The organism is Cellulomonas sp. P2_F12 (assembly GCF_056403775.1).
In genome coordinates, this window is record NZ_JBFUEV010000006.1 from 1 (window position 1) to 208693 (window position 208693).

Consider the following 208693-nt stretch of genomic DNA (forward strand, 5'->3'; position numbering starts at 1 on the left):
CCGCCACGGCCACGGCCGCCGCCCCCGCCGCGGCCGAGTGCGACGACGCCACGACCTCGTACGCGCCCGACGGCGGCGCCGCGCCGACCGTGGACGCCATCCGGTCCCGCGGCGCGCTCGTCGTCGGGGTCTCCGCCGACACGCTGCTGATGGGCGCGCGCAACCCCCTGTCGGGCCAGATCGAGGGCTTCGACATCGACGTCCTGCACGCGATCTCGGCGGCGATCTTCGACGGCGACCCGAACCGCCTGCAGTTCCGCGTGATCACCTCGGCACAGCGGCTCGACGTGCTGACCAACCACGAGGTCGACCTGGTGGCCCGCACGTTCACCATGAACTGCGAGCGCTGGGGCTCCATCGCCTTCTCCGCCGAGTACCTGCACGCCGGGCAGAAGGTGCTGGTCACGCGGGACTCGGCCGCGACGGGCATCGACGACCTCGCCGGGAAGCGGGTCTGCGCACCGGACGGCACGACGACCCTCGAGCGGCTGCAGACCACCTACCCGGACGTCACGTCGGTGAGCGCCCCGACGCACACCGGCTGCCTGGTGCTGTTCCAGCAGGGCAAGGTCGACGCCATCACCGGTGACGACACGATCCTCGCCGGGTTCGCGGCCCAGGACCCGTACGCCAAGGTGGTCGGCGACGCGTTCAGCGACGAGCCCTACGGCATCGGCGTGGCGGCGGACCAGGTCGACCTGGTGCGGTTCGTCAACGGCGTGCTGGACCAGATGAAGGCGGACGGCACCTGGGCCACGAACTACGACCGCTGGCTGCACGCGCTGGGCCCGGCGCCCACCCCGCCGACCTCGCTGTACGGCCGGGTCCCGTGAGCGGACCCGACGCACCCGAGGCACCCGGGCGGCTGGGCGAGCCGATCCCGGCACCCCAGCTCCTCGCGTACCTCAGCGGGCTCGAGGCGTGGCTGGCGCACCGCCGGACCGAGCTCGACCGGCTGGACGTCGCGGCGCAGGCCTCGCCTGCCTCCGAGAGCTACACCGACGACGTGCTGCTCGCGCTGACCATGTGGCAGGCCATCCGGACGCGCACCGACGAGCTGGTCGAGGTGTGGGACTCCGGCCGGGCCGACGCGGTGGCCCGCGAGAAGATGTCGCAGCTGGTCTGGGGTCGGCTCGACTCCGGGCTGGGCGCCGCGCTGGTCTCGCTGGTCGAGGCCGTGACGCTCTGCGACGCGATGATCTCCCAGGTCCGGGCACGCCTGTCGTTCGACCCGGACACCGCCGACCAGGCGGCGCGGCTGCGCGGCCTGCGGGCCGGGCTGGTCCGGTGCGAGGACCTCGCCGGCGTCGACACGACCGCCGCCGGGCTGGTCGCCGCCCTGCGGGTGCGCGAGCAGAAGCTGGTGACCCAGGCGGCCCGCGGCGCCGACATCAGCGGACCGCTCGCCGAGCTCGAGGCCCGCGCGGCCCTCGCGGAGCGCGACCTCATCGTGCAGGTGTCGCAGCGGCGCACGCTCGAGAAGGGCCGGGCCGACGCCCAGGCCACCATGGTCGCGCTGGAGAACCGCGAGCCGACCTTGCACGAGCTGGCGGACCGGTGCCGGCGCGAGATCGCGCACCCGCCCAAGCTCGCCGTGCCGGACGTCTCGAGGCTCGGCGCGGTCCCGTCGACCCGCACGGAGCTGGACGCGTTCGTCGACCGGCTCGCGGCGGTGGGCCGTGCGTTCGACGCCGTCGCCGACGCCTACAGCGCGCCCCTGCGCGAGCGTGCCGAGCTCCGCTACCGGCTCGAGGGCGCGCGCGCCGCCGCCGACGCCAACGGCCGCAGCGCCTCGCCGACGGTCCGGTCCGGGTACGACGAGGCCCGTGCCGTCGTCGCCCAGACCCCCTGCGACATCACGATGACCCGCTTCCTCGTGGAGCAGTACGAGTACCTCATCCGCGACCTGCCCCCGGCAGGTCAGGAGGGACGGACCCGATGACGACCACCGCCCAGCTCCCCTGCGCCGAACCCGGCTGCACCGGCACCTACGAGGACGGCTGGTGCAACGTCTGCGGCTCGCCGCAGGCGGCGACGTCGGCCCCCGCGGCCGCGTCGGCGACCTCCCTGCTCGGGACGGGCGTCGCGCAGGCGGCGCCGGACAGCGGCGCCGACGTGGGCGGCGAACGGTCCACCCGCACCGGGCGCACCAGCTCCAGCCGCCTGGCCACGGCCGCGCTCGGCTCCGCGCGCACCGTGGCGATGGGCTCGCGGCCCACGCGTCGCGTCGGGACGTCGTCGACCCGGCTGCGCGGCGCGCGCCTGGGTGCCGGGCTCACCACCGTGCCGCCCGCGCCGGTCCAGGACCCGCTGCAGGCCGTCATGGCCGTGCCCGAGGTCGAGGAGCGCAAGCGGTTCTGCCCGAGCTGCGGCGCCGAGGTCGGCCGGTCGCGCGACGGCGTCCCCGGCCGGACCGCGGGGTTCTGCCCCAAGTGCGGCACGCACTTCGACTTCACGCCGGCGCTGAACCCGGGCGACCTCGTCGGCGGCCAGTACGAGGTCGTCGGCTGCCTGGCGCACGGCGGGCTCGGCTGGATCTACCTGGCGCGCGACCGCAACGTCTCGGGCCGGTGGGTGGTGCTCAAGGGTCTGCTCAACTCCGGGGACCCCGACGCGTACGCGGCCGCGATCTCGGAGCGGCAGTTCCTCGCCGAGGTCGAGCACCCCCTCATCGTCGAGATCTACAACTTCGCGATGCACGAGGGCGCGGGCTACACCGTCATGGAGTACGTCGGCGGCCGGTCGCTCAAGCAGATCCTGCAGGACCGCCGCGACGCCGCGGCGGGCGTCAACACGCCGCTGCCGGTGGACCAGGCGCTCGCCTTCGTCCTCGAGATCCTGCCCGCGTTCGCGTACCTGCACGACGTCGGCCTGCTGTTCTGCGACTTCAAGCCCGACAACGTCATCCAGCAGGGCGACGCGGTCAAGCTCATCGACCTCGGCGGCGTCCGGCGGATCGACGACCTGCAGTCGGCGATCTTCGGCACCGTGGGCTACCAGGCCCCCGAGGTGCCCGAGGTCGGACCGTCCGTGGCGTCCGACATCTACACGATCGGTCGCACGCTGGCCACGCTGGTCCTGGACTTCCGTGGCAACACCAGTGCCTACGTGGCGTCCCTGCCGCCCGTGGCGGACACCGCCGTCTTCCAGACCTACGACTCGTTCTACCGGCTGCTGGCCAAGGCCTGCGCGCTGGACCCGTCCGACCGGTTCGCGTCGGTCGACGAGCTGCGCGCGCAGACGCTCGGCGTGCTGCGCGAGGTCGTCGCCACCGACCGCGGCCCGGGCAGCCCCGCGCTGCACTCGGCGGCGTCGGTGCTGTTCGAGGCGCCGACGTCGGACGAGGCCGGTCACCCGCTGGCCTGGGACCAGCTGCCGGCGCTCAAGGTCGACCCGAGCGACCCGGCCGCGAGCTGGCTGGCGGGGGTCAACGTCAACGACCCCGAGCAGCGGATCGCCGCGCTCGCGGACGCCCCCGAGGACACCGTCGAGGTCCGCCTGCGACGGGCGGCCGCGGCGATCGAGGCTGGTCGGCAGGACGTGCTCGACCAGACGCTCGCGCAGGTCCTGGCGGACGACCCGTGGGAGTGGCGCGCGGCGTGGCTGGGCGGGCTGGCGCAGCTGGCCGCCGGGGACCCGGTGGCGGCGCGCGCGTCGTTCAACGCCGTCTACGGGCAGGTGCCCGGCGAGCTGGCGCCCAAGCTCGCGCTGGCCACCGCGTGCGAGGAGAGCGCCGAGCCCGACATCGCTGAGTCGCTGTACGTCATCTGCGCCCGCTCGGACGCGAACTACACCGCCCCGGCCGCGTTCGGCCTGGCCCGGATCCGCAGCGCGCGCGGCGACACGGCCGGTGCCCTGGCGGCGCTGGACCTGGTCACGGCCACCCGCAGCTCCTACGTCGAGGCCCGCATGATGCGCGCCCGGCTCCTGGCCGCGTCCGCCCGTGACCTCGGCGCCCTGTCGGCCGCGCTGGCGAGCGTGCACGGCGTCGCCATCGACGCCCGTGCGCGGACCTCGCTGCGCGTCGACGTCCTCGGGAACGCGCTGGCGACCGTCCTCAAGGACGGGCCGTCGCGCACCGTCCAGCTGGATGGTGTCCCGGCGCAGGAGCAGGGCCTGCGGGACGCCCTCGAGGCGGCGCTGCGGGAGTCAGCTGCCCTGGCCGAGAGCCACGACGAACGGATCGAGCTGGTGGACCAGGCCAACGGCGTGCGTCGGTGGACCACGTGGTGACCTGCCCGTCCTGCGGCACGGTCGCGGGCGACGGCGCGCTGTTCTGCGAGCAGTGCGGTTCCCTCCTCGCCGGCCCGCCGGCCCCGGCCCCGGTCGTCGCCGCCCCCGAGGCGGCTGCGGCGGGCCCCGTCTGCCGCGCGTGCGGCGGCACGATCGCCGCGGACGGGTACTGCGAGCTGTGCGGCGAGCCGGCGGCGAGCGAGCGCGACCACTGGAGCGAGCTGCCGTCCCCGACGGTCGGCGGGGTGTGCGACCGCGGCGTGCGGCACACCCGCAACGAGGACGCGATGGCTCTTGCCGTCGCCGGGGGGTTCGCGGTGCTCGTGGTCTGCGACGGGGTCTCCTCGGTCGCGGACTCGGACATCGCCAGCCTGGCCGCGGCGCGCGCGGCGCGGGACGTGCTGGTGACGGGGTCGGCCGACGGCACGGTCGGCGCCTGGTCGGCGCTGCTGGACAAGGCGGCCGCCGCGGCCGACCAGGGCATCGCGGACGCGATCGGGGACATGGCCGCGCGCGCCGAGCCGCCGTCGTGCACCTTCGTCGCCGCGGTGGTCGACGGGCCGACGGTCGTCGCCGGCTGGCTCGGGGACTCGCGGGTGTACTGGGTGCCCGACGCGGGGGACGCGCTGCAGGTGAGCGTCGACGACTCGGCCGCGAACGAGATGATCGCCCGCGGCGTGCCCCGGGCCCGCGCGGAGGCCTCGCCCGAGGGGCACGCCATCACCCGCTGGCTGGGGGCCGACGCCGAGACCGTGGTGCCGAGCACCGGGACCACCCACGCGCAAGGGGCCGGCTGGGTGCTCGTCTGCTCCGACGGCCTGTGGAACTACTGCTCGGAGGCGGCCGACGTCGCCGACCTGCTGCACCGCGCCGTGGCCGCCCACGGCCCCGCGCCCGACGCGATCGCCGGCGAGCTGGTGCGCTGGGCGAACGAGCAGGGCGGCCACGACAACATCACGGCCGCGTTGGCCCGCGTCGAGCAACCCTTCGATACTGTCCAGACCGAACCGGCAGCCTGAGCAAGGAGCCATAGTGGCCGACTTCCGCACCGAGGTGTTCCAGAACGAGTTCCTCTCCGACGGCGCCACCGACGTGCACGCGATCGTCACGGTGACCAGCTCCGGCGCGGGCACCGCGGCCTCCAGCACGGGCGAGGTCGCCGAGATCGTCATCATCGACACGTCCGGCTCGATGAGCGGCCCGAACATCGAGGCGGCCAAGCACGCGGCGCAGGTCGCGGTCGACCAGATCGTCGACGGCACCTGGTTCGCGGTCATCGGCGGCAGCCACGTGGCCAACCGCGCGTTCCCGTACCCGAACGCCCCGGTCGCGATCGTGCAGATGGAGCCCGGTGCGCGCGAGGAGGCCAAGCGCGCCATCTCGTACATGCGGCCCTCGGGCGGCACGGCGATGAGCACATGGCTGCGCCTGGCCGACGCGATCTTCGCGATGGTCCCGCAGGCCGCCCAGAAGCACGCGATCCTGCTGACGGACGGGCGCAACGAGTCCGAGCCGCGCGGCGAGCTGTCGAAGGCGATCTATGCCGTCACGGGCCATTTCCAGTGCGACGCCCGCGGCGTCGGGTCGAGCTGGGAGGTGGCCGAGCTCCGCGAGATCGCGACCGCGCTGCTGGGCACCGTCGACCTCATCCGCAAGCCCGCCGACATCGCCGAGGACTTCAAGGCGCTGGTGAACGAGTCGATGTCCAAGGGCGTCGCCGACGCCGAGCTGCGCGTGTGGGCGCCGCAGGGTGCGCAGGTGCTGTTCGTGCGTCGCGTGGCCCCGACCGTCGAGGACCTCACGGCGCGGCGCACCGAGGTCAACGCCCTCACGGGCTCGTACCCGACCGGGTCCTGGGGCGACGAGTCCCGCGACTACCACGTGGCCGTCCGGGTGCCGTCGAAGCCCGTCGGCTCCGAGCAGCTGGCCGCGCGCGTGCAGATCGCGGTCGGGGGAGAGGTGCTCGCCTCGGGACTGGTCAAGGCCCGCTGGTCCGACGACAGCTCGCTGACCGCCCGCATCAACCCCGAGGTCGCGCACTACACCGGGCAGGCCGAGCTCGCGTCGGCGATCCAGGAGGGCCTGGCGGCGAAGGCGGCCGGGGACGAGGCGACGGCCACCGTGAAGCTCGGTCGCGCGGTGCAGCTGGCCGCGGAGACGGGCAACGAGGAGGCGACCTCCAAGCTGCGCAGGGTGGTCGACGTCGACGACGAGGAGAAGGGCACCGTGCGCCTCAAGCGCAACGCGGACAAGCTCGACGAGATGGCGCTCGACACCGCCTCCACCAAGACCACCCGGGTCCGCCGGTGAGCACCGTCACCTGCCCCAACGGTCATCAGTCCACCTCGACCGACTACTGCGACATCTGCGGCTCGCCGATCGAGAACGCCGCCCCGCCGGCGTCCGCGCCGACGCCCGTGGTCGCCACGACCACGACGTGCCCGCACTGCGGCGCCCCGGCGTCGTCGCTCGCCCTCTTCTGCGAGACGTGCGGCTACGACTTCACGACGGGGTCGCTGCCGGCGGGTGCCGACCCCGCGCCGGCCGTCGCCGACCCCGCGCCGGTCGTCGCCGCGCCTGTGGTCGCCCCCGCCGCGCCGTCGGCCGTCGTCGAGCCCGACCCGGCGCCCGCTGCCGCTCTGCCGACCCCCGCGCCCGACGGTCCCGAGTCGTGGGTCGCCGAGATCTGGGTGGACCCCGACTGGTACGCCGCGCAGCAGCCCGAGGACCCGATGCCGTCGGCCGGCCTGCCCGGGCTGGTGCCCCTGCGTGAGCGCAGCGTGCTCGTCGGCCGCCCCTCGGTGTCCCGCAACATCCACCCCGCGGTCGACTGCGGGACCGACTCCGGGGTCTCGCGGCGGCACTGCCAGCTCAACACGGACGGCCAGCGCTGGTGGGTCGAGGACCTGCAGTCGGCCAACGGCACCTACGTGAGCCGCGCGGGCGACCCGCTGCCGACCACCCCGATCCCCCCGGGGCAACGGCGCGAGATCGAGGACGGCGACCGGCTGTTCATCGGGGCGTGGACGCGCATCGTGATCCGGACGGCGCTGCCCGGCGAGGTCTGATCAGGGCTGCGGGCGCGCCAGCCGGTCGGCCCGGACCGCCCGACCGGCGACCACCGCGAGCAGGAGCCCGATGGTCAGCGCGGCCGCGTGGCCGGCATCGGTGAACGTCCGGTTGATCGCGCCCGGCACGAGCCAGAAGGCCGCCGTCGCGCCCAGGTACCACCAGCGCCAGCGCGTCGGCACGGCGAGCGTCAGGAAGCCCATCGCGGCGGCCATCACGTAGCTGACGCCGACGTCGGTGGCCTCGGCGACGCTCTCGTCCACGAAGCCGTGGAAGATCCCGGTGGCCAGACCCGCCGCGACGATCAGCCCGGCCCCGACGTGCCCCGCCAGGCCGACCACCAGGGAGGCCAGCCGCCCGACGAACTGCTGCAGGTAGGCGAGGACGACGAGCAGCTGCACGACGAGCAGGAGCCCCGCCACGCTCTCGACGACGAACGCGCTGCCGAGCATCGACAGCAGCGGCTCGGCACGGAGGTTGTTCAGGTTGCCGCTGACCCGGGCGAGGATCTCCTCGGTGCGCTCCTCGGGCTGCAGGTGGACCAGCAGCGTCACGATCGTCACGGCGGCGCAGTAGGCGATGGCGAGGTCGGCGCGGGCGACCGTGCGACCGACGTCCCTCAGCACCGCCCCGGCCAGCTCGCGGGCGGTGCGCCGGTCCGGCGCGGACTGCCCGTCGGTCATGCCGGTCACGCTACCGCCGGAGCGCGGCGCCGACCGGTCGCCGCCCTGGTCAGCCGTGGTGCCGGTGGGCCGCCTCGTCGGCGAGCAGGCGCTCGAGCACCGTGTGCCGGTCGCGCGCCAGCTGAGCGGCGGCCTCGTCGTGCCGGCGCAGGGCCTCGTCGTACTCGTGGTGCGCCCGACTGGTGGCCGCCGCGAGCCGGAACCACGGGGCACCCGCGAGCTCGCGCCGTACCCGCTCCTCCAGCGCGGGATCGACCTCGTGCTGGCGGTGCTGCTGATCGACGACCGTCATGTCCGTCGCCCCTTCGCTCCGGTTGTCGTCCATCGTGCGCGCCTCCCGCCACGGATGCCGAGCGACACGCGCACGCTCCACCCGGAAGGAGCAGCCGCCTCCGTCGCACGGACACCCGCTCTCCTCTCAACCTCGCCGGGTTCGCGCGGCATGCCGGACATTCCTCAGCCCTGCGAGAAATACGGCTGGACGCAGGCGGCACTCGGCATTCTTGGTCGGCGCCGCGATGGGCGGCCCGGCGTCGGTCGAGCGGTCGTTCGGAGCTCTCACCTGCAGAAACTCGCCGCCAGCCGGTCATGTCGAGTGCACCACCGAGCGGCGCTCCGCGTTGTCGCGGCGAGCGCATTCCGAGAATGTCGCATTCCTGTCGACGCGGTCACGGTCGGACTGCGGCCATTGACTCCACCCTGTGACTCTTGTTAGCGTCCGTTGTGAACCATTAGTACACACTCCTTACATATTCGACGCTCCGACGATGAACAGGGGACCGACGATGGCTCTCGCACGACACTCCGCTCAGAGGCCCGGGGGACGACGACGTCCCGTGCTGGTGGCCACCGTCCTGGCAGCGCTGGCGGCCCTGGTCGCCGCGATGGTGGTGACCCAGCCGGCGTTCGCCGCGGGCACGATCTCGGCGACGTTCACGTCCGCCGGAGACTGGGGCAGCGGCCACCAGGTCAACGTCAAGGTCACCAACTCGGGGACCGCCGCCGTGGCCGCCTGGACCCTCGAGTTCGACCTGCCGGCCGGCGACACGGTCAGCAGCTCGTGGGACGCCGACGTCACGAGGACCGGCAACCACTACAAGGCCGTGAACAAGAGCTGGGCCGCCAACCTCGCACCCGGCGGCTCGCAGACGTGGGGCTACATCGCCACGGGTCCGTTCGCGACGCCGACGGCGTGCAGCATCAACGGCGTCGCCTGTACCGGGGGCACCCCGACGAGCACGCCCACCAGCACGCCGACCCCCACTCCCACGCCGACCCCGACGACGACCACGCCCCCGCCGCCGGGCGGCAAGAAGGTCGTCGCCTACTTCACCGAGTGGGGCGTGTACGGCCGCAGCTACCACGTCAAGAACATCGAGACGAGCGGCGCAGCAGCGAAGCTGAGCACGATCGTCTACGCGTTCGGCAACACCTCCAACGGGCAGTGCTCGATCGGTGACTCGTACGCCGACTACGACAAGGCGTACACCGCGGCGGACTCCGTCGACGGCGTCGCCGACACGTGGGACCAGCCGCTGCGCGGCAACTTCAACCAGCTCAAGAAGCTCAAGGCCATGCACCCCGGCCTCAAGGTGGTCTGGTCGTTCGGCGGCTGGACCTGGTCGGCCGGCTTCACGCAGGCCGCGGCCAACCCGACGGCGTTCGCCACCTCCTGCTACAACCTGGTCAACGACCCGCGGTGGGCCGGCGTCTTCGACGGCATCGACGTCGACTGGGAGTACCCGAACGCCTGCGGCCTGCAGTGCGACTCCAGCGGCCCGGCCGCGTTCAACACCGTCGTCTCCGCGCTCCGCGCCAAGTTCGGCAGCAGCAGGCTGGTCACGGCGGCGATCACCGCCGACGGCTCGGCCGGCGGCAAGATCGACCTCGCCGACTACGCCAGCGGGGCGCAGAAGCTCGACTGGATCATGCCGATGACGTACGACTACTTCGGCGCGTTCAACCCGACCGGCCCGACCGCGCCCCACTCGCCCCTGACGTCCTACGCGGGCATCCCGCAGCAGGGCTTCGACGCCGAGGACGCGATCAACAAGCTGATCGGCAAGGGCATCCCGGCGAACAAGATCCTGCTGGGCGTCGGCTTCTACGGCCGCGGCTGGACCGGGGTCACGCAGACCGCGCCCGGCGGTTCGGCGACGGGCGCCGCGCCCGGCACCTACGAGGCCGGCATCGAGGACTACAAGGTGCTCAAGACGAAGTGCCCGGCCACGGGCACCGTCGGCGGCACCGCGTACGCCACGTGCGGCTCGGAGTGGTGGAGCTACGACACCCCGGCCACCCTCACCAGCAAGATGGCGTGGGCCACGAGCAAGGGCCTGGGCGGCGCGTTCGCCTGGGAGCTGTCCGGCGACACCACGAACGGCGAGCTCATGACCGCGCTGTCCGACGGGCTGAAGTAGCCCGATCGCCCGAGCCCGGCCGCCGGTCCTCTCCCCGGCGGCCGGGCTTCTCTCTGCCCGGGCTTCAGTTGCCCCTGTCACCTGCCGATGGGCTCGAGGGCCCGTCGACAGGCCCCCGAGACGAGGGGTGTCCTTGGACCACGAACGCACGGGAGTCCGTCAGGCTCCGGACGACCTTCCCCGATCTCCGACCGGCCGAGTGCCGCAGTGGGTGATCGACGAGGCAGCGGGGCGGGTGCCCCAGCAGCGCGACGTCTGGCGATCGGGTCCGCCGGTCCTCGGGGGGACTGCTCCCAGGGCGGGACGCCGCAGTCGTGATCGGCGGCGGTCGAGAGCCGTCCACGACGCCGGCCGGGCGTCGACGGGACGCGGCTCAGCCGCGGCCGCGGTCCTCGTGGTCGCCCTCGTGATCGCGTCGTGGGTGGTGCAGGTCGGCGGGCCGACCCAGGCGCTCGTGGCTCTGGGCATCTCCAGCGCTCCCCCCGCTCGTGTCCCCGGACTCCCGACGCCGGGGCGCGAGGAGGCTGCGAGCCCCCTGGGTTCTCCGGCGGCCTCGGTTGTCACCGGGACGTCGTTCGCCTTCGTCGCGACCCAGGTCGACGGCGGGACGCCGGTCGCCTACGACCCGTGCCGGCCGATCCACTACGTGACGCGGCCGGACGGCGCACCGGCCAACGGTGCTGCGCTCGTGGCCGACGCCGTCGCGCGCATCTCGCTCGCCACCGGGCTCCGGTTCGTCGACGACGGGTCGACCGACGAGCGGCCCTCGGCGACGCGACAGTTCTACCAAGAGGACCGGTACGGCGATCGGTGGGTGCCGGTGCTGGTCAGCTGGTCGTCGCCGGACGAGACGGCCGATCTGGCGGGGTATGTGGCAGGCGTCGGAGGCAGCATGCCGATGAGTGTCGACGGGCGCGGCAAGGTGTACGTGACGGGCGCAGTGACGCTGGACGGACCGCAGCTCACCGAGGTCATGTCCGAGCCCGGCGGTGACGCCGTGGCGGGATCGATCGTCCTGCACGAGTTCGGGCACCTGGTCGGGCTCCAGCACGTCGAGGACGCGACCCAGATCATGTACCCCGAGGCGCAGCAGGGTGTCACCGAGCTGGGATCGGGCGACCTGACCGGGCTCGCCGCACTCGGCCGCGGGGTGTGCGTCCCGGAGATCTAGTGCAGGCCGAAATCACCCGTTATGTCATGGCTCCACGGACGTAACCTGGAGGATCGGACATCCGTCGGCGATGCCCGCGCGACGAGGAGGTCGTGCGATGAGGCGTGCATTCTGGTCGATCGTGCTGCTGGTGGGCGCGTTCCTGCTGGTCCCGGCGTCGTCGGCCACGGCGGCGCCCTACTGCGGCCTGGTCTGGGGCTCGCTGGAGAAGTCGGCGCCGGGGTTGTCGCAGGCGCCCGTGGTCGACGTCCGGACCGGGCGGCACACCTGCTACGACCGGCTGGTGATCGACGTGGCCGGCGGCGTCGGCGGGTACACCGCGCGGTACGTGCCGCAGGTGACGCAGGACGGCTCGGGTGCGGTGATCCCGACCCGCGGCGGCGCCGCCCTCGAGATCACGGTGAACGACCCGGGCTACACCTTCGCGCCGGCGAACCCGCTCGAGCTGCGGAACGTGACCGGGTACCGGACGTTCCGGCAGGTGGTCTTCGCGGGCACCTTCGAGGGGTACACCAGCGTCGGGCTGGGCGTGCGGGCGCGGTTGCCGTTCCGCGTGTTCACGCTCGCCGGGCCGGGCACGTCGTCGCGCCTGGTGGTGGACGTCGCGCACCGCTGGTGATCAGCGCAGCAGCTCGCGCACGACCGCCGCGGTGGCCTCCGCCGGGATGCCGTGGTTCGCGCCCCCGGGGACGACGACGTGGCGGGCGTGGGGGAGCAGGGCGGCCAGCGCGGCCGCGGACTCCGGCAGGCCCGGCCAGGTCTCGGCGCCCGTGATCACGACGGTGGGCACCGGGACGTCGGCCATCGCCGGGGTCGGGACGCCGAGGGTCGACGTGATCGTCGCGTCGTAGACCGTGCTCTGCGCGATCGCGACGAGCGACGGCCAGCCCGGCGAGGCGCGGAACTGCTCGACCATCGGCGCGGGGATGCCGACGCCCTCGGTCTGGAAGAGCGCGACGGCGTCGTCGGGTCGGTGCTGCGCCATCAGGTCGGTGAGCCGGCCGGGCAGGTCCGCGGGCCGGGCGGGCATGCCGCCGAGGGCGAACGGTGCCTCGTACAGCGCGAGGTGCGTGACCGGGACGCCCGCGGCCGCGGCGGCGAGGGCGAGGTTGCCCCCGGAGGAGAAGCCGAAGACCGCGGCGCTCCCGCCGACCAGGTCGACCAGCGCGGCGAGGTCCTCGATCTCCCGCTCGATCGCGTACGGCGCGGTGTCCCCGCTGCGGCCGCGCGCGCGGCGGTCGTAGGTGAGCACGGTGTGGTCGTCGGCAAGGAGGGCGGCCAGCTCCGCGCAGGTGGTGTGGTCGTTGAACGCGCCGGTGGCGAACACGATCGGGGGGCCGTCGCCGGCGCGCTCGTAGGCGATCGTGGTGCCGTCGGCCGAGTCGAGGGTCTGCATGGTTCTCCTTCGGTGGGTGGGTCACCACCAGGACGAAGCAGGGAGCCGCCGATGGACACTGTCCTTCGTGGTGCGGCCCGTTCGTCCAGGGCGAGAACCCTCACCACGGAAGGAACCGTCATGGAGTACCTGTTGCTCATCAGCGCCGACGAGGAGGCCGCGCAGGCCCGCATGCGGGACGGCGCGCCCGGCTCGTTCGACGCGTGGATCTCCGATCTCGAGCGGCGCGGCGTCCTGCGGGCCCACGTCGGGCTGCACGAGAGCGGGACGGCGACCACCGTGCGCCGGCGGGACGGGGAGGTCCTGCTGACCGACGGCCCGTTCGCCGAGGGCCGCGAGCAGGTGGGCGGGCTCGCGCTCGTCGACTGCGCGGACCTGGACGAGGCCGTCGCGATCGCGGCCGCCCACCCGGCGGCGGCGTTCGGGCAGGTCGAGGTCCGGCCCGTACGGGTGCACTGACCATGCCCGACGACGTCGAGCGCGTCCTCGCGGACACGTTCGCGCGGGACTGGGGGCGGCTCGTCGCGACGCTCATCCGGCTGACCGGCGACTGGGACCTGGCCGAGGAGTGCACGCAGGACGCGTTCGCCACCGCGCTGCAGACGTGGCGGCGCGACGGCATCCCCGACGTGCCGCGCGCGTGGCTCACCACGACGGCCCGCCACCGCGCGATCGACCGGATCCGGCGGGAGCGCGTCGGCGCGGAGAAGCTCCGCGCCCTCGTCGAGGAGCCCGTCGACCCGGACGTGGACGCGCCGGACCTCGACGCGATGGACAGCGGGATCGCCGACGAACGCCTCCGGCTGCTGTTCACGGCCTGCCACCCGGCCCTCGCCCTGTCGTCGCGGGTCGAGCTGGCGCTGCGGACCCTCTGCGGGCTCACGACGGCCGAGATCGCGCGGCTGTTCGGGGTGCCCGAGGCCACGATGGCCAAGCGGCTGGTCCGCACCAAGCACAAGATCGCCGTCGCGGGCATCCCGTACCGGGTGCCGTCGGCCGCCCAGCTGCCCGAGCGGACCCCGGCGGTGCTGGCCGTGCTGTACCTGGTGTTCACCGAGGGGTACGCGGCGACCGCGGGGCCGCACCTGGTCCGCGTCGACCTCTGCCACGAGGCGCTCGACCTCGCGCGGCTGCTGACGGCGCTCGACCCCGACGACCCGGAGGCCGCCGGACTGCACGCCCTCCTGCTGCTCCAGCACGCGCGCGCCGCCGCCCGCACGGACGCCGACGGGGTGCTGGTGCCCCTCGAGGAGCAGGACCGGTCGGCGTGGGACTCGGAGGCGATCGAGACCGGCCTGGCCGAGCTGCGGCGGGCGCTGCGGCCGGAGCGCGTCGGTCCGTACCAGCTGCAGGCGATGATCGCGGCGTGCCATGCGACCGCCGAGACGGCCGACGGCACCGACTGGCCGCGGATCCTGCGGCTGTACGACGAGCTCGTCGCGCTGCTCCCGTCGCCGGCCGTGCAGGTCAACCGGGCCGTGGCCGTCGCCATGGTCCACGGTCCGCAGGCGGGTCTCGACGCCCTCGCCACGGCCGACGACCACCCCCTGGTCGCGGCGGTCCGGGCCGACCTGCTGCGTCGCCAGGGCCGCGCCGACGAGGCCGCCGACTCCTACCGCGAGGCGCTCACGCGGACGACGAACGATGCCGAGCGGGCGTACCTCCAGGCCAGGCTGCTCGGGTAGCAACCCCGCGAGTACCGTCGCGGGATGGGACCGCGGCGTCACGTGGAGCAGGTCGAGCTCCTCAACGACGCCGCCGTCGCGCCGCCCGCCGGAGGTGCTGGGCAGCCCGTGAGTCTCACCCGCTCCGGACGCGCCCGCGCCGCCGGGCGGGGTTAGCGTGCGGCCATGGCGCGCGGCGCGATGCAGCACGTCGAGCTGGACGAGGCGGTGGCCCTCCCCGAACCCGTCGCGCTGCCCCCTGCCCGGCGGCGCGGGCTCTGGTGGGGCGCCGTCGGCGGTGTCGCCCTGCTCGTCGGCGCCCTGGCGGTGACCCAGTCGGTGCTCGACACCCGGGAGCGGGCGGCGCAGGAACGCCTGCTGGCGACGCCGGGCGTCGTGCGACCGGTCGGCGCGGACGTCGGCGTCCTGTGGCGGCCCGACGCCTCGACGGAGGCCGTGATCCTGCAGGGCATCGCCGCCCACGGGGCCGTGCTCGGGCTGGCCCTGGCCGCCGACGGCTCGCAGGCGTTCGTCGGCGTCGATCAGCGCACGGGTCGGCAGCGGTTCTCGACGCCGCTGCTCGGACCGGACCCCGTCCGGGCCCGGTCGCTCGACCGCACGGCGGCGGGCATGTGCGTCGCCGTGCCGGACGGCTCCGCGGAACCCCGGCAGGCCGCCTGCCTGGTGAGCGACGGCTTCGTGCAGGTGGGGGACGAGGGCGTCGAGACCCGCAAGCCGGCGACGAGCACCCGGGTGGTCGTGCTGAGCACGGCGGACGGGCAGGTCGTCGCAGACACGTCGGCGCCGGGGGCCACCGCCCTGGCCGTGCTGCCGGGGATCGCCGTGGTGAGCAGCCCGGACACCGGGGTGGCGGGCCGCGACCTGCTGACCGGCGCGGTCCTGTGGCGGTACAGCCCGCCCGTGCCCGGTGCCGACCGCCGCTCGTTCGCCGGGGACGCCCGGCTGTTCGGGGCCGACGGCGTCGTCGCGGTCTCGGTCCCCGGCTGGACGGCGGCGCTCCTGTCCCCGTCGGGCCGGCTGCTGCGCGCGAGCCAGCCCGGCGACGCCGACGTCGTGGTCGACCCCGTGGACCACCGCCTCGCCCTGCTGTCGAGCACCGGCTCCGGGGCGCTGCGCTCGACCCTGGTGCAGGTGGGCCGTGCCGACGTCGAGCTACCGGGCGGCCTGCTCCCGCTCTCGGTCGACGACGGCAGCCTGCCGGACCTGGTCCTCACGTCCGACTCCTCGCTGCGCGCGTGGGACGCCGTCACGGGGGACGCCCGGTGGAAGTCGGACGTCGTCGCGTCGGTGAACGCCATGGTGCTGGGGGGTCGGGTGTACCTGAGCACGCAGTCGGGGGTCGTCGCGCTCGACGGGCGGACGGGTGAGGTGGCCTGGCGCGGGTCGACGACCGAGGGCAACGTCCCCGGCTTCCTGGTCACCGACGGGCAGAACCTGGTGGTCGCGGACCAGCCGGTGGTCGGCGGGCCGCGCAGCGAGCTGGTGGCGCTCGCGCTCGACGACGGGCACGACGTGTGGCGGGTCCCGTTCCCCGACGGTCTGCGCTCCAGCATCGCGGTGGGACACCTGCTGCTCGGCTGGGGCGACGACAGCCGCCTCGTGGTCCTGGGCTGACGACGATGACGCGCGGCGCGGGGATGCAGCCGGTCGAGCTGGTGGACGGTGCCGGCCGCGAGGAACCGACCGACAACGTCGCCGGCGGGGGTCGCCGCTGGCGCTGGTGGGCCGCCGGCGCCGCGGCCGTGGTGGTGGTCAGCCTGGCCGCGGTGCAGGGCGTCGTCGACCACCGCGAGGCCGTCGCCGTCGCCCGGCTCGCCGCCGTGCCGGGCGTGGTGCCGCCGCTCGGCGACCGGCTCTCGATCGTCCGGACGATCTCGCAGGACGAGGCCGGCTCCCTGTTCGGCGGCATCGAGACCCCCGAGGGGTCGGCCAGCCTGGTGCTCGCCGATGACGGCTCGCAGGCGTTCACCGCCGTCGACCCGCGCACCGGCGCGACCGTGTGGTCCACGCCGCTGGTCGGCCCCGTCCGGGGGCGCGTGGTGCCCGCGAGCACGTCCTACGGCGGGACGTGCGTGGCGGGCTCGCCCGCGGGGGAGGTGTCGACGTTCGCCGCGTGCCTGGCCACCGACGGGTTCCTGCGGATCGCCGACGACGGCGCCCAGGAGCTGGTCGCGGCCACGAGCACCCGCGTGATGGTGCTCGACACCCACGACGGCCACGTCGTGGTGCAGTGGCCGGTCGAGCAGGACACGCAGCTCGCCGTGCTCGCCGGGCTCGTGGTCGTCGGGCACCGCGACGCCGAGCGGGGGGTCGAGATCGTCGCGCACGACGCGCGCACCGGGGCCGAGCGGTGGCGTCACACGGAGCCGCTCGTCGTCGACCCCGAGGCGGTCGTCGACGCGACGACCGAGCACTTCTGGTCCTTCTTCACCGCGGGCGACGTCCTCGCGTTCGCCGACGGACCCGCACTCACGCTCCTGTCGCCGGCGGGCGACGTCGTCCGCGGCGGCCTGAGCACGGTCGACGGCGGGGGCGGCTACGGCGTCGACCCCGTGACCGGCGACCTCGTCATGACCGACTACGGGAGCTCCGGCGACGCGGAGACGACGACGCTCCTGAGCGCCGACGGCGACCCGGCCGGCGACCGGGTCCTCGACGGGCGGCTGCTGGAGACGACCGTCGACGACGGCAGCGTCCCGGGCCTGGTCCTCACGGCCCTGGGGGAGCTGCACGCGTGGGACCGCGAGAGCGGGCACGAACGCTGGACCGCCGACATCCAGCCCGGGTACGGCGCGCTCGTCGTCCGCGGCCGCGTGTACCTGAGCACGGCGAGCTCGCTCGTCGCGGTCGACGGCCGCACGGGGCACGTCGACTGGGAGACGGCGGCGACCCTCGGGCTGGGCGGCTCGCTGGCCACCGACGGTCGGCACGTGCTGGTGCCGACCACGTCGTCGTCGGGCGTCGCTGACGGGGGCCGGCTCCTCGCCTACGACTTCGAGACCGGCGACGAGGTGGGCAGCATCCCGTACCCGAAGGGCGTCACGGACGTGCAGATGTTCCAGGGCCTCCTGCTGGGCTGGTCGAACGCCTCCGCCGAGGTCTCGGTGCTGCAGTAGCCCTTCGCTACGCTCGCCGGGTGGTCGTCGCCGACGTCGGCCGGCGTCGCGGCGCACTCCCGGCTGTGGCCTGGCCCGGGGTGCTCGGGGCCGCGGGCGTGCTGCTCGCGGTGCTCGTCGCGCTGTCCGGGCGGTACGGCCCGCACCGGGACGAGCTCTACTTCGTCGCCGCCGGGCGCCGGCTCGCGTGGGGTTACCCCGACCAGCCGCCGCTGACCCCGCTGATCGCGCACCTCGCGGACCTCGCCGCCCCCGGCTCGCTCGTGGCGCTCCACCTGCCCAGCGCGCTCGCGGCGGCCGGCGTCGTCGTGCTCGCCGCGCTGACCGCCAGGGAGCTCGGGGGCCGGACCGGCGCGCAGCTGCTCACGGTCGTCGCCACCGGCACCGGGGTCGTCGTCGTGACGCTCGGCCACATCCTGTCGACCACCACGATCGACACCCTGTTCTGGGTCGCGATCGTGTACGTCGTCCTGCGCACGCTCTCCCGCGACCGGCCCCGCGGCTGGCTGGTGGTCGGGCTGCTGGCCGGGGTCGCGCTGCTGGACAAGAACCTGGTCGCGTTCCTGCTGGTCGGGATCGCGGTCGGCACCGCGCTCACCCCTGAGGTCCGGCACCACCTGCGCTCGCCGTGGGCCTGGGGCGGCGCCGGGCTCGCGCTGCTGATCTGGCTGCCGAACCTGCTCTGGCAGGCGGCGCACGGGTGGCCGCAGCTGACGTTGGCCGCCGACATCCGCGACGAGTACTCCGGGATCGGCCCGCGCCTCGAGTTCGTCGGGCTGCTGCTCGTCCAGTTCTCCCCGGTGGCCGCGATCCTCTGGATCTACGGCCTGGTCCGGCTGCTGCGGGTTCCGTCGCTGGTCCGGGCGAGGCCGTTGGCCTGGGCGTTCCTCGTGCTGCTGGTCGTCTTCGCCCTCACCGGCGGCAAGGCGTACTACGTGGTGGGCGCGGTGCCCGTGCTCCTGGCGGCGGGCGCGTGCGGGCTCGAGGAGCGTCGGAATCGCCGCGGGCTCGTCGTCGCCGGGGTCGTCCTGGGGCTCAGCGCGCTGATCGCGTGGCCGACCGCGCTGCCGCTGCTGCCGGCGCAGGCGTTCGGGCAGTCGTTCTACGCCGACCTCAACGACGACCAGAGCGAGATGATCGGCTGGCCGGCCCTCGTGGCGACGGTGTCGGGCGCGGTCGACGACAGCGGCGCCGCGCTCGTCGTGACCGGGAACTACGGCGAGGCCGGCGCGCTCGAGTGGTACGGGTCCGACGTGCCGGTGTTCAGCGGGCACAACGGGTACGCCGCCTGGGGTCCGCCGGCCGGGGACGCCGGCCCGTTCGTGCTGGTCGGGTACGACGGGCCGCCCGGCTGGGCGGTCGGCTGCCGTGCGGTGGCGTCGATCGACGACGGACTCGACGTGGACAACGAGGAGCAGGGCGGGCTCGTGCAGGTGTGCGACGGCCCGCAGGGGTCGTGGGCGGCGGTGTGGGACGAGGTCACGCACCTCGACGCGTGAGTCTCCTCCGTGTCTCTGTGGAGCCCGCGTTGCTCCGTCCGGGTCGTTGCTTCGGCTTCCTGCTGCGCTTCCAGGGTGTGGATGCTTCTTCGTCGGTCGTGTTTTGCGTCGTCGCACGTAAGTTCTTGCTTTATCCGATTCGATCTTGTCCACCCGTTTGTCCAGTACGTACGGTGTGTCCCGTCCACGCGGCGTCGGGCCACTTGTGTCACCCCGGCACCGTCCCGGCTGCGCAAGGAGGCGCTCCCGTGAGGAACACAGTCATCCGGCCTGCATCACGACGGTCCGCCCGTCCACTCGTCTCGGCCCTCACGCTCGCCGTCGCGCTGGGCGTCGTCGTCGGCACCGCGGGCGCGGCCTCGGCGCACGGAGGGACCCCGGCACCGACGCCGACCCCCGTCACGAGGGCCGCCCTCGACCCGTCGCTGGTCTCCGGCCGCGGGGCCGCCGTCGGCTTCCTCGAGCAGGAGGCGGAGAAGGCCGCGACCACCGGCAGCATCATCGGTCCCGACCGGACGCCGTACACCCTGCCCGCGGAGGCGTCGGGCCGCTCGGCGGTGAAGCTGCAGCCGGGCCAGTACGTCGAGTTCACGCTGCCGAAGGCCGCGAACGCGCTCACGGTCCGGTACTCGCTCCCCGACTCCGCCACGGGCGGCGGCATCACGGCACCGCTCGACGTCACGGTCGACGGAACCGGCAAGCGGTCCGTGACGCTGACCTCGCAGTACTCCTACCTCTACAACCAGTACCCGTTCAGCAACGACCCGAACGCCGGGCTGCTCCACCCGGACTGGTGGATCACCGAGTGCGGCTGCGTGCCGGCGGCGACCACGCCGACCCCCACCGTCACGACGCCGTTCCGGCCGATGCACTTCTACGACGAGCAGCGACTGCTCCTCGGCCGCACCTACCCCGCGGGCGCCAAGGTCCGTCTGACGGCGCCCGTCGGCACCGCGGCCGCCTGGACCGTCATCGACCTCCTCGACTCCGAGGCGGTCGGCCTGCCGCACGTCCGGCTCAAGGCCGCGAACGTCCTGCTGTTCGGCGCCGACCCGTTCGGGAAGAAGGACTCGGCCGACGCGTTCGACAAGGCGATCGCGTACGGCAAGGCCAAGCACCTGCCCGTCTACGTGCCCCCGGGCGTCTACCAGGTGAACCGTCACATCGTCGTCGACGACGTGACGATCGAGGGCGCGGGGTCCTGGTACACGATCATCAAGGGCCACGAGGTCGCCCTCGCGTCGCCCGCCCCCGACGGCTCCGTGCACACCGGCGTCGGGTTCTACGGCAAGGACGCGTCGGTCGGCGGCAGCCACAACGTGCACCTGTCCGGCTTCGCCATCCAGGGCGACGTGCGGGAGCGCATCGACACCGACCAGGTCAACGGCATCGGCGGCGCGCTGAGCGACTCGACGATCGACGGCCTCTACATCCAGCACACCAAGGTCGGCGTGTGGGTGGACGGCCCGATGAACAACCTCGTCGTGAAGAACAGCGTCATCGTCGACCAGATCGCCGACGGCCTGAACTTCCACACGGGCGTCACCAACTCGTCCGCCTCGAACAACGTCGTGCGGAACACCGGCGACGACGGGCTCGCGATGTGGGCGGAGCACACCACCAACTCCGGCAACACGTTCGACCACAACACGGTCCAGACGCCGACGCTCGCCAACGGCGTCGCCATCTACGGCGGCACCGACAACACGGTCGTCGGCAACCTGATCGCCGACCCGCTCCGCGAGGGCAGCGGCATCCAGGTCGGGTCCCGGTTCGGCGCCGAGGCCTTCACCGGGCACCTCTGGATCACCGACAACACGACCGTCCGCGCCGGCACGTTCGAGCTCAACTGGAACATCGGGCTCGGGGCGATCTGGTTCTACGCGCTCGAGAAGTCCATCGACGCCGATCTCCAGGTGGTCGGCGACCACTTCCTCGACAACACCTACAACGCGATCATGGTCGTCGCCGACTGGCCGGTGAAGGACCTCTACTCGGTGACCAACGTCCACTTCAAGGACATCCGCGTCGACGGGACCGGCACCTCGGTGCTCAGTGCGCGGGCCGCCGGGTCGGCCACCTTCGAGAACGTGGACGCGCGCAACGTCGGTGCCGTCGGCATCAACAACTGCGGGACGTTCCACTTCACGCCGGCCGGGTCCGAGTGGTCGTCCGTCGACCTCGGCGGCAACGACGGCGGGGGCACCACCGGCCCCTGGTTCGCGCCGTGGGAGCTGCCGAACACCATCACCTGCGACGACCGCCCGCCGGTGATCGCACCGCCGGCGCCGTCGCCCTGGTAGCAGGACCGCCGCCGGGGGTGCGGTGAGAGAGAGGAGGGCGGCGTGCCGGCTGGGTACCGGTACGCCGCCCTCCTCGCGTCCTCACTGCGGCTGGACGACCGCCCATCCGTGCGGCGCGATGTCGTCCCTCTGGCGCGACTCGTCGTCGCAAGCCAGCACCTCGCCCGCCGGCCGGGCGAGCGGTTGGTCGTCGAGGTTCAGCGCGACGACGAGCGCGTCGTCGCCGTCGCGGACCTCGTACACGAACGTCGTGTTGGCCAGCGTGACCTGGGTGGTGCGCGCCCGGTGCAGCCACGGGTGCCGACGTCGCAGTCCGATGAGGTCCTGGTGCAGCCGCAGGACCGCATTCTCGCCGAGGCCCGGGCCGTCCGCCGCGAGCTCCGGCCGGACGGCGTCGTCGCCACCCTCGCGCTCCTCCTTCACGCCCGTGAAGCCGAGCTCGTCGCCCGCGTAGACCGTCGGCGTGCCGCCGACCGTGCAGAGGACGACGACCGCGTGGGGCCGGTGGCGGGGGTCCTCGACCATGCTCGCGATGCGCGTCGTGTCGTGGTTGCCGACGAACGTCTGGGGCGCGAACGTCTCGAGGAACTCGTCGTGCCGGGTCAGCGACCAGGCCAGCTCCCAGAGGTTCCTCTCGTTCAGGGAGCTCCAGACCGCCTTCCACAGCTCGTACTGCGTGAGCGAGTCGACGGTCGAGTCCTGCACGAACGCGGGGTAGTCGCCGTGGATGACCTCCGCGACGAACCACGCCTCGGGGTGCTCGGCGCGGACGCGGGGGAGCGCCTGCGCCCAGAAGCTCGTCGGCACCGCGTAGGCCGCGTCGAGCCGCCAGCCGTCCGCGCCCCGGGCCAGCCAGTGGGTCATCACGCGGACGACGTAGTCGACGACGCTCGGGTGCCCGTGGTCCAGCGTGACCAGGGCGTCGTGGCCCTCGAAGCCGATGAAGCCGCCGTCGGCGTCCCGCGCCAGCCAGACCTCGTCGTCGGACCGGCCCTCGAGCGCGTCGACCGACCGGCGCGCGATCGCCGAGTCCCGCCCGACGTGGTTGAAGACCCCGTCCAGCAGCACCTTCAGGCCGCGGTCGTGAGCCTGCGCGACGAGCTCGTCGAAGTCCTCGTCGTCGCCCAGGCGCGGGTCGATTCGCAGGTGGTCGACGGTGTCGTACCCGTGGGTGCTCGAGGCGAACACCGGCCCGAGCGCGATCCCCGAGGCACCCAGTGCGACGACGTGGTCCAGCCACGCGACCAGCCTGCGCAGGCGGTGCTCGTCGGGCCCCGGCGCGGGCTGCGCGGGGTACGACCCGACCGCGCCCAGCGGGTAGACGTGCCACCAGATCGCGTGCCGGACCCAGCCCGGCTCGGTGCCGCCCATGAGATGCCTCTGTTCCGTCGTCGCCTGCTCCGACCCTAGGCGCCCGCCGGCCCGCTCGTGCGTCGTCGCCCGGTGGCGTCGCGCTGCGCGACCGGTCCGGCATCCGGCCCGTGAGACGACCGAGCCCCGGCCTTGCTCGGCGGGCTCGTGGTTCGCAGACTCCGGACGCCCCACCTGCCGACCCCCGAGACAGGCTGACATGAGCTCCTTCCACTGGTTCCTCCCCACCAACGGCGACGGCCGGCACGTCGCGAACGTCGTGGCCGCCGCGGGCGTCGCGAAGCGAGTGCTGACCCGGCCGGCGTCGCTGGCCTACCTCGGGCAGATCGCGCGCGCGGCCGAGCAGTCCGGTTTCGACGCCGTGCTGACACCGACCGGCGCGGCCTGCGAGGACGCGTGGATCACCACGGCGGCCCTGCTCCCGCTCACCGAGCGGCTGCGGTTCCTCGTCGCGTTCCGCCCCGGGTTCCTGCTGCCGACGCTCGCCGCCCAGCAGGCCGCGAGCTTCCAGCGGCTGTCCGGTGGGCGGCTCGCGGTCAACATCGTCACGGGCGGCGACCCGGCCGAGCAGCGCGCGTACGGCGACACCCTGAGCCACGACGAGCGCTACACCCGGACCGGCGAGTTCCTGTCGGTGTTCCGCGGGCTGTGGGGGTCGTCTCCGCTCGACCACCACGGCCCGCACTACGACGTCGTCGGCGGCGGGTTCCCGTCGCTCGAGGCGCCCCGGCCTCCCGTGTACTTCGGCGGAGCCTCGCCCGCCGCCGAGGCGGTCGCCGCCCGGTACGCCGACGTCTACCTGGCCTGGGGCGAGCCCGTCCCGGCGCTGGTCGAGCGGCTCACCCGCGTGCGCGCCGCCGCTGCGCTCCTCGGACGCACCCCGCGGTTCGGCGTCCGCCTCCACGTCATCGCGCGGGACACGGCCGACGAGGCGTGGGCCGAGGCCGACCGCCTGCTCGCCGGGATGGACCCCGACGCCCGCGCGGCCGCCCAGGCGCGCTTCGGGACCATGGAGTCCGTCGGTCAGGCACGGATGACCGAGCTGACCCGCGGGCTCGGTCTCGAGGCCCGCGAGCAGCAGGTCGCCCCCAACCTCTGGGCCGGCATCGGCCTGCTCCGCGAGGGGGCCGGGACCGCGCTGGTCGGGAGCCACGACGAGATCGCCGACCGTCTGCACGAGCTCGCCGCTGTCGGGTTCGACGAGTTCATCCTGTCCGGCTGGCCGCACGTCGAGGAGGCGTACCGGGTGGGCGAAGAGGTGCTGCCGAGATTCGCCGCTCGCGCATCCGCGCGCACCCCGGACCTGGTCACGGGGTAGTTTTCGGCCACCCGAGCTGCCAGGAGGACCCATGACCGTCACCCGGTCGATCGTGCTGTTCGTCGCCGCCGCGTTCCTCGAGATCGGCGGTGCGTGGCTCATCTGGCAGGGCGTCCGCGAGCACCGCGGCTGGGCCTGGATCGGCGCGGGGGTCGTCGCCCTGGGGCTGTACGGCTTCGTGGCGACCCTGCAGCCCGACGCCCACTTCGGTCGCATCCTCGCGGCCTACGGCGGGGTCTTCGTGGTCGGCTCGTTGGCGTGGGGGATGGTCGCCGACGACTTCAAGCCCGACCGCTGGGACATCGCCGGCGCGCTCGTCTGCCTGCTCGGCGTCGCCCTGATCATGTACGGCCCGCGACCGGCCGGCAGCTGACCCGTCCGGCCCCGTCAGGCACCGTCCGACCTGTCAGGCCCGTCCGGCCCGATCGGTGGCCCGAGGTCCGCGTACCGCCGGCGCAGCACGGGGGGAGCCGCCCACCACCACGACTCGCCGAGGTGCGCGCTCAGGGTCGCAGGGTCGACGACGTCGAGGGTGATCAGCACGAGGTTGGTCCCGGCGTGGTGATCGGTCGTCGAGTACAGGTCCGGCTCCTGCTCCACCAGCGCGAGCCGCTCCCCGTCGTCCTCGACGCGCACCGTCAGGCGGTCGTCGTCCCACATCCTCGCGACCAGGTTGCGATGGAACCACGCGGCCCGTCCCCAGCTCTGCCGCTCCGACACCTCGGGCAGCGCGAGCGCTGACCTCCGCGCGTCGTTCTCGTCCACGGCTCCATCCTCCCTGTCGGCTGGTTGGTCGGGTCAGAAGGGTGGGTCGCCGAGTGGGACGGGTGGGAGTGGTGGTGGTCGGTGGGTGAGGAGGTCGGGGGTGGTGTGGATGCGGGCGGGGTGGCGGGCGTAGGTCAGTCCGTGTCGGTCGGTCCAGGTGGAGACGCCGGTGGCGGGGTTGTAGGTGACGTTCCACCAGCCTTCGGTCTTGGCTTGGTGGTGGTGTTTGCACAACGCGTGCAGGTTCGCCTCGCACGTCTGCAGGTCGTGCACTTGCCGCTGGCCCGGGTCGTGGCCCGGATGCGGCCGGTCCTGTGCGGCGCGGTCGTGGTCATAGGGGATGCGGTGGTCGAGTTCGCAGCGGGTGGCGGGTTGGCGGCAGCCGGGGAAGGTGCAGGTCACGTCCCGGGCTTGCACGGTCCGGGTCAGATCCGCCCCGGGGCGGTACGACGTCGTGCCCACGGCGCAGACCTGCCCGGTGGTGTCGGTCAGGACGGCGCGCCAGGTGCCGTCCTGGGCGAGCTCGCGGGCGACCTGCGCCGGCACCGGCCCGTACGACCCGAGGAACCCAGGCGCGTCGTCCAGGCCGAGCAGCGTGGTGGCGGCCACGGACAGTTGCACGGCGACCCTCTGCCCGTGCTTACGCGGCAGCGGGGTGCCGTCCGGGGTGGTCTGGCGGTCGAGGATGGCGGTGAACACGTCACTGAACGCGTCCGCCCGCCGCTGGTCCACGGTGCGCTGGTCCCCGTCGAGGGCGGCGTGTCCGGCCAGGGCGTCGATCGCGGTGAACGCCGCCGTCGCTTCGGCGGCGGGTAGGTAGGCGACCAGGCGGGCCATCGCGTCGGGGGCCAGGATGAGGTCGATGCCGCGGCGGTCACGTTCGGCGAGGCGCCGCCTCTCGACCAGGTCGGGGTTGAGGGCGATCAGGGTGGCGCGCACGTGCCGGGTCAGCTGCGGCGCGGTCAACTCGGCGGCGCGCTCGAGGGCGTCGCCGACCACGGCCCGCACCGCGTCCGGGTCCAGACCGGTACCGCCCTTGGCGACCTCGTCCAGGATCACGTCGATCTTGCGGGCCTCGATCGCCCCGGCCGCCCACGCGTCGCCCAGGGCGGGGTGCTGGGCGGTGCCCCAGGCGCGTAGGAACAGCATCTCCGCGGACCGCCGGGTGCAGACCAGGGCGCATGCCAGCTCGTCGGGGACGTGCCGCAACGGGTCCGGGGTGCGTGCCTCAAGCTCGCGCACGAACCTCGCCTGCACGGCCTGCAGCATGTTCAGCGACTGCTGGGACAGTGCGACCGCGTTGACCAGCGCGGCTCCGGAGACGTCGGCGACGGGGACCGCGGTCAGCATCGCGACCAGGTCCTCTAGCCGGACATCCGGTAGCGGGTACGCCTCGACGTCGGCCAGGTCGATCACCCGCGCGCCACGATCCGGCGCGGGTGCCACGCCAAGCCGGGCACCATGACCCGAATCCGCCCACACCAACCCGGGCGCAGACCCTGGCGCGGGCGCTGGGGTGGCCGAGCCCGATGACGCTGCAGCCACGCGCGCACCGCCGGTCGGGGCGGTGGGCGACGTGGCGGGCGCAGCAGGGGTGTCAATGAGCGTGTCGAGGCTCGGGCGCGACGGAGCCGGCGCGGTCGCCGGGGCGGTGGCGGTTGCCGCAGCGGCGGAGTTGGGGCGACGACGCGAGCTGCGGGCGTCTCCTGGCGGCGCGGTGCGTGCACCGACACGGTCGTCGGCCGGGAAGAGCTCGGACAGAACGTCCTCGATCACCGCCGTCATCGCGCCTCCTCCGGTTGCCCGAACCGCCCGATCCGGGCATAGAACAACTGTACGACCGACCACTGACATTCACCCCTGACCAGCACAAACGCACCGACGGCGACGCGCCGTCGGCAATTTCTTCGTACACTTGTTCGATGGTCCGCGACATCGACTGGTCGAAGTGGCAGCGCACGCCACGCGGCTGGGTGCGGGTGCCGCCTGCGAGCTGCCCGGCGGGCCATCGGTGGACGACGAACGGTCCGGGTCGCCCGTCGGAACGGTTCGTCACCTGCGGGTGCACGGTCGACCGGCACCACACGCTCTGGGTCTGCCCGACGTGCGGCATGCACTGCGCCGAGGGCTGCACGAACCCGGACCTGTGGGCGGGGACGACGGTGTCGTCGGGGATCGACGGCAGCCGTCGTGGAATCGTCTGACGCGCTCAGGCGTCGAGGCGGGCGTCGACCTCGGCCATGCGCCGCGTCGCGATCAGTCGCAGGGTCTCCTCCGACAGCGGCGTCGCCGCGTCGAACTGCAGCGTCGCGCCCGCGAGCTTCCCCTCGTCGAGCGTCCCGGCCAGCGACCGGGCCAGCGGCGGGCTCATGAGGTGCAGGCTGCAGTGCGTCTTGGCGACGGACAGTGCGACGAGCCCCGCGCCGCGGTACCGGATCGTCGGCACCTGGTACGAGATCACCTGCTCCGCGTCGGGCACGAGGGCCACGAGCCTGTCGCGGACCACCCGCAGCGCGGCACCCTGAGCCGCCGGGACCAGGTCTAGGTACTCGTCGACGCTCCCCGCCGGATATCCCTCGCGCACCATGGCTACTCCTCCTCGACGCGTGCCGACGACGACCGCCGCGCCGCCGCCCGGACCGGCGCCGCGTCCAGCATGACGAACTCGTCCACGTCCATGAGGGCGAGCGCGGCACGGATCACCGGCGGCATCCATCGGGCCCCGTCCGGGCCGTGCAGCCGCTGCGGGTCGCTGAGCACGAACGCCTGCCCCCGCCGGACCAGGCGCGCCTCGCCGCCGGCCTCGATGTTCTGCAGCCACTGGACGTCCGGCCCGTAGGTCAGCGCGATCACGATGCCCCGCGGCGTCGTGAAGGCGAAGACCGGTGTGCGGAACCGGCGACCGCTGCGGCGGCCGACGTGGTGGAGGGTCGCGAGCGGCGGGAGCCAGTCGGAGAAGCGCTCCATCATGGGGTTGGTGAAACGCCGGTTGACGCGCGTGACCCACAGCGGGATCGGCATGCGGTCGACGCTAGCGAAGCGACCGGCAACCGGCGAACGAACCACCACCCACGACACGCGGGAGCGGAGCCTAGGGCCGATGTGCCGCCCCGGCGACCGCCCGACGGGAACGGACGCACGGGTCTCACCCAGCGGACCCCGAGTTGCGCCGCCCCCGCGCCCATGGGGACGGTGGAGACGTCCGACGAGCCGCCCCGCGAGGGGTGGCGCCCCCGGCAACGGAAGGAGAGCCATCGTGCTCACCCTGACTGACAGCGCCCGCGACGCCGTGCACACGCTCACGACGAAGGCCGGTCTGCCCGACGACACCGGCGGTCTCCGGATCGCCCAGCAGGAGGCGGGCGGCTTCGAGCTCGCGCTCGTCCCGGAGCCCCTCCCGGGCGACGACGTGGTGACGGACGGGTCGACCCGCGTCTACGTCGACCACGAGGCGTCCCTGACGCTCGCGGACCAGCGTCTCGACGTGGAGCCGGCCTCGACCGGGTCCGCATTCACTCTGAGCCCGCAGTAACCCCAGCACACGCAAAGACGAAGGGGCCCGACATCTGTCGGGCCCCTTCGTCGTGAGAGCGCCTAGGCGCCGCCGAGCAGCTGGTCGAACGACGGGACGGCGTCGTACAGCCCCACGGGCGCGGACGGCTCCCGGTCGGCCACCATCTCGGCCAGCTCGCGGCCGGCCCGCCGGATCCGGTTCGGCAGCGGGTTGACGTCGTCGCCGCCGCCGTCGGCCCAGTCGTCGGTGGCCGCGAACACGGCCGTGCCGGCGACGTCGGCCCGCAGGTAGGCGAACAGCGGCCGCAGCGCGTACTCGAGCGCGAGCGAGTGCCGCCCGGTGCCGCCCGTCGCGCCCACGAGCACGGGCCGCCCGACGAGGGCGTCCTTGTCGAGGATGTCGACGAACGACTTGAACAGCCCGGAGTACGACGCCGAGAAGATCGGCGTGACGGCGATGACGCCGTCGGCGGCCGTGACCTTCTCGATGACGTCCTTCAGCGGGCCGGAGGCGAAGCCCGAGAGGGTCATGTTGACCACCTCGTGGGCGACGTCGCGCAGCTCCACGGTCTCGACGCGCGCGGTGATGCCGCGGGCGGCGAGCTCGGTGACGGTCGCGTCGGCCAGCCGGTCGGCCAGCAGGCGCGTCGACGAGGGCTGGGACAGCCCGGCCGAGATGACGACGATCGAGCGCTCGCTCATCGCACGTCCCTTCCTGAAGAAGACGGAGAAGATGTCATGAGGACAGCGAGTCCTCGGCCCGCAGGCCCGTGAAGGTGTCCTCGGCAACGATCTGCTCGTGCACCGTACCTGCCGCCTTGGCGGCGGCGACACGCGAGGCGTGCGACGGCGGGTCAGCCGGCACGTGCGCGGGACGGGCGGACTCGGCCTCGGCGCGCAGCACCGGGACGACCTCCGTCGCGAGGATGTCGATCTGCTCCAGCACGGTCTTCAGCGGGAGACCCGCGTGGTCCATCAGGAACATCTGGCGCTGGTAGTGCCCGACCTGCTCGCGGAACTTCCCGTACCGGTCGATGACCTCCTGCGGGCTGCCCACGGTCAGCGGGGTGTCGCGCATGAAGTCCTCCATCGACGGACCGTGCCCGTAGACGGGCGCGTTGTCGAAGTAGGGCCGGAACTCCTTGACGGCGTCCTGCGAGTTCTTGCGCATGTACACCTGGCCGCCGAGCCCGACGATGGCCTGGTCGGCCTGGCCGTGCCCGTAGTGCTCGTAGCGCTGGCGGTAGAAGTTGACCATCTGCGCGGCGTGCTCCAGCGGCCAGAAGATCGCGTTGTGCAGGAAGCCGTCACCGTAGTACGCGGCCTGCTCGGCGATCTCGGGGCTGCGGATCGAGCCGTGCCAGACGAACGGCGGGACGCCGTCGAGGGGGCGCGGGGTCGAGGTGAAGCCCTGCAGCGGGCCGCGGAACTTGCCCTGCCAGTCCACGACGTCCTCCTCCCAGAGGCGGCGCAGCAGCGCGTAGTTCTCGATGGCCAGCGGGATGCCCTGGCGGATGTCCTGACCGAACCACGGGTACACGGGGCCGGTGTTGCCGCGGCCCATCATGAGGTCCATGCGCCCGTCGGAGATGACCTGGAGCATCGCGTACTCCTCGGCCAGGCGCACCGGGTCGTTGGTCGTGATCAGGGTCGTCGCGGTGGACAGGATGATGTTCTTCGTCGTGCCCGCCAGGTAGCCCAGCATGGTGGTGGGCGACGACGGGACGAACGGCGGGTTGTGGTGCTCGCCCGTCGCGAAGACGTCCAGGCCCGCCTGGTCGGCGTGCTGGGCGATGGTGAGCATGTTGCGCACCCGCTCCGTGTCGTCCGGCGTCCGGCCGGTCGTCGGATCGGTGGTGACGTCGCCGACGGTGAAGATCCCGAACTGCATCTCGCGCCTCGCTAAGTGAAGAGGTCCATGCGTTTGCATGTACTTGCCGCTCAACAGGGGGAGGCCAGCACCTATTCCCCGGTGCGCGGCGGTCCCATCCCTACCTATACCGTGGGAGCACCGGCCGGCGACGGAGGGCAACACACGCGTGACGAACGAGCAGATCAGGGTCCTGGTCGTCGAGGACGACGCCGACACGGCGCAGTACGTGCGCACGGTGCTGGAGCGGCGCGGCGGCATGGACGTGACGGTGGTCCACGAGCCGATGTCCGCGCTGGCCGAGGTGGCGGCACACCAGTTCGACGTGGTGCTGACCGACATCCAGATGCCCGGCATGAGCGGCCTCGAGCTGCTGGGGGAGCTGCGCTCGCGCGCCGCCGGGACGCCCGTCGCGGTCATGACGGCCTTCGCCAGCGTCGACTACGCCGTCGAGGCGCTGCGCCGCGACGCCGACGAGTTCCTGGTCAAGCCCGTCGGCGCGGCGACCCTGCTCGAGCGGATCTCCGCGCTCGCCCTCGAGGGTCGCGTCAAGCGCGACGCCGCCGGCGCCACCGAGACCGTGCTGGCCGTCGGGGCTCACCCGGACGACGTCGAGATCGGCGTCGGCGCCACCCTCGCCTCGCACCGCGCGGCCGGGGACACCGTCGTCATCCTCACGCTGTCCAGCGGGGCCATCGGAGGCGACGTGCAGTCCCGCCGGCACGAGGCGCTCTCGTCGGCCGCGATCATCGGCGCCCGGCTCTACCTGCACGACTACGAGGACACCCGGCTCGATCCCGCGGGCGGCCTCATCACGACCATCGAGGACCTCATCCGCGAGGTCGGGCCGACCATCGTCTACACGCACAGCGAGCACGACCGGCACCAGGACCACCGGGCCGTGCGGCAGGCCGTCGACGTGGCCGCGCGCAAGGTCCCGTCGCTCGCCTGCTTCCAGAGCCCCTCCTCGACCATCGACTTCCGACCGAGCCGCTTCGTGCCGGTCGACGGCTTCATGGAGGCGAAGCTGCAGATGCTCGCGGCGTTCTCCTCGCAGTCGCACCGCGACTACATGGAGCCGGACCTGGTTCGCGCGACCGCGCGGTACTGGTCGCGCTTCGGCACCGGGCAGTACGTCGAGCCGCTGGAGATGGTGCGCGCCGCGGCGATGCTCAGCGGCAAGGCACGGGCGGCCGGCGTGGTCGCCGTCGAGGACGCCGCCACGATCGACGAGCACGGAGGTCACGCATGAGGGTCCTGGTCACTGGCGCCGGGGGACCGGCCGGGGTCGCGGTGATCCGCTCGTTGCTGCGCCGCGGCGACGTCGAGGTGATCGCCGCCGACATGGACCGCTGGGCCAGCGCGCTCTACCTGGTCGACGCCGCGCACCGGCGGCTCGTGCCCGCCGGCAAGGCCGACGACTTCGTCGACGTCGTGCGCCAGATCGTCCGCGACGACCGCATCGACGTGGTCTTCCCGACGGTGGACGTGGAGCTTCCGCTGCTCGCGGCGGTCCGCGACGACCTGGGCGCGATCCTTGCCTCGCCGGCGCTGGCCACGCTGGAGACCTGCCTCGACAAGCTCGCGCTGGCCCGCGCGTGCGCCCGGACCGTCCGGGTGCCGCGCACCGAGCTGGTCGGCACGCCGCAGGCCGTCTCCGGCTGGGACTTCCCGGTCATCGTCAAGCCACGCCGCGGCGCCGGCTCGCGCGGGGTCCGGCTGGTTGGCTCGCAGGCCGAGCTCGACGCGGTGCACGACGCCGACGAGGACCTCCTGGTCCAGGAGCTGCTGCCGGGCGACGAGTACTCGGTCGACGTCCTGGCCGGCCTCGACGGCACGGTCATCGCCGCCGTGCCTCGCGCGCGCCTGCGGGTGGACTCGGGCGTCGCCGTCGCGGGGGTCACGGTCCACGACGAGGAGCTCATCGAGACGGCGTCGGCGGTCGCGCGTGCCGTCGGGCTGACGACCGTGGCGAACGTGCAGCTCAAGCGCGACGTCGACGGCCGTCCCGCGCTGCTCGAGGTCAACCCCCGGTTCCCCGGCGCGATGCCGCTGACGATCGCGGCGGGCGTGGACATGCCGTCGCTCACGCTCGACGCGGTGCTCGGCCGGCCCGTCCCCGACCACGTCGACTTCCAGGAGATCGCGAACGTGCGCTACCTCGAGGACGTCTTCCTGCCGATCGCCGACGTCCTGCCCCCACGATGAGCCCGTCGACCGACGGCGACCACCACGTCCACTCGACCTTCTCCGACGACGCCGTCAGCACCCCGGCCGAGAACCTCGCGGCCGCGCAGCGCCGGCACCTGCGCGAGATCCGGATGGTCGACCACGTCCGCGTCTCGGCGACCTACGTCCCCGAGTTCCTCGCGGTGGTCCGCGCCCTGCCGCGGCTCGAGGGGCTCACGGTCCTGTCCGGCGTCGAGGCCAAGCTCCTCGACGCGTCCGGCGCGGTCGACGCCCCGCCGGAGGTGCTCGCCGCCCTCGGCACCGCCCACGGCGCGGACCGCGTGCTGCTGGCCGACCACCAGGTCCCCGGCCCGGACGGCCCGTGGAGCCCGCGCGCCACGCGCGAGCGGATCGACGCCGGACTCGCCCCGGCCGACGTGGTCGAGATGCTGGTCACCGCGACGATCCGCGCCCTGCACGCGGTGGGCCGGGCCCAGCTGGCGCACCCGTTCTCGATCCTCCCGAAGATCGGCCTGACCGAGGACGACGTCCCGGACCAGCTGCTCGACGCGCTCGCGGAGGCGGCGGTCGCGACCGGGACGCTCGTCGAGGTCAACGAGAAGTGGCACTGCCCCGGCCCGCGCACCACGGAGCGGCTGCGGGCGCACGGCGTCCAGCTGGTCGCGTCGACGGACGCGCACGACGCGGCCGACGTCGGCGTCTACAGCTGGGTGCGCGGATGAGCGACGTCGGGCGCGCCGCCCTGGTCGCCGTCCTGGTCGCGCTCGTCGGCATCGGGGCCATCCCGGTGCTGGCCGGCCTCTACCAGTACCTGCTGGTGCCGGTGCACGCCTTCCGCAACCACCTGCGGCTCGCGGCACCGCACCTGCCCCGCGTGGTCGTCATCGTGCCCGCCTGGAACGAGGGCGCCGTGCTGGCCGCGTCGCTGGACCGGCTGATGGGCCTGGAGTACCCGCCGGACCGGCTCAAGGTGTTCGTCGTCGACGACGCGAGCACCGACGACACCCCCGACGTGGTCCGCGCCAAGGCGGCGCAGTACGACGACCGGATCGTGCACCTGCGCCGCGAGCAGGGCGGCCAGGGCAAGGCCCACACGCTCAACCACGGCATCCGGTCCGCGCTCGCGGACGACTGGATGCAGGCGCTGCTCATCATGGACGCCGACGTCATCTACCGGCCCGACTCGCTGCGCCGGATGACGCGCCACCTGGCCGACGAGAAGGTCGGCGCGGTCACCGCGTTCATCCGCGAGGGCAGCAGCAGGCCGGGCAGCGTCGCGCGGTTCATCGGCTACGAGTACGTGACCGCCCAGGCGGCCGCCCGTCGGGCGCAGAACGTCATGGGCGCGATGGCGTGCCTCGCCGGCGGCGCCCAGCTCCACTCGCGAGCCAACCTCGAGGCGGTCGGCGGCCGGGTGGACACGTCCACGCTCGCCGAGGACACGTACACCACCTTCCTCACGCAGCTCAACGGGCGGCGCGTGGTGTTCGAGCCGGCCTCCGTGGTGCTCGCCGAGGAGCCGGACAGCGTGACCGCCCTGTGGAAGCAGCGGGTCCGCTGGGCGCGCGGGAACGTGCAGATCACCCGCAACTTCCGCAAGGTCTGGTTCCGACCGTCCCGGACCCACCACCTGGGCAACCTCGACTTCGGGATCATCTGGTTCGCCATCTACCTGCTCCCGGTGGCCATGGTGTTCGCCGCCGTCGGCCTGGTCGGGCTGTACTTCACCGACGGGGTCACGGCCGCGGCGGTGTTCGAGGGCTTCTGGTGGGTGGCCGTCGTCGCGTACGTGTTCATCACCGCCACGACCCTGATGCTCGACCGGGAGACCGCCCGCCGGTCGTGGTTCCAGGGGCTCGCGTTCCCGGGGCTCGGGGCGCTCGTCGTCATGAGCGCGGCCTGGTTCCCCGGGCTCTGGGAGGTCCGCATCCCGGAGCTGCTGGGGCTGGAGATGAGCGCGACGGGCCGGGAGGTCTGGACGCTGACCCTCTACTCCTGGTCGGTGCTGGCGATGGTCCTCGCGTGGCTGGTCAAGCAGCTCGAGCGGGCGCGCCCGGTGCGGTGGCTCGCGCTGCCTCTGCTCTACGTGGTGGGGTTCGGTCCGGTGCTGTGCGCGATCACGCTGGACGCGTACGTGAAGCAGTGGCGGGGCGCGGCGGCCGTGTGGGACAAGACCGAGAAGACAGGACGGGTGATGGGATGAGCGACGAGTCCCGCCGATGGGCGACGCTGACGCCCGACGCCCTCGAGGACGAGATCCGGTCCAACCGGCGGTCGGAGCGCCGGCTGCTGGTCGTTGTCGGCCTGGTGTCCGTGGCGATCACCGTCGCGGCGCTGCTGCTGCACGGGGTCGTCGCGTGAGCCCCCGGGCGCTGGTCGTCGACGACGAGCCCGACGAGCTCGCCCTGATCAGCCGGCACCTGCGCCGGCTCGGCTGCGACGTCGTCGCCACCAAGAGCGCCGAGGAGGCGCTGGGCGACGAGCAGAACCTCGCCGTGGACGTCGCGTTCGTCGACCTCCGGCTGCCGGGCATGGGCGGCTGGGAGCTGGTCGACGTGCTGCGCGTGCGCCGCCCCGGGCTCCCGATCGTCGTCACCTCCGTGCTCGACGCCGACGACTACCCGCCGGTCGAGGCCTGGCTGCCGAAGCCGTTCACGCGCGAGGGCGTGGAGGGCGCGCTGACCCGGGCCCTCGGGGACGCTCCGTGACCAGCCTCTGGGCCGACGAGCCCGAGAACCTCATCGCCTCCGGCTCGCGCTACCTGCGGCGCCTGGCCCGGCACCTCGGCCCGGAGGGCGGTGTCGTCGAGCGTCAGCTGCCGTTCGTCGGGCTGTTCGCGTTCGCCCTGCTCACGCTCCTGTTCCTGCCGGACGAGAGGATGACCAGCGGGCTGGAGGTCGCGCTCGCCGCCGGCCTGGTCGTCGCGCTGACGCTCGCCGCCCGGCTGCTGCCGTGGAGCGAGTGGCCGGACGGCGCGCAGGACGTGCTGCCGATGCTGCAGTTCGTCGCCGTCGCGCTGCTGCGGGCGGGCACCGGCGGGAGCGGGTCCCCGTACACGACGCTCGCGTTCCTCCCCGTCATCGCCCTCGCGGCGCTGCCCGGCAAGAGACGCGTCGCGCTCGCGTCGATCGGCGTCGCGGGCGTCGTCGCCTCCTCGGTCCTGATCGGCGAGCAGTCGTTCAGCAGCGACACCCTGATCCGGACGGTCTTCGTCACGCTCGCCGCGACCCTCGTCGCGATCACCGTGCACGAGATCACCGACCGGCTGCGGGCCCGCAGCCAGGCGCTGCTGTCGCTGCAGATGGACCAGGCCGTCCTGCTGGACCAGGCCCGCGCCGACGCCGTCGAGCTCGCCCGGGTGGCCGACTCGCGCCGGGCCGCGAGGGACCAGCTGGTCTCGGTGATCGACTCCGCCACCGAGCAGGCCATCATCGCGACCGATGCGACGGGCCGGGTGGAGGTCTTCAACGCGGGCGCCGAGAGGCTTCTCGGCTACGGGCAGGGCGAGGTCGTGGGCCGGATGCGCCTGACCGAGTTCCACGACCGCGACGAGCTGGAGGCCCGCCGCGCGCTCCTGTTCGACGACGACTCGGCCGCCGACAACCCGCAGGTGCTCGTCGACGCCCTGGTGGCCCCCGCGCTGGCCGGGCGGCCCGAGGTCCGCGACTGGACGTACGTCGCGCGCGACGGCGTGCGGATGACGGTCCGGCTGGCCGTGACCCGGCGCACCGAGGCGGACGGGGCGACCATCGGGTACGTCGTGGTCGCCACCGACGTCACCTCCGAGCGCGAGGCCGCGCGGCTGCAGGACGAGTTCGTCAGCCTGGTCAGCCACGAGCTGCGCACGCCGCTGACCTCCGTGCTGGGCTACCTCGAGCTGCTCACCGACGGCACCGACCCGCTGACCGACGAGCAGCGCGAGTACCTCACGGTGATCGAGCGCAACGCCCGGCGCCAGCTGCGGCTGGTCGGGGACCTGCTGCTCAGCGCGCAGGTGGACGCCGGGCGCTTCGCGATCTCGCCGCAGCGCATCGACGCCGCCGACATCGTGCGGGCCTCGGTCGCGGCGGCGGCCCCCGCGGCCGAGGCGGCGGGCGTCACGCTCGTCCCGTCCGTGGCGCCGACCGTGCTCGACGCCGACCCGGTCCGCCTCGCGCAGGCGGTCGACAACCTGGTCTCCAACGCGATCAAGTTCACGCCGTCCGGTGGCACCGTCCGGATCGGCGTCGCGCCGGAGGGCGAGGGAGTTGGCTCCGGCGCCGTGATCGTGGTCGCCGACACCGGCATCGGCATCCCGCCCGACGAGCTCGCGCATCTCACCACGCGGTTCTTCCGGGCGTCGTCGGCCACCCGTCGGGCCATCCCCGGCGTGGGCCTCGGCCTGTCCATCACGAAGGCGGTCGTCGACGCGCACGGCGGGCGGCTCGAGATCACCAGCACCCTGGCCGAGGGCACGACGTTCACCCTCACGCTGCCCGCCACCCCGCCGGGCTGACGTACCCGCCCGTCACTTCGGACATCTCCGGATGTATCAGGCGGCTGCGGCCGGTCCCCTTCTGCCCGTGCGCCGAACGACGGCGCGGACAGGAAAGGGCTCGACCATGACCATCCTCAGCTCGCCGATCGGTGCGGACTACCGTCCCGCCACCGCAGCGGCCGTGCAGGCGCTCGCCGACTCCGGTGTCCCGGTGCACCTGCCCGGCACCGAGGCGTACGCCGCCCTCACGGGCACCAGCAACATCACCAAGGCGATCCGCCCCGCGGCCGTCGTCGCCGCGCGGGGCCCGGACGACGTCAGCCACACGCTGCGCCTCGCCGCCACCGCCGGCCTCCGCGTCGCCGTCCAGAGCACCGGCCACGGTGCCACGGAGACCATGGAGGACGCGATCCTGGTGAGCACCGTCGCCCTCGACGAGGTGACCGTGCACGCCGAGGAGCGCTGGGCGCGCATCGGCGCCGGCGTGAGGTGGGCGGCCGTCCTCGAGGCCTGTGCGCCGCACGGGCTCGCCGGCCTGGCCGGGTCGTCGCCGGACGTGGGCGTCGTCGGCTACCTCACGGGCGGGGGCCTCGGCCCGGTCGCCCGCACCCACGGCCTCGCCTCGGACACGGTCCGGGCGTTCGAGGTCGTCACCGGCGACGGCGTCGCGCGCCGCGTCACCGCCACCAGCCACCCGGACCTGTTCTGGGGCCTGCGCGGTGGCAAGGGCACGCTGGGCATCGTCACCGCGGTCGAGATCGACCTGCTGGAGCAGGCGTCGCTGTACGCGGGTGCCCTGTGGTTCGACGGGGCCGACGCCGACGCGGTGGTCCGGACATGGAGCCAGTGGTGCGAGCTGCTGCCGGAGGAGGGGACCACCTCGATCGCCGTCATGCGCCTGCCCGACCTGCCGATCTTCCCCGAGCCGCTGCGCGGGAAGACCTCGGTCTCCGTGCGGTTCGCCTGGACCGGCGACCCGGCCGTCGGCGAGGAGATGGTCCGCGCGATCCGCTGCCTCGCCACGCCGCTCATCGACACCGTGCGGGACATGCCGTACGCCGCCCTGGGCGACGTGCACACGGACCCGATCGACCCGATGCCCCTGCACGAGCACCACAGCCTGCTGGAGTCGTTCGACCTCGACGCCGCCGACCGGCTGCTCGAGCTGGTCGGCCCGGACGCGCAGTGCGCGCAGGCCATGGTCGAGGTGCGTCAGCTGGGCGGCAAGGTCCGCGACGACCGCGGGACGCCCAGCGCCTTCGCGCACCGCGACGCGGCGTTCTCCCTGTTCACGCTCGGGGTGATGATCCCGGAGGTCGCGCAGATCGTGACCCGGGACACCGCGCGGGTGCACGCGGGGATGGAGCCGTGGATGCGGGAGGGCGGGCTGCCCAACTTCACCGACACCGCGGGACCGCAGTGGGCCGATCGGGTGTTCACGCCCGAGGTGGCGCGTCGCCTGCAGACCCTGTCGATGGTCTACGACCCCGACGCGGTGCTGCTGTCGGCGCGGGGCGTGCGGTCCTGACACCGGCCGCGCCGGCTCCCACGGGGTCGGCGCGGTTAGGGCGCGGGCACGACCGAGAACGTGATCGAGACCTCGGTCGTGTCCGTGTACTGGGCGGACGTCGAGCCCACCAGCGGGCTGAGCAGCGCCGCCACGGCGAACGCGAGCACGACCCCGAGGCGGACCAGGCCGCCGCGGTCGACGGTGAGGAACCCGCGGCGCTCGCCCTTGCCGTTCGGGCGCTCAGTCGAGGAGGAGCTCATCGACCCTCCTGTCGGTCCCGTCGGGCGCGGGACGGTCACGCCTGGCCCGGCGCCCGTCGCCGATCGCCAGCAGCTCGAGCGTAGCGAGCGCGACGAGCGGAGGGACCAGCATCGCCGCGCGTCCTTGCGGGGACCCGGCCCACTGCAGCACCCAGCCCCAGCCCCTGTGCACGGCCAGCTGCACGCCGCGGATCCGGGTGATCGGCGTCGCGTTGACGTCCGCGTCCCGGTTGGCGTCGCCCTTGGTGACCACGTACGACTTCGTCTTGGGGTTCCCGTCGGCGTCGAGCTTCGGGACCATCTTCCCGGTGGCCTCGTCGGCCTCGAGCTCCGGCAGCTTGCGCAGCGCCACGATCCGGTGCGTGACCAGCTCGTTCGAGCCCATGGGCCAGAACGAGATGATCTGGCCCACCTTGAGGTCGGACTCGTCGGAGATCGCCCGGAGCACGACGGCGTCGCCCGCGTCGAACTTCGGCGCCATCGACCCGGACGTCACGATGAGCAGGCGCTGGTGGTGCACCTGGAACCACAGGGGGACCGCCAGCGAGGCGACGTAGGCCGTCCCGCACACGATGATGACCGTCCAGAGCGCGACGCCGAGGAGCCGACGCCACGTGGGCTTCGGGGCACGAGAACGCCGCCGACCGAGCACGCGCGGCGCGCGTCGGTCGACGGCGGGGGCATCTCGTTGCCCGTCAGACCAGGAAGCCATCAGATCAGGGGTTGTTGGCCGTCTGCTCGGCGTTGAAGATCAGGTCGAGCGTGACACCGCCGGCCTGGTACGCGTTGCCGGCCGACGTCGGGAAGTCGACGCGCGCGCAGATCCACTCGGTCGGGTCGGCGACGGACAGGACGCGGTCGCCGTCCTGGAAGCCCTGCACGTTGCTGCCGACCAGCGGGGTGAGGGTCCCCGGCCACGGGGTGACCGTGCTGGCTGCGTTGAGCGGGGTCTGCCCGGTCGTGCCCAGGTCGTTGCACTGGGCTGCCGGCAGGTCGAAGACGGTGAGCTCGAGCACGTCACGCAGGTCGCCGTCGGTCGCCACCGGGGCGCCCGTGTCGTCGAGGAGCGCGGGGTCCAGCAGTCCCGGGGCCGAGGGTGCGATCTCCGCCTGGTACGAGATGGAGTAGCGGAGCTCGAGCGAGCCGCTGCTGCTGACCTGCAGCGGCGCAAAGGTGGCGTCGCCGGGCGCGAGGTTCTGCGGCGTGAAGGCGAACGTGGTGCCGTCCCCGATGACGAGGTCGACGGTGCCGGTCTGGATGTCGGCCGACGTCGCGTCGTTGTCGGAGAAGAGGGCGGACGTCGTGAGGGTCGTGGCGCCGATGGCGGCGAGGCCGACGATCGCGACCGTGGTCCAGAGCCGACGACCGCGGGGCGCGTCGCGGTGCACGGGGGCCGGGTCGATCATCTCCTGCAGCAGGTCGTCCATCATGAGGAAACCCTCCTTGGGCCGAGAGTCGAAACTGTTGCATCGACACCTCGTGGCCCGACTTGAGCCGAACGCACGATACTCACCCGTTCGTGTTCTCTGCGCCGGGCGTCCGTGGCGGACGGACGTGGCGCGTGCTCACGCGCGGGGTGGCGACCGCCACGCTGCCCCGGCTGCCCCGTCCGCGGCGGGGCCGCGGGACCGACTGCGTCAGCGGCAGGTCGGCCGCGGGCACGGCCTGCGAGTAGAGGAATCCCTGGGCCTGGTCGACGCCGAGCCGGCGCAGGATGACGGCCGTGGCCTCGTCCTCGACGCCCTCGGCGACCACCCGCAGGTCGAACGAGTGGGCGAGGTCGACCATCGCCTGTACGACGACCTCGGAACCCTCCCGGCCGCCCACGCCCAGGTCCGCGACGAACAGGCGGTCGATCTTCAGCTCGTCGACCGGCAGGTCCCGGAGCTGCGAGATCGAGGTGTTCCCGATGCCGAAGTCGTCGATGGCCACCCGGATCCCGAGCGCACCGAGCCGCTCGAGCACGGGCACCACCCGGGAGGGGTCGGCCACCAGCGCCGTCTCGGTGATCTCGACCTCGAGCAGGTCGGGCGGCACGGCGTGCTCCTCGAGGAGCGACTCGATGAGGTCGACCACGGCGGCCGTCGTGACGTCGTGCGCCGAGAGGTTCACGGCGACCGGCGTGGCCCGGCCCTCCTCGCGCCAGGCCGCCAGCTGCGTCACGCACTCGGTGAGGGCGTAGCGCGTGACGTCGTGGATGAGGCCGGACTGCTCGGCCAACGGGATGAACGTGGTGGGCGGCAGGACCCCGCGGGTCGGGTGGACCCAGCGCATCAGCGCCTCGAGCCCGACCGTCCGGCCCGTCTCCAGCTCGATCTTCGGCTGGTAGTGCATCCGCAGCTCGCGCGGCGCGTCCGGCGCGGGGGTCAGCGCGCGGTGCAGGTCGCCCAGCAGCACCAGGCGGGCCGGCGACGAGTCGTCCTCGTCGGCCGAGTAGACCGAGACACCCGTGCGGTGGTGCTTGGCGGCGTACATGGCGACGTCCGCGGTGCGCATCAGCGACGACGGGTCGGTGGCGTGGTCGGGCAGGCACGCGACGCCCACGGACGTGTCCACGTGCAGCGGCAGCTCGCCCAGCATGAACGGCGGCACGAACAGGCCGCGCACCCGGCGGGCCAGGCGCTCGGCGTTGGCGACGGAGCGCACGTCGGGCAGCAGGATCGCGAACTCGTCGCCACCCAGGCGGGCCACGATGTCCTCGTCGCGCAGCGCGCCGCGCAGCCTCTCGGCCACCTGCTCCAGCAGCTCGTCGCCGCGGTCGTGGCCGAGCGAGTCGTTGATGTCCTTGAACCGGTCGATGTCGAGCAGCATGAGGCCGACGCGCGAGCCGGTCTCCTCCGCCTCGAGGATGGTCCGCCGCATCCGCTCGGCGAGCATGCGCCGGTTGGGCAGGCCCGTCAGCGAGTCGAGCAGCGCGAGCCGGGCGTTCTCCAGCGCGGTGGCCTGCAGCCGTCGCGACGCGGTGAAGACGGTCCGGAAGAGCACGAGCCACAGGGCCAGCAGGCCGAGGCCGACCACCAGCGACACCGTGCGCACGGCCCGGGCGAGCGCCGTGCTGGCCGCGGTGTGGTCGAGCATGACCTCGGCGGCGCCGACGATGTCGTTCGGGTCGCTGCCCGCCGCGGCGTCGGTGGTGTCGGTCTGGTTGGCGCGCACGGGCACGTAGACGTCGAGCACCTGGCGCTCCGTGCCGCCGGTGTCGGCGACGTCGTCGCCCCGCACGTCGGTGATGACCCGCGCGTCCGGCGCCGGTGCCCCGCCGGTGGTCACCGCGTCGAGCCGGTTGCCGTCCGGGAACCCCGAGGTTGTGCCCGGCGCGGAGCTGTAGATGAGGGAGCCGTCCAGGCCCCAGAGCCGCAGCTCGACCAGCCGATCCCCGAACCCGGCCGTCGCGGCGGAGACCTGCCGCGCCTCGCTGACGGTGAGCACGTCCGGCGCGAGGAAGGAGTCGGTCGGCACGGAGGCCGTCGCGTAGGTCTGCACGGTCTGCGCCGTCGCGGTGCCGTCGTTGATGGCCTGCTGCCCCATGACGCTCCACGTCACCCAGACCAGGGCGAGTCCGAGCACGGCCATGGCCACGCTGCTGATGACCGCGAACGAGCGGGTCAGCGGCCAGCGACGGCGGGTGGCTCTTGGCACGTGGGACCTCACGAGCTGGTGCGAGCACGGGTCGGGAGAGGGTCCGCGCTGAGGCGAGAGTATGCGGTACATCCGCCCAGGAGCGACACCCCAGGTCAGAGATTCGTCCCGGCGCGTCGGGAACGTCCCCAGCCGGTGCGCGGTTGCACCGGACGCCGACAATCTTTCTGGAGGATCCGATGACGTACGAGGTGACCAAGACCGACGAGCAGTGGGCCCTGGAGCTCCAGCCCCAGGAGTTCGCGGTCCTGCGTCGGGCCGGGACCGAGCGGGCGTGGACGGGCGAGCTGCTGGACGAGAAGCGAGAGGGTGTCTACCGCTGTCGCGCGTGCGGCAACGAGCTCTTCCGCTCCGACACCAAGTTCGACTCGCACTGCGGCTGGCCCAGCTTCTTCTCGCCGCTGGCCGGCGACCGGGTCGAGCTGATCAGCGACCGCAGCCTGGGCATGGTGCGCACCGAGGTGCGCTGCGCGAGGTGCGGCTCGCACCTCGGGCACGTGTTCGACGACGCCCCGCAGACCCCCACGGGCGACCGGTTCTGCATGAACTCCGTCAGCCTGACGTTCGACGCGGACGCCTGATCGGGCGCCCGTTCGGGGTGTCGTCCGGCGCGCCGGGCCCGACACCCCGGACGGGTGACGTCCGGATGGTCGACACGGCTGAAGTCTGTGCGACCGCGTGCCGATAATGCCTGCGTGGAAGATGTCCTGACGGTGCGGCGATGGAGGCGTTACGGCGCCGACCGTCTCTATGTCACGCAGGAGACCGGTGCCCGGGTCGGATCGGTCGACCTGCAGTCCGGCGAGGTCGTGGTCGACGACCCCCACTTCGAGAGCGGCCTGCGCCGCGCGGCCCAGGCCTACCTGCGTGCCGACGTGGCCGAGCTGGCCATGACGCTGCCGACGCAGAACTCCGGTTCCTTGGCTCCTGCGGACGAGGCGGCGCTTCAGGCGTGGCTCGGCGGCGCGGACTGGGACACCATCGACCTCGCCGCGATCCGCGGCGAGCGGGGCAGCTCGGTGCGCACCCGGCTCGAGCGCCTGGGCGACGAGGGCTGGCAGGTGGTGCACGACGTGCCCCTGGGCCGGCAGGGCAGCCTGGTGGAGCACCTGCTCATCGGTCCCGCCGGCATCTTCACGGTCGCGGAGCGCAAGCACCCCGGGCAGCACGTCGTCGTCGAGGGCCGCACCCTCGAGGTCGACGGGCGGTCCATGTCCTACCTGCGCGACGCCCGGCTCGAGGCCACGCGTGTCCAGGGCGCGCTGCTCGCGGCGGCCTGCGCGGCGATCACCGTGCGCGGTGTCGTGGTGGTCCAGGGCGACCTCGAGGTGCGCACGGTCCAGCCCCAGCACGACGCCTTCGCCATCACCCGCCAGGACGTCCAGGCGGTGTTCCGCGCGATGCCGGTCCGGCTCGACCCGCAGCGCATCGCGGCGATCGCCCACGTGGCCCGGCAGCGCACCACCTGGTCCCGCTGACGGCGTCTGGGTGTTGACACCCCCATCCGCGCGGTGATCTGCTGAAACGCTCCCACCCTCCCGGGTGGCGATGCAGCGTTTCTCGTGCCGGTCCCGGCAGGATGTGACCGTGGTCGACGAACAGTTCCGGCAGCTCGAGCGTGAGCTCGGCCTTCTCCTGCGCCGCGCCCAGGCCTCGTCGGCGTCGATCTCGCGGGACGTGCACCCCGATCTCGAGCCCGCCGCGTACTCGCTCCTGGCGCTCATCGCCGCGACCCCCGGTGTGCGGGCCAGCGACCTGGCGACGCACATCGGCGTCGGTCGCGGCACCATGTCCCGGCAGCTCGCCCGGCTGGGGTCGTTGGGCCTGGTGTCCCGGCGGCCCGACCCCGACGACTACCGGGGACAGCTGCTCGAGCTCACCGACGAGGGCCGGCACCGCTTCGAGACCGCGCAGGGTGCCCGTCGCGAGTTCCTGCGCCGCGCGCTCTCGGGATGGAGCGAGGACGAGATCGAGGCGCTGGCCTCACAGCTGGGTCGCCTGAACGAGAACCTCGCCGCGGCGCGCCGCGCGCACTGACGCGGGGGCCCACAGGCTCAGACGCGCCGCCCGGTCGGAGGGGTCGGGCGGCGCGTCTGGCTCTTACAGCGAGCTGAACCTGACCACGAGCGAGAGCGCACCGAGTGCGGCGCTGACGATGCCGAGCACGAGGCCCGTCGTTGCCTGCCCGCGGCCCAGCGGCGGGTAGCCCTGTGCCTCGAACGCGTTGGCGCGCCTCAGACCACGGGCGGACCAGACGATCCCCGCGATGGCGACGACCAGGTACCCGCTGATGACGAAGCTGATCGCCGCCGCGATGACACCGTTGAAGGCCAGCGAGTTCCGGCCGCGCGCCAGGTCGATGTCGGGGCGGTTCTTGGCGACCCGTTCCCGACGAGGGAGCGCCTTGAACTGCTCCTTGCTCATCGAGCCGACCACGATGCGGCCCCCGGCCATCCCGTCCCCAGGCCGATCCGCGTCGAGTGGGACGGCGGGTGCGTACGGCATCGCCGACCTCTGCGCCGGAGGCGGTGTGCCATACACCGGCTGCCCGTAGGCCGGCGACGACGCCACAGCGTTCGGTGCGGAGTACACCGGTGAGAACTGCTCTGTGGGTGCCGCGTGGGCGGACACGTGCGCGGTCCACGCGTTGCCGTCGTGCCAGCGTTGCCCGCCCGGGCTCGCGTTCGGGTCGGGGTCCGGGTACCAGCCGGGGGTGGTCGACGGCATCGGGGCCTCTCGCGAGCGGAACGGTTGCCCGGGTCATCGGCATCGGGGCCGGCCGCCTTGAACGCGACAGCGCCCCGCGACGGTCGTCGTGGGGCGCTGTCGGGCGGGGGTCAGTCCCGGGTCGAGACCTTCTGCTCGGCCTCGAGGGCGTCGAGCTCCGCGTTCACGGCGGCCTCGGACGTGGCCGGCGCCAGCATCTCGCCCTCGGACTCGAGCAGCTGCTCGATGCCCGAGCGGGTGCCCAGCGGCACCTCCTTGAGGAACAGCACGGCGATCAGCGACACCAGCGCGACGGGCGCGGCCACGAGGAACAGGTCCGCGATGGCGTTGCCGAAGGCCTGCTCGACGACGCCGCGGATGTTGTCCGGGAGGGTCGACAGGTCGGGGATCGCGCCGCTGGCGCCCATGGCGGCCGGGTCGATGCCGAGGCCGGTGAGGCCCCGGGCAATCAGCGTGGTCACCCGGTGGGAGAGCACGACGCCCAGCGCGGACACGCCGAGCGCGCCGCCGAGGGTGCGGAAGAACGCGACCGTCGACGTGCCGGACCCGATCTCCTTGACGTCCAGGGTGTTCTGCACGGCGAGCACGAGGTTCTGCATGAGCATGCCCACGCCCGCGCCGATGATCACCAGGTAGAGGCCGACCAGCGCGAAGCTCGTGTCGAAGTGGATGGTCCCCATGAGCCCGAGGCCCGAGGTGAGCAGGACGGCGCCGGCGACCATGAACTTCTTGTACTTGCCGGTGCGGCTGATGATCTGGCCGGAGATGGTCGAGGAGACCAGCAGGCCGACGATCATCGGGATGGTGAGCAGGCCCGACTGCGTCGGCGTCTTGCCGCGGGCGAGCTGCATGTACTGGCTGAGGAACACCGAGGTGCCGAACAGGGCGACGCCGACCGCGATGCTGGCGACGACCGCGAGGACCAGCGTGCGGTTCTTGAACAGGTGCAGCGGGATGATCGGCTCGGCGGCGCGCGACTCGACCCAGATGGCGACGGCGATCAGCAGGAGCGAGCCGCCGACCATGACGGCGGTCTGCCACGAGGCCCACTCGAACGAGCTGCCGGCGAACGTGATCCACAGGAGCAGGGTCGCGATGCCGAGCGAGATGAGCGTCGCGCCGGCGTAGTCGATCTTCACCTTGCGGGACTTGCGCGGGGGCAGGTGCAGGGTGCGCTGCAGCACGATGATCGCGGCGACCGCGAACGGCAGGCCGATGAAGAAGTTCCAGCGCCAGCCCGGGCCGTCGGTGATGACGCCGCCGAGCAGCGGGCCGCCGACCATGCCGATGCCCATCACGGCGCCCATGAGGCCCATGTACTTGCCGCGCTCGCGGGGGCTGATGATGTCGGAGATCAGGATGGTGCCCAGGGCGGTCAGACCGCCGGCGCCGATGCCCTGCAGGGCGCGCATGCCGATGAGCATGCCGGTGGTGTGGGAGAACCCGGCGAGCGCCGAGGAGACCACCGAGATGGTCAGCGCGAGCTGGATGAGCAGCTTGCGGTCGACCAGGTCGGCCAGCTTGCCCCAGATCGGCGTGGAGATCGTGGTGGTCAGCAGGGTGGCGGTGACCACCCAGGTGAAGGCCGACTGGGTGCCGTTCAGGTCCGAGATGATCCGCGGCAGCGACGAGGAGACGACGCTCGTCGCGAGGATCGAGACGAACATCCCGAGCAGGATGCCCGACAGCGACTCGAGCACCTCGCGGTGGCTCATCTTGGGTGCCGGTGCCGGTGCCGGTGTCTCGGCCGTGCTGGTGGGTTCGACGGGCGTGGTGGTGCTGGACATGGCTCGCTCTCGTGGTGCTCGCAGGGTGGATCAGGCTGTGTGGATCTGTGTGGATCAGGTGGGGCCGGATCAGGCGGGGGTGAGGACGTCCTCGGCGGGGACGAACCCGGAGACCGCCGTCGTGAGGCGGTCGAGCGTCGCGGTCGCGGCGTCGAGCTCGGGGGTCGTCCAGTCGCGGAACACCTCGTGCGTGCGACGGTCGAGGGCCTCGCCGATCTCGACCGCGAGCGACAGGCCCGCGGGGGACAGCCGGACGGTGCGGACGCGCCGGTCCCCGTGGTCGACCGCGCGCTCGACCAGCCCGTCGTCGACCAGCTGGCTGACGTGGCGGCTGGCCACGGAGATGTCGACGCGCAGCGTGTGCGCGATGTCGCTCACCTGGAGCGTGCCGCGACGCTGCAGGATCCGCAGGATCGTCAGGGTGCCCTTGGAGCAGCCGATCTCGCGGGCCACCCCCAGGGACGACTCGCGCAAGGCGCGGCTGAAGGCCTCGATCGACCGCAGCAGCGTCTGCGGGGGCGTCTCGGGCAGGTCGGACGACATGGCACTCCTTTTGTTGCTCGACGCAACCATACGACTAATGCTTGCTTCAAGCAATTGAGCGCGTGATCTGTTCCCGGCACAGCGACGCGGCCGGGCCCGTGGAGGGGAGCCCGGCCGCGCGCGGTGTGACCGTCAGGCGGGGGTCGCCGTACCCCGACGGCTGCGGTCGACCTTGACGCCCTCCATGTCCTCCAGCTCGACGCCCTTGGTCTCGGGCACCTTCCAGAGCGTGAAGAAGAACGACAACGTCGCGAAGATCGCGTACATCAGATAGGGGATCGAGGCGCCGAACTTGTCGAGCAGCGGCGGGAACGTCACCGTGATGAGGAAGTTCGCGATCCACTGCGCGGCGGCGGCGACGCCGAGCGCCGCGGCGCGGATGCGGTTGGGGAACATCTCGCCCAGCAGCACCCAGACCAGCGGGCCCCACGTGGCGCCGAAGAACACGACGAACAGGTTGGCGGCGATCAGGGCGACGACGCCCCACGACCCGTCGAGCGTGACGTCCTTGCCCGTGCCCGACGACTGCGTGAACGCGAGGGCCATGATCCCGAGGGTGACCGCCATGCCGAGGGAACCGGTGAGCAGGAGCGGTCGGCGGCCGACCTTGTCGATGAGCGCGATGGCGATGAAGGTCACCAGCACGTTGGTGATCGACGTGATCGTCGAGACCATGAACGACTGGCTCTCCTCGAACCCGACCGCCTGCCAGAGCGTCGTCGAGTAGTAGAAGATCACGTTGATGCCGACGAACTGCTGGAACACCGACAGCAGGATGCCGACCCACACCACGGGCAGCAGCCCGAACCGCGGGCCCTTGAGGCTGGCCTGCGCCTTGAGCTTCTTGTCGGCCGCGATGGTCTTCTCGATCTGGACGACGTGCGCCTCGACGTCGTCGCCCTCGGCCAGCGTCGTCGCCAGCACCTTCTTGGCGTCCTCGCGCTTGCCCGTGGCGATGAGGTAGCGGGGCGACTCCGGGATACGCAGCGCGAGGATGCCGTACACGGCCGCGGGGATCACGGCGACGATGAACATCCACCGCCACGCCTCGAGCCCGAGCCACAGCTCCTCGGACGCGCCGCCCGCCGCCGTCTGCAGCAGCTGGTCGGAGAGCAGGGCGGCGAAGATGCCGAGCGTGATGGCGAGCTGCTGCAGGGAGCCGAGGCGGCCACGCATGGCGGCGGGCGCGATCTCGGCGATGTAGGCCGGCGCGATGACGGACGCGATACCGATGCCGATGCCGGCCATCACGCGCCACAGGACCAGGTCCCAGACGCCGAACGCGATACCCGAGAGGATCGAGGAGATGAAGAAGAGGACCGCGCCGAGGAACATCACCTTGGTGCGGCCCCAGCGGTCGGCCAGCTTGCCGCCGAGCCACGCGCCGAAGGCGCAGCCGAGCAGGGCCACCGCGACGACGAAGCCCGTGAGCGTCGACCCGATGTCGAAGGTGCTCTGGATGCTGTCGACCGCGCCGTTGATGACCGAGCTGTCGAACCCGAAGAGGAAGCCGCCGACCGCGGCGGCGATGGCCAGCGCGATCGCCTTGTTCTTGTACGGGTTCGGCGGCACGGCCGCGTCCCCCGTCGACCCCTGCGGCGACCCTGTCGCGTGGGACATGACCTGACCTCCCTCGCCCCCGGGCCGCTCCCGGGAGATCAACCCCACCTTGGCCCCGGCGCGGTGGGTGCGCACGTCGAAGGGGTCGCCCGGCGAGAGACGGCGCTGCGTGCTGGCCTGACGCCGGTGTCCGGGGGATCATCGTGCGATGAACGGCACAGGCGGGGGCGACGGCGGGGCCAGACGACCGCGACGGCCCGCCATGCTCGATCCGGCCGCGGCCGACGAGCTCCCCGGCGGGTACGACCCGGCGCTGCGCAACGAGGCGGCGCACACGACCGCGGCGGCGCTGGTGCACCAGGGCCGGGCCAACACCGACCCCGACGTCGTCGCGCGGCTGGTGTCGCTGGTCGAGACCGAGGGCCTCGACGTCGTCGCCGCCCTGTGGTCCGAGAGCCCGGCGGACACCCTGCCGGGGGCGCTGTGGCGGCTCTACGTGCTGCGCGAGTGGGTGCGCCGCGACCCCACGACGATCGCCGACCGCTACCGCCTGGGTGTCACGGCGGCCCCCGTGCACGACGTGGTCGCCGGTGTCGCGGACACGGCCGGACCCGCGGACGTGCGCGCCGTCGCCGACGCGGTGCTCTCGGGCGTCTACACCGGTGAGCTCGACGTCGCGCTCGAGCGTGCGGCCGCGTTCTGCCGGGTGCTCGCCACCGGCGCGGCGTTCGACGCCGACCACCTGGACGACGTCGACCCCACGGGTGCCGTGCGGCTGACGCGCGGCGCCGCCTCGCTGGTACGGACGGCGGAGGAGCTCGAGCACGCGGCCTCGTTGTGGCGGGCCGACCGGCTCGAGTGATCGCGCAGGGGTGAATCCGCAGGTCGGGCGGCTGGGGGCCGCGCGTCACCCGGCCGCCGCCGTTGCTGGGCCGACCTCCGGGCGTACGATCGATCTCGACGTCGGGCCGCGGTAGCCCCGGGCTCCATCTCAAGCCGCTTCGAGCGGCCACGCGCCGAGAGGCGCTCCGCGGTCCGGCGTCGCCCATGTCTCGGGGTCGAGCAAGGGGCCTCCACAGACGTCATCCGGCTGTCACCATGTGTCCATGCGCACGTCGACGTGCGTTAGGCATTCCCTTGACCGTGACCTAGCCTGATCCCGTCCTCCCACCCCTTTCTCCGGAGCCTGCCGTGCGCCTGCGCCTCACCCCGCGCGACACCACGTTCTTCGACCTCTTCGCCGCCCAGGCGGTCCACCTCGTCACCGGGGCGAACCTGCTGGGCGAGATGCTCGGGGCCGACCGCTCCACCCGCAAGGAGATCGGCAAGCGGATCGCCGACGCGGAGCACGAGGCGGACGACGCGACGCACTCGATCATGCGTCGCCTGAACCAGACGTTCGTCACGCCGTTCGACCGCGACGACATCTACATGCTCGCCTCGAGCCTCGACGACTGCATGGACTTCATGGAGGAGGCCGCGGACCTCATCGTCCTGTACAAGGTCGACGAGCTGCCGCCGCGGGTGTCCGACCAGGTCCAGGTGCTCCAGCGCGCGGCCGAGCTGACGGCCGAGGCCATGCCCCGTCTGCGCTCGATGGACTCGCTGTCCGAGTACTGGGTCGAGGTCAACCGCCTCGAGAACCAGGCCGACAAGATCCACCGCAAGCTCCTCGCGCAGCTGTTCGACGAGGTCGTCGACCCGATCGAGCTCATGAAGGTCAAGGAGATCGTCGAGAAGCTCGAGGACGCCGCGGACGCGTTCGAGAAGGTGGCCAACACCGTCGAGACCATCGCGCTCAAGGAGTCCTGAGCGCGGTGGAACTCGCGCTCGTCATCATCGTTGTCGCGTTCGCGCTCGGATTCGACTACACCAACGGGTTCCACGACGCCGCGAACGCGATCGCGACGTCGGTGTCCACCCGGGCCCTCACGCCCCGCGCCGCGCTCATCATGGCGGCCGTCTTCAACCTCCTCGGCGCGCTGCTGGGCACCCAGGTGGCCACGACCATCGCCGAGGACATCATCAGCATCGGCGGCGTCTCCTCCCAGGAGGCGCTGATCATCGTGCTGTCGGCGCTCATCGGCGCGATCACCTGGAACCTCATCACGTGGCGGCTCGGCCTGCCCTCGTCGTCGACCCACGCCCTGATCGGCGCACTGACGGGCGTCGGGATCGCCTCGGGCGTCACCGTGCACTGGGACGCGATCCTCGACAAGGTCGTCATCCCGATGGTGCTGTCGCCGTTCGTCGGGTTCTTCCTCGCGTTCCTGCTGATGGTGGGCGTGCTGTGGCTCGTGCGGAACTCCGCGCCGGCCCGCACGATGCGGCGCTTCCGGGTCGCGCAGACCGCGTCGGCGGCGGCGATGGCACTCGGCCACGGCCTGCAGGACGCGCAGAAGACCATGGGTGTCATCGTGCTCGCCCTCGTCGCGGGCGGGTTCTACAGCGGTGACACCATCCCGCTGTGGGTCAAGCTGTCGTCCGCGCTGGCGATCTCGCTGGGCACGTACTCGGGCGGCTGGCGCATCATGCGCACGCTCGGCCGCAAGATCATCGAGCTCGACCCGGCCCGCGGATTCGTCGCCGAGTCGGTCGCCGCGTCGGTGCTGTACGCGAGCGCCTACTGGCTGCACGCCCCCATCTCCACGACGCACACCATCACGTCGGCGATCATGGGCGTCGGTGCCACCAAGCGGCTGTCCGCGGTCCGCTGGGGCGTCGCCAAGAACATCGTGTACGCCTGGGTGCTGACCATCCCCGCGGCCGCTCTCGTGGCGGCCGGCGTCTACTACGTCCTCAACCCGATCCTGACGTTCCTGACGGCCTGACCTCTGACCGCCGGACCTCTGACCGCAGGGGGTCAGTCCTCGTGCGGGCGGTGCGTCTCGGTCGCCACGACGCGAGGGCCCTTCGGCGTCTGCGCCACGTGCGCGACGAGCACCTGCGCGGGGTGCAGGAACGGGTCCGCGGTGGGCAGCGCGTCGGCGACCTGACGGGTGGCGTGCTGGGCGAGGACGTCGACGACGGTCGGCAGCACCGGACGGTGGGTGCAGACCACGACGTCGCCGGCCGACTGCAGCAGCCCCAGCACCTCGGCGGCCACCCGCGCGGGCGACGTCGAGTGCTGCGCCTCCGTCAGGATGCTCGAGATCTCGGGCGCGACCTGCGCGGCGGCGGCGTAGGGCTCGACCGTCGTGACGCACCGGGCCCACGCGCTGGTGACCACGCGGCCGACGCCGAAGGTCGACAGGACTGAGATGAGGGCGCGGGACTGCCGGTGGCCCTCCGGCGTCAGGGGGCGGTCGAGCTCGGTGCCCTTCCAGGTCGACCGGCGGCGGGCCGTCCCGTGCCGCGCGACCACGAGGGCCCGCGTGTCCAGCCGGCCCTTGTCGTAGGCCTCGACCAGCGAGACCAGCGGCTCCCGGTCGTCGTCGCGCGTGAGCCTCTTGGCCGCGGTGCCGACGTCGAACCAGCGCAGCTGGTCGATCTCCTTGGTCGACGCCGGGGGCACCGGGGGCCGGGCGCGCAGGGCGGCGGCGTCCGGCCGGCCGGCCACCTGCGCGGCCCAGTAGTGCACCCGCTTGCGGCGGCCGTCGGACAGGGAGTACTCGAGGCCCGGCAGGGGGACGCCCAGGACCACGTCGTGACCCGTCTCCTCGGCCACCTCGCGCGTCGCCGCGGCGAGGATCGTCTCGCCGGGGTCGACCTTGCCCTTGGGCCAGGACCAGTCGTCGTACCGAGGCCGGTGGACCAGGGCGACCTGAAGCCGCCCCAGGCGCACGCGCCACACGATGGCCCCGGCCGCCTCGACGACGGCCGGCGCCTGGGTGGGGCTCACCGAGCGGTACCGGGCCGACGCCGCTGCCGGTTGATCAGCACGGCCTGCAGGTCCGCCAGCGGTCCGTCGGGGCCGAGGTGGTGCCGGACCCACGAGCCGTCCGGCTCGAGGTGCCACGACGAGGTGCCGTCGTCCATCGACTCGTCGAACAGCTCCACCAGCTCGCTGACCTGTTCCGCGTCGGAGATCCGGACCAGGGCCTCCACGCGGCGGTCGAGGTTGCGGTGCATGAGGTCGGCCGAGCCGATGTAGATCTCGGGGCCCTCGAAGCTCGCGTCCTCGGGCGGGTCCGACGCAGCGAACGCGAAGATCCGGGAGTGCTCGAGGAAGCGCCCGAGGATCGAGCGCACCCGGATGTTCTCCGACAGGCCCGGCACCCCGGGGCGCAGCGCGCAGATGCCCCGGATGACCAGGTCGACGGAGACGCCGGCACGCGACGCCCGGTACAGCGCGTCGATCGTCGCCTCGTCGACCATGGAGTTGACCTTGATCTTGATCCACGCCGGGTGACCGTCGCGCGCGGCGGCCGCCTCCCGGTCGATGCGCTCGATCAGGCCGGCACGCACGGAGCGGGGCGCGACGAGCAGGCGGTGGAACCGGGACTTCGGCGCGTACCCGGACAGCTGGTTGAACAGCCGCGTGAGGTCCTGCCCCACCTCGAGGTCGCTGGTCAGCAGGCCGAGGTCCGTGTACAGCCGCGCGGTCTTCGGGTTGTAGTTGCCGGTGCCGATGTGGCAGTAGCGGCGCAGCCCCTCGCCCTCCTGGCGCACGATCAGCGACAGCTTGCAGTGCGTCTTGAGGCCGACGATGCCGTAGACCACGTGGACGCCGGCCTGCTCGAGCTTGCGGGCCCACGAGATGTTGTTCTGCTCGTCGAAACGGGCCTTGATCTCGACCAGCGCCAGCACCTGCTTGCCGGCCTCGGCGGCGTCGATCAGGGCGTCGATGATGGGGGAGTCGCCCGACGTCCGGTACAGGGTCTGCTTGATGGCGAGCACCTGCGGGTCGGCCGCGGCCTGCTGCAGGAAGGTCTGCACCGAGGTCGAGAACGAGTCGTACGGGTGGTGCAGCAGGATGTCGCGCTCGCGGATCTTGGCGAACATGTCCGCCGGCGTCGCGCTCTCCACCTCGGCTAGCTGGCGGGCCGTGGAGGCCACGAACCGCGGGAACTGCAGCGAGGCACGGTCGAGGTCCGCGATGAGGTTGAGCCCGGTCGCGTCCAGCGGGGCCGGCAGCTGGTAGACCTCGTCCTCCGCCATGCCGAGCTCGCGGATGAGCAGGTGGCGGATGCGCGGGCTGATGCTGTCGGCGATCTCGAGCCGCACGGGCGGGCCGAACCGGCGGCGCAGCAGCTCCTTCTCCATGGCCTTGAGGAGGTTCTCGGCGTCGTCCTCCTCGACCTCCACGTCCTCGTTGCGGGTGACCCGGAACGTGTGGTGCTCCTGGACGACCATGCCGGGGAACAGGTGCTCGAGGTGCTCGGAGATGACGTCCTCGACGGGCACGAACGACATCGGGCCCTTCTCGGGCGACGCGGCCTGCACGTCGGGGGCGCTCGGCCGGCCCGACGCGTCGACCGCGATGAACCGGGGGAGCAGCGGCGGCACCTTGACGCGCGCGAAGTGCTCCTTGCCCGTGGTCGGGTTGGTCACCACGACCGCGAGGTTCAGCGAGAGCCCGGAGATGTACGGGAACGGGTGCGCCGGGTCCACCGCCAGGGGGGTCAGCACCGGGAAGATCTGGCGGCGGAAGAACTTGCGCAGGCGGTCCTGCTCGCTCTCGCCCAGCTCGTCCCAGCGGACCAGCGTGATCCCCTCGTTGGCCAGCTCGGGCTGCACCTGCTCCGCGAACACCGCCGCGTGGCGGGCCATGAGCCGGTGGGCCTCCTCGCTGATGTTCTCGAGGACCTGGCGCGGGGACTGGCCCGAGGCGGCGGTCACGGCGATCCCGGTGGCGATGCGGCGCTTGAGGCCGGCCACGCGGACCATGAAGAACTCGTCGAGGTTGGACGCGAAGATCGCCAGGAAGCGGACGCGCTCGAGCAGCGGGATGTCGCGGTCCTCGGCCAGCTCCAGCACACGCTGGTTGAAGGCGAGCCACGAGAGCTCCCGGTCGAGGAACCGGTCGTCCGGCAACGGCTCCAGGTCGGCGATCGGCTGCTCGTCGATCTCGGCCTGCGCCATGTGCTCGGCGATGTGAGCCGCCAGGGACGGTTCGATAGCGGGGGCGTCCGTCATACGCCCATCGTGACACCCGCAGGTGAACTCTTGGTATCGGAACCGAACATCACGTCCACCGCGGACCGCACGAAGCCCGCCCGCTCGTACGTGTGCACCGCGACCGTGTTCTCGGCGCCGGTGTACAGGATCGCCGTCCGCAGGCCCCGTCCTGCCAGGTGGTCGAGGCCCAGCGCGGTCAGGGCGCGCCCCAGCCCCAGGCCCTGCGCGTCGGGGTCGACGCCGACGACGTAGATCTCGCCGACGGGCTCGTCGCCGTGCTCGCCGCCCTCGTGCACCTTGGTCCACACCGACCCGAGCAGGATCCCGTCGCGCTCCGCCAGCAGGAACCCGGCGGGGTCGAACCACGGCTCCGCCTCCCGGGCGCGCAGGTCCGCCGACGTCATCCGGCCCTGCTCCGGGTGGTGCGCGAACGCGCGGGAGTTCACGCGCCGCCACGCGTCCTCGTCCTGGCCCGGCACGAACGGGCGCACCCGGACCTCGGGCGGCAGGACCGGTGCCACGGTGGTCCGCGTCGTGAGGTCCAGGCGCATCTGCAGCAGCTCGCGGACGACGGTCATCCCCGCGTCGTCGGCGAACGCGCGTGCCGGCGGCAGGTCGCCGTGCGCCCAGACCCGCAGCTCCCGGTCCCGGACGGTCCTGGTCTCGGAGAGCGCGCGGGACAGCAGCGCCCGCCCGACGCCGGCCCGACGGTGCTCCGGGTCCACGACGAGCTCGGCCTTGACCGACGACTGCGACCCCGTGTCGAGCTGCGCGTACCCGACCAGGCCGTCCGGTCCCTCGGCGCGCAGGTGGATCACCGGGGCCTCCGGCTCGGTCAGCCACAGCAGCGGCTGCTCGGACAGCGGCGCCACCCCGTCCGCCGCGGTGGCCCGCTCGGCCAGGGCGCGGACGGCGTCGGCGGTCGCCGCGGTGAGCGGACCGGCCGTCGCACTCACGATGACCTGCGCGGACACGTCGTCGACCATGGGCCCATCCCACCACGCGAGCGGCCGGGCCCGTGGCCCCTCCCGGGTGAGCGGGTACGTTGGTCGGGCCATGGACCCCTCCCCGAGCCCCCCGACAGCCACCGGCGGGACCCCGGACACCCGTCGGTCCCGGCGAGCGCGTCGACCGGGAGCCGGCCAGGACCCCGTCGACGTCACCGTCGTGGTCGTCGGCGCCGGGCAGGCCGGACTGTCCGCGGCCTACCACCTGCGCCGCGCCGGCCTCGTCGCCGTCGGGGAGCCGCACTGGGAGCACGCGGACGCGACGTTCGTGGTGCTCGACGACGCCCCGCAGGCCGGGGGTGCCTGGCAGCACCGCTGGCCGGGCCTGACGATGGCCGACGCGCACGGCGTGCACGACCTGCCCGGCATGCCCCTGCTGGTCCCCGACCTGGACGAGCCCGCCGCGTTCGCGGTCCCGTACTACTTCGCGCAGTACGAGGAGGCCTTCGAGCTCCACGTCCAGCGGCCCGTCCGCGTCGAGCGCGTGGATTCGGACGGGGACCGTCTGCTGGTGCGGTCCCGCAGCGTCGAGCGGTCCGGCGAGGCCGTCGTGTGGCGGGCGCGCGGGCTCATCAACGCGTCCGGCACGTGGCAGAAGCCGTTCTGGCCCGCCTACCCCGGCCGCGGCGGCTTCCGTGGCCGGCAGCTGCACTCCCACGACTTCCAGCTCCCCGAGGACCTGGCCGACGGGCACGTCGTGGTGATCGGCGGCGGCACCTCGGCCGTGCAGCTGAGCCTCCTGCTCGCGCGGGTCACGACGACCACCTGGGTCACCCGCCGGCCGCCCCAGTGGCGCGACGAGGCGTTCACCCCCGAGGTCGGCCGCGACGCCGTCGCCCAGGTGGACGAGCGCACCCGGGCCGGGCTGCCGCCGCAGAGCATCGTGAGCGTCACCGGGCTGCCGCTGACCCCCGCGTACCGTGTCGGGATCACCGCCGGCGTCCTGCGTGCCCGCCCCATGTTCGACCGGATCACCTCCGACGGCGTCGAGTGGGACGCCCCCGACGAGCCCGGCGACGGCTGGGTGGGCGGACCGGCCCGCGTCGAGGCGCGCACGCTCCTGTGGTGCACCGGCTTCCGGGCATCCCTGGACCACCTGGCTCCCCTCGGCCTGCGCGCGCCCGGCGGGGGCATCGTCATGGACGGCACCCAGGTGGTGGCCGATCACCGCATCCAGCTGGTCGGCTACGGCCCGAGCGCCTCGACCGTCGGCGCCAACCGCGCCGGCCGTGAGGCCGCCCGCAACCTCCGGGGCTTCTGGGAGGGCTGAGGGCCCGCGGCGGACGACGAAGGGCCGGGTCCCCACGACCCGGCCCTTCGTCGGTCGATCAGGCCGCGGTGCAGGACACCGCGGCCGTCGGGCTCGGCGCGGTGCCGCTCCCCACGAAGCCGTAGGTGGTGCTCGCGCCGGACCCGAGCAGCCCGTTCCAGGCCGCGTTCGACACGGTCACCGTGGTGCCGGACTGGGCGTAGGTGCCGGACCAGCCGCTCTGCACGGATCCGCCGACTGGCAGGGCGAACCTGGTCGTCCAGCCGCTGATCATCGCGGTGCCGGCCTTGACGGTCACGGCCGCCTGGTAGCCGCCGGGCCACACGTTGCTCACGACGAGCGACGCCGTGCACGTCTTGCCCGGCGCCGGGGTGGTCGGTGCGGGGGTCGTGGGCGCGGGGGTCGTCGGGGCGGGCGTGGTCGGTGCCGGGGTCGTGGGTGCGGGGGTCGTCGGCGCCGGGGTGGTGGGCTGCACGCCGCCGTAGATCTTCGCGGTCACGGCCGTGGCCTTGATGCCGTTGACCCCGTTGAGCACCTTCTGGCCCCACGGCGACAGGGTGGTGGGGTTGAAGCCGAGCACCATGTCGAGCACGGGGTCGGTGTTGCCCGACCACGACCAGCCGTAGTAGCCGATGTTCCGCTTGACGGCCTCGGCCATGACGGTGGCGTCGTCGACGTCGGCGCTGCTGGACCGGTAGCCGAACTCACCGATGATCAGGGGCAGGCCCGCGGACCTGAACGCGTCGAGGTACGTCGTGATCGACGAGGCGGTCGTGTACACGCCGTACATGTGGATGGAGAAGAGGGTGTTGGCGTCGGGATCGGCGGCGGCGACGGTCGCCGCGCTGTCGCGCATGATGTTCTTCCAGTCCTGACCCCAGGCCGGGGCGTCGACCACGATGTTGTGGTGCAGGCCGGCGGCGCGCAGCTTCTTGATCGCCGCGGACGTGTCGCCCGCCCACTTGGTGTTGGCGGTGTCGTTGTTGCCGAAGGGCTCGTTGCCGATGTTGATCTGGACGTAGTCCTCCTGGCCCTTGAGCACGGAGGCCAGCGAGATCCAGTAGTTCGCGGCCGTGTCGAGGCTCGCCGCGGCGCCCTCCTCGCCGTAGCCGGTGGTGTCGTGGTCCTCGAGCATGCAGATCAGCTTGTTCGCCTTGCACAGGCTGATGATGTTCGCGACGTCGGTGGCGTCGTTCTTGGTCCAGCGCGTGCCGTCGGAGAGCACGACGCGCAGGGCGTTGGCGCCGGCCGCGCGGATGGCGGGGATCGCCGTCGCCGTCTGGGACGTGTACCAGGTGTGCGCGTGGCTGACGCCGCGGGCGACGAACGGGGTGCCGTCCTTCTCGACCAGCTGCGTGCCGGACACGTGCAGGCCGGGCGGCGTGGCGGCCTGCGCGGCCGTGGACATCAGCGACGTCGCACCGAGCGCGACGACGGCGGCGGCCAGGGCGGCGCCGGACAGCAGGGATCTGCGGGACCTCATGGGACTTCCTCGTTCCGTGGGTGTCTGGGGCGTCGAGCGCGCAGCGGGCGGTCGACCAGCGTGGATGCACCCACCCGCCGTTCCGCCGGCCGGCCGACGGGCGGGTGCGACGTCACACAACCAGGTCGGGCAGGCGCTCTCCATGTCCCGAAACGCTTCACACCCCGGTGCCGTCAGGACGTGGCGGCGATGTGCGCCGAGGCGAACACCAGCCCGTACGGGATCGCCGCCCGCGCGAAGTTCCAGGTGTGGCCCAGGTGCGGCTCCACGCGCAGCAGGACCTCCTGCCCGCGGGCCTCCAGCGTCTTCGCGATCGCGGTGCTGTCCTTGCGCGGCTGCCCGTGGTCCGCGCCGGCGAGGTCGACGAACACGGCGACCTGGTGGGGCAGCGGGACGGTCGACGCGTATGCGGTCACGTCGTGCTGCTGCCACTGCGCCTTCGTCGCCAGCATCGCGGTCCCGCCCGTGCCGGGGTCCCCGGTGGTGTCGAGCGCGAGGATCGCGCCGTACGAGGACGGGTGCCGCAACCCCTGGTCGAGGGCGCAGAAGCCGCCCGACGAGAAGCCGCCGATGGCCCGGTGCTGCCAGCCGGCGAGCGTTCGGTACTGGGCGTCGACCCACGGGATGACGGTGGCGGAGATGTAGGTCTCGACCTGGGAGCCGCCCGTCGTCGAGTCGAGGCACTCGGTGTCCTCCGCGGACGGGCCGGTGCCGTTGACGTCCATGCCGACGACGATCATCGGCTCGACCAGGTGGTGCTCCAGCAGCACGTCCATGACGGACGGGACGTTCCCCGCCGCGAACCAGTCGCCGCCCGTGCCCGGGCTGCCGTGCACCAGGTAGACGACGGGCAGGCGGGCCGACGAGTCCGCGTAGCCCGGCGGTGTGTAGATCCACGTCAGGCTGCTGCTGGGCATCCTGTCCGCCGCGGGCGCCGGGATGTGGATCGCCTCCACCCGGCCCTCGTCGCGGCCGCCCTCCCCGGCCCGGCCGTGCGCGAGGGGCGCGGGCGGGTCCCAGACGCCCCAGCTTGACAGCGTCACGCGCACGGCGGCCACGTTCGGGACGTAGCCGACGACGATGTTCGCGCTGATGCCGAGCGCGGCCAGCACGCCGAGCGCGGCGCAGGTCCACATCGGCCACGACCACCGGTCGCCGCGACGCCGGCGGACCGCCCACACGACCACCACGGCGGCCAGCAGAGCGAGGACCACGACCGACCACCAGCTGCTGATCCAGTCCCCACCGCCCCCGAGCGCGCGCAGGACGGCGGGCGGCAAGGTGCTCCCCGGGGGGTCCTCCGCGACGACCATCGACGCCCTCCTCCTGACCGACAGCTGTGGGGGACAGCGTCGCACCACCTCGGCCCTGAGGGGCAGAACGGGCACACTAGGCGGATGACGGCCAGCAGCGTGCTCCTGCCCCGCACTGCGCGATCCGCCATCGAGGAGCAGAGGCGGCGGGGCCGGGTTCGGGAGATCGCGTCCCGGGTCGTGCTGGTCATCGCGTTCCTCGGGCTGCTCTCGGCGGCCGTGCACCCGCTCTGGCAGCGGCTCGGGCTGGTCCGCGACCTGCTCCCCGGCCTCGTGGTCCACACGGCCCGGCCGACCCTCGTGCTCGTGTCGGTGGTCCTCCTGCTGACCGCCCGCGGCCTCCGGCGAGGTCACCGGCTCGCCTGGATCGCGACGATCGTCACGCTCGGGTTCTCGGTGGTGCTCCACCTGGCGAAGGGTCCCGACCTCATCTCCGCGACCGTGGTCGCCGCGGGGGCCGTGTGGCTCGCGGCGCAGGGCAAGGCGTTCCCCGTGCTGCCGACGCGTCATGCGGTCCGCTGGGCGATCACCTCGCTGGTCGCGGCGGTCGTCTTCGTCGTCGTGCTCGTCTTCGGGCTGGCCGTCTGGGCGGTCGCGGTGGATGCGTCGGACGCGCAGATCGACCGTCTCGGTCGGGTGCTGGCGGCGGTGACGTACCTGCTGATCATGGCGTCCGTCGTCGTCATGCTCTGGTCGCTCCTGTCCCCCCGCCGACCGCACCGGCTGAGCCCGCAGGACCACCACGACGAGCGCGAGCGGGCCCGGGCGGTGGTGCAGCGGTACGGCAGCGGCACCCTCGACTACTTCGCCCTGCGCGACGACAAGGACTGGTTCTTCACCGGGTCCTCCGTCGTGGCCCACTCCGTGCGCGGGGGCGTCTGCCTGGTCTCGCCCGACCCGATCGGCCCGCGCGAGGAGCGGCTGCTGGCCTGGGCCGAGTTCCTCGACTACGCCGACAACTTCGGCTGGTCCGTCACGGTGATCGGCGCCGCCGCCGACTGGCTGCCGGACTACGAGGCCAGCGGGCTGCGCACCGTCTACCTGGGCGACGAGGCCATCGTCGACTGCCCGACGTTCTCGCTCGAGGGTCGCCCGCACAAGTCCCTGCGCCAGGCGGTGAACCGCGTCGCGCGCGCGGGCTACACGACGACGTTCCACGACCCGTCAACGATCGAGCCCGAGCTGCACGCCGCGATCGAGGCCATGAGCGACGAGTCCCGGCAGGGCGAGGCCGAGCGCGGCTTCTCGATGACCCTCTCCCGACTGTTCCAGCCGGACGACACCGGCCTCATGCTCTCGCTCACGCGCGACCCGTCCGGTCGCGTCGACGCCTTCTGCCAGTGGGTCCCCGCGACCGAGATCGGCGGCTGGTCGCTCGACGTGATGCGCCGGCGCACCGACACCGAGGGGCTGCCCAACGGCCTGATCGACGCCAACATCGTCGCCACCATCGCCCACCTGGCCGGTCGCGGGGAGCGGGGCCTCGGGCTCAACTTCGCGATGATGCGGGAGGTGCTCGAGGGTGATCCCGAGACCGGCTCGCGGGTCGACTCCCTGACCCGGCCGATCCTCCAGCGGCTCTCGCAGGGAACCCAGATGGGCACGCTCAGCACGTTCAACGAGAAGTTCGACCCCGGCTGGGTGCCGCGCTACGTCGTGCTCGACTCCGTCGAGTACATGGCGACCCAGGCCCTCGTGCTGGCCGGCGCGGAGGGGGTCACCGAGATCCCCGTGATCGGACGCTTCCTCGGGAGCATCGGGGCTGCCACGTGATCGTCGCGATCCTCGCGGCGGTCATCTCCTCGATCGCGTACGGGGTCAGCACGATCATGCAGGCGGTCGCCACCCGCAGGGCCGCGGGCCTGGCCGTCGTCACGCAGCCGCTGGTCATCGCGGCCTTCGCCGTCGACGTGCTCGCGTGGGTCCTGTCGCTCGCGGCCCTCGACAGCCTGCCGCTGTTCGTCGTGCAGGCGATCATCGCGTCGTCGCTGGTCGTCGTCGTCATCCTCGCGCGGTTCGTGCTGGGCACCCGGATGCGGCCGATCGACCGGGTCGCCGTGATCGTCGTCGTCGGCGCGCTCGTGCTCGTGTCGCTGTCCGGCGGCGAGGAGCCCGCGGTGGCCCCGCCCGACGGGTTCGTCGCGATCATGATCGCCGCGTCGGCCGCGCTCGTGGTGCTCACCGCGGCGTTCTACAAGACCGGTCCGCCGGTTCTGCTCGGGGTCATCGGCGGCCTGGGGTACTCCGGCGCCGCGATCGCCGCGCGCGCGGCGACCGAGAGCGAGGGCTTCCTCGCGACGATCTTCCAGCCGATCGCCATCGCGATCGTGCTGTGCGCGATCGCCGGCGCCCTGTCCTACCTGCGCGCGCTCGAGCGTGGCTCGGTCGGCACGGCCGCCTCGATCGTGTCCGTCCTCGAGGTGGTGATCCCCGGCGCGGTCGGCATCGCCGTGCTCGGCGACAAGGTCCGCGACGGGTGGGTCGCCGCGGCCCTCGTCGGCACGGTGCTGGCGTTGGCCGGGTGCATCGCTCTCGCGCTGAGCCCGGCCAACGCCGCCGCCGAAGCCTCGGCAGACGAGCGGGTCGCTAGTCCTCCTGCTTCGCTCCCGGCGCGGACAGACCCTGAGCGATGAGGTCCATGACCGAGGAGTCCGCCAGCGTGGTGGCGTCGCCGACCTGACGGTTCTCCGCGACGTCGCGCAGCAGTCGCCGCATGATCTTGCCGGACCGCGTCTTGGGGAGCTCGGCGACGACGAGGATCTGGCGCGGCTTCGCGATCGGGCCGATCTCCTTGGCCACGTGGTTGCGCAGCTCGGTCTGCACGGCGTCCGCGTCCTGGTCGCCGCCGCCCGCGTCGCCGCGCAGGATCACGAACGCCACGACCGCCTGCCCGGTGGTCTCGTCGGCGGCCCCGACGACCGCGGCCTCGGCCACCCACGGGTGGCTGACCAGCGCGGACTCGATCTCCGTGGTGGACAGCCGGTGGCCCGACACGTTCATCACGTCGTCGACGCGGCCGAGCAGCCAGATGTCGCCGTCCTCGTCCTTCTTGGCGCCGTCGCCGGCGAAGTACAGGCCCTGGAACCGGGACCAGTAGGTGTCGACGTAGCGGTCCGGGTCGCCCCAGATGCCGCGAAGCATCGACGGCCACGGCTCGGTGAGCACGAGGTACCCGCCGTGGCCGTTCGGGACGGAGTGCGCCTCGTCGTCGACGACGTCTGCCGCGATGCCCGGGAGCGGCACCTGCGCCGACCCCGGCTTGGTCTCGGTGACCCCCGGCAGCGGGCTGATCATGATGGCGCCGGTCTCGGTCTGCCACCACGTGTCGACGATGGGCGCGCTGTCCCCGCCGATGACCCGGCGGTACCACATCCACGCCTCGGGGTTGATGGGCTCACCCACCGACCCGAGCACGCGCAGGCTGGACAGGTCGAACTGGTTCGGGATCTCCTCGCCCCACTTCATGCACGTACGGATCGCGGTGGGCGCGGTGTACAGGATGGAGACCTTGTACTTCTGGATGATCTCCCACCACCGGCCGCGGTGCGGGGTGTCGGGCGTGCCCTCGTAGATCACCTGCGTGGCGCCGTTGATGAGCGGGCCGTAGACGACGTACGTGTGGCCGGTGATCCAGCCGATGTCGGCCGTGCACCAGTAGACGTCGGTCTCGGGCTTGAGGTCGAAGACGTTCCGGTGCGTGTACGCCGCCTGCGTGAGGTAGCCGCCGGTGGTGTGGAAGATGCCCTTGGGCTTCCCGGTGGTGCCCGACGTGTACAGGATGAACAGCGGGTGCTCGGCCTCGACCGCGACGGGGGTGTGCTGGTCGCTCGCGGTGTCGACGACGTCCGACCACCACACGTCGACGGACTCGTCCCACGCGACGTCCTGCCCGGTGCGCTTCACGACGAGCACGTGCTCGACCGACGGCGTCCCCTTGGTCAGCGCCTCGTCGACCGCGGGCTTGAGCGCGCTGGCCGCCCCGCGGCGGTAGCCGCCGTCCGCCGTGACGACCAGCTTGGCCTCGGCGTCGTTGATCCGGGTGCTCAGGGCCTCGGCCGAGAAGCCGCCGAACACCACCGAGTGCGGGGCGCCGATGCGTGCGCACGCCAGCATGGTGACGACGGCCTCGGGGATCAGCGGCAGGTAGATGGCCACGCGGTCGCCGGTCCGGACGCCCAGCGCGGTGAACGCGTTGGCGGCCTTGGAGACCTCCCGCTGCAGGTCCGCGTACGTGAGCGTGCGGGTGTCGCCGCCCTCGCCCTCGAAGTGCAGGGCGACGCGCTCGCCGTTCCCGGCCTCGACGTGCCGGTCGACCGCGTTGTAGGCCGCGTTCAGCGTGCCGTCGGCGAACCAGCGCGCGAACGGGGCCTTCGACCAGTCGAGGACCTCCTCGAACGGCTTCTCCCAGCTGAGCAGCTCGCGCGCCTGGTCCGCCCAGAAGCTCGGGCGGTCGGCGTTGGCCCACGCGTAGAGGCCCTGCTGGGCGTTGGCCTGGCCGGCGAACTCGGTGCTCGGCGGGAACCGTCGGTCCTCCGTGAGCAGGTTCTCGAGACCGGGCTCGTGGGGCTGGTCGGTCACGAGGACCACCTCCTGTGCAGCGACGTCGGTGCAGGTGGACCCGGAGGTCCGGGTCCGCACTCTAGCCGGACACCCGGCGCCCCCACTCTCCTTGCTCAGACGCGGTGGCGCTCGCGGAACTCCCCGAGGTGCACGCCACGACGACGGGCCGACGCCGCCACCAGGCCGGCGAGCAGGAGCAGGAAGCCGACGGCCAGGACCATGCCGGACGTCCCCGCGACGGTCACCTGCGTGACCGTGAGCCGCCAGCCCGACGACGTGAGGACGTTGAGGGTCTGCTCGCGCGCGATCGACGGCACGTACAGGTAGACGACGCCGGCCAGGGTGAGGAGCGCGCCGCCCGTGATCGGGACCGCGGCGGTCCAGAGGGCGAGCAGCAGCACGCAGCCGAGGAGCAGCAGGCCGAGCGAGACCAGCACGATGCCGAGCACCTCGGTCGACGCGTCCCAGCCGCCCACCTGGGCCGCCAGGATCCGCGACTCGCCGAGCAGCAGCACGGCGACGCCGATCGGGGCCAGGATCAGCCCGACCAGCACCCCGAGGATGTGCGAGCCGACCGATGTCGACCGCGGGGCGTTGGGGTCGGGGAAGAGGCGGTCGTCCTCACCCTCCATCCGCGGGGCGACCGGCACCGTGGCCTCCGGCGCGGGATCCATCGCGTACGGCACCGGCGCGGCGACCGGTGTCTCGGCTGCCGCGGCCGCTCCGTAGGCGGCGACGGGGACGACGGGCTCGCCGGGTTCAGCGGGAGTCGCCGCGGCGACGGCCGGGGAGGGCTCGTCGGGCGGGACCGGTACGGGGCGGACGACCGCGTGGCGGCCGGTGTCCGGGGCCGGCTCGACCGGCGTGGTGACCGGCAGCGTGCCGGTGCTGGCGGGCGGCTCGACCGCCGCGGGCTCGGTCGCCGCGACGGGCTCGACCACAGGCGCGGTCCCGATGGCGGGCGCGGTCTCGACGACGGGCGACGTCTCGACGACCGGCGCGCTCTCCGGGACGGGCTTCGTCTCCACGACGGGCTTGGTCTCGGCGACGGGCGCGGTCTTCTCGGCGGCGGGTGCGGGCTCGTCGGCGGTCTCGACGGGCTCGATCGGCGATGCCGGGTCCAGGGTCTCGACGGTCGGCGCGACCTCGTGGGCGGGGGTGTCGTCGGCGGCCGGGAAGCTCGGTTCGATCGACGCGGCGGACTCGTCGGCAGGCGATGCCTCGTCGGGACCGCCGGGGCGGTGCGGGTCGGAGGTGCTCATGCGTGCTCCTGTGGCTCGCGACGCTGGTGCGGCGCCGGTCGGCGTCGCTGTTCCCGTCACCGTATTGCCAGCGGCTCCTCGACGCCGGGCAGCGCGGCCGCAGCGGGCTCCGCCGGCTCGTCGCGGGGGCGGGTGCCGTACGCGTACGCCGCACCCACCAGGACGGCGCCGCCGACGATGTTCCCGAGGCCCACGAACGTGATGTTCCGCGCCATCTCGGCGATCGTCGCGCCCGGCAGGCCGCCGTACAGACCGAGCGAGAACGTCGTCATGTTGGCCACCACGTGCTCGAAGCCGGAGGTGATGAACACCATCACGCAGGCGAACACGACGGCGATGCGTGCGCCCTCGCTGCGCAGCCGGGCCGCGCACCAGATCGCGAGGCACACCAGCAGGTTGCAGAGGATGCCGCGCACGAACAGCTGCACCGACGTCTCGTGGGCCTTGTGCTCGACCATCCCCGCCAGGACCGTGCCGCCGGGCGTGCCGGGCGCGAGCACGCCGGAGACGTGCACGAGGAACGCGAACACCACGGCGCCGAGCAGGTTGCCGACGAGGCACGCGAGCAGCGTCAGCCCCGCCCGCGCCCAGCCGATCGCGCCACGCAACGCGCCCTGCGTGAGGATCATCATCGCGGAGGTCGCCAGCTCCGCCCCCGCGACCACCACGATGGTCAGCGCGACGCCGAAGACGAGCCCCTGCACCAGCGGCGTGAACGGGGAGCCCGCGACGGCGAGCGGCCCGCCGGCGGTCGCCATGATCAGCACGCCGATGCCGATGTAGGCGCCGGCCAGCATGGTGCGGACCAGGTACAGGCCGGGGGTGGCGGTCAGCTCGACCTTGTGGCGGGCGGCGGCCGCGTGGGCGTCGACGGTGTCCGGGATGCTCAGCACGCGACAATCGTCCCCCGCGTGCTCCGGGCGGACGCGGGCCCAAGGGCCCGGGAATCGACGACGGCCCTGCGCGGTTGCGACCGCACGTGACCCTTCTCTTCTCGCCGCTCACCCTTCGGGGCACCACGTTCGCCAACCGCGCCTGGCTGGCCCCGATGTGCCAGTACTCCGCCGTCGACGGCAGCCCCAACGACTGGCACCTGGTGCACCTGGGCTCGCGGGCGTCCGGCGGGTTCGGCCTGCTCATCGCCGAGGCCACCGCGGTCGTCCCCGAGGGCCGCATCTCCCCGGAGGACACCGGCCTCTGGCACGACCTGCACGTGGCGGAGTGGCGCCGCATCACCGACTTCGTGCACGAGCGCGGCACCAAGATCGGGGTCCAGCTGGCGCACGCGGGCCGCAAGGCCTCGACGTACTCCCCGTTCTCGGGCGGGCGCGGCTCGGTGCCGCTCGACCAGGGCGGGTGGGCCACCGTCGGCCCGTCCGCGACGGCGTTCCCCGGCTATGCCGACCCCCGCGCGCTGACGCTCGACGAGATCGCCGCCATCCCCGCCGCGTTCGCCGCGGCCGCGCGCCGCGCCGACCACGCCGGGTTCGACGTGGTCGAGCTGCACGCCGCCCACGGCTACCTGCTGCACCAGTTCCTCTCGCCGCTGTCCAACGACCGCGACGACCAGTACGGAGGCCCGCTGGAGAACCGCGCGCGGCTGCTGATCGAGACCGCCGACGCCGTCCGCGCCGCATGGCCCGACGAGAAGCCGCTGTTCGTGCGGCTGTCCGCGACCGACTGGGTCGAGGGCGGGCTCACCGTCGAGGAGGTCGCCCAGGTGGCCAAGGAGCTGGGCGGCCACGGCGTCGACCTGGTCGACGTCTCGACCGGCGGGAACGCGCCCGCGTCGATCCCCGTCGGCCCCGGCTACCAGGTCCCGGCCGCCCGCGAGGTCCGCGAGACGTCGGGCGTCCCCGTCGCGGCCGTCGGCCTGCTGACCGACCCGGCCCAGGCCGAGGCGGTGCTGGCCGACGGGTCCGCCGACGCGATCCTGCTGGGCCGCGAGGGCCTGCGGGACCCGTTCTGGCCGCTGCGCGCGGCGCACGAGCTGGGGGCCGCCGACGACGCGGCGTGGCAGCCGCAGTACGCGCGCGCGACGTGGGCGTGAGGGCATGAGCGTCGACTGGGACGAGCGCTACTCCGCGTCGAAGCGCGTCTGGAGCGGGGAGCCGAACGGCACCCTGGTCGCCGAGGTCACCGGCCTGGCCCCGGGCCGCGTGCTCGACGTCGGCTGCGGTGAGGGCGGCGACGCCGTCTGGCTCGCCCGCCGGGGGTGGAGCGTCACCGCGCTCGACGTGTCCGCGGTGGCGCTCGACCGCGTGGCCGCGCACGCGCGGGACGCCGGCGTCGAGGTCGAGCGGGTGCGCGCCGGGCTGGTCGAGGCGGCGCTGCCCGCGGCCGCGTTCGACCTCGTGTCCGTGCAGTACCCCGCGCTGCTGCGCACGCCGGGGCAGGACGCCGAGCGCGCCCTCCTCGCGGCCGTCGCGCCGGGCGGCGTCCTCCTCGTGGTGCACCACGCCGACGTCGACCGCGACGAGGCCATCGCCCGCGGCTACGACCCCGAGGACTACGTCGCGCACCAGGACGTGGTCGACGCGCTGGGCGAGGGCTGGTCGATCGAGGTCGACGAGCGCCGCGCACGGGCGGTCCCGGCGAGCGGCCAGGGCCACCACCACGTCGACGAGGTGCTCCGAGCACGCCGTCTGGGCTGAGCTCGCGGTCGGAAGCGCACTAGTTGAAGACTTCGTCACGGTGGGCGCGACAAAGTCTTCAGCTAGAGCGTCAGCGCCCGCGCGATCGGGACGCCCGGTCGGTAGGCCAGGTGCCGGTGGGTCGGCGCGTCGAGGACCGCGAGGTCGGCGCGAGCGCCCACGGACAGGTGGCCGATGTCGTCGCGGCGCAGGGCGTGCGCGCCGCCGAGCGTGGCCGCCCGGACGGCCTCGGCGATGGTCATGCCCATCTCGCGGACCGCCAGCGCGATCATCAGCGGCATCGACGTCGAGAAGCACGTGCCGGGGTTGCAGTCGGTGGCCAGCGCGACCACGACGCCCGCGTCGAGCAGGCGGCGGGCGTCCGGGTACGGCGAGCGGGTGGAGAACTCGACGCCGGGCAGCAGTGTGGCGACCGTGGAGCTGCCGGCCAGGGCCGCGACGTCGGCGTCCGTCAGGAACGTGCAGTGGTCGACGCTGGCGGCGCCGAGCTCGACCGCGAGCTGCACGCCGGGGCCGGGACCGAGCTGGTTGCCGTGGACCCGCAGGCCCAGACCAGCCCTCCGGGCGGCGGCGAGCACCTCGCGGGCCTCGTCGCCGTCGAACGCGTGCGGGCTCGCCGGCTCGCAGAAGACGTCGGCCCAGCGGGCGTGCGGGGCGCAGGCCTCGAGCATCGGGCCGGTCACCAGGGCGAGGTAGGCGGCGCGGTCGATGCCCGGCGGGACCACGTGCGCGCCGAGGAACGTGGTCTCCGTCGTGACCTCCCGGGCCAGGCGGAGCAGGCGCTCCTCCGTGGCGACGTCCAGGCCGTAGCCGCTCTTGATCTCGATGGTCGTCGTGCCCTGGCCCCGGGCCTCCGCGACCAGGGCGCGCAGGCGCCGGCGGAGCTCGTCGTCGGAGGCCTCGCGCGTCGCCGCGACCGTCGTCGCGATCCCGCCACCCGTGTACGGGGTGCCGGCCATGCGGGCCTCGAACTCGGCGGACCGGTCGCCCGCGAAGACCAGGTGGGTGTGGCTGTCGACGAAGCCGGGGATCACGGCGGCGCCGCCGACGTCGGTCCGGTCGTCGGCAGCGGGCGCGTCACGCGCGTGCCCGACCCACGCGACCACACCGTCCTCGGCGACCAGCGCGGCGTCGAGCAGCGGGCCGTCGAACCGGTCGTCGTGCGTGGTGAGCTCGCCGATGCCGGTGACCAGGTGCGACGTCATCGGGTCCCCTCCCACGCGGCGGCGATCGCCGTGCCCAGCATCGCGCCGACGTCGCCCAGGACGTGCTGCCCTGCCGCGACACGCACGACTCCGCCGATGACCACGGTGTCGACGTCGCCGCTGCCCGCGACGAGGACGAGCTGCGCCGGGTCGGCACCGGCCGCGCGCGGGGTGTCGGTGCGCACCGCCACGAGGTCCGCGCGGGCGCCGGGCTCGAGGCGTCCGCCGGTCGGGTCGCCGAGGCTCGCGTGCCCGCCGGCGGTCAGCAGGTCGAGGAGCTGAGCGGGGGTGAAGACGCCGCGGCTCTCGCCGGCGAGGCGCTCGTGCATCTCGACGGACCGGGCCTCCGCGAGCAGGTCGGTGCGGACGTGCTGGTCGCTGCCGACGGACAGCCGAGCCCCCGCGCTCCTGAGCAGGTCGCCGGGGGCGATGCCGTCGCCGAGGTCCTGCTCGGTGGACGGGCAGAGGCAGATACCGGTCCGCGTGGAGCCCAGGATCGCGACGTCCTCGGGCGTGACGTGCACGGCGTGGACCGCGGTCGTGTCCGGGCCGAGCGCCCCCGCGTCCTCCAGCACCCGCGTCGGGGTGGCGCCGAACGTGGCCAGCGACTGCTCGTTCTCGAGGCGCTGCTCGGAGAGGTGCACGTGCAGCGGGCGGCCGGTCGCGTGGGCCGCGATCGCCGGGATCGCGTCGAGGGGTACCGCGCGGACGGAGTGGATCGCGGCGCCGACCGTCAGGGTGTCGTCGGGGCGGATGGCGGCGACCCGGGCGGCCCAGGCGTCGGCGTCGTGGTCGCCGAACCGTCGCTGTGCTCCCTCGAGCGGCGCGTCGATGCCGCCGGTCAGGTAGGCGGTGTCGAGCAGGGTGATCCGCAGGCCCGCGTCGTGCGCGGCGGTGCGCAAGGACTCGGCCATGACGTTCGGGTCGTCGTACGGGGTGCCGCCGGGGGCGTGGTGCAGGTAGTGGAACTCGCCGACGGCCGTGACGCCCGCGAGCACCATCTCGGCGTACGTCGCCCGGGCCAGGTCGAGGTAGGCGTCCGGAGTCAGGGTCGCGGCCAGCGCGTACATCCGGTCCCGCCAGGTCCAGAACGTGCCGCCGCCGTCGTGGGTCCGGCCGCGGAGCGCGCGGTGGAACGCGTGGGAGTGCGTGTTGGCGAAGCCGGGCAGGACGACGCCGGGGAGGCGGTGGTCGTCCTGGTGGGCGCGGACGCCCGCGGACACGCTCGTGATGCGACCGTCGGCGACCGAGATCCGGACGTCCTCGGCGAGGCCGCCCGGGAGCTGGGCGTGCGCCGCCCAGAACGTCGTCACGACAGCAGCCGTTCGAGCGTCGCCGTCAGCGCGTCGATGCCCGCCAGGCAGTCGGTCTCGTCGGCGTCCTCCGTAGGCGCGTGCGAGATGCCGGACGGGTTGCGGACGAACAGCATGGCCGTCGGGATGCCCGCGGCGGCAAGGATCCCGGCGTCGTGGCCGGCGCCGGTGCCGAGGCGCGGCGCGCCGCCCAGGGCGTCCGCGACGACGTCGGCGAGGTCAGCGTCGAGCAGGGTGACCGGCGTCCACGACTCCTCGGTCGGCGCGTATCCCGCCAGGTCGCTCAGGACCGCGCGGACCGCCGACTCGTCCTCCGCGCGGACGTCCAGCCAGGCCGTGACCTGCGACGGGATCGCGTTGACGCCGTTCGGGTCCACGCGCAGCTTGCCGACGGTCGCGAGCGCGCCCGCGTCCTGCGCAGCCGACCGCACGTGCGCGATGAACGCGGCGAGGTCGAGCATCGGGTCGCGGCGGTCCGCCAGCGGGGTGGTGCCGGCGTGGTTGGCCTCGCCGCGCAGGTCGACCCGCCAGCGGCCGTGCGGCCAGATCATGCGGCCGACGCCGACCGGGTCGCCGGAGTGCACGAGACCGCGGCCCTGCTCGACGTGCAGCTCGACGAAGGACGCGATGCGGCGCAGGGTCTCGTCGTCGCGGCCCAGGTGCGACGGGTCGCGGCCGGCCGTGCGGAGCGCGTCGGCCATCGACACCCCGTCGGCGTCGCGCAGGCCTCGGGCCTTGTCGGGGTCCAGGACCCCGGTGATCAGGCGCGATCCGGCGCAGGCGACGCCGAAGCGCGCGCCCTCCTCGTCGACGAAGTTCGCGATGCCGAGCGGCCTGCTCGGCTCGAAGCCGCGCGAACGGAGCGCGTCCAGGGCCGCGAAGCCGCTGACCACGCCCAGCGGGCCGTCGAACGCGCCGCCGCCGGGCACCGAGTCGAGGTGGCTGCCGGTGACGACCCCCGGGGTCGCGTCCGGGTCGCCCCACCAGGCCCACTGGTTGCCGGCGCGGTCGGTCGTCAGGGAGAGTCCGCGGGCCTCCGCCTCGCCCGCGAACCACTCGCGCAGGACGTGGTCCTCGCGGGTCCACGCGAACCGGCGGTAGCCCCCGTCGGCGGCGCGCCCGACCTGCGACAGGTCCGACCACGTGCTGGCGAACGTCACGCGCCACCCTCCCGCATCGGCACCCGCAGCCCGTGGGCGGCTGCGACCTCGTCGGCCCGCGGGTAGCCCGCGTCGACGTGCCGCAGCACGCCCATGGCCGGGTCGTTGGACAGCACGCGCGCGAGCTTGCGGGCGGCCAGGTCCGTGCCGTCGGCCACCGAGACCTGCCCGGCGTGGATCGAGCGGCCCATGCCGACGCCGCCGCCGTGATGGATCGACACCCAGGTGGCCCCCGAGGAGGACGCCACCAGCGCGTTCAGAAGCGGCCAGTCGGCGATGGCGTCGGACCCGTCGGCCATCCCCTCGGTCTCGCGGTACGGCGACGCGACGGAGCCGGCGTCGAGGTGGTCACGCCCGATGACGAGCGGCGCGCTGACCTCGCCCGAGGCCACGAGCTCGTTGAACCGCAGCCCCGCGCGGTCCCGCTCGCCGTGCCCGAGCCAGCAGATCCGCGCCGGCAGACCCTGGAACGCGACCCGGTCCTGTGCCGCGCGGATCCAGCGGTGCAGGTGGTCGTTCTCGGGGAACAGGTCGAGCACGGCCTGGTCGGTGACGGCGATGTCGCGCGGGTCGCCGGACAGCGCGGCCCACCGGAACGGGCCCTTGCCCTCCGCGAACAGCGGCCGGATGTACGCCGGGACGAACCCGGGGAAGTCGAACGCCCGGTCGTAGCCGCCCTGGCGGGCCTCGTCGCGGATCGAGTTGCCGTAGTCGAACACCTCGGCGCCGGCGTCCATGAACCCGACCATCGCCTCGACGTGCCGGGCCATCGACTCGCGAGCCCGGTCGGTGAACTCCTCGGGCTTCGCGGCCGCGTAGGCGGCCCAGTCGGACACCTCGACGCCCACCGGCAGGTAGGACAGCGGGTCGTGCGCGGACGTCTGGTCGGTGACGACGTCGACCTCGACGCCGCGACGCAGCAGCTCGGGCAGCACCTGCGCACAGTTGCCGACGACGCCGACGGACAGGGCCCGCTTCTCGGTGCGAGCCTCGGTGACCAGCGCGATCGCCTCGTCCAGGCTCGTCGCCACCCGGTCCAGGTAGCGCTCGCGGACCCGGCGGTGCAGGCGGTCGCCGTCGACGTCGACGATGAGGCACGCGCCACCGTTGAGCGTCACGGCGAGCGGCTGCGCGCCGCCCATCCCGCCGCAGCCGCCGGTCACGGTCAGGGTCCCGGCGAGCGTGCCGCCGAACTTGCTCGCCGCGACGGCGGCCAGGGTCTCGTAGGTGCCCTGCAGGATCCCCTGGGTGCCGATGTAGATCCACGAGCCCGCGGTCATCTGCCCGTACATGGTCAGGCCGAGCTGCTCGAGCCGGCGGAACTCCGGCCAGGTGGCCCAGTCGCCGACCAGGTTCGAGTTGGCGATGAGCACGCGCGGCGCCCACTCGTGGGTCTGCAGCACGCCGACGGGCTTGCCCGACTGGACCAGCAGCGTCTCGTCGTCGCCGAGCGTGGTCAGCGTCCGCACGATGGCGTCGTACGCGTCCCACGACCGGGCCGCCTTGCCGGTCCCGCCGTAGACGACCAGGTCGTCCGGGCGCTCGGCGACCTCGGGGTCCAGGTTGTTCATGAGCATCCGCAGCGGTGCCTCGGTCTGCCAGCTACGGGCCGTGAGGGTGGTGCCGCGCGGGGCACGGACGGGACGGGGGCCGGCGGTCATGAGCGTGCTCCTAGCTGGGAGGCGACGGCCCCGTCCCGCACGGCGTCCGCGGCGGTCTCGAGGTCGGGGGAGAGGTAGGTGTCGGGTCCGGGGCCGGGGATGCCGCGTGCACGAAGCAGGTCCCGCACCGCGCCCGTGACCGGTGACGGCTGCAGCGGCGCACGCAGGTCCATCGCGCGAGCGGCCGTGAGGAGCTCGATGCCGAGCACGCGGGTCAGGGCGTCGATCGACCGGCGCAGCTTGCGGGCCGCGTGCCAGCCCATCGACACGTGGTCCTCCTGCATGGCGGACGACGGGATCGAGTCGACGCTCGCCGGCACCGCGAGCCGCTTGAGCTCCGAGACCAGCCCGGCCGCGGTGTACTGCGCGATCATCAGGCCGGAGTCGACGCCGGGGTCGTGCGCGAGGAACGCGGGCAGGCCGTGGTTGCGGGACACGTCGAGGAACCGGTCGGTGCGGCGCTCGGACATGCTCGCGACGTCCGCGACGGCGATCGCCAGGAAGTCGAGCACGTAGCCGACCGGCGCCCCGTGGAAGTTGCCGTTGGACTCGACGCGGCCGTCGTCGGTGATGACGGGGTTGTCGACGGCGGCGGCCAGCTCGCGCTCGGCGACGGCGCGCGCGTGGGCCATCGTGTCGCGGGCTGCCCCGTGCACCTGCGGCGCGCAGCGCAGCGAGTAGGCGTCCTGCACGCGGGTGCAGTCCGGGGTCTTGTGGCTGGCCATGATCCCGGAGCCGTGCAGGGCGGCACGGAAGTGCGCGGCGGAGGCGGCCTGGCCGGGGTGCGGCCGTAGGCCCTGGAGGTCGGCCGCGAACACGGCGTCCGTGCCCAGCAGCGACTCGACGCTCATCGCCGCGGCGACGTCCGCCGTGGTCAGCAGCGTGTCGAGGTCGTGCAGCGCCAGCGCGAGCATGCCGAGCATGCCGTCCGTGCCGTTGATGAGGGCGAGGCCCTCCTTCTCGGTGAGCGTCACGGGCACGATGCCTGCCTGCGTGGCCGTCATGAGCGTGCCGGCGGAGTCGCGGACCTGGCCCTCACCCATGAGCGCCAGCGCGCAGTGCGCCAGCGGGGCGAGGTCGCCCGAGCAGCCGAGCGAGCCGTACTCGCGCACGACGGGCGTGATGCCTGCGTCGAGCATCGCGGCGTACGCGCTCGCGGTCTCCGGGCGGACGCCGGTGTGGCCGGTGGCGAGCGTCGAGAGTCGGAGCAGCATGAGGGCGCGGACGACCTCGCGCTCGACCTCCGGTCCGGTGCTCGCGGCGTGCGAGCGGACGAGGCTCCGCTGGAGGTCGCGGCGCTTCTCGGCGGGGATGGACAGGGTGGCCAGCGCGCCGAAGCCCGTGGAGATGCCGTAGTGCGGCTGGGGGTCGGCGGCGAGCTCGTCGACGACCGCGCGGCCGCGGGCGATCGCCGCGAGGGCCTCGTCGGACAGGCGGACACCCGCGCCGTGCCTAGCGACCGCGACGACGTCGGCGATCGAGACCGGTCCGGTGCCGACGACGACGGTGTCGGTGGCAGTAGTGGTGCTCATGGTTCATGACACCGCGTGCCGGTGGGCGCTCCTAGGTCGTCGCGAGCGATACCGTCTGGTATCCCAGACGCTGCTCGGAGGAGGTGCGTTGCATGAGCGACGTCCCCGCCGCCGACGCGACCCTGCGGCTGCTCCGCCACCTGTCGCGGACGGGCCCGCTGCCCGCCGCCGCGCTGGCGACCGCCCTCGACCTCCCGCGCTCGAGCACGTACCACCTGCTCGCCGTCCTGACGCAGCACGGGTTCGTCGTCCACCTGCCCGAGGAGCGCCGCTACGGGCTGGGCCTGGCCGCGTTCGAGCTGGGCTCCGCCTACTCCCGGCAGGCGCCCCTGGCGCGCGCGGCGCGACCGGTGCTCGCCCGGCTCGTCGACCAGGTCGGGGAGAGCGCGCACCTGGCGGTCCTGCACGGACGCGACGTGCTCTACGTCGTCGAGGAGCGGGCCGCCCGGCGGCCGGTGCTGGTGACGGACGTCGGCGTGCGGCTCCCCGCGCACCTCACCGCCAGCGGCCGCGCGATCCTCGCCGACCTGCCGTCGGCGCAGGTCAGGGCCCTGTTCCCGGGCCGAGAGGCATTCGTCGACCGGACGGGTGTCGGCCCGCGGCGGCTCTCGGAGCTGCGGACGGTCCTCACCGAGGTCCGGCGCGTCGGGTGGGCGCAGGAGCACGGCGACGTGACCACCGGGTTCGCGTCCGTCGCCGTGGCCGTCCGTGACCGCACCCGGTTCCCGATCGCCGGGCTCGCGGTCACGTTCGCCGACGACGGCCAGGTCCCCGCGGACCTCGTCCGGGCGACCCAGCGAGCGGCCGGCGAGCTGGCGCGGCGGGTCTAGGCCTCGATCGGGGTCAGCGCAGCCTTGCTCACCGCGGCGGCGACGACGGTGGTGACCTCGGGGTTGAAGACGCTGGGCACGATGTATGTCGGGTTGAGCTCGTCGTCCGTGACCACCGACGCCAGCGCGTAGGCCGCGGCCAGCAGCATCCGGCTGGTGATCCGGTGGGACTGGGCGTCGAGCAGGCCGCGGAACACGCCGGGGAACGCCAGCACGTTGTTGATCTGGTTGGCGAAGTCGGAGCGGCCGGTGCCGACCACGGCCGCGTACTGCGCGGCGTCGTCGGGGTCCACCTCGGGCCGCGGGTTCGCGAGCGCGAACACGATCGCGTCCTTCGCCATCGTCGAGACGTCGTGGCCCGTGATGACGTCCGGCGCCGAGACGCCGATGAAGACGTCGGCGTCCTTGAGCGCGTCCGGGATCGACCCCGTGATGCCGCGCGGGTTGGTCATGCTCGCGGTCCAGAACAGGGACTCGTCCAGCCCGGGTCGGTCCGCGCGGATGACGCCCTCGATGTCCGCGACGACGACGTCCTTGGCGCCCGCCGCCAGCAGCAGCTTGAGCACTGCCGTGCCCGCGGCGCCGGCGCCCGAGAGCACGATCCGGACGGTGGCCAGGTCCTTCTTGACCACCTTGAGCGCGTTGGTCAGCGCCGCGACGACGACGATCGCGGTGCCGTGCTGGTCGTCGTGGAACACCGGGATGTCCAGACGCTCGCGCAGCCGCCGCTCGATCTCGAAGCATCGCGGCGCCGAGAAGTCCTCGAGGTTGATGCCGGCGAACACCGGCGCGATCGCGCAGATGGTCTCGACGATCTGGTCGACGTCCGTGGTGTCGAGCGCGATGGGGAACGCGTCGATGCCGGCGAACCGCTTGAACAGGACCGCCTTGCCCTCCATGACCGGCAGGCTGGCCAGCGGACCGATGTTGCCGAGCCCCAGCACCGCGGTGCCGTCGGTGACGACGGCGATCGTGTTGCGCTTGATGGTGAGCCGGCGCGCGTCCTCGGGGTGCGCCGCGATGGCCTCGCACACGCGCGCCACGCCCGGCGTGTAGACCATCGACAGGTCGTCGCGGTTGCGCAGCGGCACCTTCGACTCGATCGACAGCTTCCCGCCGATGTGCATCAGGAACGTGCGGTCGCTGACGCGGTCGACGACGACGCCGTGCAGCTCCTTGAGGGCCTCCACGATCTGGGCCGCGTGCTGCTCGCCGCGCGTGGCGCACGTGACGTCGACGGTCATCTGCTCGTGGCCCGAGGCCGTGACGTCGAGCGCGGTGACGATGCCGCCGGCCTTCTCGATCGCCGTCGTGAGCTCGCTGACGGCGGTCGGCCTGGCCTGCACCTCCAGCCGTGCCGTGATGGACGAGGAGACGCTCGGTGACACCATCTCGCCATTGTGGCCTCTCTCGTAGGGTGGGCGCGTGCCCGACCCCCTCGCCCCGCTGCTGGAGCTGCCGGGGGTCGCCGACGCCGTGGAGCGTTCCCGCGTCGCGTGCGAGGAGCTGCGGTGGCACGAGGCCTACCGGCGGCGCTGGCGGGAGGTGCGGGCCGAGGCCGGGCTGCGGGCGACCCAGGCGTCCTGCGCCATCGAGGGTGCGCGCGTGCCGCTGTCGCTGGTCCGGTCGCTGGCCACCGAGGGCGGGCACGCGCCGGTGGTCGTCGGCGCCCTGCGCGCGACCGCGCTCGTCGAGAGCCTCATGCCCGAGCTGGGAGTCCGCGGCGCGGTCGCCCCACCGCCCCTGCGGCAGCTGCTCGTGCGGGTGCACGTGGCCGCCGGCGAGGGCTGGCTCGACGACGCCGACCTCGGACGGCTGCGGGCCGCGGATCCGCCGCAGGACCTCACCGGCCTGGGGTCGGCCCTGGCCGGCGAGGAGCTCGCCGCCCGGCTCGACCTGCTCGACGAGACCGTCCGCGCTTCCCGGGTGCCGGCCCTGGTCGTCGGCGCCGTCGTGCATGCCGAGCTGCTGGCCCTGAGACCGTTCCGGGCCGGGAACGGGCTGGTGGCGCGGGCCGTCGCGCGCCTGCTGCTCACCTCCCGCGGGCTCGACCCGACCGGCTCGATCGTCGCGGAGTCCGCGTGGGCGGCGGCGCTGAACCCGTACCTCGGGGGCGCCGCGGGGTTCGCGACCGCGTCCGCGGAGGGGGTGGCCGCCTGGCTGCGCGCGTACGGGGACGCGGTGGTGGCGGGTGCCGACGAGGCCCGCGCGATCGCCGACGGGGTGCGTGCGGGCACCCTGACGCCGCCCTGAGGGCGGGGACAGACGAACGACGGCGCCTCGAGAGGCGCCGCCGCCAACAGCCGACCGGAAGGTGATCAGGCGTGCACCGGTGTCGGTCGCGACGGGACCAGCCCGGTCGACCTGCCCATAGGTGGGCTCTCCTGCGCGTGGGTACCCTCGCGGTCATGCAGTTGTGACTCCTTGGTACCGCACACGCCGGACGAGCGAAACCCCTGGGGATGACTGCGCAGGCCAGCGCCTCGAGCGCGCCGGATGCTGGGACGAGAGTCCGTGATGCGGGACGGCCTCAGGCGCGGCGACGGTGCCTGCGGACCGCGATCCAGGTGACGACGACGGCGACCGCGACGAGGGTCACGACGCCCGCCGTGGCGATGCGCGCGCGCCGCGGGAACAGCGCCACAGGCCGGACGAACGAGAGCGTGCCCCACCCGCGTTCCAGCGCGAGGCGCCGCAGCGCGCGGTCCGGGTTCACCGCGAACGCGTGGCCGACCGTGCCGAGCATCGGCGCGTCCGTGATCGAGTCGGAGTAGGCGAAGCTGGCGTCCAGGTCGTACCCCTCGACCGCGGCGAGCTCCCGGATGGCCGACGCCTTGTTCTCCCCGTAGGCGTAGAAGTCGATGTCGCCGGTGTAGCGGCCGTCGACGACGTTCATGCGGGTGGCGATGACGCGGTCGGCGCCCAGGATCGCGGCGATGGGCTCGACCACCTCGGCGCCCGACGCCGACACCACGACCACGTCCCGGCCCGCCGCGTGGTGGGACTCGATGAGCGCGACGGCCTCGGCGTACACGGTCGGGTCGATGGACTCGTGCAGGGTCTCCGCGACGATGGCGGACACCTGCGCCACGTCCCAGCCGGCGACCATCCGGGACAGCTGCGCGCGGAGGCGTTCGGTCTGGTCCTCGTCGGCACCCCCGACCAGGTAGAGCAGCTGCGCATAGGCCGTCCGCACCACGGACCGCCGGGTGAGCAGGCCCTCCGCGAGGAACGGGCGCGAGAAGGCCGTGGCCGACGAGGTCGCGATGATCGTCTTGTCCAGGTCGAAGAACGCGGCCTCGCGCGCGTCGGGCGTCGGTTCCTCGCTCATGCTGCTCCGGGGCGCTGGTCGTCGGGGCGCGCGCGACACCGGTGGGTGACGAGCGGTTCGCCGTGAGCCTAGCCGCCGGGGCCGACACGCCCACAGCCCCCGCGTATCCGTGCTGCGTGCACCGATCGCGGCCTCGGCTGCCGGCCGCCGCAGGCCCGACGGCAGGGTTCCTCGTGCGCCGACGGTCGGGTCGGGCAGGACGGAGAGGTGCGCCCGATGACCCCCCTCGAGGGTGCCCACCCCGGCCTTCCGGCCTGGCCGTCGGTCGCCACGCCGCCGCGCCGCGCGCTGGTCGTCGGTGTGGTGGCCGGTCGCGGCGGTGCCGGCGCGTCGACGCTGGCAGCGGCCCTCGCCCGGCAGCTCGCGCGCCGCACCGCGACCGCGCTGGTGGACCTGGACCGCGCGTCCGGCGGGATCGACGTGCTGCTGGGGCTCGAGTCCGCCGACGGGGTGCGCTGGCCCGACCTCGCGGACGCGCGCGGAGAGGTGGCCGGGGCCGACGTCCTCGCGCTGCTTCCGCGGTGGGGGGCGTGCGCGGTGCTCAGCGCCGACCGGGAGCGGCCGGGGGCGCCCGAGCCCGGGGTCGTGGCCGACGTCCTGCACGCGTTGACGGGGTCGGTCGGCGCGCTCGTGCTCGACCTCGACCGGGCCTCCGTCGTGGCCGGGGAGTCGGTCGCGGCCGTGTGCGACGCCGTGCTCGTCGTCGCGCCGCGGGACCTGCGCACGGCCGCCGGCATCCTCGCGATGCGACCGCGGCTGGTCGGGGTGCCGACGTGGCTGGTGGTGCGCGGTCCGGCGCCCGGCGGGCTCGGTGCGGCGGAGCTGTCGGAGGCTGTCGGGCTCCCGTCGCTCGGCACGCTCCGGGCGGACGGGAGCCTGGCCGCGGCGCTCGAGCGTGGCGGCGTGCCTGGTGGAGGGCGCAGCGCGCGTGCCGCCGCCCGGCTGGTCGGCGCGCTCGAGAAGGAGCTCGGCCGGTGACGCCGGTGGGACCGGACTTCCTCGACGCGGTCCGGGCGCGCGTCGGGCGGGACGCGGACGGGGTGGGCGCCGCCGTGGAGGCCGCCGCGCGCGAGGCCGGCGCGGTGCTGGGCTCCAGCGCCCTCGGGTCGGTCACCCGGGCCGTCCGGGACGAGCTCTTCGGAGCCGGGCGGCTGCAGGCGCTCCTCGACGATCCCGAGGTGACGGACGTGCTGGTCAACGGCCCGCGCGAGGTGTGGGTCGAGCGAAGCGGACGGCTCGTGCTGACCGGTGTGGACCTCGGCGGGGCCGACGACGTGCGGACGCTCGCCGTCCGGCTCGCGGCGGCCGGTGGCCAGCGCCTCGACGACGCCTCGCCGGCCGTCGACGCCCGCCTGCCCGACGGGACCCGGTTGCACGCCGTGCTCCCGCCCGTGGCCGACGCCGGTGCCCTGATCAGCCTGCGGGCCGTGCGGTCCCGGGCGTTCACGCTCGAGCAGCTCGTCGCGGTCGGCATGCTCGCGCCGCCGCTGGTGCCGGTGGTCCGGGCACTCGTGGCCACGCGCGCCAACCTGCTGGTCTCCGGCGCGACCGGCTCGGGGAAGACGACGCTCCTGGCGGCGCTCCTGACGCTCGTGCCGCACGACGAGCGCATCGTCGTCGTCGAGGAGGCCGGGGAGCTGGCGCCGGCGCACCCGCACGTGGTCCGGCTGCTGGCCCGGCAGGCGAACGTCGACGGCGCCGGCCGGGTCGACCTGGCCGACCTGGTCCGCCACGCGTTGCGCATGCGGCCCGACCGGATCGTGCTCGGCGAGTGCCGGGGCGGCGAGGTGCGTGAGGTGCTGACCGCGCTGAACACCGGGCACGACGGCGGCTGCACGACCGTGCACGCCAACGCCGCCGCCGACGTCCCCGCGCGGCTGGAGGCACTGGCGGCCCTCGCGGGGATGACGCGCGACGCCGTCGCCGCGCAGGCCTCGAGCGCGTTCGACGCGGTGCTCCACCTGCGGCGGGCGACGGGGGACCGGGGTCGGCGGTACCTGGCGGAGGTCGGCGTCGTGCGACGGGACGCGTCGGGTGCGCTCGAGGTGGCGTGCGCGCTGCGCTGCGACCCGACCGGCGTGACCGAGCCGGGAGCGGCGTGGCCGGCGCTCGCGGAGCGGCTCGGGCTGCCCGAGGTGGGCCGGGTCGCGCGGTGAGCGTCGTCGTCGGTGGGCTCGTCGCGCTGGCCCTGCTCGCGGGGGTCGGCGTCGTAGGCCGGCGGCCGGCGCGGAGCCGGTCCCGGGCCGGCCGCGCGGCCCGCACGGACGACCGCTCGCCCTCGTGGGACCTCTCCGCGGTCCTGCTGGGCGCCTCCGCGCAGCTGCGGGCCGGCGCGAGCCCCGCCGGTGCGTGGAGCCGCGTGCTCGGCGACCCGACGGCCGGCCCGGTCCCCACGGTGGGCGCACTCGTCCTCGCGACCCGTCGGTCCCGCCGCCGGCCGGGCGACCTGCAGCGGGCGCGGGCGGTGGTCGCCGCGACGCGGTTGTCCGACGACCTCGGGGCGCCCCTGGCCGGCGTGCTGGACAGGATCGCGTCGGCCGTGGCGGCCGACGAGGAGGCAGAGGGGGAGCGCCGGGCCGCACTGGCCGGACCGCGGGCGACCGCGCGGGTCCTCGCGGGGCTGCCGCTGCTCGGGCTGGTGCTGGGCGGCCTGCTCGGGGCGGACCCGGTCGCGGTGGTCCTCTCGGGAGGACTCGGGACCACCGCGGCGGTGCTCGGCGTCACGGCGCTCCTGCTGGGCCGGTGGTGGACCTCGGCGCTCCTGGCCCGCGCTGCCCGCCCGTGACGCCGCCCGCGCTCGCCGTCGTCGTGACGCTGACCGTCCTCGGGGCGACCGTGCCGAGGTGGGGATCGCCGCGCCGCGCGAGCCGGGGTCCCGCCGGCTCACGCGCGGTCGAGAGGAGGCGCGGCGACGGACGGGCGGCACGGCGAGGCCCGCGTGCCGAGGCGGCCATCGATGCCGTCCTGCTGCTGGACCTGCTCGACGTCGCGATCGCGACCGGTGTGTCGATCCCTCGCGCGCTGTCCGCGGTCGGGGCGGCCGTCGGGGGAGCCCAGGGCGCCGTCCTCGCGCGCGGCGGTACGGCGCTGGTCCTCGGCGCCCCGTGGTCCGCGGCATGGTCGGGAGCGGAGGCGGCGCTGGTCGAGGTGGTCGGGGCGCTGGAGGCGAGCTGGGTCACGGGGTCCGCGCCGGGACCGGCGCTGCGCGCGCGGGCCGACCAGCTCCGCCGCGAGCGCCGCACCCGCGCCCGGGCAGCCGCGGGGACCCTCGGGGTGCACCTCGTCCTCCCGCTCGGGCTGTGCTTCCTGCCGGCGTTCGTGCTGCTCGGGCTGGTGCCGATGCTGCTCAGCCTGGCCGGGGACCTGCTCGGATGACGCCTCCGACCCGTCCACAGCCCGCCCTCCCGGCCGCGGATCCACCGATCGCCGACCGGTCGTCCCCGACGGGGCCGTCGCGACCGAGGCTGGCGTCGCGCCCGACGGTCAGCGGCGCACGACGAGAGGAGAGGTCATGACGATCGACGCCACCGGGACACGACCCGAGGACCCGCACGACGACGACCCGACGCCGGGCAGCGGGCCGGCCCCGCGCCCGGTCGCACCCGTCGGGGGCGCAGGTCGTGCACCGCACCGCCGCCGACCGGTCCTGCCGCGGACGGTGCTCGCCTGGCACGCCCAGGGCCGGCACGCGCGCGAGGAGCTGGCCGAGGCCGGGATGGCGACCGCCGAGTACGCGATCGCGACGCTCGCGGCGGTCGGGTTCGCCGGGCTCCTCGTGGTGATCCTCAAGGGGAACGAGGTGAGGGGTCTGCTGACGGGGATCATCCGGCAGGCGCTCTCGCTGTGAGCGCGGCGGCGGGTCGACGCGACCGCGGCAGCGTCACGGCCGAGCTCGCCGTCGGGCTCCCCGCCGTCGCGCTGCTGCTGGTCGCGGTGCTCACGGTCGGAGCGGCGGCGGTCGCGCAGACCCGGTGCACCGACGGCGCGCGGGCCGGTGCGCGGGCTGCTGCCCTCGGCGAGGCGGACCCGGTCGTCGCCGCGACGGCCCGTCGGGTGGCGGGTGACGGGGCGGCCGTCGCCGTGAGCCGCGCGGACGGCTGGGTGACGGTCGTCGTCTCGTCCGCCGTCGGGTCGGGTTCCTGGCGAGGGGCGCCGCTGCAGGCGCACGCGACAGCCGTCGCACGGTCCGAGCCATGAGCCCCGGCGCTGCCGACCGTGGCTCGGGGACGGTGCTGCTGCTGGCGGTCGTGGGTGCCGCGGTGTCCGTGGCGGCGATGCTGGGGCTGCTGGGCTCCGCGCAGCTCGCCCGTGGCCGGGCGCAGACCGCGGCGGACCTCGGCGCACTCGCGGGGGCCTCCCGTCTGCTCGACGCCGCCGGCGACCCGTGCGAGCTCGCGGGCGAGGTCGTCGGGCGCAACGGGGCACGGCTCGCGGGGTGCGTCGACGAGGGTGGCGGCGTCGTGACCGTGCGGGTGGTCGTGCCCGGTCCCGCGGGGGACGCCGTGGCAGCCGCGCGCGCGGGACCGGCGTCGGCGCGCGGGTGATCCGCGGGGTCTCGCTCAGGGTCGGGAGCCCCGGAGAAGAGTCAGGGCGTCGGGGCGTGGGCGAGGACGGCGTCGAGCAGGCGGATCGCGGCGGCCTTCTCCAGGGGGTTGTTGGCGTTGCCGCACTTGGGGGACTGCACGCAGGCGGGGCAGCCGGTGAGGCAGCGGCAGGCGGCGATCGCGTCGCGGGTGGCCCGCAGCCAGGTCGCGCCGAGCGTGAAGCCGCGCTCCGCGAACCCGGCTCCGCCCGGGTAGGCGTCGTGGACGAAGACGGTCGCCTGCTCGGTGTCGACGTGCAACGCGGTGGACAGGCCGCCGAGGTCCCACCGGTCGCAGGTGGCCAGCAGGGGCAGGAGGCCGATCGACGCGTGCTCGGCGGCGTGCAGAGCTCCGGGTGCGGTCTCGACCGTGACGCCGGCGGCCAGGAGCACCTCCGCCGGCGCGGTCCACCAGACGGCCGTCGTGCGCAGGGTCCGGGCGGGCAGGTCGAGCTCCTCGCTGCCGAGCACCTGGAGGTCGGGGATGCGTTTGCGCTGGTAGCCCAGGACCTTCGTGGTGACGTCGACCGACCCGAACCCCCAGGTCACCGGCCCCCAGGGCACCTCGGCGTCGACGGACTGGATCTCGGTCGTCGTGACCCAGCGCGCCCAGGTGCCGTAGTCGACGTCCCGGCGGGTCACCAGCGCGACGCCGTCCTCGAGGCGGAGCTCGTCGACCACGAAGGTGAGGCCCTGGTGCACGTAGACGGCGCCGTCGTGGACGGTGGAGTCGGCCGACCCGGCGTCGACCGTGCCGAGCAGCCGCCCGGTCACGGACTCGACCACGCGCACCGGGTCGCCGCCGGACCCGCGCAGGTCGGTCAGGCGGCTCGCCGACTCGTTGTGCGTCCAGTACCAGCCGGACGGCCGCCGGCGCAGCGTGCCGCGCTGCACCAGCTCGCCCAGCAGCTCGGCCGTGCGCGGGCCGAACAGGTCGAGCTCCTCGGCTCGCACGGGGAGCTCCGCTGCGGCGGCGCACAGGTGCGGCGCCAGGACGTAGGGGTTGGTCGTGTCGAAGACGGTCGCCTCGACGGGTGCGTCGAAGATCGCCTCGGCGTGGTGCACCAGGAACGTATCGAGGGGGTCCTCCCGGGCCACCAGCACCACGAGCCCGTCGGTCCCGGCGCGTCCGGCGCGTCCCGCCTGCTGCCAGAGCGACACGCGGGTGCCCGGCCAGCCTGCGATGAGCACGGCGTCGAGCCCCGAGATGTCGACGCCCAGCTCGAGAGCGTTGGTCGTCGCGAGCGCACGCAGCGAGCCGGACCGGATCGCGGCCTCGAGCGCGCGGCGCTCCTCGGGCAGGTACCCGCCGCGGTAGGCCGAGACGGAGCGGGCCAGGGTGGGGTCGATCTCCTCGAGGTGCGCGCGGGTGGTGGCGGCGACGGACTCGGCGCCGCGCCGGGACCTGGTGAACGCGAGGGAGCGCGCGCCGGCGGCCGTGAGGTCGGCCAGGAGGTCCGCGATCTCGGCGGTCGCGGTACGGCGAGGACGGTCGGCGGGTTCGGCGACGACGCGCTCGCCCGTGCCCACCGGACCCGAGCCCTCGGAGCCGGGGAAGGCGGCCGCGAGCAGGTCGGCCAGCACGACGGGGTCGTCCGACGGGGCGCCGGGCGGTGCCAGGCCCCACACGTCGTCGGGCGCGGGCCGGCTCGGGTCGTCGAGCGCGCGGGTCACGTGCGCGGGCAGGGCGAGCGGGGTGGCCCACGGGTCGTCCTCCGGCAGCAGCGACGACCACGGGGCCTCGGTGCCGGGCAGCTCGGGCGGCTGCCAGAGCACGAACGTCTTGCGGCCGGCGGGGGACGCGTCGTCGGTGACGGCCGTGACCTCCGACTCGTCGACGCCGATCAGCCGGGCGGCGCTCGCGGCCGGGTCGGACGTGGTCGCCGAGGCGAGCAGGAAGGTCGGCGTCGAGCCGTAGGCGGCGGCGAGCCGGCGCAGCCGCCGCAGGACGAGGCCGACGTGGGCGCCGAAGACGCCGCGGAACGCGTGGCACTCGTCGACCACGACGAACCGCAGCGACCCCAGCGTCCGAGCCCACCGCCGGTGCTGCGGGAGCAGGGCGAAGTGCAGGAAGTCGGGGTTGGTGAGCACGACGTCGGCGTGCTCCTGGACCCATCGGCGCTCGTCGAGGGACGTGTCGCCGTCGCAGGTGGCCACCCGGACGTCGCGCGCACGGCCGGCGACGAGCAGGCGGTCGAGGGCGGCGAGCTGGTCGGCGGCGAGGGCCTTGGTCGGGCAGAGGTACAGGGTCGTGGCCCGCCGCCCGACGGTCTCGATGCGGCCGGGATCGAGCAGGGCCCCGGCGGCCGCGGCGCGGGTGGTGGACAGCGCGGGAAGCCAGAACGCGAGGGACTTGCCGGAGCCGGTCGACGTCGCCAGGACCGTGTGCCGACCGGACCAGGCGGCGTCGGCAGCCTCGACCTGGTGCCGCCAGGGGCGCTCGACGCCCAGCGAGCGGTACCCGTGCACCAGGTCGGCATCGGCCCAGGAGGGCCAGTCCGCCTGCGTGCCGGCTCGTGAGGGGATGTGCCGCACGTGGGTCATGCGGTCGGCGCGGCGTCCAGCGGCGAGCAGCACGTCGAGCAGCTCACCGGTTCCGACCACGGGCACATCCTCGCACCGGGCCGCCGTCGGGCAGGATCGGGGGCATGGCCGTACGGATCGACCTCAACTGCGACCTGGGCGAGGAGCTCGACGCCTGGGAGCACGGCGTCGACGGTCTGGACACACAGCTGCTCGACGTCGTGACCAGCGCGAACGTGGCCTGCGGGTTTCACGCGGGCGACGAGCGGATCATGGCCGCCGTCTGCCGGGCGGCCGCGGCTCGGGGCGTGGCGGTCGGCGCGCACGTGTCCTACCTCGACCGCGAGCACTTCGGGCGGCGGTTCCTCGACGTGCCGCCCGACGTGCTGCGGGCTCAGGTGGCGCAGCAGGTGGCGACCCTGCAGCGGATCGCGCAGGGCGTCGGCACGCGGGTGGACTACGTGAAGCCCCACGGGGCTCTGTACAACGCGGTGGTCCACCACGAGGCGCAGGCGCGCGCCGTCGTCGAGGCCGTCGGGGACCTGCCGGTGGTGGGTCTGCCCGGGTCCGCGGTGCTGGCGTCGGCGACCGCCCGGGGTCTGCGGGCTGTCCCCGAGGCATTCGCCGACCGCGGGTATCGCGCCGACGGGACGCTGGTGCCGCGCTCCGAGCCGGGCGCGGTGGTCACGGCGGCCCACGAGGTCACGGCCCGGGTGGTGCGGATGGCCGTCGAGGGCGTGGTGCGGGCGGTCGACGGCACGGACGTGAAGGTCGGGCCGGAGTCGGTGTGCGTGCACTCCGACACGCCGGGCGCCGCGGTCCTGGCGGTCGCGGTGCGCGCGGCGCTCGAGCAGAGCGGCGTGCGACTCGAACGGTTCGTCGGCGCATGACCGGCGCGGGCGACCTGCGGGTGCTGCCCTACGGGGACGACGCCGTGCTGGTCGAGCTGCCCGGCCTGGCCGAGGTCCGCGCGCTGGACGACGCGATCCGGGTCGCGCGGGGGACGGATCCGGCGGCGGACGCCCTCGTCGACCAGGTCCCGGCCGCGCGGACGCTGCTGCTGCGGGTGCGCGAGGGGGCCGATGCGCAGGAGCTCCCGGTGCAGCGGTGGTGGGACGCGCGTTCGGAAGCCGGACGCACCGAGGGCGGGGCCGACGTGGTGCTGCGGGTCGAGTACGACGGCCCGGACCTCGCCGACGTCGCGCGGCTGACCGGGCTGTCGCAGGACGAGGTGGTCGCACGGCACGCGGGCGGTCGGTACACGGTCGCGTTCGGCGGCTTCATGCCCGGCTTCGCGTACCTCACGGGCCTCGACCCGGTCCTGCGGGTGCCGCGCCTCGACAGCCCGCGGCAACGCGTCCCGGCGGGGTCGGTGGCGATCGCCGACCAGTTCAGCGCCGTGTACCCGGCGGCGACCCCGGGCGGGTGGCGGCTGCTGGGCCGGTGCGACGTCGTGCTCTTCGACGTGGCGCGCGAGACACCGGCCCTGCTCCGGCCGGGCACGCGCGTGCGGTTCGAGGCGTCATGACCCTCGAGGTGCTCGACCCCGGGGTGCTCACGCTGGTGGAGGACCTGGGACGGCCCGGCTGGGCGCACATCGGCGTCGGTCGCTCGGGGGCCGCGGACCCCGGCGCGCTGCGGCTGGCCAACCGGCTCGTCGCCAACGACGAGGGGGCGGCTGGTCTCGAGGTGCTGGTCGGCGGCCTGCGGCTGCGCGTCCGCGGGGACCAGACCGTGGCGCTCGCGGGCGCGCGTGGGCCGGCCTGGGTGGACGGCCACCCCGTCGGGCACGAGGCCGTGCTCGAGCTGCGGGACGGCGCCGAGCTGCGGCTCGGGATGGCCACCGCGGGCCTGCGGACCTACGTGGCGGTGCGCGGCGGCATCGACGTGCCGATGGTCCTGGGCTCGCGGAGCACGGACCAGCTCGCGGGCCTCGGGCCGGACCCGCTATCGGCGGGGGACGTCCTGGCGGTCGGACCGGCGCCGGAGGGCTGGCCGCTGGTCGACGTCGCCCCCGTCGCGGCATGGCCGGGCCGGATCGAGCTCCCGGTGGTGCCCGGTCCCCACGCCGACTGGTTCGCCGACGCCCTGACGCGGCTCTGTGCCGGCGACTACCACGTGACGCCGGCGACCAACCGGGTGGCGGTGCGGCTCGACGGGCCGGCGATCGCGCGGGTGGCGACGTTCGCCGGCCACGAGCTCCCGTCGGAGGGCCTGGTCGTCGGGGCGGTCCAGGTGCCCCCGGACGGGCAGCCGGTCGTCTTCTCCGTCGACCATCCGGTGACCGGCGGCTACCCCGTCGCCGCGGTCGTCCGCCGCCGCGCGATCGGCCTCCTCGGCCAGCTGCGACCGGGGGACCCGGTCCGCTTCGTCCGCGGCTGAGCCGACGACCGGAGCGGCACGACGGGGCCGCGCGGGGGCCGCCGGAGCGACACGCCGGGGGCGCGTCGGGGCGTTCCGAGCGACACGCCGGGCACCCGTGGCGCAGCGGCCGGAGTCGGGACGTAGGTCCCCCTGGCGCGGACGACCCCGGGCATAGAACTGGCGCACCCGATCCCCGACGACGAGGAGTGCCCAGACATGTCCGAGCGAGTGGTCGTCGAGGTGGGATCGTCGATCGACGAGTACCTCGACCGCAGCGACTGGCGGGTGGCCGCCAACGCCAACCAGGGGTACTCGCTCGGCGGGCTGATCCTGCAGACCAGCGGCAAGGTCGTCGCCAACTACTGGCTCAGCCACGTCTACCCGGACGAGATCGGCCGCGCGCACCGCGACGGCGACCTCCACATCCACGATCTCGACATGCTGTCCGGGTACTGCGCGGGCTGGTCGCTGCGCACGCTGCTGCAGGAGGGCCTCAACGGCGTCCCCGGCAAGGTCGACGCCCGGCCGCCCCGGCACTTCAGCTCCGCGATCGGGCAGGTGGTCAACTTCCTGGGCACCATGCAGAACGAGTGGGCCGGCGCGCAGGCGTTCAGCTCGTTCGACACCTACATGGCGCCGTACGTGCGGCTGGACGGCCTGTCGTACGAGCAGGTGCTGCAGGGCGTCCAGGAGCTGGTCTACAACCTCAACGTGCCGTCCCGCTGGGGCACCCAGACGCCGTTCACCAACCTCACGTTCGACTGGACGTGCCCCGACGACCTGCGCGACGAGGTCCCGCTGGTGGCCGACGAGCCGTGCGACTTCACGTACGGCGAGCTCCAGCACGAGATGGACCTCATCAACCGGGCGTACATCGAGGTGATGACGGACGGCGACGCGTCCGGCCGGGTGTTCACGTTCCCCATCCCCACCTACAACGTCACCAAGGACTTCGACTGGCACAGCGAGAACGCCGACCGCCTGTTCGCGATGACCGCCAAGTACGGGCTGCCGTACTTCCAGAACTTCCTCAACTCCGAGCTCAACCCCGGCGACGTGCGGTCGATGTGCTGCCGCCTGCAGCTGGACCTGCGCGAGCTGCTCAAGCGCGGCAACGGGCTGTTCGGGTCCGCGGAGCAGACGGGGTCGATCGGCGTGGTGACCATCAACTGCGCCCGGCTCGGGTACCTGCACAAGGACGACGAGGACGGGCTGATGTCCAGCCTCGACCGGCTCATCGACCTCGCGTGCACGTCGCTCGAGCTCAAGCGGACCCTCATCCAGCGGCTCATCGACGACGGCCTGTTCCCGTACACCCGCCGCTACCTGGGCACCCTCGAGAACCACTTCTCCACGATCGGGGTCAACGGCCTGCACGAGATGGTCCGCAACCTCACGGGCGACCGCTACGGGATCGTCGACCACCGTGGCCACGCCCTCGTCGTCCGGGTGCTCGACCACGTGCGGGCGCGGATGGTGGAGCTGCAGGAGGCGACCGGCCACCTGTACAACCTCGAGGCCACGCCGGCCGAGGGTGCGACGTACCGGTTCGCCAAGGAGGACCTGCGCCGGTACCCCGGCATCCTGCAGGCCGGCACGCCTGACCACCCGTACTACACGAACTCCTCGCAGCTGCCGGTCGGGTACACCGACGACCCGTTCGAGGCCCTCTCGCGGCAGGACGAGCTGCAGACCAAGTACACCGGCGGCACGGTCCTGCACCTCTACATGGCGGAGCGGCTGTCGAGCCCGGACGCGTGCCGGACGCTGGTCCGCCGAGCCCTGTCGAGCTTCCGGCTGCCGTACCTCACGGTCACGCCGACGTTCTCGATCTGCCCGCGGCACGGCTACCTGGCCGGCGAGCAGCCGACCTGCCCGCGGTGCGCCGACGAGTGCCCCGGGGCCGAGCCGGTGGTCTGCGAGGTGTGGACGCGGGTCATGGGCTACCACCGGCCGGTCAGCTCGTTCAACGTGGGCAAGCAGGGCGAGCATGCCGAGCGGACACCGTTCCGGGAGGCCGTGCTGGTATGAACGGCCTCGCGATCGCCGGGCTGGTCCCGTTGTCGTCGTGCGACTGGCCCGGCCGGCTCGTCGCGACGGCCTTCCTGCAGGGTTGCCCGTGGCGGTGCACGTACTGCCACAACTCCGCGATCCTCGACCCGCGGGCGCCCGGGCAGGTGCCGTGGCGCGACGTCCTCGACCTGCTCGACCGGCGGCACGGGCTGCTCGACGGCCTCGTGTTCTCCGGCGGGGAGCCGACGAGGCAGTCGGGGCTGGCCGACGCGGCGCGCCGCGTCCGTGACGAGGGGTTCCAGGTCGGTCTGCACACGGCCGGCATCTACCCGCGTCGGCTGGCCGCGGTGCTGCCGCACGTCGACTGGGTGGGCCTCGACATCAAGGCTCCGGCGCACCTCTACCGCGCGATCACCCGGGTCGGGGGGCCGACGACGAGCGCCGACGCCGCGTTCGCCTCGCTGCGGGTCGCCCTCGACTCGGGCGTCGACCTCCAGGTGCGCACGACGGTCGACCCGACCGTCCTGCACCCCGACGAGGTGGCCAGGCTCGAGGCGGCCCTGCGCGACCTCGGCGTGCGCGACCACGTCCTGCAGGCGGCCCGCCCGGACGGCACGACGAGCGAGTACCGGGCGGCCCTCCTCCACGCACAGCGGTTGCCGGGGTAACCCGCCCTCGTCGCGGGGCGTCCTCTCTGATTGACTGCCCCCAGAGAGGGGACCCGCGTGGATGTGCGTGTGACCAGCCGGGACATCGGTCCCCGGACCGTCGTCGAGGTCGAGGGCGAGATCGACGTGTCGTCCGCCGACGCGATGCGCGACCAGCTCGCGGAGCTTCTCGACCGCGACCGCACCGACCTGGTCATCGACCTGCGCGCGGTCACCTTCATGGACTCGACCGGCCTGGGCGTGCTCGTCGGCACCCTGAAGAAGGTCCGGCTCGCGGGCGGGCAGCTGCAGCTGGTGATCGACTCCGAGCGGCTGCTCAAGGTCTTCCGCATCACCGCGCTGCTGCAGGTGTTCACGGTGCACGAGACGGTCGAGGCCGCCCTCAGCGCGTGAGCCGCCCGTCGGCGTGATCGTGACGTGGTTCGAGCGCGTCCCACGACCGTCGCGTGGTGGTGCGATCCACGTCACATCTGCTGGCTAGACTCACCGGGTCGCACAGCAACGGGGCTGCGTGACGGGCGCGGTCAGGGGGGCCTCGCTGATGTCCGAGGAGGATGCATGGTCGAGCTCGGGTCAACGAGCATCACGATCGTCAGTGTCATCGCGGCCGTTGCGGTCGCGTCCCTGCTCATCGCCGTTGTGCTGCGCCGTCAGGTGCTCGCGGCCGGTGAGGGGACCGAGTCCATGCGCGAGATCGCGCGCGCGGTCCAGGAAGGGGCTGCGGCGTACCTGAGCCGGCAGTTCCGCACCCTGGCCCTCTTCGCGGTCGTCGTCTGCGCCCTGCTCTTCCTGCTGCCGGGGGACAGCGGGGTCAAGGTGGGCCGGTCGGTCTTCTTCCTGGTCGGCGCCGGGTTCTCCGCGGCGATCGGGTACCTGGGCATGTGGTTGGCCACGCGGGCCAACGTCCGGGTGGCTGCCGCCGCGTCGCAGGAGGGTGGGCGTGCAGAGGGCGCGCGCATCGCGTTCCGGACCGGCGGGTTCGTGGGCATGAGCGTCGTGGGCCTCGGCCTGCTCGGCGCCGCGTCCGTCGTCCTCATCTACAAGGCCCAGGCGCCGTCGGTGCTCGAGGGCTTCGGCTTCGGGGCCGCGCTGCTCGCCATGTTCATGCGGGTCGGCGGCGGCATCTTCACCAAGGCCGCCGACGTGGGCGCCGACCTGGTGGGCAAGGTCGAGAAGCACATCCCCGAGGACGACCCGCGCAACGCGGCCACCATCGCGGACAACGTCGGCGACAACGTGGGCGACTGCGCCGGCATGGCCGCGGACCTGTTCGAGTCCTACGCGGTGACGCTGGTCGCGGCGCTCATCCTGGGCAAGGCGGCGTTCGGCGAGCAGGGTCTCGTCTTCCCGCTGATCGTCACGGCGATGGGCGCACTGGTCGCGGTGCTCGGCGTGTTCATCACGCGGGTGCGCGGCGCGGAGAGCGGCCTCGCGGCCATCAACCGCGGCTTCTACATCTCGGCACTCGTCGGTGTCGGCCTCTCGGCCATCGCCGCGTTCGTCTACCTGCCGTCGACGTTCGCCGACTTCACGGGCGGCACCGCCGGCCTGGAGACGCACCCCGGCGACCCGCGCCTGATCGCCTCGGTCGCCGTGGCCATCGGCGTCGTCCTGGCCGGGATCATCCTCTGGGTCACCGGCTACTTCACCGGCACGACGAGCAAGCCGACGCTGCACGTCGCGCGCACCACGCTCACCGGCGCGGCCACGGTGGTCCTGTCGGGCATCGGGGTCGGGTTCGAGTCCGCCGTCTACACCGCGGGCATCATCGCCGCGGCCATCTGCGGCGTGTTCCTGCTGGCCGGCGGCTCGGTGGCGCTGTCCCTGTTCCTCATCGCGCTGGCGGGCTGCGGCCTGCTGACCACGGTCGGCGTCATCGTCGCCATGGACACGTTCGGGCCGGTGAGCGACAACGCGCAGGGCATCGCCGAGATGTCCGGGGACGTCAGCCCCGAGGGCGCGCAGATCCTCACGGACCTGGACGCCGTCGGCAACACGACGAAGGCCGTCACCAAGGGCATCGCCATCGCGACGGCGGTCCTCGCCGCGACCGCGCTGTTCGGGTCGTACGCCGAGGCGGTGTCGAGCGCGCTGCGCACGGCAGGGGACGTCACGGGCGACATCACTGCCTCGATGCTCAACTACAGCATCATCAGCCCGGTCACGCTGGTCGGGGTCATCCTCGGCGGTGCGACCGTGTTCCTGTTCTCGGGCCTGGCCATCGACGCCGTGACCCGCGCGGCGGGGGCCATCGTCTTCGAGGTCCGTCGCCAGTTCCGCGAGCACCCCGGGATCATGACCTACGAGGAGCGCCCCGAGTACGGCAAGGTCGTCGACATCTGCACGCGTGACTCCCTGCGTGAGCTGGCGACGCCCGGGCTGCTCGCGGCGTTCGCGCCGATCGCCGTCGGGTTCGGCCTCGGGGTCGGCCCGCTCGCCGGGTTCCTCGGCGGGGCCATCGCGACCGGCGTGCTCATGGCGGTCTTCCTGGCCAACTCGGGCGGTGCCTGGGACAACGCGAAGAAGATCGTCGAGGACGGCAACTTCGGGGGCAAGGGGTCCGACGCCCACGCGGCGGCGGTCATCGGCGACACCGTGGGTGACCCGTTCAAGGACACCGCCGGCCCGGCCATCAACCCGCTGCTCAAGGTGATGAACCTGGTCTCGCTGCTCATCGCCCCGGCCGTGGTCGCCGTCTCGGTGGGGACCGACGCCAACACGACGGCTCGCATCAGCATCGCCGTGGTCGCCGCGCTCGTCGCGGGCGGCGCCGTCGTCATGTCTCGGTTTCGTGCGGCGCGAGCCGACGAGGCTGACCTGACCCGCGAGGCCGAGAAGGCGCTCGCCGGCTGACGATCGACGACGATGCCCCCGGCTCCGGTCGGGGGCATCGTCGTCCCTCCAGGGAGGGTCCATGCCCCACGCGCTCGTCCTCGCCGGCCACGGCCGCTACGAGGACCCGTGGCACGACACCGCGGCGATCGCCCACCGGGTCGCGTCGTTGATCGCCGACGAAGGTCTGTCGTCCACCGTCCGCGGCACCGTCCCGACCGCGCTCGACGACCTCACGCCGGACCTGGTGGTCGTCGCGTCCGGCTCGGGGCGGTCCGACCCCTCGTTCGACGGGTCCGACGACGACTGGGCCGGGTTCCACGCGCGGCTCGCGGCCCTCCTCGCGGCGGGCGTGCCCGTGCTCGGGCTGCACCAGGCGGCGAACACGTTCGCCGACTCGCCGACCTGGAGTTCCCTGCTCGGCGGTCGGTGGGTCGAGGGGACGTCGTGGCACCCGCCGCACGGGCGCGCGTCGTTCCGCGTGGTCGACCCGTCGCACCCGGTCACCGCGGGCCTGCTCGTCGTCGAGGCCGACGACGAGCGGTACCTCGACCTGGAGGTCTCGCCCGACGTGCACGTGCTGGTCGTCGCCGACCACGAGGGCGCCGAGCACCCGGTCGTCTGGGTGGCGCCGGGACCGGGCCGGGTGGTCTACGACGCCCTCGGGCACGACGTCCGGTCCTACGACTCCCCGTCCCGCGTCGACCTGTTCCTGCGCGAGATCAGGTGGCTGCTGGCAGGCTCCTGACCCATGCGGGTCATGACGTACAACCTCAAGGGCCTGCACCTGTCCGCCCCGGCCGCGGCTGCCGTGGTCCGCGCCGCCGCACCCGACGTGCTCGCCGTCCAGGAGCCGCCGCGGGGTCTGCTGGGTCGCCGGCGGCTGGCCCGGTTCGCCCGCGCGGTCGGCCTGCGGCCGGTGGTGAACGGGCACGGTGCCCGGACGACCGCGCTGCTGGTCGCCCCGGCACTGCGCGTGTCGGGCGCCGGCGCGGTGCGGCTGTCGTGGCGGCCCGGGACCACCCGCCGGGGCGTGTCGGTGGCCACCGTCGAGGGGATCCGGTTCGTCGTCGTCCACCTCTCCCTGCTCCGCGTCGAGCGCGCCGCGCACCTGGCCGTCGTCCTGCGGGACCACGTCCCGGCCTCCCGCACCGTCGTCCTCGGCGACCTCAACGAGCTCCCCGACGGGCCGGCGTGGGCGGCCCTCACCGCCGTGCTGGTCGACGCAGATCCCTCCGGCGGACCGACGTTCCCCGCGGTCGAGCCGCGCCAGCGCATCGACGCGATCCTCGCGTCGCCGGATCTCGTGACGTCGTCGCCGACCATCCCGTCCGACCCGGCCGTCCTGCACGCCAGCGACCACCGCCCGCTGATCGTCGACCTCGCGGTCTGACCGGCTTCTGCGGGACGTCCGCACGATCGAGCGTCCCAGCGACCGGATGTGCGGACGTTGCCGGTGGTCGCGGTGGCCGTGCGGCCGGGGCCGGGGATGATGGCTGCGTGGTTCACGACTCCGCGCCCGGCGCGCCCCGGCCCGATGCCGCGCTCGTCGCGGCGCTCCGCGACGACCTGCGCAGCTCCGACTACGGCGTCGCCGGGGTCGAGGAGGTGCTCGGTGCCGTCGCCGCCGACGCCTTGCACCGCGAGGAGCCGGTCCCGGCGCTGCGGGCGACGGCCGCGGTCGCCGACGACGTCGTCGCGGTCCTCATCCGCGCGTTCCTGCTCGGCGAGACCGTCGCGCGTACGAGCCTGGAGCGCGCGCTGCCGACGCTCGGCGTGGCCGGCGCCCAGCAGCTGAGCCTTGTCGAGGCCGACGGCGACGAGGTCCGGGCGCGCGTCGACCTCCGCCCGTACACGGCGGTCGACGGCGGCGGCGAGGTCGACTGGTGGATCACGTCGGACCTCGGCGAGCTGGCCACGGGCACGGCGCTGCGGACGGACCACGTGCTGGGCGTCGGCGGGGCGTCGACCACGTTGGCGCAGGTCACGGTCCGCGACGAGCGGGACCACGTGCTCGACCTGGGCACCGGCTGCGGGATCCAGGCGCTGCACGCGTCGCGGCACTCCCGACGGGTCGTCGGCACCGACATCTCGCGGCGGGCGCTCGGTTTCGCCCGGTTCAACGCGGAGCTCGCGGGGCTGGACGGGTACCGCCTGGAGCTGCGCGAGGGGTCGATGCTCGAGCCCGTCGCCGAGGAGCGGTTCGACCTCGTCGTCAGCAACCCGCCGTTCGTCATCACCCCGCGCACGCCCGGGATGCCGTCGTACGAGTACCGCGACGGCGGACGGGCCGGCGACGCGATCGTGCGCGAGCTGGTCGAGGGCGTCGGCGCGGTGCTGGCCCCCGGCGGGGTCGCGCAGCTGCTGGGCAACTGGGAGGTGCGGCGCGGCGAGCAGTGGCACGAGCGCGTCGGGTCGTGGCTCGACGCCAGCGGGCTCGACGGGTGGGTGGTGCAGCGCGAGCTGCAGGACCCCGCGCAGTACGCCGAGACGTGGATCCGCGACGGCGGCACGACCCCCGACCGCGACCGGGCGGCGTGGGCGCAGCGGTACGGGCAGTGGCTCGACGACTTCGCGTCGCGGGACGTCGAGGGCATCGGCTTCGGCATCGTGACCCTGCGCAAGCCGCAGGGCGAGCTGTCCCTGCGCCGGCTCGAGGAGGTCACCGGGACGGTCCGCCAGCCCCTCGGCCCGGTGTTCGCGGACGCACTGGCGGCCCACGACTGGCTGGCTTCGCTCACGGACGACGATCTCGCAGGTCAGCGCCTCGTCGTCGCGCCGGACGTCACCGAGGAGCGCTACTTCACGCCGGGCACCGTCGACCCGCAGGTGGTGATCCTGCGCCAGGGCGGCGGGTTCGGTCGGACGGTCCAGGCCGGCACCGCGCTCGCGGGGTTCGTCGGCGTCTGCGACGGCGAGCTCACGGTCGGCCAGATCATCAACGCGCTGGGCGCCCTGCTGGAGGTCGGCGCCGACGCGGTCGCGGCGGACGTCCTCCCGTCGGCCCGCGGCCTGGTCCGCGACGGCCTGCTGCTGCCGGCGGACTGAGCAACCTCGCAACGTCCGCACTCGATGGGGTCAGAACCTCATCGAGCGCGGACGTCCCCGCGGAGGAAACGCGTACGTCCGCACTCGTGCGGGTGGGAGCCCGCACGAACGCGGACGTCAGTGGGGCTCGCGACTCACAGGCTCGCCACAGGTCGGTGCTAAGGCCGATCCAGCACGCCTCCCTACGTTCGGCCCAGGTCACAAGGCCGGGTCGACGTGAGGAAGACGATGCAGCACGTATGGAGGCGGACGACGCCGCTGACGAGAACGGTCACGGCCGTGGTCCTCGTGGGCCTCGTCGCCACGGCCGTCTGGTGGTTCGGGATCAGGGACGCCTCCGCGGCGTCGGCCGCGCCGATCACGCGGACGGTCGCAGCGAGCCTGACCACGATGCAGAAGTCGGTGAGCGGCAGCGGCACGCTGACCCCGTCGGTGCAGCAGGACGTCAGCTTCGACGTCAGCGGCACGGTCACGGCGGTCCCCGTGGCGGTCGGGCAGACGGTCACGGTCGGGCAGACGCTCGCCACGGTCGACACCCTGCAGCTCAACGCTGACCTGCTGCAGGCGAAGGCCACGCTGGCCAGCGCGCAGGCCAAGCTGTCGGACGCGTCCGGGACCGCGCAGGTCGCCGCGGCGCAGGCGCAGGTCGACGTGGCGCAGTCGGGCGTCGACACCGCGCAGACGGCGATGGACGGCGCGACCCTGACGGCTCCGGTCGCCGGTCTGCTCACCGCGGTGAACCTCGAGGTCGGGGACGCGGTCAGCGGCGGGTCGACGGGCAACGCCCCCTCGGGCTCGAGCACCGGGACCACCAGCACCGCGCAGTTCACCATCGTCGGCACCGACGCGTGGGAGGTCGACGTCACGGTCAGCGACGCGGACGTCGCGCTCGTCGCGGTCGGCGACCAGGCGGAGGTCACCCTCGACGGTGCGACGACCCCGATCTTCGGCACCATCAGCGAGATCGGCCTGCTGTCCACCAGCGACTCGGGCGTCGCCGCCTACCCGGTGACCGTCGCGGTCACGGGCGACCAGGCCGGGCTGCACGACGGGGTCGCGGCCGACGTCGCGCTGGTCTACGAGCGCCGCACCGACGTGCTGACCATCCCGAGCCTCGCGGTCACGACGGGGACCGACGGGGCGACCACGGTCAAGGAGGTCGACGCCGACGGCAAGACCGTCGACGTCACGGTCACCACGGGCGAGACGTCCGGCAACCTCACCGAGATCACGGCCGGCCTGGCCGAGGGCGACGAGGTCGTGCTCGCCACGTTCACGCCGGGCTCGGGCGGCACGGGCCGGCAGAACCAGAACCAGCAGGACGGGCAGCTCCCCCCGGGAGGCTTCCAGGGCGGCCCCCCGGATCTCCAGCAGGGCGGCCAGACGAATGGCTGAGCTGACGCTGCCGTACTTCGAGGCGGCGCCCGAGGCCCACGGCAACGAGCCGGTCATCGACCTCGTCGGCGTCCGCAAGACCTACACGTCCGGCAGCATCGAGTTCGAGGCCCTGCGCGGCATCGACCTGCGGATCGAGCAGGGCGAGTACGTGGCGGTCATGGGGCCGTCGGGGTCGGGCAAGTCGACCCTGATGAACATCCTGGGCTGCCTGGACACGCTGAGCGCCGGCACGTACCACCTGGCCGGCGAGGACGTCGGCGAGCTCGACGAGATCGACCTCGCGGACATCCGCAACCGCCACATCGGCTTCGTGTTCCAGCAGTTCAACCTGCTGCCGTCGCTGTCCGCGTGGCGCAACGTGGAGCTCCCGCTGGTCTACGGGCGGGTGCCCGCGGCCCTGCGCAGGGAACGGGCCGCGGCCGCGCTCGAGCGCGTCGGACTGGGCGACCGCCTGGACAACCGCCCGGGCGAGCTGTCCGGCGGGCAGCAGCAGCGCGTCGCGGTGGCCCGCGCCCTCGTCGGCGAACCGGCCCTCCTGCTGGCCGACGAGCCGACGGGCAACCTCGACTCGACCTCGACCAGCGACGTCCTGGCCCTCTTCGACGAGCTGCACGCGCAGGGACGCACGATCGTCCTCATCACGCACGAGGCCGACGTGGCCGACCGCGCCGAGCGCGTCGTCCGCGTCCACGACGGGTTGATCGTCGGGGGTGCGGCATGACCTGGAGCGAGACCCTGCGCACCGGCTGGTCGGCGGTGACGTCGCACGCGATGCGCTCGATCCTGACGGTGCTGGGCATCCTCATCGGCATCGCCGCGGTCATCCTCACGGTCGGCCTCGGGCTGGGCACGCAGAAGGACGTCAGCGAGCAGATCAGCCAGCTGGGCAGCAACCTGCTCATCGTCAAGCCGGGCAGCAGCACCAGCACGGAGGGCGTCCGCGGCGGGTTCGGGTCGCGCACCACGCTGACCACCGCCGACGCCGCGGCGCTGGACTCCTCGGTCAACGCCCCGGACATCGGCAAGGTCGCGGCCGAGAAGACGACGTCGACCTCGCTCGAGGCGAACGACACCAACTGGACGACCGCCGTCACCGGGACCAGCGCCGACTGGCTCGACGTCCGCGGCCGCACGATGGCCTCCGGGTCGTTCTTCACGGCCGACGACGTGGACTCCCGGGCGGACGTCGTCGTGCTCGGCCCCGAGACCGCGCAGGAGCTGTTCGGCTCCACCCGCGTGGTCGGTCAGACCGTGACCGTGGGCGACACGGACCTGCGGGTGGTCGGCGTGCTGGCGGCTCAGGGCGCCAGCGGCGACAGCGACCTCGACGACGTCGCGGTCATCCCGATGTCGACGGCCGCGGACACCCTCGTCGGCGGCCAGGACCGCAACGCGGTCTCGACCATCTACGTGCAGGCCGCGTCGACGGACCAGCTCAACGCCGCCTACCAGGAGGCCGAGGCCCTGCTGCTCAACCTGCACGGGATCACGTCCGCCGACAGCGCCGACTTCACCATCAACAGCCAGGACGCCCTGGTGTCCACGGCGACCGCCGTCTACAAGACGCTGACCGTCCTGCTCACGGGCATCGCGGCCCTCTCGCTGCTGGTCGGGGGCATCGGCGTCATGAACATCATGCTCGTCTCGGTCACGGAGCGGACCCGCGAGATCGGCCTGCGCAAGGCGCTCGGCGCCCCGCCGTGGGCCATCCGCCGGCAGTTCCTGGTCGAGGCCGGCGTGCTCGGCCTGGCCGGTGGCGTGCTCGGTGCCGCGCTCGGCATCGCCGCGGCGCAGCTCCTGCCCAGCCTGCTCGGCAGCTCGGTCGTCGTGTCCGGCGGCGCGGTCGCCGGCTCGGTGGTCGTCGCCATGGGCATCGGCCTGGTGTTCGGGGTCTACCCCGCCACCCGCGCCGCACGGCTGGCCCCCATCGACGCGCTGCGAGCCGAGTAGCCGTGCGCACCTCCCACCCCCCAGCAAGGAGCCTTCCCATGTCCAGCGTGACCACCCGGCTGCTTCCCGCGCTCGCCGCCGTCTCCGTCCTCGTGCTCGCCGGCTGCTCGGCCGGCGCCTCCCAGGCCGCTGCTCCCGCCACCTCCGCGGCGCCCCAGCAGCAGCAGGGCGACGGGGCGCAGCGCTCCGGACCCGGCGGCGGCGGTACCTCCGGCGAGATCGCGTCGGTGAACGGCACCGTCATGCAGGTCCGGTCCACGGACGCGCAGACCGCGGTGACCTGGACCGACGACACCACGTTCACGGCGTCGGTGGCCGGTGCGCTCTCCGACGTCACGGTGGGCTCGTGCGTGGTCGCGGTCTCGACGGCGACCACCTCGACGGACACCGACGCGACCGCCCCGCTGGCCGCGACCGGCATCCAGCTCACGACCGCGTCCGACGACGGCACCTGCGCCGGTGGCTTCGGCGGCGGACCCGGCGGTGGCCAGCGGCCCGACGGCGCCCCGACCGACATGCCGAGCATGCCGGCGGGCGACCGGCCGTCCGGCGCTCCGACCGACATGCCGTCGGGCGCTCCCGGTGGCGGCATGCGGGCCTTCAACGGCGTGGCCGCCGGCAAGGTCACCGCGATCGACGGCAGCACGCTGACCGTCGAGGTCACCGGCCAGGACGACGCCACGACGTCCCGCACGGTCACGGTCACGGACGCCACGACCTACACGAAGTCGGTCGCGGCCGACGCCACCGCCGTGGTGGTCGGGCAGTGCGCCAGCGCCCGCGGCCAGGCCGACGACAGCGGCAAGGTCACCGCGACCAGCATCACCGTCTCGGCGCCCACCGACGGCCAGTGCACCACGGGCATGCTCGGCGGCCGCGGGTTCCCGGGCGGCGGTCAGGGCGGCACGCAGGACGGCTCCACGCAGGGCGGCAGCAATGCCTGACGCCACCACCCGCCCCTCGGTCGCGCTGCGGCGCCGGGCCCGTCGGCGCCGCATCGTCGCCCTCACCGCGGCCGGTGCCGTCGTCCTGGTCGCCGCGGGCGGCGGTGTCGCCCTGGCCCTCGGGGGTCCCGAGGACAGCCGCTACCGCACGGCGACCGCCGAGACGGGCAGCGTCGAGCAGATCGTCGACTCCGTCGGCACGATCGCCTCGGTCAGCCGTCGCGACGCGGCGTTCTCGGTCGACGGCACGGTCGCGACGGTCAACGTGTCCGTCGGCCAGGTCGTCGCGGCCGGGGACGTGCTCGCCACGCTCGACACCGGCGCGCTGCAGGACGCCGTGGACAAGGCGCAGGCCGACCTGGCCGACGCCCAGCAGCAGCTCAGCGACGACCTGGACTCGCAGACGGCGTCGACCTCGTCGTCCTCGTCGAGCTCGTCCGCCAGCTCGTCATCCTCCGCCAAGTCGTCGTCGACCCCGTCGGCATCGGCCTCCCCGTCGGCCTCCCCGTCAGCCCCGGCGACCGGCGCCGACCCGCACGGGGGCGCCGACTCGACGGACCCGGCGGTCGCGAACGCGGCGGCCGACGTCCAGCAGGCTCAGCAGGCGCTGCTCGACCAGTACACGGTGACCGCCGACGCGCTCGCGACGAGCGGGGCGAGCGTCACGGCGTCGCAGGCGTCGTGCGCGGCGTTCCTCGCGGTCGTCGGCACCGACGTCACCGGGGACGACCCGGCTGACGCCTCGGGCGGCGACTCGGGCGACGGCACGCCGACGCCCGACCCGACCTCGACGGTCGGGACCACCTCGGACCCGGCGCCGACCGCCGACGACTCGACGACCGACGACTCCACGACAGACCCTGACCCGACGGCCGTCGAGCAGGCGCTCGCCGACTGCCAGGCCGCGCTCTCGGGTGCCCTCGACGCGCAGACGGCCACGGACACCGAGCAGCAGGCGCTGATGACGCTCGCCGACGCGCTCGACCAGGCCGTGCAGGCGCTGCAGAAGGCGATCGCGTCCAGCTCGTCGACGACCACCCCGACCAGCAGCACCCCGTCGACGACGACCCCGACCACCAGCATGTCGGCCACCAGCACGCCGGCCACCACCAGCACGCCGACCACCAGCACACCCACGACGAGCACACCGTCGTCGAGCAGCAGCAGCAGCAGCACGCCGTCCGGCGGCAGCACGACGACGGTGGCGACGGCGGCGACGATCCTGGCCGACCAGGCCGCGCTCGACCTGCAGGAGGCGAACGTCGCGCTGGCGCAGAGCCGGCTCCCGTTCTCGAACCTCACCAGCCCGATCGCGGGCACGGTCGCGGCCGTCTCGCTCGCCGTGGGCGACTCCGTCTCGGCGTCGTCGACCACCGCGGTGATCACGGTCCTCGGACCGGACGGCTACACGGTCACCACCAGCGTCCCGCTGACCAAGATCGACATCGTCACGGTCGGCCAGACCGCGCAGGTGACCACACCGAGCACGGACACGACGCTGACCGGCACGGTGAGCAGCATCGGGGTCCTCGACACCTCGACGACGGCCGACCCGGCGTACACGGTCGAGCTGGCCCTGGACCCGACGGACGCGACGCTCTACGACGGCGCCTCCGCCCAGGTCCACCTCTCGGTCGCGGGTGCCGACCGCGTCCTCACGGTCCCGACGTCCGCGGTCCACGTCGACGGCGCGACCGTCACGGTCCAGGTGCTGAAGAACGGCACCCCGACGGACGTCACGGTCACCCGCGGCGCGGTCGGCGCCGAGCGGACGGAGATCACCGACGGGCTCTCGGCCGGCGACGAGGTGGTCCTCGCGGACAACGACCAGGCCATCGTGTCCAGCACGTCGAGCACGTCGTCGGGCCTGTCGGGCCTGGGCGGCGACTCGACCGACCAGGGTCCCCCGGCCGGCTTCGTGTTTGACGGTGGCGGCCAGGGCGGCCCCCCGGCGGGCTTCACCGGTGGGGGTGCCAACCCGAACGGGTAGCCCGTCCGTCGCGTGCGCGCCGGTGGGCGGCTCCGCGTCGGTAGGCTCGCGGCGTCGCCCTCCGGCGGCACGGACGGGAGGACGACGATGACCGACGAGGCCACCGGCGGCACGCCGCAGGTCGCGGTGCTGGGCGGCGGGGTGATGGGCGAGACGCTGCTCAGCGCGCTGCTGACCGCGGGATGGGCGCCCGAGCAGGTCGAGATCACCGAGCGCTACGTGCCCCGCGCCGACGAGCTCGCCGGCCGCTACGGGGTGCGGACCGGGGCGTCGAACGCGGACGCCGCCGCGCGCGCCGACGTGGTCCTCCTCGCGGTCAAGCCGAACGTCGTCGCCTCGGTCCTCGACGAGATCAAGCAGACCCTGCGCGGCGGCGAGCTCGTCGTCAGCGTCGCGGCCGGCCTGCCGATCTCCAGCTATGAGAAGCGGCTCAACCTCGGTCAGCCGGTCGTCCGCGTCATGCCGAACACGCCGGCCGTCGTCGGCAAGGGAGCCAGCGCGATCGCCGCCGGGACGCACGCGACCGAGGGCCACCTGGTGCTCGTCGAGAAGATGCTCGCCGCCACCGGGCTCGTGGTCCGGGTGGAGGAGAAGGACCTCGACGCGGTGACCGCGATCTCGGGGTCCGGGCCGGCGTACGCGTTCTACCTGATCGACGCGATGGCGGAGGCCGGCGTGCTGCTCGGCCTGAGCCGGGACCTCGCGACGCAGCTCGCGGTGGCCACGGTCGAGGGGGCCGCGGCGCTGGCGGCCCAGTCCGGCGACCACCCCGCGATCCTGCGCGAGCGGGTCTCGTCGCCCGGCGGCACCACGGTCGCGGCCGTCCAGGTGCTCGACGCGCACGGGGTGCGGGCGGGCGTCGTGGCGGCGGCACAGGCTGCGCGGGACCGCTCGCGCGCGCTCGGCCAGCAGTACTGATGAGCGACCGGTGAACGCAGCGGCACGCCCGCCGGCGATGAGCGACGTCGCGGCGCTCGCGGGCGTCTCCCACCAGACCGTCTCCCGGGTGCTCAACGGCCATCCGAGCGTGCGGCCCGAGACCCGCGACCGCGTCACCGAGGCCATCGCGACCCTGGGCTACCGCCGCAACAGCGCCGCCCGCGCCCTGGTCACGCGGCGCTCCGGCACGCTCGGGGTCGTCACCCCGGCCACGGCCCTCTACGGCCCGACGAGCACGCTGGTCGGGCTCGAGGAGGCCGCCCGGGTGGTCGGGTGGTTCGTGTCGGTCGCGACCATCCGGCAGTTCGACGGCGACAGCATGCACACGGCGGTCGAGCACTTCCTGGGCCAGGGTGTCGACGGCATCGCGATCATCGCGCCGACGACCGAGGTCGCGCAGGCCATCGCCGCCATCGCGTCGCCCGTGCCGGTGGTGCTCATCTCGTCGGCGTCGGACCTGCCCGCGGAGGCGCACCTGCACGCCGTCGGGGTCGACCAGCGGCACGGTGCCCGGCTGGCCACGCAGCACCTGCTCGACCAGGGCTTCCCCGAGGTGGTGCACGTCGCCGGTCCACAGGACTGGTTCGACGCCCAGGACCGGCTGGCCGGCTGGCGCGAGGTCAGCGGTCCCGGCGCCCCGGAGCACATCGAGGCCGGCTGGGACGCCGCCGACGGGTATGAGCTGGGGCTGCGGATGGCCGACGAGGGGCTGCCCCGCGCGATCTTCGCGGCCAACGACCAGCTCGCGCTCGGCCTGCTGCACGCGTTCTGGGAGAGGGGCGTCCGGGTGCCTGCCGACGTCGCCGTCGTCGGGTTCGACGACGAGGTCGGGGCCGCGCACTACACGCCGCCGCTGACCACCGTCCGGCAGGACTTCGGGGCGCTGGGGCGGCTGGCGGTCGCGTCCCTGCAGGCCGCGTTCGCGGGGGAGGATGTGCTGCGGCAGCAGATCCCGGCGGAGCTGGTGGTGCGCGCGAGCTCGCTGGGCCACCCCTGAGGATCGCCCGGACCAGCGTCGATCCCACTCGTTGCCGAGTGTGGTCAGAACACCCGATGTTAGCGCTAACATATCTCTCGGCCGCCGGTGTCCGCCGCGGTCCGTGACGCATCGAACGGAGCCGCGTGATGACGGTCGACCCCCCCGGCGCTGACGCTCGCGCGGCGATCGCCGCAGGTCAGACGGTGCTCGGCATCGAGCTGGGCTCCACCCGCATCAAGGCCGTCCTCATCGGCCCGGACCACACCCCGCTCGCCAGCGGCAGCCACGACTGGGAGAACCAGTTCGTCGACCGCGTGTGGACCTACGACCTCGACTCGGTCTGGACCGGGCTGCAGCAGGCCGTCGCCGCGCTGCTCGACGACGCCGAGCAGCAGCACGGGGTCCGCCCCGCGAACCTGTCGGCCATCGGCGTCTCCGCGATGATGCACGGCTACCTCGCGTTCGACGCGGCGGGCGAGCTGCTGGTCCCCTTCCGGACCTGGCGGAACACCAGCACAGGGCCGGCCGCTGCCGAGCTCACCGAGCTGTTCGGCTACAACATCCCGCTGCGCTGGTCGATCGCGCACCTGCGCCAGGCGGAGCTCGACGCCGAGCCGCACGTGCCGCAGATCCGGTTCCTCACCACGCTCGCCGGCTACGTGCACTGGAAGCTGACCGACCGCCTGGTGCTGGGCGTCGGGGACGCGTCGGGCATGTTCCCGATCGACCCCGCGACCAAGACGTACGACGCCGGCCTGCTGGCCAAGTACCCCGGCGAGGTCGAGCCCCTGCTGCCCGAGGTCCTGCTCGCCGGCCAGGACGCCGGCCGCCTGACCGAGGCCGGGGCAGCGCTGCTCGACCCCACGGGCACGCTGCAGGCGGGGATCCCGCTGTGCCCGCCCGAGGGCGACGCCGGGACCGGCATGGTCGCGACGAACGCGGTGGCGCAGCGGAGCGGCAACGTCAGCGTCGGCACCAGCATCTTCGCCATGGTCGTGCTGGAGCGGCCGTTGGCGCGCGTGCACCACGAGCTCGACCTGGTGACGACACCCTCGGGCGACCTCGTCGCGATGGTGCACTGCAACAACGGGGCCAGCGAGCTCGGGGCGTGGGCCGACGTGTTCGGCCAGTTCGCCGCGGCGCTCGGGCAGCCGACCAGCGCGGACGAGGTGTTCGGCACGCTGCTGCGCGAGGCCCTGAAGGGCGACGCGGACGGCGGCGGCCTGCTGGCGTACAACTACCTGTCCGGCGAGCCGATCACGGGCCTGGCCGAGGGCCGCCCGCTCGTGGTCCGGACCCCCGACAGCCGGCTCACGCTCGCCAACTTCATGCGCACGCAGGTCTACGGCGCGTTCGGCACGCTGAGCCTGGGGATGCGCGTGCTGGCCGACGAGGGCGTCGAGCTCGACTCGATGTTCGCGCACGGCGGGCTGTTCCGGACCGAGGGCGTCGCCCAGCGGCTGCTCGCCGCGGCCGTCGGCGCGCCGGTCACGGTCGGCAGCACGGCGGGCGAGGGCGGTGCCTGGGGGATCGCGGTGCTCGCCGCCTACCTCGGCGCCGCGTCCGAGCAGGACCTCAGCACGTACCTGGAGGAGCGGGTGTTCGGCGGCGCCGAGTCCGTGACCATCGCGCCCGACGACGACGACGTCCGCGGCTTCGACGCCTACCTCGCGCGCTACAGCGCCGGGCTGGCGGTCGAGCAGGCCGCGGTGGAGGCACTGTGAGCACGAAGGACGAGATCGAGCGCACGCGCGCCGTCGTCGCCACCCTCCACGCGGAGCTCCCGCGCTGGGGGCTCGTGGTGTGGACCGCCGGCAACGTCTCGCAGCGCATACTCGTCGGGGAGGCCCCCGGGCCCGACGACCTGTTCGTCATCAAGCCCTCAGGCGTGACGTACGACGAGCTGACGCCCGAGTCGATGGTCGTCTGCGACCTCGACGGGAACCTCGTCGACGGCACCCGTGCCCCGTCGAGCGACACCGCCGCGCACGCCTACGTCTACCGCCACATGCCCGACGTCGGCGGGGTCGTGCACACCCACTCCACCTACGCGACGGCCTGGGCCGCCCGCGGCGAACCGGTCCCGTGCGTGCTGACGATGATGGCCGACGAGTTCGGCGGGGACGTCCCGATCGGCCCGTTCGCGCTCATCGGCGACGACTCGATCGGTCGCGGCATCGTCGAGACCCTGCGCGACTCCCGCAGCCCCGCGGTCCTCATGCGCAACCACGGCCCGTTCACCATCGGGCGCGACGCCAAGGCCGCCGTCAAGGCCGCCGTGATGGTCGAGGAGGTGGCCCGCACGGTGCACATCGCCCGGCAGCTGGGCGACACGATCCCGATCGCGCAGCCCGACATCGACTCCCTCTACGCCCGCTACCAGCACGTCTACGGCCAGCAGCCCGCCCACACCACGGAGACCGACTCATGACCAAGCCCTACGCCGACCGCGAGATCTGGTTCCTCACCGGGAGCCAGGGGCTCTACGGCGAGGAGACGCTGCGGCAGGTCGCCACGCAGTCGCAGGAGATCGCGCGGGTCCTGGGCGACGCGCTGCCCGCGACGCTCGTCTGGAAGCCGGTCCTCACCGACTCCGACGCGATCCGCCGCGCGGCGCTCGAGGCCAACGCGGACGACGCCGTCATCGGCGTGATCGTCTGGATGCACACGTTCTCGCCGGCCAAGATGTGGATCGCCGGCCTGGACGCGCTGCGCACCCCGCTGCTGCACCTGCACACGCAGGCGAACGTCGAGCTGCCCTGGGACACCATCGACTTCGACTTCATGAACCTCAACCAGGCCGCGCACGGCGACCGCGAGTTCGGATACATGGCGACCCGGCTCGGCGCGGCGCGCAAGACGGTCGCGGGGCACGTGTCGAACCCGGCCGTGACCGCCTCGATCGACACCTGGGTCCGGGCCTGCGCCGGCTGGGCGGCGACGCACGAGCTCAAGCTCGCGCGGTTCGGCGACAACATGCGCAACGTCGCGGTGACCGAGGGTGACAAGACCGAGGCCGAGCTGCGGTTCGGCGTCTCGGTGAACACCTGGGGCGTGAACGACCTGGTCGCGGCCGTGGCCGCGGTGGCCGACACCGACGTCGACTCGCTCGTCGCGGAGTTCGAGGACCTGTACGACGTGGTCCCGGAGCTGCGGGCCGGCGGCGACCGCCACGAGTCCCTGCGGTACGGCGCCCGGCAGGAGATCGCGCTGCGGACCCTGCTCGAGTCGCTGGGTGCCAAGGCCTTCACGACGAACTTCGAGGACCTCGGCGACCTGCGCCAGCTCCCGGGCCTGGCCGTGCAGCGGCTGATGGCCGACGGGTACGGCTTCGGCGCCGAGGGCGACTGGAAGACGGCGATCCTGGTCCGCGCGGCCAAGGTGATGGGCGCCGGCCTGCCCGGCGGCGCGTCGCTCATGGAGGACTACACCTACGACCTCACGCCCGGCTCGGAGCGGATCCTCGGCGCGCACATGCTCGAGATCTGCCCGACCCTGACCACCGCGAAGCCGACGCTGGAGATCCACCCGCTCGGCATCGGCGGCAAGGAGGACCCGGTCCGCCTGGTCTTCAACGCCGACCCCGGCGTGGGCGTCGTCGTCTCGCTCGCGGACATGCGCGACCGCTTCCGCCTCACCGCGAACGTCGTCGACGTCGTGCCGCCGACGGCCGACCTGCCGCACCTGCCCGTCGCCCGGGCGGTCTGGGAGCCGCGGCCCGACTTCCGCACGTCCGCCGAGGCCTGGCTCACGGCCGGGGGAGCGCACCACACGGTGCTCACCACGGCCGTCGGGGTCGAGGCGTTCGAGGACTTCGCGGAGATCGCCCGCACCGAGCTCCTGGTCATCGACGAGTCGACCACGCGCCGCGCGTTCCGCGACCAGGTGCGCTGGAACCAGGTCTACTTCCGGCTGGCCCAGGGGTTCTGACTCCTACGCTGGGGGCCATGTCGACCCTTCCTCGCCCGCGCGGCCGCCGCCCCGCGGGCGAGGACACCCGGGGCACCATCCTCGCGGCCGCGCGCGACGAGTTCGCCGAGCGGGGCTACGACGGCGCGAGCATGCGCTCCGTGGCGCGCCGGGCGGACGTCGACCCCGCGCTGGTCCGGCACTACTTCCGCGACAAGTCCGAGCTGTTCGCCGCGGGGATGATCCCTGCCGGCGCGGACCCCGCGGTGATCGCGAGGGGCATCGCCGCAGGCGGCGTGGAGGGCCTGGGCGAGCGGCTGGTGACGGCCGTCCTGGGCGTGTGGGAGGCCGACGGGGGAGTCGCGTTCCGGGTCGCGTTCGCCGGGATGTCGTCCGGGGAGGTCCGGGCCGAGGCGCTCATGGGGTACGTGTCCCGGGAGGTGTTCGGGCAGGTGGTGCGCGTGCTCCCGCCCCCCGACCAGAAGCTGCGGGTCTCGCTCGTGGCGTCGCAGGTCGCCGGTGTGCTGCTGGCCCGGCACGTGCTGCGGCTGGAGCCGCTGGCGTCGTTGTCCGTCGACGAGGTCGCCGCGCTGGTCGGTCCGACGCTGCAGCGCTACCTCGCGGGACCGCTCACCTAGCCCCTCGGGCGACCGCCACGGCCCAGGCGACCAGCGGCACCTGCAGCGGCAGCCGCGCCCACGCGACGGCCGGGCGGCCGACCCACGACCGAGCGTCCGGCCGGGACCGGACCGCCATCGTCACGTTCCCCGGGAACACGCCCACCAGCAGCGCCGCCGACGCCAGCCCGCCCGCGCGGCGCGTCGCCGGGACGACGAGCGCGGCGGCGCACGCGAGCTCCGCGACGCCGCTGCCGAGCACCCACGGGTCGGGGTCGCCGAGGCGGCGGGGGATCAGCGGGCGGAAGATGCCGGGCCGGCGCAGGTGCAGGACGCCCGAGGTCCCGAGCAGGGCGGCGAGCGCGATCGCCGGGGCGTGCCGGCGCAGGGTCGAGGAGAGCACGCGCCACGGTAACCGGACCGCCCGGGTGTCGGTGGTGCTGAGTAGCGTGCCGAGCATGGACCTCGACCTCGCGCCCGAGCACTACGCCCGTGTGATCGCGCAGGAGTCGGCCCGGGCGGCCGACGCCCTGGACCGGGCCCCCGCGACGGCGGAGGTCCCGTCGTGCGCGGACTGGTCGGCGGCCGACCTCGCCTTCCACCTGGGTGAGGTGCAGGACTTCTGGTCGCAGATCGTGGCGCACGGCCTCGCGGGGCCCGACGACGTCGCGGAGACGGAGCGCCGGCCCGACGACCAGCTGGTCGCCTTCCTGCGCACGCGGACCGACGCCCTGCTGGCGGCGCTCGCTGCGAGCGACCCGGCGGACCCGTGCTGGTCGTGGTCGCCCACGGGTGGGACGGTCGGGTGGGTGTTCCGCCGGCAGGCGCACGAGGCCCTGGTGCACCGGGTCGACGCCGAGCAGACCGCGGGCGTGCCGGTGACCGATCCGGGGGTCGAGCTGGCCGCGGACGGTGTCGACGAGATGCTGGGTGTGATGGTCACCGGGCTGCCCGAGTGGGCGACGTTCGCGCCCGACGGTCTGCGCGTGCGGCTCGAGGCCACGGACGCCGGCCGCGAGTGGGTCATGGCGTTCGGTCGGTTCCGCGGCACGTCCCCGACCACGGGCAAGGAGTACGACGACCCGTGCGCCGAGCTGGTCGGCGGCGCTCCGTGGGAGGGGGAGGACGAGGACGTGACCGCGACCGTCTCGGGTCGGGCCTGGGACCTCGAGCTGTGGCTCTGGGGGCGTGGCTCGGCCGACGTGCTCGAGCACGACGGCGACCCGACGGCGATCGCGCGGCTCCGGGACGTCATCGTCGACTCGACGCAATAGCCCTTGCCTCCGGGGACGGGGGAGGAGCACAATTCCCCGTATGGGGAATAACGGCGCGGCGATCGCGATCCGCGGGCTGCACGTGGTGCGCGGCGGCACCACCGTGATCGAGTCGCTCGACCTGACGGTGCCGGCGGGCCAGGTGGTCGGCCTCATCGGGCCCAGTGGCAGCGGCAAGACGACCCTCATGAGGGCGGTCGTCGGCGCGCAGGTGGTCGCCGGCGGGACCGTCACCGTGCTCGGCGGCCCGGCCGGCTCCGCCTCGCTGCGGCGGCGCATCGGCTACGTGACCCAGGCGCCCAGCGTGTACGCGGACCTGACCGTCACCGAGAACCTGCGGTACGCGGCGGCGATCCTCGGTGTCGACGCCGCGGGGGTCCGCCGGGCGCTGACCGACGTCGACCTCGTGGCGCACGCCGGCCAGTCCATCGGCACCCTGTCCGGCGGGGAGCGCTCGCGGGTCTCGCTGGCGATCGCGCTGCTCGGGCGGCCGGACCTCCTGGTCCTCGACGAGCCGACAGTCGGCCTCGACCCGGTCCTGCGCCGCGACCTCTGGGACCTGTTCCACCGACTGAGCCGCTCGGGCGTGAGCCTGCTGGTCTCGAGCCACGTGATGGACGAGGCCGCCCGCTGCGACCGGCTGATCCTCCTGCGCGGCGGGTCGGTCCTCGCCGACGGCACCCTGGACGAGTTGCTGGCGGACACGGGCGCCCCCGACGTCGAGGCGGCGTTCCTCACCCTGGTCGACCAGGCGGTCGCCCGCGACGGCGGGACGGGGGCGGCGGCATGAGCGCCACACCGACCGAGCCGGCCACCGCCGGTCGCGCCGACCGGTCGCCCGCGGCTCAGGCCCCGACGGACGTGGGGGCCCGCGCCGGGCTGACGCCGATGCTCACCGCGGCCACAGCGCGCCGGGTCCTCACGCAGCTGCGGCACGACAAGCGCACGATCGCCCTCGTCGTCCTGCTGCCGTGCCTGCTCATCGGCCTGATCGCGTGGATGTTCAACGGCACGCCGGTCCTCGACCAGTTCGGGCCCCTGCTCGTCGGCCTCTTCCCGCTGGTCGTGATGTTCCTGGTCACCAGCGTGGCCACCCTGCGGGAGCGCACCTCCGGCACCCTCGAGCGGCTGATGACCCTGCCGATCGGCCGGGGCGACGTCGTCATCGGCTACGCCCTCGCGTTCGCGGTGCTGGCGGCGGTCCAGGCGCTGGTGATCGTCGGGTTCGCCGTGTGGGTCTGCGGCATGGACGTCGCCGGCCCGATCGGGCTCGTCATCCTGGTCGCCGTGCTCGACGCGGTGCTCGGGTGCGCGCTCGGCCTCGGCGCGTCCGCCCTGGCGAAGACCGAGTTCCAGGCCGTCCAGCTCATGCCGCTCGTCCTGTTCCCGCAGCTCATCACCTGCGGCCTGCTGATGCCGCGCGACGAGATGCCGACGGTCCTCGAGTGGATCTCCCGCGTCCTGCCCCTGACCTACGCGCTCGACGCCATGCAGCAGCTGGCCGCCGGCGCGACATGGACCGACGTCCGCGGCGACGTCGGCGTGATCGCCCTGTTCATCGTCGGCGCCCTCCTGGTCGGCGGCGCCACCCTCCGCCGCCGCACCCCCTGACCCGGCGCCGACCCGGGGGCCGCCACCGCAGCCCGACTCGTGGGACCTCTGGCAGGCCGCCGCACGAGAGATCCCGCACCCCTGCGGCTCCGCCGCCTACCCCGCCGAGCGGGGGCGGGAGCGGCGCCGTCCCGCGAGAACGTCACATTGCGACGAGAACGGCAGTTCATGCTGCCGTTCTCGTGCCGAACTGCCGTTCTCGTCTGGTCCGGGTCGCCCGGCGAGCGCCCCGGCAGCGGTCCGGGAGAGTCCCGCGTGACCTCCGCGGCCGCCCGCAGGGTGTGGTCGCGCTCCCGTCGCCACACCGGTGCGCTGCGCGAGAGCTGACGCGCCGCGGGGCCGTCGTCATGGCCGGTCCGGTCACACCCCTGAGCGGACCGGTCATCGTCGCGCTCCCACTGTGACCGGAATGCAACCTGAAAACGCCGCCACGGGACCGAATGTGAGCGCTAACATTCGGACGAACCACCCGCCGGGGCAACCCGGCGGGACTCGCGCCCCGGTGCCCCGGGTGCGCGACGTGGGCCGGTCGGCGTGGACCGGGGCCGCGTGCAGGTGCGTTTCTCGAGGAGGAGAAGCAGATGGCCAGCAAGATGTTCAGGAACCGGTCGATCGCCGCCGGCATCGCGGTGCTCGCACTCGGGCTCGCAGGCTGCAGCAGCGGGGGCGACTCCGGTGACGCGTCGACCAGCGGCAGCAGCGGCGACAGCTCGGGCGACCTCATCAAGGTCGGCTTCAGCCAGGTCGGCTCCGAGAGCGGCTGGCGTGCCGCCAACACCAAGTCCATCCAGGACACGCTGACGAAGGACGCCGGGTTCGACCTGAGCTTCTCCGACGCCCAGCAGAAGCAGGAGAACCAGATCCAGGCGATCCGGTCCTACATCGCGCAGGGCGTCGACTACATCGCGTTCTCGCCGGTGGTCGAGTCCGGCTGGGACTCGGTCCTCGAGGAGGCCAAGCAGGCAGGGATCCCCGTCGTCCTCACGGACCGCGCGGTCGACAGCAAGGACACGTCGCTGTACGCGACGTTCATCGGGTCGGACTTCATCGAGGAGGGCAAGCGGGTCGGTGAGTGGGTGTCCGACAACCTCGGCACCGAGCCCATCAACGTCGTCGAGCTGCAGGGCACCACGGGCTCCGCTCCCGCGATCGACCGCAAGGAAGGCTTCGCGGACGCCACGAAGGACAACCCGAACATCAAGATCATCGCGTCCGAGACGGGCAACTTCACGCGCGCCGAGGGCAAGACGGTCATGGAGGGCTTCCTGCAGGCCTACCCGGACATCGACCTCGTGTACGCCCACAACGACGACATGGGGCTCGGCGCCATCGAGGCGATCGAGGCCGCGGGCAAGGTGCCCGGCAAGGACATCAAGGTCGTCAGCATCGACGGCGTCCACGACGGCATGGTCGCGCTGTCCGAGGGCAAGATCAGCTACATCGTCGAGTGCAACCCGCTGCTCGGCCCGGACCTTGCCAAGATCATCCAGACGCTGCACGACGGCGGGACCGTCGAGCCGCGGATCGTGACGCACGACGACGCGTTCGACCAGGCGGCGGCCATCGAGGCTCTGCCCACCCGGCAGTACTGACCCCGACCCGGCCGGTATGACACAGGCTGCCCGGGGGGACCTCGACGTCCCCCCGGGCAGCACCGCCCTGCCGGTACCGTGAGACCGGCGCGGACGAAAGGTCGACGATGACCGACACTGCTTCCCCGATCCCGAACCCGATCACGATCCCGATCGTCGAGATGACCGGGATCTCCATCACGTTCCCGGGCGTCAAGGCGCTCGACAGCGTCGACTTCCGGCTGTTCCCGGGCGAGGTGCACGCCCTCATGGGCGAGAACGGCGCCGGCAAGTCCACGCTGATCAAGGCCCTCACGGGCGTGTACTCGATCGACTCCGGCCGCATCGTCGTCGGCGGCGAGGAGCGCACGTTCACCGGTCCCGCGCAGGCTCAGACCGCCGGGATCAGCACCGTGTACCAAGAGGTCAACCTCTGCGACAACCTCTCCGTGGCCGAGAACATCATGCTCGGGCACGAGGTGCGCCGAGCGGGCGTCGTCGACTGGCGGCGCACCCGTGCCGCCGCGCGCGAGCACCTGCGGACCATGAACCTCGACATCGACCCCAAGTCGTCGCTGTCGGCGCACTCGCTGGCGGTGCAGCAGCTGGTGGCGATCTCGCGCGCGATGGTGGTGGACGCCCGCGTCCTCATCCTCGACGAGCCCACCTCGAGCCTCGACGCCGAGGAGGTCGCCCGCCTGTTCGACGTCGTGCGCGGGCTGCGCGACCGCGGCGTCGCGATCCTGTTCGTCTCGCACTTCCTCGACCAGGTGTACGCGATCAGCGACCGCATGACGGTCCTGCGCAACGGCGCGCTGGTCGGGGAGTACCGGACGGCCGAGCTGTCCCGCGTCGAGCTGGTGCAGAAGATGATCGGACGCGCGCTCGAGGTGCTCGAGCAGCTGGAGGAGTCGCCCAAGCGCTCCGTCGCCGAGCGCGCCGACACCAAGCCGTACCTGCAGGCCATCGGGCTCGGCCGCAAGGGCACCATCGAGCCGTTCGACCTCGACGTGTACTCCGGCGAGGTGGTCGGGCTGGCCGGGCTGCTGGGCTCGGGCCGCACCGAGCTCGCCCGGCTGCTGTACGGCGCCGACCGCGCGGACAAGGGCGAGATCACCGTCGAGGGCAAGCCCGTGAAGATGCGGACGCCACGCTCGGCGCTGTCCCGCGGGATCGTCTACTCCTCGGAGAGCCGCAAGACCGAGGGCATCGTCGGCGACCTGACGGTGCGCGAGAACATCGTGCTGGGCCTGCAGGCCGAGCGCGGCTGGCTGCGCCGGGTGTCCAAGCGCAAGTCCGACGAGGTGGTCGACCGGTACGTCGAGGCGCTGGGCATCCGGCCCGCCAACCCCGACGCCATCGCCGGCAACCTCTCGGGCGGCAACCAGCAGAAGGTGCTGCTCGCGCGCTGGCTGGCAACCCAGCCCAAGCTCCTGCTGCTCGACGAGCCCACCCGCGGCATCGACGTCGGCGCCAAGGCCGAGATCCAGCGGCTCGTCGCCGACCTCGCGGCCCAGGGCATGGCGGTCGTCTTCATCTCCGCCGAGCTGGACGAGGTCCTGCGCCTGTCGCACCGCATCGCCGTGCTGCGCGACCGCCGCCTGGTCGCGCAGATCGCCAACTCCGACGACGTCACCACCGACGACGTCGTCCACCTCATCGCGAGCGGAGGGCAGGACGAATGAACGCCGTCGGCACCATCGCCCGCCACCGGCTGTTCTGGCCGATCGTGGCGTTCGCCGTCCTGCTGCTCGCCTGCGTGCTCAAGTCGCACACGTTCCTCGACATCGAGGTCCGCGACGGCCACCTGTTCGGCGGGCCCATCGACATCATCCGGCGCACCAGCGTGCTGCTGCTGGTCGCCCTCGGCATGACCCTCGTCATCGCCACCCGCGGGATCGACCTGTCCGTCGGCGCCGTGATGGCGATCGCCGGTGCGATCGCGCTGACGCAGATCGCGTCGTCGCCGGACCCGAACTCCGTGGCGACCGTGCTCAGCGCCATGGGCGTGGCCGTGCTGGTCTGCCTGGTCATCGGCGCCTGGAACGGGTTCCTCATCGCGGTCGTCGGGATCCAACCGATCATCGCGACCCTGATCCTCATGACCGCCGGGCGCGGGATCGCGATGCTCATCACGGGCGGTCAGATCACCACCGTGACCAGCGCGCCCTACAAGACGCTCGCGTCGGGGTACTTCCTCGGCCTGCCCGTCGCCGCGCTGATCGCCGGGTTCTTCTTCGTCGTGACGGCGCTGGTCACCCGCCGGACGGCCCTCGGCGTGCTCATCGAGGCCGTCGGCATCAACCCGTCGGCGTCGCGGCTGGCGGGCGTGCGGGCGCGGACGATCATCTGGACCGTCTACATCCTCTGCGCGTTCTTCGCCTGCATCGCCGGGTTCATCAAGAGCTCGGACATCATGGCGGCCGACTCCAACAACGTCGGCCTGTTCATCGAGCTGGACGCGATCCTGGCGGTGGTCATCGGCGGCACGTCGCTGGCCGGCGGCAAGTTCTCGCTGGCCGGCACGCTCGTCGGCTCCATGGTCATCACCACGCTCACCCTGTCCGTGACGATCCTCGGCATCCCGGCGAACGCGGTCTCGCTGTTCAAGGCCCTCGTCGTCATCGCGGTCTGCCTGCTCCAGTCGCCGGTGGTCCGCAACAAGATGCGGTCCCGACGACCGGCCCCCGCCCCTGTCCCCTCGGAGGTACCGGCCTGATGGCGACCGACCAGCTCACCTCCACCACCCACCAGGCCGACGCCCCGCCGTCGATCGGCACCCGGGTCCGGCGCTTCCGCATCGACGAGCGCTACCTGCCCGTCCTGGGCACCGTCGTCGTCCTGATCGTCATGCTGGCCATCGGCGGCTCGCGGTACGAGAACTTCCTGACCGGCCGCGTCATGGCGAACGTGCTGATCAACAACTCGTTCCTGGTGGTGCTCGCCGTCGGGATGACGTTCGTGATCCTCACCGGCGGCATCGACCTGTCCGTCGGCGCGGTCGTCGCCCTGTCCAGCTGCATCGCGGCCTGGATGTTCACGCACGGCTACGGCGCCGCCGTGGCCATCCCGACGATCATCCTGGTGGGCACGACGCTCGGCCTGGTGGTCGGCGTGATGATCCACGTGTTCGAGATACAACCCTTCATCGCCACCCTCGCCGCCATGTTCCTGGCGCGCGGGCTCTGCTACCTCGTGGCGCCGGAGTCCATCCCGATCACGGACCCGACGATCGTCGCCCTGTCCACCACCCGGTGGGGCACCGCGGACGGGCTGGTGATCACGCCGAGCGGCGTCATCGCGCTGGCGGTCGTGCTCATCGCGTTCGTGACCCTCCACTACACGCGGTTCGGCCGGACGGTCTACGCGATCGGCGGCGGCGAGCAGTCCGCCAAGCTCATGGGCCTGCCGGTCGCGCGCACCAAGGTGCTGGTCTACGTCATCAGCGGCACCTGCGCGGGCCTGGGCGGCCTGCTGTTCGCGATCTTCTCGCGGTCCGGCTACTCGCTGACCGGCGTCGGCATGGAGCTCGACGCCATCGCCGCCGTCGTCATCGGCGGCACGCTGCTCACCGGCGGCAGCGGCTTCGTCCTGGGGTCGGTGCTCGGCGTGCTGGTGCTGGGCCTGATCCAGACGATCATCACGTTCCAGGGCACCCTGAGCTCGTGGTGGACCAAGATCTTCATCGGCGCGCTGCTGCTGATCTTCGTGGTCCTGCAGCGCCTGCTGGTGATCCGGCGCCGCTGAGGCGGGCGGGCGAACGACGCGTCGGGTCGTGAGTTTCCGACGACATCGTGAGTTGCAGCTCACGACCTCGTCGGAAACTCACGACCTCGCATGCGCGACCTCAGGGCCGGGCCGCGAAGCGCTCCAGCAGGTCGGCGTGGCCCGAGACGATGATCAGGTCGTTGACGGACAGGCGGGTCTCGGGCGTCGCGTAGGCGAACTCGATCCCGGGGCTCTTCACGCCGATGACCGTGACGCCGTAGCGCTCGCGCACCCGCGACTGCGCGAGCGTGAACCCCTGCGTCTCCTTGGGCGGGCGCATCTTCACGATGGTGAACCCGTCCTCGACCTCGATGTAGTCGAGCAGCTTGCCGGACACCAGGTGGGCCACACGGGCGCCGGCGTCGGCCTCGGGCAGCACCACGTGGTGGGCGCCGATCCGCTGCAGGATGCGCGCGTGCTCGTTGCTCACGGCCTTGGCCCAGATCTGCGGCACCCCGATGTCGACGAGGTTGCCCGTGATCAGCACGGACGCCTCGAGGTAGGAGCCGACGCCGACGACGGCCACGGGGAACTCCCGCGCGCCCAGCTGCTCGAGGGCCTCGGGGTTGGCGGCGTCGGCCTCGACCAGCGCGATCCGACCGGCCCACTGGGCGACCAGGTCGGGGTTGCGCTCGACGGCCAGCACGTCCTGCCCGAGCCGGTCGAGGGTCGCCGCGATGGACGACCCGAACCGGCCGAGCCCGATGACCAGCACGCCCGAGTCCTTCCGGGGCGTGCGCGGTCCCTTCTGCGAGGACTTGATCTCGCTCAACCTGTCAGCCAATGATCGGCCTCTCTTCCGGTAGCCGGATCACCCGACGACGGTTGCGCAGCGCGAGCGCGGCCGCAAGCGTCATCGTGCCGGTCCGGCCGATGAACATGAGCACGGTGAGCACGTACTTCGCCGGGGGCGGCAGCCCGGGGGTGACGCCGGTGGACAGGCCGCAGGTGGCGAAGGCGGAGATGACCTCGAACAGGACCCGGTCCAGCCGGAGGTTCGTGATCGACAGCAGCAGCAGCGACGAGACGAGCACGAGCGTCGCGGAGACCAGGGAGACGGCGATCGCGACCTGGAGGGCCTCCCGGGGGATCCGGCGCCCGTAGGCCTCGACGTCCTTGTCCCCGCGGCCCTCGGCCAGGATGGCGAGCAGCATGACGGCCAGCGTCGTGACCTTGATGCCGCCGGCGGTCGAGGCCGAGCCGCCACCGACGAACATCAGCGCGTCCATCAGCAGCCACGTGCTCTCGTGCATCTGCCCGACGTCGACCGTCGAGAAGCCTCCGGACCGTGGCATCACGCCGGCGAAGAGCGAGGCCAGGGCCGTGGCGCTGGGACCCAGCGGGGCGAACGTCTCGGGGTTGGTCCACTCGAACGCCGCCACCAGGACCGAGCCGGCGATCACGAGGGCCACGCTCGTGGTGATCGTCAGCTTCGAGTGCAGGCTCCAGCGGCGCGGGTCGCGCAGGTACCGGGCGACGTTGAGGATCACGGGGAACCCGAGCGAGCCGATGAAGACACCGATGATGATCGGCATCAGGACCCACCAGTCGGCCGCGAACGGCTCGAGCCCGTACGCCGTCGGGACGAAGCCCGCGTTGTTGAACGCCGAGATCGCGTAGAAGATCGCGTGCCACGCCGCCGCGCCCAGGTCCTCGTCGAACAGCAGGAACCGCGGGAAGAGCACCACCGCGATGACCAGCTCGAGCGCGACGGACGTGATGACCACGGTCCGGATCAGCGACCCGACCTCGCCCAGCCGGGTCTCCTTGGTCTCCGACGAGACGAGGAGCCGCTGCGTCAGCCCGATCCGCCGGGACACCGCCATGCCGAGCAGCGACGCCAGCGTCATGACGCCCAGGCCGCCGATCTGGATGGCCACGAGGATGGCGACGAGCCCCCACGTGGACCAGTACTCGCCGGTGGGCACCACCACCAGACCGGTGACCGTGCTGGCGGACGTGGCCGTGAACAGGGCGTCGACGAACGGGGCCCGGTGGCCGCTCGCGGTGGCCCACGGGACGGACAGTGCCACGGTGACCAGGGCGATCACCAGCGCGAACACGCCGAGGGCCAGGCGGGCGGGGGACTGGCGCGCCGAGCGGTCGACGAGCTCGCGCAACCGCCATGCCACGCCCGGGCCGCCCCGCGCCATCGCACCTCCCCGCAACCGGCCGGCGCCCGCCGGTCGGGGCAACTCTGGCATGGGCGACCGGTGTGGTTCGACCCGACAGGCGCGAGCTCGTCGGATCGACAGGGGGCCCGGCGGGTGCGACGGTGATGCCCATGACGTCCTCGGCGCCCGTGCGCGTGGTGTGGTCGCGCGAGATGCTCGCGTACGACTTCGGCCACGGCCACCCGATGACGTCGGAGCGCCTGGACCTCACCATCCGCCTGGCCGACGCGCTGGGGCTGCTCTCGGGCCCGGGTGTGGAGCTGGTCGGCGCGGACGTCGCGTCGGACGCGCTCCTGCACACCGTGCACGACCGGGCGTACGTCGCCGCCGTGCACCGGGCGTCGAGCGAGGGCACCCACGACCCGGAGCACGGCCTGGGCACCAGCGACGACCCCGTCTTCCCGCACATGCACGAGGCCTCGGCCATGGTGGTGCAGGGGTCGGTCGACTCGGCGCTCGCCGTCTGGGAGGGGCGTGCCGAGCACGCGGTGAACGTGACCGGGGGCCTGCACCACGCGATGCCGGCGGCCGCGTCGGGGTTCTGCGTGTACAACGACGCGGCGGTCGCCATCCGGGCGCTGCTGGACGCCGGCGTCCAGCGGGTCGCCTACGTCGACATCGACGCGCACCACGGCGACGGGGTGCAGGCGGTGTTCTGGGACGACCCCCGCGTGCTGACGGTGTCGCTGCACGAGACCGGGCAGGCGCTCTTCCCCGGCACGGGCCACGCGCGCGAGATCGGCGGACCCGGCGCCGAGGGCACGGCGGTCAACGTCGCGCTCCCGTCGGGGACGGGCGACGCGGGGTGGCTGCGCGCCATCGACGCCGTCGTGCCCGCCGTCGTGCGCGCGTTCGAGCCGGAGGTGCTCGTCACCCAGCACGGCTGCGACACCCACGTCCTCGACCCGCTGACGCACCTGCGGGTGAGCGTCGACGGCCAGCGCCTGGCGGCGGAGCAGCTGCACGACCTCGCGCACGAGGTGGCCGGCGGGCGCTGGCTGGCGCTGGGCGGGGGCGGGTATGCCGTGGTGGACGTGGTCCCGCGGGCCTGGACCCACCTGCTCGGCATCGCGACGCACCGGCCCGTCGACCCGGCGGCGCAGATCCCGGACGAGTGGCGGAACCTGGTGCGCGAGCGGTACGGCCGGCTCGGGCCGGACACGATGACCGACGGTCGCGACGCCCGGTTCAGCCCGTGGTCGTCCGGCTACGACCCGTCCGACGACGTCGACCGCGCGATCCGGGCCACCCGCGCGGCCGTCTTCCCGCACCTCGGGCTCGACCCGGAGCACGACTGACCCGCTGGGCCGGACGGGGGACGTCCCAGGCGTCCCCTCTTTCCCACGCGTCCCAGGCGCCACTAGGCTGATCCGGCACCCGCAGGAGGGTGCGCGGGCCCGCCGCGCCGACGGGCGGAATGGACGAGACATGAGCGAGCAGCGCGACCAGCCTGGCCGCACGCGGTTCCTCACCGTCCTCGAGGTCGCCGAAGTGATGCGCGTCTCGAAGATGACCGTGTACCGCCTGCTGCACTCGGGCGAGCTGCCCGGGGTGCGGGTCGGCCGCTCGTTCCGGGTCCCGCAGGACGCGCTCGACCACTACCTGGCCACGTCGCCGGCGGTCGAGGCGCGCGAGCAGGACCGCCGCAGCTCCTGAGCCGGGTCCGAGGTGCTTCCGAGGACCGGCGCGTCGTCGGGACGGCTCCGGATCGCGTAAGGTAGAGCCTCGGACTTTGTTCGTGCGTGGGCGACTCGATTGCACTCGATCTCTTCTACGCGTCGATCGACCACCAGAACGGCCCGTCTGCCGGGTCTCCATCGGAAGCGAAGTGAGGACCCCATGGGCTCCGTCATCAAGAAGCGCCGCAAGCGGATGGCCAAGAAGAAGCACCGCAAGCTTCTTCGCAAGACGCGCCACCAGCGCCGCAACAAGAAGTGAGCCGCGCGGCCCGTCAGGGTCGCTAGGCAGTCGAGGGGCCCGGCAGCTGCCGGGCCTTTCGTGTGTCCGGACACGCCTTCTACAACGATGTAGAGTTGCTCTGGTCTGCGACTCTGTCCCAGGGTCACGCGTACAAGGAGACAGCGATGAGCACGGCCAGGCGTGGTGCCGCGGTGACGATGCACGAGGTCGCCGCGCGAGCAGGGGTGTCCATCAAGACCGTGTCCAACGTGGTCAACGGGTACCAGTACATCCGGCCGGCGACGAAGGAGCGGGTCGAGGCCGCGATCGCGGAGCTCGGGTACCAGGTGAACATCTCGGCGCGGAACCTGCGCCGCGGCCGGACGGGAATCATCGGGCTGGCGGTGCCGGAGCTGTCGCTGCCGTACTTCGCGGAGCTGGCCGACTCGGTCATCCGGGCCGCCGAGGCGCGCGGGCTGACCGTGCTCATCGAGCAGACGGGGTCCGTGCGGGAGCGCGAGCTCGAGGTGCTCTCGGGCCAGCGCCGGCACCTCACCGACGGGCTGATCTTCTCGCCGCTCGAGCTCGGACCTCAGGACGCCGACGCCCTGCGGGTCGACTTCCCCATGGTGCTGCTGGGCGAGCGCATCTTCGGGGGTCCCGCGGACCACGTGACGATGAACAACGTCGAGGCGGCCCGCGCGGCCACCCAGCACCTCCTGGACCTCGGGCGGCGGCACATCGCCGTCGTCGGCGCGCACGAGGGGGAGACCGTCGGCTCGGCCGCGCTGCGCGTGCAGGGCTACCGGCAGGCGCTCACCGAGGCCGGTCTGCCCGTGGACCCGGCCCTCGTCGGCGAGGCGGGCCTGTGGCACCGGGCGACCGGCGCGGAGACCATGGCCCGGCTGCTGGACTCGGGCGTGGAGATCGACGCCGTCTTCGGCCTCAACGACGCCCTGGCGCTCGGAGCCCTGCACGTCCTGCACGCGCGCCGCATCGACGTCCCGGGGCAGATCGCGGTCATCGGCTTCGACGACATCGAGGAGACCGCCTACTCGTCGCCGACCCTGTCCACCGTGGCGCCGGGGCGCGAGCAGATCGCGACGACCGCCGTCGACCTGCTGCTCGCCCGCATCGAGGAGACCGAGCCCGGGCGGCCGTTCGAGCAGGTCATCACGGACTTCGAGATCGTGGGCCGCGAGTCGACGCTCGGCGAACAGGCGCCGGGAGCCTGAGCAGGCCCCAGCAGGGATCCTGAGCGGGTCCCAGCCGACGCGGCGGGGCGGGCTCAGCTCAGGCGGCGTCGAGCCGGGTCAGCCGCTGGTCGACCACCCAGCCGCTGACCAGCAGGGGCAGGCTGACCCCGGCCAGCGGCACGAGCACGGCGACGTGGCTGAACGTGACCGCGAGGACCACGAGCGCGGCCAGCACGCCGAGGCTCGTGAGCGGCCAGAGCAGGGGCGCGACGCCGACGAACCGCCAGGTGCGGGCCACCGGCGCGTCGGCGTAGCGCCGGGCGACGGGCGCCAGCGTGGCGAGCGCGACGGTCAGGTAGCCGGTCAGCGCGACGACGCCGGCGGTGAGCGCGGCCTTCGTCGGGCCGGGGGACGCGGCGGCGAGCACGGAGGCGTCCACACCCAGGAGCACGAATCCCACGGTCAGGGGCGCTCCGAGCAGGTTGAGCCGCCGGAAGCCGGCGCGGTAGGCGGACCAGAAGTCGCGCCAGACGTGCTCGGACGGCGACCCGGCGGTGAGCCGGGCGAGCAGTGCGCCGCCGGCGCCGAGCGCGGGGTACGCGCCGAGCACGACGCCGCCCGCGAGGGTGCCGAGGAGGACGAGGACGTTCACCGCGACCAGCTGCGTGCCGGCGCGCAGGAACACCATGACGCGCCCGGCCCAGCCGCCGACGGCGTCGTCGTCGTGCGTCGCGGCGCTCACGGTCCGACCCGGGTGCCGAGCGTGGCGTTGCCGGCGGCGTCGAGGCCCGCGAACGAGAGCGTCCGCACGCCGCGGACGGCATCGACCGACCCGAAGACGACGAGCTCCAGGCGCGGCGAGGTGAACCGCCCGTCGCCGTGGCTGCGGACCGTGGCCAGGAGCTCGTCGCCGACCTCCATGGTCCGGGACGTGGTGACGCTGCCGGCCGTGGCCTGGTCGAACGTCACCAGCTCCCACGTCCCGGCCAGCGCGGCGGGGTCCGTCGGAGGGTCGTCGTCGGGCTCCGCGTCCCCCGCCCAGGGCTGCGGCGAGACCACGGGCCAGCCGTCGGCGGTCCAGACGAGCCGGCGCACCTGCACCTCGTGCTGCGTGGGGTCGTCGGCGTCCCGGACGTGGTGGACCAGCAGCTGGCGGTCGCCGTCGACGAGCACCGAGGCGTGCCCCGGGGCCAGCCAGGCGCGGCCGCCGGCCAGCGCGTGGCCGGCCAGCACGAGGGTGCCGACGAGGGCCGGGTCGCCGTCGAGCTCCGTGAGGCCGCGCCCGGTGCGGTCCACGTAGGGGCCGGTCAGCGACTCCGAGACGCCCACGCGCACGTGGTACGTCGAGAAGAGGGAGTCGTAGGAGAGCACCAGCGCGTAGCCGCCGCCGGGCCGCGGCAGCACGAACGCACCCTCGACCGCGCCCTCGACGCTGCGCGGGCGGCGGGCGAGCAGGATCCCGGGGGCGTCGCCCACCGCCAGGCCCGTCGCCGGGTCGAGCTCGAGCGCGTGGATGCCGCCGAAGAACGAGCCGTAGACCAGCCAGTGCCGGCCGTCGGCGTCGACCACCGCGTTCGCGTCGATCGCGTTCGGCCCGTCGACGTCGTGCCGGCTGGTCACCACGAGCCCGCGGTCCTCCCACGGGCCGGTCGGGTGCGGAGCGACCGCGAGGCCGATGGCGGACGTGCGGGAGCCGAACGTCGACGCCGACCAGTACATGCGCCACTCGTCGCCCACCCGTACCACGTCCGGCGCCCACAGGCCGGCGGCCCCGGACCAGGCAGCACCGTCGGCGGGCACCCCGTCGAGGGCCCAGCCGTGGAACTCCCACGTGACCAGGTCCTTCGAGCGCCGCACCTGCACGCCGGCCCGCACGGGACCGTCCGCCCAGGCGTCGGTGGAGAACAGCCAGTACGTGCCGTCGTCGTCGCGAACCGCGGTCGGGTCGTGCGCGTGCCGGCCGCCCCACAGGGCCGTGTCGGGGAGCATCGGGTCAGCCCTTCGAGCCGGTGAGCGCGACGGACTCGATGATCTGCCGCTGGAAGATGAGGAAGACGACGAGGATCGGCAGGAGCGCGACGAACGACGCGGCCATGATCAGCGGGTAGTCCCGCTGCGTCGCGAACTCGACGTTGAGGTTGGCGATCACCACCTGGAGCGTCTGCTTCTCCGGGGTGTTCAGGTAGAGGATCGGCGCCAGGTAGTCGTTCCAGACGAACATGAACCAGAGGATGAACTGGGCGGCGATCGCCGGGCGGATCATCGGCATGATCATGACGCGGAAGATCTGCAGGTAGGACGCCCCGTCGATCTTGGCGGCCTCGATCATGGAGTCGGGCACGGTCGACAGGTACTGCCGCAGGAAGAAGATCATGATGATGTTCCCGAAGAGCAGGGGGACGATCAGCGGCAGCAGGGTGTCCACCCAGTGCAGCCGGGAGAACATCACGAACTGCGGGATCATGATCGTCGGGTACGGCACCATCAGGCCCGAGAGCAGGACGAGGAAGATCGTGTTCTTGTAGGGCAGCCGCAGCTTGGCCAGCGCGAACGCGGCGAGCGCGGACGTGAACGTCCCGATGACCGTCACGCTCAGCGCGACGATGAGGCTGTTCTTGAAGCCCGACAGGATCGGGGCCTCGGTCCACATCCGCACGAACGTGTCCCACTGCGGCGGGTTCGGGATCCAGACCGGGGGCAGGGCGAACACCTGCACCTTGGTCTTGAGCGCCGTGGTGAACATCCAGAGCAGCGGCGCGAGCATCACCAGCGAGCCGACGGCGAGCAGGACGAACAGGGCGGCGTTGCCGAGGCGGCTCTCCCGCTGCGCACCTGTCCGGGGTCGGTCGGTCGGGGCCGGGGTGGGCGGCTTCATCAGGGTCGTGGCCATGGTTGCGTCTCCGTTCCTCAGTCGATGCTGAAGCTGTTGCGCCGGTTGAGGCGGAACTGGATCAAGGTGATGACGAAGACGAGCACGCCGAGCACGATCGACATCGCCGTCGCGTACCCCATCTGCTGGTACTTGAAGGCCTTGCGGACGATGTACCAGACGATGGAGGCGGAGCTGAACTCGGGGCCGCCGGCCGGGGTCATGATGTTGATCTCCGTGAAGATCTGGGACCCGGCGATGATGTTGGTGACGACGAGGAAGAAGGTCACCGGCCGGACCATCGGCAGCGTGATGTTCCGCAGCCGCTGGAACGAGTTGGCGCCGTCGAGCGCCGCGGCCTCGTGCAGCGACGCGGGCACGCCCTGGATCGCGGCCAGGTACAGGAGCATCGAGTACCCGAGCCCCTTCCAGATGGCCATGATGATGATGGCCGGCTTGACGGTCGCGGTGTTCTGCAGCCAGTCGGGCCCGTCGATCCCGAACCAGGCCAGCACCTGGTTGATGAGGCCGAAGTCGCCGTTGTAGGCGAACTGCCACACGATCGCGATCGCGGCCAGCGAGGAGATCACCGGGACGTAGTAGATGGTCCGGAACGCCGTGCGCCCGTGGATCTTCCGATTGAGCGCGAGCGCCAGGAGCAGCGACAGCGCCAGGCCGATCGGGATGCCGATCATGTAGAAGAACGTGTTGTAGAGCGAGATGCGGAAGTACTCGTCGCCGAACAGGGTCACGTAGTTGTCGAGACCCACGAACGTCATCGGGCCCAGGCCGTTCCAGCTGGTCAGCGACGCGTAGACCGCGAAGCAGATCGGGTACAGCGTGAACAGCAGGAACCCGATGATCGGCGCGGCGACGAACGCGAGCGCCCACCGGTGCTCCGCGCGGTGCAGGCGGCGGCTGGCCTTCTTCGCCCGTTGCTCGGGCGTCAGGCCGGCGGCGCCGGTCGACGTCGACTCGAGGGTCGCGGTCATCGCGAGGTCCTTTCCGGGGGATCCCGCCGCCCGGGGGCGTGCCCGGGCGGCGGGATCAGGGAGGGGTGGGACTACTTGCCGGCCGCGGCCTGCTCGGCGTTGGCGTTCGACTCGTCGAGGAGCTTCTGCATCTTCGGCTGCTCCTCGGCCAGGTAGTCGGCGGCCGTCTGCTTGCCGTCGAGCACCGGCTGGATGTTGGTCCAGAGCTCGTCGTACCACTCGGCGCCGTAGGTGAAGGCGGCCGGCATCGCGCGGCCGTACTCCTGCGCGATGTCCAGGAACTCCTGGCGGTTGGCGGGCTCGGCGCCCTCCTCCGCCGCCCAGGTCTGCGCCATGTCGATGAGGTTCGGGATCTGGACGTTGGCGTCGACGAGCGTCTGCTGCGCGTCGGCGTCGGTGCTCAGGTACGTGGCGAGCTTGACGGCGTCGTCCGGGTACTTCGACGTGGCAGAGACCCCGATGCCGAGCGAGCCGAGCCAGGTGGCCGTGCCGCCGTCGCCGACGGTCGGCCAGGGGATCAGGTCGTAGTCGAAGTCGAGGTCGTTGTAGACCGAGACGTCCCACGGGCCCACCGGGAAAAAGCCGATCTGCCCGGCCATCCAGCGCTGGTAGGTGTCGAGCGTGGCGGCGTCGGAGGCCGACGGCGTGACCTTGTCGACGTTGGTCAGGTCCGCGAACTTCTGCAGCGCGTCGGCGAACTCGGGGGTGTCGACCGTGACCTCGGTGCGGTCCTTGTTGGTCCAGTCGCCGCCGTTGCTCCACACCATCGACTGCAGGTTCCACTGGACGTTGAGCCCGGTGCCCCACTGGTCGACCGCGCCGTCGCCGTCAGTGTCCTTGGTGAGCTGCTTGCTGATGTCGACGAACTGCTCCCACGTGAGCGGGGTGTCCTTGTCGGGCAGCGGGATGCCCGCGGCCTCGAGCATCGTCTTGTTGTAGCCGAACGAGAACGGGCCGACGTCCTTGGGCAGGCCGTAGAGCGCGCCGTCCGGGGTGCCCTGGAGCTCGCCGTCGAAGCGGTAGGAGTCGACGCCGTAGGGCCAGATGTTGTCGAGGTCGACGCCGCTGGCCTCCACCTCGTCGGTGATGTCCGCGAGCACGCCGGAGCTGACGTACGACTGCAGGCTGGCCTGCTCGATGTAGAACACGTCGGGCACGTTGTTGCCGGCCACGGCCGCCTGCAGCTTGGTGGCGTACTGGTCGGCGTCGGTCACGATGACCTTCACCTTCACGCCGGTGTCCGCCGTGTACTTGGCGATGGCGGCCTCGTACGCCGCCTTCTCGTCCGCGCCGCCGCGGAACATGAACGTGATCTGCTTGTCGCCGCCGTCGCTTCCGCCGTCGCCGCCGCTGCACGCCGTGAGCGCCAGCATCCCGGCGACCGCGGCGAACGCGGTGCCGGCGATGAGCCTGTTCCTCTTCATCGTCCTGCCTCCCATATCCCGAGGATGTGTGAGGTCACGGTCGCGTCAGGACCGCCGGGGGCGGGTCCGTCAGGGTCGTCGTTGACCTCGAGTCCGTCTGACCAGCGCTGCATTTACAACGTTGATCTACAACGATGTAGAACATGACACGAGAAGTGGCGCGGGGTCAAGCCACGAACGCATAACGGCCCGGTTGACGCCGTCAGAGGGGCCGTGCATGATGCGTCTACAACGATGTAGAAGCGACCGACGGCGAAGGGGCTGACGATGTCGATGCACGCGCAGACCCCGCCGATGGGGTGGAACAGCTGGGACAGCTACGGGACGACCGTCACGCAGGACGAGGTCCTGGCGAACGCCCGCGTGCTGGCCGCGACGCTGCTGCCGCACGGGTGGGACACGGTCGTGGTCGACATCGACTGGTACGACCCGGCGGCCCGCGCGCACGGCTACAACGACGGATCGTCGCTGGTCCTCGACGCCTTCGGGCGGCAGCTGCCCGCCGAGAACCGGTTCCCGTCCGCGGCCGGTGGACGCGGCTTCGGCCCGCTCGCCGACGAGGTGCACGCCCTGGGCCTGCGGTTCGGCGTGCACCTGATGAGGGGGATCCCGCGGCTCGCCGTCGAGCGGGACCTGCCCGTCGAGGGCACGGGCTGGACCGCCCGCGACGCCGCCGACACGACCTCGGTCTGCCCCTGGAACTCCGACAACTACGGCCTCGACCACGACCACCCGGCGGCGCAGGCGTACCTCGACGGTCTGGTCGCGCAGCTGGCCGGCTGGGGCGTGGACTTCCTCAAGGTCGACGACATGCTCGCGCCGTACCACCCGGACGCGATCGAGGCGTGGGCGCGGGCGGTCGAACGCTCCGGCCGCGACCTCGTCCTCTCGCTCTCGCCCGGCACCCACCTGTCGACCGCGCAGGTCGACCACCTGCGCCGGCACGCCCAGATGTGGCGGATCTCCGACGACCTGTGGGACCGCTGGGAGGACGTGCACGCGCAGTTCGCGCGGCTGGCCCGGTGGGCGCCCTTGCAGCGGCCCGGAGGGTGGGCGGACGCCGACATGTTGCCGCTCGGCCGCATCGGGCTGCGCGCGGAGCGCGGTGACGACCGGCACAGCAGGCTGACCCCCGACGAGCAGCGCACGATCCTCACCCTCTGGGTGATGGCCCGCTCGCCGCTGATGGTCGGCGGGGACCTGCCGACCAGCGACCCGGCGACCCTCGACCTGCTGGCCAACCCCGCCGTCGGCCACGTGCTGCGGAACGCGACCGGCGGCCGGGAGATCGTCCGCGAACCGCTCGACGACGGCGAGCTGATCGTCTGGACGGCGGTCGAGGACGCGACCACCTACGTCGCCGCGTTCTGGACCGGCCCGCAGGCGCGGACCGTCTCGCTCCCGCTCTCCTCGCTGGTCGGCCACGCCGCGGCGAGGGGCGACTGGGCCACCCGGGACCTGTGGGCCCCCGGCGCCACCACCGACCTGCACCCCACCACGTGGGAGCCCGAGGGCGCGCTCGTCCTCGAGCTCCCGTCCCACGGCGTGCGCTGGACCGCGCTCGACCACCGACCGAACCAGGAGACCCCATGATCCCCGTCCGACTCACCCTCGACCCGGCCTTCCGGGTCGGTCCGGTCCGCCGGCGCACGTTCGGCTCCTTCGTCGAGCACCTCGGCCGCTGCGTCTACACCGGCATCCACGACCCCGCGCACCCGACGGCCGACGACGACGGCTTCCGCAAGGACGTGCTCGAGCTGACCCGCGAGCTCGGCGTCAGCACGGTGCGCTACCCGGGCGGCAACTTCGTCTCGGGCTACCGCTGGGAGGACGGCGTCGGCCCGCGGGACCAGCGCCCTGCCCGCCTCGACCTCGCGTGGCACTCGACCGACCCCAACACGGTCGGCGTCGAGGAGTTCATGCGGTGGGCGAAGCTGGCCGAGGTCGAGCCGATGATGGCCGTGAACCTGGGGACGCGCGGCGTGCAGGAGGCCGTCGACCTCCTCGAGTACTGCAACGTCCGCGGCGGCACCCGCCTGTCCGACCAGCGCCGCGCCAACGGTGCCCTCGACCCGTACGACGTCCGCATGTGGTGCCTGGGCAACGAGATGGACGGCCCCTGGCAGATCGGGCACAAGACCGCGTACGAGTACGGCCGGCTGGCCGCCGAGACCGGCCGCGCGATGCGCATGGTCGACCCCGACCTCGAGCTGGTCGCGTGCGGCTCGTCCGGCGTCGCCATCCCGACGTTCGGCGAGTGGGAGCGCATCGTGCTCACCGAGGCGTACGAGCAGGTCGACCTCATCTCCGCCCACGCCTACTACTGGGAGGAGGACGGCGACCTCGGCTCGTTCCTGGCCTCGGCCGTGGACATGGACCACTTCGTGGAGTCGGTGAGCGCCACCGCCGACGCCGTGCGCGCGCACAAGAAGCTGGACAAGCGGATCCACATCTCGTTCGACGAGTGGAACGTCTGGTACCAGCACCGCGCCGAGTCGAAGCCGCCGACCGGGCACGACTGGCCCGTCGCGCCCGTGCTGCTCGAGGACCGGTACAACGTCGCGGACGCCGTCGTCGTCGGCAACCTGCTCATCTCCCTGCTGCGCCACACCGACCGCGTGCACTCCGCGTCGCTGGCGCAGCTGGTCAACGTGATCGCGCCGATCATGACCGAGCCCGGCGGCCGGTCCTGGAAGCAGACGATCTTCCATCCCTTCGCCCAGGCGTCGCGCTACGCGGTCGGCGACGTGCTGCAGGTGGCGGTCGAGTCGCCGACGTACGAGACGGCGAAGTACGGCGACGCCGCGCTGGTCGACGCCGTCGCGACGCGGGACCCCGAGACCGGCGCGGTCGCGCTGTTCGCGGTCAACCGCTCGCTGACCGAGACCGTCACGCTCGAGGTCGACGCCCGCTCGCTGCCCGGCCTGCGCGTCGTCGAGGCGACCACGCTGTCCAACCCCGACCACACCTGGTCGGCGACAGCCGACGACGACACCTCGGTGGCGCCCCGGGCCAACGCGTCCGCGGTCGTCCGGGACGGCCGGCTCACCGTCGAGGTGCCACCGGTCTCCTGGAACGTCGTCCGGCTGGGGGTCTGACCGCCGTGCGCCGAGCCGTCGTGGCGGGCGTCGTCGCCCTCGCCCTGCTGGGGGGTGCCGGGGCCGCGGCCGCACTGCGGTCCGACCCGGCTCCCGCCGCGACGGCCCTGTCCCTCAGCGGGGACATCCACACCCACGACCCCGCGCTGGTCGCGGGCGCCGAGGGTGAGCCCTGGTACGTGTTCTCCACCGGCGACGTGCGCACGGGGCTGGGCGCGCCGCAGATCCGGCGGTCCACCGACGACGGCCTGACCTGGGAGCTCGTCGGCACCGTCTGGGACGCCGCCACCCGGCCGGAGTGGGTCTACGACGCAGTGCCGGGGGTGTCGAACTTCTGGGCACCCGACGTCGTCGAGCACGACGGCACGTTCTACCTCTACTACGCGGCGTCCACGTTCGGCTCCAACAGATCCGTCATCGGGCTCACCACGAACACCACGCTCGACCCGGACGACCCCGACTACGCGTGGGTCGACCAGGGCGAGGTCATCGGGTCCGAGCCGGGGGAGACCGACTACAACGCGATCGACCCCGGCGTCGTCGAGGACGCCGACGGGACCCCGTGGATGGCGTTCGGCTCGTTCTGGGGTGGCATCCAGCTGGTCGAGCTGACCTGGCCGTCCGGCAAGGTCGCGGCCGGGGCGGAGCCGACGACGATCGCCAGCCGCACCTCGCCGCCCAACGCGATCGAGGCGCCGTACGTGGTGCTGCACGACGGCTGGTACTACCTGTTCGTCTCGCGCGACGCCTGCTGCCAGGGCACCGACTCGACGTACAACATCGCGGTCGGCCGCTCGCGGGAGGTGACCGGTCCGTACGTCGACCGGTCCGGGTCGGAGATGACTCTCGACGGCGGCGAGCAGCTGCTGACGTCGACCGGCGACATGATCGGCCCCGGCGGTCAGTCGGTGTCCCGCGGGTACCTCGCGTTCCACTACTACGACGCGGCCGCCGGCGGCGACTTCCGGCTCGAGATCCGCGAGCTGGCGTGGGACGACGAGGGGTGGCCCGTGGCGACGACGCGTGCGGAGCAGGACGGCTAGAGCGCAGGAGGCTAGAGCGGACGCTCCAGCACGTAGTCGTCCTCGATGCGGGTGCCCACGGTGAAGTGCTTGGTGCCGACGACGGCGAACCCCGAGCGCGTGTAGAACGCCTGCGCACGGGCGTTCTGCTGGTTGACGCCGAGCCACATCCCCTGCGCGCCGCGCTCGCGGGCGACCTCCAGCGACGCGGTCATCAGCGCGTGGGCGACGCCCGCGCCGTGGTGGTCGGGGTGGACGTAGCACTTGGACAGCTCGATGGTCGGCCGCAGGTGCAGGGCGGCCCGCACGTCCTCGTCGGTCGGCTCGCCGGCGACCAGCATCGTGTACCCCACCAGGACGCCGTCCTCGGCGACCAGGACGGTCCGGCTGGGGTCCTCGAGGTACTCCGCGAACCGCTCGGCCGAGAGCACGGTCGCGATGAACTCCTGCTGGTCCTGCGCGGTCGAGCCCGGGGGGCAGGCGAGCGGGAACGTGATCGCCGCCAGCTCGGCGAGCGCACTGAGGTCGGTGTGCTCGGCGGGGCGGACCGTCGCCTCCAGGGTGCTCACAGGACGTCCTCCCCGTCGTGCGTGCCGCGCCAGGAGCGGACCACGGCTCGCGTCACCAGGCCCGCCGCCCACGCGAGGCCGGCCAGGCTGGCCACGGTGGTGCCGCGGCGCGCGTTGCGGCGGCGGTTGCGGAACTCGCGCACCGGCCAGCCCACCTCGGCGGCGTAGCGGCGCAGGCGCCGGTCCGGGTTGATGGCGCAGGGGAACCCGACCTCGGACAGGATCGCGACGTCGTTGGTCGAGTCGCCGTACGCGTACGACGACTCGAGGTCGATGCCCTGCTCCTGGGCGATCGCCCGCACCGCGTCGGCCTTGGCCTGGCCGTGCAGCATGTCGCCCACCAGCCGGCCGGTGTAGAACCCGTCCTCGTGCTCGGCGATCGTGCCCAGCGACCCGGTCACGCCGAGCCTGCGGGCGATGATCGTGCCGATCTCCACGGGTGTGGCCGTGACCAGCCAGACCGAGTGGCCGGCGGCGATGTGCTGGTCGAGCAGCCGCTGCGTGCCGGGGTAGATGCGCAGGCAGAGCACCTCGTCGTAGACGTCCTCGGCGATCGCGGTGACCTCGGCGACCGAGTGCCCCTTCATGATCGACAGCGCGCGGCTGCGCACCTCGTCGATCTGGTGCTTGTTCTCCCCGAAGGTCAGGTACCGGAACTGGTGGTATCCGAACTCCAGCAGGTCGCGCTTGCGGAAGAACCCCCGCCGGTACAGGCCGACGGCCAGGTGGAACGCGCTGGCCCCGCGGATGATCGTGTTGTCCACGTCGAAGAACGCGCCGGTGCCGGGACCGTCCGGACCGGACCCCGGGTCCCGCAGCACGGGAGCGGGGGCGGGCGGGTTCCCGGACGCCTGACGCACCTGGCCACTGTAACGAGGCTCACGCCCCCGACGTGCCCCGCTCCACCGTGCTCACAGGTGACCGCTCGGTGAGAACCTGGGGGCATGACGACGAACACGCGGGTGGTGCTCTTCGGCCGCGCGGGCTGCCACCTGTGCGACGAGGCGCGCGAGGTCGTGCGCACGGTGTGCGCCGAGACGGGCGACGACTGGGCCGAGGTCGACATCGACACCGCCCTCGAACCCGGCCGGGACCTCGTCGACGAGCTGGGCGAGCTGGTGCCGGTGGTCGAGGTCGACGGGGTCCAGCAGGGCTACTGGCGGATCGACGCGGCGCGTCTGCGTCGAACCCTTACCGCGGCCGGGCCGCGACCCCTAGCCTGACCAGCAGGGCCCGGGCGACCGGGCTCGACGGGGCGTCGCGGGAGTCGATGTGGACACGCAGCGGACGGGACCCCGGGCGCACGCCAGGGCGACGGAGCCCGGTGCGGCCGGGCGTGGTCGCGTGCCCCCGGCCACCGTCGCGCGGCTCCCCGGCTACCTGCGCGCGCTGCACTCGCTCACCGCGGAGGGCGTCGTCACCACGTCGTCGGACGAGCTCGCGGCCGGGGCGGGCGTCAGCCCCGCGCAGCTGCGCAAGGACCTCTCGTTCCTGGGCTCGTACGGTCGGCGCGGCGTCGGCTACGACGTCCTGCACCTCTCCGAGCAGATCGCGGTCGTGCTGGGCCTGACCACGCAGCGGCGCGTCGTCATCGTCGGCATCGGCAACCTCGGGCACGCGCTGGCCAGCTACTCGGTGTTCGCGGAGCGCGGGTTCGCGGTGGTCGGGCTGGTCGACGCCGACCCCGCGGTCGTCGGCACGACGGTCGCCGGCCTGGTGGTGCAGCCCCCGGAGGCGCTCTTCGAGGTGGTCAGCGGCAACGACGCCACGATCGGCATCATCGCCACGCCCGCCACCGCGGCGCAGCAGGTGTGCGACGAGCTCGTGGCGGCCGGCGTCGTCGGCATCCTCACGTTCGCGCCGCGCTCGCTGCGTGTGCCGTCGCACGTGGACCTGCGGGCCGTCGACGTGGCCTCCGAGCTGCAGATCCTCGCCTTCCACGACCGCCGGCGCACCGGTACCGGCGCGTGAGCATGCGAACGGCCGGGCCCGTCGTGGACCCGGCCGTACGCGGTGCTGCGGGTGCTGCGTCAGCCCTTGATGGCGGAGACGTCGAGCGCGATGACGACCTTGTCGGACACCAGGACGCCGCCGGCCTCGAGGGCCGCGTTCCAGGTCAGCCCGAAGTCCTTGCGGGAGATCGTCACGGTGGCCTCGAAGCCCGCACGCGTGTTGCCGAACGGGTCGACCGCGGTGCCGTTGAACTCGGTGTCGAGCTCGACCGACTGCGTGACGCCGTGGATCGTCAGGTCGCCGGCGATGACGTAGTTCTTGCCGGCCTCGCGGACCGCGGTCGAGACGAACGTCCACTGGCCGAACTTCTCCACGTCGAAGAAGTCGCCGCTCTTGAGGTGGCCGTCGCGGTTCGCGTCGCCCGTGGTGACCGTGGCGGGGTCCAGCGTGACGGAGACGGACGTGGTCGTCAGGTCCTCGCCGACGACGACGGTGCCCTCGGTGACCGCGACGGTGCCGCGGACCTTCGAGATGCCGGCGTGGCGGACCGTGAACGCGGCCTCGGTGTGCGAGGCGTCGACCGCCCAGGTGCCCGTGGTCAGGCCGGTGGGAAGAACGGTGGTGGTGGCGGTGCTCATGGCGTGTCCTCCGTGGTTGTTGAAACGTCAACCAAAACTGTTAGTTCAAAGTTGTACTACACTCGCACCAGACCCGCAACCCCAGACCCGAGGACGGAGGCCCCGTTGTGACCACTGACACACCCACGACGGTGGAGTGGCTGACCGCCGAGCAGCAGGCCCACTGGCGCGCGTTCCGCGGCGGCGCGGCCCGTCTGTTCGCGGCGCTGGAGCACGAGCTCGAGCGCGACACGGGGCTGTCCACGCACGAGTACGAGGTGCTGGTGCGGCTGTCCGAGACTCCCGACCGCACGCTGCGCATGGCGCAGCTGGCCGACAACATCGCGCACTCCCGCAGCCGCCTGACGCACACGATCCGCCGCATGGAGGAGCGGGGCCTGGTCACCCGGGCCCCCTGCGTCGAGGACGCGCGCGGGGTGAACTGCGTCATGACCGAGAAGGGCTGGGAGGTCCTGGTGGCGGCCGCGCCCCTGCACGTGCAGTCGGTGCGCGACCACCTGGTCGACGTGCTGACCGACGAGCAGTTCGCGGCGCTCGGTGACGCCATGGAGGCGGTCCGCCTGCACCTGACGGGTGGCGCGTGTCACGTCGAGGGAGAGCTTCCCGCGTGCTGAGCGCACAGGAGTGTTTGCGAGACTGAGCCCATGGTCGCGACCACGATCCACCTGATGCGGCACGGCGAGGTGCACAACCCCGACGGCGTGCTCTACGGACGGCTGCCCGGCTACCGGCTCTCGGAGCGCGGTCTGGCGATGGCCGACATGGTCGCCGCCCACCTGGCGGGCGAGTCCGGCGGCACCCGGCGCGATGTCGTCGCCGTGATCGCCTCGCCCCTGCAGCGTGCCCAGGAGACCGCGGGACCGATCGCCGGGGCGTTCGGCGTCGAGATCGGCACCGACGAGCGTCTCATCGAGGCCGGCAACCACTTCCAGGGCATGACGTTCGGCGTCGGCGACGGCTCGCTGCGGCACCCCGAGCACTGGCCGTACCTGCGCAACCCCTTCCGGCCGTCCTGGGGCGAGCCGTACAAGGAGCAGGTCGACCGCATGCTCGCCGCGGTCGAGGCCGCGCGCGAGGTCGCCCGCGGGCACGAGGCCGTGCTGGTCAGTCACCAGCTCCCGGTCTGGGTCACCCGCCTGGCGCTGGAGAACCGTCACCTGTGGCACGACCCGCGCCGCCGCCAGTGCTCCGTCGCGTCCCTGACCAGCCTGCGCTACGACGGCGACACCCTCGTCGGCATCGGCTACAGCGAGCCCGCGGGCTCGCTCCTGCCCGGCGTCTCCTCGGTCGCGGGGGCCTGACGTGCGTCGAGGTCTCGTTGCGGTGGCCGCCGCCGTGCTGCTTCTCGCCGGGTGCGCGCCGGGCACGGCGACCGGCACGGACGACGTCGCGGACCAGGGCTACCAGTCCGGTGACGGCAGCACGACGACGTGGGCGGTCGGGGACCGCACCGGGCCGCTCGAGCTGTCCGGCACCGACTTCGAGGGCACGGCGCAGGACGTCGCCGACTGGCGGGGCGACGTCGTGGTCCTCAACACCTGGTACGCGCAGTGCCCGCCGTGCCGCGCCGAGGCGCCCGACCTCGCGGCGCTGGCCACGGACTACGCCGCCCAGGGCGTGCAGGTGCTGGGCATCAACCGCACCGACGACGCCGGCTCCGCGCAGGCCTTCGAGCGCCAGTTCTCGGTGCCGTACCCCAGCCTGGCGGACACCGACGGCACCGCGATCGCCGCGCTGCAGGGCACCGTGCCCGTGAACGCGGTGCCGACCACCGTCGTGCTCGACCGCTCCGGGAAGGTCGCCGGGCGCATCCTCGGCCTGGCCGACCCGTCGACGCTGCGGTCGATGGTCGACGGGCTCCTCGCCGAGCAAGCGCCGACGTCGTGATGCTCGCCGACGCGGGCGACGCCTTCGGCCGGGCCGTCACCTCGGGCTCGCTGCTGCTGGCGATCCCCGTCGCGGTCATCGCCGGGCTGGTCTCGTTCGCGTCGCCGTGCGTGCTGCCGCTCGTCCCGGGCTACCTGGGCTACCTCGGCGGCATGACCGGCACGGCGGACCGCCTCGGGGCGTCCGGCGGCACCACGCTGGTCCGGACCGCCCCCGCGCGCAGCCGGGTCGTGCTCGGGGTCGCCCTGTTCGTCGCCGGGTTCACCGCGGTGTTCGTCGCGCTCGCCGCGCTCGCGGGCTCGCTCGGCGGGGTGCTCGTCGAGTACCAGGACCAGATCACCCGCGTGCTCGGGGTCGTCGTCATCGTGCTGGGGCTGGGGTTCCTCGGGCTGATCCCGTTCCTGCAGAACGAGCGGCGCGTGCACCTCGCGCCCCGCGCCGGCCTGTGGGGCGCGCCGCTGCTGGGCATCACGTTCGGGCTCGGCTGGGTGCCCTGCATCGGCCCGACCCTCGCCGCGATCCTCACGCTCTCGCTCGACGGGGGCTCGGCCGGCCGCGGCGCGCTGCTCGCGGTCGCCTTCTGCCTGGGCCTCGGGCTGCCGTTCCTGCTGGTCGCGATCTTCGTCGAGCGCAGCGCCGGCGCGCTCGCGTTCCTGCGCCGGCACCGCCTCGCGATCATGCGGCTGGGCGGCGCGATGCTCGTGATCCTCGGGATCGCGCTGGTCACGGGCGTGTGGGGCACCTGGTCCTCCTGGCTGCAGGGCGTCCTCGTCGGCGGCGACCCGTTCGTGCCGGTGGTGTGACGTGACGACCCACCGCCCCGAGGGCCTCTCCGACGTCTTCATGGAGCCGACCGAGGCTCCGGCGTCGACTCCGCCCACGCTGCCCACCCTCGGCTTCGTCGGCTGGTGCCGCTGGGCCTGGCGGCAGCTCACCAGCATGCGGGTCGCCCTGCTGCTGCTCATGCTGCTGGCCGTCGCCGCGGTGCCGGGCACCGTCTGGCCGCAGCGCGCGCAGAACGCCGACAAGGTCGCGACCTACCTGACCGACCACGCGACCCTGGGGCCGTGGCTCGACCGGTTCGGGTTCTTCAACGTCTACTCGTCGGTCTGGTTCTCTGCGATCTACCTGCTGCTGTTCGTCTCGCTGGTCGGGTGCATCCTGCCGCGCACGAAGGTCCACCTCGCCGGGGTCCGCGGTCGTCCGCCGCGCGCGCCCCGCCGGTTCGGGCGGTTCCCCGCGCAGGCGTCGGGATCGACGTCCGTGTCGCCGCAGGACGCCGTCCAGGACGCCGCCGGGGTGCTCCGTGGCGGCTGGCGCTGGCTCCCGTTCGTGCCCACCTACCGGGTGGAGACCCGCGACGAGGGCGCCGGCACGTGGTCGGTGTCGGGGGAGCGCGGATACCTGCGCGAGACCGGCAACCTCGTCTTCCACCTGGCGCTCGTCGGGCTGCTCATCTCCGTGGCCACCGGCCAGGTGCTGCACTACCGCGGGCAGGCGATCGTCGTGCAGGGCCGCGGGTTCGCCAACGCGCAGGTCGACTACGACACCTTCGAGCAGGGCACGGCCTACTCGCCCACGAGCCTCGTGCCGTTCACCCTGCGGCTCGACGACTTCGAGGCCCGGTTCGACCCCGACACCCTGCAGTCCCGCGACTTCACCGCGCACGTCACCCTGACCAACCCGGGCGAGGCGCCGGAGAAGAAGACCATCAAGGTCAACCACCCGCTCGACGCCGGCGGTGCCAAGGTCTACCTGCAGGGCAACGGCTACGCGCCGGACATCACCGTGCACGACGCCGCAGGTCAGGTGGCCTTCGCCGGTCCGACGCCGTTCCTGCCGCAGGACAACGTGTACACCTCGCGCGGCGTGCTCAAGGTCCCCGACGTCTCCGGCGACCAGGAGCAGATCGGCATCGTCGGCTACCTGCTCCCCACGGCGCAGGAGGTCGGCGACGACCTCTACCGGTCCGTCGACCCGCAGCCGACGGACCCCCTGCTGGTGCTCTCGGTCTGGAAGGGCAACCTCGGGCTCGACACCGGCGTCCCGCAGAACGTCTACCAGCTCGACGAGGCCCGGATGACCCAGGCCGTCGACGCCGAGGGCAAGGCGATCACGCTGTACGTCCGCCCCGGCGAGACCGTCGACCTCCCCGACGGGCTGGGCACCCTCACGTTCAACGACCTGCCGCGGTACGTCGCGCTCGACCTGCGGCACGACCCGGCGCTGATCTTCGTGCTCGTTTTCGCGCTGCTCGCCTTCGCCGGGCTCGCGACCTCGCTGTTCGCCCCGCGTCGGCGCCTCTGGCTCCGGTTCGCGCCGGGCGGCGACGACGGCCACGGTCGTACAGTGGTCACCGCGGCCGGGCTGGCCCGCGGCGACGACGTCGGCCTCCAGCCCGAGCTCGACCGGGTTCTGACCGAGACGCTCGCCCGCACGCACGACAGATCTCCGGCCGCCCCCGGCGGCCCGACCTCAGGAGAGGGCACGCCATGACCACCGGTGACCTGAGCACCTTGCTCGTCTGGGGTGCCGCGACCGCGTTCACCATCGCGCTGATCGCCTACAGCGTGGACCTCGCGCGCATCGCGGAGCGGGCGCAGAAGCGCGTCCCCGAGCTCGCCACGGCGGGCGCGGTCACCGGGGGTTCGCGGCCCGCGACCGCCGTCGCCGGGTCCGAGGCGCAGAGCGCGCCGGGTCGGTCCGCGCGCGCCGAGGGCATCGCCCGCTCGACCACGATCCTCGGCCTGATCATGCTGTTCGCCGGCATCGTGCTGCGCGGCGTCGCCGCCGGTCGGTGGCCCACCGCCAACATGTACGAGTTCACGATCGTCGGCACGTTCGTGGCCGTGCTGGTGCTGACCATCGTGCAGCGCCGCCGGGTGATCGCCTTCGTCGGCGTCCTCGTCATGGGCATCGCCGTCCTGGCCCTCGTGCTGGCGCTCAACGTGTTCTACATCCAGGCCGACCAGGTGCAGCCCGCCCTGCAGAGCTACTGGCTGATCCTGCACGTCGGCGTGGCCATCACCGCGACCGGCATCTTCACGGTCGCGTTCGCCGCCTCGGTGCTGCAGGTGCTCAAGAGCTACCGCGAGGAGGGCCTCGCGGTCGCCGACGCCCCCGTGGTGACGGTCGGGGCCGGCGCGTCCACGGCCGCCGACGGGTCGCTGGTCGTCGCTGCGCGGAGGTCCGACGGGTTCCGACGGTTCGTCAGCGGGCCCAGGATGGGCTGGCTCGAGCAGGTGCCCGGCGCGCGCGAGCTCGAGGCCATGGCCTTCCGCCTCAACGCCGTCGCGTTCGTCCTGTGGACCTTCACGCTGATCGGCGGCGCCATCTGGGCCGAGCATGCCTGGGGCCGCTACTGGGGCTGGGACCCCAAGGAGGTCGGCACGTTCGTCGCCTGGGTGACGTACGCGGCCTACCTGCACGCCCGCACCACGCGCGGCTGGAGCGGTCGCCGGGCCGCCTACTTCGTCTTCGTCGGGTACGCCGCCGTGCTCGCCAACTTCACGGTCGTCAACCTGGTCGTCTCCGGGAAGCACTCCTACTCGGGCATGTGATCCGTCAGGCCGTCGGCGGGGTCTCGTCGGTCTTGCCGCCGTCCGCCCGCCGGCGGTCCTCGTCGAGCCGCCAGAGGAACTCGGGGTCGTCGTCGGGCGCGGCGGGCCGGCGGCGCGCGGGGGCAGCCGGGGCCTCCGGCCCCGCGTACGCCGTGCCCCGGGACCACTTCACCGCGAGCCACGCGAGGACCCCGAGCAGCGGGACGAACACGACGAGGAGCACCCAGAAGACCGGGTGGACCCCGAGCCGCTCCGGCGCGGTGCTGCGCACGATGTCGAACACGCAGTACACGGTCAGGCCGATCAGCAGCAGGACGACAAGGTTCCTCACCTCGTCAGCCTAGACGTCCGCGGCGCGGGCGCGGCCTACGCTGGTGACCGTGCCCTTCGTCGTCTACTCGGTCCTGCGCCTCGCGCTCTTCGGCGTCTGCCTCGGTCTGCTCTGGTGGGTCGGCCTGCGGTCGTGGCTGGTGGTGATCGTCGCGGCGTTCCTCGCGTGGGGGCTGTCGTACGTGCTGCTCAGCGGCCCGCGCGACGCGGCGGCCCTGCAGCTGGCCGAACGCGCGGAGCGACGCCGGGCCGCGGGTGACAAGACCGTCCTGGGCAAGCGTGCGCAGGAGGACGCGGACCTCGAGGACGCGGCCGACGAGGCCGCCCGCGACGACACGTCGGGCGCGGGCTAGAGCGCCAGGCCCACCCCGAGCAGCACGCCGAACGCGAGCTCGAGCAGCCCGGTCCCGGCGAGCACGGGCACCAGCGCCCGCCCGCGGGCTCCCAGCAGCACCGTGACCGCGAGGACCACCGACGGCGCGAGCAGCAGCAGCACGAGGAGCGTCCACGGCGTGGCGAAGGCGCAGCCGATCCCGCCGAGCAGCACCGGCAGGACCACGAGCACGGCGTAGACGCGTCGGGACCGCTGCTCACCGAGGCGCACGGCGAGGGTGCGCTTGCCGACGAGGGCGTCGGTGGGGACGTCGCGCAGGTTGTTGGCCATGAGCAGGGCGCACGCGAGCATGCCGACGCAGACGGCCCCGACCCACGCGGGCCACGAGAGCTCGTCGGCCTGCGTGTACGTGGTGCCGAGCACGGCGACGAGCCCGAAGAAGAGGAACACCCCGACCTCGCCCAGCCCGCGGTACCCGTACGGCCGCCTCCCACCGGTGTAGCCCCACGCCGCGGCGATGGCGAGCGCGCCGACGGCGAGCAGCCACCACTGGCCGCTCAGGTACACCAGGGCGAGCCCGAGCAGGGCAGCGACGCCGAACGCGGTGAACGCGGCGCCCTTGACCGTGCCGGGGCTCGCGGTCCCGGACGCGGTCAGCCGCAGCGGGCCCACGCGATCGACGTCGGTGCCCCGGATACCGTCCGAGTAGTCGTTGGCGTAGTTGACGCCCACCTGCAGCGCGAGCGCGACGCCGAGAGCGAGCGCGGCGCGGCCGAGGTCGGCCTCGCCCAGCTGGGCCGCGGCACCGGTGCCGACGAGCACGGGGGCAGCCGCCGCGGGCAGCGTGCGCGGTCGCGCGCCCTGCACCCAGTCGCTGGCAGTCGTCACGTGGGGGTCCTCTCGAGGGAGCGGGCGGCGAGCTCTGCCGTCGCCCGACGGTCGATCTTGCCCGGCCCGCGGACCGGGAGCGAGTCCGTGACCACCACGTGGCGCGGCGCGTGGGCCGCGCCGAGGCGGTCGGTCACGGCGCGGCGGGCGTCGTCGAGCGTCGGGGGGCGGGCGCCCGGGCGGGTCACGACGACCGCGACGACGGCCTGTCCCCACTCCGCGTCCGGCACGCCGACGACGCACACCTCGTCGACGCCCGGCAGCCCCGAGAGCACCGCCTCGACCGGCCCGGGGGGCACCTTGGCGCCGCCGGTGACCAGCACGTCGTCGGCGCGGCCCAGCACGGTGAGCGTGCCCGAGGACCAGCGCCCGAGGTCCGTGGTCCGCAGGTGGCGGACCCCGTCCACCTGCACGAACGCCTCCGCGTCGAGGTCCGGGCGGCCCAGGTAGCCGTCGGCCAGCACAGGTCCGGCCAGCAGGATCCGGCCGTCGTCGTCGAGCGAGGCACGTACGCCGTCGAGGGGGACCCCGTCGTAGACGCACCCGCCGCACGTCTCGGACATGCCGTAGGTGGTGACCACCCGCACGCCCGCGGCCCCGGCGCGCTCGAGCAGCTCGGGCGGGGCCGCGGCGCCGCCGAGCAGCACGGCGTCGAACGACGCGAGGGCCGCCGTCCCGGCGGTGTCGTCGAGGAGCCGGACCAGCTGCGTGGGCACCAGCGACGTGTACCGCGGAACGTCGGTGCCCAGCGCGGACGTCGCGGCCGCGAACGCGGGTGCCCGGAACGGCCCGGGCTCGAGGACGACCGGCGCGGTCCGGGCCAGCACCGAGCGCACCAGCACCTGCACACCGGCCACGTGCTGGACCGGCAGGGCGAGCAGCCAGCGTCCGGGGCCGGCGAGGCGGGCGTGGGTCGCCGCAGCCGACGCGCGCAGGGCCGCGGCCGAGAGCAGGACCGCGCGCGGCTCGCCCGTGGAGCCCGAGGTCCGGACCACGACGGCGACGCCCTCGTCGACCACGTCCGCGACCGACGCGGAGGTCGCGTCGCCGACCGGGGAGACCGCCGGGCCGGTGCCGTCGAGGGCGGCGCGCAGGGCCGGCACCAGGTCGTCGGGCCGCGCGGGGACGTCACGCAGCGGCCGGCTCACCGGACCAGCGTAGGTCCGCCCAGGGGCGTGGCCGCCCGGGAGGGCCGCCGTCAGCCCGTAGAGTGTCGCGCGGTTCACACCCGAAGGAGCATCGTGTCGTCAGTCCTCACCGCCTCGCCCGCCCGCCGCCGGTCCCTCGTGCTGGCCGCGCTGGCCACCGGCGCCGGCCTCCTGCTCGGTGCGTGCAGCGGGTCGCCGACGGCCGACCCGACGTCCGCCGCCCCCGTCACGCAGGCCCCGGTGATCGAGGCCGCGAAGGCCGCCCCGCCCGCCCCCGTGGTCCAGCCGCGCTGGCCGCTGACGGGTGTGGCCGCGACCGAGGTGGCCGTGCGGCCCGCGCTCGCCGTGAAGATCGAGAACTCGGGCGAGGCCCGCCCGCAGACCGGTCTCGACCAGGCGGACGTGGTGTGGGAGGAGGTCGTCGAGGGCGGCATCAGCCGCTTCGTGGCCGTGTTCCAGTCGCAGGTGCCCGCCGAGGTGGGCCCGATCCGGTCGGTGCGGCCGATGGACCCGGCGATCGTCGCGCCGATGCACGGGCTCATCGCGTTCTCGGGCGGCCAGCCCGGCTTCGTGCAGGCGCTGCAGGCCGCGGGCGTGCAGACGATCAGCCAGGACGCCGGCGCGGCCGGGTTCTACCGGAAGAAGGGCGTGGGCCCGGCGCCCCACAACGTGTACGGCACCCCGCAGACGTTCTGGGACCAGGCGGACGCCGACCACAGCGCCGCCCCCGCCCAGCAGTTCGTCATGGCGAAGCACCCGGAGCAGGCGACCGCCGTCGTCGCCGGTGGTCCGTCCGCGACGGTGTCGGTGAAGCTCTCCGGCTACGCGAAGCCCACCTGGACCTGGGACGCCGCGAGCGGCACGTGGCTGCGCGCGGAGGGCTCGGCCCCCGCGGTCGTCCGCTCGGGCGCGCGCATCGCCGCCACCAACGTGGTGACCCTCAAGGTCCGGCTGGTGAACTCCGGCACGACGGACCCGGCGGGCAACCCGGTCCCCGAGACCGTGCTCGACGGCACGGGTGAGGCGACCGTCTCCACGGGCGGCCACACCGTCACCGGCACCTGGACCAAGTCGGGGACCAACGCCGTCCTCACCCTCGCGACGCCCGACGGCGCCGTCCTGACCCTCGCCCCCGGGACCACCTGGGTGGAGCTCGTCCCGCAGGACTCCGGCTCGGTCACGATCGGCTGACGACGCCCGCGGCCTGTGCTCCCGGACGGGGGCGGGTCGCCGTGGCAGCCTGGTCCCCTGCTCGACACCGACGGGGGAGCGCGATGACCACGACGACACGACGAGGGGTGCGGGGCGCCACAGCGGCGCTGCTCGCAGGCCTGGCGCTGGCCGTCGCCGCGTGCTCCCCGACGACCCCCGCGCCCGTCCAGGAGACGCCCCCGCCGGTCACGCAGGGCGCCACGATCGCGCCGGACAAGGGTGCCGCCCCCGTGCCGGTCGTCGCCCCGACGTGGCCCCTGACCGGTGTGCCCGGGGACCCGGCCCCGCGGCCCGCGCTGGCGGTCAAGATCGAGAACACCGCCGTGGCCCGCCCGCAGACGGGGCTCGAGCAGGCCGACGTCGTCTGGGAGACCATCGTCGAGTTCGACGTGTCCCGGTTCATCGCGGTCTACCACTCGCAGGTCCCCGCCGAGGTCGGCCCCATCCGCTCCGTGCGGCCCATGGACCCCGTGATCCTCGCGCCGATGCACGGCCTGCTGGCGTTCTCCGGCGGCCAGCCCGGCATCCTCGACCTGGTCGCGGCCAGCGGCATCCAGATGATCAGCCACGACGCCGGGGCCCCCGGCATGTACCGGACCAAGGACCGGGCCGCGCCGCACAACGTCTACGGCACGCCGAGCACGTTCTGGGGACTCGCCGACGCCGACCACCAGGCGCCCCCGGGGGAGCAGTTCACGTTCGCGCGCAGCGCCGACCGGGCGACGGCGATCGTGGCCGGCACGCCCGCGACCACGCTCGCGTTCCGGCTCTCGCCCGCCTCGAGCCCGTCGTGGACGTGGGACCCGGGCAGCGGCACGTGGTTGCGGTCCGAGGGTGGCGCGCCGGCGACGGCCCGCAGCGGCGCGCGGCTGTCGGCGGTCAACGTCGTCTCGATCACCGCCGACCACCCGAACACGGGCTTCGGGGCCCAGGGCGGCGCGCCCGTGCCGACGTACTCGCTGATCGGCGCCGGGGACGGCGTCGTCGCGACGGGCGGCAAGGTCGTGCCGGTCCGCTGGCAGAAGGACTCGCAGGACGCCCCCATGCGGCTGTTCACCGCGGACGGGTTGCCGGCCGACCTGGCACCCGGCAACACGTGGGTGGAGCTGGTGCCGGCCGGGACAGGTTCGCTGGCGCTCAGCTGAGGTCCGCCCACGGGATGACATCGGCGCCCGGGTCGGCCACCCCAGGTCGGCCAGGACGGGGGCCTGGCGGCCGATGTGGCACGCCGTGCCTCCGGGCGAGGCTCGACGCATGGCCACTCACACGACACATGAAGCCACCGAGCACGACGTCCGCTCGCTCGGCGCCGTCGTCGTCTCCGGTCTCGTCCTCGTCGCGCTGCTGGTGGGCGCGGCCGGCGTGATCGGTGCCGTCGTCGACGTCGCCGGCTGGGCACTCGCGGGGCGCTAGCCGGTCAGTACGCGTACGGGAAGCCCGACCAGTCCGGCTCCCGGCGCTCCAGGAACGCGTCGCGCCCCTCGACCGCCTCGTCCGTCATGTACGCGAGCCGCGTCGCCTCGCCGGCGAACACCTGCTGCCCGGCCAGCCCGTCGTCCGCCAGGTTGAACGCGAACTTGAGCATGCGGACGGCCTGCGGCGACTTGGTCGCGATGATCCGGGCGTACTCCAGCCCGGCCTCCTCGATCTGCGCATGGTCGACCACGTCGTTGACCGCGCCCCACGCCAGCGCCTGGTCCGCCGAGTACTCGCGGGCCAGGAAGAAGATCTCGCGGGCCCGCTTCTGGCCGACCTGCCGGGCCAGCAGCGCCGAGCCGTAGCCCCCGTCGAACGAGCCCACGTTGGCGTCGGTCTGCATGAACCGCGCGTGCTCCCGGCTGGCGACGGAGAGGTCCGCGACCACGTGCAGGGAGTGCCCGCCGCCGGCCGCCCAGCCGTTGACCAGCGCGACGACGACCTTGGGCATGGTCCGGATCAGGCGCTGGACCTCGAGGATGTGCAGGCGCCCCGCGCGGGCCGGGTCGACGTGCTCGGCGGTCTCACCCGACGCGTACTGGTAGCCCGAGCGGCCGCGGATGCGCTGGTCACCGCCGGAGCAGAACGCCCAGACGCCGTCCTTGGGGCTCGGTCCGTTGCCGGTCAGCAGCACGGTGCCGACGTCGGAGGTGGTGCGCGCGTGGTCGAGCACGCGGTAGAGCTCGTCGACCGTGTGGGGGCGGAACGCGTTGCGGACCTCGGGCCGGTCGAACGCGACCCGGACCACGGGCAGGTCCCGGGCGACCGCGCCGGCCGCCTCCTGCTCCGCGGTCGGCCGCGCGTAGCCGCGGTGGTAGGTGAGGTCCGTCAGGTCCTCGAACCCGTCGACCGTGCGCCAGCGCGTCGGGTCGAACGTGTCGGAGACGGACGTCGGCAGCTCAGCAGTCACGGCGGCAGCCTAGCCGCGCTCCGGGAATCTGGTACGCTCGTACTAGAAAGTGCGCGGGACGGCGGAACTGACACCCGGCGCGCACGCAGAGAGTGGTGCATCATCATGGCCTGGGTCGTTCTCATCCTGTCCGGCATGCTCGAGGCCGGCTGGGCGCTCAGCCTCAAGGCGTCCGACGGGTTCAGCAAGCTCGGACCGAGCATCGCGTTCGTCGTCTTCGCGGTCGCGTCCATGGGCGGGCTCGGCTGGGCGCTCAAGTCCCTGCCCGTCGGCGTCGCGTACGGCGTCTGGGTGGGCATCGGGGCGGCGCTCACCGCGGTGCTCGCGATCGTCGTGTTCCACGAGGCCGTGTCGGTGCTGAAGATCGTGTCGCTGGTGCTCATCGTCGCCGGCGTCGTCGGCCTGAACCTGTCCGGCGGGGGCCACGCGTGACGCACGGCAGCAGCGGCAAGGGTGCGCGACGCCGCGACGAGCTCGCGCGGGCGGCCGCCGCGCTCATGCTGCGCGAGGGCCCCGGCGCACTCACGCACCGGCGCGTGGCGCACGAGGCGGGCGCGTCGTTGTCGGCGACCACCTACTACTTCGACTCGCTCGACGACCTCGCGGCGGCCGCGGGCGGCGCGCTGGCCGAGGCCTGGGCGGACCACGCCCGGTCGGTGCTGGCGACGGCGGCCGCGGGCGACCCCGCGGCCGCCGCCCGGGTGCTCGTGGACGCCGTCCTGCCGCCCGGCGACGACGACGAGGTCCGCAGCCACTACGAGAACCTGCTCGGCGCGGGTCGGAACGCCGCGCTGGCGGGGGCCTTCGCCGCCGGGCGTGCGGTGGTGGACGACGTCCTGGGGGAGCTGGTCGAACGGACCGGCGCCCCGACGTCGGCGGCCGTCACGATCGCTCTCGTCGACGGCGCCGTCGTCACCGCGCTGACCGAGCGGCGGCCGGTCCGGGCGACCGCCACGGCGCTGCTGACGGCGGCCTGGGGGCAGGTCCGCGCGTCGTAGGGTGGCCAGATGCTCGCCCCTGACCTGCACGTCTGGTCGCTCCCGCTACGCACGCGCTTCCGTGGCCTGACGGTCCGCGACGGCGTGCTGCTGCGCGGTGACGCCGGCTGGGGGGAGTTCAGCCCGTTCTGGGACTACGACGCCGCCGAGTCCGTCGCCTGGTGGCGCGCCGCGGTGGAGGCCGCCGACGAGGGCTGGCCCCCGCCGGTGCGGACGCGGATCCCCGTCAACGTGACCGTCCCCGCGGTCGACGCCGAGACGGCCCACCGGATCGTGCGCGGGTCCGGCGGGTGCCGCACCGCCAAGGTCAAGGTCGCCGAGCCCGGGCAGTCGCTCGCCGACGAGGTCGCCCGCCTCGAGGCCGTCCGGGACGCGCTCGGCCCGGACGGGGCCATCCGCGTCGACGCCAACGCCGCCTGGGACGTCGACACCGCCGTCAGCCGCTTGGCCGTGCTCGACCGTGCGGCGGGCGGTCTGGAGTACGCCGAGCAGCCGGTCCCGGGGGTCGACGACCTCGCGGCCCTGCGCCGGCGCACCCACGTGCCGATCGCCGCCGACGAGTCCATCCGCCGGGCCGAGGACCCGCTCGCCGTCGCGCGGGCCCACGCCGCCGACGTCGTGGTGCTCAAGGTGCAGCCGCTGGGGGGCGTGCGCGCGTGCCTGCGGCTGGCCGAGCGGATCGGGCTGCCCGTCGTCGTGTCGTCGGCGCTCGAGTCGTCCGTGGGGCTCGCCGCGGGGGTCGCCCTCGCCGCCGCGCTGCCCGAGCTGCCGTACGCGTGCGGCCTGGCCACCGCGCAGCTGTTCACAGCGGATCTGGTCACGAGACCGTTCCTGCCCGTCGACGGGGCGCTCGACGTCCGCCGCACCGAGCCGGACGCGGCGCTGCTCGCGGCCGCGGCCGGGTCGGACGAGCTCGCGGAGCGGTGGCGATCGCGCGTCGGCGCCGTCCGGCCTCGGGCATGATGGCGGGCGTGACGACGCCGCCGGCCCCGCGACCCGACCCGGCGACGGCGGCGGCCCGTGTGCTGGTGCAGGCGCTCGCGGCACTGGGCGTCGAGGACGTCGTGCTCGCTCCGGGCTCCCGCAGCGCCCCCCTGGCCTACGCGCTCGCCGATGCCGCTCGCCCGGACCCGGATCGACCTGCGGGTGCGCCGAGCCTGCGCCTGCACGTGCGGGTCGACGAGCGGTCGGCGGCCTTCCTGGCCCTCGGCCTGATCAGGGCGTCGGCCCACGGTGACCAGCCCCAGCCCCCGCGGCCCGTCGCCGTGGTCACCACCTCGGGCACGGCCGTCGCCAACCTGCACCCGGCGGTGCTCGAGGCGCACCACAGCGGGCTGCCCCTGCTGCTGCTGACCGCCGACCGCCCGCACGAGCTGCGCGGCACGGGGGCCAACCAGACCACCGACCAGGTGGGCATCTTCGGGACGGCGGTGCGCCTGGCCGTCGACGTGCCCGCACCGGTCGGCCTGCCCGACGAGGCCCGCGGCCTGCGGCGCACGGTGTCCCGAGCCGTCGCGGCGGCGACCGGCGCGCGCACGGGCGACCCCGGACCCGTGCATCTCGACCTCGCCTTCCGCGAGCCGCTGGTGCCCGGCGGCTCGCCCTGGCCCGAGCCGTCGACCGCCGGGCTGACGCACGTCCACGCCCGGCCGGCGACGGGCGCGGTCCCCGCGGTCGTCGACCCGGCCTCGCCCTCGACCCGGCACGGGGGCATCCCGACCGTCCTCGTCGCGGGGGACGGCGCCGGACCGAACGCGCGTCGGATCGCGGAGGCGAACGGCTGGCCGCTGCTCGCCGAGCCGTCCTCCGGCGCGCGCGGGGGCTCGCACGCCATCGCGGCCTACCGGCTGCTCCTCGCGCACCCGCAGCTCGGCGGAGCGGTCCGCCGGGTGGTCGTGCTCGGCCGCCCCACGCTGTCGCGCCCGGTGCAGCAGCTCCTCGCGCGCGAGGACGTCGAGGTGGTCGTCATTGCGCCCCGGGGCGCCGACTGGCCCGACGCCGCCCGCAACGCGAGCGACGTGCTGCTCGACCCGCCGGCCCGGATGCGCCAGGGCAGGATGCCCGCACCGGCGGGCTGGCTCGACGCATGGCGCTCCGCCGACAAGGCCGCGGGCGCGGCGATCGACCAGGTGCTGGACGGGCTCGACGCCGGCCGCCGGTCGCGCAGCGGCACCCGCGTGACCGGGCCGGCGCTGGCGCGGGTGGTCGCGCAGGTCAGCGGGCCGGACGACGCACTGGTGATCGGTTCCTCGAACCCCGTGCGCGACCTCGACCTGGTGGCCCGCTGGGACTCGCCGCCGGTGGTGCTGGCCAACCGCGGCCTTGCGGGCATCGACGGCACGGTCTCGACCGCGGTCGGCGTCGCGCTCGGGCTCCCGGACCGACGGGTCCGTGCGCTGCTGGGGGACCTCACGTTCCTGCACGACGTCGGCGGCCTCCTGCGCGGACCGCTCGAGGCTGCGGTCCACCTCCAGCTCGTGGTGGCCAACGACGACGGGGGATCGATCTTCGCGACGCTCGAGCCCGGGGAGCCGGCCCGGGCCGACGTGTTCGAGCGCGTCTTCGCGACGCCGCACGGGGCGGACCTCGCGGCGCTCTGCGCGGGCTACGGCGTCCGGCACACCCGGGTCGGGGACGTCGACGGGCTGCTGCCGGCGCTGGCGGCTCCCGGCCCCGGCCTGAGCGTCGTGGAGGTCCGGGTCGACCGGACCGGGCGCCGTGCCCTCGGCGAGCGGATCGCCGCGGAGGTGTCCGCCGCGGTGGACGCCGCACTGACGGGCGCGTCGTAGCCCGACGAGTTCCATCCGAAACTCGCAGCGAATTCCCAGGTTCCGGCAAGGCTCCCTCCAGCGCGGGACGGTGAGATGGTCATCGACCAAGGAGGGCACCACCGATGACCACCACCCCTGAGAACGGCGCGGGCAACCAGCCGCCCGCTGCCGATCAGCACCCCCAGACGCACACGACCCAGCCGCTGCCGCCCGTGGGCGCGACGCAGCCGCTGCCGGTCAACCCGACCCAGCCGCTGCCCGCCACGCCGGCGGCGCACCCCACCAACCCGTTCACGCCGCCGCACCCCGCCGCCCCGGCGGACCAGCGGGCCGCGTACGAGGCCGCCCAGCAGGCCGCAGCGCAGCAGGCCGCTCAGCAGGCCGCGGCGCAGCAGGCAGCGCAGATGGACCAGTTCGAGGCCGTCCGCCGCGCGCAGTGGGAGGCCGCCCAGCGCGCCGCCGCCCAGGACCCGGCGACGCTGCAGCAGGCCGCGTACCAGCCCGCCGCGGTGTACGCCGGCGCGCCGGCGCCTGCGCCGCAGGGCACGGTCCCGACGCAGCGCAAGCGCAACCTCTGGCTCCCCGTCACGAGCGCCGCCGCCGCGGCCGCGATCCTCGCCGCCGTCGCCACGGCCGGCCTGACGCACGCCCTCTCGGACGACAGCGCGTCGGGCAATCACCCCGCGTCGCTCGCCACGATCGGCCAGCAGAGCAACGACACCGTCCCGGTCTCCGGCTCGTCCAACGCCGACCCGAACTGGGAGGCCGTCGCCAAGGCCGTGCAGCAGTCGGTCGTCGCCATCCAGGTCTCCACCGGCAACGGTGGCGGCGCGGAGGGCTCGGGCGTGATCGTCGACGACTCCGGCCACATCGTCACCAACAACCACGTCGTCGCCGACGCGGACCCGAGCAGCGTGCAGGTCACGCTGACCGACGGCCGCATCTTCAAGGCCACGATCGTCGGCACCGACGCCACGACCGACCTCGCGGTCATCAAGCTGACCGACGCCCCGGACGACCTCAAGCCGGCCGCGTTCGGTGACTCGTCGAAGGTCATCGTCGGCCAGCCCGTCATGGCCGTCGGCAACCCGCTCGGCCTGGCCAGCACCGTCACCACCGGCATCGTCTCCGCGGTCGACCGTCCCGTCTCCACCTCGGGCGAGAACAGCAGCGAGGCGACCGTCACCAACGCGATCCAGATCGACGCGGCGGTCAACCCCGGCAACTCCGGTGGACCGCTGTTCGACGCCGAGGGCAAGGTCATCGGCATCAACTCCTCGATCGCCACGCTGTCGAGCGAGTCCGGCTCCATCGGCCTCGGCTTCGCCATCCCGGTCGACCTGGTGAAGAACATCGCCGCGCAGCTCATCGACGACGGCACCGCCGAGCACGCGTTCCTCGGTGTGTCCCTGTCCGACGGCACGGCCACCGCCGACGGCGTCACGCGCCGCGGCGCGGTCGTGGAGTCGGTCAGCGACGGCTCGCCGGCCGCCGACGCCAAGCTGCAGGAGAAGGACACGATCGTCGCGATCGACGGCAAGGCCGTCGGCGGCGCCGAGTCCCTCACCGCCTACGTGCGGGCGCTCCCGTCCGGCACCAAGGTCACGCTGACCGTGGTCCGCGACGGCAAGGCGTCGGACGTCGACGTCACGCTGGCGGTCCGCAAGGAGACGGCGCCGTCCAACGGCTCGTCCGACCAGGCCCCGCAGCAGCAGGACCCCCAGCAGCAGGCGCCGCAGGACCAGGCCCCCCAGCAGGGCGACGGCAGCCAGGACGGCTCGGGTTCCTCGGGCCTGCCGGACGGGCTCAGCCCCGACCAGCTGTGGCAGTGGTTCCAGCAGCAGCAGGGCCAGGGCTGATCGAGGCCCCCTGATCGCCGGCGGCCGCCGGGTCCCAGTCCCCCCACGGGGATCCCGGCCGCCGGCTCCTCACCAGCGGCTCATACCCCGAGCCGCCTCCCCGCGGTCCTACCCCCCGGACCGCACGCCGTCCCGACCGTCTCCGCAACGGACCGGGACACGGCCCCTCGGCCGGGACGTCAGCTGCCGCTGATGTCCCGGCCGAGCGCGTACCGCATGGGGACCAGCTTGGCCTCGGACTCCGCCAGCTCGGCCGGCGGGTCGGACGCGGCGACGACGCCGCAGCCCGCGAACAGCCGGACGCGCCGCGGGTCGTCGGCGTCGATCTGCGCCGAGCGCAGCGCGATGCCCCACTCGCCGTCGCCGTCGGCACCGAACCAGCCGACCGGCCCCGCGTACCGCGCGCGGTCCATGCCCTCGATGCTGCGGATCAGCTCCCGGGCCGCGACGGTCGGCGTGCCGCACACGGCAGCCGTCGGGTGCAGCGCCGCCGCGAGGGCCAGCGACGACGGGTGCGCGCTGTCGCCGCTGGGCGCGGTGAGCACACCGGTCACGTCGGACGCCAGGTGCAGGACGTTGGGCAGGTGCAGGACGAACGGCACGTCGGGCACGTTGATCGACGAGCAGAACGGCTCGAGCGCGTGCGCCACGGACGTCACCGCGTACTCGTGCTCCTCGAGGTCCTTGGACGAGTGGGCCAGGATCGCCGCGCGCGCCATGTCGGCCGCGTCGTCGCCGGTCCGCCGAATGGTGCCCGCCAGCACCCGCGACGTGACCAGGCCCTTCTCCGAGCGGACGAGCAGCTCGGGCGTCGCGCCCAGCAGCCCGTCGACGCTGAACGTCCAGCACGACGGGTACTGCGTCGCCAGCCGCTCGAGCGCCCACCGCACGTCGACGGGGTGCTCGGCGCGGGCGTGCACGTCGCGCGCGAGCACCACCTTCTCCACGTCGCCGGCCTTGATCGCGGCGATGCCGCTCGCGACGACGTCGCGCCACCCGTCCGGGCTCACGGCGCCGTCGGTGTAGGTCACCTCGCCCGGGTCGACCGGCGGCACGCGGGGGCCGACGACGTCGGCGAGCTGGGGGGCGGCGCGCAGCCGGGCTCCCGTCGTGATCGTCGTCAGCCAGGTGCGGCCACCGCGGCGGCCGACCACGACGCGCGGAACGACGACGACGCCGCCGGCGGGGGACTCGTCGTCGAACGCGAACGAGCCGAACGCCACCGGACCGGTGCCGGGAGCCTGCACCTCGTCCCGGACGATCGCCCGCGCGAGCACCTCGTGCCACGCCCGCTCGGCGTCGGCGAACCGGTCGGCACCGCCGACCTCGATCCGCAGCGTCTCGCCCCACGCGACGAGGCCGTCACCGCGGCGGACCCAGGCGAGGGGGGCCTGCGACGGCAGGAGCCCGAGCAGGTCGAGGGGGTCCGGGAGGTCGGCGGCCGACGCCTCCGTCGTGCCGCCGAGCGCGTCCAACGCGACCGTGCGGACCACGAGAGGCTGCGGGACCGCGTCCGCGGGGGCGGAGGTCTGCGTGCTCATCGGTGCCAGCGTATGCCTGGAGCACCGGTCCGCCCTGTCGTACAGGCCGTCCGGACCTGCGACGATGGACACATGTCCCGTGCCTCCCTCGACAAGGACCCTCAGGACGTCGCCGCCATGTTCGACGCCGTGGCCCACCGCTACGACCGGACCAACGACGTCATCTCGCTCGGTCAGGACCGTGCGTGGCGCAAGGCGACCCTCAAGGCGATCGACGCCCAGCCGGGGGAGACGGTGCTCGACCTCGCCGCCGGCACCGGCACGTCGTCCGAGCCGATGGCCGACGCCGGCGTCAACGTCGTCGCTTGCGACCTGTCCGTCGGGATGCTCGACGTGGGCAAGCGGCGCCGACCGGACCTCGCGTTCGTCGCGGGCGACGCGCTGCACCTGCCGTTCGCCGACGAGTCGTTCGACGCCGTGACGATGTCGTTCGGCCTGCGCAACGTCAGCGACGTCCCGAGCGCCCTGGACGAGCTCCTGCGCGTGACCAAGCCCGGCGGTCGCCTGGTGGTCTGCGAGTTCTCGCGGCCCACGTTCAAGCCGTTCCGGGCGGTCTACCAGAACTACCTCATGCGGGCGCTGCCGCCCGTCGCGCGGGCCGTGTCCAAGGAGCCCGACGCCTACGTCTACCTCGCCGAGTCGATCCGCGAGTGGCCGGACCAGCACGCTCTGGGGCTGCTCATCAAGCACGCCGGCTGGACGCACGTGGCGTACCGGAACCTCTCGGGCGGCATCGTCGCCCTGCACCGGGGCACCAAGTCCGAGGTCTGACCTGGACGTCTGACCAGCACCTTTGGGCGCCTCGTTCAGCCGAACGGGTGGTGTCCGATGTGCACTCGTTCGCCGCATCGACACCGGTGTGGGATGGGTGCTATCACCCGTGCGCGGGCCACGGCGGGGTGAAGAAGCGCTTCCGCTCCTCATGGACGCTCGTCCGCCTACCGAGGTCGTCTGTGCCGGTGGTGTAGCCGGCGACGGCTACGGGAGGCATGGATCATGCGCAAGACGACGAAGGGCGCCATCGCTGTTGGCGCCGGTGTGGCGCTGCTGCTGGGCGGCGCGGGAACGATGGCGTACTGGACGCAGTCCAGCACGTTCGGCTCGACCACGACGATCTCCTCGGGCAACCTGGCGATCGCGCCGAAGACGGGCGCCACGGGCTCGCCCGTGTGGACCTGGAAGACGTCGGGCGCCACCTTCGCGCCGGCGACCTCCAAGATCGTCCCCGGCGACACGGTCGTCGTGACCCAGACGTTCACGGTGACGGCCCAGGGTGACAACCTCAAGGCAACCGTGGCGCTCGCGGTGCCCGGCCTGACGAACAACGTGCCCGCTGCGGCGACCAACCCGCTGCTCAACGAGCTCACGGTCACGCCGACGGTCGCGACCTCCGGCACGCAGACCGGCACGGGCACCGTCACGACCGCGGGCAACGTGGTCTCGGTGACCGCGAACAGCGGCACCACGACCTTCGACGTGACCGTCAAGGTCGAGGTCGCCTTCCCGTTCGGTGTCGCCGACTCGGCACGCAAGGGCTCGGCGCAGTCGGTCGACCTGTCGACCTCGGCGATCACCGTCACCCAGATCTGAGTCGCTCAGACCTGAGTTCCACCGCCCGGGAGGGCATCGAGCAGTGAACCGCCGTCTGCGTCTCCAGCTGATCGCCGCCGTGGCCGTCGCGCTCTCGTTCATCGGGAGCGCGGCGGCCTACGGGTCGTGGCGTGCTGCGCAGAACGTCGGCACGAACGCGACGATCACCTCGGGCACCATCGGCCTGACCCCGCAGTGGTCGACCGCCCTCTCGCTGACCGGCATGTGGCCGGGAGAGACGCGGACCGGCGTCCTGCAGCTGACCCAGACCGGTGACGGCCGGTGGCAGTACCAGCTCGACCCGCCGGCGGTCACAGGGGCGTTGGCGGGCAACCTCGCCGTGGCGCTGCGCACGTCGACCGGGCCTACGGCGGCTGCCTGCACGGCGACCGCGCAACCGGTCAGCACCTGGAGTGCCACCATCGCCAACGGTGCATCCGTCTACGTGTGCGTCGTGGTGACCCTGTCGTCCACGGCACCGTCGTCGCTCCAGGCGCAGACGGGCTCGCTCGCCCTGACGGCGACGGCCCGCAACCAGTCCACCTACTGACCGTTCAGCCACGAGGGAGCGACGTGCGCCCACAGCAGCGTGAGGTCCGGGGGGTCGGCATGTCGCCGACCGCTCCGGCGCCGACCCCTGCCGTCCCGTCCACCCGCCGTCGGTTCGCTCGTGCGACCGGCGTAGTCGCGGTCGTGGCGGGCCTGGTGGCCGCGGTCCCGGGCGCCGCGTGGGCGTACTGGACGATCACCGCGACCTCGACGACTGCTGCGAGTGCGAACTCGCTCGCGGCGCCGACGATGGGCGCCTGCAGCACCCGGACGATCATCTTCGGCAACGACCCGGTCAAGGTCGCCTGGACGGAGCCCGCCGCTCCGTCGCCGGCGCTGCCGTCGGGCGCGACCCGGTCGTACCTCGTGCAGGTCGTCTCGGCGTCCGGCGCCGTCGTTAACGTCTCGTCGGCGGTCGGGACCACGTCGATCGAGGTCTCGCCCGACTCCGTGGCAGCGCCCATGGAGAAGCAGACGATCACAGTGCGCACCCGGGTGGTGTTCGGCTCGACCACGTGGGACTCGGCGCCGTCGGCGCCCATCGCCGTGCAGGGCTCGAACCTGCTCGGGTACACCAACTTCGGCTGCGTGACCCCATGACCGATGTGCGCGAACCTCCGGTCGGGGCCGGCCCGGAGCCGATTCCGGCCGGCCGGCGCTCGGCGCTGCGCGTCGCCGCCGGTGTCTTGTCGGGCATCGCGCTCGCTGCGGTGGTCGTCCTCGCGCTGGTGATGATCGTCATGCCTCTGGCGCTGCGTGCGACCCCGTACACCGTGCTCACGGGCAGCATGCGGCCGACGATCGACCCGGGCTCGCTCGTGGTCGTGCGGCCGAAGCCGGTCGACGACATCCAGATGGGCGACGTCGTCACCTACCAACGCGTGTCGGCGAGCCCGGAGGTTGTCACGCATCGCGTGGTCGGTCTCGGGTGGACCTCCACGGGAGAACGGCAGTTCGTCACCCGTGGTGACGCCAACAATGCGGCCGACCCGCCCGTGCGCGCCGTGCAGATCCGCGGAGTCGTCGCCTACCACCTGCCGTACCTCGGGTACGTGAACACGTGGGTGGGCATCAACCGGCCCGGCTGGCTGCTCAAAGCGGTCGCCGGCGCCCTCATCCTCTACGGGCTGGTGCTGGTCGGCGGCGGCGTGCGGGACCGGTTCCGCCGCGGACGCCCGGACGAGACCACGACAGACGAACCGTCCGATGCGGCCGTCGTGGTACCCGACGTGACCGTCGCCTACAGCAACGTCGTGATCGAGCGCGCATCCCCGTCCCCGACGGCGCCGTCCCGGCGAGCGCGTTCGGAGACGCGGGACCGCGATCGCCGACGTTCGCCCGCGCCCGGCGCCGTGGTGACCGTCGTCGTTCTTTGCGGGCTCGTGGTCGGGCTCGCGATCCTCGGCCGGCGATCGCGGTGACGCGGGTGCGGAGAGTGCTCCTGATCGGTGCCCTGGTGCTCGTGGGTGCGTCGACCGTCGTCCCCGCGGCCGCGGCGCAGGCGACCGACCCGCTCCAGCTCTCGCTCGACGGGACGTCGTGGTCGGCGTCACTGCCGGGAATGCTGTTCGCGTCACCGAGTGTCGTCGTCCCGGGCGACGTCATCTCGTCGGCGCTCTGGGTCCGCAATGCCACGGGCGACCCTGCGCGGGTGGATCTCGAGGTCGCCGACGACCTCGGCGTGACCCCGGGGACCCTCGCCGGCGACCTCTCGTTGAGCATCGACGGCACCCCGGCCTCGGGCGGCACCAGCTGGCACGGACCCGAGATCCCCCCGGGAGGCACGGCACGCATCCCGCTCGTCGTGACCTTCGCGGCCTCGTCGCAGCTCACGAGCCAGGTCAGCGTCGCGGCCGTCCTCGACTCGGTGACCCTCGTGCAGACAGGAATCGGTCCCGGCGTGACCCCGACGACCCCCGCGGCGACCACGCCCGCCGGTGCCGTGGACGCCGCACCTCCCGCCGACGGCGGGTCCGGCGGGCTCGCCCGCACGGGCGCCGAGATCGCGCGGACCGCGGGCATCTCGCTCGGCGCGATCGTCGTCGGGTTCCTGCTGCTGGCCGCCCGCCGCCGCTCCCGGCGCGACCAGAACTGACCGACCTCGACGGACGGGCTCGCCCGAGGTCGACGGGATGCACCCGCTTGGGTGAATGATGGGCTCCGTCGGAGCCCGACCGCAGCGCCCCGCCCCGGAAACATCGCGCGGTCAACCGGCAGATCACACCCCGTTCTTCACCCGCTCCTACGAGGTAAGGAGTGCCTTCGCAGACAGCCCTGGGGGCGCTGGTTACACTCGCCGGGAGCAGTACGTGAACATCGTCACAAGTGGGGTCACTGGTGGTGGAAACAACGCACGATGACGCAGATGTCATCGTCGTGGGCGCGGGCCCAGCAGGGTCCGCCGCCGCGTTCCACTGCGCCTCCGCGGGCCTCGACGTCCTGCTGCTGGAGAAGTCGGAGTTCCCCCGCGACAAGGTGTGCGGCGACGGTCTGACGCCCCGCGCGGTGGCCGAGCTGGTGCGGATGGGGCTGCCGATCCGCGAGCAGGACGGCTGGATCCGGAACATCGGTCTCCGGGTGCTCGGTGGCGGTCACCGGCTCGAGCTGGCGTGGCCCGAGCTGTCGAGCTACCCGTCGTACGGCCTGGCCAAGTCGCGGATGTCGCTGGACCACACGCTGGCCGACCACGCCCGCGCGGCCGGCGCCAAGCTGCAGGAGCGCACCAACGTCACGGGTCCGGTGCGCGACGAGCGCTCGGGGCGGGTCGTGGGGGTGCAGGCGAAGGTCGACGGGGAGACGGTCACGTACCGCGCGCCGATCGTCATCGCCGCCGACGGGGTCTCGGCGCGTCTGGCCACGGGGATGGGCCTCGAGAAGCGCATGGACCGCCCGATGGGCGTCGCGGTGCGCACCTACTTCACCACCCCCCGGCACGACGACCCGTGGATGGAGAGCCACCTCGAGCTCCGGGACGACGACGACAACCTGATGCCGGGCTACGGCTGGATCTTCTCGCTCGGCGACGGGACGGCGAACGTCGGGCTCGGCTCGGTGGCGTCGACGGCGGCGGCGACCAAGGTCGACTACAAGAAGCTGTTCGCCACCTGGATGCGCCACGTGCCAGCCGAGTGGGAGTTCACGCCCGACAACCAGGTCGGTCCGGTCAAGGGTGCCGCGCTGCCGATGGGGTTCAACCGCGGGCCGCTGTACGCCAACGGCCTCATGCTGGCGGGCGACTCCGCCGGGATGATCAGCCCGTTCAACGGCGAGGGCATCGCGTACGGCCTGCAGGCAGGCCGGGTCGCCGCCGACGCCATCGCCCAGGGGCTCGCACGCGGGACCGCCGCCGGCCGCGAGCGCGCGTTCGCCACGTACCAGGGCCGGATGAAGGACGACCTCGGCGGGTACTACACGCTCGGCCGGGTGTTCGTCCGGCTGATCGAGCACCCCGAGGTCATGCGGGTGTGCACCCGGTACGGGCTGCCGCGGCCGCTCGTCATGAAGTTCGTGCTCAAGCTCCTGTCCGACTGCTACGAGCCGAAGGGTGGTGACCTGGTCGACCGGGTCATCGCCGGGCTCGCCCGGATCGCCCCCGCCGCATGAACACCCCCACCACAAAGAAGTGGAGTGACGTTCGATGACCAACCCGTACGTCCCGCTGCTCTTCCTCATGGGCATCGCCGCCGTGCTCGCCCTCGGGGGCGTCGGCTCGAGCGTCATCCTCGGCCCCAAGCGGTACAACCGCGCCAAGCTCGAGGCGTACGAGTGCGGCATCGAGCCCACCCCGCACGCCATCGGCGGCGGCCGCTTCCCCATCAAGTACTACCTGGTCGCGATGACCTTCATCATCTTCGACATCGAGGTGGTCTTCCTCTACCCGTGGGCCGTGAGCTTCACGGACCTCGCCCTGTTCGGGCTGGTCGCGATGATCGGGTTCCTGGTGATCATCACGGTGCCGTTCGTCTACGAGTGGAAGCGCGGCGGGTTCGAGTGGGACTGAACGCTTTCATGAAGGAGTGTTGAGATGGGCATCGAAGAGGCACCGTCGGGGTTCCTGCTCACCACGGTCGAGGACCTGGTCGGGTACTTCCGCAAGGCGTCCCTGTGGCCGGTCACGTTCGGCCTGGCCTGTTGCGCCATCGAGATGATGGCGGCCGGCGCCAGCCGGTTCGACATCTCCCGGTTCGGCATGGAGGTGTTCCGCGCGTCCCCGCGCCAGGCGGACCTCATGATCGTCGCCGGCCGCGTCAGCCAGAAGATGGCACCCGTGGTCCGCCAGGTCTACGACCAGATGAGCGAGCCCAAGTGGGTCCTCTCGATGGGCGTCTGCGCCAGCTCCGGCGGCATGTTCAACAACTACGCGATCGTGCAGGGCGTCGACCACATCATCCCAGTCGACATCTACCTGCCCGGCTGCCCGCCGCGGCCCGAGATGCTCATCAACGCGATCCTGGCGCTGCACGAGCAGATCGAGAACGAGCCGCTCGGCGGCAACCGCAAGGCGGCGGCCGCGGCTGCCGAGGCCGCTGCTCTGGCCGCGACGCCGACGTCGCAGATGACGGGGCTGCTCAAGTGACGGAGAAGACCGACGCCGCCGACGCCGCGAAGCCCGGCGACGCGACGACCGCCGCGCAGCCGACCAGCGAGGCCGCGCTCGAGGCCGGGTCGCAGAACATCCCCGCCGAGGGGCGGCCGCAGATCGAGGTCGTCGACGTCCGTCGCGGCATGTTCGGCGCCACCGGCTCGGGCGACACCTCCGGCTACGGCGGGCTGGTCACGGCGATCGCGCTGCCCGGCCCCAGCGAGCGGCCGTACGGCGGCTGGTTCGACGAGGTCGTCGACATCCTCACCGAGGTCCTCGACGAGTCGGGCACCGGCTACGACGCGGCGGTCGAGTCCGTGGTCGTCGACCGCGAGGAGCTCACGCTGCACGTCGCGCGCGAGCACATCGTCGAGGTCTCCCAGGTGCTCCGGGACGACCAGGACCTGCGGTTCGAGCTCAGCCTGGGCGTCTCGGGCGTGCACTACCCGCACGACGTCGGCCGCGAGCTGCACGCCGTCTACCACCTGGTCTCGGTGACCCACTCGCGCCGTCTGCGGCTCGAGGTCGCGGTCCCCGACTCCGACCCGCACCTGCCGTCGACCGTGTCGGTGTACCCGGCCAACGACTGGCACGAGCGCGAGACGTTCGACTTCTTCGGGATGATCTTCGACGGGCACCCGGGGCTCGCGCGGATCGAGATGCCCGACGACTGGCCGGGCCACCCGCAGCGCAAGGACTACCCCCTCGGGGGCATCCCGGTCGAGTACAAGGGCGCCACCGTGCCGCCCCCGGACCAGCGGAGGTCGTACCGATGACCACCCAGACACCCCGTGCCACACCGCACGTCGTGGACGCCGACACCGAGGGGGTTCCCTCCTTCGAGGCGTCCGGCGGCGACTGGTCCGAGATCGCCGAGGAGGCCGCCCGCCTCGGCGAGGAGCGGATCGTCGTCAACATGGGCCCGCAGCACCCGTCGACCCACGGCGTGCTCCGCCTCATGCTCGAGATCGACGGCGAGACGGTGACCGAGGCCCGCGCGGGCATCGGCTACCTGCACACCGGCATCGAGAAGAACATGGAGTTCCGCACCTGGACCCAGGGCGTGACCTTCTGCACGCGCATGGACTACGTCGCGCCGCTGTTCCAGGAGGCCGCGTACTGCCTGGCGGTCGAGAAGCTGCTGGGCATCACGGACGACGTCCCCGAGCGGGCCACGGTCATCCGGGTGCTGATGATGGAGCTCAACCGGATCACGTCGCACCTGGTCTGCCTGGCCACGGGCGGCAACGAGCTGGGCGCGACGACGATCATGACGGTCGGCTTCACGGCCCGCGAGGAGATCCTCAAGGTCTTCGAGCTGATCTCCGGCCTGCGCATGAACCACGCGTACATCCGTCCCGGCGGCGTCGCGCAGGACATCCCGCCGGGCGCGATCGACACGATCCGCGAGGCGCTCGTGGTGGTCCGCGGCTACTTCAAGCAGCTCGAAGACCTCATGATGGCCAACCCGATCCTGCACCTGCGCCTCAAGGACGTCGGCTACCTCGGGCTGGCCGGCTGCATGGCGCTCGGCATCACGGGCCCGGTGCTGCGGTCGGCGGGCCTGCCGTACGACGTGCGCAAGCACAACCCGTACTGCGGGTACGAGACGTACGACTTCGAGGTCCCCGTCGCGCAGTCGGCCGACTCGTGGGGGCGCCTGGTGCTGCGGCTCGAGGAGTGCTACCAGTCGATGCGGATCGTCGAGCAGACGCTGGACCGCCTGCAGAAGATCGGCCCCGGACCGGTGATGGTGGCGGACAAGAAGGTCGCCTGGCCTGCGCAGATGGCCATCGGGTCCGACGGCATGGGCAACTCGCTCGACCACATCCGGGAGATCATGGGCACCTCGATGGAGGCCCTGATCCACCACTTCAAGCTGGTCACCGAGGGCTTCCGCGTGCCGGCCGGTCAGGTGTTCCAGACCGTCGAACACCCCCGCGGCGAGCTCGGCGTGCACCTGGTGTCCGACGGCGGGACGCGCCCCTACCGGGCGCACTTCCGCGACCCGAGCTTCAACAACCTGCAGGCCACGTCGATCATGTGCGAGGGCGGACAGGTGGCCGACGTCGTCGTCGCCGTCGCGTCGCTCGACCCGGTGCTGGGAGGGGTGGACCGCTGATGTCCATCGAGACGAGCCGTACGCACAAGACCGCGTACGACGCCGAGACCCATGCGCGACTCACGGCCGACTCGGACGTCATCGTGGCGCGCTACCCGCAGGCGCGCTCGGCGCTGCTGCCGATGCTGCACCTGGTGCAGGCCGAGGACGGCTACGTCAGCCCCCGCGGGATCGCGTTCTGCGCCTCCCACCTGGGCCTGAGCACCGCGGAGGTGTCCGCGGTCGCGACGTTCTACACGCAGTACAAGCGGCACCCGAACGGCACCTACACGGTCGGCGTCTGCACGAACACCCTGTGCGCGATCATGGGCGGCGACGCCATCTGGGAGGACCTCTCGGACCACCTGGGCATCGGGCACGACGAGACGACGGACGACGGCGTGATCACGCTCGAGCGCGTCGAGTGCAACGCGGCCTGCGACTACGCGCCGGTCGTGATGGTCAACTGGGAGTTCTTCGACAACCAGACGCCCGACAGCGCCCGGCAGATCGCCGACGACCTCACCGCCGGCAAGCCGGTCGTCCCCACCCGCGGCGCCGCGAGCGTCTGCTCGTTCAAGGAGATGTCCCGCGTGCTCGCCGGCTTCGGCGACGGACGGGCCGACGAGGGCGTCGGCGCCGGGGTGCCGACGCTGCGCGGGCTCGAGCTGGCACGGGCCGAGGGCTGGACGGCGCCCGCGTTCGCCTCGACGGGCGCACCCGCCGGGAGCCACGAACCGAAGGTCGGCGGCGAGCAGTCCAGCGCCGAGCGCCCGGTCACCACGCCTGCCGACGTCTCGCCGGCGGCGGAGCAGAAGAAGCAGTCCACCGACGACGCGAAGGAGTCGTGATGGCGACGACCCTCACCCCGGTGCTGACGGACACGTGGGACGCCGACCGCTCGTGGTCGCTGGCGTCGTACGAGGACGCCGGCGGGTACCGCGGCCTGCGCCGCGCGCTCGGCATGCTGGCTGCCGACGTCGTCACCATGGTCAAGGACTCGGGCCTGCGCGGCCGCGGGGGAGCGGGCTTCCCGACGGGCATGAAGTGGGGCTTCCTGCCCGCGCCCGACGGCGGACCGCGGTACCTGGTGGTCAACGCCGACGAGTCCGAGCCGGGGACCTGCAAGGACATCCCGCTGATGATGGCCAGCCCCCAGCACCTCATCGAGGGCATGATCATCACGAGCTACGCGATCGGCTGCCACCACGCGTTCCTCTACGTGCGGGGCGAGGTGCTCCACGTGTACCGGCGCCTCCTGCTCGCCATCGAGGAGGCCCGTGCGGCCGGGTACCTCGGCACCGACATCCTCGGCTCCGGCTTCGACCTGGAGATCACGCTGCACTCCGGCGCGGGCGCGTACATCTGCGGCGAGGAGACGGCGCTGCTCGACTCCCTCGAGGGCCTGCGCGGCCAGCCGCGTCTCAAGCCCCCGTTCCCCGCCGTCGCCGGCCTGTACGCGCGGCCGACGGTCGTGAACAACGTCGAGTCGATCGCGTCGGTGCCGGGCATCGTCGTCGGCGGCGCGGACTGGTTCAAGTCCATGGGCACCGAGCGCTCCACCGGCCACGGCCTGTTCTCCCTGTCCGGCCACGTCACGCGGCCCGGTCAGTACGAGGCGCCGCTCGGCATCACGCTGCGCGAGCTGCTCGAGATGGCCGGCGGCATCCGCGAGGGCCACGAGCTGAAGTTCTGGACCCCGGGCGGCTCGTCGACGCCGATCTTCACCGCCGAGCACCTCGACGTGCCGCTGGACTACGAGTCGGTGGGCGCCGCGGGGTCGATGTTGGGCACGCGCGCGCTGCAGATCTTCGACGAGACCACGTCGGTGGTCCGGGCCGTCACCCGCTGGACCGAGTTCTACAAGCACGAGTCCTGCGGCAAGTGCACCCCGTGCCGTGAGGGCACCTACTGGCTCACGCAGGTGCTGCAGCGGATCGAGGCGGGGCAGGGCACGCTCGCCGACATCGACCTGCTGCTCGACCTGTGCGACAACATCCTCGGCAAGGCGTTCTGCGCCCTCGGCGACGGTGCGACCAGCCCGATCACCTCGGCGGTGCAGTACTTCCGCGAGGAGTTCGTGGCGGGGACCCACACGCCCGCCGACGTGCTGTTCCCGCCGGAGCTGAGCAGCCTGTTTGTCTACACGCCCAAGCACGAGCTCGCAGGGGTGCACGCATGACGATCCTGTCCTCCGGGCCGACGACGTCCCTGGTCCCCGCCGCCCCGGTCGCGCCCGCCGAGCCTGCCGGCGAGACGGTCACGTTCACCGTCGACGGCATCGAGACCGCCGTGCCCAAGGGCACGCTCGTCATCCGGGCCGCCGAGCAGCTGGGCATCCAGATCCCGCGGTTCTGCGACCACCCGTTGCTGGCCCCCGCCGGTGCGTGCCGCCAGTGCCTGGTCGAGGTCTGGGCGCCGGGCCGCGACGGTGCGCTGGCCAAGATGCCGAAGCCGCAGGCCAGCTGCACCCTCGAGGCCACGCCGGGCATGCAGGTCAAGACGCAGCACACGTCGCCGGAGGCCGACAAGGCCCAGCACGGCGTCATGGAGCTGCTGCTGGTCAACCACCCGCTGGACTGCCCGGTGTGCGACAAGGGCGGCGAGTGCCCCCTGCAGAACCAGGCGATGAGCAACGGGCGCGCCAGCACCCGGTTCGTCGACGTCAAGCGCACGTTCCCCAAGCCGATCGCCATCTCGACGCAGATCCTGCTGGACCGGGAGCGCTGCATCCTGTGCCAGCGCTGCACGCGGTTCTCCGAGGAGATCGCCGGCGACGTGTTCATCGACCTGCAGAAGCGCGGCGCCAACCAGCAGATCGGCACGTTCGACACCGCCGTGCTGGGGTTCGCCGGCGAGGCGCCGCTGGGTGCGGCCGCCGAGGACACCTCGGGCCGCCCGTTCGCCTCGTACTTCTCGGGCAACACCGTGCAGATCTGCCCGGTCGGCGCCCTGACCAGCGCGGCGTACCGGTTCCGGTCGCGCCCGTTCGACCTGGTCTCCACGCCGGGCGTCGGCGAGCACGACTCGCAGGGGTCGGCCATCCGCATCGACCACCGCCGCGGCGTCGTGCTGCGCCGGCTCGCCGGTGAGGACCCGGTGGTCAACCAGGAGTGGATCACCGACAAGGACCGGTTCGCGTTCACGTGGCAGTCCGCGCCGGACCGCATCACCACGCCGCTCGTGCGCAACGCCGACGGCGAGCTCGAGCCCGCCAGCTGGATCGAGGCCCTCGAGGTCGCCGCGGCCGGCCTGCGCGCGGCCGAGGCGCCCGACGACCCGCGCGACACCGCGACCGGCGTCGCCGTCCTGCCCGGAGGTCGCCTGACCCTCGAGGACGCCTACGCGTACGGCAAGTTCGCCCGGGTCGCGCTCGGCACCAACGACGTCGACGGCCGCGCCCGCCCGCACTCGGCGGAGGAGGAGACGTTCCTCGGCCACCACGTCGCCGGTCGCACCCTCGAGGTCACGTTCGCGGACCTCGACCGCGCCCCCGCGGTGCTGCTCGTCGGCCTGGAGGTCGAGGAGGAGGCGGGCATCGCGTTCCTGCGCCTGCGGGACTCGGTCATCCACCGCAAGACGAAGGTGCTGTCGGTCGCCGCGCTCGAGAGCCGCGGGCTCCAGCGCCTGTCCGGCACCCTGCTCCCGGCCGCGCCCGGCACGGAGGCCGAGGTCCTCGACGGCATCGGCACCGACGACGCGTTGGCTCAGGCCGCCGAGCTGCTCGGCACCGAGGGCGCGCTCGTGCTCGTCGGCGAGCGTCTGGCCGGGGTCCCCGGCGGGTTCTCGGCGGCCGTGCGGCTCGCGCAGCGCACCGGCGCCCGGCTCGCCTGGATCCCGCGTCGCGTGGGCGAGCGCTCCGCGGTCGAGGCTGGCCTGCTGCCGTCCCTGCTGCCGGGCGGCCGCCCGGTCGCCGACTCCGCCGCCCGCGTCGACCTCGCCGCCGTGTGGGGCGTCGAGCACCTGCCCTCCGCGGCGGGCCGCTCGACCTCCGAGATCCTCGCCGCCGCGCGCGCCGGTCGCCTCGGCGGCCTGGTCGTCGGCGGCGTCGAGCCGGCCGACCTGCCCGACCCGGCGATCGCGCGCGAGGCGCTGGACCGCGTGACCTTCCTGGTCTCGCTCGAGGTCCGGCACTCCGAGGTCACCGAGCGGGCCGACGTCGTCCTGCCCGTGGCACCGCCGACCGAGAAGTCCGGCACCTTCGTCACGTGGGAGGGCCGCCCGCGGCCGTTCCCGCAGGCGCTCGTCTCGCACGCGATGGCCGACCACCGCGTCCTGGACCGGCTGGCCGACGCCCTCGGCGTGGAGCTCGGGCTGCAGACGCTGGCCGCGGTGCACGCCGAGCTCGACCAGCTGGGCGGCTGGGACGGCGCACGCCTCGACGCGCCCGACGTGGCCGCCACCGAGCCGCCCGCCGTCGCGCCCGGCCACGCCGTGCTCGCCACCTGGCACCAGCTGCTCGACGCCGGCCGCCTGCAGTCGGGCGAGCCCTTCCTGGCCGGCACCGCCAAGCGGCCCGTGGCCCGCATCTCGGCGGGGACCGCGGGGGCGCTCGGCGTGTCGGACGGCGGCAACCTCGGCGTCTCGACGGACGCGGGCACGATCGTGCTGCCGGCGGTCGTGACGGACATGCCGGACCACGTGGTGTGGCTGCCGACGAACGCGGCGGGGAGCGGCCTGCGCGACGCGCTGCACGCCGACGCCGGCGACGTCGTGCGGCTCGCGCCCGCCGGGCGTCACCTGCAGACCGAGGAGGTGGGCGCATGACCCCCCTGATCGTCGACGCGGTGGCTCCGGTGACCGCCGACTTCAGCCAGGACACCTGGTGGATCTGGCTGATCAAGGCAGTCGCCATCGTCGTGTTCCTGCTGACCAGCGTGCTGATCGCCATCTGGTTCGAGCGCAAGGTGGTCGCCCGCATGCAGGTGCGGCCCGGCCCCAACGTGCACGGCCCCTTCGGCCTGCTGCAGTCGCTCGCCGACGCCATGAAGCTCCTGGTCAAGGAGGACATGACGGTCAAGGCGGCCGACAAGCTCGTCTACATCGTCGCCCCGATGATCGCGGTGTTCTGCTCGCTGCTGGTGTTCGCAGTCATCCCGTTCGGCCCGGAGGTCGATCTGTTCGGGGTGCTCACGCCGCTGCAGCTCACCGACTTCCCGGTGGCCGTGCTCTACATCCTCGCGTGCGCCTCGGTCGGCGTGTACGGCATCGTGCTCGGCGGCTGGTCGTCCGGGTCCACGTACCCGCTGCTCGGCTCGGTCCGGTCGACCGCGCAGGTCATCAGCTACGAGCTCGCGATGGGCCTGTCGCTGGTCAGCGTGTTCATCGTGGCCGGCTCCATGTCGACGTCGCAGATCGTCACGTCGCAGACGGCGATCTGGTGGTTCATCCCGCTGATCCCGGCGTTCCTCATCTACCTCATCTCGATGGTGGGGGAGACCAACCGCCTGCCGTTCGACCTCCCCGAGGCCGAGGGCGAGCTGGTGTCGGGCTACATGACCGAGTACTCGTCGATGAAGTTCGCGTGGTTCTTCCTCGCCGAGTACATCAACATGCTGAACGTCTCGGCGGTCGCCACCACCCTGTTCCTGGGCGGCTGGCGTGCGCCGTGGCCCATCTCGGCGATCAACGACGGGATGTTCAACCACGGCTGGTGGCCGGTGCTGTGGTTCCTGGCCAAGCTCTGGTTCTTCATGTTCATCTTCGTGTGGATCCGCGGCTCGGTGCTGCGCTTCCGGTACGACCAGTTCATGAAGATCGGCTGGAAGATCCTGATCCCGGCGGCGCTCATCTGGGTGGTCGCGGTCGGCGTGGTGCAGGGCGTCCGGCAGTTCTCCGGCGTCGAGCTGCGTCCGCTGCTGTTCGGGATCGCGGGCCTGGTGTTCGTCGCGCTGATCATCTCCTTCCTCATCCCCGAGAAGAAGGCGCCGACCGGCCCGAAGCGACCACCAGGACCGCAGGTGTACGACCCCTACGCGGGCGGCTACCCCGTGCCGCCGCTGCCCGGGCAGGTGCTCCCGCCGTCGCCGCGCGCGCTGGCCAGGGCTGCTGCCGCGGCGCAGGCGCAGGAGTCCGCGACGACGACCCCCCAGGTCACCCAGGAGGTGCACGGTGGCTGAGCCCCGCAAGCCCGACCCGAAGGGCGTCCCGGCCCGCAAGCCGGCGACGTCCGCGAGCGGCAAGCCCGCGCCCGCCCGCAGGGCCGCCCCGCCCGCGAAGGGCAAGGCCGTCGCGCCGCGCAAGCCCGCCGGTGAGGTCGCCGCCCCGCAGCCCGAGGGCTACCAGTCCATGATCGAGCCCCGCGGCTGGGTCGAGGACCTCTTCGCCCCCGTGGGCGGCTTCGGCGTCACCCTCTCGAACATGTTCCGGCCGACGGTCACCGAGCAGTACCCGTCGGAGAAGGTGCCGGCCAAGCCGCGCTACCACGGCCGCCACCAGCTCAACCGGTACGCGGACGGGCTCGAGAAGTGCATCGGCTGCGAGCTGTGCGCCTGGGCGTGCCCGGCGGACGCGATCTACGTCGAGGGCGCCGACAACACCCCGGACAACCAGCGGTCGCCCGGCGAGCGGTACGGCAGCGTCTACCAGATCAACTATCTGCGCTGCATCTTCTGCGGCCTGTGCATCGAGGCGTGCCCCACCCGGGCGCTGACCATGACGAACGAGTTCGAGCTGGCCGGCCCGACGCGCGCGGGGATGATCTGGGAGAAGCAGGACCTCCTGGCTCCGCTGCGCAGCGGGATGCTGCAGGCGCCGCACCCGATGGTCGAGGGCACGACGGACACCGACTACTACCGCGGCGAGGTCACCGGCTCCACGCCGGCGCAGGTCGCGTGGGTCAAGGAGCACCGTCCCGACGACCCGACGCTGCCCGGCGGCGCCGGTCTGGACGCGGCGAACGTGCCCGGTCCCACGGCCGCGGTGATGGCCGCGACGGTGGCCGGAGCGACGAAGCAGGGCACCCGATGAGCGCCGCGCTGGGCGCGACGCTGCTGGCGTCGGGGGAGACGACGACGGCCGAGGCGGTCCTGTTCTGGACCCTCGGCCCGATCATGGTGCTCGCGGCCCTCAGCCTGCTGTTCGCCAAGAAGGCGGTGCACGCGGCGCTCGCCGTGGTCGTCGTGATGATCTCCCTGGCGTTCCTCTACGTCGCGCAGGACGCGGTGTTCCTCGGGGTGGTCCAGGTGGTCGTCTACACCGGCGCCGTGATGATGCTGTTCCTCTTCGTGCTCATGCTGGTGGGCGTCGACTCCTCCGACTCGCTGGTGGAGACCATCCGCGGGCAGCGCTGGATCGGCCTGCTGGCCGGCATCGGGCTCGCCGTGGTGCTGGTCGGCGTGGTCGGCCGCGCGACGTACGGCAAGGTGTTCGGGCTGGCCGGCGAGCTGTCGTCGAACAACCCGACCGGCGTCGCGCACATCATCTTCGGCGACTACGTGTTCGCGTTCGAGGTGGTCGGCGCCCTGCTGGTCACCGCGGCCCTGGGCGCCCTGGTGCTCACGCACCGGCAGCGGCTCACGCCGCGCGTCGGCCAGAAGGAGCGCGCCGACGCCCGCGTGGCCGCCGGCGCCATCCTCACGCCGCTGCCCGCCCCCGGCGTCTACGCCCGGCACAACGCGATGGACGTGCCGGCGCTGGGTCCCGACGGTCAGCCGCTCGAGATCTCCGTGCCGCGCGTGCTGCGCATCCGCGGGCAGGAGGCCGACGCCGAGGAGTTCGCGGCCCGGACCGAGCGCGTGCTCGCCGGCGCCTCGGTGGTGCGCGGCGGCGGGACCCCACCGCCGGAGGCCGACCTCGGCGGGCACGCCGTCAACGCCCCCGAGCTGGGCGCGGCGGTCAGCGACACCGGTCAGAACGGGCCGTCCACCGGCCCCGACGGCGCCATCGGACAGGAGGGGGGACGGTGAGCCTCACCCACTACCTCGTGCTGGCGACGATCCTCTTCTCGATCGGCGCGACCACGGTCCTGCTGCGGCGCAACGCGATCATCGTGTTCATGGGCGTCGAGCTCATGCTCAACGCGTCGAACCTCATGCTCGTCACGTTCTCCCGCATCCACGGCAACCTGACCGGGCAGGTGATGGCGTTCTTCGTGATGGTCGTCGCCGCCGCCGAGGTCGTCGTCGGGCTGGCCATCATCGTGGCGATCTTCCGCACCCGACGCTCGGCCTCGGTCGACGACATCAACCTGTTGAAGAGCTGAGGGGCGATGCACAGCCTGACAACTCTGGTGGCGAGCCTGCCTGCAGACACCATCGCGCCCGCGAGCGAGACGGTGAAGAGCGGCATCCTGCTCGTCGCACCCCTGCTCGTCGGCCTGCCGCTGGTCAGCGCCGCGGTGCTGCTCCTCTCCGGCCGCCGGTCCGACCGCTGGGGCCACTGGCTCGGCGTGCTGGCGTCGACGGCGTCGTTCGTCGTCGCCGCGATCGTGTTCATCGCGATGCTGCAGCGCCCGGCCGACGCCCGCGTGACGGACGTCCACCTGGGCACCTGGATCGACGCCGGGGCGTTCCATCTCGACGCGGGCATGCGGCTCGACCCGCTGTCGATGACGTTCGTGCTGCTCGTGACGTTCGTCGGCACGCTCATCCACATCTACGCCGTGGCCTACATGGACCACGACCGCGACCGGCGCCGGTTCTTCGCCTACCTCAACCTGTTCGTCGCGGCGATGCTGATCCTGGTGCTGGCCGACAGCTACCTGCTGCTGTTCGTCGGCTGGGAGGGCGTCGGCCTGGCGTCGTACCTGCTCATCGGCTTCTGGAACTACAACACCGAGTACGCGGTCGCCGCCAAGAAGGCGTTCGTCGCCAACCGCATCGGTGACCTGGGCCTGATCATCGCGCTCGGCATCATGTTCTCGACGTTCGGGGCGGTCGACTTCGGCACCGTGCTCAGCGGCGTCGACGGCAGCGTCAGCCAGGGCGCGCTCACCGCGATCGGGCTGATGCTCCTGCTCGCCGCCTGCGGCAAGTCGGCACAGTTCCCGCTGCAGTCCTGGCTCGGCGACGCCATGGCGGGCCCGACGCCGGTGTCCGCGCTCATCCACGCCGCGACCATGGTGACCGCCGGCGTCTACCTCATCGTGCGGTCGGCGCCGCTGTTCGACGCGGCGCCGACGGCCCAGCTGGTCGTGGTCATCGTCGGCGCGATCACCCTGCTGTTCGGGGCGATCGTCGGTTGCGCCAAGGACGACATCAAGAAGGCGCTGGCCGCCTCGACCATGTCGCAGATCGGCTACATGATCCTGGCCGCGGGTCTCGGGCCGGTCGGGTACGCGTTCGCGATCTTCCACCTGCTGACCCACGGCTTCTTCAAGGCCGGCATGTTCCTCGGCGCCGGGTCGGTCATGCACGGCATGGACGACCAGGTGAACATGCGCCGCTTCGGTGGGCTGGCCCGGTACATGACGATCACGTGGCTGACGTTCATGGCCGGCTGGCTGGCCATCATCGGCATCCCGCCGTTCTCCGGGTTCTTCAGCAAGGACAAGATCATCGAGGCGGCGTTCGTACCGGTCGACGGGTCGCCGTGGCGGGCCTGGGTGTTCGGCGGCATCACGATGCTGGCCGCCGGGATCACCGCCTTCTACATGTCCCGACTGTTCTTCATGACGTTCGAGGGCGAGCGCCGCTGGTCCACCAAGCGGGACGGCAGCGCGCAGCACCCGCACGAGTCCCCGAAGCTCATGACCGGCCCCATGATCGTGCTGGCCGTCGGGTCGGTGGGCCTCGGGTTCTTCCTCAACATGGGGAACCGGTTCGTCGACTGGCTCGCGCCGGTGCTCGGGGAGCCCGAGCACGCCGAGCCCGTGCTGCCGGTCTGGGTCCTGACCGTCCTGACGCTGGGCCTCGTGCTGGTCGGCGTGGTCATCGCCTGGCGCCGGTACGCCGTCTCGCAGGTCCCCGTCGTCCCGCCCGTGGGCACGGCGCTTACCCGGGCCGCCCGCGTCGACCTCTACCAGGACTCGGTCAACGACGTCGTCCTGGTCGAGCCCGGCCAGGCGCTCACGCGCTCGCTCGTCTACGCGGACCGCACGGTCATCGACGGCACCGTCACCGGGGTCGGGTTGTCCACCGTCCTGCTGGGCGGGTGGGTGCGTCGCCTGCAGACCGGGTACGTCCGGTCCTACGCCGCGTCGATGCTGCTCGGGCTCGTCGTCCTCGTCGTCGTCGTCCTGGTCATCCAGAACTGAGGAGTGCACCCACCGATGTCGTCCTCCTTCCCCTGGCTGACCGCCCTCATCGTCGTGCCCCTCCTGGGTGCGGCGGCGCTGTGGCTGCTCCCCGCCAGCCGCACCCGAGCCGTCGCCCTCGGCGTGGCCCTGCTCGAGCTGGTGCTCGGCGTCCTGGCTCTCACCGCGTTCGACGTGGCCGACGCCGGCACCGTCCAGCTCACCGAGGTCCACGGCTGGATCCCCGCGTTCGGGGTGTCCTACGCCGTCGGCGTCGACGGCGTCGGGCTCTCGCTCGTGCTCATGTCGGTGCTGATCGTGCCGCTGGTCGTGCTCGCCGCCTGGCGCGAGCAGGGCGCCCTCACAGTCGCCACCGACCAGCTGCGTCGCTACCTGGCCCTCGTGCTGCTGCTCGAGGCCTTCATCGTCGCGGTGTTCTCCGCGCGGGACGTGTTCTTCTTCTACGTCCTGTTCGAGGCCATGCTCATCCCGGTCTACTTCATGATCGGCATGTTCGGCGGCGCCCAGCGGCGGTACGCGGCCGTGAAGTTCCTGCTCTACTCGCTGACCGGCGGCCTGATCATGCTGGTCGCCGTCATCGCCCTGTACCTGCAGGGACCGGGCGGACCGCAGGGCTTCCTCACGGACAACCTCACCGGCCTGACGCTGAGCTCCACCACCGAGAAGCTCATGTTCTGCGCGTTCTTCCTGGCCTTCGCCATCAAGGCGCCCATGTTCCCGGTGCACACCTGGCTGCCCGACGCCGCGCAGCAGGCGCCGGCCGGGACCTCGACCCTGCTGGTCGGCGTGCTCGACAAGGTGGGCACCTTCGGGATGCTGACGCTGTGCCTGCCCCTGTTCCCGGACGCGTCCCGCTGGGCCGCGCCCGTGATCATCGTGCTGGCCGTGGTGTCGATCCTGTACGGCGCCCTGCTCGCCATCGGGCAGAAGGACCTGATGCGGCTCATCGCGTACACGTCGGTGTCGCACTTCGGGTTCATCGTGCTCGGCATCTTCGCGTTCACGTCGACGTCGATCGCCGGCTCGTCGTTCTACATGGTCAACCACGGGCTCTCCACCGCGGCGCTGTTCCTCATCGCCGGCTTCCTCGTGGCCCGGCGGGGGTCGCAGCAGATCGCCGACTTCGGCGGCCTGCAGAAGGTCGTGCCGGTCATGGCGGGCACGTTCCTGGTCGCCGGCCTCTCGGCCCTGGCGCTGCCCGGCCTGTCGACCTTCGTCAGCGAGTTCCTGGTGCTGGTCGGCACGTTCGCCCGGCACCCCGCGGCGTCGATCGTCGCCAGCCTGGGCGTCGTGCTCGCCGCGGTCTACGTGCTGTGGACGTACCAGCGCATCTTCACCGGGCCCGTGCGGCCGGGGCTCGAAGGGATGGCGGACATCGTCGCGCGGGAGAAGTGGGTCGTGGCGCCGCTGCTCGGCCTCATGGTCGTGTTCGGGTTCGTGCCCGGCCCGGCGCTCGACCTGGTGCGACCGCCCGCGTCGGTGACGCTCGAGCAGGTGGGCATGCAGGACGTGCCGACCGCCGCAACTGAGGGGAGCAACTCGTGACCGACTTCGTCGCACCCACGGTCGCCTGGGCTCAGCTGAGCCCGATCATCATCGTGCTGCTCGCCGCCGTCGTGGGCGTGCTGGTCGAGGCGTTCGTGCCGGCCCGCGTCCGGCGCACGGTGCAGCTCTCGCTGGCGATGGCCGCGCTGTTCGGCGCGATCATCGCGGTCGCCGCCCTGTGGAGCGGCGTCGAGGACACCGGCGGCACCATCGTGCTCGGCGGCTCGATCCTGGTCGACGGGCCCACCCTGGTGCTCCAGGCCACGATCGCACTGCTGGCGGTGCTCTCGCTGCTGATCATCGCCGACCGCACGTCGACCGGTGAGGACGCGTTCGCGCCGAACGCCGCCGCCGTGCCCGGCTCCGACTACGAGGAGCTGGCGCGACGCAAGGGCGTGCAGCAGACCGAGATCTACCCGCTCGTGCTGTTCGCCACCGGCGGCATGCTGATCTTCCCCGCGGCGGGCGACCTGCTGACGCTGTTCGTCGCGCTCGAGGTGCTCTCGCTGCCGCTCTACCTGCTCACGGGCATGGCCCGACGCCGGCGCCTGCTCTCGCAGGAGGCGTCGATGAAGTACTTCCTGCTCGGCGCGTTCTCCTCGGCGCTGCTGTTGTTCGGGATCGCTCTGCTCTACGGGTACTCCGGCTCGCTGCGGTATGCCGACATCGCCACGGCGACGGCCACCCCGGGCGGCCTCGACAGCCTGCTCCTGGTGGGGTCGGTGCTCCTGCTGTCCGGCCTCCTGTTCAAGGTCGGCGCGGTGCCGTTCCACACGTGGACCCCCGACGTCTACCAGGGTGCCCCCACGCCGATCACCGGCTTCATGGCCGCCTGCACCAAGGTCGCCGCCTTCGGTGCACTGCTGCGGGTCGTCTACACCGTGCTGCCCGACCTGCGGTGGGACCTCGGCGTGGTGCTCTGGACGGTCGCGATCCTCACCATGATCGTCGGCACCGTGGCCGCCCTGGTGCAGACCGACATGAAGCGCGTGCTCGGGTACTCCTCGATCGCGCACGCCGGGTTCATCCTCACCGGCATCGTCGCGCTCAACCAGGCCGGCATCGTGGCCGTGCTCTTCTACCTCCTGGTCTACGGCGCTGCGACCATCGGGGCGTTCGGCATCGTGTGGCTGGTCCGTGAGCGGGCCGCCGGCACGGACGGCGACGGTCCCGGTCCCGTGCTCGGCGAGGCCACGCACCTGTCGCAGTGGGCGGGCCTCGGGCGCACCCACCCGCTCCTGGCGGTGACCTTCGCGCTCTTCCTGCTCTCGTTCGCGGGCATCCCGCTGACGGCCGGCTTCGCCGGGAAGTTCTCCGTGTTCTCGGCGGCGGTCGACGGCGGCGCCTGGCCGCTGGCCCTGATCGGCGTGCTGGCGTCGTCGGTGGCGGTGTTCTTCTACGTGCGGATCATCGTGCTGATGTTCTTCACGCAGCCGTCGGGCGTCGACGAGGAGGTCCCGGACGTGGCCGCGCTCGCGCCGACCGTCGAGGGCTTCGCGCTGGTCGGCGACTCGGCCGTGGCGGTCGAGGCGGTGCCGCAGGTGGACACGCGGTCGGCCGTGACCACGACGGTCGTCGGCAGCGAGGGCTTCGCCGTCGTGGCCATCGCGGTCTGCGCGGTCGTGACGATCGTCCTGGGGGTGGCCCCGTCGCCGGTGCTGGAGCTGATCTCGAACGTCGCGACGTTCCTGCCGTGAGCCTGACCGTGTCCGGCGGCGTCCGTGCGCCGGGATAGGTTCATGCCGTGACTTCGATGACGGCCTTCCCGCTGGCCGATCCTGACCTGGCCGACCGGTTGACCGTGCGCCTCGCGCTGGTCGAGGAGCGTCTTCGCGACGCCGTGACCAACGTGGACCCCCTGGCCGACGACGCGTCGCGCCACCTGGTGAACGCCGGAGGCAAGCGACTGCGGCCCCTGCTGACGCTGCTCGCGGCCGAGCTGGGCGACGGCTCACGCCGCGAGGTGGTGGACGCGGCCGTCGTGGTCGAGCTGACCCACCTGGCCACGCTCTACCACGACGACGTCATGGACTCCGCGCCGCTGCGGCGCGGTGCACCCGCGGCCCACGAGGTGTGGGGCAACTCGGTCGCCATCCTCACGGGCGACCTGCTGTTCGCGCGGGCGTCGGCCACGGTCGCCGGGCTCGGTCCCGACGCGGTCCGCATCCAGGCGGCCACGTTCGAGCGGCTGTGCCTCGGTCAGCTGCACGAGACCGTCGGCCCGCGGCCCGAGGACGACCGGGTCGCGCACTACCTGCAGGTGCTGGCCGACAAGACCGCGTCGCTCATCGCCACCTCCGCGCGGTTCGGGGCGATGTTCGCCGGCTGCCGGCCCGACGTGGTCGCCATCGTCACGGCCTTCGGCGAGAAGATCGGCGTCGCGTTCCAGCTGGCCGACGACGTCATCGACCTGACGTCGGACGGCGTGGTGACCGGCAAGACCCCCGGCACGGACCTGCGCGAGCGCGTGCCGACGATGCCGGCGCTGCTGCTGCGCGCCCGCGCGGACCGCCCCGACGCCACCGAGCAGGACCGTCACCTGGTCGCCCTGCTCGACGGGGACCTGTCCGGCGACGACCACCTCGCGGCGGCCGTCGCGGCCCTGCGCGTGCACCCGGTGGTCGACGAGACCCGCGACCGGGCGGTCGCGCTCGCGCACGCCGCGGTGCGTGAGCTCGAGCCGCTGCCCGCGGGACCCGTGAAGGATGCGCTCGTGTCCTTCGCCGACGCCCTGGTGGACCGCGCGTCCTGAGCCTGTCGGCGCCCCCCGGTCTGGCACCATGGCGGCGCGGTCCCGCTGCGGGTCCGCATCCGGAGGACCGCCGTTGAGCACTGCACCGATCGAGCCGACCGTCTGCCGCGAGTGCGGCGGGCCCCTCGCGCCCGCCGACGTGTTCTGCGACGACTGCGGCTCGCGCGTGCCGTCCGCCACCATGTCGTACCCGCCGGTCCCGTCGTCGGCGAGCGTCCCGCCGCCCGGCACAGGGATCGTCTGGGGCGGCTCGATCCCGAGCGGCTCGGCGCCTCAGCCCCCGCCGCTGGTGCCGCCGCCCCCGCCGGGTCCGCCCCCGGGCAGCGGCTCTCCCCGGGTCACGCGTCGGGCTGCCCAGGGTCCCTCCGCCGTCCCGGTCACCCCCGGCACCGTCGCCCCGGTGGGCACCCGGGTCCTCGCGTACGCGCTCGATCTGCTCGTCGCCGTGGTCGTCGCCGGGCTCGGCTGGGTCGTCGCGCGCGAGCTCGGTCTCGGGCCCGTCCTGCTCCCGGCGGCGCTGGTGCTGGCGCTCCTGGTCGGCCAGTGGGTCGCCGAGGCCCGGACCGGGGCCACGATCGGCGGCGCGATCACGCGGATCAGGACCGTGTCGACGAGCACCGGCCGGCCCGCCGGGCTGCGCGTCGTGCTCGTCCGGCAGCTCGTGGTCGCCGTGGGCTCCGTCGTCTGCTTCGTGGGCCAGTGGGTCGTCGTGGCGTCCGGCGCCTGGGACCACAGCCCGGCCCAGCGGGGCTGGCACGACAAGGCCGCCGGGACCGTGGTGCTGCGCGCCCGGGCGGTGCGGCGTCCCGCGACGGGTTCGCCGCGGACCGCGTCGGCGTGGAACACGGCGGACGCCCGCGCCGCGGGCGTGGCCGGAGCCGTCGAGGTGGACGAGGTCGAGCCGTCGTTGATCGAGGTCCCCGTCGTCGTGGCCGCGCCGGTGGCCTCGCCCGACCTCGTCGTCGAGCCCGCGCCCGACGTCGCGGGCCCCCCGCAGCGCACGACCGTCGACGGGGCCGAGCGGCCGCTGATCACGGGGATGCCCGGCATCGGTCCGCAGGTCCCCGTGGCGCCCGTCGCGGCCGCCGCGCCGCTGATCGAGGTCCCGTCGTTCGTCGTCGCCCCGCCGCCGGAGGACCCCGACCCGGCGCAATTCGTGGCTCCCGTGCCCGTGTCGGTGCCGGAACCGGAACCGGAACCCGAGGCGGCCCTGGAGGACGACCCGGGCCTCGGCGAGCTCGAGCTCACGCGTCTGCGCCCCGACGCCCCGGCCGCACCGCTCCCGACGCCGCTGCACCTGCGCTTCGACACCGGCGAGGCAGTCGAGGTGACGGGCGACGGCCTGGTCGGTCGCAGGCCGGCGCCGGAGGACGGGATCGTGCACGTGGTCGCGATCGACGACCCCGACCGGTCGATCTCGCGGGTGCACCTGGCGTTCGGCCTCGAACCGGGCGGCCGACGGCTGTGGGTGGCGGACCGGGCCTCGACCAACGGCACGGTCCTGGTGGCCCCCGACGGCACGGGCACGGTCCTGCCGGCGGGTGCTCGGGCGACGGTCGAGCCCGGCTGGACGATCCGCTTCGGCCGCCGGAGCGTCCAGCTCAGCAGCTCCTGACCTGCGGACGCGCCGCGACCCGTAGCATGTGCGCGGCGGCTGACCGGTCCGCCGCGGTCCGAGCCGGTGGAGGTGGTCGTGCACACGCCGACGACCTCTGCGGCGGTCCGATGATCGACGACCGCGTCCGGCTGGACGTCGGGGTCGCGACCGCGCAGGGCCAGCGGGCGCGCAACGAGGACAGCGTCTGGGCGGCGGACGGTGCGTACCTCGTCGCGGACGGCATGGGTGGCCACGAGGCCGGCGAGGTGGCTAGCCGGACGGCGATCGAGGTGCTGCGGGGCCTGGCCGAGGGCGTGCCGGGCCCGGACGACGCCCGCCGGACCGTCCGTGCCGCGCACGCCGCCGTCCGTGACCTGCCGGCCAGGACAGGCAGGCGCCCGGGCACGACGGCCACGGGTGTGGTGCTCACCGAGCACCGGGACATCCCGTGCTGGCTCGTCGTCAACGTGGGTGACTCGCGGACCTACCGGATGGCCGGCGGCGTCCTCGAGCAGGTCACGCTCGACCACTCCGAGGTCGCGGAGCTGGTGGCCAGCGGCCTGGTGCCCGCCGACGAGGCGAGCCGCCACCCGCGGCGGAACGTGGTCACGCGCGTGCTCGGCGGCGGCGCGTCCAACGTGGAGCCGGACGTGTGGCTGCTCCCGGTGAGCCCGGGGGACCGCATGCTCGTGTGCTCGGACGGGCTGACCGACGAGCTGTCGGACGCCCGGATCCAGGCCGAGCTGCGCGCCGAGGACGAGGCGCAGGCGGCCGCGGACCGGTTGGTCGCGGCGGCGCTGGCGGCGGGCGGCCGGGACAACGTCACCGCGATCGTGGTCGACGCGACGCTCAGCCGGCGCTGACCTCGACCGAGCGGCGACCGAGGCGCTGGGCGCGGCCCGTGCGCACGCCGTCGACGGTGAGGATCACCAGGGCGACCCAGACCAGCCCGAACCCCCACCAGCGGGCGGCGGGCATCTGCTCGCCCAGCACCAGGACACCGATGATGAGCTGGATGGTCGGCGCGATGTACTGCAGGAGTCCCAGGGTGGACAGCGGCAGGCGTCGGGCCGCGGAGTTGAAGAGCAGCAGCGGGACGGCGGTGACCACGCCCGACGAGGCGAGGATCAGCGCGTGCCCGAGGCCGTCGGTGGTGAGCGTCCCGGTCCCGGTGGCGCCGAGCCACACCAGGTAGCCGAGCGCCAGCGGCGCGAGCACGAGCGTCTCCACGGCGAGGCCCGGCACGGCGCCGACGCTGCGGCCCACCCGGTTCTTGATGAGGCCGTAGAACCCGAAGCTCAGCGCGAGGGTCAGCGCGATCCACGGCAGCTGCCCGTACCCGACGGTGATGACGACGACGGCGGCGGCGCCGAACCCGAGCGCCACCCACTGCACCGCCCGCAACCGCTCGCGCAGCACGACGACCGCGAGCGTGACGGTCACCAGCGGGTTGATGTAGTACCCCAGCGCCGCGTCCACCACGCGGTCGGTGAGGATGCCCAGCACGAACACGAGCCAGTTGACCGCCAGCAGCACCGCCGCGATCGAGAGCAGGCCGAGGGTGCGCCGGTGGCGCAGGGCGGCGAGGAACGCGCCCCACGTCCGGGTGACCCCGAGCAGGACGGCGCAGAAGACCAGCGACCAGACCACCCGGTTCGCGACGATCTCGACCGCTCCCGCCGGCTGCAGCAGCGGGAAGTACAGCGGGAGGATCCCCCAGAGCACGTAGGCGCCGGCACCGGCCGCGAGCCCGAGGGCGTCCAAGGGGGCGATGGCCGGGCGGGCGGCCGTGGGGGAGTCGGGCACGGGAGGAGCCTAGGTGTGGTTGACGGGGGCAGTTGACGGGTCCGGAGGTGTGCCGCGCCGCCCCTGAACCCGCCGCGAGCCGTCTCACGGATGTCCAGATGCTGGCGCGCGGCTGAGGGTCGCCTCACCGGCGGTCCTACACTGGTCCGAGCACAGTCCTGCACGGTGCCGTCGGTCGTGTCCGCAACCGGCACGACGCACCCGCCCCGCAGGGCTCCCCTGATCGGAAGGCACCCGCGTCCCGTGAGCACCCCGACTCTGCGAGTGGCCGTCGTCGGCGCAGGACCGGCCGGCATCTACGCCGCCGACATCCTGTCGAAGACCGACCTCGACGTCAGCATCGACCTCTTCGAGCGCCTGCCCGCGCCGTTCGGCCTGGTCCGGTACGGCGTCGCGCCGGACCACCCGCGGATCAAGCAGATCATCGTCGCGCTGCACAAGGTGCTCGAGCGTGGCGACATCCGCCTGCTGGCCAACGTCGACTACGGCACGGACCTCAAGCTGGACGACCTGCGCCAGTTCTACGACGCCGTCATCTTCTCCACGGGGTCGATCCGCGACGCCTCGCTGCCGGTCCCGGGCATCGACCTCGAGGGCTCCTACGGCGCCGCCGACTTCGTGTCCTGGTACGACGGCCACCCGGACGTCCCGCGCACGTGGCCGCTGAACGCGCAGCACGTGGCCGTCCTCGGCGCCGGCAACGTGGCGCTCGACGTGGCCCGCATCCTGGCCAAGCACGCCGACGACCTGCTGCCCACCGAGCTGCCGGGCAACGTCTACGACATCCTGAATGCCTCGCCGGTCACCGACGTGCACGTGTTCGCCCGCCGCGGCCCGGCCCAGGTGAAGTTCTCCCCGCTGGAGCTGCGCGAGCTCGGGCACGTCCCGGACGTCGACGTCATCGTCTACCCCGAGGACTTCGACTTCGACGAGGGCTCGATGGCCGCCATCCACTCCTCGAACCAGACCAAGCAGGTGGTCAAGACCCTGACGGACTGGACGCTGAAGGAGCCGGAGGAGAACACCGCGAGCCGGCGCATCCACCTGCACTTCCTGCACAAGCCGGTCGAGATCCTCGGCGAGGACGGGCACGTCGTCGGCATCCGCACCGAGCGCACCGCGCTGAACGGCGACGGGAACGTCACCGGCACGGGCCAGACGCACGACTGGCCGGTCGAGGCCGTCTATCGCGCGGTCGGCTACTTCGGCTCGCCGCTGGTCGACATCCCGTTCGACGACATCGCCGGCGTCATCCCGAACCGCGAGGGCCGGGTGGTCGACGTCGACGGCGAGCACCTGCCGGGCGTGTACGCCACGGGCTGGATCAAGCGCGGCCCGGTCGGCCTCATCGGCCACACCAAGTCGGACGCGTCGGAGACCATCCGTCACCTCGGCGAGGACGTGGCCGAGGGCGGCGAGGCGTTCTACACGGCCACCGACCGCGACCCCGAGGCCGTCACGGAGTTCCTCACCGGTCGCGGCGTCGACGTCATCACGTGGCAGGGCTGGGAGCTCCTCGACGCCTACGAGCGCTCGCTGGGCGAGCCCCACGGCCGCGAGCGCGTGAAGCTGGTCCCGCGCGACGAGATGGTGTCGGTCTCGCTCGGTCGCGCCTAGAACCACCCGCGACGTCCGAGCAGCTGCAGGCCAGAGCCCGTACCTGCTCGGACGTTGCCGTCTGGCGGGGCGCGCTCAGCCCGTGATGCGGCGCAGGAACTCGCGCGTGCGCTCCTGCTGCGGGTTCCCCAGCACCTGCTCGGGCGTGCCGCGCTCGTGCACGCGTCCCTCGTGCAGGAAGCAGACCTCGTCGGCGACCTCGCGCGCGAAACCCATCTCGTGCGTGGCGACGACCATCGTCAGCCCGGTCTGCTTGAGCTCCGCCAGCAGCGAGAGGACCTCGCCGACGAGCTCCGGGTCGAGCGCGCTGGTGACCTCGTCGAGCAGCATCACGGCAGGCTTGCCGACGAGCGCGCGGGCGATCGCGACGCGCTGCTGCTGACCGCCCGACAGCTCGTCGGGGAACGCCTGCGCCTTGTCGGCCAGCCCGACCCGCTCGAGCACGGCCAGGGCCTCGGCCAGCGCCTGCTCGCGCGGGACCTTGTGCACCAGGCGCGGGGCGAGCGTCACGTTGTCGATGACGCGCAGGTGCGGGAACAGGTTGTAGGCCTGGAACACCATGCCGATCCGGGCGCGGACCGCGTTGGCGTCGAGGCGGGGGTCGGTGATGTCCTGGCCCTCGAGCTCGATGACGCCGTCGTCCAGGTCCTCGAGCAGGTCGATGCAGCGCAGCAGGGTGGACTTGCCGGAGCCGGACGCGCCGATCAGCACGACGACCTTGTGGCTGTGCACGTCGAGGGACAGGTCGTCGAGGACCACGTGCTCGCCGAAGGCCTTGCGGACCCCCTTCACCGACAGCAGCGGCGCGCCCAGGCTGAGCTTCTTGCCGGGCATCGGGTCGCGCATCCGGCCCGGGGTCATCGCAGCGCCCCGCCGCCGGCCAGCGCGCCCTGCGAGCCCACCCAGCCGGAGCGCTTCGCGAACGCGTCCGTGAAGCGGGTCAGCGGGATGGTCAGGGCGACGAACAGCACGCCGGCGACGACGTAGGGCGTGAAGTTGGCGTAGCGGGCGGTCTCGATCTGCGCCGCTCGGACGGCGTCGATGGCCCCGAGGATCGAGATGAGGCCCGAGTCCTTGGACAGCGCGACGAGGTCGTTGAGCAGCGGCGGGACGACCCGGCGCACGGCCTGGGGAAGCACCACGTGCCGCATCGCCTGCGCGTGGGTCAGGCCGAGCGAGCGCGCGGCGGCCACCTGGGACGGATGGATCGACTCGATCCCCGCCCGGAACACCTCGGCCACGTACGCGGAGTACGTGAGCACCAGCGCGAGCCCGCCGAGCCAGACCGCGGACGTCGGGATGCCCTGGAGCCGCAGCCCCGGCAGCCCGAAGCCCACGAGCAGCAGGACGAGGATCAGCGGGAGCCCGCGGAACACGTCGACGTACCCGGTGGCCAACGCCCGGACGGGGTAGAAGACCGGGCCCCGCAGGGTGCGCGCGAGCGCCAGGATCATCGCGAAGATGACGATGAACACCGCGCTGACCGCCATGACGCGGATGTTCAGCCACAGCCCGCGGAGGATCGCCGGGAACGACGCGGTCGCGACGTCCCAGTCGAAGAACGACGCCTTGACCCGCGGCCACCCCGGGGACGAGGTCAGCGCGAGGACGGCGACCGCGACGAGCGCGATCGTCGAGACCACGGCGACGAGCGTCGACCGGCGGGTGCGAGCCTGCCGGTAGGCGTCCCGCTCCTGCTGGCGCTCCGAGGGCACCCAGCTCACTGGAGGACCGGTGCACCCGCGGCGTCGGTGAGCCACTGCGCCTCGAGGTCACCCAGCGTGCCGTCGGCGTCGAGCGCGTCGACGGCGTCGGTGACCGGGCCCGTCAGCGAGCTGCCCTTGTCCAGCACCAGCCCGAACTGGTCGCCGCCCGCGCTGTCGGGCAGCTGCCCGACCAGGATCCCGCCGTCGAGCTCGGCCGCGGTGATGTAGAGCGCGGTCGGCAGGTCGACGACGATCGCGTCCACGAGGCCCGACGTGAGGGCCTGCTTGACCTGGTCGTTGTCGTTGAACGGCGACACGGGCGTGGTCGGGTCGATGACGTCCTGGGCGGCCGTGAGGCTGGTCGTGCCGACCATGGCGCCGATCTTGAGGCCCTTGAGGTCGGCGAGCGACTTCGCGGCCGCGCCCGGGGAGCTCTCGAGCGTCACGACGGCCTGCGTGGTCGTGTAGTACGGCGACGAGAAGTCGAGGTTGGCCTTGCGCTCGTCGCTGATCGACACCTGGTTGATCGCGAAGTCGAACTTCTTGGCACCGGGCGCGATGATCTGGTCGAAGCTCGCGACCTCCCACTTCACGTGGTCCTTGTCGAAGCCGAGCTGGTCCGCGACGGCGTACGCCACGGCCGACTCGAAGCCCTTGCCGCTGCTCGGGTCGTTGTCCACGACCCACGGCTCGTACGCGGGGTCCGAGGTGGCGATGGTCAGCACACCCTCGTTCACCGTGGCGAGGCTGCCGTCGCTCGGGGCGGTCCCCGCGTCGTCGGTAGGCGCACACGCGGCGAGCGCCAGGGCGGCGAGGGCTGCGAGGGCGGTCCAGCGGGCTGTGCGCACGGCGTTCACGGTGATCTCCGAGGGGCTGTCGTGGGGAAGTGGGGCAAGGATACGAGGGAACCCGCGCGCAACGGCACGCGTTCCACGGGTGGCACGCACGTGAACGGAGAGAGGGACGATGGGTCACCAGCACTACAACGGGGTCAAGACGGCAGCGCTCTTCGGCGCGATGTGGGCCGTCCTGCTCGGCATCGGCTGGCTGCTCGGCGGCGGCACCTCGAAGTACCTGCTGCTGTTCACCGTCCTCGGTCTGGTGATGACGGCCTACGGGTACTGGAACTCCGACAAGATCGCCATCCGCGCCATGAAGGCCCGGCCGGTCAGCGAGATCGAGCAGCCCGCCATGTACCGCATCGTGCGGGAGCTCTCCACGGCCGCCCGCCAGCCCATGCCGCGGCTCTACATCTCGCCGACGGCCGCCCCCAACGCGTTCGCCACGGGTCGCAACCCGAAGAACGCCGCCGTGTGCTGCACCGAGGGCATCCTGCAGCTGCTCGACGAGCGCGAGCTGCGCGGCGTCCTCGGGCACGAGCTCATGCACGTCTACAACCGCGACATCCTCACGTCCTCCGTCGCCGCGGCGGTGGCCGGCGTCATCACCTCGCTCGCGCAGTTCGCGCTCTTCTTCGGCGGCGGCAGCGACCGGGACCGCGGCGGCAACCCCCTCGCCGGCCTGCTCCTGGCCCTGCTCGCGCCCATCGCCGCCACGATCATCCAGCTCGCCATCAGCCGCACCCGCGAGTACGACGCCGACGAGGACGGCGCCCGGCTCACCAACGACCCCCTCGCGCTCGCTTCGGCCCTGCGCAAGCTCGAGCAGGGCACCCAGGCGCGCCCGCTCCCGCAGGACCGCCAGCTGGTCGACGTCTCGCACCTGATGATCGCCAACCCGTTCCGCGGCGCCGGCATGGGTCGGCTCTTCTCGACCCACCCGCCCATGGCCGACCGCATCGCCCGCCTCGAGAAGCAGGCCGGCGCGCAGGGCGGCATCGAGCGCTACTGACCGGCGGCGGGTCAGGCGTCCCACCACGACGCGGGCACCCGAAGCCGGTTGTCGCGGGCGGCCCGGCGCGCGACCAACCATCGTCCGTCCGCCGTGCGCACGAGCGGGAAGTCGCCTTGGGCCAGGAGCCCGTGCACCTGGACGACGGTGATTCGGGACTGGGCAAGATGTCGCGCGGTTGCGCGGTCCGGTACCGCAGTCCCGTCGGCGTCGCCCCCCGGGTACGGGTCGGCGGGCGTCGGATACCCGTAAACCGACGCTCCGGTCGGCGCGTCGCTGTCGTGGACGTCGTCGACCACGATCTCGGCCGGCGGCACGTGGGCGTCGACGACGCCACCCGTGGTCGCGGCGGCGAGGGCCGAGCGGTCGAGCACCAGCTCTCCACGGAGCCGGACGCGACTCATCGTCCAGCCTCGCGCGTCCACAGGTCGAAGCTCGACCCACCGACCGCTGGGGACGGCGACGAGGTCCAGCAGCGGCCCCCCTGCCTCCATGAGTCGCCGTGCTGCACGGCGACGCTTGATCTCGCTCAGCGCGAGGACCAGCGCCGGCAGCAGAAGGAACGCTGCGGTGATCAAGGAGTCGGTCGGGTCGTACGGATCGGAGACGAGCTCCCGTCGGTCGGTGCCCGGTGCCGTGAGCACCTGGACGTCGTCGCCGACGACCGGGTACGTCACGGGTGTGGCAACCCGGACGACGACGCCCCCGTCGAGGCGGACGCGCACGGAGTACGAGTCCTCGGCAACGGCGACGACGACACCGTCGTTCCGCGCAGCCACCTCGTGAAAGGCGCGGTCGTCCCGGTCCTCCTGCAGCCAGCTCGCGACGGCGAAACCACCGGCGACACCGAACGCGAGGAAGCCGACCACGGGGACAGCACGCCACCGGACGTAGGCCGCCCGCGTGGCCTCGTCGCACTCCGGGACGGGCTCAGGGGCGCCCCAGCCCCGCGCGAGCCGGCGCTGCCGCGACGCGCCCGCCGCATCGGCGACGGCGAGGAGAGCCAGCACGGCACCCGCGGCGAGGACGACCGTCGCCCAGAGGTCCCACCCCGGCCCGACGAGCAAGCCGAGCATCCCTGCGACGGCCCAGCCGATCGTCTCCTGGGGACGCACGAGGAGCAGAGGTATCGACGCCAGGACGAGTCCGTAAGCGATCGACTGCGCGCTCCACCACCACGAGGCGATCTCGTCGGCGGTCAGCGCGACGTCGTCGCCGCCGCTGTCGCCCGTCCAGATCACGACGGCGAGCACGAATGCAGGTGCGCCGATCGTCAGCACCCGCCTCGGCACCCGCGCCGACCACGCCCTGGCGTCCGCCGGGGCGGGAACCGGCCGCGATGCCGACGGTGCCACAGTCGGCAGCGTAGGCGCGGACGTGCGCCGCCGGTCGGCCGCTGCCCGCGGCACCCGACGGCGGCGGCGAGGTCAGCGGTAGTTGGTGAACTGCAGGTCGGCGTCGACGTCGGCGCCCTTGAGCAGCGCGATCACGGCCTGCAGCTCGTCGCGGCTCTTGCCGGAGACCCGTAGCTCGTCGCCCTGGATCTGCGTCTTGATGCCCTTCGGGCCCTCGTCGCGGATGATCTTCGCCACTTTCTTGGCGATCTCGCTGCTCAGGCCCTCCTTGATCAGCGCCTCGAGCCGGTACTCCTTGCCGGACGGCTTGGGCTCGGGCCCGTCCTCGCCGGTGTCCAGCGACTTCAGCGAGATGCCGCGCCGGATCAGTTTCGTCTGGAAGACGTCGAGGACGGCCAGCACGCGCTCGGAGGAGTTGGCGATCATCAGGATCTTCTCGCCGCTCCACGCGATCGAGGCGCCGACGCCCTTGAAGTCGTAGCGCTGGGCGATCTCCTTCGAGGCCTGGTTGAGGGCGTTGTCCACCTCCTGGTGGTCGACCTTGCTGACGACGTCGAACGAGGCTTCGCTCGCCATGGCTCTCCTCCTGCTGCCCGCGGTCGCGCGGACTGGTCTCGTGGGCGTCAGTGCTCGTGGTGCTCGCCTGCGTTTCGCGAGCACTGCCCGGGAGTTGCTATCCTTCCACCCGCACGCTGCACGCGCGTTCGCCCCTGGGGCGTCCTCTCGGTCGGCGGGCACACCCTGGCGGGTTACCCGAGTGGCCAAAGGGGGCTGACTGTAAATCAGCTGGCAACGCCTACGGGGGTTCGAATCCCTCACCCGCCACGGACCGGACGGCCGCTCTCCTCGTGAGAGCGGCCGTTCGTCGTTCCCGGCCGACGGCGACGGGCCGCCCCCGAGGTCGAGGACGGCCCGTGCGCGCGAAGGTCAGGACGAGGCGCCGCAGGTGTAGGTGCCCTCGGTCAGCGAGACCGTCGCCCCGTCGTAGAGGGTGTCGAACGTGCCGGCGTCCTGCGCGGACCCGAACGCGACGCCGACCCCGAGCGGGTCGGCGAACCCGGTCAGGCCCGCCAGCTGCTCCTCGGCCCCGCTCTGGCACGCGGGGTCCCACGGGAGGGTCTGGTAGCCGAGCGAAGAGAGCGAGTCGATCGACGGCTGGAGCGCCGCGGTGTCCCCGTCGCCGGTCTCGGTGACGTCGGTCCACACCACCCAGAACGGGTCCGCCGTGGCGGTCGGGTCGATCGCGGTCGGCCACGTCGTGGCGTCGGCGGGTGCCGACGAGGCGGGCGCGGCGGGGTCGTCGGCGTCGTCACCCGTGCACGCGGCGGTGCTGAGCAGGAGGGCGGCACAGAGCGTGAGGGCAGCAACGGTGCTGCGTCGGGGCTGGCGCATGGGCCGGATCGTGGCACGCGGCGAGCGGCGCCGACCATGAGATGAATCGTTTAGGCATGGGGCGGTGACGCACGGCACGGCGGCCGATTTCGCGAGCACCCCAGGGCCCGTGTAACCTTGCTCGCGCTGCCCCGATAGCTCAGTCGGCAGAGCGTCTCCATGGTAAGGAGAAGGTCAAGGGTTCGATTCCCTTTCGGGGCTCTGTGGTGTGTTCGAAGGAAGTGCCGTGATTCCGCGGCACGGACCGTGGATGCATCGACATGGCGGGGTAGCTCAGGTGGTTAGAGCACACGGCTCATAATCGTGGTGTCGCGGGTTCGAGTCCCGCTCCCGCTACCGCCAAGTGACACAACAGCGCGTCGGCCGGCGCGCAATGACGAGATCGCATGCATCCCGTACCGGGTGCGAGAGGTGGCAAGACCATGGCCAGCAAGAGCTCGGACGTCCGTCCGAAGATCACGCTCGCGTGCACGGAGTGCAAGGAGCGGAACTACATCACCAAGAAGAACCGTCGGAACGACCCCGACCGTCTCGAGATGAAGAAGTTCTGCCCCCGCGACAACCGGCACACCCTGCACCGCGAGACCCGCTGACCTCGGTCTCATGCCGGTCGATGTCGGGTACGCGGGACGTCAGTACCCGCCGACCGAGGCCTACGAGGTAGGCCGTCAGAAGCTGCAGGAGTTCGCCGACGCTGTCGGCGCCTCCCACCAGGCCCACACGGATCCGTCGGTGGCGCGCACGCTCGGGTATCCCGACGTCATCGCGCCGCCGACGTTTGCCGTTGTCGTGGCCCAGCGGGCCGAGGCCCAGCTGTTCGAGGACCCCGCCGCGGGCATCGACTTCAGCCGTGTCGTGCACGCCGACGAGCGCTTCACGCACCACCGGCCCATCCACGCGGGCGACCGCCTGGTCACGGTGCTGCACGTCGACTCGATCACGGTGCGCGCCGGCCTGGCCATGATCACCACGCGCGCCGAGATCGCGGCCGAGGACGGCGAGCCCGTCGCGACCGTCGTCTCCACGCTGGCCGTCCGCCCGGAGGAGTCATGACCGTCGAGCTGACCGTCGGCGACGAGGTCGCCCGCCGCGAGATCACCGTCGACCGCGCGCGCCTGGTCCGGTACGCCGGCGCGAGCGGCGACTTCAACCCCATCCACTGGAACGACCGCGTCGCCACCTCGGTCGGGCTGCCGGGCGTCATCGCGCACGGCATGTGGACCATGGGCGCGGCCGTGAGCGTCGTCGCCGACTGGGCGGGCGACCCCGGTGCGGTGCTCGACTACCAGGTGCGGTTCACGCGCCCGGTCCCGGTGCCCGACCCGGGCGCTGCGACCATCGAGGTCGTCGCCGTCGTCGGCGCCCTCGACCCCGAGGCAGGCACGGCGCGCATCGACCTGACGGTCGCCGTCGACGGCGTCCGGGTGCTGGGCAAGGCCCAGGCGGTCGTCCGGCTCAGCTGACCGGCGCGGGGCCGGTCGTGGTCCCGATCCGCAGCTCCACCGGCAGCTCCCGCGTCGACGGGCCCTCGCCGGCCAGGAACTCCTCGACCGCGTGCCCGACGGCCGCGCCCTTCTGCTCCAGCGGCTGCACGACGGTCGTGAGGATGTCCGGCCGGAGCCAGGGCAGGTCGAGCCCGTCGAACCCGCTGACCGACACGTCCTCGGGCACACGCAGCCCGAGCTCGCGGGCCGCCAGCACCACACCGGACGCGAGCAGGTCGGACTGGCAGGCGATCGCGGTCGGGCGGTCGTCGACGGAGAGCAGCGCGGTGCCGGCCGTGCGGCCGTGCTCGACCAGCGATGCGGGCGTCTCCCAGATCGCGACCGGCGTGATGCCCGCGTCGGTGATCCCGGCCATGCGGCGGCGCGTGATCTCCCAGTCCAGGTGACCCATGGCGTCCGGCGGGACGAGCCCCTCGCCGCGGGACCGGTCGAACGGGAGCGTCACCGTGGCGATGCGGGTGTGGCCGAGCGCGAGCAGGTGCTCTGCCGCCTGCCGCATGCCGCCGCGGTCGTCGATCCCCACGGAGCTGACGTCGCTCTGGTGCTGGCCCTCGACCAGGACGGTCGGGATCCCGCGCCGCCGCAGCGCACCCAGCATCGGGTCGTCGGTGGTGCCGCCCCACATGATCACGGCGACGTCCATGGCCGCAGATTCCAGCAGGGGGTCGACCGCCGGGCCGCTCGGGTCGCTGGAGCCGGGGATCAGCAGGACGCCGAGGTCGAGCGAGCCCAGCGTGCTGACCAGCCCGTCGAGCACCTGGATGGACACGGGGTCGCGGAACGAGCGGCGCAGCGAGTCGCCCACCACGACACCGACGATGCCCGACCGGCCGCGGCGCAGCTGGCGACCGAGCGGGTTCGGGCCCGAGTAGTCGAGCGAGGCCGCGGCGTCCAGGACCCGCTGGCGGGTGGCCGCGGCGATGGGCCCGGCGCCCGAGAACGCGAGCGAGGCGGTCGACACCGAGACGTGCGCCGCAGCGGCGACGTCGGCCAGGGTGGGACGGTGCGGAGACAGGGTCAACCTCCGGGTCGGCGCCGCGGGGCCACGGGTGGACGCGACGAGCAAAGCGTTTGACGCAGCGGCCAGCGTACCCGCAGAATGACGCCGTCCCTCAAATCGATTCGACCGACGGCGACGGCGCACGATCGAATCGATTCGATACGCACTCGAAGCCAGCCCGATGGAGCAAGCCGTGCGCCACCCCGCCCCCGCCGTGACCCGAGCCCGTCGGCTCCTCATGGGCCTGTTCGCCCTCGCCGGGATCACCTTCTCCAGCTGGCTCGCCCGCATCCCCACCGTCCGCGACCTGCTGGACCTGTCCACCGCCGAGCTCGGCGTGATGCTGCTCATCGGGTCCGTGGGCGCGCTGATGACGGTGACGGTCTCGGGCATCGTCGTGCAGCGGTTCGGCAGCCGGGTGGGGATCATCGCGTCGACGGGCGTCCTCGCGGTCGCGCTCGTGCTCATGGGCGTCGGGCCCACCGTCGGCTCGCTCGCCCTGCTCGGCGTCGGGATCTTCCTCAACGGCGTCGCGGTCGCGCTGGGCAACGTGCCGCTCAACGTCGAGTCCGCCCGCATCGAGCGCGCGATGGGCCGCACGGTCATCCCGCAGTTCCACGCGGCCTTCTCCATCGGCGCCGTGACCGGCTCCGCGCTGGGCGCCACGGCGTCGCACCTCGGCATCCCGGTCGCCGTGCAGTTCACCGCCGTCGCCGCGCTCGCCGTGGTGTGGCGGCTGGCCTCGCTGAGCGGGGTCGTGCTGGCCGACGCGCCCGGCGACCGGCCGCGGTCCGTCCTCCCGGCGCCGCGCGTGGCCACGGCCGGCCGCGGTCGTCGCATCGCGACCGCCCTGGACTCCTGGCGCGAGCCCCGCACCCTGCTGATCGGCGTCGTCATCATGGCCGCGGCCCTGTCCGAGGGGTCCGCCAACGACTGGCTGTCCCTCGCGGTGGTCGACGGCTTCGCCCAGCCCGAGGCGGTCGGCGGCGCGATGCTCGGCGTCTTCGTCGGCGCGATGACCCTGGTCCGGCTGCTGGGCACCCGGCTGATCGACCGGTTCGGCCGCGTGCCGGTGCTGCGCGTGTCGGGGCTGGTGTCGATCGTCGGCCTGCTCCTGTTCGGCTTCGCGCCCTCGCTGGTGCTCGCCGGCGTCGGCATCGTGCTGTGGGGCTTCGGCGCCGCGCTGGCCGTCCCCGTCGGCATCGCAGCGGCGTCCGACGACCCGATGCGCGCCGCCGGCCGGGTCGCCGTCGTCTCGTCGTTCGCCTCGGTGGCCTCGATCGCGGCGCCGCCGCTGCTCGGCATCGCGGCCGCCTCGACCGGCGCCCGGCACGCCCTGGTGTTCATTGCGGTCGCGATGGTGGCCAGCGTCGTGCTGGCCGGGCGCGTGGCTCCCGAGACAGCGTCGATCTCGGAGGCGCCCGCCCGTCCCGAGGGCGACGAGCCGTTCGTCCACCTTGCGGATGTCGACCCGGACCCGCTCGGTGCGATCGCCACCCGGCACGCCGACCACCTGGCGGCCGACCGCCGCCGCCGTACCCGCCGCCGCCTCGTGCGCGTGACCTGACCCAGATCGGACGACATCATGAGCACCGGAGGGCCGATGACGACGCCAGCGGGACACGACGACGAGCTGACCCGGTCGAGCGCGCCCGTGGCCAAGGCCGTGGAGGGTGCCTCGCTCGCCGTGTTCGCCGTGTTCTTCCTCAACGGCTTCAACTTCGCGACGTGGGCCGCACGCCTGCCGGCCATCCGCGACGGGCTGGGCTTCGACCCGGCGCAGATGGGCCTGCTGCTCCTGGTCGGCGCCGTCGGCTCCCTGGTCGCGCTGCCGCTGTCGGGCATGGTCATCGAGCGGCTGGGCGCCCGTCGCACGGTGCTGGCGTTCGCGATCCTCAACGCCACCGGCCTGGTCGTCGCGTCCGTCGGCGTCGCGCTCGGCGAGGTCGTCGTCGTCGGCTTCGGGCTCGTGCTGTTCGGCGTCGGCACGGGCGTGTGGGACGCGTCGATGAACGTGGAGGGTGCCGCCGTCGAGCAGCTGCTCGGGCGGACGATCATGCCGCGCTACCACGCGGGGTTCTCGTTCGGCACGGTCGCCGCCGCCGGGGTCGCCGCCGTCGCGGCCTGGCTGCATATCCCGGTCGTCGTGCACGTGCCGGTCGTCGTGGTGCTCTCCGTGATCGGCGTCGCCTTCGCGGTGCGCCGGTTCCTTCCGCTGGCCGACGAGCCGGAGGTGCGGCACGCGTCGGCCGAGACCGGGAAGGGTGCCCGCGGGGCACTCGCGGCCTGGCTCGAGCCGCGCACGCTGCTCATCGGCCTCGTCGTGCTGGCGGCCGCGCTGACCGAGGGCGCCGCCAACGACTGGGTGAGCCTGTCGGTCGTCGACGGCTTCGACGTCCCGCACGCGATCGGCGCGTTCGCGTTCGCGATCTTCGTCAGCGCGATGACCGCGATGCGGTGGTTCGGGACCACCCTGCTCGACCGGTACGGGCGCGTGACGATCCTGCGGCTGTGCGCCGCCCTGTCGATCGTGGGCCTGCTGGTCTTCGGCCTCGCCGGGCACCTGGGCCTCGCGATCGTGGGCATCGTCGCGTGGGGCGCGGGCGCCGCGCTGGGCTTCCCGGTGGGTATGAGCGCCGCCGCGGACGACCCGATCCGGGCCGCCGCGCGCGTCAGCGTCGTGTCGACCATCGGCTACAGCGCGTTCCTCGCCGGCCCGCCCCTGCTCGGCCTGCTGGCCCAGCAGGTCGGCTACCGGCACGCCCTGCTGGTCATCATCGTGCCGGTCGTGCTGGGTCTGCTCGTGGTGAACGCCGCGGCCCCGCTGAAGAACCGCGGCTAGCCTGAGCGTGTGCAGACTGAGCTGAGCACGGCTGACTGCTCGCCGGCGACCGTCCCCCCGACCATCGTCTGGCCCGCCTCGACCGCCGTGGCCTCCACCCTCGCGGACCTCACCACCCTCCGGGTCGGCGGGGCCCCGCGCCGGTACGTCGAGACGACGACGGAGGCCGAGCTCATCGACGTTGTCCGATCGGCCGACACCGAGGGCGAGCCGCTCCTGGTGGTCGGGGGAGGCTCCAACCTCCTGGTGGCCGACGCCGGGTTCGACGGGATCGTCGTGCGCGACGTGCGCAGCGGGATCGAGGTCCCCGACGCCTCGGCGTGCGCGGGCGCCACGCTGACTGTCCCGGCCGGCACCCCATGGGACGACGTCGTGCGGTACGCGGTCGAGCAGGAGCTCACCGGCATCGAGACCCTCTCCGGCATCCCCGGCTCCACGGGCGCGACCCCGGTGCAGAACGTCGGCGCCTACGGCCAGGAGGTGTCGCAGAGCATCGCGACCGTCCGGGTCTGGGACCGGAGCCGGGGCAAGGTCCGCACGCTGCCGCTGGTCACGCTCGCCTTCGGGTACCGCACCTCGCTGCTCAAGCGGTCCATGCGCTCGGCGGACAGCGACGACCCGCGCGCCCCGTGGTCACCGACGCCCCGCTACGTCGTGCTCGACGTGACGTTCCAGCTGCGCCCCGGCGACCTGTCGCGCCCGATCGCCTACGCCGAGCTCGCCCGCACGCTGGGGATCGAGGTCGGCCAGCGGGCGCCCCTCGCGGAGGTCCGGGACACGGTGCTCGCGCTGCGCGCCCGCAAGGGCATGGTCCTCGACGCGGCCGACCACGACACGTGGAGCGCAGGCTCGTTCTTCACCAACCCGATCCTGTCCGCCGACGCCGCGGCCGCCCTGCCCGCCGACGCTCCGCGCTTCCCGGCGGTCGACGGCCGCGTGAAGTCGAGCGCCGCATGGCTCATCGAGCGGTCCGGCTTCTCGCGCGGGTTCGGCGCCCCCGGCCCGGCCACCCTCTCGACCAAGCACGCGCTCGCCCTGACCAACCGCGGGGGAGCGAAGGCCGAGGACCTGCTCGCGCTCGCCCGTCAGGTGCGCGACGGCGTCCGGTCGTCGTTCGGCGTGGAGCTGGAGCCCGAACCCGTGCTGGTGGGCGTCACGCTCTGACGCCCGAGCAGGGCGCCGTGCACCAGCACGAGCGCCTCGTCGTTGCTCAGCCCCGCCGCCCGGACCGCGGCGACGTAGGTCTCGGCCGCACGGCGCGCGATGTCGGTGGGCACCGACGCGCCCTCGGCGATCACGGTTCCGGCCCGGCGTCGGGTCTCGACGACCCCCTCCGCCTCGAGCTCCCGGAACGCGCGGGCGACCGTGCCCGCGGCGAGGCCGAGATCGGTCGCCAGCGCGCGGATGGTGGGCAGCCGGTCGCCTGCGACGAGCCGCCCCGCGGCCACGTGCGCGACGACCTGGGCGCGGATCTGCTCGAAGGCCGGGACGCCGGAGGTCAGGTCGACCTCGAGCTGCGCGGTCATGCGGAGACCTGCGGCTGCTGCACGTAGGGCTCGGCACGCTGCGGCGCGGGCGCGCGACGCTCGGCCCGGGAGCCCCGGACCGCCACCACCGTGCTGACGATGACGATGGCGAGCGAGACGAACCGGCCGACCGCTCCGACCGCCTCCGCGCTGCCGGGTCCGAAGGCGTCGGCCCATCGCGGCTGCACGCTCGCCACGCAGTTCGCGGCGAAGAAGAGGCACCCGGCCAGCGTCCAGGCGACCACCAGCTGCACGCCGGCCAGGACCCGACGTGCGGACGTGCGTCGCAGGCGTGCGTCGTCGGCGGGCGCGGTGTCGGAGACGGCCGCACGGCGCGCGACCTGTGCCAGGAGCCCGAGGCAGGCGAGAGCGAGCACCACCATCGTCGGGGCGATCGTGCGCCCGTAGTACAGGCCGGGGAACGGGCTCGACGTCGAGGTCACGCCGTCGCCGTGCGCGTACGACAGGCTCCGTCCGCCGGTGCCGGCGGCCAGGCCACAGACCGTCAGCAGCACCGCGAGCAGCAGGAACCACACCACGGCGAGCCACGACAGCGCTCGCGGGGCGACGTCCCGGACGCGCCGCCGGACCAGCGGCGCGCGCCGGACGGCGCCCTGCGGCCTGGGCCACGTCAGCTCACCGCCGGCGTGCACCACCAGGAAGGCGATCCCGGCGATGCCCGGGAGCGCGGCGACGAACGCCCCGCGCGCGGGCCCGTGCAGGTAACCGGTCGCGCTCATGGCGAGCAGGACGGGGAGCGGCACGAGGACCACCCAGGCGGCCGCGGTCACTCGTCGCGCGTGGCGGTCCGCGGCGAGCCACGCCTCCGACGGCGACGCAGGGCCCTCGGTGCGGACCGGACGCAGCGCCCAGGCGACGCCGATCCCGAGAAGCAGCACGAGCAGCAGCCACACCGAGCCGGTCATCGCGACCTCCTGTATCAATGAACTAGTGCATTGATACAATCGCCGTCGGCGGGAGATGTCAAGAGGTCAGCCAGTCGTCCACGCCGGACAGCAGCCGCGCCCGCACGTCGTCGCCGGCCCGGCTGGCGCGGATCGACGACCGCGCCAGCTCGGCCAGCTGGTCGTCGGAGAACTCGTGCACCTCGCGGGCGAGGACGTACTGGTCGACCAGCCGCGAGCGGAACAGCAGGGGGTCGTCCGCGCCGAGCGCCACGGTCGCGCCGGCGTCGACCAGCGCGCGCAACGGGACGTCGGACGCCCGGTCGTACACCCCGAGAGACACGTTCGACGCCGGGCAGACCTCGAGCGCCACGCCCTCGTCGACCACGCGCTCCAGCACGCGGGGGTCCTCGGCCGACCGGACGCCGTGGCCCAGGCGGTCGGGGCGCAGGTGACCGATGACGTCCTCGACGTGCGCCGGCCCGAGCAGCTCACCGCCGTGCGGCACGGAGGCGAGCCCGGCGTCCCGGGCGATCACGAACGCGTGCGCGAACTCCGAGGTCTCGCCGCGGCGCTCGTCGTTGGACAACCCGAAGCCGACCACCTGCCCGGGGCCGTCGCCGGCGTGGTGCGCCGCGAGCCGGGCGAGCGTGCGTGCCTCGAGCGGGTGGCGCATGCGGGAGGCGGCGACGATCACCCCGACGTCGACGCCTGTGGTGGCCGACGCCGACCGCGCCGCGTCGAGGACGATCTCCAGCGCCGGCGTCAGGCCGCCGACGAAGGGCGCGTACGACGTGGGGTCGACCTGGATCTCGAGCCGCCCCGACCCTTCGGACGCGTCGTCCTGCGCGGCCTCGAGGACGATCCGGCGCATGTCCGCCTCGCCCCGGACGCACGCGCGGGCGGCGTCGTACAGGCGCTGGAACCGGAACCAGCCGCGCTCGTCGGCGGGCACGTGCAGGGCGTCGTCGTCGAGCAGGGCCGACGGCAGCCGGATCCCGTGCGTCGCGGCCAGCTCGGCCAGGGTCGAGACGCGCATGGACCCCGTGAAGTGCAGGTGCAGGTGGGCCTTCGGCAGGAGGGCCAGATCGCGGGGCGTCACACGCCTGCCGGAGTCGCGTCGATGAGCCGGTACCCGACCCCGCGGACCGTGTCGAAGTGCTCGGCGCCCACCTTGCGTCGCAGGTACCGCACGTACACGTCGACCACGTTGGACCCGGGGTCGAAGTCGTAGCCCCACACCTCGGACAGCAGCCGCTCGCGGGTCAGCACGTCGCCGGGGTGCCGCAGGAACGTCTCGGCCAGCGCGAACTCGCGGGCGGACAGGTCCACCTCCTGCGCGCCCACCTTCATCCGCCGGGTGCGCAGGTCGAGCTGGAGGGCGCCGTGCCGCAGCACGGAGGCCTCCGACGACGTGGTCTGCGCGCGCAGGCGGAGCCGGACGCGGGCGAGCAGCTCCTCGAACCGGAACGGCTTGGCCATGTAGTCGTCGGCCCCGGACTCCAGGCCGGTGACGGTGTCCGTCACCGACGAGCGGGCCGTGAGCACGATGACGGGCACGGTCCAGCCGTCGGCCCGCAGGCGACGCAGGACCTCGAACCCGTCGATGTCCACCAGGCCGAGGTCGAGCACCAGCAGGTCGACGTCGCCCGCCTGCACCCGCGCGATCGCGTCCTCGCCGGACGTGACGGCGCTCGTCTCGTAGCCGGACGCGCGCAGGCCCTTGGCCACGAACGCAGCGATGCGCTCCTCGTCCTCGGCGATGAGGATGTGGGTCATCGGTTCTCCACCAGCTGGGGGACGGTTCGGGGTTCGCCGTCCACGAGATCGACGGCCGGCAGGTCCAGCACGAAGACCACGCCGGGCCCGACGTTAGCCGGTGGATGCTCCACGAACACACGCCCGTGGTGCGCGTGGACGATCGCGGCCACGATCGGGAGGCCCAGACCGGCGCCGTGCGAGATGCGGTCGGCCTGCCCGCGGTGGAACCGCTCGAAGATCCGCTCAGCCTCCTCGGGCGGCACCCCGAGTCCCTCGTCGCGCACCCAGAGCAGAAGCCGGTCACCGGAGACCTCGCTGCCCAGGCGGACCGTGGAGCCCGGCGAGGAGTACCGGTACGCGTTGGCCAGCAGCTGCAGCCAGGCCTGCGTGATGCGCTGGGCGTCGAGCTGCACCGTGACGTCCGCCCGCGCGGCCACCACCCAGCGCCGGTCGCCCAGCCCGCGGGCCTTCTCGTGCACGTCGTCGGTCAGGCGGCCGACGTCGGTGGCGGCGAGCCGCACGAAGTCCGGCCGGTCCGCGGTGGCCAGGGTCATCAGGTCGTCGACCAGCCGCTGCATCCGGTCCAGCTCGTCCAGGGCGAGCGCCTGCGTGGCGCGGACGTCGTCGGGGTCGTCGGGGTTCACCAGCTCGAGGTGGCCGCGCACGATGGTCAGCGGCGTCCGCAGCTCGTGGCCCACGTCGTCGAGGAGCTCGCGCTGCGACCCGAACGCCCGCTCGAGCCGGTCGAGCATGGCGTTCACGGTCCGGGCGAGGTTGGACAGGTCGTCCTTGCCGGTGACGGTGATGCGCTCGGACAGGTCCGACTCGGTGATCCGACGGGTGGTGTCCCGCAGCAGGCGGATCGGTCGGAGCAGGCGTCCGACGACGAACCACGCGACGACGGCGATCAGGACGAGGGCCGCGAGCCCGACGGCGGCGTACGAGACGAACGTGCTGCGCAGGGTCGACATCTCCGCGGAGCGGTCGAACGCGACCACGAACGTGCCGGAGAGGGGGTCGTCGGCGAGCGTCACGGGGACGGCGATGAGGCGGTACTGGGTGACCGGCGTCGTGACGGTCTGCGCGATGGCTGGGGCGTCGACGGGCACCCGGCCGAGGACCGCGAGGAGGGCAGGGTCGGTCTCGAGGTGGATCGCGCGCGTCTCGGGCTCGGCCCACCAGACGGCGCGCCCGTTCTGCAGAGCGATCACGCCCTCGTTCTTGCCGGGGATGCGGTTGCGCACCCCTTCGAGCAGCACCGCGTTGACGGTCTCGTACGGTCTGTCGGTGGTCGGGTCGCCCTTCGCCTGCACCGTGCGGAGCGCTGCCACGGCACGGGAGAGCGAGTTGTCGAGCCGTTCGTCGGTCGCCGCCGCCTGCAGCGCGAACGCGGTGCCGCCGGCGATCGTTAGCGTGAGCGTGCACAGCAGCACGACCGCGGTCAGCAGCCGCGCGCGGACCGTCAGGTGCGCGACGGTGCGCCGGTGCATCGGGATCGCCCCCGTGGCGGCGCCCGGGACGTCGGCGCGACCGCGTGGCATGCCGACAGTATGTCCGCGCTCGCCCGTCGCGCGCAGGCGTCCCGGAGGTTGTTCAGCCGTCGTCGCGGCGCTGCCAGCGGAACGTCCGGACCCCGACCAGCAGCGCGGCGACCGCCCAGACCAGCAGGACCACCGCGGTCGCGCCGTGCTGCCAGGAGCCGCTGACCTCCCACGACTCGGCGCTCGCCGGGAGGAAGACCGACCGCATGCCCTGCGCCATCCACTTCAGCGGGAACACCGACGCCACGTTCTGCATCCACGTGGGCAGGTCGTTGTAGACGAAGAACACGCCGGAGATGAACTGCAGGACGAGCACGATCGGGGTGACCACCGCGCTCGCCGACTTCCCGGAGCGTGGGACCGACGAGAAGGCCACGCCGCAGAGGGTGCCCGCCGCCGTCCCGAGCAGGAACACCCAGGCGAACGTGGTCCACGCGGCGGCGGTCGTCGGCAGCGGGACGTCGAAGAACAGCGCCGCGGCCGCGAGCAGCAGCGCCGTCTGGACCAGCGAGGTGACCAGCACCTCGCCCGTCTTGCCCAGGAAGTAGGCCGCCGGCGGCAGGGGTGTCCCGTGCAGCCGCTTGAGCCCGCCGTCGTCCCGCTCGACCGCGATGGTGATGGCGAGGTTCTGGAAGCTGGAGAGCATGATCCCCGTCGCCAGCATGCCCGGCAGGAAGTACTGCGCGAACGGTATCCCTGGCGCCGGGCCGACCGTCGCGCCGTCCTGCCCGAACACCGTCGCGAAGATCGCGAGCATGATGATCGGGTACGCGAAGATGAAGACGACGGCGTCGCGCTCGCGGAAGAACGTCCGGACCTCGTAGCCGGTGCGGGTGAGCCCGAGGCGCACGACCCCCGGCAGCGCAGTCCGTGTGGCCGTCGGCGCGCTCATGCCCGGGCCTCGTCCGCGATGAGCCCGAGGTAGACGTCCTCGAGCGTCGGGCGCAGCACCTGCAGGCCGGGGACCTCGCCGCCCAGGTCGGTCGCCAGCTCGACGACGGTCCGCGCGGGCGTGTCGGTCCGGACCTCACGCGTCCGGCCGTCCTGCGTCCAGCGCACGACCGCCTGCCGGGCCGTGCGGCCCCCGAGGTCGGCGGGCGGCCCCTCGGCGACCACGCGTCCGTCGCGCACCACGACCACCCGGTCGGCCAGCCGCTCGGCCTCCTCGAGGTAGTGCGTGGTCAGCAGGATCGTCGTGCCGTCCGCGGCCAGCGCCTCGACCAGGTCCCAGAACGACCGGCGCGCCTGCGGGTCGAAGCCGGTCGTCGGCTCGTCGAGGAACAGCAGGTCGGGTCTGCCGACGATGCCGAGGGCCACGTCGAGCCGTCGTCGCTGGCCGCCGGACAGCTGCCGCGCGCGGGTCTTGACCTTCTCCTGCAGCCCGACCGAGGCGATGACCTCCTCGGGGTCGCGCGGGTCCGGGAAGAACCGGGCGAAGTGCCGGACCAGCTCACCGACGGTCGCCTCGGCGAGGTCGTTGTTGCTCTGCAGGACGATGCCGAGCCGCGTGCGCCAGGCCCGGTCCCCGGTCTGCGGGTCCTGGCCGAGCACCCGCACGTCGCCGCCGTCCCGCGAGCGGTAGCCCTCGAGGATCTCGACCGTCGTCGTCTTGCCGGCACCGTTGGGGCCGAGGATCGCGACGACCTCGCCCGTGGCGACCGTGAGGTCCAGCCCGTCGACGGCCCGCTTCTCGCCGTAGACCTTGCGCAGCCCGCTGACCTCGACGGCGGCCGGCACCGGGCTACTCGGCCTCGGCCAGCAGCGACTGGATCCGGCTGATGCCCTCGACCAGGTCCGCGTCGCCCAGCGCGTACGACAGGCGCAGGTACCCGCTGGGACCGAACGCCTCGCCCGGCACCACGGCCACCTCGGCCTGCTCGAGGATCAGCGTCGCCAGCTCCGCCGACGTCGTCGGGGTGACGCCACGGATCGTCCGGCCCAGCACGCCCTCGACCGACGGGTACACGTAGAACGCGCCCTCGGGCGTCGGGATCCGCACCCCGTCGATCTGCGCGAGCATCTCGACGATGGTGCGCCGTCGGCGGTCGAACGCGGTCCGCATCTCCTCCACGGCCGCCAGGTCGCCGCTCAGCGCGGCGATCGCCGCCCGCTGCGACACGTTGGCGACGTTCGAGGTGAGGTGCGACTGCAGGTTCGTCGCGGCGGTGATGACGTCGGCGGGGCCGATCATCCAGCCCACACGCCAGCCGGTCATGGCGTACGTCTTGGCGACGCCGTTGAGCACGATCGTCGTGTCGGTGAGCTCCGGCACCACGCGCAGGATCGGCGTGAAGACCGCGTGGTCGTAGGTCAGGTGCTCGTAGATCTCGTCGGTGATGACCCAGATGCCGTGCTCGAGGGCCCAGCGACCGATCTCGGCGGTCTGCTCCGGGGAGTACACGGCGCCGGTCGGGTTGGACGGCGAGCAGAACAGCAGCACCTTGGTCCGCGGCGTCCGGGCGGCCTCGAGCTGCTCGACGGTGACCAGGTAGCCCTGGTCGACCCCGGCGAACACCTCGACCGGGACGCCGCCGGCCAGCCGGATCGCCTCGGGGTAGGTGGTCCAGTACGGCGCCGGGAGGAGCACCTCGTCGTCCGGGTCCACGATGGCCGCGAACGACTGGTACACGGCCTGCTTGCCGCCGTTGGTCACCAGCACGCTGGACGGCTTGACCTCGTAGCCGGAGTCCCGGAGCGTCTTCGTCGCGATCGCCTCGCGCAGCGCGGGGAGCCCGGCGGCCGGCGTGTACCGGTGGTTCGCGGGGTCCTTCGCCGCAGCGATCGCCGCGTCGACGATGTACGCCGGCGTCGGGAAGTCGGGCTCGCCGGCGCCGAAGCCGATCACGGGCCGGCCGGCCGCCTTGAGCGCCTTCGCCTTGGCGTCGACCGCCAGCGTCGCGGACTCGGCGATCGCGGCCAGTCGGGCGGACACACGGGCACGGGGAGAGGTCTGCTCGCTCACGGCCCCCATAGTGGCAGAGGTCACGTGGGGTCGTGCGAGGCGATATCGGTCCGCGTCCGTGTCCCCTCCGGGCGGTTCGACCCACGGGCGCTCGTCGCGTACAGTGGACCCCCGGCGGTTGACGTCCGCCATGATGAGCCGTGCCCCGGAAGACTCCGGAGCCTGCACGGACCCCCTGCGGGTGGTGTCCGTCGGTGCGCGCCCGCGTGCACACGGATCATCGTGGAGGCCCAGGCCGCCGTAGGGCAGTGGCGCAATTGGTAGCGCAGCGGTCTCCAAAACCGCAGGTTGCAGGTTCGAGTCCTGTCTGCCCTGCGCACGCGTCTGGTCCTCCGGGTTCGCCCGGTCGACCAGGAGGCGAGCAGGACCGCCGGCCGGTCCGGCGCGACGCGTCGGCCCGATCGTCCGTCAGGTTCCGTACGGAGCCTGACCACCACGAGACATAGGGACCTGACGTGAGCGAAACAGCACCGGCTGCGGCGTCCGACGCCGAGGGTTCGGCGTCGCGTCCGTCCGCGCCCAAGGCCGCCCGCAAGGGTGAGTCGCGCGGTGGTCTGTTCGCCCGCATCGCGCTCTTCGTCCGCCAGGTCATCGCTGAGCTGAAGAAGGTCGTCCGGCCCACGCGGTCGGAGCTGATCACCTACACGAGCGTCGTGCTCGTGTTCGTCGCCGTGATCATGGCCTTCGTCACCGTGATCGACCTGGGCATCGGCAAGCTCACGTTCTGGGTCTTCGGAGGCTGACGGCCCGCTCGGGGCCCGGCCCCGACAGCTAGGCAGTCGCCCCACCAGGCTGAGCACCCACCGCGCCGGTTCGCCGGGCGCACACGCTGGAGAAAGCAGGTTCGCACGTGTCGCAGGAGTCGCAGGAGCCCATGACGGGCGCCGAGGCGGAGCTCGAGGACGCCATCGCGTCGGTCGAGGCCGTCGAGGCGTCGGTCGACGCCGTCGACCCGTCGGTCGAGGACGACACCGTCGACGACGCCGCCGAGAGCGACGACGTTGCCGAGCCGCAGGACGACGCCGTCGAGGCCGAGGCCGAGGCCGACGACGAGCCCGACGTCGACGAGGACCCCGTCGCCGCGTTCAAGGCCCAGCTGCGCAGCCAGCTCGGTGACTGGTACGTCATCCACTCCTACGCGGGGTACGAGAACCGCGTGAAGGCCAACCTGGAGAACCGTCGCCAGAGCCTCAACATGGAGGACTTCATCTACGCGGTGGAGGTCCCCATGGAGGAGGTCGTGGAGATCAAGAACGCGCAGCGCAAGGTCGTCAAGCGCGTCCGGATCCCCGGCTACGTCCTCGTGCGGATGGACCTGACCGACGAGTCGTGGGGCGCCGTCCGGCACACGCCGGGCGTCACCGGCTTCGTCGGCCACACGCACCAGCCGGTCCCGCTGACGCTGGACGAGGTCTTCTCGATGCTCGCCCCGTCGCTCGAGCCCAAGCAGCCGACCACGGCCGCGGGCGCCGCGAAGGCCGCCTCGCAGATCAAGGTCGACTTCACGGTCGGCGAGTCGGTCACCGTCACCGACGGTCCGTTCGACACGCTGCCGGCGACGATCTCCGAGATCAACGCCGAGAACCAGAAGCTCAAGGTTCTCGTCTCCATCTTCGGCCGGGAGACCCCGGTCGAGCTCTCGTTCAGCCAGGTCGCCAAGATCTGACCTGTTCGACCTGCACGTCGTACTGCAACCGGGTCATCGCCCACGGCGTCGGCCCACAACACGAAACGGAAGTTCAGCATGCCCCCGAAGAAGAAGGTCACCGGCCTGATCAAGCTCCAGATCAAGGCCGGCGCCGCCACCCCCGCGCCGCCGATCGGTCCGGCGCTGGGTCAGCACGGCGTCAACATCATGGAGTTCTGCAAGGCGTACAACGCGGCCACCGAGGCGCAGCGCGGCAACGTCATCCCCGTGGAGATCACGGTGTACGAGGACCGCTCGTTCACCTTCATCACGAAGACGCCGCCGGCCGCCGAGCTGATCAAGAAGGCCGCCGGTGTGGCCAAGGGCTCGCCGACGCCGCACACGGTCAAGGTCGCCACGCTCACCAAGGCGCAGATCAGCGAGATCGCGAGCACCAAGCTCGAGGACCTCAACGCGAACGACCTGGCCGCGGCCGAGAAGATCATCGCGGGCACCGCTCGCTCGATGGGCATCAAGGTCGAGGGCTGACCGACCAGCACGAGAACAGCGGGCTGAGTCCGGCCCGCTGAGGAATGTGGAAGGGCCTGACCGGCCCGACTGACCACGACAGGAGAACAGCATGGCCAAGCACAGCAAGGCGTACCGCAACGCGGCCGAGAAGATCGAGGAGGGGCACCTCTACACGCCCCTCGAGGCCGTCCGGCTCGCGCAGGCGACGTCGACCACCAAGTACGACTCGACCGTCGAGGTGGCCTTCCGCCTCGGTGTCGACCCCCGCAAGGCCGACCAGATGGTCCGCGGCACGGTCAACCTGCCCCACGGCACCGGCAAGACCGCCCGCGTCATCGTCTTCGCCACGGGCGAGCGCGCCGAGCAGGCCCGCGCCGCGGGTGCCGACGAGGTCGGCGGCGACGAGCTCATCGACAAGGTCGCGGCCGGCTGGACCGACTTCGACTCCGCCGTCGCCACGCCCGACCTCATGGGCAAGGTCGGTCGACTGGGCAAGGTCCTGGGCCCGCGCGGTCTCATGCCGAACCCGAAGACCGGCACCGTGACGATGGACGTGGCCAAGGCCGTGTCCGACATCAAGGGCGGCAAGATCGAGTTCCGCGTGGACCGTCACGCGAACCTGCACTTCATCATCGGCAAGACCTCGTTCAGCGACGTCTCCCTCGTGGAGAACTACGCCGCTGCGCTCGACGAGATCCTGCGTCTGAAGCCGTCCGCCTCGAAGGGCCGGTACATCGCCAAGGCGACGTTCTCGACCACGAACGGCCCCGGCATCCTGGTCGACCAGAACAAGACGCGGAACCTCGCCTCCGAGGACGACGCCGCCTGACGCTGGCAGCACGCACGACGAAGGCCCGGTCCCCCCTGCGGACCGGGCCTTCGTCGTTCCCCCTTGAGCCGGAGTCAGCGCATGCGCCGCGCCGCTCCCGCCCGTGCGGACCCGACCAGCTCGAGCGGCCTGGTCCACAGGCCGGAGAGCCACTCGAGCTCGGCGTCGTCGGAGTCGGGGTCCAGGGCCAGCTGGGCGCTCCACTCGATCGCGGTGCCGAGCGTCCGGGCGATCGCCATCGAGCGCGTCGGCGTCGCGTCCCCGCCGAGGCTGCGGTACTCGGCCAGGAAGATCGCCACCGGGTCGAGGTCCCAGGCCGGGTCGAGCACCGGGCCGAGCGCGATCGCGATCCAGTCGAGGGCTGTCGCGACGTCCCAGCGCGGGTCGCCGCACCCGGCCGACGGGTGGTCCGGGTCCGCCTGCAGCACCGCGCGCACCGTGCCGTGCGACCGCGTGATCGCCACCTCGTCCCCGGTCGGGTCCCCGTGCGTCCACTGCGCCGCCGTCCAGGACGACCGCGCGTCGAGCAGCGCCCGCCCGATCGCCGGGTGCGCCCGCACCGCCCAGACCGGCCCGGCCTGCGCCGGGAGCTCGTCGAGCCAGTCGGGCAGCGGCTCGTCGAGCACCCACGGCACGGCCGCGTCGGGCGTCGAGGCGTGCAGCGGCGTCCGGTGCAGCCGGACCAGCGCCGCCGCCCACGCGGAGAGCAGCGCCGTCAGCTCGCCCCGGAGCGTCGCGGCCGGCCCGCGCCGGTGCAGCCGGCCGACGAGGTCCTCGAGCTCGCGCACCAGCGGTCGCCCGTCAGGCTCCGTCCCGACGACTCCGGGCAGGTGCCGGGCCGGGTGCGCCGCGGGCGTGGTCGGTGCGACGACGAGCGCCGCGACCTCCGGGGAGTCCCCGGCCGCCGAGTGCCGCCCGATCCTCGGGCGCAGTGCGACGACGCGGGCCGACGGGCTCCGATCGACCGCGCGGGCACCACGACCCGCAGCTGCTCTCTCGACTTCGACGGACATCGTCGGTGGCTCCCTCGTGCGTGGACGGTGGCGGGTGGTCGATCGGTCAGCGGGCCCGGCCGCGCACGATCGCCGTGACGTAGCCGGCCCAGAACGCCTCGCGGAGTCGCAGCGCCGCGTACGCCTGTGCCCGGGCACCCGCGGCGCCCCCGGCGGCGAGCTGCCGGGCGTAGGCCTCGGTGAACGGCTCGGTGAACGGTTCCGTGAAGGGCTCGGTGAACGGCTCGGCGCCGAAGGCCTCGGTGAACGGCTCCGTGAACGGCTCGGTGAACGGTTCCGTGAACGGCTCGGTGAACGGTTCGGTGAAGGGCTCCGTGAACGGTTCGGTGAAGGGCTCCGTGAACGGTTCCGCGCCGAAGGCTTCGGTGAACGGCTCGGTGAACGGCTCGGTGAACGGTTCCGTGAACGGTTCGGTGAAGGGTTCGGTGAAGGGCTCGGTGAACGGTTCGGTGAAGGGTTCGGTGAAGGGCTCCGTGAACGGCTGAGCCTCCGCCCCGCCGCGTCCTGCGGCGTGCGCGGCTGCCGGTCCGGCGGTGCTC

The 208693-nt window shown here is 73.2% G+C and carries 202 protein-coding genes, 4 tRNA genes and 1 pseudogene; 139 read left to right on the top strand and 68 right to left on the bottom strand.

Going from position 1 to position 208693, the window contains the following annotated elements:
- The 6 genes from AC1DWH_RS13645 to AC1DWH_RS13670 all read left to right on the top strand — a co-directional run.
- Positions 1-833: glutamate ABC transporter substrate-binding protein (locus AC1DWH_RS13645; RefSeq protein ID WP_477094131.1), on the top strand; the 833-nt coding region annotated here is incomplete at its 5' end.
- A complete protein-coding gene (locus tag AC1DWH_RS13650; protein ID WP_477094132.1) occupies positions 830-1942 on the top strand; it encodes a hypothetical protein in 1113 nt (370 codons plus the stop codon). The genes AC1DWH_RS13645 and AC1DWH_RS13650, both read left to right, overlap by 4 nt.
- A complete protein-coding gene (locus AC1DWH_RS13655; RefSeq protein WP_477094133.1) occupies positions 1939-4233 on the top strand; it encodes a serine/threonine-protein kinase in 2295 nt (764 codons plus the stop codon). Before AC1DWH_RS13650 ends, AC1DWH_RS13655 begins: the two co-directional genes overlap by 4 nt.
- Positions 4218-5252: a PP2C family protein-serine/threonine phosphatase gene (locus AC1DWH_RS13660; protein ID WP_477094134.1), complete on the top strand. Its 1035-nt coding sequence runs from the start codon at positions 4218-4220 to the stop codon at positions 5250-5252. Before AC1DWH_RS13655 ends, AC1DWH_RS13660 begins: the two co-directional genes overlap by 16 nt.
- A gap of 13 nt (positions 5253-5265) precedes the next feature.
- The gene (locus tag AC1DWH_RS13665) at positions 5266-6543 is read left to right on the top strand and encodes a vWA domain-containing protein (RefSeq protein WP_477094135.1); all 1278 of its coding nucleotides are present in this window, start codon (positions 5266-5268) and stop codon (positions 6541-6543) included.
- Complete coding sequence (locus AC1DWH_RS13670; protein WP_477094136.1) at positions 6540-7301, top strand: FHA domain-containing protein; 762 nt, start codon at positions 6540-6542, stop codon at positions 7299-7301. Before AC1DWH_RS13665 ends, AC1DWH_RS13670 begins: the two co-directional genes overlap by 4 nt.
- Here the strand turns inward: AC1DWH_RS13670 and AC1DWH_RS13675 are convergent, their stop codons facing one another.
- Positions 7302-7985 (bottom strand): rhomboid-like protein, encoded by a 684-nt coding sequence (locus AC1DWH_RS13675; protein WP_456844905.1) that lies wholly within the window; start codon positions 7983-7985, stop codon positions 7302-7304.
- A 49-nt stretch (positions 7986-8034) separates the two neighbouring features.
- Complete coding sequence (locus tag AC1DWH_RS13680; RefSeq protein ID WP_456844904.1) at positions 8035-8277, bottom strand: hypothetical protein; 243 nt, start codon at positions 8275-8277, stop codon at positions 8035-8037.
- 544 nt (positions 8278-8821) lie between these two features.
- On the opposite strand from AC1DWH_RS13680, the gene AC1DWH_RS13685 reads away from it, so the two are divergent.
- The 3 genes from AC1DWH_RS13685 to AC1DWH_RS13695 all read left to right on the top strand — a co-directional run bounded on the left by AC1DWH_RS13685 (position 8822) and on the right by AC1DWH_RS13695 (position 12195).
- Positions 8822-10405, top strand: a complete 1584-nt coding sequence (locus tag AC1DWH_RS13685; RefSeq protein ID WP_477094137.1) for a glycosyl hydrolase family 18 protein — start codon at positions 8822-8824, stop codon at positions 10403-10405.
- Positions 10406-10811: 406 nt separating this feature from the next.
- Positions 10812-11576 (top strand): matrixin family metalloprotease, encoded by a 765-nt coding sequence (locus AC1DWH_RS13690; protein WP_477094138.1) that lies wholly within the window; start codon positions 10812-10814, stop codon positions 11574-11576.
- Between the two features lie 97 nt (positions 11577-11673).
- The gene (locus AC1DWH_RS13695) at positions 11674-12195 is read left to right on the top strand and encodes an AMIN-like domain-containing (lipo)protein (RefSeq protein WP_456844901.1); all 522 of its coding nucleotides are present in this window, start codon (positions 11674-11676) and stop codon (positions 12193-12195) included.
- On the opposite strand, the gene AC1DWH_RS13700 is transcribed toward AC1DWH_RS13695, so the two are convergent.
- On the bottom strand, positions 12196-12972 hold the full coding sequence (locus AC1DWH_RS13700) for an alpha/beta fold hydrolase (protein ID WP_477094139.1): 777 nt from the start codon (positions 12970-12972) through the stop codon (positions 12196-12198). It abuts the gene before it with no gap.
- A gap of 120 nt (positions 12973-13092) precedes the next feature.
- On the opposite strand from AC1DWH_RS13700, the gene AC1DWH_RS13705 reads away from it, so the two are divergent.
- The 6 genes from AC1DWH_RS13705 (at position 13093) to AC1DWH_RS13730 (ending at position 21575) form a co-directional block, all read left to right on the top strand.
- Positions 13093-13431: a YciI family protein gene (locus AC1DWH_RS13705; RefSeq protein ID WP_477094140.1), complete on the top strand. Its 339-nt coding sequence runs from the start codon at positions 13093-13095 to the stop codon at positions 13429-13431.
- A 2-nt stretch (positions 13432-13433) separates the two neighbouring features.
- Positions 13434-14657: an RNA polymerase sigma factor gene (locus tag AC1DWH_RS13710; RefSeq protein WP_477094141.1), complete on the top strand. Its 1224-nt coding sequence runs from the start codon at positions 13434-13436 to the stop codon at positions 14655-14657.
- 165 nt (positions 14658-14822) lie between these two features.
- Entirely contained in the window at positions 14823-16271 is a 1449-nt protein-coding gene (locus AC1DWH_RS13715; protein ID WP_477094142.1) for an outer membrane protein assembly factor BamB family protein, read from the top strand.
- A 5-nt stretch (positions 16272-16276) separates the two neighbouring features.
- Entirely contained in the window at positions 16277-17773 is a 1497-nt protein-coding gene (locus AC1DWH_RS13720) for an outer membrane protein assembly factor BamB family protein (protein WP_477094143.1), read from the top strand.
- Positions 17774-17793: 20 nt separating this feature from the next.
- Positions 17794-19272 (top strand): glycosyltransferase family 39 protein, encoded by a 1479-nt coding sequence (locus tag AC1DWH_RS13725; protein ID WP_477094144.1) that lies wholly within the window; start codon positions 17794-17796, stop codon positions 19270-19272.
- Between the two features lie 248 nt (positions 19273-19520).
- Positions 19521-21575 carry a glycosyl hydrolase family 28-related protein gene (locus AC1DWH_RS13730; protein ID WP_477094145.1) on the top strand — a complete coding sequence of 685 codons (2055 nt, stop codon included), beginning with the start codon at positions 19521-19523 and terminating at the stop codon, positions 21573-21575.
- Positions 21576-21656: 81 nt separating this feature from the next.
- Here the strand turns inward: AC1DWH_RS13730 and AC1DWH_RS13735 are convergent, their stop codons facing one another.
- Positions 21657-22946, bottom strand: a complete 1290-nt coding sequence (locus AC1DWH_RS13735) for an alpha-amylase family glycosyl hydrolase (protein WP_477094146.1) — start codon at positions 22944-22946, stop codon at positions 21657-21659.
- Positions 22947-23145: 199 nt separating this feature from the next.
- On the opposite strand from AC1DWH_RS13735, the gene AC1DWH_RS13740 reads away from it, so the two are divergent.
- Positions 23146-24264, top strand: a complete 1119-nt coding sequence (locus tag AC1DWH_RS13740) for an LLM class flavin-dependent oxidoreductase (protein WP_477094147.1) — start codon at positions 23146-23148, stop codon at positions 24262-24264.
- A gap of 31 nt (positions 24265-24295) precedes the next feature.
- Entirely contained in the window at positions 24296-24637 is a 342-nt protein-coding gene (locus tag AC1DWH_RS13745; RefSeq protein WP_477094148.1) for a YnfA family protein, read from the top strand.
- Between the two features lie 14 nt (positions 24638-24651).
- Here the strand turns inward: AC1DWH_RS13745 and AC1DWH_RS13750 are convergent, their stop codons facing one another.
- Both AC1DWH_RS13750 and AC1DWH_RS13755 read right to left on the bottom strand, forming a co-directional pair.
- Complete coding sequence (locus AC1DWH_RS13750) at positions 24652-25029, bottom strand: MmcQ/YjbR family DNA-binding protein (protein ID WP_477094149.1); 378 nt, start codon at positions 25027-25029, stop codon at positions 24652-24654.
- Between the two features lie 33 nt (positions 25030-25062).
- Entirely contained in the window at positions 25063-26475 is a 1413-nt protein-coding gene (locus AC1DWH_RS13755) for an HNH endonuclease signature motif containing protein (RefSeq protein ID WP_477094150.1), read from the bottom strand.
- Between the two features lie 476 nt (positions 26476-26951).
- On the opposite strand from AC1DWH_RS13755, the gene AC1DWH_RS13760 reads away from it, so the two are divergent.
- Positions 26952-27233 carry a hypothetical protein gene (locus AC1DWH_RS13760; RefSeq protein WP_456844888.1) on the top strand — a complete coding sequence of 94 codons (282 nt, stop codon included), beginning with the start codon at positions 26952-26954 and terminating at the stop codon, positions 27231-27233.
- A 5-nt stretch (positions 27234-27238) separates the two neighbouring features.
- Here the strand turns inward: AC1DWH_RS13760 and AC1DWH_RS13765 are convergent, their stop codons facing one another.
- Both AC1DWH_RS13765 and AC1DWH_RS13770 read right to left on the bottom strand, forming a co-directional pair.
- Entirely contained in the window at positions 27239-27616 is a 378-nt protein-coding gene (locus AC1DWH_RS13765) for an iron chaperone (protein ID WP_477094151.1), read from the bottom strand.
- Between the two features lie 2 nt (positions 27617-27618).
- Entirely contained in the window at positions 27619-28050 is a 432-nt protein-coding gene (locus tag AC1DWH_RS13770; RefSeq protein WP_477094152.1) for a nitroreductase family deazaflavin-dependent oxidoreductase, read from the bottom strand.
- Positions 28051-28285: 235 nt separating this feature from the next.
- On the opposite strand from AC1DWH_RS13770, the gene AC1DWH_RS13775 reads away from it, so the two are divergent.
- On the top strand, positions 28286-28561 hold the full coding sequence (locus AC1DWH_RS13775) for an iron-sulfur cluster assembly accessory protein (RefSeq protein WP_477094153.1): 276 nt from the start codon (positions 28286-28288) through the stop codon (positions 28559-28561).
- A gap of 62 nt (positions 28562-28623) precedes the next feature.
- On the opposite strand, the gene AC1DWH_RS13780 is transcribed toward AC1DWH_RS13775, so the two are convergent.
- On the bottom strand, positions 28624-29244 hold the full coding sequence (locus AC1DWH_RS13780; protein WP_456846885.1) for an FMN reductase: 621 nt from the start codon (positions 29242-29244) through the stop codon (positions 28624-28626).
- A gap of 34 nt (positions 29245-29278) precedes the next feature.
- Positions 29279-30433 (bottom strand): LLM class flavin-dependent oxidoreductase, encoded by a 1155-nt coding sequence (locus tag AC1DWH_RS13785; protein WP_477094154.1) that lies wholly within the window; start codon positions 30431-30433, stop codon positions 29279-29281.
- Positions 30434-30581: 148 nt separating this feature from the next.
- Here AC1DWH_RS13785 and AC1DWH_RS13790 point away from each other — a divergent pair, with 148 nt between their 5' ends.
- The 8 genes from AC1DWH_RS13790 (at position 30582) to AC1DWH_RS13825 (ending at position 38607) form a co-directional block, all read left to right on the top strand.
- On the top strand, positions 30582-31664 hold the full coding sequence (locus AC1DWH_RS13790; protein WP_477094155.1) for a PIG-L deacetylase family protein: 1083 nt from the start codon (positions 30582-30584) through the stop codon (positions 31662-31664).
- Positions 31661-32620, top strand: a complete 960-nt coding sequence (locus tag AC1DWH_RS13795; RefSeq protein WP_477094156.1) for an ATP-grasp domain-containing protein — start codon at positions 31661-31663, stop codon at positions 32618-32620. The genes AC1DWH_RS13790 and AC1DWH_RS13795 overlap by 4 nt, the downstream gene beginning before the upstream one ends.
- Entirely contained in the window at positions 32617-33324 is a 708-nt protein-coding gene (locus AC1DWH_RS13800) for a PHP domain-containing protein (RefSeq protein WP_477094157.1), read from the top strand. Before AC1DWH_RS13795 ends, AC1DWH_RS13800 begins: the two co-directional genes overlap by 4 nt.
- The gene (locus AC1DWH_RS13805) at positions 33321-34805 is read left to right on the top strand and encodes a glycosyltransferase family 2 protein (protein WP_477094158.1); all 1485 of its coding nucleotides are present in this window, start codon (positions 33321-33323) and stop codon (positions 34803-34805) included. The genes AC1DWH_RS13800 and AC1DWH_RS13805 overlap by 4 nt, the downstream gene beginning before the upstream one ends.
- Positions 34802-34963, top strand: coding sequence for a hypothetical protein (locus AC1DWH_RS13810; protein ID WP_477094159.1), 162 nt, complete (start codon positions 34802-34804; stop codon positions 34961-34963). Before AC1DWH_RS13805 ends, AC1DWH_RS13810 begins: the two co-directional genes overlap by 4 nt.
- Positions 34960-35310, top strand: coding sequence for a response regulator (locus AC1DWH_RS13815; RefSeq protein ID WP_456846878.1), 351 nt, complete (start codon positions 34960-34962; stop codon positions 35308-35310). The genes AC1DWH_RS13810 and AC1DWH_RS13815 overlap by 4 nt, the downstream gene beginning before the upstream one ends.
- Positions 35307-37097: a sensor histidine kinase gene (locus AC1DWH_RS13820; RefSeq protein WP_477094160.1), complete on the top strand. Its 1791-nt coding sequence runs from the start codon at positions 35307-35309 to the stop codon at positions 37095-37097. The genes AC1DWH_RS13815 and AC1DWH_RS13820 overlap by 4 nt, the downstream gene beginning before the upstream one ends.
- 106 nt (positions 37098-37203) lie before the next feature.
- Positions 37204-38607 carry an FAD-binding oxidoreductase gene (locus AC1DWH_RS13825; RefSeq protein WP_477094161.1) on the top strand — a complete coding sequence of 468 codons (1404 nt, stop codon included), beginning with the start codon at positions 37204-37206 and terminating at the stop codon, positions 38605-38607.
- A gap of 35 nt (positions 38608-38642) precedes the next feature.
- Here the strand turns inward: AC1DWH_RS13825 and AC1DWH_RS13830 are convergent, their stop codons facing one another.
- The 4 genes from AC1DWH_RS13830 to AC1DWH_RS13845 form a co-directional block, all read right to left on the bottom strand.
- Positions 38643-38849: a hypothetical protein gene (locus AC1DWH_RS13830; RefSeq protein WP_477094162.1), complete on the bottom strand. Its 207-nt coding sequence runs from the start codon at positions 38847-38849 to the stop codon at positions 38643-38645.
- The gene (locus tag AC1DWH_RS13835; protein ID WP_477094163.1) at positions 38830-39561 is read right to left on the bottom strand and encodes a signal peptidase I; all 732 of its coding nucleotides are present in this window, start codon (positions 39559-39561) and stop codon (positions 38830-38832) included. Before AC1DWH_RS13835 ends, AC1DWH_RS13830 begins: the two co-directional genes overlap by 20 nt.
- Positions 39562-39565: 4 nt before the next feature.
- Complete coding sequence (locus tag AC1DWH_RS13840; RefSeq protein WP_477094164.1) at positions 39566-40279, bottom strand: TasA family protein; 714 nt, start codon at positions 40277-40279, stop codon at positions 39566-39568.
- 79 nt (positions 40280-40358) lie between these two features.
- Positions 40359-42488 (bottom strand): putative bifunctional diguanylate cyclase/phosphodiesterase, encoded by a 2130-nt coding sequence (locus AC1DWH_RS13845; protein ID WP_477094165.1) that lies wholly within the window; start codon positions 42486-42488, stop codon positions 40359-40361.
- Positions 42489-42667: 179 nt separating this feature from the next.
- Here AC1DWH_RS13845 and msrB point away from each other — a divergent pair, with 179 nt between their 5' ends.
- The 3 genes from msrB (at position 42668) to AC1DWH_RS13860 (ending at position 44525) form a co-directional block, all read left to right on the top strand.
- Positions 42668-43069 (top strand): peptide-methionine (R)-S-oxide reductase MsrB, encoded by a 402-nt coding sequence (gene msrB / locus AC1DWH_RS13850; RefSeq protein WP_477094166.1) that lies wholly within the window; start codon positions 42668-42670, stop codon positions 43067-43069.
- Positions 43070-43183: 114 nt separating this feature from the next.
- Positions 43184-43966, top strand: a complete 783-nt coding sequence (locus tag AC1DWH_RS13855) for a nuclease-related domain-containing protein (protein WP_456845563.1) — start codon at positions 43184-43186, stop codon at positions 43964-43966.
- A gap of 109 nt (positions 43967-44075) precedes the next feature.
- Positions 44076-44525, top strand: coding sequence for a MarR family winged helix-turn-helix transcriptional regulator (locus AC1DWH_RS13860; protein ID WP_456845562.1), 450 nt, complete (start codon positions 44076-44078; stop codon positions 44523-44525).
- Between the two features lie 63 nt (positions 44526-44588).
- Here the strand turns inward: AC1DWH_RS13860 and AC1DWH_RS13865 are convergent, their stop codons facing one another.
- From AC1DWH_RS13865 to AC1DWH_RS13880, 4 genes are all read right to left on the bottom strand, one after another.
- Positions 44589-45215: a DUF2510 domain-containing protein gene (locus tag AC1DWH_RS13865; protein ID WP_477094167.1), complete on the bottom strand. Its 627-nt coding sequence runs from the start codon at positions 45213-45215 to the stop codon at positions 44589-44591.
- A gap of 110 nt (positions 45216-45325) precedes the next feature.
- Positions 45326-47002, bottom strand: a complete 1677-nt coding sequence (locus tag AC1DWH_RS13870; RefSeq protein WP_477094168.1) for an MDR family MFS transporter — start codon at positions 47000-47002, stop codon at positions 45326-45328.
- A 69-nt stretch (positions 47003-47071) separates the two neighbouring features.
- Positions 47072-47545 carry a MarR family winged helix-turn-helix transcriptional regulator gene (locus tag AC1DWH_RS13875; protein ID WP_477094169.1) on the bottom strand — a complete coding sequence of 158 codons (474 nt, stop codon included), beginning with the start codon at positions 47543-47545 and terminating at the stop codon, positions 47072-47074.
- Positions 47546-47677: 132 nt separating this feature from the next.
- Complete coding sequence (locus tag AC1DWH_RS13880) at positions 47678-49165, bottom strand: sugar porter family MFS transporter (RefSeq protein ID WP_477094170.1); 1488 nt, start codon at positions 49163-49165, stop codon at positions 47678-47680.
- A gap of 202 nt (positions 49166-49367) precedes the next feature.
- On the opposite strand from AC1DWH_RS13880, the gene AC1DWH_RS13885 reads away from it, so the two are divergent.
- The 3 genes from AC1DWH_RS13885 to AC1DWH_RS13895 all read left to right on the top strand — a co-directional run bounded on the left by AC1DWH_RS13885 (position 49368) and on the right by AC1DWH_RS13895 (position 51936).
- Positions 49368-49967 (top strand): hypothetical protein, encoded by a 600-nt coding sequence (locus AC1DWH_RS13885; RefSeq protein ID WP_477094286.1) that lies wholly within the window; start codon positions 49368-49370, stop codon positions 49965-49967.
- A 329-nt stretch (positions 49968-50296) separates the two neighbouring features.
- On the top strand, positions 50297-50917 hold the full coding sequence (locus AC1DWH_RS13890) for a DUF47 domain-containing protein (RefSeq protein ID WP_477094171.1): 621 nt from the start codon (positions 50297-50299) through the stop codon (positions 50915-50917).
- 5 nt (positions 50918-50922) lie between these two features.
- Positions 50923-51936, top strand: a complete 1014-nt coding sequence (locus tag AC1DWH_RS13895; RefSeq protein WP_477094172.1) for an inorganic phosphate transporter — start codon at positions 50923-50925, stop codon at positions 51934-51936.
- A 32-nt stretch (positions 51937-51968) separates the two neighbouring features.
- On the opposite strand, the gene AC1DWH_RS13900 is transcribed toward AC1DWH_RS13895, so the two are convergent.
- From AC1DWH_RS13900 to mshD, 3 genes are read right to left on the bottom strand one after another with little or no spacing between them, the layout of a single operon-like run.
- Positions 51969-52946: an NUDIX hydrolase gene (locus AC1DWH_RS13900; protein WP_456845554.1), complete on the bottom strand. Its 978-nt coding sequence runs from the start codon at positions 52944-52946 to the stop codon at positions 51969-51971.
- The gene (locus tag AC1DWH_RS13905; protein ID WP_477094173.1) at positions 52943-55183 is read right to left on the bottom strand and encodes an RNA degradosome polyphosphate kinase; all 2241 of its coding nucleotides are present in this window, start codon (positions 55181-55183) and stop codon (positions 52943-52945) included. Before AC1DWH_RS13905 ends, AC1DWH_RS13900 begins: the two co-directional genes overlap by 4 nt.
- Positions 55180-56151: a mycothiol synthase gene (mshD, locus tag AC1DWH_RS13910; RefSeq protein ID WP_477094174.1), complete on the bottom strand. Its 972-nt coding sequence runs from the start codon at positions 56149-56151 to the stop codon at positions 55180-55182. The genes AC1DWH_RS13905 and mshD overlap by 4 nt, the downstream gene beginning before the upstream one ends.
- 70 nt (positions 56152-56221) lie before the next feature.
- Here mshD and AC1DWH_RS13915 point away from each other — a divergent pair, with 70 nt between their 5' ends.
- On the top strand, positions 56222-57442 hold the full coding sequence (locus AC1DWH_RS13915) for an NAD(P)-binding domain-containing protein (protein WP_477094175.1): 1221 nt from the start codon (positions 56222-56224) through the stop codon (positions 57440-57442).
- A gap of 58 nt (positions 57443-57500) precedes the next feature.
- On the opposite strand, the gene AC1DWH_RS13920 is transcribed toward AC1DWH_RS13915, so the two are convergent.
- Both AC1DWH_RS13920 and AC1DWH_RS13925 read right to left on the bottom strand, forming a co-directional pair.
- A complete protein-coding gene (locus AC1DWH_RS13920; RefSeq protein ID WP_477094176.1) occupies positions 57501-58925 on the bottom strand; it encodes a cellulase family glycosylhydrolase in 1425 nt (474 codons plus the stop codon).
- A 173-nt stretch (positions 58926-59098) separates the two neighbouring features.
- Positions 59099-60238 (bottom strand): alpha/beta hydrolase, encoded by a 1140-nt coding sequence (locus AC1DWH_RS13925; protein ID WP_477094177.1) that lies wholly within the window; start codon positions 60236-60238, stop codon positions 59099-59101.
- A gap of 84 nt (positions 60239-60322) precedes the next feature.
- Between AC1DWH_RS13925 and AC1DWH_RS13930 the strand changes: the two genes are divergently transcribed.
- Together AC1DWH_RS13930 and AC1DWH_RS13935 are read left to right on the top strand one after the other, a co-directional pair.
- On the top strand, positions 60323-62011 hold the full coding sequence (locus AC1DWH_RS13930) for a bifunctional lysylphosphatidylglycerol flippase/synthetase MprF (RefSeq protein WP_477094178.1): 1689 nt from the start codon (positions 60323-60325) through the stop codon (positions 62009-62011).
- Positions 62008-62871, top strand: coding sequence for a hypothetical protein (locus AC1DWH_RS13935; RefSeq protein WP_477094179.1), 864 nt, complete (start codon positions 62008-62010; stop codon positions 62869-62871). Before AC1DWH_RS13930 ends, AC1DWH_RS13935 begins: the two co-directional genes overlap by 4 nt.
- On the opposite strand, the gene acs is transcribed toward AC1DWH_RS13935, so the two are convergent.
- From acs to AC1DWH_RS13950, 3 genes are all read right to left on the bottom strand, one after another.
- Positions 62825-64816: an acetate--CoA ligase gene (acs, locus tag AC1DWH_RS13940; protein ID WP_477094180.1), complete on the bottom strand. Its 1992-nt coding sequence runs from the start codon at positions 64814-64816 to the stop codon at positions 62825-62827. The two genes, AC1DWH_RS13935 and acs, sit on opposite strands and share 47 nt — an antisense overlap.
- A gap of 95 nt (positions 64817-64911) precedes the next feature.
- Positions 64912-66060 carry a hypothetical protein gene (locus AC1DWH_RS13945; RefSeq protein ID WP_477094181.1) on the bottom strand — a complete coding sequence of 383 codons (1149 nt, stop codon included), beginning with the start codon at positions 66058-66060 and terminating at the stop codon, positions 64912-64914.
- Positions 66061-66116: 56 nt separating this feature from the next.
- The gene (locus AC1DWH_RS13950) at positions 66117-66953 is read right to left on the bottom strand and encodes a formate/nitrite transporter family protein (protein ID WP_477094182.1); all 837 of its coding nucleotides are present in this window, start codon (positions 66951-66953) and stop codon (positions 66117-66119) included.
- An 86-nt stretch (positions 66954-67039) separates the two neighbouring features.
- Between AC1DWH_RS13950 and AC1DWH_RS13955 the strand changes: the two genes are divergently transcribed.
- The gene (locus tag AC1DWH_RS13955) at positions 67040-68110 is read left to right on the top strand and encodes an NADH:flavin oxidoreductase/NADH oxidase (RefSeq protein WP_477094183.1); all 1071 of its coding nucleotides are present in this window, start codon (positions 67040-67042) and stop codon (positions 68108-68110) included.
- Between the two features lie 4 nt (positions 68111-68114).
- A complete protein-coding gene (locus AC1DWH_RS13960) occupies positions 68115-68714 on the top strand; it encodes a class I SAM-dependent methyltransferase (RefSeq protein ID WP_477094184.1) in 600 nt (199 codons plus the stop codon).
- Between the two features lie 62 nt (positions 68715-68776).
- On the opposite strand, the gene hutI is transcribed toward AC1DWH_RS13960, so the two are convergent.
- From hutI to hutH, 5 genes are read right to left on the bottom strand one after another with little or no spacing between them, the layout of a single operon-like run.
- Positions 68777-69919: an imidazolonepropionase gene (gene hutI, locus AC1DWH_RS13965; protein WP_477094185.1), complete on the bottom strand. Its 1143-nt coding sequence runs from the start codon at positions 69917-69919 to the stop codon at positions 68777-68779.
- Positions 69916-71232 (bottom strand): formimidoylglutamate deiminase, encoded by a 1317-nt coding sequence (locus AC1DWH_RS13970; protein ID WP_477094186.1) that lies wholly within the window; start codon positions 71230-71232, stop codon positions 69916-69918. Before AC1DWH_RS13970 ends, hutI begins: the two co-directional genes overlap by 4 nt.
- Positions 71229-72392, bottom strand: a complete 1164-nt coding sequence (locus tag AC1DWH_RS13975) for an allantoate amidohydrolase (RefSeq protein ID WP_477094187.1) — start codon at positions 72390-72392, stop codon at positions 71229-71231. Before AC1DWH_RS13975 ends, AC1DWH_RS13970 begins: the two co-directional genes overlap by 4 nt.
- Positions 72389-74053 carry a urocanate hydratase gene (hutU, locus tag AC1DWH_RS13980; RefSeq protein WP_477094188.1) on the bottom strand — a complete coding sequence of 555 codons (1665 nt, stop codon included), beginning with the start codon at positions 74051-74053 and terminating at the stop codon, positions 72389-72391. Before hutU ends, AC1DWH_RS13975 begins: the two co-directional genes overlap by 4 nt.
- Positions 74050-75585, bottom strand: a complete 1536-nt coding sequence (gene hutH / locus AC1DWH_RS13985; protein ID WP_477094189.1) for a histidine ammonia-lyase — start codon at positions 75583-75585, stop codon at positions 74050-74052. Before hutH ends, hutU begins: the two co-directional genes overlap by 4 nt.
- Before the next feature lie 92 nt (positions 75586-75677).
- Here hutH and AC1DWH_RS13990 point away from each other — a divergent pair, with 92 nt between their 5' ends.
- Entirely contained in the window at positions 75678-76415 is a 738-nt protein-coding gene (locus AC1DWH_RS13990) for an IclR family transcriptional regulator (RefSeq protein WP_477094190.1), read from the top strand.
- Here AC1DWH_RS13990 and AC1DWH_RS13995 read toward each other — a convergent pair.
- Positions 76412-77806 (bottom strand): NAD-dependent malic enzyme, encoded by a 1395-nt coding sequence (locus tag AC1DWH_RS13995; protein ID WP_456845535.1) that lies wholly within the window; start codon positions 77804-77806, stop codon positions 76412-76414. The genes AC1DWH_RS13990 and AC1DWH_RS13995 overlap by 4 nt on opposite strands.
- Positions 77807-77840: 34 nt before the next feature.
- Between AC1DWH_RS13995 and AC1DWH_RS14000 the strand changes: the two genes are divergently transcribed.
- A complete protein-coding gene (locus AC1DWH_RS14000) occupies positions 77841-78668 on the top strand; it encodes a Fic family protein (RefSeq protein WP_477094191.1) in 828 nt (275 codons plus the stop codon).
- A 277-nt stretch (positions 78669-78945) separates the two neighbouring features.
- Here AC1DWH_RS14000 and AC1DWH_RS14005 read toward each other — a convergent pair whose 3' ends face one another.
- Positions 78946-79746: an HAD family hydrolase gene (locus tag AC1DWH_RS14005; protein ID WP_477094192.1), complete on the bottom strand. Its 801-nt coding sequence runs from the start codon at positions 79744-79746 to the stop codon at positions 78946-78948.
- A 216-nt stretch (positions 79747-79962) separates the two neighbouring features.
- Here AC1DWH_RS14005 and ssd point away from each other — a divergent pair, with 216 nt between their 5' ends.
- From ssd to AC1DWH_RS14040, 7 genes are all read left to right on the top strand, one after another.
- Entirely contained in the window at positions 79963-80724 is a 762-nt protein-coding gene (ssd, locus tag AC1DWH_RS14010; protein WP_477094193.1) for a septum site-determining protein Ssd, read from the top strand.
- Positions 80721-81902 (top strand): TadA family conjugal transfer-associated ATPase, encoded by a 1182-nt coding sequence (locus AC1DWH_RS14015; RefSeq protein WP_477094194.1) that lies wholly within the window; start codon positions 80721-80723, stop codon positions 81900-81902. Before ssd ends, AC1DWH_RS14015 begins: the two co-directional genes overlap by 4 nt.
- A complete protein-coding gene (locus AC1DWH_RS14020) occupies positions 81899-82531 on the top strand; it encodes a type II secretion system F family protein (protein WP_477094195.1) in 633 nt (210 codons plus the stop codon). Before AC1DWH_RS14015 ends, AC1DWH_RS14020 begins: the two co-directional genes overlap by 4 nt.
- Positions 82528-83121 carry a type II secretion system F family protein gene (locus tag AC1DWH_RS14025; RefSeq protein WP_477094196.1) on the top strand — a complete coding sequence of 198 codons (594 nt, stop codon included), beginning with the start codon at positions 82528-82530 and terminating at the stop codon, positions 83119-83121. The genes AC1DWH_RS14020 and AC1DWH_RS14025 overlap by 4 nt, the downstream gene beginning before the upstream one ends.
- 136 nt (positions 83122-83257) lie before the next feature.
- Positions 83258-83593 (top strand): DUF4244 domain-containing protein, encoded by a 336-nt coding sequence (locus tag AC1DWH_RS14030; protein ID WP_477094197.1) that lies wholly within the window; start codon positions 83258-83260, stop codon positions 83591-83593.
- Positions 83590-83943: a TadE family type IV pilus minor pilin gene (locus AC1DWH_RS14035; RefSeq protein ID WP_477094198.1), complete on the top strand. Its 354-nt coding sequence runs from the start codon at positions 83590-83592 to the stop codon at positions 83941-83943. The genes AC1DWH_RS14030 and AC1DWH_RS14035 overlap by 4 nt, the downstream gene beginning before the upstream one ends.
- The gene (locus tag AC1DWH_RS14040; protein WP_477094199.1) at positions 83940-84290 is read left to right on the top strand and encodes an Rv3654c family TadE-like protein; all 351 of its coding nucleotides are present in this window, start codon (positions 83940-83942) and stop codon (positions 84288-84290) included. Before AC1DWH_RS14035 ends, AC1DWH_RS14040 begins: the two co-directional genes overlap by 4 nt.
- 41 nt (positions 84291-84331) lie before the next feature.
- On the opposite strand, the gene AC1DWH_RS14045 is transcribed toward AC1DWH_RS14040, so the two are convergent.
- A complete protein-coding gene (locus tag AC1DWH_RS14045; RefSeq protein ID WP_477094287.1) occupies positions 84332-86872 on the bottom strand; it encodes a DEAD/DEAH box helicase in 2541 nt (846 codons plus the stop codon).
- A 104-nt stretch (positions 86873-86976) separates the two neighbouring features.
- Here AC1DWH_RS14045 and AC1DWH_RS14050 point away from each other — a divergent pair, with 104 nt between their 5' ends.
- The 21 genes from AC1DWH_RS14050 (at position 86977) to AC1DWH_RS14150 (ending at position 110523) form a co-directional block, all read left to right on the top strand.
- Complete coding sequence (locus tag AC1DWH_RS14050; RefSeq protein ID WP_477094200.1) at positions 86977-87741, top strand: LamB/YcsF family protein; 765 nt, start codon at positions 86977-86979, stop codon at positions 87739-87741.
- The gene (locus AC1DWH_RS14055) at positions 87738-88379 is read left to right on the top strand and encodes a 5-oxoprolinase subunit B family protein (protein ID WP_477094201.1); all 642 of its coding nucleotides are present in this window, start codon (positions 87738-87740) and stop codon (positions 88377-88379) included. The genes AC1DWH_RS14050 and AC1DWH_RS14055 overlap by 4 nt, the downstream gene beginning before the upstream one ends.
- Positions 88376-89233, top strand: coding sequence for a 5-oxoprolinase subunit C family protein (locus AC1DWH_RS14060; protein ID WP_477094202.1), 858 nt, complete (start codon positions 88376-88378; stop codon positions 89231-89233). Before AC1DWH_RS14055 ends, AC1DWH_RS14060 begins: the two co-directional genes overlap by 4 nt.
- 198 nt (positions 89234-89431) lie before the next feature.
- Positions 89432-91246 (top strand): ribonucleoside triphosphate reductase, encoded by a 1815-nt coding sequence (locus AC1DWH_RS14065; protein ID WP_456844417.1) that lies wholly within the window; start codon positions 89432-89434, stop codon positions 91244-91246.
- Positions 91243-91896, top strand: a complete 654-nt coding sequence (locus AC1DWH_RS14070) for an anaerobic ribonucleoside-triphosphate reductase activating protein (RefSeq protein ID WP_477094203.1) — start codon at positions 91243-91245, stop codon at positions 91894-91896. Before AC1DWH_RS14065 ends, AC1DWH_RS14070 begins: the two co-directional genes overlap by 4 nt.
- A 57-nt stretch (positions 91897-91953) precedes the next feature.
- A complete protein-coding gene (locus AC1DWH_RS14075; RefSeq protein WP_477094204.1) occupies positions 91954-92289 on the top strand; it encodes an STAS domain-containing protein in 336 nt (111 codons plus the stop codon).
- 165 nt (positions 92290-92454) lie between these two features.
- Positions 92455-94749, top strand: coding sequence for a sodium-translocating pyrophosphatase (locus AC1DWH_RS14080; protein ID WP_477094205.1), 2295 nt, complete (start codon positions 92455-92457; stop codon positions 94747-94749).
- 61 nt (positions 94750-94810) lie between these two features.
- The gene (locus AC1DWH_RS14085) at positions 94811-95476 is read left to right on the top strand and encodes a ThuA domain-containing protein (protein ID WP_477094206.1); all 666 of its coding nucleotides are present in this window, start codon (positions 94811-94813) and stop codon (positions 95474-95476) included.
- Between the two features lie 3 nt (positions 95477-95479).
- Positions 95480-96121, top strand: a complete 642-nt coding sequence (locus AC1DWH_RS14090) for an endonuclease/exonuclease/phosphatase family protein (RefSeq protein ID WP_477094207.1) — start codon at positions 95480-95482, stop codon at positions 96119-96121.
- A gap of 107 nt (positions 96122-96228) precedes the next feature.
- Positions 96229-97776: a DUF7059 domain-containing protein gene (locus AC1DWH_RS14095; RefSeq protein ID WP_477094208.1), complete on the top strand. Its 1548-nt coding sequence runs from the start codon at positions 96229-96231 to the stop codon at positions 97774-97776.
- Between the two features lie 279 nt (positions 97777-98055).
- Positions 98056-99171 (top strand): efflux RND transporter periplasmic adaptor subunit, encoded by a 1116-nt coding sequence (locus AC1DWH_RS14100; RefSeq protein ID WP_477094209.1) that lies wholly within the window; start codon positions 98056-98058, stop codon positions 99169-99171.
- Positions 99164-99895: an ABC transporter ATP-binding protein gene (locus AC1DWH_RS14105; RefSeq protein WP_477094210.1), complete on the top strand. Its 732-nt coding sequence runs from the start codon at positions 99164-99166 to the stop codon at positions 99893-99895. The genes AC1DWH_RS14100 and AC1DWH_RS14105 overlap by 8 nt, the downstream gene beginning before the upstream one ends.
- Positions 99892-101124: an ABC transporter permease gene (locus tag AC1DWH_RS14110; RefSeq protein ID WP_456844426.1), complete on the top strand. Its 1233-nt coding sequence runs from the start codon at positions 99892-99894 to the stop codon at positions 101122-101124. The genes AC1DWH_RS14105 and AC1DWH_RS14110 overlap by 4 nt, the downstream gene beginning before the upstream one ends.
- A 38-nt stretch (positions 101125-101162) precedes the next feature.
- Complete coding sequence (locus tag AC1DWH_RS14115) at positions 101163-102068, top strand: hypothetical protein (protein ID WP_477094211.1); 906 nt, start codon at positions 101163-101165, stop codon at positions 102066-102068.
- Positions 102061-104058 carry an efflux RND transporter periplasmic adaptor subunit gene (locus AC1DWH_RS14120; RefSeq protein WP_477094212.1) on the top strand — a complete coding sequence of 666 codons (1998 nt, stop codon included), beginning with the start codon at positions 102061-102063 and terminating at the stop codon, positions 104056-104058. Before AC1DWH_RS14115 ends, AC1DWH_RS14120 begins: the two co-directional genes overlap by 8 nt.
- 87 nt (positions 104059-104145) lie before the next feature.
- Positions 104146-104976, top strand: a complete 831-nt coding sequence (gene proC, locus AC1DWH_RS14125; protein ID WP_477094213.1) for a pyrroline-5-carboxylate reductase — start codon at positions 104146-104148, stop codon at positions 104974-104976.
- 37 nt (positions 104977-105013) lie between these two features.
- Positions 105014-105994, top strand: a complete 981-nt coding sequence (locus tag AC1DWH_RS14130; protein WP_477094214.1) for a LacI family DNA-binding transcriptional regulator — start codon at positions 105014-105016, stop codon at positions 105992-105994.
- 128 nt (positions 105995-106122) lie between these two features.
- Positions 106123-107700: a xylulokinase gene (locus AC1DWH_RS14135; RefSeq protein ID WP_477094215.1), complete on the top strand. Its 1578-nt coding sequence runs from the start codon at positions 106123-106125 to the stop codon at positions 107698-107700.
- A complete protein-coding gene (locus AC1DWH_RS14140) occupies positions 107697-108407 on the top strand; it encodes an L-ribulose-5-phosphate 4-epimerase (RefSeq protein WP_477094216.1) in 711 nt (236 codons plus the stop codon). The genes AC1DWH_RS14135 and AC1DWH_RS14140 overlap by 4 nt, the downstream gene beginning before the upstream one ends.
- Entirely contained in the window at positions 108404-109906 is a 1503-nt protein-coding gene (araA, locus tag AC1DWH_RS14145) for an L-arabinose isomerase (protein WP_477094217.1), read from the top strand. Before AC1DWH_RS14140 ends, araA begins: the two co-directional genes overlap by 4 nt.
- 17 nt (positions 109907-109923) lie before the next feature.
- The gene (locus tag AC1DWH_RS14150; RefSeq protein WP_477094218.1) at positions 109924-110523 is read left to right on the top strand and encodes a TetR/AcrR family transcriptional regulator; all 600 of its coding nucleotides are present in this window, start codon (positions 109924-109926) and stop codon (positions 110521-110523) included.
- Here the strand turns inward: AC1DWH_RS14150 and AC1DWH_RS14155 are convergent.
- The gene (locus AC1DWH_RS14155; RefSeq protein ID WP_477094219.1) at positions 110516-110962 is read right to left on the bottom strand and encodes a DoxX family protein; all 447 of its coding nucleotides are present in this window, start codon (positions 110960-110962) and stop codon (positions 110516-110518) included. The genes AC1DWH_RS14150 and AC1DWH_RS14155 overlap by 8 nt on opposite strands.
- Between AC1DWH_RS14155 and AC1DWH_RS14160 the strand changes: the two genes are divergently transcribed.
- The 7 genes from AC1DWH_RS14160 to yjfF all read left to right on the top strand — a co-directional run bounded on the left by AC1DWH_RS14160 (position 110961) and on the right by yjfF (position 118705).
- Positions 110961-111776 carry a maleylpyruvate isomerase N-terminal domain-containing protein gene (locus tag AC1DWH_RS14160; protein WP_477094220.1) on the top strand — a complete coding sequence of 272 codons (816 nt, stop codon included), beginning with the start codon at positions 110961-110963 and terminating at the stop codon, positions 111774-111776. The two genes, AC1DWH_RS14155 and AC1DWH_RS14160, sit on opposite strands and share 2 nt — an antisense overlap.
- Positions 111777-111816: 40 nt before the next feature.
- Complete coding sequence (locus AC1DWH_RS14165; protein ID WP_477094221.1) at positions 111817-112566, top strand: ABC transporter ATP-binding protein; 750 nt, start codon at positions 111817-111819, stop codon at positions 112564-112566.
- A gap of 89 nt (positions 112567-112655) precedes the next feature.
- On the top strand, positions 112656-113387 hold the full coding sequence (locus tag AC1DWH_RS14170) for an ABC transporter permease (RefSeq protein ID WP_456844442.1): 732 nt from the start codon (positions 112656-112658) through the stop codon (positions 113385-113387).
- A gap of 581 nt (positions 113388-113968) precedes the next feature.
- A complete protein-coding gene (locus tag AC1DWH_RS14175; protein WP_477094222.1) occupies positions 113969-114979 on the top strand; it encodes an ABC transporter substrate-binding protein in 1011 nt (336 codons plus the stop codon).
- A 107-nt stretch (positions 114980-115086) separates the two neighbouring features.
- A complete protein-coding gene (locus AC1DWH_RS14180; protein ID WP_477094223.1) occupies positions 115087-116643 on the top strand; it encodes a sugar ABC transporter ATP-binding protein in 1557 nt (518 codons plus the stop codon).
- Positions 116640-117677, top strand: a complete 1038-nt coding sequence (locus tag AC1DWH_RS14185; RefSeq protein WP_477094224.1) for an ABC transporter permease — start codon at positions 116640-116642, stop codon at positions 117675-117677. The genes AC1DWH_RS14180 and AC1DWH_RS14185 overlap by 4 nt, the downstream gene beginning before the upstream one ends.
- Positions 117677-118705 (top strand): galactofuranose ABC transporter, permease protein YjfF, encoded by a 1029-nt coding sequence (yjfF, locus tag AC1DWH_RS14190; RefSeq protein WP_477094225.1) that lies wholly within the window; start codon positions 117677-117679, stop codon positions 118703-118705. Before AC1DWH_RS14185 ends, yjfF begins: the two co-directional genes overlap by 1 nt.
- A 100-nt stretch (positions 118706-118805) precedes the next feature.
- Here the strand turns inward: yjfF and AC1DWH_RS14195 are convergent, their stop codons facing one another.
- Both AC1DWH_RS14195 and AC1DWH_RS14200 read right to left on the bottom strand, forming a co-directional pair.
- Entirely contained in the window at positions 118806-119498 is a 693-nt protein-coding gene (locus tag AC1DWH_RS14195; protein ID WP_477094226.1) for a potassium channel family protein, read from the bottom strand.
- A gap of 4 nt (positions 119499-119502) precedes the next feature.
- Positions 119503-120879: a TrkH family potassium uptake protein gene (locus tag AC1DWH_RS14200; protein ID WP_477094227.1), complete on the bottom strand. Its 1377-nt coding sequence runs from the start codon at positions 120877-120879 to the stop codon at positions 119503-119505.
- Between the two features lie 131 nt (positions 120880-121010).
- Here AC1DWH_RS14200 and AC1DWH_RS14205 point away from each other — a divergent pair, with 131 nt between their 5' ends.
- The 4 genes from AC1DWH_RS14205 to AC1DWH_RS14220 all read left to right on the top strand — a co-directional run bounded on the left by AC1DWH_RS14205 (position 121011) and on the right by AC1DWH_RS14220 (position 124034).
- On the top strand, positions 121011-122198 hold the full coding sequence (locus tag AC1DWH_RS14205; RefSeq protein ID WP_477094228.1) for an acetoin utilization protein AcuC: 1188 nt from the start codon (positions 121011-121013) through the stop codon (positions 122196-122198).
- A 130-nt stretch (positions 122199-122328) separates the two neighbouring features.
- Positions 122329-122556, top strand: coding sequence for a helix-turn-helix domain-containing protein (locus AC1DWH_RS14210; protein ID WP_456847224.1), 228 nt, complete (start codon positions 122329-122331; stop codon positions 122554-122556).
- A 183-nt stretch (positions 122557-122739) separates the two neighbouring features.
- The gene (locus tag AC1DWH_RS14215; protein ID WP_003792170.1) at positions 122740-122838 is read left to right on the top strand and encodes a 30S ribosomal protein bS22; all 99 of its coding nucleotides are present in this window, start codon (positions 122740-122742) and stop codon (positions 122836-122838) included.
- A 146-nt stretch (positions 122839-122984) separates the two neighbouring features.
- Positions 122985-124034, top strand: coding sequence for a LacI family DNA-binding transcriptional regulator (locus AC1DWH_RS14220; RefSeq protein ID WP_477094229.1), 1050 nt, complete (start codon positions 122985-122987; stop codon positions 124032-124034).
- 58 nt (positions 124035-124092) lie between these two features.
- Here AC1DWH_RS14220 and AC1DWH_RS14225 read toward each other — a convergent pair whose 3' ends face one another.
- The 5 genes from AC1DWH_RS14225 to AC1DWH_RS14245 all read right to left on the bottom strand — a co-directional run bounded on the left by AC1DWH_RS14225 (position 124093) and on the right by AC1DWH_RS14245 (position 129280).
- On the bottom strand, positions 124093-124737 hold the full coding sequence (locus AC1DWH_RS14225) for a DUF624 domain-containing protein (RefSeq protein WP_477094230.1): 645 nt from the start codon (positions 124735-124737) through the stop codon (positions 124093-124095).
- On the bottom strand, positions 124734-125984 hold the full coding sequence (locus AC1DWH_RS14230; RefSeq protein ID WP_477094231.1) for an arabinan endo-1,5-alpha-L-arabinosidase: 1251 nt from the start codon (positions 125982-125984) through the stop codon (positions 124734-124736). The genes AC1DWH_RS14225 and AC1DWH_RS14230 overlap by 4 nt, the downstream gene beginning before the upstream one ends.
- A gap of 4 nt (positions 125985-125988) precedes the next feature.
- Entirely contained in the window at positions 125989-126885 is an 897-nt protein-coding gene (locus AC1DWH_RS14235; RefSeq protein ID WP_477094232.1) for a carbohydrate ABC transporter permease, read from the bottom strand.
- A 17-nt stretch (positions 126886-126902) separates the two neighbouring features.
- Complete coding sequence (locus AC1DWH_RS14240; protein ID WP_456845076.1) at positions 126903-127856, bottom strand: carbohydrate ABC transporter permease; 954 nt, start codon at positions 127854-127856, stop codon at positions 126903-126905.
- 71 nt (positions 127857-127927) lie between these two features.
- A complete protein-coding gene (locus tag AC1DWH_RS14245; protein WP_477094233.1) occupies positions 127928-129280 on the bottom strand; it encodes an ABC transporter substrate-binding protein in 1353 nt (450 codons plus the stop codon).
- Positions 129281-129553: 273 nt separating this feature from the next.
- Between AC1DWH_RS14245 and AC1DWH_RS14250 the strand changes: the two genes are divergently transcribed.
- Genes AC1DWH_RS14250 through AC1DWH_RS14260 form a run of 3 tightly spaced genes read left to right on the top strand, consistent with a single transcriptional unit; the run spans position 129554 to position 133421 of the window.
- Complete coding sequence (locus AC1DWH_RS14250; protein WP_477094288.1) at positions 129554-130873, top strand: alpha-galactosidase; 1320 nt, start codon at positions 129554-129556, stop codon at positions 130871-130873.
- Positions 130870-132378 (top strand): arabinosylfuranosidase ArfA, encoded by a 1509-nt coding sequence (gene arfA, locus AC1DWH_RS14255; RefSeq protein ID WP_477094234.1) that lies wholly within the window; start codon positions 130870-130872, stop codon positions 132376-132378. The genes AC1DWH_RS14250 and arfA overlap by 4 nt, the downstream gene beginning before the upstream one ends.
- A gap of 5 nt (positions 132379-132383) precedes the next feature.
- Positions 132384-133421: an arabinan endo-1,5-alpha-L-arabinosidase gene (locus AC1DWH_RS14260; RefSeq protein WP_477094235.1), complete on the top strand. Its 1038-nt coding sequence runs from the start codon at positions 132384-132386 to the stop codon at positions 133419-133421.
- A gap of 11 nt (positions 133422-133432) precedes the next feature.
- On the opposite strand, the gene AC1DWH_RS14265 is transcribed toward AC1DWH_RS14260, so the two are convergent.
- Complete coding sequence (locus AC1DWH_RS14265; protein WP_477094289.1) at positions 133433-133960, bottom strand: N-acetyltransferase family protein; 528 nt, start codon at positions 133958-133960, stop codon at positions 133433-133435.
- A gap of 5 nt (positions 133961-133965) precedes the next feature.
- Positions 133966-134790: an HAD family hydrolase gene (locus tag AC1DWH_RS14270; protein ID WP_456845100.1), complete on the bottom strand. Its 825-nt coding sequence runs from the start codon at positions 134788-134790 to the stop codon at positions 133966-133968.
- Between the two features lie 123 nt (positions 134791-134913).
- Between AC1DWH_RS14270 and AC1DWH_RS14275 the strand changes: the two genes are divergently transcribed.
- Positions 134914-135192, top strand: coding sequence for a glutaredoxin family protein (locus AC1DWH_RS14275; RefSeq protein WP_477094236.1), 279 nt, complete (start codon positions 134914-134916; stop codon positions 135190-135192).
- Positions 135193-135241: 49 nt separating this feature from the next.
- Entirely contained in the window at positions 135242-135940 is a 699-nt protein-coding gene (locus AC1DWH_RS14280; protein ID WP_477094237.1) for a redox-sensing transcriptional repressor Rex, read from the top strand.
- 59 nt (positions 135941-135999) lie between these two features.
- On the opposite strand, the gene AC1DWH_RS14285 is transcribed toward AC1DWH_RS14280, so the two are convergent.
- Positions 136000-136560, bottom strand: coding sequence for a YceI family protein (locus AC1DWH_RS14285; RefSeq protein WP_477094238.1), 561 nt, complete (start codon positions 136558-136560; stop codon positions 136000-136002).
- A 107-nt stretch (positions 136561-136667) separates the two neighbouring features.
- Between AC1DWH_RS14285 and AC1DWH_RS14290 the strand changes: the two genes are divergently transcribed.
- Genes AC1DWH_RS14290 through ccsB form a run of 6 tightly spaced genes read left to right on the top strand, consistent with a single transcriptional unit; the run spans position 136668 to position 142007 of the window.
- A complete protein-coding gene (locus tag AC1DWH_RS14290) occupies positions 136668-137174 on the top strand; it encodes a MarR family winged helix-turn-helix transcriptional regulator (RefSeq protein WP_477094239.1) in 507 nt (168 codons plus the stop codon).
- Positions 137175-137204: 30 nt separating this feature from the next.
- Positions 137205-137861, top strand: coding sequence for a histidine phosphatase family protein (locus AC1DWH_RS14295; protein ID WP_477094240.1), 657 nt, complete (start codon positions 137205-137207; stop codon positions 137859-137861).
- A gap of 22 nt (positions 137862-137883) precedes the next feature.
- Entirely contained in the window at positions 137884-138447 is a 564-nt protein-coding gene (locus tag AC1DWH_RS14300; protein ID WP_477094241.1) for a TlpA family protein disulfide reductase, read from the top strand.
- Positions 138447-139250 carry a cytochrome c biogenesis CcdA family protein gene (locus AC1DWH_RS14305; RefSeq protein ID WP_477094242.1) on the top strand — a complete coding sequence of 268 codons (804 nt, stop codon included), beginning with the start codon at positions 138447-138449 and terminating at the stop codon, positions 139248-139250. The genes AC1DWH_RS14300 and AC1DWH_RS14305 overlap by 1 nt, the downstream gene beginning before the upstream one ends.
- Before the next feature lie 40 nt (positions 139251-139290).
- Complete coding sequence (gene resB, locus AC1DWH_RS14310) at positions 139291-140943, top strand: cytochrome c biogenesis protein ResB (RefSeq protein WP_477094290.1); 1653 nt, start codon at positions 139291-139293, stop codon at positions 140941-140943.
- Positions 140940-142007 (top strand): c-type cytochrome biogenesis protein CcsB, encoded by a 1068-nt coding sequence (gene ccsB / locus AC1DWH_RS14315; RefSeq protein ID WP_456845086.1) that lies wholly within the window; start codon positions 140940-140942, stop codon positions 142005-142007. The genes resB and ccsB overlap by 4 nt, the downstream gene beginning before the upstream one ends.
- Before the next feature lie 4 nt (positions 142008-142011).
- Here ccsB and AC1DWH_RS14320 read toward each other — a convergent pair whose 3' ends face one another.
- The gene (locus tag AC1DWH_RS14320) at positions 142012-142338 is read right to left on the bottom strand and encodes a PLDc N-terminal domain-containing protein (RefSeq protein ID WP_477094243.1); all 327 of its coding nucleotides are present in this window, start codon (positions 142336-142338) and stop codon (positions 142012-142014) included.
- Positions 142339-142387: 49 nt separating this feature from the next.
- Here AC1DWH_RS14320 and AC1DWH_RS14325 point away from each other — a divergent pair, with 49 nt between their 5' ends.
- A complete protein-coding gene (locus AC1DWH_RS14325) occupies positions 142388-142690 on the top strand; it encodes a DUF4229 domain-containing protein (protein ID WP_456845088.1) in 303 nt (100 codons plus the stop codon).
- Here AC1DWH_RS14325 and AC1DWH_RS14330 read toward each other — a convergent pair.
- Complete coding sequence (locus AC1DWH_RS14330; RefSeq protein WP_456845089.1) at positions 142687-143559, bottom strand: 1,4-dihydroxy-2-naphthoate polyprenyltransferase; 873 nt, start codon at positions 143557-143559, stop codon at positions 142687-142689. The genes AC1DWH_RS14325 and AC1DWH_RS14330 overlap by 4 nt on opposite strands.
- The gene (menE, locus tag AC1DWH_RS14335) at positions 143556-144707 is read right to left on the bottom strand and encodes an o-succinylbenzoate--CoA ligase (RefSeq protein ID WP_477094244.1); all 1152 of its coding nucleotides are present in this window, start codon (positions 144705-144707) and stop codon (positions 143556-143558) included. The genes AC1DWH_RS14330 and menE overlap by 4 nt, the downstream gene beginning before the upstream one ends.
- Positions 144708-144800: 93 nt before the next feature.
- Between menE and AC1DWH_RS14340 the strand changes: the two genes are divergently transcribed.
- From AC1DWH_RS14340 to AC1DWH_RS14350, 3 genes are all read left to right on the top strand, one after another.
- Complete coding sequence (locus AC1DWH_RS14340) at positions 144801-145898, top strand: DUF3048 domain-containing protein (protein ID WP_456845091.1); 1098 nt, start codon at positions 144801-144803, stop codon at positions 145896-145898.
- 83 nt (positions 145899-145981) lie between these two features.
- Positions 145982-147064 carry a DUF3048 domain-containing protein gene (locus AC1DWH_RS14345; protein ID WP_477094245.1) on the top strand — a complete coding sequence of 361 codons (1083 nt, stop codon included), beginning with the start codon at positions 145982-145984 and terminating at the stop codon, positions 147062-147064.
- 109 nt (positions 147065-147173) lie between these two features.
- On the top strand, positions 147174-147332 hold the full coding sequence (locus AC1DWH_RS14350; RefSeq protein WP_456845093.1) for a hypothetical protein: 159 nt from the start codon (positions 147174-147176) through the stop codon (positions 147330-147332).
- A 4-nt stretch (positions 147333-147336) separates the two neighbouring features.
- Here AC1DWH_RS14350 and AC1DWH_RS14355 read toward each other — a convergent pair whose 3' ends face one another.
- Positions 147337-148305: a 1,4-dihydroxy-2-naphthoyl-CoA synthase gene (locus AC1DWH_RS14355; RefSeq protein ID WP_477094246.1), complete on the bottom strand. Its 969-nt coding sequence runs from the start codon at positions 148303-148305 to the stop codon at positions 147337-147339.
- 105 nt (positions 148306-148410) lie between these two features.
- On the opposite strand from AC1DWH_RS14355, the gene AC1DWH_RS14360 reads away from it, so the two are divergent.
- From AC1DWH_RS14360 to AC1DWH_RS14380, 5 genes are all read left to right on the top strand, one after another.
- Positions 148411-148737, top strand: a complete 327-nt coding sequence (locus AC1DWH_RS14360) for a DMT family transporter (RefSeq protein ID WP_477094247.1) — start codon at positions 148411-148413, stop codon at positions 148735-148737.
- A complete protein-coding gene (locus tag AC1DWH_RS14365) occupies positions 148734-149303 on the top strand; it encodes a TetR/AcrR family transcriptional regulator (protein ID WP_477094248.1) in 570 nt (189 codons plus the stop codon). Before AC1DWH_RS14360 ends, AC1DWH_RS14365 begins: the two co-directional genes overlap by 4 nt.
- A gap of 9 nt (positions 149304-149312) precedes the next feature.
- Positions 149313-150266, top strand: coding sequence for an o-succinylbenzoate synthase (locus tag AC1DWH_RS14370; protein ID WP_477094249.1), 954 nt, complete (start codon positions 149313-149315; stop codon positions 150264-150266).
- Positions 150263-152092: a 2-succinyl-5-enolpyruvyl-6-hydroxy-3-cyclohexene-1-carboxylic-acid synthase gene (menD, locus tag AC1DWH_RS14375; protein WP_477094291.1), complete on the top strand. Its 1830-nt coding sequence runs from the start codon at positions 150263-150265 to the stop codon at positions 152090-152092. Before AC1DWH_RS14370 ends, menD begins: the two co-directional genes overlap by 4 nt.
- A 104-nt stretch (positions 152093-152196) precedes the next feature.
- Positions 152197-153933 carry a S1C family serine protease gene (locus AC1DWH_RS14380; RefSeq protein WP_477094250.1) on the top strand — a complete coding sequence of 579 codons (1737 nt, stop codon included), beginning with the start codon at positions 152197-152199 and terminating at the stop codon, positions 153931-153933.
- Between the two features lie 179 nt (positions 153934-154112).
- On the opposite strand, the gene AC1DWH_RS14385 is transcribed toward AC1DWH_RS14380, so the two are convergent.
- A complete protein-coding gene (locus AC1DWH_RS14385; RefSeq protein WP_477094251.1) occupies positions 154113-155474 on the bottom strand; it encodes an isochorismate synthase in 1362 nt (453 codons plus the stop codon).
- 72 nt (positions 155475-155546) lie between these two features.
- On the opposite strand from AC1DWH_RS14385, the gene AC1DWH_RS14390 reads away from it, so the two are divergent.
- The 24 genes from AC1DWH_RS14390 (at position 155547) to AC1DWH_RS14505 (ending at position 181248) form a co-directional block, all read left to right on the top strand.
- Entirely contained in the window at positions 155547-156245 is a 699-nt protein-coding gene (locus AC1DWH_RS14390) for a demethylmenaquinone methyltransferase (protein WP_477094252.1), read from the top strand.
- A 225-nt stretch (positions 156246-156470) separates the two neighbouring features.
- The gene (locus tag AC1DWH_RS14395) at positions 156471-157064 is read left to right on the top strand and encodes an alternate-type signal peptide domain-containing protein (protein WP_456847003.1); all 594 of its coding nucleotides are present in this window, start codon (positions 156471-156473) and stop codon (positions 157062-157064) included.
- Between the two features lie 43 nt (positions 157065-157107).
- Positions 157108-157614 (top strand): hypothetical protein, encoded by a 507-nt coding sequence (locus AC1DWH_RS14400; protein WP_456847004.1) that lies wholly within the window; start codon positions 157108-157110, stop codon positions 157612-157614.
- Between the two features lie 59 nt (positions 157615-157673).
- Positions 157674-158213 (top strand): hypothetical protein, encoded by a 540-nt coding sequence (locus AC1DWH_RS14405; protein WP_477094253.1) that lies wholly within the window; start codon positions 157674-157676, stop codon positions 158211-158213.
- Complete coding sequence (locus AC1DWH_RS14410; RefSeq protein WP_477094254.1) at positions 158210-159034, top strand: signal peptidase I; 825 nt, start codon at positions 158210-158212, stop codon at positions 159032-159034. The genes AC1DWH_RS14405 and AC1DWH_RS14410 overlap by 4 nt, the downstream gene beginning before the upstream one ends.
- Before the next feature lie 14 nt (positions 159035-159048).
- Entirely contained in the window at positions 159049-159708 is a 660-nt protein-coding gene (locus tag AC1DWH_RS14415) for a hypothetical protein (RefSeq protein ID WP_477094255.1), read from the top strand.
- 281 nt (positions 159709-159989) lie between these two features.
- Positions 159990-161216 carry a geranylgeranyl reductase family protein gene (locus tag AC1DWH_RS14420; protein WP_456846328.1) on the top strand — a complete coding sequence of 409 codons (1227 nt, stop codon included), beginning with the start codon at positions 159990-159992 and terminating at the stop codon, positions 161214-161216.
- 34 nt (positions 161217-161250) lie between these two features.
- Entirely contained in the window at positions 161251-161613 is a 363-nt protein-coding gene (locus AC1DWH_RS14425; RefSeq protein WP_456846329.1) for an NADH-quinone oxidoreductase subunit A, read from the top strand.
- Between the two features lie 24 nt (positions 161614-161637).
- Entirely contained in the window at positions 161638-162189 is a 552-nt protein-coding gene (locus tag AC1DWH_RS14430; protein WP_421743496.1) for a NuoB/complex I 20 kDa subunit family protein, read from the top strand.
- Positions 162186-162971 carry an NADH-quinone oxidoreductase subunit C gene (locus tag AC1DWH_RS14435; protein WP_477094256.1) on the top strand — a complete coding sequence of 262 codons (786 nt, stop codon included), beginning with the start codon at positions 162186-162188 and terminating at the stop codon, positions 162969-162971. The genes AC1DWH_RS14430 and AC1DWH_RS14435 overlap by 4 nt, the downstream gene beginning before the upstream one ends.
- Positions 162968-164317 (top strand): NADH-quinone oxidoreductase subunit D, encoded by a 1350-nt coding sequence (locus tag AC1DWH_RS14440; protein ID WP_477094257.1) that lies wholly within the window; start codon positions 162968-162970, stop codon positions 164315-164317. The genes AC1DWH_RS14435 and AC1DWH_RS14440 overlap by 4 nt, the downstream gene beginning before the upstream one ends.
- A complete protein-coding gene (gene nuoE / locus AC1DWH_RS14445; RefSeq protein ID WP_477094258.1) occupies positions 164317-165147 on the top strand; it encodes an NADH-quinone oxidoreductase subunit NuoE in 831 nt (276 codons plus the stop codon). Before AC1DWH_RS14440 ends, nuoE begins: the two co-directional genes overlap by 1 nt.
- Positions 165147-166478 (top strand): NADH-quinone oxidoreductase subunit NuoF, encoded by a 1332-nt coding sequence (gene nuoF / locus AC1DWH_RS14450; protein ID WP_477094259.1) that lies wholly within the window; start codon positions 165147-165149, stop codon positions 166476-166478. Before nuoE ends, nuoF begins: the two co-directional genes overlap by 1 nt.
- Positions 166475-169063 carry an NADH-quinone oxidoreductase subunit G gene (locus AC1DWH_RS14455; RefSeq protein WP_477094260.1) on the top strand — a complete coding sequence of 863 codons (2589 nt, stop codon included), beginning with the start codon at positions 166475-166477 and terminating at the stop codon, positions 169061-169063. The genes nuoF and AC1DWH_RS14455 overlap by 4 nt, the downstream gene beginning before the upstream one ends.
- On the top strand, positions 169060-170415 hold the full coding sequence (nuoH, locus tag AC1DWH_RS14460) for an NADH-quinone oxidoreductase subunit NuoH (RefSeq protein WP_456846335.1): 1356 nt from the start codon (positions 169060-169062) through the stop codon (positions 170413-170415). Before AC1DWH_RS14455 ends, nuoH begins: the two co-directional genes overlap by 4 nt.
- Entirely contained in the window at positions 170408-171265 is an 858-nt protein-coding gene (nuoI, locus tag AC1DWH_RS14465) for an NADH-quinone oxidoreductase subunit NuoI (protein WP_477094261.1), read from the top strand. The genes nuoH and nuoI overlap by 8 nt, the downstream gene beginning before the upstream one ends.
- Positions 171262-172203 (top strand): NADH-quinone oxidoreductase subunit J, encoded by a 942-nt coding sequence (locus tag AC1DWH_RS14470; protein ID WP_477094262.1) that lies wholly within the window; start codon positions 171262-171264, stop codon positions 172201-172203. The genes nuoI and AC1DWH_RS14470 overlap by 4 nt, the downstream gene beginning before the upstream one ends.
- A complete protein-coding gene (gene nuoK / locus AC1DWH_RS14475) occupies positions 172200-172499 on the top strand; it encodes an NADH-quinone oxidoreductase subunit NuoK (RefSeq protein ID WP_456847529.1) in 300 nt (99 codons plus the stop codon). The genes AC1DWH_RS14470 and nuoK overlap by 4 nt, the downstream gene beginning before the upstream one ends.
- Before the next feature lie 6 nt (positions 172500-172505).
- The gene (gene nuoL, locus AC1DWH_RS14480) at positions 172506-174491 is read left to right on the top strand and encodes an NADH-quinone oxidoreductase subunit L (RefSeq protein ID WP_477094263.1); all 1986 of its coding nucleotides are present in this window, start codon (positions 172506-172508) and stop codon (positions 174489-174491) included.
- A gap of 15 nt (positions 174492-174506) precedes the next feature.
- Entirely contained in the window at positions 174507-176036 is a 1530-nt protein-coding gene (locus AC1DWH_RS14485) for an NADH-quinone oxidoreductase subunit M (protein WP_477094264.1), read from the top strand.
- Positions 176033-177733, top strand: coding sequence for an NADH-quinone oxidoreductase subunit NuoN (gene nuoN, locus AC1DWH_RS14490; RefSeq protein WP_477094265.1), 1701 nt, complete (start codon positions 176033-176035; stop codon positions 177731-177733). The genes AC1DWH_RS14485 and nuoN overlap by 4 nt, the downstream gene beginning before the upstream one ends.
- Positions 177734-177789: 56 nt before the next feature.
- Complete coding sequence (locus AC1DWH_RS14495; RefSeq protein ID WP_456845706.1) at positions 177790-178788, top strand: polyprenyl synthetase family protein; 999 nt, start codon at positions 177790-177792, stop codon at positions 178786-178788.
- A 73-nt stretch (positions 178789-178861) separates the two neighbouring features.
- Complete coding sequence (locus tag AC1DWH_RS14500) at positions 178862-180403, top strand: RDD family protein (RefSeq protein ID WP_477094266.1); 1542 nt, start codon at positions 178862-178864, stop codon at positions 180401-180403.
- A 110-nt stretch (positions 180404-180513) separates the two neighbouring features.
- The gene (locus AC1DWH_RS14505; protein WP_477094267.1) at positions 180514-181248 is read left to right on the top strand and encodes a PP2C family protein-serine/threonine phosphatase; all 735 of its coding nucleotides are present in this window, start codon (positions 180514-180516) and stop codon (positions 181246-181248) included.
- On the opposite strand, the gene rarD is transcribed toward AC1DWH_RS14505, so the two are convergent.
- Positions 181235-182191, bottom strand: coding sequence for an EamA family transporter RarD (gene rarD, locus AC1DWH_RS14510; RefSeq protein ID WP_477094268.1), 957 nt, complete (start codon positions 182189-182191; stop codon positions 181235-181237). The two genes, AC1DWH_RS14505 and rarD, sit on opposite strands and share 14 nt — an antisense overlap.
- Before the next feature lie 243 nt (positions 182192-182434).
- Between rarD and AC1DWH_RS14515 the strand changes: the two genes are divergently transcribed.
- Positions 182435-183808: an FAD-dependent oxidoreductase gene (locus AC1DWH_RS14515; RefSeq protein WP_477094269.1), complete on the top strand. Its 1374-nt coding sequence runs from the start codon at positions 182435-182437 to the stop codon at positions 183806-183808.
- Between the two features lie 75 nt (positions 183809-183883).
- Here the strand turns inward: AC1DWH_RS14515 and AC1DWH_RS14520 are convergent, their stop codons facing one another.
- Genes AC1DWH_RS14520 through AC1DWH_RS14530 form a run of 3 tightly spaced genes read right to left on the bottom strand, consistent with a single transcriptional unit; the run spans position 183884 to position 186362 of the window.
- On the bottom strand, positions 183884-184669 hold the full coding sequence (locus tag AC1DWH_RS14520; protein WP_477094270.1) for an amino acid ABC transporter ATP-binding protein: 786 nt from the start codon (positions 184667-184669) through the stop codon (positions 183884-183886).
- Positions 184666-185532 (bottom strand): amino acid ABC transporter permease, encoded by an 867-nt coding sequence (locus AC1DWH_RS14525; protein ID WP_477094271.1) that lies wholly within the window; start codon positions 185530-185532, stop codon positions 184666-184668. Before AC1DWH_RS14525 ends, AC1DWH_RS14520 begins: the two co-directional genes overlap by 4 nt.
- On the bottom strand, positions 185529-186362 hold the full coding sequence (locus AC1DWH_RS14530; protein WP_477094272.1) for an ABC transporter substrate-binding protein: 834 nt from the start codon (positions 186360-186362) through the stop codon (positions 185529-185531). The genes AC1DWH_RS14525 and AC1DWH_RS14530 overlap by 4 nt, the downstream gene beginning before the upstream one ends.
- A 118-nt stretch (positions 186363-186480) precedes the next feature.
- Between AC1DWH_RS14530 and htpX the strand changes: the two genes are divergently transcribed.
- Positions 186481-187365 carry a zinc metalloprotease HtpX gene (gene htpX / locus AC1DWH_RS14535; RefSeq protein ID WP_456845694.1) on the top strand — a complete coding sequence of 295 codons (885 nt, stop codon included), beginning with the start codon at positions 186481-186483 and terminating at the stop codon, positions 187363-187365.
- Between the two features lie 11 nt (positions 187366-187376).
- On the opposite strand, the gene AC1DWH_RS14540 is transcribed toward htpX, so the two are convergent.
- Entirely contained in the window at positions 187377-188720 is a 1344-nt protein-coding gene (locus AC1DWH_RS14540; RefSeq protein WP_477094273.1) for a hypothetical protein, read from the bottom strand.
- A 72-nt stretch (positions 188721-188792) separates the two neighbouring features.
- Positions 188793-189296: a YajQ family cyclic di-GMP-binding protein gene (locus AC1DWH_RS14545; protein ID WP_456845693.1), complete on the bottom strand. Its 504-nt coding sequence runs from the start codon at positions 189294-189296 to the stop codon at positions 188793-188795.
- 167 nt (positions 189297-189463) lie between these two features.
- On the opposite strand from AC1DWH_RS14545, the gene AC1DWH_RS14550 reads away from it, so the two are divergent.
- Positions 189464-189545 (top strand) — tRNA-Tyr (locus AC1DWH_RS14550).
- A 102-nt stretch (positions 189546-189647) separates the two neighbouring features.
- Here the strand turns inward: AC1DWH_RS14550 and AC1DWH_RS14555 are convergent.
- Entirely contained in the window at positions 189648-190112 is a 465-nt protein-coding gene (locus AC1DWH_RS14555; RefSeq protein ID WP_477094274.1) for a hypothetical protein, read from the bottom strand.
- 128 nt (positions 190113-190240) lie between these two features.
- On the opposite strand from AC1DWH_RS14555, the gene AC1DWH_RS14560 reads away from it, so the two are divergent.
- The 5 genes from AC1DWH_RS14560 to AC1DWH_RS14580 all read left to right on the top strand — a co-directional run bounded on the left by AC1DWH_RS14560 (position 190241) and on the right by AC1DWH_RS14580 (position 191575).
- Positions 190241-190313, top strand: a tRNA-Thr gene (locus AC1DWH_RS14560).
- 61 nt (positions 190314-190374) lie between these two features.
- Positions 190375-190448 (top strand) — tRNA-Met (locus AC1DWH_RS14565).
- A gap of 86 nt (positions 190449-190534) precedes the next feature.
- Entirely contained in the window at positions 190535-190705 is a 171-nt protein-coding gene (rpmG, locus tag AC1DWH_RS14570) for a 50S ribosomal protein L33 (protein WP_029290226.1), read from the top strand.
- Between the two features lie 10 nt (positions 190706-190715).
- Positions 190716-191165 (top strand): FAS1-like dehydratase domain-containing protein, encoded by a 450-nt coding sequence (locus AC1DWH_RS14575; RefSeq protein ID WP_477094275.1) that lies wholly within the window; start codon positions 190716-190718, stop codon positions 191163-191165.
- A complete protein-coding gene (locus tag AC1DWH_RS14580) occupies positions 191162-191575 on the top strand; it encodes a MaoC family dehydratase (protein WP_456845690.1) in 414 nt (137 codons plus the stop codon). The genes AC1DWH_RS14575 and AC1DWH_RS14580 overlap by 4 nt, the downstream gene beginning before the upstream one ends.
- Here the strand turns inward: AC1DWH_RS14580 and AC1DWH_RS14585 are convergent.
- Positions 191568-192632: a LacI family DNA-binding transcriptional regulator gene (locus AC1DWH_RS14585; protein ID WP_456845705.1), complete on the bottom strand. Its 1065-nt coding sequence runs from the start codon at positions 192630-192632 to the stop codon at positions 191568-191570. The two genes, AC1DWH_RS14580 and AC1DWH_RS14585, sit on opposite strands and share 8 nt — an antisense overlap.
- Positions 192633-192810: 178 nt before the next feature.
- Here AC1DWH_RS14585 and AC1DWH_RS14590 point away from each other — a divergent pair, with 178 nt between their 5' ends.
- The 3 genes from AC1DWH_RS14590 (at position 192811) to AC1DWH_RS14600 (ending at position 196623) form a co-directional block, all read left to right on the top strand.
- Complete coding sequence (locus tag AC1DWH_RS14590; protein WP_477094276.1) at positions 192811-194184, top strand: MFS transporter; 1374 nt, start codon at positions 192811-192813, stop codon at positions 194182-194184.
- Between the two features lie 36 nt (positions 194185-194220).
- Positions 194221-195459: an MFS transporter gene (locus tag AC1DWH_RS14595; protein WP_477094277.1), complete on the top strand. Its 1239-nt coding sequence runs from the start codon at positions 194221-194223 to the stop codon at positions 195457-195459.
- Positions 195460-195522: 63 nt separating this feature from the next.
- Positions 195523-196623, top strand: coding sequence for a UDP-N-acetylmuramate dehydrogenase (locus AC1DWH_RS14600; RefSeq protein ID WP_477094292.1), 1101 nt, complete (start codon positions 195523-195525; stop codon positions 196621-196623).
- On the opposite strand, the gene AC1DWH_RS14605 is transcribed toward AC1DWH_RS14600, so the two are convergent.
- Genes AC1DWH_RS14605 through AC1DWH_RS14640 form a run of 8 tightly spaced genes read right to left on the bottom strand, consistent with a single transcriptional unit; the run spans position 196545 to position 204163 of the window.
- Entirely contained in the window at positions 196545-196985 is a 441-nt protein-coding gene (locus tag AC1DWH_RS14605) for a GntR family transcriptional regulator (protein ID WP_456845443.1), read from the bottom strand. The genes AC1DWH_RS14600 and AC1DWH_RS14605 overlap by 79 nt on opposite strands.
- Positions 196982-197911, bottom strand: coding sequence for a hypothetical protein (locus AC1DWH_RS14610; RefSeq protein WP_477094278.1), 930 nt, complete (start codon positions 197909-197911; stop codon positions 196982-196984). The genes AC1DWH_RS14605 and AC1DWH_RS14610 overlap by 4 nt, the downstream gene beginning before the upstream one ends.
- Before the next feature lie 58 nt (positions 197912-197969).
- Entirely contained in the window at positions 197970-198992 is a 1023-nt protein-coding gene (locus tag AC1DWH_RS14615) for an adenosine deaminase (protein ID WP_477094279.1), read from the bottom strand.
- Positions 198989-199669, bottom strand: a complete 681-nt coding sequence (locus tag AC1DWH_RS14620) for a response regulator transcription factor (protein WP_456845440.1) — start codon at positions 199667-199669, stop codon at positions 198989-198991. Before AC1DWH_RS14620 ends, AC1DWH_RS14615 begins: the two co-directional genes overlap by 4 nt.
- Positions 199666-201192 carry a sensor histidine kinase gene (locus AC1DWH_RS14625; RefSeq protein ID WP_477094280.1) on the bottom strand — a complete coding sequence of 509 codons (1527 nt, stop codon included), beginning with the start codon at positions 201190-201192 and terminating at the stop codon, positions 199666-199668. The genes AC1DWH_RS14620 and AC1DWH_RS14625 overlap by 4 nt, the downstream gene beginning before the upstream one ends.
- A 52-nt stretch (positions 201193-201244) precedes the next feature.
- Positions 201245-202084 carry an ABC transporter permease gene (locus tag AC1DWH_RS14630; protein WP_477094281.1) on the bottom strand — a complete coding sequence of 280 codons (840 nt, stop codon included), beginning with the start codon at positions 202082-202084 and terminating at the stop codon, positions 201245-201247.
- A complete protein-coding gene (locus AC1DWH_RS14635; RefSeq protein ID WP_477094282.1) occupies positions 202081-202929 on the bottom strand; it encodes an ABC transporter ATP-binding protein in 849 nt (282 codons plus the stop codon). The genes AC1DWH_RS14630 and AC1DWH_RS14635 overlap by 4 nt, the downstream gene beginning before the upstream one ends.
- Positions 202930-202933: 4 nt before the next feature.
- Positions 202934-204163 carry a pyridoxal phosphate-dependent aminotransferase gene (locus AC1DWH_RS14640; RefSeq protein ID WP_477094293.1) on the bottom strand — a complete coding sequence of 410 codons (1230 nt, stop codon included), beginning with the start codon at positions 204161-204163 and terminating at the stop codon, positions 202934-202936.
- 233 nt (positions 204164-204396) lie between these two features.
- On the opposite strand from AC1DWH_RS14640, the gene AC1DWH_RS14645 reads away from it, so the two are divergent.
- The 5 genes from AC1DWH_RS14645 to rplA all read left to right on the top strand — a co-directional run bounded on the left by AC1DWH_RS14645 (position 204397) and on the right by rplA (position 207141).
- Positions 204397-204469: transfer RNA gene (locus tag AC1DWH_RS14645), tRNA-Trp, on the top strand.
- Positions 204470-204609: 140 nt separating this feature from the next.
- A complete protein-coding gene (gene secE / locus AC1DWH_RS14650) occupies positions 204610-204897 on the top strand; it encodes a preprotein translocase subunit SecE (RefSeq protein ID WP_456845436.1) in 288 nt (95 codons plus the stop codon).
- 107 nt (positions 204898-205004) lie between these two features.
- Positions 205005-205820 carry a transcription termination/antitermination protein NusG gene (gene nusG, locus AC1DWH_RS14655; RefSeq protein ID WP_477094283.1) on the top strand — a complete coding sequence of 272 codons (816 nt, stop codon included), beginning with the start codon at positions 205005-205007 and terminating at the stop codon, positions 205818-205820.
- 78 nt (positions 205821-205898) lie between these two features.
- On the top strand, positions 205899-206330 hold the full coding sequence (gene rplK / locus AC1DWH_RS14660) for a 50S ribosomal protein L11 (RefSeq protein WP_055912123.1): 432 nt from the start codon (positions 205899-205901) through the stop codon (positions 206328-206330).
- Positions 206331-206421: 91 nt separating this feature from the next.
- Positions 206422-207141 (top strand): 50S ribosomal protein L1, encoded by a 720-nt coding sequence (rplA, locus tag AC1DWH_RS14665; protein ID WP_477094284.1) that lies wholly within the window; start codon positions 206422-206424, stop codon positions 207139-207141.
- A gap of 74 nt (positions 207142-207215) precedes the next feature.
- Here rplA and AC1DWH_RS14670 read toward each other — a convergent pair whose 3' ends face one another.
- Positions 207216-208154: a phosphotransferase family protein gene (locus AC1DWH_RS14670; RefSeq protein WP_477094285.1), complete on the bottom strand. Its 939-nt coding sequence runs from the start codon at positions 208152-208154 to the stop codon at positions 207216-207218.
- Positions 208155-208200: 46 nt separating this feature from the next.
- Positions 208201-208693, bottom strand: a pseudogene (locus AC1DWH_RS14675) (hypothetical protein); the annotation flags it as partial.

What these genes read in the sequence shown, in the direction of transcription:
- AC1DWH_RS13655 (WP_477094133.1), top strand. Translation starts at nt 1,939, where the DNA reads ATGACGACCACCGCCCAGCTCCCCTGCGCCGAACCCGGCTGCACCGGC.
- AC1DWH_RS13675 (WP_456844905.1), bottom strand. Translation starts at nt 7,985, where the DNA reads ATGACCGACGGGCAGTCCGCGCCGGACCGGCGCACCGCCCGCGAGCTG.
- AC1DWH_RS13680 (WP_456844904.1), bottom strand. Translation starts at nt 8,277, where the DNA reads ATGACGGTCGTCGATCAGCAGCACCGCCAGCACGAGGTCGATCCCGCG.
- AC1DWH_RS13695 (WP_456844901.1), top strand. Translation starts at nt 11,674, where the DNA reads ATGAGGCGTGCATTCTGGTCGATCGTGCTGCTGGTGGGCGCGTTCCTG.
- AC1DWH_RS13700 (WP_477094139.1), bottom strand. Translation starts at nt 12,972, where the DNA reads ATGCAGACCCTCGACTCGGCCGACGGCACCACGATCGCCTACGAGCGC.
- AC1DWH_RS13705 (WP_477094140.1), top strand. Translation starts at nt 13,093, where the DNA reads ATGGAGTACCTGTTGCTCATCAGCGCCGACGAGGAGGCCGCGCAGGCC.
- AC1DWH_RS13710 (WP_477094141.1), top strand. Translation starts at nt 13,434, where the DNA reads ATGCCCGACGACGTCGAGCGCGTCCTCGCGGACACGTTCGCGCGGGAC.
- AC1DWH_RS13715 (WP_477094142.1), top strand. Translation starts at nt 14,823, where the DNA reads ATGGCGCGCGGCGCGATGCAGCACGTCGAGCTGGACGAGGCGGTGGCC.
- AC1DWH_RS13720 (WP_477094143.1), top strand. Translation starts at nt 16,277, where the DNA reads ATGACGCGCGGCGCGGGGATGCAGCCGGTCGAGCTGGTGGACGGTGCC.
- AC1DWH_RS13735 (WP_477094146.1), bottom strand. Translation starts at nt 22,946, where the DNA reads ATGGGCGGCACCGAGCCGGGCTGGGTCCGGCACGCGATCTGGTGGCAC.
- AC1DWH_RS13740 (WP_477094147.1), top strand. Translation starts at nt 23,146, where the DNA reads ATGAGCTCCTTCCACTGGTTCCTCCCCACCAACGGCGACGGCCGGCAC.
- AC1DWH_RS13745 (WP_477094148.1), top strand. Translation starts at nt 24,296, where the DNA reads ATGACCGTCACCCGGTCGATCGTGCTGTTCGTCGCCGCCGCGTTCCTC.
- AC1DWH_RS13760 (WP_456844888.1), top strand. Translation starts at nt 26,952, where the DNA reads ATGGTCCGCGACATCGACTGGTCGAAGTGGCAGCGCACGCCACGCGGC.
- AC1DWH_RS13765 (WP_477094151.1), bottom strand. Translation starts at nt 27,616, where the DNA reads ATGGTGCGCGAGGGATATCCGGCGGGGAGCGTCGACGAGTACCTAGAC.
- AC1DWH_RS13770 (WP_477094152.1), bottom strand. Translation starts at nt 28,050, where the DNA reads ATGCCGATCCCGCTGTGGGTCACGCGCGTCAACCGGCGTTTCACCAAC.
- AC1DWH_RS13780 (WP_456846885.1), bottom strand. Translation starts at nt 29,244, where the DNA reads ATGAGCGAGCGCTCGATCGTCGTCATCTCGGCCGGGCTGTCCCAGCCC.
- AC1DWH_RS13785 (WP_477094154.1), bottom strand. Translation starts at nt 30,433, where the DNA reads ATGCAGTTCGGGATCTTCACCGTCGGCGACGTCACCACCGATCCGACG.
- AC1DWH_RS13795 (WP_477094156.1), top strand. Translation starts at nt 31,661, where the DNA reads ATGAGGGTCCTGGTCACTGGCGCCGGGGGACCGGCCGGGGTCGCGGTG.
- AC1DWH_RS13800 (WP_477094157.1), top strand. Translation starts at nt 32,617, where the DNA reads ATGAGCCCGTCGACCGACGGCGACCACCACGTCCACTCGACCTTCTCC.
- AC1DWH_RS13805 (WP_477094158.1), top strand. Translation starts at nt 33,321, where the DNA reads ATGAGCGACGTCGGGCGCGCCGCCCTGGTCGCCGTCCTGGTCGCGCTC.
- AC1DWH_RS13810 (WP_477094159.1), top strand. Translation starts at nt 34,802, where the DNA reads ATGAGCGACGAGTCCCGCCGATGGGCGACGCTGACGCCCGACGCCCTC.
- AC1DWH_RS13825 (WP_477094161.1), top strand. Translation starts at nt 37,204, where the DNA reads ATGACCATCCTCAGCTCGCCGATCGGTGCGGACTACCGTCCCGCCACC.
- AC1DWH_RS13830 (WP_477094162.1), bottom strand. Translation starts at nt 38,849, where the DNA reads ATGAGCTCCTCCTCGACTGAGCGCCCGAACGGCAAGGGCGAGCGCCGC.
- AC1DWH_RS13835 (WP_477094163.1), bottom strand. Translation starts at nt 39,561, where the DNA reads ATGGCTTCCTGGTCTGACGGGCAACGAGATGCCCCCGCCGTCGACCGA.
- AC1DWH_RS13840 (WP_477094164.1), bottom strand. Translation starts at nt 40,279, where the DNA reads ATGATGGACGACCTGCTGCAGGAGATGATCGACCCGGCCCCCGTGCAC.
- msrB (WP_477094166.1), top strand. Translation starts at nt 42,668, where the DNA reads ATGACGTACGAGGTGACCAAGACCGACGAGCAGTGGGCCCTGGAGCTC.
- AC1DWH_RS13865 (WP_477094167.1), bottom strand. Translation starts at nt 45,215, where the DNA reads ATGCCGTCGACCACCCCCGGCTGGTACCCGGACCCCGACCCGAACGCG.
- AC1DWH_RS13870 (WP_477094168.1), bottom strand. Translation starts at nt 47,002, where the DNA reads ATGTCCAGCACCACCACGCCCGTCGAACCCACCAGCACGGCCGAGACA.
- AC1DWH_RS13875 (WP_477094169.1), bottom strand. Translation starts at nt 47,545, where the DNA reads ATGTCGTCCGACCTGCCCGAGACGCCCCCGCAGACGCTGCTGCGGTCG.
- AC1DWH_RS13880 (WP_477094170.1), bottom strand. Translation starts at nt 49,165, where the DNA reads ATGTCCCACGCGACAGGGTCGCCGCAGGGGTCGACGGGGGACGCGGCC.
- AC1DWH_RS13885 (WP_477094286.1), top strand. Translation starts at nt 49,368, where the DNA reads ATGCTCGATCCGGCCGCGGCCGACGAGCTCCCCGGCGGGTACGACCCG.
- AC1DWH_RS13905 (WP_477094173.1), bottom strand. Translation starts at nt 55,183, where the DNA reads ATGACGGACGCCCCCGCTATCGAACCGTCCCTGGCGGCTCACATCGCC.
- mshD (WP_477094174.1), bottom strand. Translation starts at nt 56,151, where the DNA reads ATGGTCGACGACGTGTCCGCGCAGGTCATCGTGAGTGCGACGGCCGGT.
- AC1DWH_RS13915 (WP_477094175.1), top strand. Translation starts at nt 56,222, where the DNA reads ATGGACCCCTCCCCGAGCCCCCCGACAGCCACCGGCGGGACCCCGGAC.
- AC1DWH_RS13920 (WP_477094176.1), bottom strand. Translation starts at nt 58,925, where the DNA reads ATGAGGTCCCGCAGATCCCTGCTGTCCGGCGCCGCCCTGGCCGCCGCC.
- AC1DWH_RS13925 (WP_477094177.1), bottom strand. Translation starts at nt 60,238, where the DNA reads ATGGTCGTCGCGGAGGACCCCCCGGGGAGCACCTTGCCGCCCGCCGTC.
- AC1DWH_RS13930 (WP_477094178.1), top strand. Translation starts at nt 60,323, where the DNA reads ATGACGGCCAGCAGCGTGCTCCTGCCCCGCACTGCGCGATCCGCCATC.
- AC1DWH_RS13945 (WP_477094181.1), bottom strand. Translation starts at nt 66,060, where the DNA reads ATGAGCACCTCCGACCCGCACCGCCCCGGCGGTCCCGACGAGGCATCG.
- AC1DWH_RS13960 (WP_477094184.1), top strand. Translation starts at nt 68,115, where the DNA reads ATGAGCGTCGACTGGGACGAGCGCTACTCCGCGTCGAAGCGCGTCTGG.
- hutI (WP_477094185.1), bottom strand. Translation starts at nt 69,919, where the DNA reads ATGACGTCGCACCTGGTCACCGGCATCGGCGAGCTCACCACGCACGAC.
- hutU (WP_477094188.1), bottom strand. Translation starts at nt 74,053, where the DNA reads ATGACCGCCGGCCCCCGTCCCGTCCGTGCCCCGCGCGGCACCACCCTC.
- hutH (WP_477094189.1), bottom strand. Translation starts at nt 75,585, where the DNA reads ATGAGCACCACTACTGCCACCGACACCGTCGTCGTCGGCACCGGACCG.
- AC1DWH_RS13990 (WP_477094190.1), top strand. Translation starts at nt 75,678, where the DNA reads ATGAGCGACGTCCCCGCCGCCGACGCGACCCTGCGGCTGCTCCGCCAC.
- AC1DWH_RS13995 (WP_456845535.1), bottom strand. Translation starts at nt 77,806, where the DNA reads ATGGTGTCACCGAGCGTCTCCTCGTCCATCACGGCACGGCTGGAGGTG.
- AC1DWH_RS14005 (WP_477094192.1), bottom strand. Translation starts at nt 79,746, where the DNA reads ATGAGCGAGGAACCGACGCCCGACGCGCGCGAGGCCGCGTTCTTCGAC.
- ssd (WP_477094193.1), top strand. Translation starts at nt 79,963, where the DNA reads ATGACCCCCCTCGAGGGTGCCCACCCCGGCCTTCCGGCCTGGCCGTCG.
- AC1DWH_RS14030 (WP_477094197.1), top strand. Translation starts at nt 83,258, where the DNA reads ATGACGATCGACGCCACCGGGACACGACCCGAGGACCCGCACGACGAC.
- AC1DWH_RS14040 (WP_477094199.1), top strand. Translation starts at nt 83,940, where the DNA reads ATGAGCCCCGGCGCTGCCGACCGTGGCTCGGGGACGGTGCTGCTGCTG.
- AC1DWH_RS14045 (WP_477094287.1), bottom strand. Translation starts at nt 86,872, where the DNA reads ATGACCCACGTGCGGCACATCCCCTCACGAGCCGGCACGCAGGCGGAC.
- AC1DWH_RS14050 (WP_477094200.1), top strand. Translation starts at nt 86,977, where the DNA reads ATGGCCGTACGGATCGACCTCAACTGCGACCTGGGCGAGGAGCTCGAC.
- AC1DWH_RS14055 (WP_477094201.1), top strand. Translation starts at nt 87,738, where the DNA reads ATGACCGGCGCGGGCGACCTGCGGGTGCTGCCCTACGGGGACGACGCC.
- AC1DWH_RS14060 (WP_477094202.1), top strand. Translation starts at nt 88,376, where the DNA reads ATGACCCTCGAGGTGCTCGACCCCGGGGTGCTCACGCTGGTGGAGGAC.
- AC1DWH_RS14065 (WP_456844417.1), top strand. Translation starts at nt 89,432, where the DNA reads ATGTCCGAGCGAGTGGTCGTCGAGGTGGGATCGTCGATCGACGAGTAC.
- AC1DWH_RS14070 (WP_477094203.1), top strand. Translation starts at nt 91,243, where the DNA reads ATGAACGGCCTCGCGATCGCCGGGCTGGTCCCGTTGTCGTCGTGCGAC.
- AC1DWH_RS14080 (WP_477094205.1), top strand. Translation starts at nt 92,455, where the DNA reads ATGGTCGAGCTCGGGTCAACGAGCATCACGATCGTCAGTGTCATCGCG.
- AC1DWH_RS14085 (WP_477094206.1), top strand. Translation starts at nt 94,811, where the DNA reads ATGCCCCACGCGCTCGTCCTCGCCGGCCACGGCCGCTACGAGGACCCG.
- AC1DWH_RS14090 (WP_477094207.1), top strand. Translation starts at nt 95,480, where the DNA reads ATGCGGGTCATGACGTACAACCTCAAGGGCCTGCACCTGTCCGCCCCG.
- AC1DWH_RS14105 (WP_477094210.1), top strand. Translation starts at nt 99,164, where the DNA reads ATGGCTGAGCTGACGCTGCCGTACTTCGAGGCGGCGCCCGAGGCCCAC.
- AC1DWH_RS14110 (WP_456844426.1), top strand. Translation starts at nt 99,892, where the DNA reads ATGACCTGGAGCGAGACCCTGCGCACCGGCTGGTCGGCGGTGACGTCG.
- AC1DWH_RS14115 (WP_477094211.1), top strand. Translation starts at nt 101,163, where the DNA reads ATGTCCAGCGTGACCACCCGGCTGCTTCCCGCGCTCGCCGCCGTCTCC.
- AC1DWH_RS14120 (WP_477094212.1), top strand. Translation starts at nt 102,061, where the DNA reads ATGCCTGACGCCACCACCCGCCCCTCGGTCGCGCTGCGGCGCCGGGCC.
- proC (WP_477094213.1), top strand. Translation starts at nt 104,146, where the DNA reads ATGACCGACGAGGCCACCGGCGGCACGCCGCAGGTCGCGGTGCTGGGC.
- AC1DWH_RS14130 (WP_477094214.1), top strand. Translation starts at nt 105,014, where the DNA reads ATGAGCGACGTCGCGGCGCTCGCGGGCGTCTCCCACCAGACCGTCTCC.
- AC1DWH_RS14135 (WP_477094215.1), top strand. Translation starts at nt 106,123, where the DNA reads ATGACGGTCGACCCCCCCGGCGCTGACGCTCGCGCGGCGATCGCCGCA.
- araA (WP_477094217.1), top strand. Translation starts at nt 108,404, where the DNA reads ATGACCAAGCCCTACGCCGACCGCGAGATCTGGTTCCTCACCGGGAGC.
- AC1DWH_RS14150 (WP_477094218.1), top strand. Translation starts at nt 109,924, where the DNA reads ATGTCGACCCTTCCTCGCCCGCGCGGCCGCCGCCCCGCGGGCGAGGAC.
- AC1DWH_RS14160 (WP_477094220.1), top strand. Translation starts at nt 110,961, where the DNA reads ATGGACCTCGACCTCGCGCCCGAGCACTACGCCCGTGTGATCGCGCAG.
- AC1DWH_RS14155 (WP_477094219.1), bottom strand. Translation starts at nt 110,962, where the DNA reads ATGCTCGGCACGCTACTCAGCACCACCGACACCCGGGCGGTCCGGTTA.
- AC1DWH_RS14165 (WP_477094221.1), top strand. Translation starts at nt 111,817, where the DNA reads ATGGGGAATAACGGCGCGGCGATCGCGATCCGCGGGCTGCACGTGGTG.
- AC1DWH_RS14175 (WP_477094222.1), top strand. Translation starts at nt 113,969, where the DNA reads ATGGCCAGCAAGATGTTCAGGAACCGGTCGATCGCCGCCGGCATCGCG.
- AC1DWH_RS14180 (WP_477094223.1), top strand. Translation starts at nt 115,087, where the DNA reads ATGACCGACACTGCTTCCCCGATCCCGAACCCGATCACGATCCCGATC.
- AC1DWH_RS14185 (WP_477094224.1), top strand. Translation starts at nt 116,640, where the DNA reads ATGAACGCCGTCGGCACCATCGCCCGCCACCGGCTGTTCTGGCCGATC.
- yjfF (WP_477094225.1), top strand. Translation starts at nt 117,677, where the DNA reads ATGGCGACCGACCAGCTCACCTCCACCACCCACCAGGCCGACGCCCCG.
- AC1DWH_RS14200 (WP_477094227.1), bottom strand. Translation starts at nt 120,879, where the DNA reads ATGGCGCGGGGCGGCCCGGGCGTGGCATGGCGGTTGCGCGAGCTCGTC.
- AC1DWH_RS14205 (WP_477094228.1), top strand. Translation starts at nt 121,011, where the DNA reads ATGACGTCCTCGGCGCCCGTGCGCGTGGTGTGGTCGCGCGAGATGCTC.
- AC1DWH_RS14210 (WP_456847224.1), top strand. Translation starts at nt 122,329, where the DNA reads ATGAGCGAGCAGCGCGACCAGCCTGGCCGCACGCGGTTCCTCACCGTC.
- AC1DWH_RS14215 (WP_003792170.1), top strand. Translation starts at nt 122,740, where the DNA reads ATGGGCTCCGTCATCAAGAAGCGCCGCAAGCGGATGGCCAAGAAGAAG.
- AC1DWH_RS14220 (WP_477094229.1), top strand. Translation starts at nt 122,985, where the DNA reads ATGAGCACGGCCAGGCGTGGTGCCGCGGTGACGATGCACGAGGTCGCC.
- AC1DWH_RS14230 (WP_477094231.1), bottom strand. Translation starts at nt 125,984, where the DNA reads ATGCTCCCCGACACGGCCCTGTGGGGCGGCCGGCACGCGCACGACCCG.
- AC1DWH_RS14235 (WP_477094232.1), bottom strand. Translation starts at nt 126,885, where the DNA reads ATGGCCACGACCCTGATGAAGCCGCCCACCCCGGCCCCGACCGACCGA.
- AC1DWH_RS14240 (WP_456845076.1), bottom strand. Translation starts at nt 127,856, where the DNA reads ATGACCGCGACCCTCGAGTCGACGTCGACCGGCGCCGCCGGCCTGACG.
- AC1DWH_RS14245 (WP_477094233.1), bottom strand. Translation starts at nt 129,280, where the DNA reads ATGAAGAGGAACAGGCTCATCGCCGGCACCGCGTTCGCCGCGGTCGCC.
- AC1DWH_RS14250 (WP_477094288.1), top strand. Translation starts at nt 129,554, where the DNA reads ATGCACGCGCAGACCCCGCCGATGGGGTGGAACAGCTGGGACAGCTAC.
- arfA (WP_477094234.1), top strand. Translation starts at nt 130,870, where the DNA reads ATGATCCCCGTCCGACTCACCCTCGACCCGGCCTTCCGGGTCGGTCCG.
- AC1DWH_RS14275 (WP_477094236.1), top strand. Translation starts at nt 134,914, where the DNA reads ATGACGACGAACACGCGGGTGGTGCTCTTCGGCCGCGCGGGCTGCCAC.
- AC1DWH_RS14285 (WP_477094238.1), bottom strand. Translation starts at nt 136,560, where the DNA reads ATGAGCACCGCCACCACCACCGTTCTTCCCACCGGCCTGACCACGGGC.
- AC1DWH_RS14295 (WP_477094240.1), top strand. Translation starts at nt 137,205, where the DNA reads ATGGTCGCGACCACGATCCACCTGATGCGGCACGGCGAGGTGCACAAC.
- AC1DWH_RS14305 (WP_477094242.1), top strand. Translation starts at nt 138,447, where the DNA reads ATGCTCGCCGACGCGGGCGACGCCTTCGGCCGGGCCGTCACCTCGGGC.
- resB (WP_477094290.1), top strand. Translation starts at nt 139,291, where the DNA reads ATGGAGCCGACCGAGGCTCCGGCGTCGACTCCGCCCACGCTGCCCACC.
- ccsB (WP_456845086.1), top strand. Translation starts at nt 140,940, where the DNA reads ATGACCACCGGTGACCTGAGCACCTTGCTCGTCTGGGGTGCCGCGACC.
- AC1DWH_RS14345 (WP_477094245.1), top strand. Translation starts at nt 145,982, where the DNA reads ATGACCACGACGACACGACGAGGGGTGCGGGGCGCCACAGCGGCGCTG.
- AC1DWH_RS14350 (WP_456845093.1), top strand. Translation starts at nt 147,174, where the DNA reads ATGGCCACTCACACGACACATGAAGCCACCGAGCACGACGTCCGCTCG.
- AC1DWH_RS14360 (WP_477094247.1), top strand. Translation starts at nt 148,411, where the DNA reads ATGGCCTGGGTCGTTCTCATCCTGTCCGGCATGCTCGAGGCCGGCTGG.
- AC1DWH_RS14370 (WP_477094249.1), top strand. Translation starts at nt 149,313, where the DNA reads ATGCTCGCCCCTGACCTGCACGTCTGGTCGCTCCCGCTACGCACGCGC.
- menD (WP_477094291.1), top strand. Translation starts at nt 150,263, where the DNA reads ATGATGGCGGGCGTGACGACGCCGCCGGCCCCGCGACCCGACCCGGCG.
- AC1DWH_RS14380 (WP_477094250.1), top strand. Translation starts at nt 152,197, where the DNA reads ATGACCACCACCCCTGAGAACGGCGCGGGCAACCAGCCGCCCGCTGCC.
- AC1DWH_RS14385 (WP_477094251.1), bottom strand. Translation starts at nt 155,474, where the DNA reads ATGAGCACGCAGACCTCCGCCCCCGCGGACGCGGTCCCGCAGCCTCTC.
- AC1DWH_RS14390 (WP_477094252.1), top strand. Translation starts at nt 155,547, where the DNA reads ATGTCCCGTGCCTCCCTCGACAAGGACCCTCAGGACGTCGCCGCCATG.
- AC1DWH_RS14395 (WP_456847003.1), top strand. Translation starts at nt 156,471, where the DNA reads ATGCGCAAGACGACGAAGGGCGCCATCGCTGTTGGCGCCGGTGTGGCG.
- AC1DWH_RS14405 (WP_477094253.1), top strand. Translation starts at nt 157,674, where the DNA reads ATGTCGCCGACCGCTCCGGCGCCGACCCCTGCCGTCCCGTCCACCCGC.
- AC1DWH_RS14410 (WP_477094254.1), top strand. Translation starts at nt 158,210, where the DNA reads ATGACCGATGTGCGCGAACCTCCGGTCGGGGCCGGCCCGGAGCCGATT.
- AC1DWH_RS14425 (WP_456846329.1), top strand. Translation starts at nt 161,251, where the DNA reads ATGACCAACCCGTACGTCCCGCTGCTCTTCCTCATGGGCATCGCCGCC.
- AC1DWH_RS14430 (WP_421743496.1), top strand. Translation starts at nt 161,638, where the DNA reads ATGGGCATCGAAGAGGCACCGTCGGGGTTCCTGCTCACCACGGTCGAG.
- AC1DWH_RS14440 (WP_477094257.1), top strand. Translation starts at nt 162,968, where the DNA reads ATGACCACCCAGACACCCCGTGCCACACCGCACGTCGTGGACGCCGAC.
- nuoE (WP_477094258.1), top strand. Translation starts at nt 164,317, where the DNA reads ATGTCCATCGAGACGAGCCGTACGCACAAGACCGCGTACGACGCCGAG.
- nuoF (WP_477094259.1), top strand. Translation starts at nt 165,147, where the DNA reads ATGGCGACGACCCTCACCCCGGTGCTGACGGACACGTGGGACGCCGAC.
- AC1DWH_RS14455 (WP_477094260.1), top strand. Translation starts at nt 166,475, where the DNA reads ATGACGATCCTGTCCTCCGGGCCGACGACGTCCCTGGTCCCCGCCGCC.
- nuoH (WP_456846335.1), top strand. Translation starts at nt 169,060, where the DNA reads ATGACCCCCCTGATCGTCGACGCGGTGGCTCCGGTGACCGCCGACTTC.
- AC1DWH_RS14470 (WP_477094262.1), top strand. Translation starts at nt 171,262, where the DNA reads ATGAGCGCCGCGCTGGGCGCGACGCTGCTGGCGTCGGGGGAGACGACG.
- nuoL (WP_477094263.1), top strand. Translation starts at nt 172,506, where the DNA reads ATGCACAGCCTGACAACTCTGGTGGCGAGCCTGCCTGCAGACACCATC.
- AC1DWH_RS14485 (WP_477094264.1), top strand. Translation starts at nt 174,507, where the DNA reads ATGTCGTCCTCCTTCCCCTGGCTGACCGCCCTCATCGTCGTGCCCCTC.
- AC1DWH_RS14495 (WP_456845706.1), top strand. Translation starts at nt 177,790, where the DNA reads ATGACGGCCTTCCCGCTGGCCGATCCTGACCTGGCCGACCGGTTGACC.
- AC1DWH_RS14505 (WP_477094267.1), top strand. Translation starts at nt 180,514, where the DNA reads ATGATCGACGACCGCGTCCGGCTGGACGTCGGGGTCGCGACCGCGCAG.
- AC1DWH_RS14520 (WP_477094270.1), bottom strand. Translation starts at nt 184,669, where the DNA reads ATGACCCCGGGCCGGATGCGCGACCCGATGCCCGGCAAGAAGCTCAGC.
- htpX (WP_456845694.1), top strand. Translation starts at nt 186,481, where the DNA reads ATGGGTCACCAGCACTACAACGGGGTCAAGACGGCAGCGCTCTTCGGC.
- AC1DWH_RS14545 (WP_456845693.1), bottom strand. Translation starts at nt 189,296, where the DNA reads ATGGCGAGCGAAGCCTCGTTCGACGTCGTCAGCAAGGTCGACCACCAG.
- AC1DWH_RS14555 (WP_477094274.1), bottom strand. Translation starts at nt 190,112, where the DNA reads ATGCGCCAGCCCCGACGCAGCACCGTTGCTGCCCTCACGCTCTGTGCC.
- rpmG (WP_029290226.1), top strand. Translation starts at nt 190,535, where the DNA reads ATGGCCAGCAAGAGCTCGGACGTCCGTCCGAAGATCACGCTCGCGTGC.
- AC1DWH_RS14575 (WP_477094275.1), top strand. Translation starts at nt 190,716, where the DNA reads ATGCCGGTCGATGTCGGGTACGCGGGACGTCAGTACCCGCCGACCGAG.
- AC1DWH_RS14580 (WP_456845690.1), top strand. Translation starts at nt 191,162, where the DNA reads ATGACCGTCGAGCTGACCGTCGGCGACGAGGTCGCCCGCCGCGAGATC.
- AC1DWH_RS14595 (WP_477094277.1), top strand. Translation starts at nt 194,221, where the DNA reads ATGACGACGCCAGCGGGACACGACGACGAGCTGACCCGGTCGAGCGCG.
- AC1DWH_RS14605 (WP_456845443.1), bottom strand. Translation starts at nt 196,985, where the DNA reads ATGACCGCGCAGCTCGAGGTCGACCTGACCTCCGGCGTCCCGGCCTTC.
- AC1DWH_RS14610 (WP_477094278.1), bottom strand. Translation starts at nt 197,911, where the DNA reads ATGACCGGCTCGGTGTGGCTGCTGCTCGTGCTGCTTCTCGGGATCGGC.
- AC1DWH_RS14620 (WP_456845440.1), bottom strand. Translation starts at nt 199,669, where the DNA reads ATGACCCACATCCTCATCGCCGAGGACGAGGAGCGCATCGCTGCGTTC.
- AC1DWH_RS14625 (WP_477094280.1), bottom strand. Translation starts at nt 201,192, where the DNA reads ATGCCACGCGGTCGCGCCGACGTCCCGGGCGCCGCCACGGGGGCGATC.
- AC1DWH_RS14630 (WP_477094281.1), bottom strand. Translation starts at nt 202,084, where the DNA reads ATGAGCGCGCCGACGGCCACACGGACTGCGCTGCCGGGGGTCGTGCGC.
- AC1DWH_RS14640 (WP_477094293.1), bottom strand. Translation starts at nt 204,163, where the DNA reads ATGGGGGCCGTGAGCGAGCAGACCTCTCCCCGTGCCCGTGTGTCCGCC.
- rplK (WP_055912123.1), top strand. Translation starts at nt 205,899, where the DNA reads ATGCCCCCGAAGAAGAAGGTCACCGGCCTGATCAAGCTCCAGATCAAG.
- rplA (WP_477094284.1), top strand. Translation starts at nt 206,422, where the DNA reads ATGGCCAAGCACAGCAAGGCGTACCGCAACGCGGCCGAGAAGATCGAG.
- AC1DWH_RS14670 (WP_477094285.1), bottom strand. Translation starts at nt 208,154, where the DNA reads ATGTCCGTCGAAGTCGAGAGAGCAGCTGCGGGTCGTGGTGCCCGCGCG.